General features: G+C 62.8%; 178 protein-coding genes, 1 pseudogene and 2 riboswitches. Of the genes and pseudogenes, 91 read left to right on the top strand and 88 right to left on the bottom strand.

The genetic code is table 11. The features are described from left to right. Window positions 1-530 precede the first annotated feature (530 nt). Window positions 531-752: a hypothetical protein gene (locus tag F3J17_RS21545; protein ID WP_240161105.1), complete on the bottom strand. Its 222-nt coding sequence runs from the start codon at window positions 750-752 to the stop codon at window positions 531-533. Window positions 753-910: 158 nt separating this feature from the next. Here F3J17_RS21545 and F3J17_RS21540 point away from each other — a divergent pair, with 158 nt between their 5' ends. After that, the gene (locus F3J17_RS21540) at window positions 911-1,339 is read left to right on the top strand and encodes a hypothetical protein (protein WP_167063359.1); all 429 of its coding nucleotides are present in this window, start codon (window positions 911-913) and stop codon (window positions 1,337-1,339) included. 33 nt (window positions 1,340-1,372) lie between these two features. On the opposite strand, the gene F3J17_RS21535 is transcribed toward F3J17_RS21540, so the two are convergent. From F3J17_RS21535 to F3J17_RS21515, 5 genes are all read right to left on the bottom strand, one after another. After that, complete coding sequence (locus tag F3J17_RS21535) at window positions 1,373-2,413, bottom strand: ABC transporter permease (protein WP_167063356.1); 1,041 nt, start codon at window positions 2,411-2,413, stop codon at window positions 1,373-1,375. A 4-nt stretch (window positions 2,414-2,417) separates the two neighbouring features. After that, window positions 2,418-3,410 (bottom strand): ABC transporter permease, encoded by a 993-nt coding sequence (locus tag F3J17_RS21530; protein WP_167063353.1) that lies wholly within the window; start codon window positions 3,408-3,410, stop codon window positions 2,418-2,420. Then, window positions 3,394-4,974: a sugar ABC transporter ATP-binding protein gene (locus tag F3J17_RS21525; RefSeq protein WP_167063350.1), complete on the bottom strand. Its 1,581-nt coding sequence runs from the start codon at window positions 4,972-4,974 to the stop codon at window positions 3,394-3,396. The genes F3J17_RS21530 and F3J17_RS21525 overlap by 17 nt, the downstream gene beginning before the upstream one ends. 28 nt (window positions 4,975-5,002) lie before the next feature. Then, a complete protein-coding gene (locus F3J17_RS21520; RefSeq protein WP_167063347.1) occupies window positions 5,003-6,043 on the bottom strand; it encodes an ABC transporter substrate-binding protein in 1,041 nt (346 codons plus the stop codon). A gap of 195 nt (window positions 6,044-6,238) precedes the next feature. Next, on the bottom strand, window positions 6,239-7,321 hold the full coding sequence (locus F3J17_RS21515; protein ID WP_167063344.1) for a LacI family DNA-binding transcriptional regulator: 1,083 nt from the start codon (window positions 7,319-7,321) through the stop codon (window positions 6,239-6,241). Between the two features lie 208 nt (window positions 7,322-7,529). Between F3J17_RS21515 and F3J17_RS21510 the strand changes: the two genes are divergently transcribed. Then, window positions 7,530-8,519, top strand: coding sequence for an aldose 1-epimerase (locus F3J17_RS21510; RefSeq protein ID WP_345891226.1), 990 nt, complete (start codon window positions 7,530-7,532; stop codon window positions 8,517-8,519). 31 nt (window positions 8,520-8,550) lie between these two features. On the opposite strand, the gene F3J17_RS21505 is transcribed toward F3J17_RS21510, so the two are convergent. Continuing rightward, entirely contained in the window at window positions 8,551-8,919 is a 369-nt protein-coding gene (locus tag F3J17_RS21505) for a hypothetical protein (RefSeq protein ID WP_240161095.1), read from the bottom strand. 190 nt (window positions 8,920-9,109) lie between these two features. Between F3J17_RS21505 and F3J17_RS21500 the strand changes: the two genes are divergently transcribed. Then, entirely contained in the window at window positions 9,110-10,468 is a 1,359-nt protein-coding gene (locus F3J17_RS21500; protein WP_167063341.1) for an MFS transporter, read from the top strand. Window positions 10,469-10,611: 143 nt separating this feature from the next. On the opposite strand, the gene F3J17_RS21495 is transcribed toward F3J17_RS21500, so the two are convergent. Next, window positions 10,612-11,541, bottom strand: coding sequence for a CAP domain-containing protein (locus F3J17_RS21495; RefSeq protein ID WP_167063338.1), 930 nt, complete (start codon window positions 11,539-11,541; stop codon window positions 10,612-10,614). Between F3J17_RS21495 and F3J17_RS21490 the strand changes: the two genes are divergently transcribed. After that, window positions 11,531-11,881, top strand: coding sequence for a hypothetical protein (locus tag F3J17_RS21490; protein WP_167063335.1), 351 nt, complete (start codon window positions 11,531-11,533; stop codon window positions 11,879-11,881). The genes F3J17_RS21495 and F3J17_RS21490 overlap by 11 nt on opposite strands. Window positions 11,882-12,116: 235 nt before the next feature. Here F3J17_RS21490 and F3J17_RS21485 read toward each other — a convergent pair whose 3' ends face one another. From F3J17_RS21485 to F3J17_RS21460, 6 genes are all read right to left on the bottom strand, one after another. Next, window positions 12,117-12,470, bottom strand: coding sequence for a DOPA 4,5-dioxygenase family protein (locus tag F3J17_RS21485; RefSeq protein WP_167063332.1), 354 nt, complete (start codon window positions 12,468-12,470; stop codon window positions 12,117-12,119). Between the two features lie 206 nt (window positions 12,471-12,676). Then, window positions 12,677-14,260, bottom strand: coding sequence for a threonine ammonia-lyase, biosynthetic (gene ilvA, locus F3J17_RS21480; protein ID WP_167063329.1), 1,584 nt, complete (start codon window positions 14,258-14,260; stop codon window positions 12,677-12,679). A gap of 527 nt (window positions 14,261-14,787) precedes the next feature. Beyond that, window positions 14,788-15,861 carry a ParB/RepB/Spo0J family partition protein gene (locus F3J17_RS21475; RefSeq protein ID WP_167063326.1) on the bottom strand — a complete coding sequence of 358 codons (1,074 nt, stop codon included), beginning with the start codon at window positions 15,859-15,861 and terminating at the stop codon, window positions 14,788-14,790. Next, window positions 15,851-16,537, bottom strand: coding sequence for a ParA family partition ATPase (gene parA / locus F3J17_RS21470; protein WP_167063323.1), 687 nt, complete (start codon window positions 16,535-16,537; stop codon window positions 15,851-15,853). The genes F3J17_RS21475 and parA overlap by 11 nt, the downstream gene beginning before the upstream one ends. A gap of 1,008 nt (window positions 16,538-17,545) precedes the next feature. Next, window positions 17,546-18,922 carry a replication initiation protein gene (locus tag F3J17_RS21465; RefSeq protein WP_167063320.1) on the bottom strand — a complete coding sequence of 459 codons (1,377 nt, stop codon included), beginning with the start codon at window positions 18,920-18,922 and terminating at the stop codon, window positions 17,546-17,548. 1,475 nt (window positions 18,923-20,397) lie between these two features. Continuing rightward, window positions 20,398-20,736, bottom strand: a complete 339-nt coding sequence (locus F3J17_RS21460) for a DUF4148 domain-containing protein (RefSeq protein ID WP_167063317.1) — start codon at window positions 20,734-20,736, stop codon at window positions 20,398-20,400. Between the two features lie 465 nt (window positions 20,737-21,201). Here F3J17_RS21460 and F3J17_RS21455 point away from each other — a divergent pair, with 465 nt between their 5' ends. From F3J17_RS21455 to F3J17_RS21435, 5 genes are all read left to right on the top strand, one after another. Then, the gene (locus F3J17_RS21455) at window positions 21,202-22,815 is read left to right on the top strand and encodes a HAMP domain-containing sensor histidine kinase (RefSeq protein WP_167063314.1); all 1,614 of its coding nucleotides are present in this window, start codon (window positions 21,202-21,204) and stop codon (window positions 22,813-22,815) included. Next, window positions 22,812-23,519 (top strand): response regulator transcription factor, encoded by a 708-nt coding sequence (locus F3J17_RS21450; protein WP_167063311.1) that lies wholly within the window; start codon window positions 22,812-22,814, stop codon window positions 23,517-23,519. Before F3J17_RS21455 ends, F3J17_RS21450 begins: the two co-directional genes overlap by 4 nt. 145 nt (window positions 23,520-23,664) lie before the next feature. Continuing rightward, window positions 23,665-24,339 carry a response regulator transcription factor gene (locus F3J17_RS21445; RefSeq protein ID WP_345891228.1) on the top strand — a complete coding sequence of 225 codons (675 nt, stop codon included), beginning with the start codon at window positions 23,665-23,667 and terminating at the stop codon, window positions 24,337-24,339. A 41-nt stretch (window positions 24,340-24,380) separates the two neighbouring features. After that, window positions 24,381-25,796, top strand: coding sequence for a HAMP domain-containing sensor histidine kinase (locus F3J17_RS21440; RefSeq protein ID WP_167063412.1), 1,416 nt, complete (start codon window positions 24,381-24,383; stop codon window positions 25,794-25,796). A gap of 21 nt (window positions 25,797-25,817) precedes the next feature. Continuing rightward, window positions 25,818-26,543, top strand: coding sequence for a response regulator transcription factor (locus tag F3J17_RS21435; protein ID WP_167063305.1), 726 nt, complete (start codon window positions 25,818-25,820; stop codon window positions 26,541-26,543). A 197-nt stretch (window positions 26,544-26,740) separates the two neighbouring features. Here the strand turns inward: F3J17_RS21435 and F3J17_RS21430 are convergent, their stop codons facing one another. Both F3J17_RS21430 and F3J17_RS21425 read right to left on the bottom strand, forming a co-directional pair. Continuing rightward, window positions 26,741-27,019, bottom strand: coding sequence for a DUF4148 domain-containing protein (locus F3J17_RS21430; protein WP_167063302.1), 279 nt, complete (start codon window positions 27,017-27,019; stop codon window positions 26,741-26,743). Window positions 27,020-27,270: 251 nt separating this feature from the next. Further along, window positions 27,271-27,561 carry a hypothetical protein gene (locus F3J17_RS21425; protein WP_167063298.1) on the bottom strand — a complete coding sequence of 97 codons (291 nt, stop codon included), beginning with the start codon at window positions 27,559-27,561 and terminating at the stop codon, window positions 27,271-27,273. 237 nt (window positions 27,562-27,798) lie between these two features. Between F3J17_RS21425 and F3J17_RS21420 the strand changes: the two genes are divergently transcribed. Then, window positions 27,799-28,758, top strand: a complete 960-nt coding sequence (locus tag F3J17_RS21420) for a sulfonate ABC transporter substrate-binding protein (RefSeq protein ID WP_167063295.1) — start codon at window positions 27,799-27,801, stop codon at window positions 28,756-28,758. 51 nt (window positions 28,759-28,809) lie between these two features. Here the strand turns inward: F3J17_RS21420 and F3J17_RS21415 are convergent, their stop codons facing one another. After that, on the bottom strand, window positions 28,810-30,522 hold the full coding sequence (locus F3J17_RS21415; RefSeq protein ID WP_167063292.1) for a metallophosphoesterase family protein: 1,713 nt from the start codon (window positions 30,520-30,522) through the stop codon (window positions 28,810-28,812). A gap of 438 nt (window positions 30,523-30,960) precedes the next feature. On the opposite strand from F3J17_RS21415, the gene F3J17_RS21410 reads away from it, so the two are divergent. From F3J17_RS21410 to hutC, 6 genes are all read left to right on the top strand, one after another. Continuing rightward, a complete protein-coding gene (locus F3J17_RS21410) occupies window positions 30,961-31,821 on the top strand; it encodes a transporter substrate-binding domain-containing protein (protein ID WP_167063289.1) in 861 nt (286 codons plus the stop codon). 79 nt (window positions 31,822-31,900) lie between these two features. Then, window positions 31,901-32,623 (top strand): ABC transporter permease subunit, encoded by a 723-nt coding sequence (locus F3J17_RS21405; RefSeq protein ID WP_167063286.1) that lies wholly within the window; start codon window positions 31,901-31,903, stop codon window positions 32,621-32,623. A gap of 19 nt (window positions 32,624-32,642) precedes the next feature. Continuing rightward, window positions 32,643-33,389, top strand: coding sequence for an ABC transporter permease subunit (locus F3J17_RS21400; protein WP_167063283.1), 747 nt, complete (start codon window positions 32,643-32,645; stop codon window positions 33,387-33,389). Between the two features lie 33 nt (window positions 33,390-33,422). Continuing rightward, complete coding sequence (locus F3J17_RS21395) at window positions 33,423-34,214, top strand: ATP-binding cassette domain-containing protein (RefSeq protein ID WP_167063280.1); 792 nt, start codon at window positions 33,423-33,425, stop codon at window positions 34,212-34,214. A gap of 44 nt (window positions 34,215-34,258) precedes the next feature. Next, window positions 34,259-35,878: a histidine ammonia-lyase gene (hutH, locus tag F3J17_RS21390; protein WP_167063277.1), complete on the top strand. Its 1,620-nt coding sequence runs from the start codon at window positions 34,259-34,261 to the stop codon at window positions 35,876-35,878. Window positions 35,879-35,905: 27 nt separating this feature from the next. Beyond that, window positions 35,906-36,655 carry a histidine utilization repressor gene (hutC, locus tag F3J17_RS21385; RefSeq protein ID WP_167063274.1) on the top strand — a complete coding sequence of 250 codons (750 nt, stop codon included), beginning with the start codon at window positions 35,906-35,908 and terminating at the stop codon, window positions 36,653-36,655. A gap of 52 nt (window positions 36,656-36,707) precedes the next feature. Here hutC and F3J17_RS21380 read toward each other — a convergent pair whose 3' ends face one another. The 4 genes from F3J17_RS21380 to F3J17_RS21365 all read right to left on the bottom strand — a co-directional run bounded on the left by F3J17_RS21380 (window position 36,708) and on the right by F3J17_RS21365 (window position 42,652). Continuing rightward, window positions 36,708-37,403: a hypothetical protein gene (locus F3J17_RS21380; protein WP_205194890.1), complete on the bottom strand. Its 696-nt coding sequence runs from the start codon at window positions 37,401-37,403 to the stop codon at window positions 36,708-36,710. Next, window positions 37,360-41,217, bottom strand: coding sequence for a type VI secretion system Vgr family protein (gene tssI / locus F3J17_RS21375; RefSeq protein ID WP_167063268.1), 3,858 nt, complete (start codon window positions 41,215-41,217; stop codon window positions 37,360-37,362). The genes F3J17_RS21380 and tssI (F3J17_RS21375) overlap by 44 nt, the downstream gene beginning before the upstream one ends. Next, window positions 41,214-41,474 (bottom strand): PAAR domain-containing protein, encoded by a 261-nt coding sequence (locus tag F3J17_RS21370; protein WP_167063265.1) that lies wholly within the window; start codon window positions 41,472-41,474, stop codon window positions 41,214-41,216. The genes tssI (F3J17_RS21375) and F3J17_RS21370 overlap by 4 nt, the downstream gene beginning before the upstream one ends. 257 nt (window positions 41,475-41,731) lie before the next feature. After that, the gene (locus F3J17_RS21365; protein WP_167063261.1) at window positions 41,732-42,652 is read right to left on the bottom strand and encodes a LysR family transcriptional regulator; all 921 of its coding nucleotides are present in this window, start codon (window positions 42,650-42,652) and stop codon (window positions 41,732-41,734) included. Between the two features lie 78 nt (window positions 42,653-42,730). Between F3J17_RS21365 and F3J17_RS21360 the strand changes: the two genes are divergently transcribed. Both F3J17_RS21360 and F3J17_RS21355 read left to right on the top strand, forming a co-directional pair. Beyond that, entirely contained in the window at window positions 42,731-43,741 is a 1,011-nt protein-coding gene (locus tag F3J17_RS21360) for a quinone oxidoreductase (protein ID WP_167063258.1), read from the top strand. Between the two features lie 479 nt (window positions 43,742-44,220). Continuing rightward, the gene (locus F3J17_RS21355; RefSeq protein ID WP_205194889.1) at window positions 44,221-46,884 is read left to right on the top strand and encodes a CHAT domain-containing protein; all 2,664 of its coding nucleotides are present in this window, start codon (window positions 44,221-44,223) and stop codon (window positions 46,882-46,884) included. An 88-nt stretch (window positions 46,885-46,972) separates the two neighbouring features. Here the strand turns inward: F3J17_RS21355 and F3J17_RS21350 are convergent, their stop codons facing one another. The 12 genes from F3J17_RS21350 to F3J17_RS21295 all read right to left on the bottom strand — a co-directional run bounded on the left by F3J17_RS21350 (window position 46,973) and on the right by F3J17_RS21295 (window position 63,464). Further along, on the bottom strand, window positions 46,973-47,494 hold the full coding sequence (locus F3J17_RS21350; RefSeq protein WP_167063251.1) for a hypothetical protein: 522 nt from the start codon (window positions 47,492-47,494) through the stop codon (window positions 46,973-46,975). 843 nt (window positions 47,495-48,337) lie between these two features. Beyond that, window positions 48,338-49,792 (bottom strand): efflux transporter outer membrane subunit, encoded by a 1,455-nt coding sequence (locus tag F3J17_RS21345; RefSeq protein ID WP_240161094.1) that lies wholly within the window; start codon window positions 49,790-49,792, stop codon window positions 48,338-48,340. A gap of 61 nt (window positions 49,793-49,853) precedes the next feature. Continuing rightward, on the bottom strand, window positions 49,854-51,059 hold the full coding sequence (locus tag F3J17_RS21340) for an efflux RND transporter periplasmic adaptor subunit (RefSeq protein ID WP_167063245.1): 1,206 nt from the start codon (window positions 51,057-51,059) through the stop codon (window positions 49,854-49,856). Beyond that, window positions 51,049-54,312, bottom strand: a complete 3,264-nt coding sequence (locus F3J17_RS21335) for an efflux RND transporter permease subunit (protein ID WP_167063242.1) — start codon at window positions 54,310-54,312, stop codon at window positions 51,049-51,051. Before F3J17_RS21335 ends, F3J17_RS21340 begins: the two co-directional genes overlap by 11 nt. Before the next feature lie 246 nt (window positions 54,313-54,558). Next, window positions 54,559-55,233 (bottom strand): response regulator transcription factor, encoded by a 675-nt coding sequence (locus tag F3J17_RS21330; protein WP_167063239.1) that lies wholly within the window; start codon window positions 55,231-55,233, stop codon window positions 54,559-54,561. Between the two features lie 17 nt (window positions 55,234-55,250). Then, window positions 55,251-56,216, bottom strand: coding sequence for a LysR family transcriptional regulator (locus F3J17_RS21325; protein ID WP_167063237.1), 966 nt, complete (start codon window positions 56,214-56,216; stop codon window positions 55,251-55,253). A gap of 212 nt (window positions 56,217-56,428) precedes the next feature. Further along, window positions 56,429-56,818, bottom strand: coding sequence for a hypothetical protein (locus tag F3J17_RS21320; protein ID WP_167063234.1), 390 nt, complete (start codon window positions 56,816-56,818; stop codon window positions 56,429-56,431). A gap of 261 nt (window positions 56,819-57,079) precedes the next feature. Further along, window positions 57,080-59,575, bottom strand: coding sequence for a TonB-dependent siderophore receptor (locus F3J17_RS21315; protein WP_240161093.1), 2,496 nt, complete (start codon window positions 59,573-59,575; stop codon window positions 57,080-57,082). Window positions 59,576-59,713: 138 nt separating this feature from the next. Continuing rightward, window positions 59,714-60,784, bottom strand: a complete 1,071-nt coding sequence (locus F3J17_RS21310) for a FecR domain-containing protein (RefSeq protein ID WP_167063231.1) — start codon at window positions 60,782-60,784, stop codon at window positions 59,714-59,716. After that, on the bottom strand, window positions 60,781-61,296 hold the full coding sequence (locus tag F3J17_RS21305; RefSeq protein WP_167063229.1) for a sigma-70 family RNA polymerase sigma factor: 516 nt from the start codon (window positions 61,294-61,296) through the stop codon (window positions 60,781-60,783). Before F3J17_RS21305 ends, F3J17_RS21310 begins: the two co-directional genes overlap by 4 nt. A 174-nt stretch (window positions 61,297-61,470) precedes the next feature. Continuing rightward, window positions 61,471-62,463, bottom strand: coding sequence for an alpha/beta hydrolase (locus tag F3J17_RS21300; protein WP_167063226.1), 993 nt, complete (start codon window positions 62,461-62,463; stop codon window positions 61,471-61,473). Window positions 62,464-62,534: 71 nt separating this feature from the next. After that, window positions 62,535-63,464, bottom strand: coding sequence for an alpha/beta fold hydrolase (locus F3J17_RS21295; RefSeq protein ID WP_167063224.1), 930 nt, complete (start codon window positions 63,462-63,464; stop codon window positions 62,535-62,537). A 94-nt stretch (window positions 63,465-63,558) separates the two neighbouring features. Here F3J17_RS21295 and F3J17_RS21290 point away from each other — a divergent pair, with 94 nt between their 5' ends. The 3 genes from F3J17_RS21290 to F3J17_RS21280 all read left to right on the top strand — a co-directional run bounded on the left by F3J17_RS21290 (window position 63,559) and on the right by F3J17_RS21280 (window position 66,768). Further along, a complete protein-coding gene (locus F3J17_RS21290) occupies window positions 63,559-64,464 on the top strand; it encodes a LysR substrate-binding domain-containing protein (protein WP_167063221.1) in 906 nt (301 codons plus the stop codon). Between the two features lie 115 nt (window positions 64,465-64,579). Next, window positions 64,580-65,809, top strand: a complete 1,230-nt coding sequence (locus F3J17_RS21285; protein ID WP_345891227.1) for an MFS transporter — start codon at window positions 64,580-64,582, stop codon at window positions 65,807-65,809. A 221-nt stretch (window positions 65,810-66,030) separates the two neighbouring features. Then, window positions 66,031-66,768, top strand: a complete 738-nt coding sequence (locus F3J17_RS21280; RefSeq protein ID WP_167063218.1) for a response regulator — start codon at window positions 66,031-66,033, stop codon at window positions 66,766-66,768. A 120-nt stretch (window positions 66,769-66,888) separates the two neighbouring features. Here F3J17_RS21280 and F3J17_RS21275 read toward each other — a convergent pair whose 3' ends face one another. The 5 genes from F3J17_RS21275 to F3J17_RS21255 form a co-directional block, all read right to left on the bottom strand. Further along, entirely contained in the window at window positions 66,889-67,503 is a 615-nt protein-coding gene (locus tag F3J17_RS21275) for a hypothetical protein (RefSeq protein ID WP_167063215.1), read from the bottom strand. 149 nt (window positions 67,504-67,652) lie between these two features. Then, the gene (locus F3J17_RS21270; RefSeq protein ID WP_167063212.1) at window positions 67,653-69,029 is read right to left on the bottom strand and encodes a sensor histidine kinase; all 1,377 of its coding nucleotides are present in this window, start codon (window positions 69,027-69,029) and stop codon (window positions 67,653-67,655) included. Between the two features lie 47 nt (window positions 69,030-69,076). Continuing rightward, complete coding sequence (locus F3J17_RS21265; protein WP_167063209.1) at window positions 69,077-69,754, bottom strand: response regulator transcription factor; 678 nt, start codon at window positions 69,752-69,754, stop codon at window positions 69,077-69,079. 26 nt (window positions 69,755-69,780) lie between these two features. Further along, a complete protein-coding gene (locus F3J17_RS21260; protein ID WP_167063206.1) occupies window positions 69,781-71,076 on the bottom strand; it encodes an MFS transporter in 1,296 nt (431 codons plus the stop codon). Window positions 71,077-71,205: 129 nt separating this feature from the next. Then, window positions 71,206-72,309: an ABC transporter substrate-binding protein gene (locus F3J17_RS21255; RefSeq protein ID WP_167063203.1), complete on the bottom strand. Its 1,104-nt coding sequence runs from the start codon at window positions 72,307-72,309 to the stop codon at window positions 71,206-71,208. A gap of 475 nt (window positions 72,310-72,784) precedes the next feature. Here F3J17_RS21255 and F3J17_RS21250 point away from each other — a divergent pair, with 475 nt between their 5' ends. Continuing rightward, the gene (locus F3J17_RS21250; RefSeq protein ID WP_345891225.1) at window positions 72,785-74,455 is read left to right on the top strand and encodes a tetratricopeptide repeat-containing glycosyltransferase family protein; all 1,671 of its coding nucleotides are present in this window, start codon (window positions 72,785-72,787) and stop codon (window positions 74,453-74,455) included. A 110-nt stretch (window positions 74,456-74,565) separates the two neighbouring features. Here the strand turns inward: F3J17_RS21250 and F3J17_RS36300 are convergent. Continuing rightward, window positions 74,566-74,721: pseudogene (locus F3J17_RS36300) on the bottom strand (LysR family transcriptional regulator); the annotation flags it as partial. A 67-nt stretch (window positions 74,722-74,788) separates the two neighbouring features. On the opposite strand from F3J17_RS36300, the gene F3J17_RS21245 reads away from it, so the two are divergent. The 4 genes from F3J17_RS21245 to F3J17_RS21230 all read left to right on the top strand — a co-directional run bounded on the left by F3J17_RS21245 (window position 74,789) and on the right by F3J17_RS21230 (window position 79,947). Then, window positions 74,789-75,568, top strand: a complete 780-nt coding sequence (locus F3J17_RS21245; protein ID WP_167063200.1) for a DeoR/GlpR family DNA-binding transcription regulator — start codon at window positions 74,789-74,791, stop codon at window positions 75,566-75,568. Window positions 75,569-75,928: 360 nt separating this feature from the next. Further along, a complete protein-coding gene (glpD, locus tag F3J17_RS21240) occupies window positions 75,929-77,476 on the top strand; it encodes a glycerol-3-phosphate dehydrogenase (protein WP_167063197.1) in 1,548 nt (515 codons plus the stop codon). 88 nt (window positions 77,477-77,564) lie between these two features. Further along, window positions 77,565-79,070 carry a glycerol kinase GlpK gene (gene glpK, locus F3J17_RS21235; protein ID WP_167063194.1) on the top strand — a complete coding sequence of 502 codons (1,506 nt, stop codon included), beginning with the start codon at window positions 77,565-77,567 and terminating at the stop codon, window positions 79,068-79,070. 160 nt (window positions 79,071-79,230) lie between these two features. Further along, the gene (locus tag F3J17_RS21230; protein ID WP_103704386.1) at window positions 79,231-79,947 is read left to right on the top strand and encodes an MIP/aquaporin family protein; all 717 of its coding nucleotides are present in this window, start codon (window positions 79,231-79,233) and stop codon (window positions 79,945-79,947) included. A gap of 48 nt (window positions 79,948-79,995) precedes the next feature. Here F3J17_RS21230 and F3J17_RS21225 read toward each other — a convergent pair whose 3' ends face one another. From F3J17_RS21225 to F3J17_RS21215, 3 genes are all read right to left on the bottom strand, one after another. Further along, window positions 79,996-80,397, bottom strand: a complete 402-nt coding sequence (locus tag F3J17_RS21225) for a RidA family protein (RefSeq protein WP_167063191.1) — start codon at window positions 80,395-80,397, stop codon at window positions 79,996-79,998. Next, on the bottom strand, window positions 80,394-81,611 hold the full coding sequence (locus F3J17_RS21220) for an MFS transporter (protein ID WP_167063188.1): 1,218 nt from the start codon (window positions 81,609-81,611) through the stop codon (window positions 80,394-80,396). Before F3J17_RS21220 ends, F3J17_RS21225 begins: the two co-directional genes overlap by 4 nt. Window positions 81,612-81,790: 179 nt before the next feature. Beyond that, a complete protein-coding gene (locus tag F3J17_RS21215; RefSeq protein ID WP_167063185.1) occupies window positions 81,791-82,366 on the bottom strand; it encodes a nuclear transport factor 2 family protein in 576 nt (191 codons plus the stop codon). Between the two features lie 120 nt (window positions 82,367-82,486). Here F3J17_RS21215 and F3J17_RS21210 point away from each other — a divergent pair, with 120 nt between their 5' ends. Beyond that, window positions 82,487-83,404: a LysR substrate-binding domain-containing protein gene (locus F3J17_RS21210; RefSeq protein ID WP_167063182.1), complete on the top strand. Its 918-nt coding sequence runs from the start codon at window positions 82,487-82,489 to the stop codon at window positions 83,402-83,404. Here F3J17_RS21210 and F3J17_RS21205 read toward each other — a convergent pair. The 5 genes from F3J17_RS21205 to F3J17_RS21185 all read right to left on the bottom strand — a co-directional run bounded on the left by F3J17_RS21205 (window position 83,382) and on the right by F3J17_RS21185 (window position 88,937). Continuing rightward, complete coding sequence (locus F3J17_RS21205) at window positions 83,382-84,362, bottom strand: ABC transporter substrate-binding protein (RefSeq protein WP_205194888.1); 981 nt, start codon at window positions 84,360-84,362, stop codon at window positions 83,382-83,384. The genes F3J17_RS21210 and F3J17_RS21205 overlap by 23 nt on opposite strands. After that, window positions 84,359-86,539, bottom strand: a complete 2,181-nt coding sequence (locus F3J17_RS21200; RefSeq protein ID WP_167063179.1) for a TonB-dependent siderophore receptor — start codon at window positions 86,537-86,539, stop codon at window positions 84,359-84,361. The genes F3J17_RS21205 and F3J17_RS21200 overlap by 4 nt, the downstream gene beginning before the upstream one ends. Then, on the bottom strand, window positions 86,536-87,357 hold the full coding sequence (locus F3J17_RS21195; protein ID WP_167063177.1) for an ABC transporter ATP-binding protein: 822 nt from the start codon (window positions 87,355-87,357) through the stop codon (window positions 86,536-86,538). The genes F3J17_RS21200 and F3J17_RS21195 overlap by 4 nt, the downstream gene beginning before the upstream one ends. A gap of 4 nt (window positions 87,358-87,361) precedes the next feature. Beyond that, window positions 87,362-88,372 (bottom strand): iron ABC transporter permease, encoded by a 1,011-nt coding sequence (locus tag F3J17_RS21190; protein WP_345891224.1) that lies wholly within the window; start codon window positions 88,370-88,372, stop codon window positions 87,362-87,364. Window positions 88,373-88,637: 265 nt separating this feature from the next. Next, entirely contained in the window at window positions 88,638-88,937 is a 300-nt protein-coding gene (locus tag F3J17_RS21185) for a hypothetical protein (protein ID WP_167063171.1), read from the bottom strand. Window positions 88,938-88,951: 14 nt separating this feature from the next. Between F3J17_RS21185 and F3J17_RS21180 the strand changes: the two genes are divergently transcribed. The 3 genes from F3J17_RS21180 to F3J17_RS21170 all read left to right on the top strand — a co-directional run bounded on the left by F3J17_RS21180 (window position 88,952) and on the right by F3J17_RS21170 (window position 92,267). Next, entirely contained in the window at window positions 88,952-89,119 is a 168-nt protein-coding gene (locus F3J17_RS21180; protein ID WP_167063169.1) for a hypothetical protein, read from the top strand. 72 nt (window positions 89,120-89,191) lie between these two features. Continuing rightward, window positions 89,192-90,586 carry a HAMP domain-containing sensor histidine kinase gene (locus tag F3J17_RS21175; RefSeq protein ID WP_167063167.1) on the top strand — a complete coding sequence of 465 codons (1,395 nt, stop codon included), beginning with the start codon at window positions 89,192-89,194 and terminating at the stop codon, window positions 90,584-90,586. Window positions 90,587-90,710: 124 nt separating this feature from the next. Beyond that, the gene (locus tag F3J17_RS21170; RefSeq protein WP_167063163.1) at window positions 90,711-92,267 is read left to right on the top strand and encodes a methyl-accepting chemotaxis protein; all 1,557 of its coding nucleotides are present in this window, start codon (window positions 90,711-90,713) and stop codon (window positions 92,265-92,267) included. Window positions 92,268-92,312: 45 nt separating this feature from the next. On the opposite strand, the gene F3J17_RS21165 is transcribed toward F3J17_RS21170, so the two are convergent. Together F3J17_RS21165 and F3J17_RS21160 are read right to left on the bottom strand one after the other, a co-directional pair. Then, window positions 92,313-93,323: a sodium:calcium antiporter gene (locus tag F3J17_RS21165; RefSeq protein WP_167063160.1), complete on the bottom strand. Its 1,011-nt coding sequence runs from the start codon at window positions 93,321-93,323 to the stop codon at window positions 92,313-92,315. A 58-nt stretch (window positions 93,324-93,381) separates the two neighbouring features. Further along, a riboswitch (yybP-ykoY riboswitch) is annotated at window positions 93,382-93,575 on the bottom strand. Between the two features lie 173 nt (window positions 93,576-93,748). Beyond that, a complete protein-coding gene (locus tag F3J17_RS21160; RefSeq protein ID WP_167063157.1) occupies window positions 93,749-94,924 on the bottom strand; it encodes a porin in 1,176 nt (391 codons plus the stop codon). Between the two features lie 521 nt (window positions 94,925-95,445). Between F3J17_RS21160 and F3J17_RS21155 the strand changes: the two genes are divergently transcribed. The 3 genes from F3J17_RS21155 (at window position 95,446) to F3J17_RS21145 (ending at window position 96,764) form a co-directional block, all read left to right on the top strand. Further along, entirely contained in the window at window positions 95,446-95,712 is a 267-nt protein-coding gene (locus F3J17_RS21155; protein ID WP_345891223.1) for a DUF4148 domain-containing protein, read from the top strand. 33 nt (window positions 95,713-95,745) lie between these two features. Beyond that, window positions 95,746-95,967 (top strand): hypothetical protein, encoded by a 222-nt coding sequence (locus F3J17_RS21150; RefSeq protein ID WP_205194899.1) that lies wholly within the window; start codon window positions 95,746-95,748, stop codon window positions 95,965-95,967. Between the two features lie 113 nt (window positions 95,968-96,080). After that, window positions 96,081-96,764 (top strand): methyltransferase domain-containing protein, encoded by a 684-nt coding sequence (locus F3J17_RS21145; RefSeq protein WP_205194887.1) that lies wholly within the window; start codon window positions 96,081-96,083, stop codon window positions 96,762-96,764. Here F3J17_RS21145 and F3J17_RS21140 read toward each other — a convergent pair. Both F3J17_RS21140 and F3J17_RS21135 read right to left on the bottom strand, forming a co-directional pair. Beyond that, window positions 96,758-98,833, bottom strand: a complete 2,076-nt coding sequence (locus tag F3J17_RS21140; RefSeq protein ID WP_167063153.1) for a secretin N-terminal domain-containing protein — start codon at window positions 98,831-98,833, stop codon at window positions 96,758-96,760. The genes F3J17_RS21145 and F3J17_RS21140 overlap by 7 nt on opposite strands. A 431-nt stretch (window positions 98,834-99,264) precedes the next feature. After that, window positions 99,265-99,519: a hypothetical protein gene (locus F3J17_RS21135; protein WP_167063150.1), complete on the bottom strand. Its 255-nt coding sequence runs from the start codon at window positions 99,517-99,519 to the stop codon at window positions 99,265-99,267. 301 nt (window positions 99,520-99,820) lie between these two features. On the opposite strand from F3J17_RS21135, the gene F3J17_RS21130 reads away from it, so the two are divergent. The 7 genes from F3J17_RS21130 (at window position 99,821) to ugpB (ending at window position 108,138) form a co-directional block, all read left to right on the top strand. Continuing rightward, a complete protein-coding gene (locus F3J17_RS21130; RefSeq protein WP_167063147.1) occupies window positions 99,821-101,548 on the top strand; it encodes an alkaline phosphatase family protein in 1,728 nt (575 codons plus the stop codon). Between the two features lie 245 nt (window positions 101,549-101,793). Next, window positions 101,794-103,116, top strand: coding sequence for a cytochrome c peroxidase (locus F3J17_RS21125; RefSeq protein ID WP_240161099.1), 1,323 nt, complete (start codon window positions 101,794-101,796; stop codon window positions 103,114-103,116). Continuing rightward, a complete protein-coding gene (gene gspI, locus F3J17_RS21120) occupies window positions 103,097-103,492 on the top strand; it encodes a type II secretion system minor pseudopilin GspI (RefSeq protein WP_167063141.1) in 396 nt (131 codons plus the stop codon). Before F3J17_RS21125 ends, gspI begins: the two co-directional genes overlap by 20 nt. Beyond that, on the top strand, window positions 103,470-104,156 hold the full coding sequence (locus F3J17_RS21115; RefSeq protein WP_167063138.1) for a prepilin-type N-terminal cleavage/methylation domain-containing protein: 687 nt from the start codon (window positions 103,470-103,472) through the stop codon (window positions 104,154-104,156). Before gspI ends, F3J17_RS21115 begins: the two co-directional genes overlap by 23 nt. 2 nt (window positions 104,157-104,158) lie before the next feature. After that, the gene (gene gspK, locus F3J17_RS21110) at window positions 104,159-105,235 is read left to right on the top strand and encodes a type II secretion system minor pseudopilin GspK (RefSeq protein WP_167063135.1); all 1,077 of its coding nucleotides are present in this window, start codon (window positions 104,159-104,161) and stop codon (window positions 105,233-105,235) included. A 31-nt stretch (window positions 105,236-105,266) separates the two neighbouring features. Then, window positions 105,267-105,339: riboswitch (Fluoride riboswitch) on the top strand. A 78-nt stretch (window positions 105,340-105,417) separates the two neighbouring features. Then, window positions 105,418-106,668, top strand: coding sequence for a voltage-gated chloride channel family protein (locus F3J17_RS21105; protein WP_167063132.1), 1,251 nt, complete (start codon window positions 105,418-105,420; stop codon window positions 106,666-106,668). Between the two features lie 174 nt (window positions 106,669-106,842). Next, on the top strand, window positions 106,843-108,138 hold the full coding sequence (gene ugpB, locus F3J17_RS21100; RefSeq protein WP_167063392.1) for a sn-glycerol-3-phosphate ABC transporter substrate-binding protein UgpB: 1,296 nt from the start codon (window positions 106,843-106,845) through the stop codon (window positions 108,136-108,138). An 88-nt stretch (window positions 108,139-108,226) separates the two neighbouring features. On the opposite strand, the gene F3J17_RS21095 is transcribed toward ugpB, so the two are convergent. Then, a complete protein-coding gene (locus F3J17_RS21095) occupies window positions 108,227-110,077 on the bottom strand; it encodes an acyl-CoA dehydrogenase (protein ID WP_167063129.1) in 1,851 nt (616 codons plus the stop codon). 190 nt (window positions 110,078-110,267) lie between these two features. Between F3J17_RS21095 and F3J17_RS21090 the strand changes: the two genes are divergently transcribed. Then, complete coding sequence (locus F3J17_RS21090) at window positions 110,268-110,789, top strand: cysteine hydrolase family protein (RefSeq protein ID WP_167063126.1); 522 nt, start codon at window positions 110,268-110,270, stop codon at window positions 110,787-110,789. 35 nt (window positions 110,790-110,824) lie between these two features. Here F3J17_RS21090 and F3J17_RS21085 read toward each other — a convergent pair whose 3' ends face one another. Then, window positions 110,825-112,018 carry an alpha/beta hydrolase gene (locus F3J17_RS21085; RefSeq protein WP_240161092.1) on the bottom strand — a complete coding sequence of 398 codons (1,194 nt, stop codon included), beginning with the start codon at window positions 112,016-112,018 and terminating at the stop codon, window positions 110,825-110,827. 409 nt (window positions 112,019-112,427) lie between these two features. Here F3J17_RS21085 and F3J17_RS21080 point away from each other — a divergent pair, with 409 nt between their 5' ends. Together F3J17_RS21080 and F3J17_RS21075 are read left to right on the top strand one after the other, a co-directional pair. Beyond that, complete coding sequence (locus F3J17_RS21080) at window positions 112,428-112,871, top strand: DUF3828 domain-containing protein (protein ID WP_167063121.1); 444 nt, start codon at window positions 112,428-112,430, stop codon at window positions 112,869-112,871. Window positions 112,872-113,302: 431 nt separating this feature from the next. After that, window positions 113,303-115,405, top strand: coding sequence for an EAL domain-containing protein (locus F3J17_RS21075; protein ID WP_205194894.1), 2,103 nt, complete (start codon window positions 113,303-113,305; stop codon window positions 115,403-115,405). A 103-nt stretch (window positions 115,406-115,508) separates the two neighbouring features. On the opposite strand, the gene F3J17_RS21070 is transcribed toward F3J17_RS21075, so the two are convergent. After that, window positions 115,509-116,387: a helix-turn-helix domain-containing protein gene (locus F3J17_RS21070; RefSeq protein WP_167063114.1), complete on the bottom strand. Its 879-nt coding sequence runs from the start codon at window positions 116,385-116,387 to the stop codon at window positions 115,509-115,511. Window positions 116,388-116,849: 462 nt separating this feature from the next. Between F3J17_RS21070 and F3J17_RS21065 the strand changes: the two genes are divergently transcribed. Together F3J17_RS21065 and F3J17_RS21060 are read left to right on the top strand one after the other, a co-directional pair. After that, the gene (locus F3J17_RS21065) at window positions 116,850-117,392 is read left to right on the top strand and encodes a cysteine hydrolase family protein (protein ID WP_167063110.1); all 543 of its coding nucleotides are present in this window, start codon (window positions 116,850-116,852) and stop codon (window positions 117,390-117,392) included. A 185-nt stretch (window positions 117,393-117,577) separates the two neighbouring features. Next, on the top strand, window positions 117,578-118,447 hold the full coding sequence (locus F3J17_RS21060) for a peptidylprolyl isomerase (RefSeq protein ID WP_167063107.1): 870 nt from the start codon (window positions 117,578-117,580) through the stop codon (window positions 118,445-118,447). Between the two features lie 125 nt (window positions 118,448-118,572). Here the strand turns inward: F3J17_RS21060 and F3J17_RS21055 are convergent, their stop codons facing one another. After that, a complete protein-coding gene (locus tag F3J17_RS21055) occupies window positions 118,573-119,580 on the bottom strand; it encodes an acyl-CoA dehydrogenase family protein (protein ID WP_167063104.1) in 1,008 nt (335 codons plus the stop codon). 713 nt (window positions 119,581-120,293) lie between these two features. Here F3J17_RS21055 and F3J17_RS21050 point away from each other — a divergent pair. Then, window positions 120,294-120,590, top strand: a complete 297-nt coding sequence (locus F3J17_RS21050) for a hypothetical protein (protein WP_167063101.1) — start codon at window positions 120,294-120,296, stop codon at window positions 120,588-120,590. Here F3J17_RS21050 and F3J17_RS21045 read toward each other — a convergent pair. Beyond that, window positions 120,545-122,071: a DKNYY domain-containing protein gene (locus tag F3J17_RS21045; RefSeq protein ID WP_167063098.1), complete on the bottom strand. Its 1,527-nt coding sequence runs from the start codon at window positions 122,069-122,071 to the stop codon at window positions 120,545-120,547. The genes F3J17_RS21050 and F3J17_RS21045 overlap by 46 nt on opposite strands. Before the next feature lie 312 nt (window positions 122,072-122,383). Between F3J17_RS21045 and F3J17_RS21040 the strand changes: the two genes are divergently transcribed. The 5 genes from F3J17_RS21040 to F3J17_RS21020 all read left to right on the top strand — a co-directional run bounded on the left by F3J17_RS21040 (window position 122,384) and on the right by F3J17_RS21020 (window position 127,396). After that, on the top strand, window positions 122,384-123,409 hold the full coding sequence (locus tag F3J17_RS21040) for a 2-keto-3-deoxygluconate permease (RefSeq protein WP_167063095.1): 1,026 nt from the start codon (window positions 122,384-122,386) through the stop codon (window positions 123,407-123,409). Beyond that, entirely contained in the window at window positions 123,406-124,713 is a 1,308-nt protein-coding gene (locus F3J17_RS21035) for a four-carbon acid sugar kinase family protein (protein ID WP_167063092.1), read from the top strand. Before F3J17_RS21040 ends, F3J17_RS21035 begins: the two co-directional genes overlap by 4 nt. Before the next feature lie 77 nt (window positions 124,714-124,790). Beyond that, window positions 124,791-125,789, top strand: coding sequence for a 4-hydroxythreonine-4-phosphate dehydrogenase PdxA (pdxA, locus tag F3J17_RS21030; RefSeq protein ID WP_167063089.1), 999 nt, complete (start codon window positions 124,791-124,793; stop codon window positions 125,787-125,789). Between the two features lie 82 nt (window positions 125,790-125,871). Beyond that, complete coding sequence (locus tag F3J17_RS21025; protein ID WP_167063086.1) at window positions 125,872-126,639, top strand: DeoR/GlpR family DNA-binding transcription regulator; 768 nt, start codon at window positions 125,872-125,874, stop codon at window positions 126,637-126,639. Between the two features lie 112 nt (window positions 126,640-126,751). Beyond that, on the top strand, window positions 126,752-127,396 hold the full coding sequence (locus tag F3J17_RS21020) for an FMN-binding negative transcriptional regulator (RefSeq protein ID WP_167063083.1): 645 nt from the start codon (window positions 126,752-126,754) through the stop codon (window positions 127,394-127,396). 16 nt (window positions 127,397-127,412) lie between these two features. On the opposite strand, the gene F3J17_RS21015 is transcribed toward F3J17_RS21020, so the two are convergent. The 3 genes from F3J17_RS21015 to F3J17_RS21005 all read right to left on the bottom strand — a co-directional run bounded on the left by F3J17_RS21015 (window position 127,413) and on the right by F3J17_RS21005 (window position 133,185). Next, window positions 127,413-130,901 (bottom strand): AAA family ATPase, encoded by a 3,489-nt coding sequence (locus tag F3J17_RS21015; RefSeq protein WP_167063080.1) that lies wholly within the window; start codon window positions 130,899-130,901, stop codon window positions 127,413-127,415. Next, the gene (gene sbcD / locus F3J17_RS21010; RefSeq protein WP_167063077.1) at window positions 130,898-132,130 is read right to left on the bottom strand and encodes an exonuclease subunit SbcD; all 1,233 of its coding nucleotides are present in this window, start codon (window positions 132,128-132,130) and stop codon (window positions 130,898-130,900) included. Before sbcD ends, F3J17_RS21015 begins: the two co-directional genes overlap by 4 nt. 71 nt (window positions 132,131-132,201) lie before the next feature. Continuing rightward, entirely contained in the window at window positions 132,202-133,185 is a 984-nt protein-coding gene (locus F3J17_RS21005; protein WP_167063074.1) for a GlxA family transcriptional regulator, read from the bottom strand. Between the two features lie 133 nt (window positions 133,186-133,318). On the opposite strand from F3J17_RS21005, the gene F3J17_RS21000 reads away from it, so the two are divergent. Beyond that, window positions 133,319-134,116, top strand: a complete 798-nt coding sequence (locus F3J17_RS21000) for an SDR family oxidoreductase (RefSeq protein ID WP_167063071.1) — start codon at window positions 133,319-133,321, stop codon at window positions 134,114-134,116. A 57-nt stretch (window positions 134,117-134,173) separates the two neighbouring features. Beyond that, window positions 134,174-134,944 carry an SDR family NAD(P)-dependent oxidoreductase gene (locus tag F3J17_RS20995; RefSeq protein ID WP_167063068.1) on the top strand — a complete coding sequence of 257 codons (771 nt, stop codon included), beginning with the start codon at window positions 134,174-134,176 and terminating at the stop codon, window positions 134,942-134,944. Window positions 134,945-134,977: 33 nt separating this feature from the next. On the opposite strand, the gene F3J17_RS20990 is transcribed toward F3J17_RS20995, so the two are convergent. Continuing rightward, entirely contained in the window at window positions 134,978-135,904 is a 927-nt protein-coding gene (locus tag F3J17_RS20990) for a LysR family transcriptional regulator (RefSeq protein ID WP_167063065.1), read from the bottom strand. 133 nt (window positions 135,905-136,037) lie between these two features. Between F3J17_RS20990 and F3J17_RS20985 the strand changes: the two genes are divergently transcribed. Next, window positions 136,038-137,186 carry an alpha/beta fold hydrolase gene (locus F3J17_RS20985; protein ID WP_167063061.1) on the top strand — a complete coding sequence of 383 codons (1,149 nt, stop codon included), beginning with the start codon at window positions 136,038-136,040 and terminating at the stop codon, window positions 137,184-137,186. Between the two features lie 90 nt (window positions 137,187-137,276). Beyond that, the gene (locus F3J17_RS20980; protein WP_167063058.1) at window positions 137,277-138,236 is read left to right on the top strand and encodes an IclR family transcriptional regulator; all 960 of its coding nucleotides are present in this window, start codon (window positions 137,277-137,279) and stop codon (window positions 138,234-138,236) included. A gap of 23 nt (window positions 138,237-138,259) precedes the next feature. Here the strand turns inward: F3J17_RS20980 and F3J17_RS20975 are convergent, their stop codons facing one another. Further along, on the bottom strand, window positions 138,260-139,333 hold the full coding sequence (locus F3J17_RS20975; protein WP_167063055.1) for a porin: 1,074 nt from the start codon (window positions 139,331-139,333) through the stop codon (window positions 138,260-138,262). A gap of 483 nt (window positions 139,334-139,816) precedes the next feature. Here F3J17_RS20975 and F3J17_RS20970 point away from each other — a divergent pair, with 483 nt between their 5' ends. The 14 genes from F3J17_RS20970 (at window position 139,817) to F3J17_RS20905 (ending at window position 153,385) form a co-directional block, all read left to right on the top strand. Then, the gene (locus F3J17_RS20970; RefSeq protein WP_103704358.1) at window positions 139,817-140,131 is read left to right on the top strand and encodes a non-heme iron oxygenase ferredoxin subunit; all 315 of its coding nucleotides are present in this window, start codon (window positions 139,817-139,819) and stop codon (window positions 140,129-140,131) included. A 1-nt stretch (window position 140,132) separates the two neighbouring features. Continuing rightward, entirely contained in the window at window positions 140,133-140,444 is a 312-nt protein-coding gene (locus F3J17_RS20965) for a recombinase-like helix-turn-helix domain-containing protein (protein WP_167063052.1), read from the top strand. Between the two features lie 36 nt (window positions 140,445-140,480). Next, window positions 140,481-141,581, top strand: a complete 1,101-nt coding sequence (locus tag F3J17_RS20960) for an aromatic ring-hydroxylating dioxygenase subunit alpha (protein ID WP_167063049.1) — start codon at window positions 140,481-140,483, stop codon at window positions 141,579-141,581. Next, the gene (locus F3J17_RS20955; RefSeq protein ID WP_167063046.1) at window positions 141,574-142,350 is read left to right on the top strand and encodes an SDR family oxidoreductase; all 777 of its coding nucleotides are present in this window, start codon (window positions 141,574-141,576) and stop codon (window positions 142,348-142,350) included. The genes F3J17_RS20960 and F3J17_RS20955 overlap by 8 nt, the downstream gene beginning before the upstream one ends. Before the next feature lie 42 nt (window positions 142,351-142,392). Next, the gene (locus F3J17_RS20950) at window positions 142,393-142,932 is read left to right on the top strand and encodes a cupin domain-containing protein (protein WP_167063043.1); all 540 of its coding nucleotides are present in this window, start codon (window positions 142,393-142,395) and stop codon (window positions 142,930-142,932) included. A 71-nt stretch (window positions 142,933-143,003) separates the two neighbouring features. Next, on the top strand, window positions 143,004-143,924 hold the full coding sequence (locus tag F3J17_RS20945; protein ID WP_167063040.1) for an alpha/beta hydrolase: 921 nt from the start codon (window positions 143,004-143,006) through the stop codon (window positions 143,922-143,924). Beyond that, entirely contained in the window at window positions 143,921-144,811 is an 891-nt protein-coding gene (locus F3J17_RS20940) for an IclR family transcriptional regulator (RefSeq protein WP_167063037.1), read from the top strand. The genes F3J17_RS20945 and F3J17_RS20940 overlap by 4 nt, the downstream gene beginning before the upstream one ends. Next, entirely contained in the window at window positions 144,808-145,626 is an 819-nt protein-coding gene (locus F3J17_RS20935) for an SDR family oxidoreductase (protein WP_167063034.1), read from the top strand. The genes F3J17_RS20940 and F3J17_RS20935 overlap by 4 nt, the downstream gene beginning before the upstream one ends. Next, complete coding sequence (locus tag F3J17_RS20930) at window positions 145,619-147,277, top strand: thiamine pyrophosphate-binding protein (RefSeq protein WP_167063031.1); 1,659 nt, start codon at window positions 145,619-145,621, stop codon at window positions 147,275-147,277. Before F3J17_RS20935 ends, F3J17_RS20930 begins: the two co-directional genes overlap by 8 nt. Continuing rightward, a complete protein-coding gene (locus F3J17_RS20925) occupies window positions 147,270-148,103 on the top strand; it encodes an aspartate dehydrogenase (protein ID WP_167063028.1) in 834 nt (277 codons plus the stop codon). The genes F3J17_RS20930 and F3J17_RS20925 overlap by 8 nt, the downstream gene beginning before the upstream one ends. Window positions 148,104-148,204: 101 nt before the next feature. Then, window positions 148,205-149,698 (top strand): aldehyde dehydrogenase, encoded by a 1,494-nt coding sequence (locus F3J17_RS20920; protein WP_167063024.1) that lies wholly within the window; start codon window positions 148,205-148,207, stop codon window positions 149,696-149,698. A 24-nt stretch (window positions 149,699-149,722) separates the two neighbouring features. After that, window positions 149,723-150,685, top strand: a complete 963-nt coding sequence (locus tag F3J17_RS20915) for a VOC family protein (RefSeq protein ID WP_167063021.1) — start codon at window positions 149,723-149,725, stop codon at window positions 150,683-150,685. After that, window positions 150,682-151,920, top strand: coding sequence for an FAD-dependent oxidoreductase (locus F3J17_RS20910; RefSeq protein WP_167063018.1), 1,239 nt, complete (start codon window positions 150,682-150,684; stop codon window positions 151,918-151,920). Before F3J17_RS20915 ends, F3J17_RS20910 begins: the two co-directional genes overlap by 4 nt. Window positions 151,921-151,963: 43 nt before the next feature. Then, a complete protein-coding gene (locus F3J17_RS20905) occupies window positions 151,964-153,385 on the top strand; it encodes an MFS transporter (protein ID WP_167063015.1) in 1,422 nt (473 codons plus the stop codon). 88 nt (window positions 153,386-153,473) lie between these two features. On the opposite strand, the gene F3J17_RS20900 is transcribed toward F3J17_RS20905, so the two are convergent. Further along, window positions 153,474-154,427, bottom strand: coding sequence for a hypothetical protein (locus F3J17_RS20900; RefSeq protein ID WP_240161091.1), 954 nt, complete (start codon window positions 154,425-154,427; stop codon window positions 153,474-153,476). A 426-nt stretch (window positions 154,428-154,853) separates the two neighbouring features. On the opposite strand from F3J17_RS20900, the gene F3J17_RS20895 reads away from it, so the two are divergent. The 3 genes from F3J17_RS20895 to F3J17_RS20885 all read left to right on the top strand — a co-directional run bounded on the left by F3J17_RS20895 (window position 154,854) and on the right by F3J17_RS20885 (window position 160,272). After that, window positions 154,854-156,764 carry a hypothetical protein gene (locus F3J17_RS20895; RefSeq protein ID WP_240161090.1) on the top strand — a complete coding sequence of 637 codons (1,911 nt, stop codon included), beginning with the start codon at window positions 154,854-154,856 and terminating at the stop codon, window positions 156,762-156,764. A 220-nt stretch (window positions 156,765-156,984) separates the two neighbouring features. Further along, the gene (locus F3J17_RS20890) at window positions 156,985-158,661 is read left to right on the top strand and encodes a thiamine pyrophosphate-binding protein (RefSeq protein WP_167063012.1); all 1,677 of its coding nucleotides are present in this window, start codon (window positions 156,985-156,987) and stop codon (window positions 158,659-158,661) included. A gap of 30 nt (window positions 158,662-158,691) precedes the next feature. Continuing rightward, entirely contained in the window at window positions 158,692-160,272 is a 1,581-nt protein-coding gene (locus tag F3J17_RS20885) for an aldehyde dehydrogenase (NADP(+)) (RefSeq protein WP_167063383.1), read from the top strand. 4 nt (window positions 160,273-160,276) lie between these two features. Here the strand turns inward: F3J17_RS20885 and F3J17_RS20880 are convergent, their stop codons facing one another. The 12 genes from F3J17_RS20880 to F3J17_RS20825 all read right to left on the bottom strand — a co-directional run bounded on the left by F3J17_RS20880 (window position 160,277) and on the right by F3J17_RS20825 (window position 173,548). Further along, on the bottom strand, window positions 160,277-161,215 hold the full coding sequence (locus F3J17_RS20880; RefSeq protein ID WP_167063009.1) for a LysR family transcriptional regulator: 939 nt from the start codon (window positions 161,213-161,215) through the stop codon (window positions 160,277-160,279). Window positions 161,216-161,275: 60 nt separating this feature from the next. Continuing rightward, a complete protein-coding gene (locus F3J17_RS20875; protein ID WP_167063006.1) occupies window positions 161,276-162,583 on the bottom strand; it encodes an MFS transporter in 1,308 nt (435 codons plus the stop codon). Window positions 162,584-162,597: 14 nt separating this feature from the next. After that, window positions 162,598-163,770: a lactonase family protein gene (locus tag F3J17_RS20870; protein WP_167063003.1), complete on the bottom strand. Its 1,173-nt coding sequence runs from the start codon at window positions 163,768-163,770 to the stop codon at window positions 162,598-162,600. Between the two features lie 175 nt (window positions 163,771-163,945). Then, window positions 163,946-164,866: a helix-turn-helix domain-containing protein gene (locus F3J17_RS20865; protein ID WP_240161089.1), complete on the bottom strand. Its 921-nt coding sequence runs from the start codon at window positions 164,864-164,866 to the stop codon at window positions 163,946-163,948. 236 nt (window positions 164,867-165,102) lie between these two features. Next, window positions 165,103-166,128, bottom strand: a complete 1,026-nt coding sequence (locus F3J17_RS20860) for a porin (protein ID WP_167062997.1) — start codon at window positions 166,126-166,128, stop codon at window positions 165,103-165,105. 143 nt (window positions 166,129-166,271) lie between these two features. Beyond that, window positions 166,272-167,165, bottom strand: coding sequence for a phosphate ABC transporter substrate-binding protein (locus F3J17_RS20855; protein ID WP_167062995.1), 894 nt, complete (start codon window positions 167,163-167,165; stop codon window positions 166,272-166,274). A gap of 58 nt (window positions 167,166-167,223) precedes the next feature. Further along, complete coding sequence (locus F3J17_RS20850; protein WP_167062992.1) at window positions 167,224-168,087, bottom strand: aldolase/citrate lyase family protein; 864 nt, start codon at window positions 168,085-168,087, stop codon at window positions 167,224-167,226. Between the two features lie 47 nt (window positions 168,088-168,134). Next, window positions 168,135-169,121: a protocatechuate 3,4-dioxygenase gene (locus tag F3J17_RS20845; RefSeq protein ID WP_167062989.1), complete on the bottom strand. Its 987-nt coding sequence runs from the start codon at window positions 169,119-169,121 to the stop codon at window positions 168,135-168,137. Between the two features lie 96 nt (window positions 169,122-169,217). Further along, a complete protein-coding gene (locus F3J17_RS20840) occupies window positions 169,218-170,507 on the bottom strand; it encodes an MFS transporter (protein ID WP_167062986.1) in 1,290 nt (429 codons plus the stop codon). A 115-nt stretch (window positions 170,508-170,622) separates the two neighbouring features. After that, complete coding sequence (locus tag F3J17_RS20835) at window positions 170,623-171,474, bottom strand: amidohydrolase family protein (RefSeq protein WP_167062983.1); 852 nt, start codon at window positions 171,472-171,474, stop codon at window positions 170,623-170,625. Between the two features lie 62 nt (window positions 171,475-171,536). Next, entirely contained in the window at window positions 171,537-172,562 is a 1,026-nt protein-coding gene (locus tag F3J17_RS20830; RefSeq protein ID WP_167062980.1) for an amidohydrolase family protein, read from the bottom strand. Next, window positions 172,559-173,548 carry a PhnD/SsuA/transferrin family substrate-binding protein gene (locus F3J17_RS20825; protein ID WP_167062977.1) on the bottom strand — a complete coding sequence of 330 codons (990 nt, stop codon included), beginning with the start codon at window positions 173,546-173,548 and terminating at the stop codon, window positions 172,559-172,561. The genes F3J17_RS20830 and F3J17_RS20825 overlap by 4 nt, the downstream gene beginning before the upstream one ends. A gap of 356 nt (window positions 173,549-173,904) precedes the next feature. Between F3J17_RS20825 and F3J17_RS20820 the strand changes: the two genes are divergently transcribed. Further along, complete coding sequence (locus tag F3J17_RS20820) at window positions 173,905-174,621, top strand: 2OG-Fe(II) oxygenase (protein ID WP_205194892.1); 717 nt, start codon at window positions 173,905-173,907, stop codon at window positions 174,619-174,621. Further along, window positions 174,618-175,301, top strand: coding sequence for a 2OG-Fe(II) oxygenase (locus F3J17_RS20815; protein WP_167062971.1), 684 nt, complete (start codon window positions 174,618-174,620; stop codon window positions 175,299-175,301). Before F3J17_RS20820 ends, F3J17_RS20815 begins: the two co-directional genes overlap by 4 nt. A gap of 199 nt (window positions 175,302-175,500) precedes the next feature. On the opposite strand, the gene F3J17_RS20810 is transcribed toward F3J17_RS20815, so the two are convergent. Beyond that, entirely contained in the window at window positions 175,501-175,956 is a 456-nt protein-coding gene (locus F3J17_RS20810; RefSeq protein ID WP_240161088.1) for a hypothetical protein, read from the bottom strand. A 317-nt stretch (window positions 175,957-176,273) separates the two neighbouring features. Between F3J17_RS20810 and F3J17_RS20805 the strand changes: the two genes are divergently transcribed. The 3 genes from F3J17_RS20805 to F3J17_RS20795 all read left to right on the top strand — a co-directional run bounded on the left by F3J17_RS20805 (window position 176,274) and on the right by F3J17_RS20795 (window position 180,818). Further along, complete coding sequence (locus F3J17_RS20805) at window positions 176,274-177,167, top strand: LysR family transcriptional regulator (protein ID WP_167062968.1); 894 nt, start codon at window positions 176,274-176,276, stop codon at window positions 177,165-177,167. 135 nt (window positions 177,168-177,302) lie between these two features. Then, window positions 177,303-179,267, top strand: a complete 1,965-nt coding sequence (locus F3J17_RS20800) for an aconitase family protein (protein WP_167062965.1) — start codon at window positions 177,303-177,305, stop codon at window positions 179,265-179,267. A gap of 120 nt (window positions 179,268-179,387) precedes the next feature. Further along, on the top strand, window positions 179,388-180,818 hold the full coding sequence (locus F3J17_RS20795; RefSeq protein WP_167062962.1) for an MFS transporter: 1,431 nt from the start codon (window positions 179,388-179,390) through the stop codon (window positions 180,816-180,818). A gap of 17 nt (window positions 180,819-180,835) precedes the next feature. Here F3J17_RS20795 and F3J17_RS20790 read toward each other — a convergent pair whose 3' ends face one another. The 6 genes from F3J17_RS20790 to F3J17_RS20765 all read right to left on the bottom strand — a co-directional run bounded on the left by F3J17_RS20790 (window position 180,836) and on the right by F3J17_RS20765 (window position 186,053). Beyond that, window positions 180,836-181,819, bottom strand: a complete 984-nt coding sequence (locus F3J17_RS20790; RefSeq protein WP_167063377.1) for an aldo/keto reductase — start codon at window positions 181,817-181,819, stop codon at window positions 180,836-180,838. Window positions 181,820-181,957: 138 nt separating this feature from the next. After that, the gene (locus F3J17_RS20785) at window positions 181,958-182,299 is read right to left on the bottom strand and encodes an H-NS family nucleoid-associated regulatory protein (protein ID WP_167062959.1); all 342 of its coding nucleotides are present in this window, start codon (window positions 182,297-182,299) and stop codon (window positions 181,958-181,960) included. 113 nt (window positions 182,300-182,412) lie between these two features. Then, entirely contained in the window at window positions 182,413-182,646 is a 234-nt protein-coding gene (locus tag F3J17_RS20780) for a hypothetical protein (protein WP_167062956.1), read from the bottom strand. A 101-nt stretch (window positions 182,647-182,747) separates the two neighbouring features. Beyond that, a complete protein-coding gene (locus F3J17_RS20775) occupies window positions 182,748-183,056 on the bottom strand; it encodes a hypothetical protein (RefSeq protein ID WP_167062953.1) in 309 nt (102 codons plus the stop codon). A 162-nt stretch (window positions 183,057-183,218) separates the two neighbouring features. After that, a complete protein-coding gene (locus tag F3J17_RS20770) occupies window positions 183,219-185,522 on the bottom strand; it encodes an LPS-assembly protein LptD (protein WP_240161098.1) in 2,304 nt (767 codons plus the stop codon). A gap of 138 nt (window positions 185,523-185,660) precedes the next feature. After that, a complete protein-coding gene (locus tag F3J17_RS20765) occupies window positions 185,661-186,053 on the bottom strand; it encodes a hypothetical protein (protein ID WP_167062950.1) in 393 nt (130 codons plus the stop codon). Window positions 186,054-186,446: 393 nt separating this feature from the next. On the opposite strand from F3J17_RS20765, the gene F3J17_RS20760 reads away from it, so the two are divergent. Both F3J17_RS20760 and F3J17_RS20755 read left to right on the top strand, forming a co-directional pair. After that, a complete protein-coding gene (locus F3J17_RS20760) occupies window positions 186,447-187,355 on the top strand; it encodes a glycosyltransferase family 9 protein (RefSeq protein ID WP_167062947.1) in 909 nt (302 codons plus the stop codon). After that, window positions 187,352-188,251: a glycosyltransferase family 9 protein gene (locus tag F3J17_RS20755; RefSeq protein ID WP_345891222.1), complete on the top strand. Its 900-nt coding sequence runs from the start codon at window positions 187,352-187,354 to the stop codon at window positions 188,249-188,251. The genes F3J17_RS20760 and F3J17_RS20755 overlap by 4 nt, the downstream gene beginning before the upstream one ends. A gap of 71 nt (window positions 188,252-188,322) precedes the next feature. Here F3J17_RS20755 and F3J17_RS20750 read toward each other — a convergent pair whose 3' ends face one another. Then, window positions 188,323-189,042, bottom strand: coding sequence for a response regulator (locus F3J17_RS20750; protein WP_167062944.1), 720 nt, complete (start codon window positions 189,040-189,042; stop codon window positions 188,323-188,325). Next, complete coding sequence (locus F3J17_RS36475; RefSeq protein ID WP_167062940.1) at window positions 189,039-190,661, bottom strand: ATP-binding protein; 1,623 nt, start codon at window positions 190,659-190,661, stop codon at window positions 189,039-189,041. Before F3J17_RS36475 ends, F3J17_RS20750 begins: the two co-directional genes overlap by 4 nt. A 226-nt stretch (window positions 190,662-190,887) precedes the next feature. On the opposite strand from F3J17_RS36475, the gene F3J17_RS20740 reads away from it, so the two are divergent. Together F3J17_RS20740 and F3J17_RS20735 are read left to right on the top strand one after the other, a co-directional pair. Then, complete coding sequence (locus F3J17_RS20740) at window positions 190,888-191,667, top strand: response regulator transcription factor (protein WP_167062936.1); 780 nt, start codon at window positions 190,888-190,890, stop codon at window positions 191,665-191,667. Between the two features lie 205 nt (window positions 191,668-191,872). Further along, window positions 191,873-192,076 carry a hypothetical protein gene (locus tag F3J17_RS20735; protein WP_167062933.1) on the top strand — a complete coding sequence of 68 codons (204 nt, stop codon included), beginning with the start codon at window positions 191,873-191,875 and terminating at the stop codon, window positions 192,074-192,076. Between the two features lie 78 nt (window positions 192,077-192,154). Here the strand turns inward: F3J17_RS20735 and F3J17_RS20730 are convergent, their stop codons facing one another. Beyond that, window positions 192,155-193,558, bottom strand: a complete 1,404-nt coding sequence (locus F3J17_RS20730; RefSeq protein WP_167062930.1) for a DHA2 family efflux MFS transporter permease subunit — start codon at window positions 193,556-193,558, stop codon at window positions 192,155-192,157. 167 nt (window positions 193,559-193,725) lie between these two features. Between F3J17_RS20730 and F3J17_RS20725 the strand changes: the two genes are divergently transcribed. From F3J17_RS20725 to F3J17_RS20685, 9 genes are all read left to right on the top strand, one after another. After that, the gene (locus F3J17_RS20725; RefSeq protein ID WP_167062927.1) at window positions 193,726-194,586 is read left to right on the top strand and encodes a LysR family transcriptional regulator; all 861 of its coding nucleotides are present in this window, start codon (window positions 193,726-193,728) and stop codon (window positions 194,584-194,586) included. Between the two features lie 168 nt (window positions 194,587-194,754). After that, window positions 194,755-198,624 (top strand): type VI secretion system Vgr family protein, encoded by a 3,870-nt coding sequence (gene tssI, locus F3J17_RS20720; protein WP_167062924.1) that lies wholly within the window; start codon window positions 194,755-194,757, stop codon window positions 198,622-198,624. Next, window positions 198,617-199,237, top strand: coding sequence for a hypothetical protein (locus F3J17_RS20715; protein ID WP_167062921.1), 621 nt, complete (start codon window positions 198,617-198,619; stop codon window positions 199,235-199,237). Before tssI (F3J17_RS20720) ends, F3J17_RS20715 begins: the two co-directional genes overlap by 8 nt. Window positions 199,238-199,463: 226 nt before the next feature. Further along, window positions 199,464-200,318 (top strand): ABC transporter ATP-binding protein, encoded by an 855-nt coding sequence (locus tag F3J17_RS20710; RefSeq protein WP_240161086.1) that lies wholly within the window; start codon window positions 199,464-199,466, stop codon window positions 200,316-200,318. After that, on the top strand, window positions 200,315-201,133 hold the full coding sequence (locus F3J17_RS20705) for an ABC transporter permease (RefSeq protein ID WP_167062918.1): 819 nt from the start codon (window positions 200,315-200,317) through the stop codon (window positions 201,131-201,133). The genes F3J17_RS20710 and F3J17_RS20705 overlap by 4 nt, the downstream gene beginning before the upstream one ends. Next, window positions 201,130-202,098, top strand: a complete 969-nt coding sequence (locus F3J17_RS20700; RefSeq protein WP_167062915.1) for an ABC transporter substrate-binding protein — start codon at window positions 201,130-201,132, stop codon at window positions 202,096-202,098. Before F3J17_RS20705 ends, F3J17_RS20700 begins: the two co-directional genes overlap by 4 nt. A 60-nt stretch (window positions 202,099-202,158) precedes the next feature. After that, the gene (locus F3J17_RS20695) at window positions 202,159-203,484 is read left to right on the top strand and encodes an amidase (protein ID WP_167062912.1); all 1,326 of its coding nucleotides are present in this window, start codon (window positions 202,159-202,161) and stop codon (window positions 203,482-203,484) included. 35 nt (window positions 203,485-203,519) lie between these two features. Next, window positions 203,520-204,185, top strand: a complete 666-nt coding sequence (locus F3J17_RS20690) for a GntR family transcriptional regulator (RefSeq protein ID WP_167062909.1) — start codon at window positions 203,520-203,522, stop codon at window positions 204,183-204,185. A 60-nt stretch (window positions 204,186-204,245) separates the two neighbouring features. Then, window positions 204,246-205,763 carry an amidase family protein gene (locus F3J17_RS20685; RefSeq protein WP_167062907.1) on the top strand — a complete coding sequence of 506 codons (1,518 nt, stop codon included), beginning with the start codon at window positions 204,246-204,248 and terminating at the stop codon, window positions 205,761-205,763. On the opposite strand, the gene F3J17_RS20680 is transcribed toward F3J17_RS20685, so the two are convergent. From F3J17_RS20680 to F3J17_RS20665, 4 genes are all read right to left on the bottom strand, one after another. Beyond that, entirely contained in the window at window positions 205,757-206,206 is a 450-nt protein-coding gene (locus tag F3J17_RS20680; RefSeq protein WP_240161085.1) for a copper chaperone PCu(A)C, read from the bottom strand. The genes F3J17_RS20685 and F3J17_RS20680 overlap by 7 nt on opposite strands. A 134-nt stretch (window positions 206,207-206,340) precedes the next feature. Continuing rightward, window positions 206,341-206,820, bottom strand: coding sequence for a DUF2946 domain-containing protein (locus F3J17_RS20675; RefSeq protein ID WP_240161084.1), 480 nt, complete (start codon window positions 206,818-206,820; stop codon window positions 206,341-206,343). 10 nt (window positions 206,821-206,830) lie between these two features. Next, complete coding sequence (locus F3J17_RS20670) at window positions 206,831-208,222, bottom strand: ATP-binding protein (protein ID WP_240161083.1); 1,392 nt, start codon at window positions 208,220-208,222, stop codon at window positions 206,831-206,833. Then, window positions 208,206-208,952 carry a response regulator transcription factor gene (locus F3J17_RS20665; RefSeq protein WP_167062901.1) on the bottom strand — a complete coding sequence of 249 codons (747 nt, stop codon included), beginning with the start codon at window positions 208,950-208,952 and terminating at the stop codon, window positions 208,206-208,208. Before F3J17_RS20665 ends, F3J17_RS20670 begins: the two co-directional genes overlap by 17 nt. A gap of 167 nt (window positions 208,953-209,119) precedes the next feature. On the opposite strand from F3J17_RS20665, the gene F3J17_RS20660 reads away from it, so the two are divergent. Next, a partial coding sequence (locus tag F3J17_RS20660) for a hypothetical protein (protein ID WP_167062898.1) occupies window positions 209,120-209,307 on the top strand: 188 nt, incomplete at its 3' end.

Genomic DNA, 209,307 nt, shown 5'->3' with positions numbered 1-209,307 from the left:
AACTCTTCAGTTCAAACCTGTTACTGTTTTCGGTTCTTTCGAACCGGTCGCTCACTCAAAGCTGACAGGTAGTTGAATTACTTCAAAAACCTGACTTACTTTTGTGTGAGACTCTTGATACTTTTGCCACTCCCGGTCAATTCCGAAGAACTCACCGGGCCGCATCACCATCAAGCGCCCACACTTATCGGCTGTAAATTTTTAAAGATCGATCCGCGAACTTCACACCAGCGATCCAGCTACCGGCGGGTTCTGCGTTGCTGCGTCTGCAGCAGAGAAACGAGATTATGCAGACTCTTTTCCGATCCGTCAACATCTTTTTTTAGGTCGCTGCTTAAAAGCAGGAAAAGATGTCGCCGGAGCGTCCCGCCGTTTCTCGCGGCAGGCTTCGCTGCCGATCAGGCTGAACAGTGAAGGGGGCGAATCTTAGCTTGCCTCGCATTCCACACGCAAGCACAAACTCGCAGCTGGCCAAAATAAAAAAGGCGCGACATCTGTCGCGCCTCAACCTCCACCGTCCTTCATCTCTATCAGCTTGCCCCGCCCTTCGGCGGTTTCTTGAACATCGCCTTGCACGGCGGCGATAGCTCGGCATAGTGCTGCTTCATACACGCCGTGATCTTTTCCTTGTTCGGAATCTCGCTCGCGCAGAAGTGAAAAGCATCGCCGCGACAGGCATGGTCCTCGTCGTCCTGCGAGGCGGCGTAGCCTGGTAACGCCACGGTCGCCAGCGTCAGCGTCGCCGCCAGCATTGCGCCCACGCGCATCGGGTATCGGAATTTTCTGGTCATGATGCGATCCTCGTGGTGATGGTTCCGGTCGAGCCACTGCAAGCGTCGTTCCCGGCACGACGTTTGCAGCAGTCGGACGTCACCCTACGAGGCGCTGCCAACCACGCAGCGAATCCAGCATGCCAGCTAAAGCCCTCATCGCCACCGCATTTCTGTTTCTTGCCACGCTCGCCGCTCATGCCGACGACAGTGCAAGCCCCTGCGCAGCACTCAAACGCATCGTCGCGGCCGCGCCTCAGCACTTCGCGTCACTGAGTCCCGAAGATGGCCGCGCCGTCGCCCAGCCCTATAGCGACGACGCCCAATGCGCCGCCGCCCACGGCACGTATCAATGCACATGGAGCACGCGCCACGCCGCTACTGGCTCGGGCACGGACGCGCTCGAAGGCGTCGGCGCCGATATCGCTTCTTGCCTGCCGAACGCCACGCACGACGGCAACGCTCCGGGGCGACAGCACTTCTATCTAGGCGAGCGCGGCAGCCGCACCGAGATCACCGCGCAAACCGACGGCGCGACACACGTCAAGCTGACCGTTTCCCATCCATAGCCGGAAAGCCAGGCACGAACCGAACGCAAAAGCTCAAGTCCGCGCCGCACCACGCGGCGCGCCGCTTTTGCGCCCGCCACCCGCCGCACGCGCAGCGCCGTGCCGACGTCCCGTCAGCACCGTCTGCACGATCACGGCAGCGAGCAAAAACGCCCCACTCGCAAGATTCTGATAGTAAGGACTGAGCGTCCCCACCTGATTGATGACGTTGTCGATCACACCCAGCAGCAGCACGCCCGCCAGCGGACCCGCCATCGTGCCAACGCCGCCCGTCAGCAACACACCGCCGATTACCGCCGCCGCAATCGACTGCAGCTCATAGCCTGTCCCCGCCGCCGCGAGCCCAGAATCCAGATGCGAAGCGAGCAACGCACCGGACAACCCGGCCAGCGCTCCCGACAACCCATACGCCAGCACCTTCACGCGCTCCACCTGCACGCCGAGCATGCGCGCCGCCTCTTCATTGCCGCCGATCGCGAAGATCGCCGCACCAAAGCGCGTGTGATTGAGCAGCAGCGCGCCAAGCGCATAGATCACCGCCAGCACCCAGATCAGATTGTTGACGCCCAACAGCGAACCATTAGCGATATGCGCAAAGAATCCAGGATTGGCGATCAGCAGATCCTGGCTCGCGAGCACGAGCGCGAAACCCTTGAGCCCGAGCAGCGCCGCCAGTGTCACGATGAACGGCGCCATGCGCGCCCGCGCGATCAACAAGCCGTTGACGATGCCGATAACGAAGCCCGCCACGACTGGTGCAAGCATCGCCGCGCCCCACCCATACGGCGCAGCGTAAGCCGATAGCACCGTGCCGAGTCCTACCATCGATCCAACCGACAGATCGAAGCCGCCCAGGATGATCACCAAGCTCTGCCCCACGGCGACCAGGCCCAGAAAGGCGCTGTTCGCGACGATATCGGCGAGATTGGCCGGACGCAGGAAGTCGGGGAACACGAAGCCCGCGATGAGCGCGACCACCACGAGCATGCCGATCGCACCGCGCGACTGGATGAGCGCGATGATCTGCGCGCGTCGGCTCACACGCGGCGCGGCGGAGGTTACGTCGTTCGCCATGTCCTCAGCCTCCCGAGCGTTGCAGATACAGCGCGACGACGATGAACACCGCCTTCAGGATCTGCGCATAAGTGAAGCTGATGTTGTTCATGATGAAGCTCGCGTCGAGCACCTGGAGCAGCAGCACACCAAACACCGCGCCGACGATCGAAATCCGTCCGCCCGAGAGCGGCGTGCCGCCAATCACGGAGGCCGCAATCGCATCGAGCTCGAAGTTCACGCCCACATAATTCGGATCGGCCGCGCCCAGCCGCGATGAGGCGAACAGCCCCGCCAGCCCGGCCAGCGTCCCGCTCACCGCATAGACGAGGAACAGCGTGCGACGCACGGGAATGCCCGCGAGAAAGGCGGCGCTGCGGCTCGCGCCGACAAGAATGGTGTAACGACCGAACGTCGTCCGGCGCACCACAAAGGCCACGACCACCGCGAGCGCCAGTGCGATCATCATCACAACGGGCACCGGCCCGAGCGCACCCGCGCCGAGCAGATCGAACGCCGGCGCTTCGGGCAGATTCACGCGCGAGCCACCGAGCAGCGCCTGCGCAAGACCGCGCGCGGCCACCAGCAACGCCAGTCCCGAAATCAGCGGATCGATGGCGAGGAGCGCAACCAGCGCGCCGTTGCACAAGCCGGCCACCGCGCCCACCGCGACGGCGCCCACCAGCGCCGTGCCCACGCCATAAGGCAGGAACACGGCAATCGACGCACTCGCCAGCGCCATCACCGATCCCACCGACAAATCGATACCGCGCGTCGCAATCGCCAGATTCTGGCCAAGCGCGATCAGCACAATCGGCGCGGCTTCGAACAAGAGGCTGCGCGCCGCGAACGGATTCGAGAAGCCCGGCGTGACCGCCAGATTGAACAGTACGAGCGCGGCCAGTGCGAAGTACACACTGTTTTCGCGCAACAGCGTGAGCCAGGCGGCGCGATTGCGCGGCGCGGGGAGATTCGAGGGGCTCAAGCGTTCCTCGTTGGATTCAAGATTGGTCGCCATCGCGCTCCGGTCCTTGCGTCGCCTGTCCCGCCAGCACGGCGAGCACGTCGTCGGGATGGGCGCCCGCCGTGGGCATGCCACCCTGCGTTGCGCCTTCGTTGAGCATCACGAGCCGGTCGGTCAGCGCGAGCAGCTCTTCCATTTCCGAAGACGTGACCACCACCGCCAGCCCTTCCTGTGCGAGCTGCTGCACCACGCGATGGACTTCCTCCTTCGCGCCGACATCGATGCCGCGCGTCGGATCGTCGAGCAGCAGGACGCCCGGCTCGGTGGACAGGCAACGCGCGATCAGCGCCTTCTGCTGATTGCCGCCCGAGAGCGTGGTGATCAGCGCATTGGGCCCAGCCGTCTTGATGCCAAGCCGCGCGATCGCCTCCTTCACCACCTGCGCTTCCTTCGCGCGCGAGATAAAGCCGAACCGCGAGATACGCGGCAACAGACTCGCGACGATGTTCTCGCGCACCGACAGCCGCGGGAAAATCCCCTCCGCGCGCCGGTCTTCGGAAAGGAAGGCGAGACCACGGCCAATCGAGCGCGCGGGCGTCGCGTGTGCAAGCGGCTGGCCGGCGAGCTTCACATCGCCCGCATCGGCCTTTTGCGCGCCAAAGATCGTCTTGAAGGTTTCGGTGCGGCCCGAGCCGAGCAAGCCGGCCAGACCCACGATCTCGCGGGGCGCCACGCGCAGCGACACGTCGCGCACACGGTTGCCCCATTGCAGACCGTCGACCTGCAGGGCGGGCGTCGTATCCGCGCTGGCATCGGCGCGGCCCGAGCGATCGGTCCACGCGTGCTCGCCCGCGCTCTCACGACCGAGCATCGCGGCAATCAGCGCGCCGCGCGGCAGTTCCTCCGGCGTGCCGGTTCGCACCACCGTGCCGTCGCGCATCACCGTAAAGCGGTCGCACAGCCGGTAGCACTCGGAGAGCCGATGGCTCACGAAAAGCAGCGCGATGCCTTCCGCGCGCAGCCGGTCCACGACCTCGAACAGCACGTCCACTTCCGCGCTGGTGAGCGCCGAAGTCGGTTCGTCGAGAATCAGTACGCGCGCGCCCAGCGACACCCCGCGCGCAATCGCCACCATCTGCTGCGCGCCGAGTCCCAGCGTGCCCAGCTTCGCCGCCGGATCGACATTGAGCCGATAGCGCTGCACGATTTCCGCAGCGCCATCGAGCATGCGCCTGCGATCCGTCAGGATGCCGAATCGTTTTGGCTCGTGACACAGAAAGATGTTGTCGGCGACGCTGCGCTCGGGAATCAGGTTGATCTCCTGATACACGGCGCACACACCCGCGCTTTGCGCGGCGCGCGGACTGTCGAACGACACCGGAGCGCCATCGAGCGTCAACGTGCCGACATCGGGCTGATGAAAACCCGTCAGCACCTTGATGAGCGTCGATTTGCCCGCGCCGTTCTCGCCGACGAGCCCATGCACTTCGCCCGCGCGCAAGGTCAGCGAGACGTCGCGCAGCGCGCGCACCACGCCGAAGGTTTTCGACACGCCGCGCGTCTCCAGCACGACGCGCGGTTCAGCGTTGGAAGGGGATGCGTCGCGCTGCGTGCTCATCGTGCTTGCCTCGCTTGTGGCCTGTCGATCAATAGACCTTGCCGGCCGCCAGCGACGACTTCGCGTTCGACTTGTCGAACAGCGCATCGTCCATGATCTGCTTTTGCGGCACCGGTTTGCCCGCGATCCAGTCTTCCAGCGACTTGAACGCCAGCGGCCCGAAGCGCGGATTCGTCTCGACGTCGGCGGACACGATGCCCTGATCGATATCGGTGACGATTTCCTTGGTGCCGTCGATCGACACGATCTTCACGCCCTTGAGCTTGCCCGCCTGCCGCAGCGCCGTGATCGCGCCAACCGTCATGGTGTCGGCGTGCGTGTAGACGGCGTTGACGTCCGGATGCGCGAGCAGGATCTGCTCCATCACCTTCTGCGCCTCGGTGGTGGACCAGTTGGCCGTCTGCGCGGCGGCGATCTTCATGTTCGGGTAGGCCTTGAGGCCAGCGGCGAAGCCATCGGTACGCTGGCTTTCGACCGTGTTGCCGTAACCGCCCTGGATTTCGGCGATGACAGCGTTGCCGCCGGTCGCATCAGCAAGCGCCTTGGCTGCGCGCTCGCCCTGCTTGTAAAAATCCGAGCCCAGGAAGGTGATGTAGTCCTGGCAGAAGGTGCCCGCCGTCAGACGATCGATCGTCACAACCGGAATACCCTTGGCGCGCGCCTGCGCGAAAGCGGGCTGCAGGCCGGTGGAATCGTTCGGCGCGATGATGAGCGCTTCGGCGCCCTGGTTGATCATGCTTTCGATATCGGCGACCTGCTTGGCCTGATTGGCGTTCGCATTCGTATACAGCAGGCGCTTGACGCCGGCCGCTTTGGCCGCCTCGCGCACCGACGCCGTTTCAGTCGCGCGGAACGGGTTCTGTTCGTTCTCCGACTGCGAGAAACCCACCACCATATCGCTCAGCTTTTTGCCGCCGGGTTTGGGATTGGTGCAGGTTTCGCTGGAATTCGACTGGACTTTCTGCGCGCCGGAATCGGATTGCGCATAAGCGCTGCCCGATACGGAGGCGGCAAGCGCCGCGCACAAACCGGCGGCAATGAGAGCGGACTGGATTCGTTGACGACGCATGGCTGTCTCCTGTCGGCCGTACTCGACGCCCAGGCGTTCGGCACGGCCCCATGCAAAGCGGTGAATGACGTTGGCGGTACGGGCTGTGCCCTTCCGCGGCTTTGTTGTCTTTCCTGTCTTGTCTTTCTTACCGGGTGGCCGATTGATCGACCACCTTATTACGAGTACTGCTCTAACTAATATTACCAGCCAGTTTTAAGAGATATTAATGAGGGTATTCACGGGGGCGGCGGGATTAGGTGCGCAGACCGAAGCGCGCTCGATCAGCGGTCCGTCGAGCTTCACGGTGCGATGCCGCACCGGCGCGCCGGCGCTGCGGTTCTGCTCCTCCTGCAACAGCGTATCGACGGCCCAGCGGCCCAGTTCATAGTTCGGCAGGACCACGGTGGAGAGCGGCGGATGCGTGTGGCGGGCAATTTCCTGATCGTCGTAGCCCATCACGGAGACGTCCTCCGGCACGCGCAGGCCAAGCTGCTTGAGCGCTTCGATCGCACCAATCGCCATCAGATCGTTGGCGCAGAAGATCGCCGTGGGCGGATTCGGTTCGCGCATCAGCGACAGCGTCAGCTCGAAACCCTTGTCCGGGCTCCAGTCGCCATCACGTACGAGGCGCGGATCGAACAGCAGATCGGAGGTGGCCAGCGCCTGCCGATAGCCCTTGAGGCGGTCCTTCGCCGCATCCTGCCAGGTCTCGCCATTGATGAAGCCGATGCGCCGGTGTCCCGCCTCGATCAGATATTCCGTCGCCGTATGGCCGCCCGCGACTTCGGCCGGCACGACCGACGACAGCGCGTGATCCGCGGCGTAGCAGTTGAGCAGGACCGCGGGCACCTTGAGCAAGGCGGGCGGCACGGTGACCTTGCGCGTATAGACCGTGGCGTAGATCACGCCGAGCACGTTGGGCATCGCGAGCGTCTGCAGCACGCGCTGCTCCATCTGCGCGTTGCCGTGGGTCGAGAACACCGCGAGCACGCAGCCTGCATTCCATGCGGCATCGCGCGCGCCGTCGATGCTCACGACCGGGTGCGGGCTGGTGGAGATCTCATCGGCGATATAGACGATCAGATTGCGATCGCCCGCCGGCGCAGGCGGCTGGGCCGCGCGCACGGGCAACTGGTAGCCGAGCGACTGCGCGACTTCGTGGACCTTGTCGCGCGTGGCCTCGGACAGCTTGGCGCCGACTGCACCGTTGAGGACGAGCGAGACCGTCGATTGCGACACGCCCGCGGCCTTGGCGATGTCGGTCATGGTCGGGCGGCGCTGGGTCGATTTTTTCATCGGATGGGTATGAGCTTGCGCGGCCCGGCGGCAGTGGAACGGCCAGATGCCGGAATTACCGGGCGGGCGCTGGTGGGCCGAAGCGTAGCACTAATATTTTTACCGAACAATTGGCGTAAATCGGCATTCGGCCGCAACGTCAACGGGCACTTTCCGGTCTATATTATCTTTTATTAGTAATATTCTTGAGCCACCGGAGATTGCGCCTTTGAACGCCGCCCCGACGCCCCGCTCCCTGTCCGCTCCGTCCTTCGATGCCGCCGCGCTCGACGATGGCCAACTTGTCTCGCTGGCGCACGGGCGCTCGCGCGCACTGATCGCGCCGCACGTGGGCGGCTCGATCGCCGCCTGGTACGACGAGGACGATCCCACCGGCAGCGCACAGCACTGGCTGCGCCCCGCAACGCGGGCCGCGCTCGACGCGCGCGACCCGCTCGGCATGGCGAGCTTTCCGCTGATGCCGTACTGCAACCGCATCCGCGACGGCCGCTTCCGCTTCGAAGGCGAGATGATCGATCTGCCGAGCGGCTCGGGTGCGCTGCGCCATGCGCTGCACGGCCACGCCTGGCGTCGGCCGTGGCGCGTCGAGTCGCAGGAAACCAATGCCGTGACGCTCCATTTCGTGCACGAGGCGCCGGCGCGCGGAAGCGAGGGCTGGCCATTCAGCTATGAAGCGCGCCAGCACATCACGCTCGACGAAACGGGGCTGTCCATACGGCTGTGGGCGCGAAACCTGGGTTCGCGCAGCATGCCGTTCGGCTTCGGCCATCATCCTTACTATCCGAAGCCGCCCGGCACGCGCCTGAGCGCCCGCGTGCGCGCGATGTGGGAGATCGACGCCGAGGTTTTGCCGGTCACGCTCAGCGCGCACCCCGCCGTCGACGCGCTCGAAAGCGGCCTGATCGTCGATGATTTCGATCTCGACAACAACTTCTCGGGCTGGCGCCGCGAGGCCTTGATCGAATGGCCGCACGAAGGCCGCCGGCTCACGCTGCGCGCAGGCACGCCGCTGGACTTTTTCGTGCTCTACAGTGCCCAGGGCCTGCCGTGGTTTTGCGCCGAGCCGGTCAGCAACACGACGGACTGGCTCAATCTGCAACTAGACGGACTGGCTGGCCGTCTCGATGTGGGCGGCACCGCGCTCGCCCCCGGCGAAAGCGTGGAAGCGCTGTTGAGCTGGACGCCCGGACGTATCTAGCCATCGCCCAAGGGCGCTTCACATCCCCGCTTCACATCCCTTGCGGCGGGTGAATGCCCGCCTGCGGCGCACCATAGCCGCCCGACTGCGAATTGTTCGGCAAGCCGTTGGCCAACTGGCCGCGCGGATCGGTGGGCCCGACCGGCAATTCGCCGGCCTGACGGTTGCCGTGCGTCGGATATTCACTGCCGAGCGGCGCGTTTGGCATCAGCGCGAGGCTATTCTGCGGCGAGCGCAGGTCGTCATTCTGCGAAAGCTGCGCCAACGCGCTCCGTGCGGGCAGCCCCGCCACCACCGCCACCGTCAAAGCCAGCGCGCCCGCGCGCGTCATTGAAAACCACGTCCGGTTCTTCACGTCGATCTCCTTCAGACCCGCATTCGGGCCAGTGAGGCCTGGCAACGTACAACTTCGACACGCCGCCACACGGCATGTTCTATCGAAGATACGCGCCTCGCACCGACGCGGATGCACTCAAGAATCTCCCCGATATCGCGCCCGCTTATAGACGGGTAGGATGGCATCCAGAGTTCGTATAGCGAATTTGTGTGCGCTATTTGCGAACCTGCATAAGACAATGGAGAGACCTTTCATGAGCCGCAGTGCCGTCAACGTCCAGACGTTCATCAACGAGCATCCGTTTTCGCCGTTCCAGTGGTTCATCTTTCTGATGTGCTTCGCCATCGTGCTGCTCGACGGGTTCGATACGGCGGCCATCGGTTTCATCGCGCCCTCGCTGCTCGGCGAGTGGGGACTTGCCAAGCCTGCGCTTGCGCCGGTGTTGAGCGCGGCCCTGTTCGGGCTCGCCTTTGGCGCGCTCGCTTCCGGCCCGCTCTCCGACCGGCTGGGCCGCCGCGCCATGCTGCTCGGTTCGGTGCTGGTGTTCGGCGTAGCCTGTTTCGCGTCGGCATTCGCGGACAGCATCGACCATCTGGTCTGGATGCGCTTCATCACGGGCGTGGGTCTGGGCGCGGCCATGCCGAACGCCGTCACGATGATGGGCGAGTACTGCCCCGACAATCGCCGCGCCACCATCATCAATCTGATGTTCTGCGGCTTTCCGCTGGGTGCGGCGTTCGGCGGCTTTCTCGCGGCGTGGATGATTCCCCACTTCGGCTGGCGCAGCGTGTTGCTGCTGGGCGGCGTCACGCCGCTCGTACTGGCGATTCCGCTCGCCCTGCGCATGCCGGAATCGGTGCGCTATATGGTCGCCAACGCCAAACCGGTGGAACGCATCCGCGCCGCGCTCGCGCGTATTTCCGCCGATGCCGCCGCAGCGCAGTCGTTCACCATGACCGAAACCGCGCCTCACGCCGACGGCAAGGGCATTGGCGTGGTGTTGTCGGGCCGCTACCTGGTCGGTTCGCTGATGCTGTGGATCGCGTATTTCATGGGCCTCGTGATCTTCTATGCGTCGATCAACTGGATGCCGTTGCTGCTCAAGGACGCGGGCCTCCCGCCCGCACGCGCGACGCTGATCGCGGCGCTGTTCCCGCTCGGCGGCATCGGCGCGGTGCTGTGCGGCGTGCTGATGGACCGCTTCAACGCCAACCGCATCATCGCCGCCTGTTATGCATTGACGGCGCTGTCCGTCTGGCTGATCGGCCAGGCCGTGGGCAATGTGGGCGCGCTGGTGCTGGTGGTGTTCGCTGCGGGCGTGCTGATGAACACGGCGCAATCGTCGATGCCCGCGCTCGCCGCGGCGTTTTATCCGACCTCGGGCCGCGGCACGGGCGTTGCCTGGATGTTGGGGATCGGGCGTTTTGGCGGGATTGCCGGCTCGTTTCTGGTCGCCGAACTGGCGCGTCGGCATTTTTCGTTCGCGGGCATCTTTGCGACGATCGCCGTGGCGGGTCTGGTCGCGTGCGCGGCGCTGCTCGTGAAACAGGCCGCTCGACCGCACGTCATGGAAGCGTCATCGGATGCGCCCAAGGAGTCGTTCGGACATTGATGATGATGGGCAATCGCGACGATTCGCCGCACTCTGAATAGCGTGCATGGCGCGCAAAGCCCGCACAAAATCCGCACAAAACAAAAGGGGCCGCAGTGTCGACTGCGGCCCCTTTGCATTTCAGCCAGCGATTTATTTGCCGATCAGAACTTCGGCAGCGGACGATTCGTCAGCCCTTGCGTCGAGTTGTGCGCCACGCCCGACGCAGCCGTCGTGAACGTCCAGCCCACATTGATTGCATGCGTCTGGCTCGACGCATCGGTCAGCGTGCCGGTCACGCGCACCGTGTAGGTGGTGCTGGCCGCAAGCGGCGAATACGGTGCGCACAGCGCGGCATTCGACAATTCGCTCGGCGTGGTCTGCGGCGTCTGCGCGAGACACGGAATGTTGGTGCCGTTGGTCGCCGTGATCGTGAAGCTCAAGTTGCTCAGCGTGGAGCCAAACGCGCTCTGGATCGTCACCGGATAACCGACCGTGGTCATCTCGTACTGCGTTGCGCTGGCGAACGGGTTCGGATCTTCATTGGCGAACCAGCTGGTCGGCACGCCCTGCTCGCCCGGATACGGGTAAGCGACGAGCGAGGTGGCCGCGAGCGTATCGGCGCTGGTCGAACCGAAGTCGATGTTGAACGCCTCCCAGTTCGAGTTGGCCATGTAGCCCACGCCCATCGACGTGAAATCGTCGAGCATGACGATGCGGTGGAAGGGCGCGTCGAACAGCGTTTCGACCGGCGACACGCTGTCGCTGAACGCCGCCGGCTGGCCGGCCACGACCACTTCGCCCATCATCGTGAAGCTGCCTTCAGCCTCAATACGCGTTTGCGGATCAGCGCCCGTGAAGCCGGTGTTGCCCGCCGTTTCGGTGTGACCGTAGGCCTGGTTGTCGACGAGATAGGTCGCGTGATCGCTGGAAGCGGTCACCAGTCCGGCATTGCTCGGCAGCGCCGAGAGGCCGACGTTCTTGCGCATCGCGTTGATGTAGGCCGTGCCGTCGGCGCTGGCGTTGCCGCTCGCGCTCGGCAACGCGGTGAGGTTCGAGGCCGGCGTGATCAGGATCGCGCTGTTGGCGGACACGTTGGACTGCGAAGTCGTCGTGGTGGTCGTGGCGGCCTGCGCCGTGTTGCTGCTGCCGTTCGACGAATTGCCGGTCGACGTGCTGCCCGAACTGCCGGACGAGCCGCCACCACCACCGCCGCAAGCTGCGAGCAAGGCGGTTGCGAGCACCGCAACCGCTTCGAATCTGAATTTGGAAAACCGCATATCGTGCCTTGTAAAGGTTCTACGTGAAGCAGCGCCGGCCAATATGCCGCCGCCAGATGCAGGCGCGCCCACCCTTGCTGCTTCGGGTCTTGTCGACCCCAAAATCCGCAAATCGCTTTCAATTCGTCTACAGAAAACGATTGCGCGAAATTGATTGCGCGTCCTGACTAACGGCAATACACAAACGAACTTGAGTTAAAACAGCTGAGGAAAAAACAGGCACGTTTTACCGGTAACACCGGCAAAACGCGCGATTATGCAGGAATGCAAAGGGGGCTGGAACGGATTTTTACACTTCGTTGCAGCGATAATCCGACTGAGGATTGAAGGTCGGATGCGAGGGCTTTCGTCTGACTTTTATTTTGATGTACTTGCTATTTTTTCTGCAATCAAGCGCCGAGTGCAGCGAGATTGAGCGCATACGAATGACCGATCCACACCGCGGCGTCGCGATGATCGCGCAATGCGTCGCCCGTGTTCGGATGCACGAAAACATCGAGCTTGCCGTGATTGACGACAAGCCATGCAAATACGGCGGCAAACCGTTCATTTGTCACAGCAAGCTGATAGGACCACATCGGATGCGGACCCACTGGACGTTCGTGAAAACGACCAATTTCCACGGCGTCGCCCAGCTCCGCCGAGATGGTTTCGCGCAACGCCCAGGCGGTATCACGCGTGTCTGCATCGAAATAAATGTGTGCATGCCAGCTGGCAATGTTGGCGGGATCGGCGAGATTCATGGTGAGTTGTCTTGAAGCGCAGAAAGTGATTTTGAACCGCTATTTTGCCGTGAAATTGAATTTTTCTCCTGGCATCCTGGCTCGATTCAATTGGCTATTTCTTGCCTCGATTGAATAGCATTCCTTTCTAATTTTTCTTTTTGATTTTTTGCTTGAGAGATGTCCCTATCGACGCTGGACATCTCTCATACATCACACGCTCCCGATCACTTCAGGAACAGTCGATACGCCGGATTCTGCGTCTCTTCCCAATGCGGATAACCGAGCGTCGCGAGGAAGCGGCGGAACTCGGCGTCTTCCGCTGCAGGCACCTGAATGCCTACGAGAATCGAGCTATAGTCCGCGCCCTGGTTGCGGTAGTGGAACAGGCTGATGTTCCAGTTCGGCGCCATCGACGAGAGGAAACGCATCAGCGCGCCCGGACGTTCCGGGAACTCGAAGCGGAACAGGCGCTCGTCATGCGCCAGCGGCGAGCGGCCGCCGACCATATAACGGATGTGCTGCTTCGAGAGTTCGTCGCCGGTCAGATCGACGCTCGGGAAGCCGTGCTCCACGAAAGTCGAGGCGATCTGCTGCGATTCGCCGCGGTTGCGGATCTGCACGCCCACAAAAATATGCGCGCGCTCGGCGTCGTCGATGCGGTAGTTGAATTCGGTGACGCTGCGCGTGCCGACCAGTTCGCAGAAGCGCTTGAAGCTGCCGCGCTCTTCGGGAATCGTCACCGCGAAGACCGCTTCACGCGCCTCACCCACTTCGGCGCGTTCGGCCACGAAGCGCATGCGGTCGAAGTTCATGTTCGCGCCCGAGGTGATCGCAATCAGCGTCTTGCCGTCGATGCCTTCGCGTTCGGCGTACTGCTTTGCGCCCGCCACGGCCAGTGCGCCTGCGGGTTCAAGCACGCTGCGCGTGTCCTGGAAGACGTCCTTGATCGCGGCGCAGAGCGCGTCGGTGTCCACCGTGAGTACGTCATCCAGATATTCCTGGCAGAGGCGGAAGGTTTCTTCGCCCACCAGTTTCACAGCCGTGCCGTCCGAGAACAGACCCACTTCGCTCAACTCCACACGCTTGCCCGCCTTGAGCGATTGCGCCATCGCGCACGAATCGTCGGTCTGCACGCCGATCACACGGATATCCGGACGCACTGCCTTGACGTAGGCGGCCACACCGGCAGCCAGACCGCCACCGCCGATCGGCACGAAGATCGCATGGATCGGCGACTGATGCTTGCTGAGGATTTCCATCGCAACCGTGCCCTGACCGGCGATCACGTACGGGTCGTCGAAGGGATGCACGAAGGTCAGGCCGCGTTCTTCCTGAAGGCGCACGGCGTGGGCGTAGGCATCGCTATAGGACTCGCCGGCCTGCACGACCTCGACCGTCGCGCCACCGTGAGCGCGCACAGCATCGACTTTCACTTGCGGCGTGGTCGTGGGCACGCAAATGACCGCCTTCACGCCCAGGCGCGCCGCCGAGAGCGCCACGCCCTGCGCATGATTGCCCGCCGAAGCGGTGATCACGCCACGCTGCAGTTGCTCAGCCGACAGATGCGCCATCTTGTTGTACGCGCCGCGCAGCTTGAACGAGAACACCGGCTGGTTATCTTCGCGCTTGAGGAGAACCGTATTGCGCAAACGCGCCGACAGATTCGGCGCGCGCTCGAGTTCGGTCTCGCGGGCGGCGTCGTAGACGCGGGCGGTGAGCGTCAAGCGGAGATAGTCGGTCTGCTGTGCGGCTTGCGTTTCTGCGCGAGTTTCGGTTTCGGCTGCGGTACGGCTTGATTGGACCTGCATGACGGCTCCTGTGCTGTCTCTTGTAGAGCCCAGGAAGCGGAAACAAAAAACCCGCCTCGTGGGGCGGGTTGTTGTCGCTTCTGCCAGACGTACGCTAACCCACCATTCGATGAATGGTGATAATAATCAGCGTAATCGGACGGAGGCGCGTGTTCATTCCTACAAGCATGGCGTAGCTGACGAGAATTGTCAATTCATACAACATTGCCGAAAATCGTTCTAATAACTACGAATTACATTTCAAATAGTACGATTTTGCAGGCTCTTCGCAAAGAGTTGCCTGATGCTCTCATATAGGGCACGGAAACCTCTACGGAAACGAATGAACCCGTGAAACATTCTAGCTTTCAGCACGGAAGTCATTGATTCAACGAGATTTTATCGTTCTCCCGTTCTCCGCGGCGATGTTTCACGGTTTCGACCCCAGCCCCTCCTCCGCTCGCCGCAGTGTCCCACGCGGGCGAAAAAGCAAGGGCAGGCGCCCGGACGAGCCCTGCCCTCTTCGCTGCGACTAGCGCTTCTGCGCACTAGTTTGCCGACGTTGTTTCCATCTCAGCAGCCCACTCGTCAATCACAGCTTTCATGCGCTCGGCCAGACGCTGCTGATCGGCTGCAGCAATACCCTTCAGATTCAATTCAGCGCGGCCGTCGCCGAAAAGTTTCAGTTCCCCGAGCGCAACGCCATCCGGACGATTGAATTGAACGCGCGACTGGTAATGCGTGCGACGCGGGCCGATGCGGCGAGCACCGGCTTCAGCCGACGCAGCGGCTTCGAGCTTACGCACGCTCGCCTTCCCTTCGATCACCTGTTCGAGCCAGTGTTCGGCGACGGTCGCGCCAGCGCGATCGAAAATCAACTTGATGTTGTAGGCGTGACCGAGGCCGACGTCCTTGCGGTTCTGCGCCATCCGTTGCAGAAGATACGGCGGCAGCGAAGTCAGCGAAATCACCTTGCTGATGTGCTTAGGATCTTCGCTCACGGCGACGCCCAGTTCGACCTGATCTACGTACACGCCATCGTCGAGGAGCTTTTTCCACGCAAGCGCGTCGTCGAACACCGTCTGCTCTTCGCGCTCCTTGTTCGCATGGTAAGCGCGCAGATAGAGGTTCTGATTATCGAGGCCGTCGCGGACATCGGCATCGATATGCTTATCGCCGCGCGAGCGCGCCGCTCGAATACGACGCTCGCCATCGACGATCACATACTTGCCGGGAAATTCCGCGAGCCGGGTCACGAGAATCGGCGTGATCTGGCCTTGCTTGTCGAAGCTGTCGGCGAGCTCGTCGATCGTTTCCGCGCTATAGAACGCACGCGGGTTATACGGATTCGAGACAACGTCTTCAACCGGAATACGCGCGACGGCGTGAGTCGTTGCGCTGGCCGGCGCAACAGACGCAACCGGTGCGATCGATGCAACAGGTGCAATGGGCGCTGATTCAACCGGCACGGCGGCAGGCGCAACTTCAGCCAGCGTGACCACGGCTGCATCTCGCTGCGCAATACCGACTACGTCGCCATCGGCGAGTCTCTCTTCCGCCGAGGCGCGCTCGACGGCCATGCCCGCGCGAACCTTGCTGGTGAAATTCAGCTTAGTTGCCATCGACGACCTCCTCCTCTTCCTGCACGAGCGCGATGATTTCGTTGTAGACCGCTGCGATTTCGTCCTTGGCCACCTTCACGCCACGCACGCCTTTAACGTCGAAGACGGTCCGACCGAGCGCTGCAGCCTGGCGATACAGCTCGCGTTGCTTCACCGTCGAAGCCAGCACGCGTACATTACTTTCCGCCAGGATCGCACTCATTTGCGTGTGCAGCAATGTCTTCGAATTAGACTTATTCAGCAAAATTGCGAATTTTCCAGCGGGATTTGCAACACGCGTGCGCTCGACCAGTTCCATCATTCCTTCGCTACTCCAGATATCGATTGGAGACGCGTCGGTTGGGATAACGGTGGCATCGGCGACGGCGAGAACACGCGCCGTTGTGAGGTCATTGATATTCGGCGGGCAATCGACAATCACGACATCGTAGTCGTTCGCCAAGGCAGCGATTTCCGGACCAATCATCTTTTCCAGCTTATTGATGCTGCCAACCCGGAACGGCAAGGGCGTTTCCGGTCCAGCGGCGGCGCACCAGCTCATGCACGATTGCTGACCGTCGGCATCGGCGACATAGACCTTATAGCCTTCGGACTGAAACGCACCGGCCAGATTCATGCTGGTGGTCGTCTTGCCTACCCCGCCCTTTTGGTTCGCTACAGCGATGACCAGTCCCATTCGGTTCTCCATGCAGTGTTCAACGGTGGAGAAATCTTCACGCGCACTCTCCACGTGGAGACCCTCCATTGAGTCAACTGGCAGTCTAGCGTCTAGTTAAAGTAAATTCTAGCTTTAGCGCTGAAATCGTTGCTGGTTGACCACCAAATAGCCATTTGGCTAGGGGAAACCGCGAACTTAATGAGGGTGCGGGAAGCCAAGGAGCGGTTTTCGCATCTATCTTTCCACGTCACTCTTCACGTGGAGAATCCATCTAGTCGCATTGGGATCTGCTACCCCTCCCCTCTTCGCTCTTTTTCTGGCAGATGAATAGCAGGTTTGACTGAAAGCGGAATAGTTGCGAGCGCGATGATACTTTTGGCTACAGCGATCTACCTATCGTCTCCACGTGGAGAGTTGCAAGATCGGCGAAATATTCATGGAACGGCAAAGGCAATCGTAGTGATTTATTCCTGGATCGAACGGCAGAGTGATCATTCAACGAGTCAGTTTAGGAGGCGGATTGAGTCAGACACTCTCCACGTGGAGAGTGTCTGTATCACGTCATCACTAAACCAGTGACGGTTGTTTTGGCTGAATTGTGAAGCGCTGTGCAGGGAATCTCCACGTGAAGACGTCGAGCAATCGATTCGTCTCCGCCTATCACCGCAGAATCGGACAGACGATCCCAGCTGCCAGCTGAATGCCGATTACTCAGGAAGCAAGCAGGAGTCGGAGTGAGTTCAGCACACCGCGCACACATCCAAATATCGATGCCCTCAGCGCGAAAAACCATCCGCGCGGAACAGGATCACGACAATCTCCACGTGGAGATCCCCATCAACCAACAGAACACGAAAGAAGGAACCGAACCGTAGCTCGCATTGAAGCGAGTCAGGGAAGAAGACATCGGGAGAGTGCCAAACTTCACAAACCTAGCACCATCCCGAAGAATGCAGAAAATAGATAAAGCGAAATTTACCTATGTTTTTATAATCGGCAAATTTCGCTAGAAGGGCGTTTCGCGCTTTATTCTTCGCGCGACTTGAACGCCAGTTCGACGTCCCCTACCGCTCCTTGCGCATCGCCTGCGGGCGCCTGCTGTCCACTCAGCAGAAACTCGAGCAGGTCGGCGGCCGTCGGTTGTCCCCAGGTGTCCAGCACGACCCAACGGAAGAAGTTCGTCGAGGCCATCTTGCTCGGCACCTTCGAAGTCGACACCTTGAGCTTGTCCATGCCGACCGTCTCGTTGTAGCGCTTGATGAGCGCCGTCTGGTCGTCGTATTCGAGTTCGTTGAAATACGAGCGCGCCTCGGCGATCTTCGCGGCGATGTAACGGTCCTGCACCTGATCCTGACTTTCGCGCGCCTTGCCCGCATCGGCATTCGCACTGGCCGCGGCAGTTGCGCCGGGCAGTTGATAGCCCTGCATAAGCGCCTTGCGGAAATACGCCGCGACATTCGCGAGCGGCGCGGCGTTCTTTTGCGCGACGCGCGCGGCCGTGTAGGCCACCGCGATACGGATCTTTTCGTCGCCATATTGCTTGAGCAGGCGCCGCGCTTCCGAGACCGGAATACTGAACTTCGCCATCTCGCCAATCAGCAAGGTGTCGTTGGCGCGCATTTCCTGCGACGGATCCGTTTCAGGCTTACGGGTAACGCGGAACTGCAAGGCCACCACCGACCGCCCGACCTTGTGCTCGATCAGCTCGAAGTTGTGATCCGAGATCTCGTTGACTTCCTTGATACAGGGCACCAGCACGCGGCTCTTGAACTGCTTGTACAACTTGTACGACTGCGCCGAGGTGTCCTGCCCGAGAATCAGGTCGCGCAGCGTCGCCAGCGGAAAGCGCGCCGTCACGCCAACCGCTTCATAGCGGACGACGTTTTCCCACAGCGCGAGCGAGTGCGCCTTTCTGAATTGACGCGTGATCCGCATGTCGATCATCGCGTAGATTTCAGGGTTCAGCAGTTCACCGCGAATCTGTTCGGAGAACGTGTATCGCAGCACCGATCGTTCGAGTTCGGCGCCCGCGAGCAGACCCGAAGCCTTCCAGATACTGCGCTTATCCTGCGTGAGGTAGTCCCAGTTAACGACCGTGCTGATGAGCGAGTTGATCGTTTCCTTGACGTACTCAGTGTTGTTGCTGTTCAGATCGACGTCCTGCGAGAGGGCGGAAATCGTGATCTCGAACGACGAGCGACCTTGCTCGAGCGAATCCTGGCGGATCGCGTTCTTGATCAGGGAGCTGAACATCTTGCGTTGCTGAAGGCTGATCGATCCGGATTTCGGCGCGATGTGAATCGCGGGAACCGCTTTGCGGAACAGATCGGGGGGCTGGCCTTGCTGGAATACGAGTGCGCCTTGCTTGTCGGCGTCGCCGGCGTCGGCCTTTTTTCTTGCCATATGACCCACGTAAAAGGAAACCTGGTCGGTTGGTAACTGTATACCAAGCGACCAGGTGACTCAAGCGTGCCGATATGTCAGTGCGCGGGCGCGACACCAACAGCCAGAAGATTGACAGGCGAAGCCGCCGTGGCTGGCTCGCACAGCGGGAGCAGGGCGCCCATCCACGACATGACGCTTGCCAAAGCAGCCCATAACGCGTGACCTTTAGCCCGCGCCGCCGCTAAAAATCACCCATAACTGGTCACCTTTAGCCACTTATGTGAGCACTCACTCACACTATAGTTACCCACAGGTACCCGCCTATGGGATTTATTGCCGATCTGGGCGCTTCACGCATCCCATCGCCTGAAGCCCCAAAATCCTCCCATGCGCGGTGACCTTGAGGTGATCCCATAAATGGAAACCTTTAATCGCCCGGTTTCAAGGGGGTTTCAGGAAGCATGTACCGATAGACCACCATAGCCAGTTACCTTTGAGGCTCCCCATAACTTGTTACCCAGCAAACTGCCGATGTCCGCGTATCAAGTCTTCGCGTGAAGTCGCCTCGACCGGGCTGGCCGGCTACCTCCGGCATGTGATGAGCAGAGCCACCATAAGACGTTACCTACGTTATTCCCCATAACGGGTTACCACTGAAGGCAAAAATCATCGCGGATCGACCTCAAACAGGCTTTCCAGAACCCATAATCCGCTACCTACAGGGCTTCCCATAACCGGGAACCTCAGGCCATTTCGGCAATTTTTCCCATACCGGGCGACCTTTTTCCCATATCCACAGCCCCAGGTCCCCATCTACGGGTACCGAAATCCCATATCCACAGCCTCGGGCTCCCATACCCGGTACCTGAAGCCCCATAAGACGTCACCAAATCGGCCGCAAACCCTTGTCCAGCAAGGCTTCCAGCCTCCTAAAGGTTTACTAAAGGTTCTAAAGCGTATTTGGTAAACACTCAAACTACGCGTCCGGCAAGAAAGAGGTCTCCCAAAACCGGGACCCTAATGGATGTAAGTGGTCACCAACATGCCGTATCCCATGAGTGGTGACCTAAAGGGTAATCCACGCGCATGTGGCTCCCACTACGAGCTACCTATAGCGAAATACCCAGGAAATCACATTGAGTTAACGCGCTAAGCTTCTGATTTTTATACATTGAGCGCTATATGGTCACAAAATATGGGAGAAACTAATGTGACATAGGTATCCGGCTATGGGACCGCCGATCGACCTGCAAAACAGGCGTGGCGCTTCAGACACCTGGCGTCAGGTAACCTCAAATCCGTCTGAACACCACTTCTGGACGCCGTGCAGAGGTTGAATTCAAGGGCTTGGGGTAAACCCAGGAAAGGTCACCGGTTCCCATATCGCGTTACCCACGAAAGGTCACCGGAAATGGGAAACCGGCAAATCATGCTCACGAAGGTGCACCGCAACACCTATCTGCGGTGACCTTGCGAAGCTAGCGAAGCGGGCATTAATGGATCTGATTTCCGGCCTGAACCGTGGCCTGCATACCAGGCGCCACGGTTGCCGCGGTCTGATGGGCGAGGCAATCATGCTGATAAAGCGTGCCCAGACGCTGCTGGGCGGCTTCCAGGTCGGACGGGTAATCGTTGTCCACCGCATGCTCGACGTAACCCACCTTGGACAGATCCTTGAGTTCCTGCATGAGTTCGCCATGCGTGACCTCGTGTGCGGGTTTCACGAAGGGATAACTGTGGCAGGCGTGCTGCGACAGATGCGGCCCGGCGAACGCGCTAGCGCTCGCAGCGCCGAAGAGTGGAATCCATACCAACCTGAGCCAACGCTTCATGGTGATCTCCGATTTATTCTGGACCCACAGCGGATCCATCGATGAATGAAGAGCCGGCGTAGCGACCGGCTCGCGGCGGGCGTGTCCTCAGTCATCACGAACGCAGGCACGCCATCGGAGATCGAGAATAAGCATGCTGTCGATGCGCGAAACGCTCACCAGCATGAAAGAACCTTCATAGAAACCGCGGATCGATGCCGCTGCATCCATCCAGGACGCCCGCCTCGCGTCATCCCGAATTGACAAACTGTCAGGTTCGCGTCAACCGACGGTAAGAACATGACCCGCTCTTCATCGCCGTGATGCCGTTTGGGCAGACGCCCACCCCTATCATGGCCGGGCACGCGCGCAATCATGGCGCTCATCCGTCCAACGAGGAAACGCATCGAGGAAGGTCATCGAGGAAACCATGTCAGTCAGCGAAACCGCCACGCAGTTGCGCGAGCACCCGGCTCGAGGCACGCCATGAATTTGCCCGGCTGGGTCGCCGGTCGCCTGGGGGCTTTCGTGCCGGACGCGGCGGAAGCCGCCGAGGCAAGCGAAGCGCATGCGTCGCGCGACGCCGGACTGGCTCGTATCCCGTCCGGCGGCCTTGGCCACGAGCGCTGGAAGACCACGACCTTCCGCTGGTTCGCCGCCTACGCCGCGGTGTTCTCGGTGTCCTTTATGGTGCTGCTCGGCTTCATCGAATATTCGGTGACCCACGCGATGCTGCGCGAGACCGATAGCGGCCTGCGCTGGCAACTGCGCTATTTCGATTCGCGTGACGATGCGACGCTCGGCGCCGCCATCAATGCCCGCCTGCACCGCGAAAACCGCCAGCAGAACTTCTACGGCCTATTTAGCGCCGACGGCCACTGGCTGGCCGGTGACATCCACACGCTGCCCCCAGGCCTCGCGCTCGACCCCTGGGGCCGCTCGCACGAGCGCGCAAGCGGCCAGACGCTGCTCATCGATACCGGCGTCACGCCCGCTTCCCGGACGGGACTGCGTGCGATGGGCGAAATCCGCGCCGATGGCTCGCGCCTCGTCGTGGCGCGCACGCTCTCGGACGTGCGCCACGTTCACGGCGAACTGCTCAAGGCGTTGTTCGGCGGCGGCCTGCTGTGCCTGTGCGGCAGTCTGTGCGCGGGACTGCTGCTGAGCATGCGGCAGATCCGCCGCGTCGCCCAGATCCGGCGTGCGACCGCACGCATTGCCGACGGCGAACTCGGCGAGCGTCTGCCCGTGGTCGGTCGCGACGAACTCGACATGCTGGCCGATCTGGTCAACCGCATGCTCGATGAAGTGGAACGCCTGATTGGCGAGGTCAAGAGCGCCTGCGACGGCATCGCCCACGACCTGCGCACGCCGCTTACGCGGCTGCGCCTGCGTCTCTCGCACGCCGCCGACACCCTGCAGCGGCGCGGCGAGCCCGCCGTGGCCGGCCTGATCGAGAGCGCGCGTGACGAGGCCGACACGGTCCTCGAACGCTTTTCCGCGCTGCTGCGCATCTCGGAGATCGGCGCGATCAAGCGGCGCAGCGCGTTCGCGCAGGTCGCGCTGCCCGATCTGGTGGCCGAACTGTGCGACCTCTACGCCCCGCTCGCGGAAGACCGGCAGATCGACCTGCGCATCGATCAAGGCTTCGACCCGAGCGGGCAGCCGCTCGAACCCGCCCCGATCCACGCCGACCGCGCGCTGCTGTTCGAAGCCTTCAGTAACCTGCTCGACAACGCCATCAAGTTCGCCCCGCAAGGCGGCCTGGTACGTGTTGCGCTCCACACGACGCCGCTGGGCGCGCAGTTCAGCGTCACGGACAACGGCCCAGGCATCGCGCCTGAGGAGCGCAGCGCGGTGCTGGGACGCTACTACCGCAGCGACGCGGCCCGCCATATACCCGGCACGGGGCTCGGGCTTGGCATCGTCGCGGCGGTGCTGCGGCTGCACGACTTCCGTCTTGCGATCAGCGACGCCAAAGCCAACGCCAAAGCCAACACCCAGGCCGACGTCGACAACCCCATAACAATCACCACGGGCACCACGGTCACCATCGACTGCTGGTCTTCACACGCCCGGACTACCACGCGCTATCAATGAGAGTTCTGCTGTGCTCCTCCTCCGACGCGGAGCGGAGCTATCTATACAAGGCGCTGAGCGAAAGCCTCAATAGCGTCGAGGTTGCCGACAACCTCTACTACGCCGTCTACCTCGCCTCGCACGAATCGTTCGACACCGTGATCCTGTGCGCGAGCGGCGCGCACGCGCACGACGGCCTGAGCGAGGCGCTTGCCTCCTTCACGCGCCTGCCCGAGGCGCCCGCCGTCGTGATCGCGCTCACGCGTGCGACGCCCGCCGACTGCGCGCGCCTCTTGCGCGCCGGCGCGGACGCCTGCTTCGTGCAGCCCTGGTCGGTGCTCGAAATCCAGGAACGCATGCTCGCCCTGCGCCGCACCGCGCTCGCCCAGGCCGGCCCTACCCTCGCGCGACTGGACCCGCTCACGCGCGACCTGGTCGAAGAAGACCGGCGTATCTCGCTCACCACGCGCGAGTACCTGCTGGTCGAATGCCTGCTGCGCCACGCCAACGCGCCCGTCGCGCGCGAGCAGTTGATCCGCTACGCGTGGCCCGAGAAAGGCGATGTCGAACCGTCCAGCGTGAACCTCGTGGTCTCGCGCCTGCGCCGCAAGTTCATCACCCACGGCGCGCGTACGCAGATCGAGACGATTAACCGCTATGGTTACCAGCTCGACCTGCGCGCGGAACCGTCAGGGCCGCCTGGAACGCCCGGAGCCCGACCGTAAGCCCTTTGCAAGTGTGTGAGGCATTTGCAAACCTAAAATTAATTTCATGAAAGCTGGCGCGGCACAGCGGCCTCACGACGGTAAACTTGCACTTCGAGAGAGGCCGGGCAGGTGACGCGCGGCGGAGTGCGAGGAAATGAGTCAGGTGCGCGTATTGACGGTGGAAGACGATGCCGTCACAGCCAATGAAATTGTCAATGAACTAACGCAGCGCGGTTTCGTGGTCGACTGGGTCGACAACGGCCGCGACGGCATGGCGCGCGCCATGAGCGACGAGTACGACGCCATTACGCTCGACCGGATGTTGCCGGGCGTCGACGGTCTGTCGATTCTCACTGCGATGCGTACCGTCGGCATCCAGACGCCGGTGCTGATGCTCAGTGCGCTGGGCGACGTCGACGAGCGCGTGCGCGGCCTGCGCGCAGGCGGCGACGACTACCTCACCAAACCCTTCGATCCCGAAGAGCTGACCGCGCGCCTCGAAGTGCTGCTGCGCCGCCGCCAGGCTGCGACGGTTGCGCGCGAAACGGCGCTGCACGTCGGTCCGCTCGAACTCGATCTCATCTCGCGCAAGGTGCGCCGCGACGGCGAAGAAGTCGCGCTCTTGCCCACCGAATACCGCGTGCTCGAATTCATGATGCGCCATGCGGGCAAGACCATTACGCGCACCATGCTGTTCGAAGCCGTCTGGGGCTACCATTTCGATCCGGGCACCAACCTGATCGACGTGCATATGGGCCGCCTGCGCAAGAAGATCGATCCGCCGGGTGTGCCGCCGCTGATCCAGACAGTGCGCGGCTCCGGCTACATTCTTGGATAAACCGCGTGTCGAGCCGTCCGTCTTCCTCCGCCGCGCCCAATGTGTTGAGCGCGCCCGCGCTGCCGCGCCGCCGCTGGCATACCACCACGTTTCGCTGGCTATGCGCCTACACAGCGCTGTTCGGCGTAGTCCTGACGCTGCTTGTGGGCTTTATCGCATGGAGCGCCAGCCGCTCGATCGAGCGCGATACCGATTCGATCATGAGCTGGCAGCTCATCTACTTCGATTCGATTCCCGACGCCCAACTGCCCGACGCGATCTATCAGCGCCTTGAGCATGAACGCATGCACGTGAACTACTACGGCGTGTTCACGGCGGATGGCAAATACGTGGCGGGCGATCTGCTCGAAGCGCCCTCCAGCATCACCTACGATCGCGTGGGCTGCACCTTGCGGCATACGCTCACGCTGCGCGACCGCGTGCAATCGCCGATCGTGCGCGCAATGGGCGAAGTGCGGCCCAACGGCATGCATCTCGTGGTCGCGCGCGACATGACCAATGTGCTGGAAATCCGCGAGTTCATGGTGCGCACGCTGGTGATCGGCGCGGTGCTCGCGCTGCTGGCGGCGGCCACGGGCGGCTTTGCGCTCGGCTTGCGGCAGATTCGCCGCGTGCGTGAATTCCGCCGTGTGACCCAATGCATCGCGCGCGGCGACCTGGACCAGCGCCTGCCGGTGGGCGGCGACGACGAACTCGACATGCTCGCGCATCTCGTGAACCACATGCTCGATGAAGTCGAGCGCTTGATGGGCGAAGTCAAGGGCGCATGCGATGGCATTGCGCACGACCTGCGCACGCCGCTCGTGCATCTGCACACACTGCTCGCGCGCATCGCCGAGCGCGAGAGCCTGCGCGCCGACGCCGAAGGCGCCGACATGATGGAGCGCGCGCGCACCGAAACCGGCCAGCTGCTCGAACGTTTTCGCGCGATGCTGCGCATCTCCGAGATCGGCACCTTGCATCGGCGTGGTGGTTTCGCGACCGTCGATCTGCGCGAGCTGGTCGATGAACTCGCCGAGCTTTACGAGCCGCTTGCGGAAAGCCGCGAGATCGACTGGCGCGTGCAGACTGAAGCCGTGAGCGAAATTCACGGCGACCGCGCGCTGCTGTTCGAAGCCTTCAGCAACCTTATCGACAATGCGATCAAGTTCGCGCCGCAAGGCGGCATCGTCAGCGTGACGCTGAGCGCGACGCCTCTCGGGCCTTTGCTCGCCGTTGCCGATAACGGCCTGGGCATCGCGCCCGCCGAGCGCGCCGCCGTGCTCCAGCGCTTTTATCGTGGCGACGCCGTGCGGCATATCGCAGGGTCCGGGCTGGGCCTGAGCGTGGTCGCGGCCGTGATGCGCGTGCACGACTTCACGCTGCAGATCGACGATGCGCCTGATATTGCCGCCGCCGGCAGCATCGGCCCCGGCGTACGCATGAGCGTGCAATGCTGGCCGCGCGCGCTCACCTGATGTAACACGTACACCTATCCCATGCGCATTCTCCTCATCTCGCCGTGCCATGCCGAAGGCGCCTGGCTGCAAAAGGCCCTGCAGGAAAGCGCTCATAGCCTGCAACGCGCGGAAGAACTACGCGACGGTCTCTATATCGCGGGCGAAGAATCGTTCGATGCGGTCATTGCCGTGGCGCTCGACGGCGCGATGCTGCCCGAGTTGCTCACGCTCCTCCCCCGCTTCGCCCAGGCGACCAACGGTGCGACCATCATCGCCGTGCTCGGCATCGAGGCGAGTGCCCAGGCGCGCTCGCAATTGCTGCGCGCAGGCGCTGACGCGTGCTTTCGCTACCCGTTCTCGTTCATCGAAATGCATGAGCGCATGCTCGCGCTGCTGCGCACGGGCGCTGCGCCGGTCACGCACACGACGCTGGGCGCGCTGGGTCCGCAGACGCTCGCCGATAGCGACGCCATTGCGCCGCTGCTCGACGCGAGCACGCGCGAGATCGTCGAAGGCGCGCGCCGCGCCGAACTCACGCGCCGCGAATATCTGCTGGTCGAATGCCTGCTGCGCCAGCCGAACATGCCCGTGCCGCGCGATCAGATGATCCGCTATGCGTGGCCCGAGAAAGACGATATCGATCCATCGACGGTGAACCTCGTGGTCTCGCGGCTGCGTCGCAAGCTCGAACGAGAGGCCATCGAAGTGCGCATCGAAACCATCAGCCGATACGGCTATCAACTCACGCTGCCTAAATCCGCGTGACAGCGTCGGATACCCTCAAACGCATCGCCTGAACCAAAGGTAACCGCCTATGGGATCTCAGGTCACATGCGACTCAGCACCCGTGTACCTGTCGCGCAAAAAGCAAAGCGGCACGCCTGAGCGTGCCGCTTTCGCATGGACCTGAATCGTGCAGCGTGCGTCGCGCGAGAAACGCAACAAGCCTGCAAAACAAGGGCTTAATGCGCGTAGAGCGTGGAATTCAGATATGCGAGCTGACCATCCTGCTCGGCTTGCACGAGTTCATGGTAGACCTCGGCGCGCGTCTTCTGATGCACCGGTTGACCATAAGGCGGTACCCAACCGCCGTTGTCGTTGTTGAATGCGGTGGCCGTGTTGTTCATTGCGACCTGGGTCGACGTGGCCGGCTGGCTGGTCTGCGACGGCGCGGTCTGGGCGAAAGCGGACGTGGTGACGATTGCGCCGGCGAATGCAGCGACGAGCATGAGCGACTTCATGGAACTATCCTCCAGAGAACGTATTCGTTGACCGGTTTGTGAATGCGGTAGATCGCATCCCGGTGACGAGAGAATAGTTAGGTCAGCCTATCGAACCCGATGCAGGATCATGAAGAAGTGTTTATCCAGACGCGAGGAATCGTTGAAAGAGTTGGCGCAATGGCCTTAAGGCGACGGTCGGGGCGGGCGCGCGATCGTCGCCCCGAGTCGTGGTGTGCGGTGTGAAACGTGAAGCGCGCGCTAAAGCGTTTTCAGGCGAACGCAACCTGTGCAAGAAACGTTGCGAAGTAGTCGTCATCCAGCCAACCGGAAACATGGCTGGAGGCTTCGATGCGGTTAATTTCGCTCTGACCCTTAACGGTCAGCGTGGCAATCTGCAAGGGGGGAAGGTAACGCGTGCTGGGAGGCGGTTTCTGATCCACGATCTGGATCAGACCTTGCGAGCGAAGCGCCGTAAAAATGGCCGGACGCTTGTGCCAGGGGATCTGTCGATGCAAGGCAAGTCGAAGAGCTTCGAGTACAGCGCCATTGTTGAATTCCATGAGCATCCTTCTGATGTTCGACCGAAACGTTCTGCTGGCTCTGAACACCCACGGTATCACATTGAACGGTCTGTTCGATGACAGGGAAACTAATGGACAGGAAAGGCCGCGGCGCGTACCCGCCAGGCGGGCACTTAGTCCTCACGCTGATTTCAATCGGAAAACTCCATCGTTAGGCTTTGGCGGCGCGCTTCGTAGAATCGGTTGAACCTGTCATAACGAGTCAGAACCGATCCCATGAGCACACGCCGCGACTTTCTCAAACTCTCGCTGGGCGCTGCCGCCGCAGCGCTCCCCGGCCTGCATGCGTCAGGCGCATTGGCGGCCCCCACGCCGCGCGTGCTGCGCATCGGTAACCAGAAGGGTGCGCTGAGCCTGCTCAAGGGCCGTGGATCGCTGGAAAAGCGTCTCGCGCCGCTGGGCGTCAACGTCACCTGGACCGAATTCAACGCAGGACCGGTGCAACTCGAAGCGCTCAATGTGGGCTCGATCGATTTCGGCGACGTGGGCGACGCACCGCCCATCTTCGCGCAGGCCGCCGGTGCGCCGCTCGCCTATGTGGCCGCGACGCTGCCGCGCCCGCGCTCGGAAGCCGTGATCGTGCCGGGCAACTCGCCCTTGCGCGAGGTGGCGGATCTCAATGGCAAACGCGTTGCGTTCAACCGCGCCAGCAATGTGCACTTTTTCCTCGTGCAACTGCTGCGCAAGCACGGCCTCGATTACGGCGACATCCGCCCCGTTTTCCTTTCCCCGCCCGACGCGCGTGCGGCCTTCGAGAATGGTTCGATCGACGCGTGGGTGATCTGGGATCCGTTTTATGCAGCCGCGCAGGCAACGCTGGGCGCGCGCCTGCTCGCCGACGCGACGTCGGTAGACGGCAATCGTGGCTTTTACTTTTCGTCGCAGAACTTCGCGCGCCAGAATCCGGACGTGATTCGCATCGTCGTCGACGAAATCTCGAAGACCGACGAATGGGGCAAGACCCATCGCACGGAGTATTCGGCGGAACTGGCGAAACTGTGGGGTTTGCCCGCGCCGATCGTGCAGCAGGCCATCGATCGCACCGAATTTGGCACGGTCACGATCACGAAGCCGATCCTCGGCGAACAGCAAGTCATTGCCGATACCTTCCACGAACTCGGGCTCGTGCCCAAACGCGTGGACGTGCTGCAGGCGGCGGCGCCCGGTCTCGTCTGAATGGTCTGAAACCGTGACCGGACGCCGCCGCGTTGCGCGAGATCGCGCGCCCTAGCCGCGCGACTTCGTCAACGTCACCGTCTCGAAGAGCTCGTAGTTCGGCGTGGGCGTCTGGTCGGCGCCCGGCGCGTGATAGTAGTTCATCGTGATGGTGGTCTTGCCGCCGTGCTCGCCCGGGTCCACGTCGAACACGGCAATCCCATAACCGGTACCCGTATCGCGCTGCGCGGACCAGATCGCGTCTTCCAGCGCATCGGCGCCGGGCCGCACATACGAACCCGGCGCGGCCGTCGCCGCCGTATTCGGAATCGGCCGGTTCGACTTCGTGAAGATCTGCGCCTGCGGATTGCCGTTGCCGATATCCACGCCATAGACGTCGAGCGGCGCGCTGGTGCCTCCGCCGCCGAGAATCAGGTGGATGGTGCCGTGGCTCGTGTCGAAGGTGTTGGCGCCCGCCTGCGTGAGTTGCGCGTGGGGCACGGGCTTCGGCTGCAGCGTATCGACCGGCTCGCCCGTTTTCGCGTCCACGCCCGCATGGTGATTGCAGCCGCGCACCGGATAGCTGCGCTCGTAATCGTGATCGTGGCCGCACACCACCAGATCCACGCCGTAGCGGTCGAACAGCGGCAGCCACGCCTCGCGGATACCCTTGTCCGAGCCATTGCCCGTCTTCGACGAACTGAGCGCGTCCTGATGCATCTGCACGACGATCCAGTCGATGTCGTCGTCCTTCGACGCATGATGCAGCGTCTTTTCCAGCCAGCGCGTCTGCTCGCCGTTGCTGTAGCCGCGCACGTAGAACGACGTGCCCGCGGCGATCGGCGCATTGCCCGTGCTGGCGGCCGGCACGAGCGGCGCGGGGCCGGCCACGAAGGCCGCCGCGTCCTGATAGACCACGTCGTCGGCATCGAGGGAAACGAACAGCACGTTGCTCACGCGGAAGCTGTACCAGCGGCCCGCGAAGCGCGTGCCGTTGTCAGGCAGCGTATAACGCGTGAGATACGAATCCAGCCCCTGCGGGCCGTTGTAGAACTCGATCTCGTGATTGCCGGGGCAAGGCATCCACGGACGATTCGATGCCGAAGTCTGGCTGTTGTTGCCGAAATCGCGCCACACCTCGGTCTGGTGCGTGGGATTCAGGTTCGCATAGCAGAGGTCGCCGTTGAGCAGGTGAAAGAGCGGCTGGAAGCGCTCGACGGCTTCCACGGCGAAGCGGCTTTGCGGCGATGAGAGCACCCAGCCCGTGTTCGGTGTGGCGAGGTCGCCGTAGCTCGTGAAGCGGAAGGCCTTGCGCCCGCGCGGCGCGGTCTTGAAGCTTGCGCTGAACGGGTTGCCGGCGTGGCTATCGTTATCGGCGGTGACTTCGTAGCGATAGGTCGTGTCCGCGTGCAGACCGCTCAGGCGCGCGTGGTAGGTGAACACGACCACGCCCGTTAGGCCGTCCGTGTAGGTACGCTGGATCGCATCGGCGTGTTCGCGGCGGCCGCGATCGGACGTATAGGTCACGCGCGGATGCGTGGCCGCCGCAAGCGACGCCCACGAGACCACGACTTCGCTCGTCGGGTCCGCGCCCCAGGTGAGGTGGATCTGCTCGGGCGTGCCGTCGGGCGTGGTCGTATCGGCTTTGGCGACGCCGCCAAGCGCCGCTGCCGCGCCTGCCGCACTCGCAAACCCGGAGGCGCCGGCGAGCTTCAGAAAGCCGCGGCGGGAAACGCCGCTGGCGGTGTCGGTGAACGGTGCCTCGGGAATATTCTTTTTCGTCATGTCGAATCGCCTCGTGACTGGACAGCGCGAGCACGCGTGCGCCTGCACGCCGCGCTGCAAGTTTTGCAGGGTGAGTGTCGGTGAGTGTCGGCGAAACGATGGCTTTCTTGCATGACCTCGCGATGACACCGCCCGGCGGCGGCAGCGCCCGCTGGGCATCGTACGCGTTAAGTCGTCTAGTTAACTCGAAGCGTTCTCGGATTGCTGATTCGTATTCGAAGGGCTTCAATTCACCGAAATGACACCCCATTGGTCGACGGAATGCGCCGTTCCGGTGCATTTACAGAGGATTGCCAGGGCATTCCCTGGATCGCCCCGTTTTTATTGAAAAGCGCTTGCGTCCTGCATTTTGTTGCCTCAATCTTGTCTAGACAACACGGACGGGCCACACGGTGCGCCCGCCTCATCACGGTTAGCTCGACTACAAGGAGTGGCGACATGCAGGTGAAGTGCACCAGACTGTTCAAGGCCCTGATCGGAGCCGCCTTCGGCGCGGCGCTGCTGGCAGGCGGCAACGCCAGCGCGAAGGAATGGAAGACGGTGACGATCGCTCTCGACGGCAGCTACGCGCCGTGGAACCTGACGCTGCCGGGCGGCAAGCTCGGCGGCTTCGAACCGGAACTCGTCGCCAATCTCTGCGCTCGTGCGCAACTGCAGTGCAATCTGGTTACGCAGGACTGGGACGGCATGATTCCGGGCCTCCAGGCCGGTAAGTTCGATGTCCTGATGGATGCGATTTCGATCACGCCCGACCGGGAAAAGATCCTCGCATTCTCGAAGCCCTATGCCGCCACCCCCGCCACCTTCGCCGTGTCCGACACCAAGATCCTGCCGAAGGCCGGCACGAACGCGAGCCAGGTGAAACTCGACAACGACGCGCGCAGCAATCTGCCCGCCATCGACGGCCTGCGCAAGGCGCTCAAGGGCAAAACCATCGGCCTGCAGTCGGGCACGATCTACACGCGCTTCGTGAACGACAACTTCAAGGACGTCGCCTCGATCCGCGTCTACAAGACCTCGCCCGAGCGCGATCTCGATCTGGCCAATGGCCGCATCGACGCCTCGTTCGACGACGTCACCTACTACGCGGCCACGGCAGGCAAGCCCGATTCCAGCAGCATCGTGATGGCTGGGCCGCAGATCGCCGGTCCGGTCTGGGGCCCGGGTGAAGGACTCGCCTTCCGCAAGCAGGACACCGACCTCAAGGCGAAGTTCGACACCGCCATCGCCGCGGCGCAGGCCGATGGCACGGTCAAGAAGCTCGCACTCAAGTGGTTCAAGACCGACGTCACGCCTTAATTCCACGGGCATTTTTCGGGAGGCCTGAAACGCGAGGCCTCCCGCGCCTGATCCCGCTTGTTCGTTCGAGGTAGTCATCATGTCAGTGATCGAAATGCTCGGCTTCGGCGCCGAGGGCTGGGGCGGCGTGCTGCTGCTCGGCGCACTCATGACGGTCGTGCTCACCATCGCGGCGCTCGCGCTGGGTGCGGTGTTCGGCGGCCTGATCGCGGCAGCCAAGCTCTCGCGCTTTCGCGTGCTGCGCATCATCGGCGATTGCTATACCACCGTGTTTCGCGGCGTGCCCGAGCTGCTCGTCATCTATCTGTTCTACTTCGGCGGATCGGCGCTCGTGACCAGCATCGGTCAACTGTTTGGCGCCGATGGCTTTGTCGGCGTGCCGCCGTTTGCGATTGGCGCGGTTGCCGTGGGCATGATTTCGGGCGCGTATCAGGCCGAGGTCTATCGCGCCGCGGTGCTGGCGGTGTCGCGCGGCGAACTCGAAGCCGCACGCGCGATCGGCATGCCGATGCTGACGATGGCGCGACGGATCCTGATTCCGCAGGTATTCCGCTTCGCATTGCCTGGCATCGGCAACGTGTGGCAATTGAGTCTCAAGGACTCCGCACTGATTTCCGTCACGGGTCTTGCTGAATTGCTGCGCGCAAGTCAGGTGGCCGCAGGTTCGACGCACCAATACTTCCTCTTCTTCGTTGCTGGCGGCGCGCTGTATCTGGCGATGACGGGCGTGTCGAACCGCATTTTCGGCCGCGCGGAAGCGTATGTGGCCCGCTCCTTCAAGCGCAATTTCGCGCGTAACTGAACCTGCCGCGGATTCCGACATGCATATCGACATCGACTTCCTGCTCGACACGCTGCGCCAGTTGATCGCAGCCGTGCCGACCACGCTCGAACTGTTCTTCGCCTCGCTCGTGCTGGGCGGTCTGCTCTCGCTCGTGATCGTGGCCATGCGCGTCTCGCCGCACTGGCTGCCCAACCGCTTCGCACGCGCGTATATCCTGGTGTTTCGCGGCTCGCCGCTGCTGATCCAGATGTTTCTCGTCTATTACGGCCTGGGCCAATTTGGCGTGATTCGCGAGAGCTTTCTGTGGCCGGTCTTGCGCGAACCTTATGTCTGCGCCGTGCTGTCGCTCGCGCTGTGCACGGCGGGCTACACGGCGGAAATCATTCGCGGCGGTCTGATGGCCGTGCCGGTTGGCCAGATCGAGGCGGGGTATTCGATCGGGCTCTCGGGCTTTTCACTGCTGCGCCGCGTGATCGGCCCAATCGCCTTGCGCCAGTGCCTGCCCGCCTACTCGACCGAAGCCGTGCTGCTGGTGAAGTCCACCGCGCTCGCGAGTCTCGTGACGGTCTGGGAAGTGACTGGCGTGGCGCAGCAGATCATTCAGCAAACCTATCGCACGACTGAGGTGTTCACCTGTGCGGCGCTGATCTATCTCGCGCTCAACTTCATCATCGTTCGACTGATCGGCCTGCTGGAAAAGCGACTGTCGCGCCATCTGCGCGCCGCGCCCAGCGCACCCGCGCGCAAGCTGACGTCGCTCGAAACCCCTCGCGCCGCCTCCTGAACGGCTGTCCTGATCGAATTTACGGAGTTATCCATGAACGCAGCCGCACCGGTCGCCCTGTCCGTCAGGAACATTCACAAGTCCTTTGGCGATCATCACGTCCTGAAGGGCATCTCGCTCGACGCGCACAAAGGCGACGTCATTTCGATTCTCGGCGCGAGCGGTTCGGGCAAGAGCACGTTCCTGCGCTGCCTGAACCTGCTGGAAATGCCCGACGACGGCACCGTCGCGCTCGAAGGCGAAGCGCTCAAGATGAAGCGTCGCCGCGATGGCAAGCTGCAGCCGGAAGATCGCCGTCAGGTGGACCGCGTGCGCTCGCAACTTGGCATGGTGTTCCAGAACTTCAATCTCTGGTCGCATATGACCGTGATGGAAAACCTCATCGAAGGGCCGATGCGCGTGCTCAAACGCAGCCGCGCCGAAGCGATCGAAGAAGGCGAAGCGTTGCTCGCCAAGGTGGGCCTGGCCGATAAACGCGGCCACTATCCTGCGCATCTTTCGGGTGGCCAGCAGCAGCGCGTGGCGATTGCCCGCGCGCTGGCGATGCATCCGAAGGTCATGCTGTTCGACGAACCGACCTCCGCGCTTGACCCCGAACTCGTGGGCGAAGTGCTGCGCGTGATGCGCGCGCTCGCGGAAGAAGGCCGCACGATGCTGGTTGTCACGCACGAGATGGGCTTCGCGAAGCATGTATCGAATCGCGTGATGTTCCTGCATCAGGGACTTGTTGATGCGGACGGCACGCCGCAGGAAGTGTTCGGCGAACTGAAGTCGGAGCGCTTCCGCCAGTTCGTATCGAGCCACCAGGATCGCAACGCACACTGAACACGCGTTACAACGAAATTCGCAAATAGCAAGGTATCCTGAACATGGCCGTCATCCGTTCCGAACGCCCGCTCGTGTGGCGCGATATCGCCGCCGTTGCTGCGGGCGCGCCGTTGCAACTCGCCGATGAGGCCCGCGCGCGCATTCGCGCGGCGCGCGAACTGGTTGAGCAGATCGTCGTGCGCGGCATTCGCGCCTATGGCGTGAATACGGGCGTGGGCGCGCTGTGCGACGTGGTGGTGTCGCCAGCTGAGCAACACGATCTCTCGCACAATATCCTGATGAGCCACGCGGTAGGCGTGGGCACGCCACTGGGCGCGCAGGAAACGCGCGCAATCATGGCGGCCGCAATCAATAACTTCGCTCACGGCCATTCGGGCGTGCGCGTGGAACTGGTCGCGCAACTGGAAGCGCTACTCGAAGCCGATTGCCTGCCCGAAGTGCCGGCGTTCGGCTCGGTGGGCTATCTGAGCCACATGGCGCATATTGCGCTCGTTTGCGTGGGCGCAGGCCATGTCCGTTGGCATGGCGAGCGATTGAGCGGCGCAGAAGCGCTCGAACGGCTCGGCCTGCAACCGCTCGCGCTGCAGGCGAAGGAAGGCTTGAGCCTCGTGAACGGCACGCCCTGCGTGACGGGCCTGGCCGCGCTGGCGCTGGAACGCGCGCAACGTCTGCTCGACTGGGCCGACGCCGTGGCGGCGATGAGCTTCGAAAATCTCGGCGGGCAGATGGCCGCGTTCGATGCGCAGTCGCTTGCTTATCGTGTCTCGCCGGGTCTCGCGCAGGTTGGCGAGCGCATGCGCGCGGCGCTCGCCGATAGCGGGCTGCTGGCCGCCGCGCTTGGCCGCCGCACGCAGGACCCGTTGAGCATGCGCACGATTCCGCACGTGCATGGCGCAGCGCGCGACGTGCTCGCGGCCACCGCCGAAGTGGTGAACCGCGAACTGGCGTCCGTCACCGACAACCCCATCGTCGACGGCACGCCGGACGCGCCGCAGGTGTTCTCGCAGGCGCACGCGGTGGGCGCGTCCATCGCGCTGGCGATGGATAGCCTCGCCGCCGCCGTCGCTCAGGTTGCGGCGATGGCCGAGCGCCGCCTTGACCGCCTCGTCAACCCACTCGTGAGCGGCCTGCCCGCGTTCCTCGCGCACGCGGGCGGCACGCGTTCGGGCTTTATGATCGCGCAGTACACGGCGGCCTCGCTGGTCGCGCAGAACCGTCGCGACGCCGCGCCTGCGAGCCTCGACGGCGGCGTGACCTCGGGCCTCCAGGAAGATCACCTGTGCCACGCCACGCCAGCCGCGCTCAAGGCGCTGGCCGTGATCGAGAACAGCAGCCGCATTCTCGGCATCGAATTGCTGGCCGCTGCGCAAGCGTACGACCTGCAACCCGTCGATGCCATTCGCGCGCCCTACACGGAGGCGCTCTATGGCCGCATTCGCACCGTGTTGCCGACTTATGGCGACGATCGCCCGCTGGCGGGCGATATGTCGGTGGCCTTCCGCATGATCGCCGATGGCGGGCCGCCGCCGCTGCCGGGACCGCTCGACGCGCATTTGCCGATCGAGCGCCCGGCGTGTGCGCCGCAGCCCGCGTTGCATGAAGTTGCGTCAGGCGCAGCGCCATCGGCTAATGACGCGCTGGCCGACGCGGTCGGACACTGACGCACCACGCACCGCGCCGCCACGACGATGAACTTCGACGCCACAACGCTCGCCGCCGCCGATACGCGCCGCACCGCCACGACCCGCCGCACGGCGCCGCCTTACGAGCAGATCAAACGATACGTGCTGGAGCGTGTCGAAAACGGCACCTGGAAGCCGGGCGATGCGATTCCGTCTGAAACGGTGCTGGTGAAAGAGTTTGGCGTCGCGCGCATGACCGTGTCGCGCGCGCTGCGCGAACTCACGAACGAAGGCGTGCTGACGCGCGTGCAGGGATCGGGCACCTTCGTCGCGCCGCGCGACTATGAATCGACGGTGCTTGAGATCCGCAATATCGCCGATGAAATTGCGGCGCGCGGGCATCGGCACACGGCGCGGGTGCTTGCGCTGCAAACTAGCGACGATGCGGCCGCGCTTGCTTCGCTGGGTGTGGCGCACGGGCCTGTGTTTCACTCGCGCATCGTGCATTTCGAGGAAGGCGAGGCGATTCAGTATGAAGACCGATTTGTGAATCCGACGCTGTTTCCTCTGTATTTACAGCACGATTTTACGAGCGAAACGCCGAATCATTACATGGTGCGTCTCGCGCCGATACAGCGCGCGGAGTTTCGCATCTATGCACGTAAGCCCGAGGCCTATGTGCGCCATCACCTGGATATCGAAATCGGCGAGCCGTGTTTGATGGTCGAGCGCCGTACGTGGGTGGGCGAAGTGGTGGCGACGTCAGTGCAGTTGTGGCACGCGGCGTCGCGGTTTCATCTGGCGGGGAAGGTTTGAGCAAAATTAGGAAATAAATCGGCAATGGTCGAATCGAAGTGAGCAAGCTTTCTCATTGGCTTGTACCCTTGCTTTGACCATATGCAGCCTGCCCGCGCGCTGTCGCTTCTTCGCGCTTTTGTTTGCGCATCTCTGGCGTGAGGTATGGGTAGTCGCGCGTCAGAGTGATGTTATTAAGCCAACGGACGCCATCAGAAGCGTCTGTCTTGTCTGGCGCGAGATAAGTAATAGAAGCGGTGACCTCGAATCGCATCTCTGAAGTCTGCTTTGCACTATATCGGTACGAAAAGACGGTCCCGCGAGGGGAGATTTGCAGGCCGCCCGGAGGATAAACATATTTATGTCCGCTTTCATCCGCCCAGAAGTCCTCAACGTTTAAAGCGTTTTTTATTTCGTCAATCGAGACTCCAGTAACAGGAGAAGCGAAGTGCGCTTCAAATTCCGATGGAATAATTGGAACGGCATTTCGATCATCTGTGTAGTCAAGCGGATCGTCTTGCGTAGTTACCAGAATCTCCGCTCTAGGAATATTATCATTTTTAAAAACTAAATCTTCGCGAGTTTGCGACCCATACCAGTTATTTCTCCGTATCTGCTTTCCGAATCTGGAGTTTTCTTCGAAGCTGCTCTTACCATCTCGAAGTACTCGCATAGCTACTTCAAGCACATCAAACAGTGTTGCTTTCTCTTGTCTTGTTAGTTGCCTATCCATTGCCGATGACCCCGATTTGTTTGAGTTGCTGCTCATATTGTTTTGTGCAAACCCCTGGGTTGAGAACGAAGGCGCCATTAGGAGTATTCCAATACTGATCAACAGCGTATTCAGTCGCAAATGCATCTTCCTCGTGGTAGTGGGTGTAATAACCAGTTTCGCGCTTCGCCATCTTTGCTGCTTGCTCCGGCGTCGCTCCCCGAAGCGTGCAAATGTCCTGCTGAATCCGATCGAAGTCGCCGGCCAGCGGTTCCCAACCGGCTGTGTCTTTCAACGAGGCTACGCGCCACCAGTAGTAGAAAATAAGCATACGATGTATGCCAACTTTTACACGTTCGTCACTGGGAAAGGGCGTCGTGGATGCGACTTTCAGTTGTTCAGGTTTTATGACCGCCTTGAACATAAATTCCATTCCGTGATACTGCGCATAGTCTTGTGGATAGCTGAAAAATAGCGAAGTAATCCAAAAAGTTTGCTGACAATGACGGGCTTCGTGAAAAATTGTTTTTGCTAGGCCGCTCGCAGCCCACGACAGAACGTCGCGTGAAGATCCGCCTTCGTTTGTTTTTTCTGCTTCAATTTTCTTTCTTGCTGCTTTTAGAACACTTTCAAGATACACTTGACCGATCATCATTGACCAACGATCTGCGCTGAATACCGCGAGCGTTTCGCGAGGGTGAAGGTTGAAATATTTGATATCCTCTGGCGTTGCGATTGATATCTTTGGTAAGACGTTGCTCGGAATTGAAAAGGGACCGTACTGGAGCGCAGTGGTAAGCGCGCCCGCCACAGCCTCCGCGATCATCGCGAATGCCTGATCAAGCTCAATTTCAATCATTCTTTCCCAATTTAACGACAGCAATGTACCTTTGATCTTGTCGGTATAGGATTTGGCAACTTGATATTCAATATCGTCGCGCTTGTAAATGCTTACAGGCTCCTCATGCCCGTTTGCGATAAAGCGATAGCTTCGTAATCCGAAATTATTTGGATCGCAACTCAAGTATTCGGAGGGGTGGTTCGCGGATGTGGTGCCAGTTTCTGGGGTTCTTACAGTCCGGCCACCGATTTGTGCCGTGCGCGCAGGCGGTTGCGTAGCAATAGGCGGAGGAAAATTTGCATCGTGGAATACCGTGATACCGGTCCTCCCAATCACACTATCGGGATCGCACTGTGCCCTTAGCTCGATCGTCCCGAAGGCAATCAAATTACTTGTAACGGGCTGTAGTTCACCTAGATGATTGGTTGCACCCGATATGACCTGTCCATCGTCTAGCGAAAGTCGATACGGTTGATCAGGAAGCGCGAAGCCAACACCATCCTCCACCAGCACATGATGCGCCGCGAGCTTGCCAGGCTTATCCGCCGTAACGGGATAATCGACGGGCTTCGGTTGCGGTTTGTCCGTAGCATGGCTAGCCGCGTGCACCAGGAAATTGCCGTCAGTGAAACCAGTAATGCCTTCAGGACGGATTCTCAACAACGTCCCACCGCAAGCAATATCGACGCCATTCCTCCCCGCAATCTGCACGATGCCGCGCGTGCTGGTTAAGGACAGATCGCCGAGCGACGAATGCGCCATCGAACTATTGATCGATTCGATGCGAACCGGCCCAGGCGTAACCAGCGTCACGGCCTTTTGCGCATAGAACGCAATCTTTTCCCGCACAGACGCGAACAACGATTTGCCGGCGGCAATCGAAAAATGGCCACCAGCGGTGAAGGCCGTATGTCCTTCGCTCGCTACATTCACGCAGTCTTTCGCGGCAACATGCACATTCGCTGCGCTCGACAGTGCAATGTCAGGCGCTTCAAATTCCGGGAAGGCCGCAGCGCCATTCCCCGACGCTCCCCTCAACCGTGCATTCGCCTCCTTCATCGCGCGCGTTACCTCGGACTGATCGCCGTGCTTCTCCTGCGCCCCGTGGCGTTGCGCCTCTTGCGCCGCGCCGTCGTGAACGTCGCGCGCGGCGGTCAACTGGCCGATGGTCTCACCCAGTTCCTTGACCTTGCCCGCGCCGCCGCGACGACCCCACGACGTCACCAGCATCCCCAGCGCCGCTCGAATCGCACCATGCCCGTCTGTACGCAGTTCGAAGCCTTCGCCGCGCGCGTCCTGCCGACCTTCATTGGCTTTGATCCGCGTGATATACCCGAGGCTGAGCCCGCTACTGCCGTGGTCGCTCGCTAGCTGCGCCTGCATGCGGCCATGTGTGTCGTCTAGCGCCAGATGGTTAGTCTGCGCGCCATAGCCCAGACTCTTGCTCACCATGCCCGTTAGCGCTTGATTCGCAGGCATTTTCCAAGGCGGGCGATTGTTTTCGTCGACGACAAAGGACATCGCGACCGGCCTGTCCGGATCGCCGTGCATGTACCCAATCAGCACTTGTTGACCGCATCGCGCGTGCGTCACGGTGCCCATTCCGTTGCCTTGCCACGACGTCGCAAGCCGTACCCAGATGCACGATTTGCCGTTGTATTTTCCATCACGATCCCAATCGAACTGCACCAGCACGCGATTGAATTCGTCCAGAAATAGCTCAGCATTCTCCGGGCCAACAATCACCGCGTATTCCTCCCCGAGTACCGGGCGCGGCGTGGTTTGCGGCATGCGATAAGGCACGCGCACGGGCTGCATGATGAATGACGCCTTGATTTCATACTCGGGCGTCGTGCTGGACAGCGTGCTTGTTGCGCGTATATCCAGATCACTGCCGATCACCAGATATTCGCCGTTGCCCGCCTCATACGGATAGTGCGAAACCGACAGTGTTCTTCCCGCCTCGACGCCGCGCAGAGCACCGCGAGCCTCCGCGCGAAGGCCTTCGCCCTGTAATGCCTCCAGTTTCACGCGCGCAAGATGACGCGCTTCGTCGCGCCATTGGCTCTCATCGTAGGGCGCGTCGCGGCGCGTGCCGGGTTGCGCGAAGTCCGCGCGCGCGTAGATTTCCTGGTCAGCGTTCTGGGTGTTGCGCGGCTGGTCGTACGTTTCCCGCAGCGCAGTCGCGTAAGGGCTTAAGCGCGGCGTCCTGTAGCTATGATCGTGAACGGTCACTTTGCCGACCGTGACCGTACTGCTGAGAATCAGGGTTTCGATGTACTCCTGATCGATGTGTCCGCGGCCGGTGTGATAGCGAAGCGTTTCATAGGCGCGTTCATGCTTGCGATACGCACTTGCGTTATCGGCAATCACCAGCTTATGTGTCTGTTCGTCATGCTCGAACCAGACGACGAAGCCCCATTCCTCGCATAGGCGCATGAAGAATTGCCAGTCGGTTTCCCATGCCTGGCGCACGTAATCGCGCTGGGGCGCGGGTAGTGTCTGGATGCGCCAATCGAGCTGGCCGTAGGGGCTCATCACATCGTGAAGTATGTCGATGATCAGGCCGCTAAATGCGCGCGAATTTGTTGTCTGCGTGGCGAGCCAGAACGACGGCCGCACGACGAATTCATAGACGACTTCATCGCCGACGGCGCCCAGCGAGCGCGCGCCGGCAATAATCCCGTTGATATGGCGCGTGCCGGCGCCGCTGCTTTCTGCGTTGAGCCTTCCGCTGCCAGATCTTGCGTCGACGCGTTCGAGATCGATCGTCAAGGCGATTTCAGTGCCGATGATGGCGTCGAGATCGATACGACTCTGCGCGTCGATGTCGAAGAGCGTCGGAGCGATGACCGCACGCATGCTTGCCTCGACGCGGTATTCAAACAACGCGCCAATCGCCTCGCCGCCCACGATGCGGCGGGGCACCAGCAGGCTTCCGGCGCGATGTTGTCCGCCCGGCCCGATGGTTGGATGCGCGGGGAGGGCGGGGCCGCGCATGCCCAGCATCTGCCACTGACCGTGCATCATGGCGCGGCGGTGATCAAGGTTGCACCGCAGCCCGTCTTGTCGCCCAGGAACGCGACTAGCACGCCGTTATGCGTACGCGGTCCGCTGGCCTTGACCTCGAAATCGCCACCGCACTGCGGGCATCGCACGCGATGCCCGTCGAGCACCACAGGCTGGCCGTTGTGCGTGAGGTTCGGCGCGGCTTGAAGAATCCGGCCGCCGTGGTCGGTGGTATCGCATAGGCGCGCTACATCGCGCCCGGTCTTGCTGTCTCGCATCGCGCACTCCAGAGAGTCGGGGCGATGAGGTGTTCGCCCAGATTCGCTAAAATGAGCTTGAATGAGCGATTATCAAATCCGAAAATTCTTAAATTGCTGTGCGCGGGGGACGGTCATTCGTCGAAACGCGAGTTTGATCGGCGATTGATTGAGGCGGGACAAATTCGACTCAATGAAAAAGATTCTTCGCTGATTTCCGTGGCGTGTGAGATATGCCGGCTGGAGTTGGCCGGAAAGATGCCTTGCCGCTCAAGCGTTCACGCGTGTTTGCCGTTTAGCGATAATCGCGGCGTTGTGCTGACCAGATTGACAAGCAAATCGGCAATCAACCGAACACGGGGCGAGCGTTTGACGTCCGGATGCATCACTAGCCACAATTGCCGAACAGTCGGGCAAGTGTGATCTGGTAGCAAGCTAAGTGTTGGGTCATCCGCGGCAAGAAAACAGGGAAGCGCAGCAATGCCTAACCCTGCGCGGGCGGCATTGAGTAAAGCGGCCAGATTATTACTCCGGAAGGCAAAACGTCGGCTTCCAGCGATCTGATTGAGCCAACGCTGCTGAGGCACCTGACTGAGGTCCTCGTCATAGCCCAGAAATTCCCATTCCGGCTGCGGTCGATCCGTATACCCATTGGCAGCGTAAAGGCCATAGCCCATCTCGCCGATGCATCGCGCAACCAGGCCTGCAGCAGTTGGCCTCAACATGCGAATTGCCAGATCTGCCTCGCCGCGAGCCAGGTTTGCTTCACGCGACTCGCCTATCACTTCCAGATCGATATTGATCCACTGGGAACGTATTGCGGCCAGGCGTGGCACCAGAAGATGGCTCGCCAATACGGGCGGAGCGGAGATACGAACAGTACCTCTTAGCGAAGATACGCCCACGGCCGCCCGGGAAAAGGCCTGAGCTTCGTCATCGAGGCGCGTCGCCTGTCTCGCCAATGCTTCGCCCTCTGGTGTGAGCGACCAGCCCTTCGGCAAGCGATCAAACAGCCTCACCTCCAGAGACTGCTCCAGCGCCTCGACCCTCCGGGCGACCGTCGAATGTTCGACCGACAGCTTACGTGCTGCCCCCGAGAGACTTCCGACCCGCGCCAATTCAAAGAAATACCTGATGTCGTCCCATTGCAGACGCGGGATTTCCAACGGCGACCTGGCTGTGTTTTTTTGCACACTCATTGACGATTTTTCTGGAATTGTTCGTGAAATTTTCCCAGTGCAACATGAGCTTGCCAGATCAATCACCAGGAGAAAAGCATGCTTTCCAGAGCCGCGTCCAATACGCCTTCGCTTCATGCGGTCCAGGCCGCGATCGAGCAATACGGAGACACTTCGAAACTGAGACTGCGCGGGACCATGCTCCCCGCGCCTGCAACTGGGGAGGTTCGAATTCGCCACGCGGCTATCGGCGTCAATTTCGTCGACATTTATCACCGCACCGGCCTCTACCGCCTGCCTGAGCTACCCGCAGTCCTGGGTATCGAGGCCGCTGGTGTCATCGACGCGATTGGTCCCGGCGTCGAATCGCTGCACCCCGGCCAGCGGGTCGCCTACTGCGGCCCACCTGCCGGTAGCTACGCCAGCGCCCGGAACATGTCCGCCGACCGCGTTCTCCCGCTGCCCGATGACATCGGCGACGAAACAGCGGCCAGTCTGCTGCTGCGCGGCATCACCGCTCACATGCTGTGTTCCTGTGTCTACCCCGTCAAAGCCGGAGACACCGTGCTGGTCCATGCTGCTGCCGGCGGCCTCGGTCTCGTCCTGGTGCAATGGGCGAAAGCGCTAGGCGCCCGTGTTATCGGCACGGTTGGTTCGGTCGCGAAGGCGGAACTGGCGAAAGCGCATGGTCTGGACGAAGCGATTCTCTATCGCGAACAGGACCTCGTCGGCGAGATCCAGGCACTCACAAGCGGTCTTGGCGTCGATTTCGCAATTGACGGCATAGGCGGCAAGACGCTCATTGAGACGCTCGGTACTGTGCGCCCGTTCGGAACGGTTGCCAGCATTGGTCAGGTGAGCGGCGATCCCGGGCCGATCGATCTCTCTCTACTTGGCCCCGCCCGCTCGATTGCCCTTTCACGCCCCAGCGTATTTCGCTTCATAGCCGATCCTGCACGTTACCGGGAAGGCGCATTGGCCACGTTCCAGCAATTGCGGAGCGGACTGAAGGCAAAAATTGGCGCTGCGCTTCCGCTTGCGCAGGTAGCTGAAGCGCAGCGTCGACTAGAAGCCGGTGAAACAAGCGGCTCAATCATTTTGCGCCCCTGAACAGGTCGTATGCCGAAAGGGTGCGACACGTCAACCTGGGCCAGCATGAAGGTTTTTACGTGAATGGCTGTTTTCGTAGAAGTCGAAGGACCGCTTAGGCTCGACAGCGGCCGATGGGAAAACATCGAGTGATAGCAAATGTTGTGATGCTTTTCTCTCAGAAACGCGCTACTCAACACGCAGCACCGCGTTCAATACGCATACGGGCCGTGCACTGAACCTTGAACTCCGGCTTCGCCCCTGCTTCAATAACTGGGATATCAGAAAAAATCGCGTAGATCTTCTATTTTCATTAAAGCTGCAGGAATGCTCGGAACTGCATCATGCAGATGCCCGTTCGAAGTTCACTTTCTCTGGCTATGCTGATTCTATTGGCACTGTCCACCATGTCATGTGGAACAGCACCGATGTCCCGATCCGTCGAGTCGCCCACGTCAACCACACTCGCCAGATCGTCAGCACCCGAGCGCGAGCAGGCAATGCGTCGCCAACTGAATCAAACTTTGGATGGCGAAGCACGCTTCGCTTTGCTGGATTCGCTTGCATCCGACTATTTCAAGGCGGGGATGGTTAGCGATTCGATGCGCGTTCGCGAAGAAATCGTCAATGATTCACGCATCGCCGCTGGCAGGCGCTCACTCCAGGCCGCTTCGCTCGCAAGCTCGTATGCGAACGATAACTACAACCGAAGTCGGCACCTGCTTGAGCGCGCCCAGACGCTCGCTCATGAGACAACGCCGGCCGAACTTGAAACGTTGTCATACGTGCCTTCTTACGCGTATTTTTCAGCCGAAGCGGCGCTCGCAGGTAGCTATGAGCTCGCGCTACTGAAGCGCCGCGAACAGGCGGACCTCGCGTGGCACGACCTCGGCGACCCAGCGCTCAGCGAGCCGCGCCGACGCGCAGCAGCCAACGTACTACTTCAGGAGTCACCCTGGCTGATTTCGTTGATGATGCAAACTAATCATCGCACCGAGGCGCTGAGCTATGCCAACGAGATGCGCTGGGATGCTGACAATCGACCAGACCTGAAGCCAAGCCTCATGCAAAATGCGGAGATTGAAATGGGGCTGGCGCTCGCACTCGCATCGAACGATGACTACGACAGCGCGCTAACCGCGATCGATATTGCCATTGACGACTTCCAGAAAGCGAAGATCGAGCCGTATTCCACGACGTATGTATGGGCGCTGCGGTATCGCCTGACGATCGCGCTGGCGCTTGGCCGCATTGGTGACTATCAGGCCGACGCAGCAGCGCTTGAATCCGCAGCTAACATCAACCCGTTCGTCGCACGCGCCACCCCGGCAGACGAACGCGAGTCACTGATCCTCGCTGCTCGCGGGCAATGGCGCGATGCCGAAAGACGCATCGCGGCGTCCATGGGGCTCGGACCGCTTCCACCGCATCCAGGGGCCTATCTCTGGCCGTATCAATTGAGTTTTTCGCATCCGCCACAAGACGTGACAAAACCGGCCTACAAGTACCGGGCCGCGTTGCAGATGCTTTACCTTCTGCAAGATCCGGTTGGGCAGGTCGGTTACGCGGAGATCGCCAACTACGTCGCACCACTCATTGGTACGCAGGACCAATGGAGCGACGCCAGCACGTACAGTGCGTATGACGAAGGTGGCGCACTCGAATTGTCGATGAGCCGCGCGATGAGCGAAGGGGATCAAGGTCAAGCGCTGGCGTTTCAGATCGCCGAGCTTTTCCACATGAACGCCACGCAGGGCGCAATGGCGGACGGCGCCGCGCGTCTCGCAGCTGCCACCCCAGAATTGCGGGCACTTGTCGCGCAGGAGCAGGCCCTGCGATACGAGCGCGACACGTTGCACTCCCAGCCTTGGACAAATTCGCTGGACCACAAACTGGCCAGTCTGCGCAAGCAGATTGCTGCGGAATTTCCCCTGTACCGGCAACTTGTGTCTCCGGATGTGCCAACGTTCATGTCCGTGGGCAAGGTGCTCCGCGAAGGCGAAGTGTATCTGGACTTCTACGCAGGACGTGATGGGAGCTACGTGTTCGTAGTGCGTCCGGGAGGCGCGTTTAGCGCAGTGCGTCTGGCGACGACGCGTGCCTTGATCGCAAAGGAGGTGGTTGCCTTGCGCGCTAGCCTTGACGCGGGAGTGCCGCCACGCCTTCCCGGCGATCTCGCAGGCTTCGATCTGGCGGCAGCCGCAGGCCTTTATCAGGCCTTGATCGCCCCTGTACAGGATGAAATCAAGGGGGCAAAGACGGTGTACGTCGGCACAAGCGGCATCCTCGCAAGCCTTCCTTTCAATGTGCTGCTGGTTCGTCCGGCGTCCAGTCTTGCCGATGCGGACTGGTGGATCAACACAGCAACCCCGGTGCGAGTACCGAGTGCGTCTGCCCTTATACTCGCCCGCAGTCATCCCGCAACGCACGCCGACGAACCTCTCGTCGCATTTGCTGATCCGAGCTTCGATGGTCGCGAACCGGCCACCGCTACCGACGCGACTGGCAATATGCCTCCGGCGCGAGCTTTTCCGGTCGACAGTCGGGCTGCTTCATTCGACTACCATCGTGTTGTGCCGCTACCAGAAACACTGGATGAAGCAAACTCGATTGCAAAGACACTCAATGCGCCACGACAAAGTGTGGTGTGGGGAACAAATGCCTCGCGCAGTGAGGTGATGAAAAGAAACCTCTCGAACGACCGCGTGGTCCTGTTCGCTACACATGGCATCGTGGCAGGTGAAGTACCGGGCTGGCGCAAGGCAGGACTCGCGTTGGCTTACGAGGGCAACGGACTGCCAGATTCGATTCTCACCGCGGACGACATCGTTACCTTGCGGTTGAATGCCGATTGGGTGGTGCTGTCTGCCTGTAATACGGGCCTTGTCAGCGGAAATGCGGGAGATGCGATTTCGGAATTGTCGCGCGCATTTTTCGCGGCGGGCGCGCGTTCGATACTTGTTACCCAGTGGGCTGTCGAATCGCAGTCGGCGACCGAGATCACCACCGGCGTGTTTCGTGGCTATGCCGACGACGCTTCGCTATCGAAATCCGATGCCCTCGCGCGTACCGAGCGTGATATGGCCAGTGGCAAGGACGGGGAACTCTATCGTCACCCCTATTTTTGGGGAGCATACGTTCTCACTGGCGATGCCGCACGTTGATTGCTTACATCGAATCTGAAGATTCGACACGAGCAATCTTGACGAGCTTGACGAACCTCTGCGGGTCGCAAATCGCGTCCCGACTGCGCTATGTTTCCGGAACAAAAAATGCACTAGCCGGCATTTCTGACATCACCGCAGCAGTGCACGTTTTCAGGAGTCGGGAATTGGCAATCTTGTCTGGGCTGGAGATAGCGATGTGCCGCTGTCGTTCAAGAGCACGCAAAAGATCGGCCTTCGACTCATCATCGTAGATTCCCCGCTGTTCGATTTTGCGACGTATCGTTTCGAGGTCGTACTCAAGGGCCTGATAGGCAGCGATTGTTGTTTCGTATGCTTTCAACGTTCGCCTGAACTGGATCGCCGGCCGGATGGCCGCGACGAATGCGGAGAACGTGCCGAGACCTTGCCAGACGTGCTTGCCCATGTCCGTTTTGAAGAACCACAGGCCCGCCACCGCTGAGGTGGGTGCCGCAATGACGAGCGCCAGGTCCATCGCCATATCCAGATGTTCAAGACGACGCAGTCGTTGACTGTAATATCGGACATTGAGCCGAGCGGTGCGAAGCATGTCATATACGGCCCAGACAGGATGCTTTTCGCGTTCCATGGTTCCCTCGTACACGCGCGGAGCAAAATAATGATAGCCAGGAAACACAGCGCAAGCGTTCTCATATTGCTGCCGGTACTGTTGTGCTGGACAGCTCTCGCAGAGGCAGAGACGGCCGATGCGAGCACATCTGCGTCAGTAAGCGGAATTCCTCAGAAAAAGGCGAGTGCGACAATGCCGCCGCAGGATGCAAATGCGCAGTCGGCAGACGGAGCGAGCGACGCCATTTTGCGTCCCGACGCGGGAAATGCTGCGTCCCACACGCGAAGTCTGATTCCAGGTAGCCCCCTTCCCGGTGTCGATCCCACGCAACCCTGGCCACGACGCGGGACCGTCGAGGAGTCGAAATAGCGCCGTGTCAGTGACCTGAAGCGAAACAACAAGGCGAGTGTCATTGATGCCGAGCCAACTTAACGAAGCGGCCCGTCGAATAGCGATGACGAGTAGATTCTTGTCTGCTACGTTCGTCGTCGTGTCACTCCACGTGTCCGCGCAATCGTTATATGGGCACTGGCTTTATCCGGGTTATCAGAGTGTTGTTACCGCCTCTGGATTTTGGTCATATCACCCGACACTCATGCCGATTCTGCGCTGGGGTGCACGACCAGACGAACCGTGTGTAAGCAAGCAACTCTATCCGTTACGCAGTTTGTCCTTTGAGGTCACGTGCGGGCATTGGGACGAATTAAACAATCAGCGGTGGGGACTGGGTCGAATCGAAGATATCAGTCGCACAGTTTTTAAGGACGCGTTTCATTCACCTTGATTGCTGACATCCGAAGATCGAAAAAGACCCGGCCGCGCAAGCGACCGGGTCCTCGGATCCTGCACAAACATCACGAATCAGGACGCCGTTTTCGTGTCCGTTTTCACGTCGGGTTTTACGTCAGCTTTCGCGTTCGCATCCCCATCGAGCTGCTTCGTACTCCAGCCGCCGCCGATCGCCTGAATCAACCCCACAGTCGCGTCCAGACGCCGCGTATCCAGTTCGAGCGAGCTGATCTGCGTGGACAGTTCCGTCGTCTGCGCCGTCACCACATCCAGATAGCTCACCACGCCGTCCCGATAGCGCGACATCGAGAGCGTCAGCGTGCGTTGAGCCGCCGTAAGCGCCTCGTCTTCACGCTGCGCCTCGTCGCCCAGATGGTGCAGCAGCGCGAGATTGTCTTCGACCTGCTGGAACGCGTTGAGCACGACCGCCTTGTAATCGGCGCCATTCTCGGCGAGCTTGGCGCGCGCCTCGCGCACCTTCGCCTTGCGCAGCCCGCCGTCGAAGATCGTCTGCACGAGCGTCGGGCCGATCGACCACATCTCGTTGGGCGCGACCAGCCACGGGCTGAACGTGTCGCTCTGGAAGCCGCCATCGAGACCCAGCGACAGATCCGGGAAGAACGCGGCCTTCGCCACGCCGATTTCCGCGTTGGCCGACGCCACGCGGCGCTCGGCGGCGGCGATGTCGGGACGCCGCTGCAGCAGCGCCGAAGGCAGCCCGGCGGGCAGATTCGGCAGGTGCGGGCGCATCGTATCGGACGCGACGTTGAAGTCGGACGCCGGCACGCCGATCAGCGTGGCGATGGCGTGCTCGTACAGCGCACGGCGTGCGCTCACGTCGTCGGCGGAAGCCTGGGCGGCGGCAAGCTGGTTCTGCGCGCGCGATACGTCCAGATCCGACGCGATCCCGCCGCGATGGCGGCTCTCGGTCAGTTCCAGCGCATGGCGATAGGCCGCGATCGTGTCGTCGAGCAGTTTGGACTGCTGATCCAGGCCGAGCAGGTTGAACCAGGTCGTCGCGAGCTTTGCCTGCAGGCTCAGCTGCAGTGAGGCGAGATCGGCTTCGCTCGCCTGGCTCGTCGCCTGACCGGCCTTCACCTCGTTGCGCACCTTGCCCCAGAGATCGAGGTCGTAACCGATGCCTACGTCGAGCGTATTCGAGTTATAGACGTTCGGTTGCCCCGAGCCGCGCAACGGACGCAATGCCGATTGCCGGTCGCGCTGGACCTGCGCGCCGAGCCCGATGGTCGGCAGCAGCGCCGATTTTGCCTGCGAGGTGAGGGCGTCGGCTTCGTCGTGACGCGCAAGCGCGGCGGCGATGTTGGGGTTGGCCTGCTGCACTTTGGGCTCGAGCTGGTCGAGCATCGGATCGTTGAAGACCTTCCACCAGCCGTCGCGCGGCAACTGATCGGCGGGCTGCGCGAGTTGCCAGCCGCCGGTTTCCTTGAAGTGCGTCGGCATGGCCGTGGCCGGCGCGTGATAAACCGGCGCGAATGAGCACGCGCCAAGTAGCGCAGTCGTTGCCATGGTGGTTGCCAGCGCAACGAGCTTCAGCCTTCCGCGCACCAGAGAGGGCAGGGGAAACCGCTTAACCATGCGCGCGCTCCGCATCGTGCGACGGATTCGCAACGCTGGTGGCCTCGGTGGCGGCAAGCCGCACCACGTCGCCGTTCGTCAGCGAATCGGGCGGATTGTCGATCACACGCTCGCCAGCCTTCAGGCCTTCGGTGATCTCCACGCGCGTGCCCAGATCCGTGCCAATCGTCACATCGCGCAACTGCACCTTGTGATCCGCGCCGGCCACGGCAACCTGCATGCCGTGCGCGCGGAAGATCAGCGCGCTGGCGGGCACGAACAGCGCGTTCGCGTCACCGGGCATCGCCAGATGGACTTCGGTGTATTCGCCGGGGAACAGCATGCCCTGCTTGTTGTCGACGGCCAGCTGCACCAGCATCGTGCCCGAGGCGGGCGAAATCGATTGATCCGTATCGACCAGCTTCGCGTCGAACGTCATGCCGGGGCGCTCCGGCACCGTGAGCGTCGCGTGCATGCCGGGTTTGATCGATGCCGCGTCGCTTTGCGGCACGCTCACGTAGACGCGCAACTGGCTCGCGTCCGACACCGTGAAGAGTTCCGGACCGCTGCCGCTGCCCGCGTTGATGAGCGCGCCTACGTCGGTCTTGCGCGCCGTCACCACGCCGTCGAACGGCGCGGTCAGACGCTTGAACGATTCGAGCGCTTCCAGGCGGCGCACATTGGCCTGGTTCGCTTCCACGGTGGCCTGTTTGGCGATCAGGTCCGAGGTCTTTTCATCGGCTTCCTGTTGCGAGACCGAATCCTGCTTGAGCATTTCGGTCCAGCGCTTCGCCGTGGTGGCGGCGAGCTTTTCGTTGGCGATCGAGTTCTGCAGATCGGCGTTGGCCTGTTGAAGCTGCTGATCGAGATCGGGTGTATCGATCAGGCCTAGCAGTTGTCCCGCCTTCACATGCGTGCCGATATCGGCGTACCACGCGTGCAGATAGCCGGAGACGCGGGCATAGATCGGCGCGTTGATATACGCGGCCAGGTGGCCCGGCAGCACCAGCGCCTGCGAGGCGGGGCTCGGTTCGGGCAGCACGGTGGCGACCGTGGGCACGGCCTGGGCGTCGGTCCAGGACGTGAGTTCCTGATGCGCGTGCACGCGGCTGAACAGACCGCCGGAGACGATCCCGGCGGCGACCATCAACGCCACGGCGGCGACGGACTTCAGGTGGCGCAGCGATTGCGGCGGGGCGATGTCGACTTCAGTGGACATGGGATTCTCCCTCGAGGGCGGGTTGTTCCAGAGTGGGGATGTCGGCGGCGGTGTCGTCGCCGTCATCGCCACGGTCATTGCGGTGTACGAGGCTGAACACCACGGGCACGAACAGCAGGGTCGCGAGCGTTGCGCAGAGCAGGCCGCCGATCACGGCGCGGCCGAGCGGGGCGTTCTGCTCGCCGCCGTCGCCCATGCCGAGCGCCATCGGCGCCATGCCGATGATCATCGCAAGCGCGGTCATCAGCACCGGGCGGAAGCGCGTGAAGCCCGCTTCCATCGCGGCGCGCAGCGCGTCGCCGGTAACCGCCAGACGTTCGCGGGCGAACGACACCACCAGAATCGCGTTGGCGGTCGCCACGCCCATACAGAGAATCGCGCCGGTGAGCGCCGGTACGGACAGCGGCGTATGCGTGGTGAACAGCATCCAGACGATGCCCGCAAGCGCGGCGGGCAGCGCGCAGACGATCACGAACGCATCGGCCCACGAATGGAAGTTCACGACGATCAGCAGATAGATCAGCAGCACCGCGCCCGCGAGACCAAGCAGCAGGCCCGTGAACGCACTGTTCATGGTCTGCACCTGGCCGCGCATCGTCACGGTCGAGCCCTTCGGCACGTCCTTGGCGGTGGCGTGGATTGCCGCCTGGATCTGCGAGGCCACTGCGCCCAGATCGGCGCCCTGCGTGGTCGCGTAGATGTCGAACAGCGGCATGATGTTGTAGTGCGAGACCACCGCATCGGCGGTGCCGCGCGTGATCGTGGCAATGCCGCCGAGAATCTGCGAGCCGCCGCTCTTGCTCGTGACCGGCAGGTTCTGCAGATCGGAGAGCGTGGTCATGCGGTACTGCGGCGTTTGCGCGACGATCGGATACGACACGCCGTTCTTCGGATTGAGCCAGTAAGTGGGCGACACCTGGCTCGTGCCCGAAAGGCTCGCCACCACGGAGTTCGTCACGTCCTGCTCGGTGATGCCGAGTTCATCCGCACGCGAACGGTCCACCGCCACGGTCAGTTGCGGATAGGTCGAGGCCTGCTGGATGCGCGGATCGGCCACGCCCGGCACCTTGGCGACCAGACGCAGCAGTTCGTTGGCGTACTTCTTGTTCGCTTCCATGTTCGGGCCGCTCACCTGGACGTCTATAGGCGCGGGCGCACCGAAGTTCAGGATCTGGCTCACGATATCCGCCGGCAGGAACGAGAACGTCGTACCGGGGAACAGACGCGGTAGTTGCGTGCGCAACGCTTTCACATACTGCGCGGTAGGCGCATGATTTTCGCCGAGCGAAATCATGATGTCGCCGTCCTGCGGCCCGATGGTGCCGCTATTGTTGTACGTGAGATTGATACCGCTGTTCGGCAGGCCGATATTGTCGATGATGCTGGTGAGCTGATCGGCGGGAATCGCATGACGCACGGTGTCTTCGATATGGTCGAAGAGGTCGGCGGTTTCTTCCACACGCGTGCCAATGGGCGCGCGCACGTGAATTTCGATTTCACCCGAATCGATATTCGGGAAGAAGTTGCGGCCGAGGAACGGCACCAGCGCGAACGACAGCATCACAATCGCAAGAAAGCCGATAACGAAGCCTTTGCGATGCGTGAGCGCGAGGCCCAGCACGCCGCGATAGCCCGCGCGAACGCGCTCGAAGCGACGCTCGAAACCGCGCTGGAAACGCACCAGCGGATTGCGCGACGGTTTGACGTGATCATGCGCACCGTGCGGGGCCATGACCGCGGCGAGTTCGCCTGATGCGTGACCTTGCGAAGCGTGCGGCTTGAGCAGATAGCGCGCCATCATCGGCACGAAAGTACGCGAGAGGATGAATGAGGCGATCATCGCGAAGATCACCGACTCGGCCATCGGCACGAACAGGTAACGCGCGATACCGTCGAGCAGCAGCATCGGCACGAACACGATACAGATACACAGCAGCGAAACCAGCGCGGGCATGACGATCTGCGCCGCGCCGTCGAGAATCGCCGTGCGCACGTCCTTGCCTTGTTCGAGGTGCCAGTTGATGTTCTCGATCGTCACGGTGGCATCGTCGACGAGAATACCCACCGCTAGCGCGAGTCCCCCTAAGGTCATCACGTTCAGCGTTTCGCCGCAGGCCGCAAGACCCGCGATGGCCGCGAGCACGGCGAGCGGAATTGACGCCGCAATGATGAGCGTCGAGCGCCAGCTGCCCAGGAACAGCAGGATCATGGCCGAAGTCAGCGCGGCCGCGATGATGCCTTCGCGCGCCACGCCGCTCACGGCGCCCTTCACGAACACCGATTGATCGCCCAGCGGCACGAGCTTGAGGCTAGGCGGCAGCGACTGTTCGATCAGCGGCAGTTTCGATTTCACGCCCGCGATGATGTCGAGCGTCGAAGCCGAACCGTTCTTGAGGATCGACATCAGCACCGCGCGGTGGCCGTCCACGCGCACGATATTGCCCTGCGGCGGATAGCCGTCGCGCACGTGCGCCACGTCGCGCATATAGATCACCGCGCCATCCACCGTCTTGATCGGCAGATTGTTGAGCGCATTGATCGTGAGCGGACTGTTGTTCAGGCGCACGTTGTATTCGAACTGGCCGATCTTCTGCGTACCCGCCGGAATGATCTGGTTCTGTTGCGCGAGTGCATTCGCCACGTCCTGGGCGGAGAGCTTGCGCGCCTGCAACGCCTGCGGGTCCAGGTCGATCTGCACTTCGCGCGTCTTGCCGCCGTAAGGCGTCGGAATGGCGACGCCCGGCACCGACAGCAATTGCGGCCGGATAAAGTTGGTTGCGTAGTCACCGAGTTGCTGCTCGTTGAGCTTGTCGCTCGTGAGCGCAAGCTGCAGCACCGGCACCGTGGACGCGTTGTAGTTAAGAATCTGCGGCGGTGTGGTGCCTGGCGGCATTTGCTTGAGCACGGTCTGCGAAACCGAGGTCACCTGCGCCGTGGCCGTGCGAATGTCCACGGTCGGCTGGAAGAAGATCTTCACGATGCCATAGCCGCGGAACGACTGCGATTCGATGTGCGCGACATCGTTGACGGTCGTACCGAGCGTGCGCTCGTAATAGGTGACGATACGGCCCGACATGTCGTCGGGTTGCAGACCGGCGTAATTCCACACCACGCTGATCACGGGAATGCGGATATCCGGAAAGATATCGGTTGGCGTGCGTAACGCAGCGAGCGGGCCAGCGATCAGGATCAAGAGGGCCAGCACGATGAACGTGTACGGACGGTTCAAGGCCAGCCGGACGATTTTCAGCATCAGAAGGGGCTCCGTTCAGAACATCGGCGCCGGTTCCGCTCGCGTACCGGTGCGCCAAAGTGGCGCAAAAAAGCGTGGAAAGTACGGGAAACTACTGTGGAACCGACGCCGGTATTGTGGCGGGCGGGGTGTAACGTCCAGCAACCAGACAGATGAAAGAAGTTTTATTTAATGGCCGGTTTTTTTAACAAAAAGGACTACGAAACGCTAAATTGAAACGTTTATCTGTTATTGCATTAAAGGCATTCAACCGAGCAGATAACCCGAGCCGCGAATCGTGCGTATCAACGAAGGCTCTCCCGGCGTATCCACGCGGTTGCGCAGGCGTCCAACATGCACGTCCACCAGATTGGTGCCGGGATCGAAACGGCCGCCCCAGACGCCTTCGAAGATCATCGTGCGCGTGAGCACCTGGCCTGCGTGCCGCATCATGAATTCGAGCACGCGCAATTCAGTGGGGCGCAGGCGCAGGAGCTTGTCGCGACAGGTGAGCTTGCGCTTGACCAGATCGAGTTCAATGGGTCCCACACGAAGCACGGTTTCCGCGGCAACGGGTCGCGTGCGGCGGCGCACGAGCGCTTCCACGCGCGCGGACATTTCATCGATCGAAAATGGCCGTGTGAGGTAGTCGTCGCAACCGGCGCGCAGGCCCTGAATGCGCTCTTCCACGCCGGTAGTGGAACTCATGACGATCACGGGCGTTTCGATGCCCACGCCGCGCATGGTGGTGACGATGGTGAGGCCGTCGAGATCGGGCAGGCGGCGCTCAAGTGCGACCACGTCGTAGTCGCCGGCCATCACCATGGCGATGCCTTCCCGGCCGGAACGCGCGACATCGACGGTGAAGCCCGTCTGCGCGAGCGTGGGGACGACGCTTTGTTCCGTGACGGCGTCGTCTTCGATGGTCAATATTCTGGGCATGGCTTTCCAGGTGTCGATCAGGCGGCAAACTGCGCGACGGCGCGCAGCGCGTGCGGCATGGCATGAGGAGCAGGGATGTGGTGCGTCTGCGAAGGTTGCGAGCGGAACTGCTCCACCGCGAAGTCGATAAAGCTGCGCACTTTCATCGTGAGGTAATTGCGGCCTGAATACACGATCGAAACGTGCTGCATGCCGCCGTTCACGTCATACGCGTTGAGCACGGGCAGCAGCACGCCGCGCGCGATATCGTCGGTCACGAGCGGCAGCGGCAGCAGTGCCACGCCCATATCGGCGAGCGCAGCCGCGCGCACCGTCGCATAGCCGCTTGCTGTAAGCGGGCCATTCACGTTCACGCGCTGCACGCCTTCGGCGTTGGCGAATTCCCAGCTGCGCGGCGCATCCGAAACTGCAAGCAGGTCGTGCTGCGCGAGATCGGCGGGCGCGCGCGGCATGCCTTTGCGCGAAAGGTAGGCGGGCGTGGCCACCACCAGTTCCTTCACCGACGTGAGCTTGCGGCTGACCAGCGAGGCATTGACCTGCTGGCGGTCGGTGGCGAAGCACACGTCGTAGCCGCCTTCGATCATGTCGATATGGCTGTCGTAGGCCGTCACGTCGAAATCCACGCGTGGATTCACGCCGCGATACGCGCCCAACAACGCGCTGAGCGCGCCGCTTGCGAACACCGAAGGCGCGGCAATGCGCAGCACGCCGCTCGGGTCGCGCGTGGCGCGCACCAGTTCGGACTCCACTTCATCGAGTTTGTCGATCACGGCGCGGCAGCCGTCCAGATAGAGGCGGCCCGCTTCGGTGAGTGACAGGCTGCGCGTGGAGCGATTCAACAGACGCATATTCAGATGCGCTTCGAGCATGCCGACGCTGCGCGTAACGGCTGCGGCGGACATGCCGAGTTGCTTGCCCGCAAGGCTGAAGCTGCTCAGATCGACAACGCGCGTAAAAACGCGCATGGCTTGTAGCTGGTTCATGTGGCGAGTCCGTGCCGGTGAGGGCGAGAAGGCTCAGGGCGGCGCGCAGCATTGCCCTGAATGAAAGGGACGATAAAAAAAGACGAGCGGGCGCCACGCACGCGTGAGCGATCACACATGACGGCGCTTGCCCGCTCGCGCTGCGCGCGGGTCTGAATTCTTGAGTTGAACGGTTGGCGCGGTGGTTTATTCCGCTGCGCCGCGCGCGATGCCTAATTGGGCAACGCGTGCATGGGAATGCGCGCCTCGCGCTGTGCGGCTGCTTCGTGCGCGCTCAAGGCATCTTTCAGGCGTTGCATGCTTTCGGTGGGAATGGCAAAGCCGGCCCAGCCCAGGCCCGTATGGCGCAGAAACACAACTGCGCCGTCGAACAGCGGATTGCGCTCGGTGTACCAGCACGGATCGATTTCGAGCACGTACTGATGCGAGCGCAAAGGCTGCTCGGGCACGGCTGGGCGCATCTGCGCGCGCAGTTTGCTCAGCTCTTCGATGAGGCCGTCCACATCGGCCGTATCGAGCAGCGCGGCATGGCCGTCGATTTTTACGCTGACCGCGTGCTCGCCATATTCATTGATGAGTTCGACCGACATCGGCTTTTGCATGGTGCATTCCTCGCAGTCCAGAAACTGGAAGGAATTATCGGTTCCGGCCCGGCATCGGTGTTTTAAGTTGCCGCTCACTCAACATGAAAACTAATTTAGAAAACGGCGAGAGGTGGGGAGATTTACGGCTGTGCAGAAGGTGGGAAGGCGCAGGCTGGACGCACGATACACCATGAAAATCGCACGCTAGATGACAGCCGTGTCATATAGCGCGCGAACATGAAAATAATCCGCAATGGACTATTGCAGTTACCGGCGTAATTACCAGTGGTATTTCAGCCCTGCAAATACCTGACGGCCATAACCATACGCACAATAGGTGCCGATGAAGCACGACGCCACATACGTCTTGTTCAACAGATTCTGCGCGTTGATATAAACCTCCGAGCCTTTCAGGCGCGGAATGGCGTAACCCAGGTCGTAGCGCAGCGCTGCGTCCAGCAGGAAGTAGCTGCGCACTTCGAAGGTGTTGTCGTTGCTATAGGTTGCGCCGGTATAGCGTCCGCCGCCGCCAAATGACAAACCTGCCAGCGGGCCGCCATGAATCGTGTAATACGCCCACAGCGAAGCCTGATTCGATGGAATCGCGGCCAGACGTTTGCCTTGCAGGCCGCTGTTGTCCTTCGTGTATACCGTGTTCAGATAGGTATAGCTGGCGGAAACATCGAGCGAACGCGTGAGGCTCACCTTCGCTTCCAGTTCCAGACCGCGCGAACGCGCTTCGCCTGCCTGCGTCTGATAGTTCGGATTGTTCAGGTCGGTGGTCAGCAGGTTCTTGCGCGTCAGATCGAAGATGGCCGCTGTGAACAGCGCGTTGTACTGCTTCGGCTGATACTTGACGCCCAGTTCGTACTGACGGCCGCGTTCGGGATCAAAGGCCTTGCCGTTGATGTCCGTGCCCGACTGCGGTGCGAAGGACTCCGAATAGCTGAAGTACGGCACGATGCCGTTATCGAACAGATAGCTGATGCCACCGCGCCACGTGAGCGCGTGATCGTTCTGCCATTGACGCGTGTTGTCGGTGAGATCGCTGGTGACCGTATTGGCCCAGTCCTGACGCACGCCCACGGTGGCCAGCACGTTCTTGTAGCGCAGCTGATCCTGCGCATAGACGCCATACTGATTCGAACTCGCGCGGGTTTTCGTCAGCGCCGGATAGTCGATTGCCGCGCCGTACACGGGATCGAACACGTCGATCGAGGGCGCGCTGCCGAAGCCGGTCGCGTAGTTGGTGCCCATGTGCTGGTAGTCGAAACCGGCCAGCACCGTGTGATCGACCGGGCCGGTGGAGAAGTTGCCTTCCGCCTGATTGTCGATAGCGAACGAATTCACCTGCTCGTACGACACGGCCGTTGCGCGGTCGAGCGTGCGGTAATCGTCTTCCAGCGTCGTGCCGTAGACGCTCTGGTAGTCCTGGGCGATGTGATAGTAGCGCGCGTTCGAACGCACCTTCCACGTGTCGTTCACGGCGTGCTCGAACTGATAACCCACGGCTTCCTGGGTGCGGCTGAAGCGCTCGAAGCTGGCTTCGCCGTCATAGAAGCTGCGCCCGATCGTGCCGAGCGGATCATAGAGCACCGTGCCGGTTGCGGGCACGCTGCCATAGGAGGTGCTGGCCGGATCGCGCTGATAGAGCGCGTAGACCGTGAGCGAGGTCTTGTCGTCGGGGCGCCAGGTGAAGGAGGGCGCTACGGCCACGCGCTCGTTGCGCGTGCTGTTGACCTGACCGTCTTCCTGGCGTCCGATCGCGGTGAAGCGATACAGATAGTGCTGGTCGCCGGCGATGGGGCCGGAGAAGTCCATCGTCGCCTGTTGATGGCGATCGTTGCCGAACTCCACGCCGACCTCGTGATACGGCTGCACGGTCGGCAGCTTGCTTTCCTGATTGATCAGGCCGCCCGCGTTCGCCTGACCGTAGAGCACGGACACCGGTCCGCGCAGCACTTCGATGCGGTCCATCAGATACGGATCGACCTGCGGCGTCGCATACTCGCCGCTGCCGATCTGCTTGAGGCCGTTCCAGTAAGTGTCGGCGCTGAAGCCGCGAATGTTCAGCATGTCGTAGCGCGTGGCGATGCCGCCGCGCGTTTCGGTCTGCACACCCGCTTCGTAGCGCACGGCGGCGTTGAGCGTCTGCGCGTTCTGCTGGTCCATCTGGTCGCGCGTGACCACCGAGATCGACTGCTGCGCTTCGACGATGGGCGTGCCGGTCTTGGTCGCCGTCGACGACCATTTGGCGACCACGCCTTCGGTCGGGCCATAGGGGCTGTCGTTCTGCGCAGCGACCTTCACGGCGGGCAGCGTGGTGTCGGCGGCGGCGGGCGTATCGGCTGAAGCCGCGCGCGCACGGACGAGCCACACGCCGGTGCTGCTCTGCGCGATTTCCAGCTTCGTGCCCGCAAGCAGCTTGCCGAAACCATCGGCGATCGAATAGCTGCCGTGCAGGCCGGGGCTCGACAGTCCGTCGACGAGACGCGCATCGAGTTGCACGGTCACGCCGGCTTGCATCGCGAAGTCGGAGAGCGCGGTGCCCAGCGGTCCGGCGGCCACCTCATAGGTCTTGCTGGCGGCGGCGCTGGCCGCCTGCGCGGCGAACGCTGCCGGAGCCGCGCAGAGGCCGCCTAGCGCGAGGCTGGCCGGAATGGCGCGCAGCGCCAGCGCGAAGGCCGCGTTTCGGGTTGCGAACAGAGGAAAGCGCGGGCGGGCGGCGGAGCGCGCAACGGGCGAAATGGCGCGGCGGGGCCGGCGTGCGGACATGGAAACTCCTGATCAGGCAGTGTGTGTTGAATCGGTTGACGCGTACAAATACGTGCAGATACGTGCTTGACACGCGAAATCAGGAAAGGGGACACGGGCGCGCAGATTTTTTTTAATCGCGCCGGGAGCAGGAAAAAGTCAGGCCGCGCTGCCCGTTTGCCCGGGCTGCGGACCCGCCACGACCGTCACCCAGTAGCGCGTGCGCCAGATCACCTGGACGGGCAGCGTCTCGGGCAGGGCGGCGAGGATGTTGTCGGTATCGGCGAGCTGGAAGGCGCCGGAAATAGGCAGGTCCGCGACCGCGGGATCGCAGCGCACGAGCCCCGGACGATAGCGGCTCAATTCGGCGAGGAAATCGGCCAGACGCACGCGCTGCGCGAACAGCACGCCGCGCGTCCAGTCCGAGCCGTGCGGATCGGTACTCGTGATCGGGTCGATGCTGTCGGCGGTGAAGCGCGTTTCCTGCCCTGCGGCGACGATGCGCGCGAGATGCGGCGCGTCGGCGGGCGTCACTTCCACCGCGCCATGGAAAACGGCCACCTGCGTGCCGCCGTTGCCGCGCAGGTCATGCGCGTCGCGCACCACGAAGCGGGTGCCGAGCGCGCGGATGCGGCCGTCGTCGGTCTGCACGATGAAGGGCCGCGCGGGCGCTTGCGGATCGGGCGCGGTATCGACGAGGATTTCGCCCTGGTCCAGCCGCACGCGGCGTTCGCGCGCGTCGAAGGCCACGTCGAGCGCGGTGGCCGTGTTCAGTTCCACACGCGTGCCGTCGGCGAGCACCAGCGTGCGGCGCTCGCCTGTGCCGGTGCGCGCGTCGGCGCACCAGACAAGCCACGGCGTCGTGCGCCACGCGAGCCAGCCGGTCGGCCCCGCGACCAGCAGCAGGCTCAGGGTCTTGAGCGCAGCGCGGCGACGTGCGTGATCGATGCCAGCGCGCGGTTTGCCGCGCTCGGCTCGCGCCAGCGCCGACATGCCGACCTTCGCGGGCAGCACGTCGAACTTCGCGTTCAGGCGTTCGGCGCGCCGCCATGCACGCGCATGCTCCGGGTTCGCCGCGCGCCAGCGCGTGCAGGCGTCGATTTCCTCGGGCGTGGGGTTATCGGCGAGACGCACGAGCCACTCGGCCGCCGCGCGCGCGACGGCCCGTTCGAGCGGACGATGATCGTCGTCGGCGGCATGGCTCGTGCCGTTTTCGAGGCGTGCGTTCACAGCGCCATCATCAGACAGGCTTCGAACGCATCCGCCATATAACGCTTGATGGTGCGAACGCTCACTTGCAGGCGTTCGGCGATCTCGGCGTACGTCAGCCCTTCGAGCTGCGCGAGCAGGAAGGCCATGCGCGCCTTGGGCGCGAGGCTGTCGAGCATCGCATCGACTTCATGGAGCGTTTCGAGGATCACGAGGCGCTCTTCCGTGGACGGCGCCTGCGGTTCCGGCAACTGCGCGAGCGCGGCGAGAAAGGCCTGTTCGAGCGACAGCCGCCGGTAGTGATTGAGCAGCACGCGGCGCGCAACGGTGGTGAGGTAGGCGCGCGGCTCGATCAGGTCGGGCGCCCCGAGGCGCTCGTGGGCGCTCAGGATGCGCAGAAAGGTATCGTGCGCGAGGTCGGCGGCCTCGAAGGCGTCGCCGAGCTTGCGGCGCAGCCAGCCATGCAGCCAGCCGTGATGGTCGCGATAGAGCGCGTGCACCTGCTGTTGCGCGTCGATCAGGACGGCGGACATCGAGCAAACCCCTTTTTTCCCGCGCCGCTGACCGGTGCAGTCGGCCTTTTTATGCTGCCGGAATACGAATGATTTGCATTTATATCCTGATGTTACGGTTTGCGCAACAATTTCGGAAATGTAAAAAGGGGGACTGGGCGTCCCCCTTTCCCCCTCCTTGTGCCACCACTGGATCTAGCGCGGGTTCTGCACCGCCGCGTCGCGCAGAAACTCCAGCAGCAGCGCGTTCACTTCCTCGGGACGCTCCTGCTGGATCCAGTGTCCGGCTTCGGGCAGCAGCACCTTCTTCGTCAGTCGCGGCACGTGGTCCTGCAACTGCTCGTAGGCCTTCGCCATCATGTGGATCACGCCGTCCTGCTCGCCCGCGACGAACAGCGTTGGCTGCTGGATGCGCGCGCCGTCGAGGAAAGGCGTGAGCGCCCAGTTGCGATCGAGATTGCGATACCAGTCGATCGAACCGCGAAAGCCGCTGGTCGCGAACTGCGCGGCGAAGGTGTCGAGATCGGCGGCGGACAGCCAGCCCGGCAGCGTGTCCGGATACGCAAGGCTATCGACGAAACGCATGTTCTTTTCGAAGCCGATAAAACCCTTGCGCCGATGTTCCGGATGACGCCGGCTCTCGCCACCCGCCGTGTAGTAGATGCCCAGCAGCGAGTGGCGGATATCCGCTTCGAGTTCGCGTTCGACGCGCCCAGGTTGCTGGAAATACTCCTGATAGAAGTGCTTTTCCAGCGTGTGGGTCTGGAAATACGCGGCCGGACGCACGCGCGAGCGCGGCAGATACGGCACGCTCAGCAACGCAAGCGCGCGGAACATATCGGGGCGCAGCAGCGCGGCGGTGGCCGTCACAATCGAGCCCCAGTCGTGCCCGGCCAGGATCGCGTGCGTTTCGCCGAGCGCATGCACAAGGCCGACCAGATCGCCGCTGAGATTGAGGATGTCGTACGAGGCGGTATCGAGCGGCGCTTCCGTGTCGCCGTAACCGCGCTGGTCGGGCGCGACCACGCGAAAGCCAGCGGCGGCGATCGCCTCGATCTGATGCCGCCACGAGTACCAGGATTCGGGCCAGCCATGGCAAAGCAGCACGAGCGGTCCTTCGCCGTGCTCGACGTAGTGCATGCGGATACCGTTGGTGTAGGCGTAACGGTGGGCGAATGATGCGCTCATGAAGGCTCCTCGGTGGGTCGCTGCCCACGCACGATAGCAGAATTTGTCTTAAAAAGAACGGTCGATCTATTTCATGCTGCGACGTATTTGGGCGAGGGCGCGCCCGTGCGCAGCCAGTGCAGCGCGAGCGGCCAGAGCTGGGTTTCGAAACGGCTATGGAAGAACGCGAAATGTCCGATTGCTTCTACGCCGATCTGAGCGGGCGCGACGCGCAGATGCACGTGCGGCGCGCGCGTGAAATAGCGCAAAAGCCGCTCGATGGCGGCAATAGTGCCGAAGGGATCGTCGGTGATGCTCACGGCGAGGATTGGCGCGGTGAAGGCCGCCAGGCGACGCACCAGCGCCGCGCGTGCCTCGGGCGAACGGGCGATGGGCGCGCGCGCATACGTGTCCTCGAAGCGCGCCCGGCTACGGCTCCATGAAAGCGCGACACCGCGCGGCGTATCTTCCATCCAGCCGAGACGCGCCGCCGGAAAGTAACCGCACACATACGCCAGCAAGGGCATCGCAACATGCCACTTGAGCAGCATCGGCAGGCGGCTGCGCGGCGCGTAGTCTCGCCAGTGCGCGTATTGCGCGCCGACCGTGAACACCCGACGGATCATCGCGGCTGACGGCGCAAGCCCGGTCACGAAGCCGCCGATGCTATGCGCGACCACATCGACTGGTTGACCGGGAAACGCCAGGTGCGCGTAGCGCAGCGCGGCTTCGAAATCGCGCTCGCCCCAGTCGAGCCAGTTGGCGTCGAGATCGGCAAGCCGCGCGGGCCGCGATTCGCCGATTCCGCGATAGTCGTAGACCAGCACATCCCAGCCGTGCCGATGCAGCCACGCCGCAAAGCGGAAGTAATAGCGACAGCGCACCGAAGTCGCGGCATTGATGATGGCGAGCGCGCGGGGTTCGCCATTCAGGTCGCTTTGGGGATGCCGCCAGACGTAGCCGCCCAGTCTGAAGCCGTCGGCGGCGTGCAAGGTGAGCGGCGCGGGTTGGCAATCGTTCATCAGGACGCAGGAAGTGGGAAGTCATCCGTCATTGGACTTGACCCGCGCGCCGCGCTCAATCAATCTTCGTGCATCGTTCGCATGAGGTGCGCGCATGTCAATTCCGCTCGTCAAACTGCCGTCGCTCGACTTCATCCGCGGCTTCGTGGCCGTGGGGCGGCGCATGAGCATCACGCTCGCCGCCGAGGATCTGTGCCTCACGCAGTCCGCCGTGAGCCGCCAGGTCAACGCGCTCGAAACGCAACTGGGCGTGCGCCTGCTCAATCGCGGCTACCGCTCGATCACGTTCACGCCCGAAGGCGAGCGCCTGTTTCGCGCCGCCGAGGGCGCGGTCGCGCAACTACAGGACGTCGTCGATGCGTTGATGCAGCCGCGCGTGCGCCAGCCCGTGACGATTACCGCGAGCCTGGGCGTGGCGGGGCTCTGGCTGTTGCCGCGTCTGGGCGCGCTACAGGATCGCCATCCCGGGATCGATCTGCGCGTCGCCGCCACCGACAAGGTGCTCGACCTGCGCGCCGGCGGCATCGACCTCGCCCTGCGCTATGCGCCCGCAAACGCCTCGCCCGGCGCGTTCGCCACGGCGCACCGGCTCTACGAGGAATACGTGATGCCGGTGGCGCATCCGTCGCTGGGCGTCGCAACGCTCGACGCCGCCACGCTCGCGCGTCACGTGCTGCTCGAATTCGACGGCCCGCGCCGTCCGATGCTGCGCTGGCCCGACCACCTTGGCGCGCTCGGCCTCGAAGGGCAGCCCGCGCGCGGCGTGCTGCGCTTTAATCGCTACGATCAGGTGATCCAGGCCGCGCTCGCGGGACGCGGCATCGCGCTCGGCCGCCTGGCGCTGGTCGGGCCGATGCTGGCGGACGGGCGGCTCGTGGCGATTGGCGCGCCGGGCGAACCGACCGGTTACGCGTACTGGCTCCATCAATCGGATGCTTCGGCACGCGCCGACGTAAGCGCTGTCGTCGACTGGATCATGGACGAGGCCCGCACGGGCTGAGGCACGTCCTCCTTCGCATGCACGGCACGCATGCGAAGGCCGCCGAAAACTCACTTGAGCGATTCCCTTGCTCGCGCTCTACTGCCTGCAAGGCGAGGGCATCGAGGAGACCGTGGTGAGGGGACCGGAAGACGTATGGCGGCAGCGCTGGCCGCTGGTGGTGGCGGGCGGTGTCGTGATGGGCGCGGCGCTGGGCGTGCGTAACGTGCAGGGGCTATTTCTGCTGCCGGTGACGCTCGACCGGGGCTGGACGCGCGAGACCTTTGGCTTTGCGCTCGCCTTGCAGAACCTGTTGTGGGGCTTCGCCCAGCCGCTTACCGGCATGATCGCCGACCGGTTTGGGTCGGCGCGCGTGATCTTCACGGGCGCGCTGCTCTATGCGCTCGGCCTGGTGGTGATGGCGCACGCGGCATCGGTGGGCGTGTACACCTTCGGCGTGGGCGTGATGATCGGCATTGCGCTCTCGGGCACCGCATTTGGCGCGATCTATGGCGCGCTCTCGCGTCTCTTTCCCGCCGACAAACGCGGCTGGGCGCTGGGCGTGGCGGGCACCATCGGCGGGCTGGGCCAGTTCTGGATGGTGCCGGCGGCGCAAGGGATGATTGGCGCGATGGGATGGGCTTCGGCCATCGGCGTACTGGCGGTGGTGATGCTGGTGAGCGCACCGCTCGCGTTCTGTCTGCGCGACCGGCCTGAGGACCACGCGGCCCAGCTTCATGCGGGCGACACGATCCGCGCTGCCGTCAAGGAAGCGCTCGCGCATCGCGGCTTCTGGCTGCTCAACCTGGGCTTTTTCGCGTGCGGTTTCCAGTTGGCGTTCATCGGCGCGCATCTGCCCGCGTATCTGCTCGATCGCGGCATGAGCGCGCGCGAAGCGAGCCTGGCGCTGGCGATCATCGCGCTGGCCAATACGGCGGGCACGTTTCTGTGCGGCTACGCTGGCGGTTTCCTGCGCCGTAAATATCTGCTTTCGGGCATCTATTTCGTGCGCGCCGCCGCAATGGCGCTGTTCATTGCCTTGCCGCTCTCGCCCACGAGTCTCTATACGTTTTCGGTGGTGATGGGGCTGACGTGGCTGGGCACCGTGCCGCTCACCAACGGCATCGTCGCGCAGGTGTTTGGCGTGCGGTATATCGCCACGCTGTTTGGCTTCGTATTCTTCGGGCATCAGCTTGGCAGCTTCTTTGGCGTGTGGCTCGGCAGTGTGGTGTTCGATGCTACGCATTCCTATGCATGGCTGTGGTACGGATCGATCTGGCTGGGCGTTCTGTCCGGGCTGCTGCATCTGCCGATAGACGACCGGCGCGTCGTGCGCGTCCATCGTGGCGTGGCACAGCCTGCATGAAACCCGCGTGGATCGCAGCGACGCTAGCCGTATTACTGATCGTGTCGAGCGCCGTGGCATTGGCGGGCTGGCTCGCCCCGTCCGTCCTGCTCGCATTGTTGTCAGGCCTGACGTTTTGCGGCTGAACATTGCAGCTTTTGGAACAACGTTGCGCGCGCAGGGAAAGGAAGGGTAAGGGAACAGGCCTCTTGCGGGCACGGACGCTGCTATAGAATTCGCGCATGAAGCCCTGTGTCCTTATCGTCGACGACGATCCCGTCGTGCGCGATCTGCTGAGCCGTTTCCTGCGCTCGCATCAATTCGATACGGCGGTCCTGCACGATGGCAAGCATCTGTTGCGCCGCCTCGAACGCGAACGTCCCTCGATCGTCGTGCTGGACATCATGATGCCGCTGACCGACGGTCTCGAAGCCATTGCCGCCTTGCGCGCGGCCGGCGACGATATTCCCGTGATTTTCGTGAGTGCGCGCGGCAGCGTGACCGACCGCATTCGCGGCCTCACGCTGGGCGCGGACGACTATCTGCCCAAGCCCTTCGATCCGCAGGAATTGCTGGTGCGCATCCAGAACATCCTGCGGCGTCGCGGACCGTCCACGGCGAGCGCGCCCGAAGTGCGTACGCGCTATCAGTTCGGCCCGTTCGAACTCGACTTCACGATGCGTACGCTGTCGCGCGAGCAGAGCCTGATACCGCTGCGCGAAAGCGAATTCGCCCTGCTCAAGATTTTCGCCACGCATCCCTACAAGGTGCTCACGCGCACGCTGATTCACGACATCGTGCATCGCGACGCGCGTGAATTCCGCGAACGCAGTCTCGATGTGCCGATCTGGCGGCTGCGTCGCGTGATCGAAGAGGATCCGACTGCGCCGCGCTACATCCATACCGTGCGCGGTAAAGGCTATGTGTTCGTGCCCGATCCGGCGCAGGTGCCGGAGGCGCTGGCGGATATATCCGCCTAGACCGACGCCGCAAGTGTGGGGCCAAAAAAAGCGCGCCGGCGAGACCGCCCGGCGCGACAGGTACCACCGAGACATCGTGAGGCCGCTGCGTTGAGCGCAGCGGCCCGAATCAGGCCCGAATCAGGCGGAAACGTCGATAAAGAGCCCGCTCACCGACGAGGCGCCTTGCGCCTGCAGATTGCTCGCGAGCGTCGAAAGAAACTGCTGAAGGTCCATCGCGGGATCCTCGAGCGGGTCGTCCGAATTTACGCCCAGCGTATCGAGCAGATTGTCGTAGCTGGCGGCGAGATCGCTGTTCGCGCCGTTCGCGCTGTCCGAGGACGACGCCGCTTGCGCCAGCCCCGACACGGCCGAAGCCAGATCGCCGCTATACGTGACGTCGCTGCCGCTCACCGTGCCGCTTTGCTGCGCGGCCGCCTGAAACAATGAGCCGAGAAACTGCTGGAGCGCGGCGAGTTTGTCGGCGGCCGTGGCGTTGTTGTCCGTGAGGTCGCCGAAATCGTCGTACGAACCGTCATCGCTGTCGCTATCGGTGCCGAGCGAATTGAGCGCGTCGGCGACGGCCTGGGCGAGCGGATCGGCGCTGGAATTGCTTTCGAGACCCGACGAGCCGTCACCGGACGCCGTCAGCGTGTCGCCTGACGACGCCGAATCGTCGGGATTCTGCTTCGACGTCCAGAGCGCGTAGAACGAAGTGGAGTCGCCGTTCGAACCGGCGGCCACGCTGATAGTCATGAGATGCCCCTGGCAATGATGGGAACGCGAATAATTTGGCGCCATCGTATGCCGTTCGCCCGCGTCCAGGGGGCGTTGGTAAGCGGCGGAAAGGCAGAGGCAACGAGCGGGTGAGGCAAGGGTAAAGCGAGGGCCGGAAGCCGCAGCCCTTATCGCGCTGCGAACTCCACCACGGCCACCGTACCGCGATCCTGCGGCCCATGTTCGAGCCTGACTTCCGCCCCATGCGCGCGGGCGATTTCCCGCACGATCGCGAGACCCAGGCCGCTGCCTGGCAAGGTCGAGGCGCGGAAGAACGGCTCGAACACCTTGTCGCGCAAGGCATCGGCGATACCCGCGCCTTCATCGGTCACGCTGAGCACCGGCGGCTGCTCGCCCGCCGTGAGCGTCACGGCCACCGTGCCGCCTTCGGGCGAATAGCGGATCGCGTTATCGACCAGATTGAACACCAGCACGGAAAGCAGTTGTTCGTTGCCGACCACTTCGGCGTGCGGCGCGAGCGTGGCGACCAGTTCAACGCGGCGACGTTGCGCGAGCAGTGCGAGCTGTTCGATCACGCCGGTCGCAACGGCGCGCATATCGACGCTCACGCCTTCAAATTGCGTGTAATCCGCCGATTCGGCCTGCGCGAGCGTGAGCAGCTGATTGGTGAGCCCTACCAGCGAGCGGTTGCTTTGATGCATCGCCGTGAGCGTTTCGTGCAGGCGTTCGGGGTCCTGCTGGCGGCGCGCGTACTGCAACTGCGTGCCGAGCAGCGTGAGCGGCGTGCGCAGTTGATGTGCGGCATCGGCGATAAAGCGGCGCTGCATGGCGGTCTGGCGCTCGATCAGATCGAGGCAGGCGTTGAAGGCGCTGACGATGGGCCGCAGCTCGGTGCGCAGCGGTTCGACGTCGATACGCACCGACGCCATGCTGGGAGAATTGCGCACGCGCTGCGGCAGCCCGCGCGCAAGGCGTGTAATCGGGCGCAATTCGAGCGTCAGCCCGACGCATACGAGGATTACCGCCGCCGTGACGATGCCCGCGAAATAGAACATCTGCGGCCGCCAGAGCGCGCCCGCCATGGCGTCGCGCTCATCCAGCGTGCGCCCGACCGACACGATCACGCGGCGCGTTGCGCCCGCGTCGTACATCGGACGGATCAGCGAGACCGCGCGGATCGGCGTGCCGTTGACTTCGGCGTCGTACCACTGCGGCGAAGTCGCCGGCACATGCTGCGGAAAATCCGAGGTGCCCGCGATGATCGGCCCGCCGATTTCCTGCACGCGGAAGAACACCTGATCGCGATGCGGCGTGCGCAGGATTTCGATGGCGCTTGGCGAGATCGAGGCGCTCAGCGCATTGCCTTCCCAGCCGATGTCGCCCGCCATCACGCGCGCCGCCGACAGCAGCGCGTCGTCCTGCAGCAGATTGGCGGTGCGCCAGGCGTTGCCGCGCGTAATCAGCCCAGCTGCCGCGATGAAGAGCGTCATCGGCAGCACGAGCCAGAGCAGCAGACGCACGCGCAGGCTATTGGTGGGCCTCATGCGGTTGGCCTCATGCGCGGGCCTCGTCGGCGAAGGAAAGGGGAGGGTTATTCGTCCGCTTCGGCATCTTCGAGCAGATAGCCGAGGCCGCGCAGCGTGATGATGGTCGCCGTGCTCTTTTCGAGCTTCTTGCGCAGACGCGAAACATAGATTTCGATGGCGTCTTCGCTGGTGGGCGCGTCGGCGTCGGAGACGGATTCGGCCAGCGTGGCCTTCGAGACGGTCTTTTTCGCGCGCAGGATCAGCGTTTCCAGCACGGCATGTTCGCGCGGCGTGAGCGTGAGCGCGTCTTCTTCGACATAAAAGCGGCGGCTGTCCATGTCGTAGAGCAGGTTGCCGCAGCGGATGCGGTTGGAGCGCGAGGGCGCCTGGCGGCGCGCCAGCACCTTGACGCGCGCCACCAGCTCACGCGCATCGAAGGGCTTGACGATGTAGTCGTCCGCGCCTGCGCCCAGACACACCACTTTTTCGTCGATGGCGCCCGTGGCGGTGAGGATCAGCACGGGCGTGGCGTCGCCGCGGCCACGCATGCGGCGCAGCAGCGCCTTGCCGGACATGCGCGGCAGGTTCAGATCGAGCAGCACCACATCGTAGGTCGAGGCGCGCAGCGCATCTTCCGCGGCCTCGCCATCGCCGACGTGGTCCAGCATGAAACCGTCGTCGCTAAGCGTGCGCACCAGCCAGTGCGCGAGTTGTTCGTTGTCTTCGACGAGCAGCAGTCTCATGCGTATTTACTGATTTGCGTAACGGATCAGGCCGTCTTGTACTGTTCGCGGGCCACTTTCGAGCGGTAGAGGAACAGGGTCGCCACCATGCCGCACACGGCGGCGACGCTCATCCAGGCGCCGGGCGCGGCCTTGTCGCCGGTCGTGTGGATGAGCCACGTCGAAATGGCCGGCGTGAAACCGCCCACCAGCGTCGCAAGGCTGTACGCCATGGAGAAGCCCGTGGTGCGCACGTGGACCGGCATCAGCTCGGTCAGCGCGACGACCATCGCACCGTTGTACCACGCATAGAGCGTCGAAAGCCACAGCTCGACCACCAGCAGCGTGGCGAACGACGGCGCGCCCACCAGCCACTGCATCGCCGGATAAGCCGTGAACACGGTCAGCGCGGTGCAGGCGATCAGTACCGGCGCACGGCCGACGCGATCCGACACGGCGCCCGCGATCGGCAGCCAGATGAAGTTCGACACGCCCACGCACACCGTCACCAGCAGCGCGTCGAGCGAGGACAGCTTCAGTTCGACCTTGCCGAAGGTGGGCGTGTAGGCCGTGATCAGGTAGAACGAGGTCGTCGTCATGATGACGAGGCCCATGCCCGCGAGCACGATGCCGTAGTTCGCGACGATCGCGCGGGTGATTTCGCGCAGGCTCGGATGATGGCGGCGCGCTTCGAATTCATCGGTTTCGCGCAGCGTGCGGCGGATATAGACGAGGAAGGGCACGATCATGCAGCCGATCACGAACGGCACGCGCCAGCCCCAGCTGTTCATCTGATGGACGGGCACGACGCTGTTGAGCAGCACGCCCAGCGCGGCGGCGAACACAACCGCCACCTGCTGGCTGGCCGACTGCCACGCGCAGAAGAAGCCGCGGTTGCCCTTGGTGGCGATTTCGGCGAGATAGACCGACACGCCGCCCAGTTCAGCGCCTGCCGAGAAACCCTGCAGCAGACGGCCGACCAGCACCAGCGCCGGAGCGAGCAGCCCGATGGTGGCGTAGCCAGGCACGAAGGCCACGCACATCGTGCCGATCGCCATCAGCGTGAGCGACATGATGAGGCCCTTGCGGCGGCCGTGACGGTCCATGTACGCGCCCAGCACGATTGCGCCGAGCGGGCGCATCAGGAAGCCTGCGCCGAACACGGAGAACGCCAGCATCAGCGAAACGAACTCGTTGCCGGCCGGGAAATACGCCGCGCCGATGGCGGCGGCGTAATAGCCGTACACCATGAAGTCGTACATTTCGAGGAAATTGCCGCTGACCGCGCGGAACACGGTGCGGCCTTTCGATTCGCCCGGTACGGCGTTGGTGGCAGTAGACATGATGGACATCCTTTGATGAGAGACGAGCGGGGCCGCAGCGGGTCGCCGTGAGTCGGCAGACCGCCGGGTTGCTCGCCTTGTGGCTGCATTCGGTGCTAAAGGGTTTTCGCTGGAATCGGCGGGCGAGCGCTACGGCGCGCCCTTGAGCGCATCGGACTGCGCGCCCGCGACGAAGTTGTTGGTGTAGGTCTTCGCGAGATCGACGTGTCGCGCGCTCACCCCGGAACCGGATCCGATCAGCACGCGCAGCACGCTTTGCGGCGCGCCTCCGGGCATCTGGCCGTCGCGCGAGAACGCCGGTTGCGCGGCGGCGAGCGCCTGCACGTAGCCGGCGCGGTCGCTGCCGGTCAGCTCGGACGGGAGTGAGTCGGCGATCTGCTGTGCGTTGTGCGTATCGAGATAACGCAGCGCACGCACCAGCGCATGCGCGAGTTGCGCGGTTTCATGCGGATGGGCGTCCACCCAGCTGCGGCGCATGTACAGGCAGGCGCCCGCGTACGGGCCGCCCAGCCAGCGCTGCGAACCTTCCACGCTGCGCATGTCGGCGACCATTTTGGCCGCGCCGCTCGACAGCAGGCGCGTGGCCGTGGGTTCCTCGACCATGCCCGCGTCGATGCTGCCTTGCTGGAGGGCTTCGATAAAGCGCGTGTCGGAGGCGAGCGGCACGATCGTGTAGTCGCCCGGCGCGACGCCCGCGCCCGCCGCCAGATAGCGCGTGACCACCCAGGTCGAGGAGCCAAAGCCCGTCACGCCCAGACGCTGCCCTTTGGCGTCGCGCATCGAGCCCGAGCGCGCCATGGCGCGGCCGCCTTCGGAGCGCGTGGAGGCCAGCTCGGCGAGGCCGAGGGCGCGCTGGAACACCACCACCGACAGCACGTCCTGGCCGCGGCTTTGCAGATCGAGCGTGTGATCGTAGAAGCCGACAGCGCCTTCGATGGCGCCAGCGATCAGTTCCGTGGAGGTGTCGATGCCCGCGGGGCCGCCCACGACCTGGACATCGAGACCTTCGTCGCGGAAATAGCCCAGGCGCGCGGCCAGCACGGCCGGCAGATAGACGATCTTGGCCATGCCGCCCATCATCAACCGGATGGGTGCGGTGGGCTCAGGTGCGGCCGGCTGAGGCGCGTCCGTCCCCGTTTCGGCCCACGCCGGCGCGCTGGTGCCCGCCGCCGCCGCGAGAACCGCGAGGCAGAGCAGCAGGGCGCGACCGGGATGCTGGGCGCGAAAAGGCATGGGAACGTGTCTCCTCGTGATGGACGGCGCTCCGGCGGCGCCGTGGCAGGCCGCCGGTAGTCTGGGATTGGTCGCCAGTATAAGAAAGGCTGCCCTTCTGGTTGCTTTCTGCCGCGAAGGGATTTTGTCGGTATTTACCCTTCTGGCGGGAAGGGCGAGGAGGGTATCGGGGAGGCGACGGCAGGGGGCTGTCGAGAAAATACCTTTCACATTGCTTTCTAATTGTCTTTAGTTCAATTCATTGCGAGATTGAAGCATTGACAGCGGCTAACAATCATTCCGTGCATTTTCAATGTTGCGGATTGGTCAGGTTTAGCCCGCTCGTATCGCGGCCACCGGATCGTGACAATCCATCGACTTGATAGGATGACTGATGAGTTGTGTGCTGAACATCCAGAACATGCTGACTACGGGCTGCTATCTCGGTTCTCGGTTGCTTGCAACGCGCGCCTCTTGCCCGCGTGATGTTATACACGTGAACCTGACTGACATCAGGTTTCAGAGCAGTCGGTTCGCGAGTGAAGTCCCCACGCTCACTTACCATTGTTGGCACGCAGAAGGTGTTCCATGCCGCTCGACGTTTTTTACGTCCCGGGAGCAGGCGAATTTCCAGCTTTTTCCCACGATGATGTCATCTGACCACATCCAGCTTTCCTTCGAAAAGGCATTCCGCGCCTATACAACGGGTGAATTCGCAGCTGCTCTCCATCATCTCGAAAACGTTCTGCCACACGATCCGCAGCACTACGACGCAATGCATTTGCGCGGCCAGATCGCGCTCAAGCAGAATGACCTCGAACAGGCTGAAATCTGGCTGACACAGGTTATCCGCTTGAAGCCGCATCCGCTTTTCTATAACAGCCTGTGCGTGATTCAAACGAGGAAGGGCGCTTTTGCGTCTGCCGCCGAAAGCGCCCGCGCGGGACTGTCGATGCACGATCAGTGTCGACAGGATCTCATCGTGATGCTGCTCTATAACCTCGGTGTTGCGCTGCAATCCTGCGATCTGTTGCAGCAAGCTGTGAATGCCTATCGCCTGGCTGCTGCACTCGATCCGCTTCATTCTGAATGCCGGAACAACTTGAGTACGTGTCTGAATGCACTTGGCGATTTGAACGGTGCGATTGAGGTGTTGCGTGAATCGGTCGTCCTGAATCCGGATAACCACGCGGCGCGCAGCAATTTAGGGCACTCCCTGCTTGCGGCCGGGCAATTCAGCGAGGGATGGCGATATTGCGAGGACCGCTGGGCGGCCTATCAGGTGGCAGACGGTCCCTTCGCATTCAGGCCTGCCGATTTGCCCATTCCGCGCTGGCTCGGTCAAACGGTGGCGAATAACGCACGCCTGCTCGTGCTCAGCGAGCAGGGACTGGGCGACATGCTGCAATTCTGTCGCTACCTGCCGATGGCGCTTACGCACTTCAGAGCGGTGGCTTTCGTATGCCCCAAGCCACTGCGCCGTCTCTTGAACGATTCACTTTGCGCTTCAAATCCTGGCCTCACATTGCTCAATGCAATGCCAGCCGATTTGCAGCAATGGGATTGGTATTGCCCGATGTTGTCGCTGCCGCTGGCATTCGATACCCGATTGGACACGATTCCCGCTGACCTGCCGTATCTACGTTCGAATCCCCTGGTAGCGCTCGAATGGGCGACGCGAATAAACGCGCAGCATGCGGATAGGCGGCCTCGTATCGGGCTGGTCTGGGCCGGTGGTCATTCAGGTACGGTGCTTGATCGACGGCGCAGTGTTGCCGTCGATGAGATGGCTCGCCTGTTGGCCTGGCCGCACGCGCAATGGATTAGTCTCCAGAAAGCCGAAACTGCCGAAAAGCAGCTATCACGTGAACACCATCCCAACGTCATCGACTGGATGGACGACGTCGAGGATTTCGCCGATACCGCTGCGCTCATCGAGTCGTTAGACCTTGTCATTTCCGTCGATACGTCCGTGGCCCATCTCGCTGCGGCCATGGGCAAGCGCGTCTGGCTGCTCAATCGATACGCGGGTTGCTGGCGTTGGCTGCGAAATCGCGATGACAGTCCGTGGTATCCGGGCTTGCGAATCTTCACGCAGCGCACGCGCGGCGAGTGGACTGCGGTGCTGGATCACGTCCTGCTCGCGCTGGAACGCGAATACCGCTAGTCACTTGACGTCTGGCAAGACGCTTCGTCCACCATGCCGGCTTTCCGCTCCACGCCCAGACCGCATGGCGCGAGAACCCAGTGACCGGAAAGCGCGCGCACCTTTTACACCTACAACCCGGCGGCAGTGCTGCATGCGTTGAACAGCCTGCGCCGGAGAATCGGCACCGCGGGCGTTTCGGAGCGAGTCGGTGGACGCACCAGAAAATAGCCGCGCGCGGTCAGCATCGATTTGTCGACGAGACGCACCAACTGACCTTCTGCTATAGCGCGCAACGGCTTGCGCGACTGCCTTTACAATAGTCGGCGACCTCCACAAGCCATCAACGAGACAATGACCCGAGACCCCCGCCTCACCCTCAACGCGCGTCAGCAGGAACTGCTCGAATGGGTGCAGCGTGACGGCTTCGTGACCGTCGACGATCTTGCCGCGCACTTCAACGTGACGCCGCAGACCATTCGCCGCGACGTCAACTGGCTCGCCGACATGAACCTCCTGCGCCGCTATCACGGTGGCGCGAGCCTGCCCACCAGCGCCGAAAACGTCTCGTATAGTGCGCGCCAGCAGATGTTCCATGACGAAAAGCGCCGTATCGGCGCACTCGCGGCTTCGCATATTCCCGATCAGGCATCGCTGTTCATCAACCTCGGCACGACGACCGAGGAGGTCGCGCGCGCGCTCAACCGTCATCGCGGCCTGCGCGTCATCACGAACAACCTGAACGTCGCGAGCATGATGAGCGGCTATCCCGAGTGCGAAGTGCTCATCACGGGCGGCATCGTGCGTCCTTGGGACAAGGGCATCGTGGGCGAGCTGACGATCGATTTCATCCGCCAGTTCAAGGTCGATTACGCGATCATCGGCACCTCGGCGATCGAAACCGACGGTACGCTGCGCGACTTCGACACGCGCGAAGTGCGTGTGGCCGAAGCCATCATCCAGCACGCGCGCACCGTCTATCTGGTCACCGATCATTCGAAATTCGGCCGTCCCGCGCTGGTACGTCAGGGTCATCTGAGCCAGATTCATGCGCTCTTCACCGATAAACCCCTGCCCGCCGATATGGACGAGACCATCGCGCAGGCCGGGACGGCGGTGTACGTCGCAGAGTAAATCCTGCCGTTGCATCCCGTCTGACATAAAAACGAACATCGAACGAAAGCAATTCGAACATTTCTGTGTTCGTTCTGCTTTCTGACAGGCGCCTGTCAGTCCACCATTCTTCCTTCCGCCTCCCACCCGTTCAACACAATCCCTCGGGAAAACCCCAGTTTTCCGACCCTTTTCGCTCGAAAACGGCCGTATTGCCCCACTTCCTCCCAGTTTCGTCCGATCGAACTTTACTTTTTCGATTTTGTTCGTTAGATTTCGCATTCGAACATTTCTGGTTCGTATCTGGACGCGCATGGGGCCCGATCAAGGGCGTCGAGCGATGCCAGACGAAGCCACTCAAGGCACAAACAGGAAACGCAGGTGACTCAAGAGAATCGGTACGATCTGCTCGTCGTGGGCGGCGGGATCAACGGCGCGGGCATCGCACGCGACGCAGCCGGGCGCGGGCTGTCCGTGCTCCTTTGCGAACAGGACGATCTGGCTTCGCATACCTCGTCGGCCAGCACCAAGCTGATTCACGGCGGGTTGCGCTATCTCGAGTACAAGGAATTCGGCCTCGTGCGCAAGGCGCTGCAGGAGCGCGAAACGCTGTTGCGCGCGGCTCCGCACATCATGTGGCCGCTGCGCTTCGTGATGCCGCACATGCCGAATCTGCGCCCGGCCTGGCTGATCCGCATTGGCCTGTTTCTCTACGATCACCTCGCGAAGCGCGAACTTCTGCCGGGCTCGCGCGGCATCGATATGCGCCGCCACGCAGCGGGTGCGCCGCTGATCGATTCGATCCGTCGCGGCTTCGTGTATTCGGACGGCTGGGTGGACGATGCGCGTCTGGTCGTGCTCAATGCGCTCGATGCGCAGGAGCGCGGCGCGCGCATTCTCACGCGCACTAAACTCGTGGCCGCGCAGCGCGTGAAGAACGCAAGCGGCGAAGGCGAATGGCAAGCCACGCTGCGCCGCGCCGACGGCAGCACGTTCGACGTGCGCGCGCGTGCTGTTGCGAACGCGGCGGGTCCGTGGGTCGGCGACGTGCTGCATGGCGCACTTGGACGCGGCGCGCAGCACAGCGTGCGACTGGTGAAGGGCAGCCATATCGTGACGAAGCGCCTGTTCGAGCACGACCATGCCTACATCTTCCAGAATCCCGACAAGCGCATCATTTTCGCGATTCCTTACGAGCACGATTTCACGCTGATCGGCACGACCGATGTGGAATATCGCAACGATCCCGCCAAGGTCGCGATCGACGGCGACGAAACGCGTTACCTGTGCGAGTCGATCAATCGCTATTTCAAGCGTAAGATCTCGCCCTCCGATGTGCACTGGACCTATTCGGGCGTGCGTCCGCTGCTTGAGGAAGAGGGCGCGAAGAACGCATCGGCGGTGACGCGCGACTATCGCCTCGAAATGGACGACACGAATGGCGCGCCGCTGCTCTCCGTGTTCGGCGGCAAGATCACCACCTTCCGCAAGCTCGCGGAAGAAGCCGGCGACATGCTGGCTCGCGCACTGGGCAGCAACGCCGGTGCGTGGACGGCCGGCAAGCCCTTGCCCGGCGGCGATATCGCCAACGCACGCTTCGCGCCATTCGCGGAAGGCCTTGCGAAGCGCTTTGCCTGGCTGCCTGCACCGCTCGCGCTGCGCTATGCGCGCGCTTACGGTACACGCGCCGAACGTCTGATCGGCGCGGCGAAGTCGCTCGACGATCTGGGCCCGCAGATCGCCCCCGGCATCTATGAAGCCGAACTGCGTTATCTGCGCGATATCGAATGGGCAACCTGCGCTCAGGATGTGCTGTGGCGCCGCTCGAAGCTCGGTCTGCATGTGACGCCGGGCACGCTGGAAGCCGTGACGGCTGCGCTCGAATCGTGGTTCGCCACGAGCCAGGCGCGGACGGCCGTGCCGCATTAAAGCAATGCCGTAAGCAACATCGCGCGCCGCCCGTCAGCAGTACAGGCGCGTCGCGAATCACAACTACGTACGGAAGGAGATGAGAGACATGCAGGATCAACAATACATTCTCGCGCTCGACCAGGGCACCACCAGTTCGCGCGCGATGCTGTTCGACCGCCAGGGCCGCATCGTTTCGACGGCACAGAAAGAGTTCGAGCAGATTTATCCGCGTCCGGGCTGGGTCGAGCATGACCCGCAGGAAATCTGGTCGACGCAGGCTGGCGTCGCCGCCGAAGCCGTCACGCGCGCGGGCATGAACGGCACCAACATCGCTGCCATCGGCATCACGAACCAGCGCGAAACCACCATCGTGTGGGACCGCGAAACGGGTCATCCGATCTATAACGCCATCGTCTGGCAAGACCGCCGCACGGCCGACTTCTGCGATCAGCTCAAGGCGCAAGGCCTGGAAGAGAAAGTGCGCGCGAAGACCGGTCTGCCGATCGATTCGTATTTCTCGGGCACCAAGATCCGCTGGATTCTCGATAACGTCGAAGGCGCGCGCGAAAAGGCCCGTCAAGGCAAGCTCGCATTTGGCACGGTCGATAGCTGGCTGGTGTGGAACTTCACCAAGCACGAACTGCATGTGACGGACGTGACCAACGCGTCGCGCACGATGCTGTTCAACATCCACACGCGCCAGTGGGACAACGAACTCCTCGAAGCGCTCGATATTCCGCGCAGCATGCTGCCGGAAGTTCGTTCGTCATCCGAAATTTATGGTCCGACCAAGACCACGGTGTTTGCCTCGAAGATTCCGCTCGCGGGTATCGCAGGTGACCAGCAGGCGGCGCTGTTCGGTCAGATGTGCACGCACACCGGCATGGTGAAGAACACCTACGGGACGGGCTGCTTCCTGATGATGAACACGGGTGAAAAGCCCATCGAGTCGAAGAACAACCTCGTTACCACCATTGCCTGGCAGATCGGCGATCAGGTCAATTACGCGCTGGAAGGCAGCATCTTTATCGCAGGCGCGGTGGTGCAGTGGCTGCGTGACGGCATGGGCATCATCAAGAGCGCGTCGGAAATCGAAGCGCTCGCTGCCAGCGTGCCGCACACGGACGGCGTCTATCTGGTGCCGGCATTCGCGGGCCTGGGCGCGCCGCACTGGAATGCACGTGCGCGCGGTTCGCTGTTTGGTGTGACGCGCGGCACGACGTCGGCGCACGTGGCGCGCGCGGCGCTCGATTCGATCGCGTATCAGTCGCTCGACGTGCTCGCAGCGATGGAAGCGGATTCGGGCATCAGCGTGGGCGAATTGCGCGTGGACGGCGGCGCAAGTGCCAACAACCTGCTGATGCAGTTCCAGGCGGACCTGCTGGGCGTGGATGCCGTGCGCCCGCAGATCACCGAAACGACTGCGCTGGGCGCCGCGTATCTCGCGGGTCTCGCGGTTGGCTACTGGAAGAACGTGGACGAGCTGCAAGGCCAGTGGCACGTGGACAAGCGTTTCGCGCCGAACATGGCGGCTTCGCAGGTCGATGCATGCCGCTCGGGCTGGCAGCGCGCGGTGCGCGCCGCCAAGGCGTGGGCCGACGATTCGCAGTAACACCGCGCAGTAACCCCGCGCATTAACAACGCGCAGTAGTGGCAGTCAAGCTGTAGAAACAGGGCATCCCAAGTGATCCAATCACACAACAATACCCAGCAGGCAGCGGGCCGAAGCATCGGCCCTGCATGCCCGCTGAACAATAAGTGAGACAACCATCATGTCACCCTATATTGCGGAATTCATCGGCACAGCGATTCTCGTGCTGCTAGGCAACGGCGCGGTCGCCAACGTGCTGCTCGCCAAAACCAAGGGCCGCGGCGCGGACCTGATCGTCATCGTCATGGGCTGGGCGATGGCCGTGTTCGTGGCCGTCTACGTGACGGCGGCGTACAGCGGCGCGCATTTGAACCCGATCGTCACGATCAGCCTGGCGCTGGCGGGCAAGTTTGCGTGGTCGAAAGTGGGCGGTTATATTGCCGCGCAGATGCTCGGCGGCATGGCCGGCGCGTTCCTCGTGTGGCTCGCCTATCGTCAGCACTTTGCGAATGAAGAGGACGCGGATCTCAAGCTCGCCGTGTTCTGCACGGGCCCCGCGATTCGTTGCGTGCGCCACAATGTCATCACCGAAGCAATCTGTACTTTTGTGCTGATTCTGGGCGTGCTGTACCTGGCTGCGCCGCAAGTGGGGCTGGGCGCGCTCGACGCGCTGCCGGTCGGCCTGCTGGTGCTCGGCATCGGCATTTCGCTGGGCGGCCCCACGGGCTACGCGATGAGCCCGGCGCGCGATCTTTCGCCGCGCATCATGCACGCGCTGCTGCCGATTCCGGGCAAGCGTGACAGCGACTGGCGCTATGCATGGATTCCGGTCGTCGGCCCGCTGCTGGGCGGCGTGGCGGCATCGACGCTGTATCTGTATCTGCACGCTTCGCATTGAAGCGTGAGCGGCGGCGTCGGGATGTGCTTCGCCCGACGCCTCCGCTGTTCAACGCTCTTCCCGCTGCACTGCCACGCATTTGATCTCCACCAGCAGGCCGGAACGCGCGAGTTCGGTTACGCCGATCGCCGTCCATGCGCAGGTGCCGCGCGGAAACACACGGTCTTTCACTTCCCGAAAGACCGCCATGTGCTCACTCATCTGCACGTGATACGTCGTCATATCGACGACGTCATCGAAGCTGCAACCCGCCTCTTCCAGCACGATACGAAGGTTCTCCCAGCAGGCGACGAACTGCGCTTCGGGATCGGCGATCACTTCCAGCTCGGGCGTGCGCCCGACCTGTCCCGCGCAATAGACCGTCGCGCCCACTTTCACGGCCGGCACGTAGCCGGCGCGTTCGACAATGGCTTGCATCTGCGGCGGCACGATCAATTCGCGTTGGGTCATGCGGGGTCCTTTTCGACGTGAGTTTTGCGTGAGCGCGCGCGCCATACCAGCGCGGCGGCGCCAAAGCCCAGCAGCGCGCAGTAGCGATAATCGGCGCCCACGTTCTGATGATCGACGACCACGCCGCCCACCACCGAACCCAGCGCAATCGCCACCTGCGTCGCCAGTGTGAAGAGCGCGGCGGCGGCTTCGCTCTCGCCGCCCTGTACACGCCGGTGCCAGACGTTCAGGCAGAGCGGCAGCGCGCCCCACGCGATGCCCCAGATCATCACGCCCGCGAGCACGGTAAAGCGCGCGTGATCCAGCGAGGGCAGAACGGCCAGCGTCGCGGCCAGCAGCAGGATATTGCCGAGCATCGCCGCGCCGAGCTTGCGGCCCACGTAACGCCCGGCGGCGAAATTCGCGACCAGCGCGCAGAAACCATAGGCGAGCAGCACCCATGTGCCAGTATCGCCGGATACGCCTGCCTGGATCAGCAGCGGCATCAGATACGTGTAAGCGCCGAAGTGCGTGATAAACACCAGCAGCGTAAGCGCCAGACTCAGTTGCGCTTCACGCTGCCGCGCGAATGCGGCGAAGCCTGCGAGGCGTAATTTCGATTGCGCGGGCATCGGCGGCAACACGACGATCTGGGCGATCAACGCCACGGTCGCCAGCACGCCCGCACCGATAAACGCGCCGCGCCAGCTAAAGAAGCCCGCGAGCAAGGTGCCGAAGGGCAGACCCACGATCATCGCGAGCGCTGCGCCGCCGAAGATGGTCCCCGCTGCGCGATGCACATGTTCCGGTGCGACCAACCGTCCCGCGACGGCCAGGCCCAGCGACCAGAACGCACCCAGACTCGCGCCCACCATCGCGCGGCTCACCAGCAACAGCGCGAAGCTGTTCGCAAAGGCCGCGAGCAGACATGCCGCAAGCAAAATCACGGAGAGGCCGATCAACACGCGCCGCCGGTCGATGCGTCCCGCGGCCATCATCACGCCGGGCGCGGCGACGGCGGCGAAGAGCGCGGGCGAGGTCATCATCAGCCCGGCCTGGCCGTCCGAAATGTTGAAGGTGCGGGCCACCTCGGGCAGCACGCCCACGGGCAAAAATTCGGTGGTGACGCTGGCGAACGAGCCCAGCGCGAGCGACCAGACGGCCGCCCAATGTTCATTATTGCGAGTTTTCGATTGCTTCGCGCGCGACGTCTGCGCGCATTCGATATCCGACATCGGGAATGATCAGCTAAAGGCTGCGGCCGGCATGCAGATGCAAAGCGCCGCGAGGGCGCGCCCACTGAGGAAACGGGACAAGCTGCATGCGTGCCGCGAGGGACAGATTGAAAAAACCTCAAGCCTCGATTGTACAGGTCCCTTTCATTCGGGTTTCGATGTCGGGCAGGCCCGCGCGCTCAAGCGGCGAGCCAGGCTTCGCCTTGCTGCTTCATCTGTGCTTCAAGTTCGCTGCCCTTGGTCGCGAACACGCGCCGCACCGGAAAGCCGCTTTGCGCCAGCAGATACGCGAGCGCCGCGTATCCACGCGGCAACTGGCGCGCGGCTTCGCGATCGATCTCGACGATGCCGCAAGGAAACGTGAAATACGCGTTGTCGTAGATGCATTGACGCCGAACGATCTTCCATTCGCCATTGCGCTTTTCGACCTGATCGTAGAAGCGGCTATGCGCCACGCAGCCCAGTTCGAGCGCGATGTTTTCGCCGATGATCATGGCATTGGTTTCCACGATCGCCTTCGCGCCGTTGAAATGCACGACCGGCTGGCCGACGAAATGTTTGGTGCGCAGATCGGACTTGCCCATGCGTTGCGACCCCGCGATGAAGTCGGCGGCGGGTCCTTCGAACCAGGTGACCTCGATCGTGCCGTCGGGGTGGAACAGGCCGGCAAGCTGCTCCCATTGCGCGAGATCGCGGTGCATCCAGCCCGTCATCAGATCCGAAATTGCCTGGCGGTCTTCGAGTGTCGTTTGCATGAAAGTGCCTTGAAAGTGGGGAGGAACTGAATTGCTCCAAAGGCAGTATGGGCGACGGAATTCGATCATCCAAATATATTGTTATGATCGTTCGATCAGTTTGAGTGATGGATCATCGTCATGGAATTGCGCCATTTACGCTATTTCGTCGCATTGGCCGAGACCGGCCATTTCGGCCACGCCGCGCAGCGGCTGAATATCGTGCAGCCTGCACTGAGCATGCAGATTCGCGATCTGGAAGAGGAGGTGGGCGGTCCGCTGTTCACGCGCACGCGTCAGGGCGTGTTGCTGACTGCGGCGGGAGAAATTCTGCTGACTGAAGCGCGCCGCACACTTGCCCAGGCGGAGCACGCTCGCGACGCGACGCGTCGTTCGTTGCGCGGCGAAATTGGCCGCGTGCGCGTGGGATTCGCGGGCAATGCGGTGCTGTCCGGCATGCTCACGGGGGCGCTCAGGCAGTTTCGTGCGCGCTTTCCGCGCGCGGAGATTTCGGTGCAGGAAATGGCGCCGAATCTGCACGAAGATGCGCTGGTGAAAGGCGATATCGATATTGCTTACGGCACGGTGCAACCGCTCGCGGAGCATCGCACACTGCGCTGTGAACGGATCGGCAACTGGCCGATGGTCGTGGCGATGGCGCAGGACCATCGTTTGGCGAAACGCGCACGCGTGCCGCTCAAGGTGCTGGCCAACGAGCAGATCATCGCGTTCTCGTCCGACGATGGCGATGCGGGCCTGGTTCATCTGCGCGCGCATCTGGGTATCGTGGTGGAACCGGCGTTTCGCGTGTCGAGCACGCTTAGCGTGCTGGCGCTCGCGGCGGCCGGATTGGGCGTGGCGCTGGTGCCGCGTTCGGTCGAAGAGGTCGTGTTACCGGGCCTGACCTATCGGCCCGTTTCGGAGGTAGGGTCGGCGGGCTTGCTGCTGCTCAGCCGCGCCGACGAATCGTCAGGCGCGGTCATGGCGTTTCATGCGCTGGCGCTGGAAGTGGCCCGCACTGCCAATGCGGCAGCGCTCAAGTCCCGCCGCTCAACATAAGCTTCGCTTGCGCATCGGTGAGCGTGTAGCCGTAAAAGCGCTGGTAGAACTGCTGCGTTTGCACTTGCATCGATACATCGGCTGAGTTCTTGAACGCTTCGGGATGCAGTGTCCGCGCGGCCCAGCGCACTTCGAGCGCTGCTTCGGGACCGTAGCGGTCCCAAGGGAACACGCCCGTAGGATTGCGATAGACGCGCCCTTCGCGCACGGCGTCGAGCGTTTGCCAGAGCGCTCGCTGCGGCGAGGCGTTGATCGAACCCGCATTGGCCGCGAGTATCACGACATCGGGATGCCACGCCAGCACCTGCTCGATCGACACCGGCTTCAGATTGCCCGTCAAGCCATCAGCGGCATTGCGCGCGCCGGCCGCGCTTATCCATTGATCGACGATCGTATCGGCGCCGTCCACTTTTAGCGGCGCGAGCGAAGCCACATGCAGCACGCGCGGCGTGGTGTGCGATCCGTGTGCGGAAAGCGCCTGCAACATGTCGCGCAACGTGGCTTGCAAATAGGCGCGATAGTCGGTTGCGCGCTGGCGGGCGAGCGGTGTGTCGAGCGTCTGGGCCGTGAGGTCGATGCAGCGAAGCATCGAGTCGTAATCGTCGAAGCCCACTGGCACGACGTCGAGACCGAGCCGTCGCATTGCGCCGATGGTGGGATCGCCCTTGCTGGCGAACACGACATCGGCGTTCAGACGCAGCAGGTCTTCCGCATTGACGGTTGCGCCCGCAACGGGTTGCGCATTGGCGAGCGCGGGAGCAACGCGAAACATCCACGGCAAGGCCTGCGGACGCGCGACTGTCGCCACGACACTGCTGGCGGAACCGAGCATCGTCACCACGGCGTTATGCGCGTACCAGAGATCGGCGATACGGGTTTTGGGCTGCGCTTGCGCGGCGAGCGCGCATGAACTCAACACCAGTGCCGCGGCAACGCGCGCCATTCGTATGAACCTCATAGATCGAACTCCACCGAAGCGGTGATCGTACGCGGCGCGCCAAGTTGTGCGGTGGCATTGCCCGATCCCGTATAGCCGTTCAGACCGCCGGGCACGATATTGGTCCAGTAATGGCGATTCGTGACGTTATCGACGGACAGGCGGAACGTGACCGCGCGATCCATGATATCGGCGAGATAACCCACGCCTAGATCGAGCGTGGTGTACGAACCCACCGACCAGTTATTGGCGTTGTCGGTGGGACGCGCACCCACGTAATGCACGTTGAGATTGGTGAAGAGACCCGGCACCTGCTGGATCTTGTATTGCATCAGCACATTGAGCGCGAACTCCGGCAGGCCCACGATGCGCTTGCCTTCGGTGCTCGCGTTGCCCGTATCGAACAGACGCGGGTCGAGCCACGTAAAGCCGCCGAACACCGAGAGATTGCGCGTGGCGTTGCCGTCCAGCATCACCTCGATGCCGCGATTGACCTGATTGCCGGCGGTGCCATAGGTGCCGTCCGCGAGTGTATAAGCGTAAGGCCGCGTGATGCGGAACGCCGCGACGGAGGCGTTCATACGCGCAAGCGCGAGCTTGTAGCCCACTTCCCACTGCTTGCTGCGATACGGATCGAGAATATTGCCGGCGTTGGTCGAGCCGGCGGGCGCGGTGTCGCCTTGCTGGAGGCTGTCCGCGTAGGTTACGTAAAGGCTCTGGTTTTCTCGCGGCTTGAAAATCAGGCTAGCCGCGCCCGACAGACCCTGATTGGCCGATTCGCTTGTCTGCACGCCTTTCACGTTGTAGTTGTGCGTGGACAGCCAGCTCTGGCTGCCCGCGAGCAGCACCGACCAATACGGCGAGAAGCGGATATTGTCGCTCGCCGTTAAGGACTGCTGGGTACTTTGCGCCGATTGATAACGATGCTCGAAATCGGGCGCGCCGGTCACTGCGAACGACTGCGGGTTTGCCAGGCTCGCGGTGCCGAGCGTGGTCGTGCCGCCCGCAACCGGATTGAAGTTGTCCCAGGTGAAGCCGCTCGTGCCCACGCTGATGTCGTGCTGCACGCTGCCCGTTTCCACATGGCCGCGCAGATAGAGCAGATTGCTCGTGATCGTGAAGCGGCTGGCGGTGGCGGTCGAAATCGTCGTGGTGTAGTTGCCCGTGGTGGAAATCGTGTTGGTGGGCGTGGTCGATTCGCGGTCGGCGATCTGGCGCAGCACCGCCGCTTCCAGATGCCAGTTCGGCGAGAAGTCGTGTTTCAGACGCAGACTTCCGGTGTCGGTGGTGTCGTCGTTGCCGCCGTTGGACGAGCCCCAGACGGCGTTGGTGGGATCCAGCGCCGCCGGAAAATGCGCGCCGCTCGCCAGCGCGAAGGTCGCGGGAAAGCCTTTGGTCACGTAGTGATAGTGGCTGTAGTTCGCCTCCAGCACCGTATCGCGCGAAAGGTGGAAGTCGAACGCGACGCTCGCCAGCTGGCGTCGCAACGAGCTATGGTCCGTGTAGCCGGTGCCGGTTTCGTCGAGCAGCGTGAGGCGATAGCCAATGGCCTTTGAAGGACCCACGCGATCCGATACATCGAGGCCGCGCGTAAAGCGCGTCTGTGAACCGTAACCTAGCGTGAAGTGAAGCTCGCGGTCATCGGTGGGGCGCTTCTGGATGTAGTTGAAGGTGCCGGCCGGATTGGCCGGACCGTACAGCGCGCCCGCCAAACCATTCAGGACTTCGATGCGATCAAACTGTTCGAGCGGGTAGTCGGTGGTCGACACCACGTTGAGACCGTCGATGCGGCTGTTCTGCACCACGCTGCCCTGTATGCCGCGGCTTTGCGGTCGCGCGCCATCGCCCTGCACGGAAGGCAGCAGGCGCAACGCGTCCGGAATGCTCTTGAGCTGCTGATCGGCGATCACTTCCTGCGTCACTACGTTGACCGTGTAAGGCGTGTCCACGCGTTTGAGCGTGCCCAGCGGGCCGAGCGAGGCCTTGTCGCTGCGCGGAGAATTGGCACCGTCCGGCGTGGCGCTGGCGCTGACGGCGACAGGGGGAAGCGTGGTCGACTTTTCGGCTTTTTTGCTGATGTTTGTCGTATCGGCGGAAGCGGGCTGTGCGCTTTGCGCACGGGCATTATTCGCTGCGGCGAAAGCGCATGCGGCTGCGAACGCAAAAGCGGCGCAGCGCGACGGATGTCGATGGTTCATCGGTGGCTCGGGGGGACGCGCGAAGGCGGGAGTGGGGAAGCGGGTGCGGCGGCGCGAAAGAAGCGCTGGCCGTCGATGTCGAGCTGTTCGACCGGTGCGCGGTAGAGCGCGCTCACGGTTGGTGCATCGAGGACGTCGCGCGGCGGCCCGTCGGCGACGATGCGCCCGCTGTCGAGCAGCGCGACGCGCGTGGAGAGATTGCAGGCGTCGTCGGGGCGATGATTGGTGTTGACGATTGCATAGCCGCTGGCTGCAAGCGCCGCAAGGCGCTCAAGCAGCCGCAGATGCTGGCCATAGTCGAGGCCCGCGAACGGCTCGTCCAGCAGGAGGATGCGCGCGCCCTGGGCGAGCGCGCGTGCGAGCATCACGCGCTGGCGCTCGCCGCCCGAAAGCGCGCCATAGTCGCGTTGTGCGAGGTGCGCGACCTGCATGTCGTCGAGCGCGGCGGCGATGGCTTCGCGGTCCTGAGCGCGCGGCGCGCGCATGAGACCGCGATGCGGCAGCCGCCCGAGCGCGACGATCTGCTCGACGGTATAGGGAAACTGCGGCGTATGATGTTGCGGGACCCACGCCACCTGCTGCGCAATGGCGCGGCGCGCGTGACGGTGCAGCGGTTGCCCGTGCAGATGCACTTCGCCAGCGTCAGGCGTAATCAGGCCGAGCAACACGCGCAGCAACGTGCTTTTACCCGCGCCATTCACGCCGAGCAGCGATACCAGTTCGCCAGCACGCACGCCGAAGCTCACGCCATCGAGCACACAGGCGTGCGCACGCCTGACAACGATATCGCGACAGGCGAGCGAAAGCGGTTTGCTCATAGGCTTACCGTCCATCGCGGCGCAGCGTGCGCAGGACCGCCACAAAGGCGACCGCGCCGCCCAGTTCGGTGACCACGCCAAGCGGAATCTCCGCGCTTGCGACGCTTCGTGCGCAGGTATCGGCGAGCATCAGCGCCATTGCACCCACGAGCGCACTCATTGGTAGTACGAAGCGATTGGATGCGCCCACCAGCGGGCGTACGAGGTTCGGCACCAGCAAGCCGATCCAGCCGATCATGCCCGCAAGCGCCACAGTGAGCGCGCTGATCAGTGTCGCCAGCGCCATCACGCCAAGGCGGATGACATTGACGGGCACGCCGAGACTGCGCGCTTCGTCGTCGCTGAGCGTGAGACCGTCGATGAGCGGAGCGGCGACGCATAGCAGCAGCGTGCCCAACGCAAGGGGCACAGCCGCCCACGCCAGTTCGTGCCAGCCCGTCTGCGCGAGCGAACCGAGCAGCCAGTACACGATCGCAGGCAACTGGTTGAGCGGGTCTGCCACGTATTTGAGCAGCGAAACGAGCGCGGAAAACAGCGCATTGCTCACAAGGCCGCCGAGCAGCAGCGTGAGCACGCCGCCACGCTCGCCGCGTGCATCCGCCAGGCCGCCGATCAGCGCCGCGGCGCCCACGCCCACCGCCATCGCAAGAATGCCGCCGACGAACGCGCTGGCTTCGATCCACATGGCGTGCGCGCTGCCGCTGCCCGCTACTATGGCCAGCGCCGCGCCGAATGCCGCGCCGCCAAGCACGCCCAACAGTCCCGGTGAAACCAGCGGATTGCGAAACACGGCCTGATACGTCGCGCCCGATGTGCAGAGCGCCGCGCCGATCAACGCCGCCGCGACCAGACGCGGCAGACGCGCCTCCATCACGACGGCATGCAGCAGCGCACCGTGCGCGCTACCCGCCAGCGGTGCGTGCAGATGCAGCGCCGCGAGCAAGGTCAACGCGACCTGATCGGGCGCAAGTGGCAGACGCCCCACGCACAGCCCGAGCCACGCGACCAGCGGCACACCCGCGAACGCAGCGCAAAAAGCGAGGGTGCGTTTGCCGATCGGCTTTAAAGCGAATTGAAAGGAATTTGAGGACTTCGATATCGGCATTGCGATGAGAGAGGCGACGCGTTGTGCGCCGCGCTTCTCATTGAATTCGGCCAGGAGCCGGGAGATAAACGGCTGATGCCGCCTGCGAATTCGAAATATCTTACCGGATATAGCGATTTTGAAACGACAGGATGCGACTGCGACAAATCAGCGCGCCGATTATCGAATGGACGTGTTATTGCGTGCAGACGGAGCGCGTGATGGCCGGAAATTCCGATGCGCCGGGATGTCCGAGCACATAACCGCAACGCGACGCGGATACTGAGGCGCGATCGGAAGGCGCGAACGGATACGAGTTCTTTTCATCGGCAGCGGTGGTGTCGGTCAGCCATGCGCGGTATAGCTGGGCCTTGACCTGAATGGGCGCTACGCCGTGACGTCCGGCTATTTCGGCTGCGGCATGCGCCGGAATGGACGACAAGGCCGACATCGCGGCGGCGAGTGAAACGATGCAAAGCGCGAGTGAGCGTTTCATGGTGTATTTCCTCTATGACGGGTAACAAAGGCGAATCGAGCATTATTTTTGCGGCGAACATCGGGAAAATCAGACTGTTCGCACTGCCTATTTTGATCACTCGCCACGACAGCGTCATTGCCGGCGAATTAAACTTTATTTATCGGCATGGGATTGATGTGCGTTTCATTTCACAAGATTAAATAAATTTTCATGTTTGAGTATGGGCGGTTTGCGATACTGGACGCGAAGGCGGGGAAATGCGGGGAAATACGATGAAAATGAGTCTCTGGCGCAGCACGACATTCCGGCTGCTGATGATCTATGCGCTGGTGTTCTCGGCTTCGATGTCCGCGCTCGTCTATCTGAACTATTGGCAGTCGGCGTCCTATACCGCGCGCGAGGCCGACTACAACATCAACTGGCAATTCGCGTACTTCTCTGCGCTTGCGCCTTCGCAGGTGCCGGCCGCGCTCGACGCGCATATCCGCAGCCAGATTCAGCGCCCCGTGAACTTCTATGGGCTGTTTTCGCCCGACAAGCGCTGGCTTGCGGGCGATATCGCGCGCATGCCGCATCACCTCGCCGAAAACGGCGTCGGGGTGTGGGACCGGCCGTTTCTGATCGGCCCTGCGACGGTGCATCCGCAATATTTGCGCACGCGCGTCACGCGTCTGCCCGATGGCGATCTGCTGGTGGTGTCGCGCGACGTCGGCGAAATGGCGCGTTTGCGCGAGACCATGCTTGGCGGCCTGGCCGGCAGCGCGGCGCTGGTGATGCTGGGCGGATTGGGTGTGGGCGTGCTGGTCTCCACTTCACAACTGCGCCGCGTCAAGGCGGTGCGCCGCGTGGCGCAGCAGATCGCAGCGGGCGATCTGGATGCGCGCTTGCCCGACGGCGGACGCGATGAAATCAGCTGGCTTTCGCAGATCGTCAATCACATGCTCGACGAAGTCTCGCGGCTCATGCACGAGGTCAAGGGCGCGTGTGACGGCATTGCGCACGATCTGCGTACGCCGCTCGTGCGGGTGCGCGCGCATCTCGCGCGCGTGCCGCTGGAGCGTCTGGAAGGCGAGCACGCCAATCTCGTCGATCAGGCCACGCGCGGCGTCAACGATGTGTTGCGTCGTTTCTCCGCCATGCTGCGTATTTCGGAGATCGAAGCAATGCGGCGGCGCGCGGGCTTTGGCGATGTCGCGCTCGACAAGTTGTGCGCGGAAGTCGCCGATCTTTATCAACCGCTGGCCGCCGAAAAGCGTATCGATCTCGCGCTGCAACTGGAGCGCGTGGCGCTGGTGCGCGCCGATTACGCCTTGCTGTTCGAGGCGCTGGCGAACCTGCTGGATAACGCGATCAAGTTCACGCCTGCGGGCGGCCGTGTCGGGCTGCATGTCTCGATGGGATTGCAAGGGCCGAGTGTGCAGGTCAGCGACAACGGTCCCGGCATTCCCGAAGCGGAACGCATGGCGGTATTCCAGCGCTTTTATCGCAGTGAGCGCACGCGAGAAGCGCCGGGTTCCGGTCTGGGACTATCGCTGGTGCAGGCGGTGATGCGCATGCACGGTTTCGGACTGGCGCTTGCGCACGAGCGGCCGGGTTTGCGGGTGACGCTCGATTGCTGGGCCTACGCGAGCGCGCGGGTGCGAGAGCAGGACATCAGAGGGGCGTAGTAAGCGAGCTGAAAGCCCGTCGGCGGGACTTTCCGCGAATGCATATGACCCTAAAGCGAACGGAGATTATTGCCGTTATCGAAAGCATCGCAACGACTATCCGGCGTTCGCCGGCACCCGCAGCATGCGCAATTTAACGGTTCGGGCCAGCCTGCTGGCGGTCCTCGTGGTTTTCTCGACGATGATTTTGCTGGGCGGCCTCGTCGGTATCGTTGCGCTTCATAGCGCCAATAGCAACACCCAGGGGCTGCGCGAAATGGCGCGCCAGACCATCCTGGTCAACGACGCCTACAAGGACACCGCGCGCACGCGTTCGGCGCTGATGCGCGCCTACACGGCGCTCAAGGAACGCAACGACACGGCCGGGCGCGATTCCGCGCTCAAGAGCGCGCAGCGTACGCTCGATCTTTCCGCGAGCGAAACGCAGTCATTCGAGAAAGCTGCGCCGTTCGACGGAATGGATACGGCGCTCAAGGCGCAACTCGTCGATTCCTCGGGGCAACTGGCGGCGAACCTCGCGCGGGCGCGCGACGCGCTCGCAAACGGCGATACCTCGGCCTACGCGACGCTCAACGATAGCGCGATCACCACTTCGGGTCAGGTCTATTCGGCGAACGTCGAAAAATTCCAGCAGCTCGCCAACCAGCTTTCCGAAGCAGCGCTGGCCAGCAGCAATACGCAATATGAATGGATCGTCGGCATGGTGGTGCTGGGCGTGAGCCTCGCGCTCGCGCTGATCGTGGCGACCCATTTCGCGCTGCGCCGTGTGGTGTCCGCGCCGCTCGCACAGGCCGCCGACGTGCTCGACCGCATCGCCTCCAACGATCTGACCGTGCGCGTGCCGCCGGCGAGCGGCAACGAAATCGGCCTGCTGTTCGCGGCGATGCACCGCATGCAGTCGGGCCTCACACAGACGGTCTCGGGCGTGCGCGATAGCTGCGAGGCGATTCACACGGCTGCGCGCGAAATTGCCGCGGGCAATCTCGATCTGTCGAGCCGCACCGAGGAACAGTCGGCATCGCTCGAAGAGACCGCGGCGAGCATGGAGCAACTCACGTCGACGGTGCGCCAGAACGCCGAACATGCGCGCGAGGCCAGCACACTGGCAGGCGGCGCGGCCGATCTCGCGCAGCAGGGCGGCGATGTTGTGAGCCGCGCGGTGCGGACGATGGCCGACATCAGCGCCAGCTCGAAGAAGATCGCCGAAATCACCGGCATGATCGACAGCATCGCGTTCCAGACCAATATTCTCGCGCTCAACGCGGCGGTGGAATCGGCGCGCGCAGGCGAACAGGGCCGCGGTTTCGCCGTGGTGGCGGGCGAAGTGCGTACGCTGGCTCAGCGTAGCGCGGGCGCGGCGCGCGAGATCAAGGATCTGATTGGCCAGTCGATCGAACACGTGGCCAGCGGCAACGCGCTCGTCACGCAGGCGGGTAACACGATGGGCGAGATCGTCGGTGCGGTGCGCAACGTCGCCACGCTGATGGGCGAAATCACCACGGCCACGGCCGAGCAAAGCGATGGCATCGAGCAGGTCGGCCACGCGGTGAGTCAGATGGATCAGGTCACGCAGCAGAACGCGGCGCTGGTCGAAGAGGCTGCGGCCGCTGCGAGCGCGCTGGAGGCGCAGTCGCAGCGTATGCGCGAGGCGGTGTCGGTGTTCCGTCTCGCGCATGCATAAGCGCGTTTAAAGTGACTTTAAAGCGCCTTTAAATCGCATTCAGCCTTACTGCGGAATCACGAAGAGCATCGCCGCGAATACGGCATAGAGCCAGCCCACATGCGTGAGCTGGCGGCTCTTGACCTGCGGGGCGCGGAACGACCATTGCAGGAACAGGATCGCGATCATCGTCATCACGGCGGCGAGGATCGAAGGCGACGCCAGATGCCACGGTGTGAAAAACAGGCCGAAGGCGGTGGGAATGGTCGCCTGAATCATCATCGCGCCGCTGATATTCGCTAGCGCCAGGCGTTCCTTGCCCTGACGCACCCAGATGATCGCGTTCATGATTTCGGGCAGTTCGGTGGCGATGGGGCTGAAGAGCAGCGCGCTCAACTGCGCGCTCAGGCCAAGCCACGGCCCCACGGCGCTGATCTGCTGCACGAACAGGTGCGAAGCGAAAAAGATCACCACTAGCGCGCCGAGCGTCTGCGCAAGAATCCACACCATCGCCGGATTCGCATCGCGCGGGCGCAGCTTGAGCGGTTCCAGGTCCTCGCTTTCCACGGCTTCGCCGCCGCCGTCGTCGCTCAATTCCTTCCAGCAATAGAACGCGTAGGCCGCGAGAAACGCGATGCCGAGCAGCGGCTTGAAGTGGAACACCACCAGACCCAGACCGATCTTCGCGACGAAGATCGCGAGGAACCACAACTGGTCGCGGCGCAGGCGGCGCGTATCGGCGTCCACGGTGTCGGCGCGTGCGCGGCCCGCGCGGGCCGCGGTCGCGAGCAGGGCGACGCCCACCACCGCATAGGCGACAGTGCTCAGTGCAAGCGGGCCGCCAATGGCCGCGCCAATGCCGATTTCCTTGTGCGCCGCGTCGCCGCCAAATGCGACGGCCACCAGCGTGACCACGCTTTCAGGCAAGGCTGTGCCGAACGCGGCGAGAATCGTGCCGGTGGCGGTCTGCGTGATATTGAGCTTCTGCCCGAGCCATTCGACGCCATTGACGAAGGTCTCGCAGGACAGATAGATGATGCCGGCAGCGGCAATGAGCAGGGCGAACGTCCAGATCATGACGCACGCTCCACTGAGTGGAAGCGGGAATTGAGGGACATTATTGTAGTGATATTCCACGGGCCGGACGGATGGACCAATGACGCAATCCCCCCGCCCAGCCCGGGTGTAAGGGACGACGTCATAGGTCTCGTCAGGCCGAAGAACGGCTGCCGGCGCCATGGCAAAGCTGCCAATTATGTTGACGACGGCGCCTCGCACGTTGCGCGCAAGGCAGACTACTCCCCTAAGACCCGCGCATTATAGCGTAGGAATACGGCGATGCCGAATTCTCCCGACGCATCGCTTCTGCATAGCGCGCGCGGCCAACGAAAAACGCGCATGCGCCCATGGGGCGGCATGCGCGTCGAACACGGCGCGCCGTTTTGCGCGCGCCGCGTCGTGCTTCAGTTTCAGCTTTGAAGCGTGATTTTTCTTCTGATCAATCAGAAGTGGTGGCGAACGCCAATCATCGCCATCGCCTGCTTGTTCGTGGTGGCGTCGTTGCCGAAGTCGCCGAACGAAGCCGTGGCGTTCACGAGCGCGCCCGTATCGGCGTCGATCGTGCGGCCCGATGCCTTCTGGTAGCCCGCGAGCACGTAGATGTCGGTGCGCTTCGAGAGGAAGTAGTCGCCGCCCAGTGTGAACTGGTTGTAGCTGGCGGTCACGCCATTGCCGCTACCCTTGGTGTAGTTGTAGCCGAAGCCCAGCAGCGCCATCGGCGTGACCTGGTAGTTCAGGAAGAACTGTCCCGTGTTGAACTTGGTGTCGCTGTTCGAGCCGTATGCGCTGGTGTAGTTCGCGTATTCGACGTTGCTGTAGCTCAGGCCCATCTGGAACGGACCGTAGTTGTAGTTGCCCACTGCGCGGATGATCTGCAGCGAGTTGGCCGACACGAAGCCGCCGGAGATGGCCGACGAATCGACGTTGACGCTGGTGTTCGGGTTCAGGCCGTCGAACGAGGCGTTCGTGCCGCTGTTGCTGTTGGCCTTGAAGTAGCCCGCGCCGAAGCCGAACGGACCGTGGTTATACGCCGCCGCGACGGCCCACGTCTGGCCCGCGCCCATGCTGCCCGCTTCGCCGCCGAACGCGTACATCGCGCTCACTTGCAGACCGGCCCAGTTCGGGCTCGTGTACTTGACCGAATTGTTGGTGCGGTAGCTGTTGTCGTAGTTGTCGATGTCGCCCGGCGTCGCGAAAGCGGAGCCGAAGTTGACGTCGTCCGTCATCGGCTGGAGCAGGTCGATCAGCGGATCGTACTGACGGCCCAGCGTCACCGTGCCGCCCGTCGTCGAGTTCAGGCCCACCATTGCGGTACGGCCGAACATGCGGCTGCCCTGGCCTTGCTTGCCGTTATCGATATTGAAACCGCTTTCGAGCTTGAAGATCGCCGACAGGCCGCTGCCGAGATCTTCCGTGCCCTTCAAGCCCCACAGGTTGGGCGAGACATTGCCCGACATCATCTGGAACGTGTTGCCCGAACCGTTCTTGCCAGCCTGATTGCCGAAGAAAGCAACCGAGGTGTCCAGCGCGCCATAGAGCGTGACGCTGCTTTGTGCATAAGCGCCGACGGATGCGAGCGAAGCCAGTGTGGCTGCGAGAGCGAGAGCGGTTTTTTTCATTGATGGATATTCATTAAAAAGTTGCGTGAGAGAGCATTCGCTTCATGAAATCGAATCGCGGCGGCGGAGGCACGCCAGCCGGGTTCAGGGGGCGATTATGCGTAACGCTCCTGGTGGACGAATTCGAAAACCTGAAAGACTGAGTTTCAAAAAACGCAGTGCGGTGTATCTCCCGTCTAGACAGCGCTGCAAGCGCCTGGCCCGCGAAGGTGTTGTTTTTTTGCGGCTATTCGGGGCGCGACGGGGCGGCCGGGGATTGAGGTCCAGCCTGAGAAAAAGCGCTTAAAAGCGAATCGAAAGGCCTGCGGATCGCTTGCAACACCGCATGAGCGTTGCGAAGACGATCAGGACACTTGAGTGTATTGGCATGTATCGGGCGTTTATCGAAGCGGACGCCGCGCATGAGCACGCGTTTAAACATTTCTTCATTTTCCTGCGGATATTCGCGTAGGTTCGCGCCTCTATCCTTGCCGCATGAATTGATTTACGGCACCGGCCACGCGGCTGGAAAGGAGTTTGAAGTGAAGAAGAGTTGGAGCGGCGCGCTGGTCGTCCTGATGCTGTCCATGTCGACGCTGGCGCATGCGCGCGGTATGCCGGGCGATCCGCATGCCGAAGAAGCACCGGCGTCGGCGGCGGTTACCGCGCCCGCATCCGCACCTGCACCGGCCTGGAATAACGATGGCAACGCGCACATCACGCGTGCTCAGGTTTATCACGAACTGGTGCAGGCGCAGAACGACGGCGAACTCAAAACGCTTAATAGCACGCTCTACGCGCATCACTGACGCATCGCCGATGCGTCATCGAACGCAACCGTCATGCCGGCATGGCCGCGCGACGTGACGGGCATTCGCATCGCGGCCAATCATCCGAGTTTCGATCCCATGAAATCACGCATTGTCACTTACATCGTGCGCGCGGCGCTATGCGCCGTGGCGACGGCGGCCATGTCGGGCTGCGCCAACCTGCATCCGCAACCGAACGGTCCTGGCGACTGCGTCGGACCGCCGGATTACTGCGTGCCGTTCTTCGGTTCGTAATGGAGGGCGCGTGGCGTGCCGGGGCCTCCCGCGCCGCGCGCATAATACGCATCGACTGGCGCGCGAGATAAACGACGCCAATTGAAGCAATCGCAACCGATGCGAGGAGGCCCATGATCGACCCGGTACAGAACGACCGCGAAATTCTCGCGGCGTGGCATCGCAATGCTGCGCCGTGGATCGACGCGGTGCGCAATGGCAGCATCGCCAGCCGCAAGCTGGCAACCGACGCCGCCGTACTCGATGCGGTGCTCGCGTGCCAACCTCGCTCGGTCATCGATCTCGGTTGTGGCGAAGGCTGGCTCGGCTGCGAACTCATGCGGCGCGGTATCGACGTAACGGGCGTGGACGCCGTGCCCGCCTTGATCGAAGCCGCCCGCGCAGCGGGGCTTACGCAAACCCGCCTGCTCTCCTATGAAGACATCGCGCAAGGCAAGCTTGCCTTGCGTGCCGATGTCGTCGTCTGCAATTTCTCGCTGCTAGGCGCCGAATGTGTGGACGATCTTCTGCGCACGGTGCCTTCGCTACTCGAAGCGCAGGGCACGTTTATCGTGCAAACGCTGCATCCCTTGATGGCTTGCGGCGATCAAGCTTATGCCGATGGCTGGCGTGCGGGAACGTGGGCCGGTATTGACGGCGCGTTTCACGACGCGCCGCCGTGGTACTTTCGCACGCTCGAAAGCTGGATCGCCTTAATTCAGGCGAGTGGCATGACGTTGCGTGCGTTGCGCGAGCCGGTCGATCCGCGTAGCGCGAAACCGGCTTCCTTATTGCTGGTCGCGCGGGCCGCTCACTGAGCAGCGGGCGGTGAAGCCTGCTCGATCGCTTCCTGCTTTGCGGCTTGCCGCACGTGCGTCAAATCGACGATCTCGCCGGATTTGCCGTCGGTGGAGGGCAATGCAGGCACCGTATCGTCCTTCATCAGCCAGTTGTCCGACTTGTACGACTTCGAGCGCGCCTGCATATAGCCGTAGCGATCGGCGGCAATCGCCTGCAACATCGCGCCGTCCTTCACGATAACCGGCCGCAGGAAAATAAGCAGATCTTTTTTCTCGCGGCTCTTGGTTTCGTGCCTGAACAAGGCGCCAATCACCGGAATCTTCGAAATCCAGGGCGTGCGCGTATTGCCGTTCGTATAGCTGTCGCTGATCAGGCCGCCTAGCGCGATGATCTGTCCGTCGTCCGCGAGAATGGTGGTCTGCAATGAGCGCTTATCGATGGTGAAGCCGCCGGACTGGGTCGAGGTGTCGCTCTCGACGCTCGAATCTTCCGAATAGACCTGCATCGTGATCGTGCCGCCCTCGTTGATCTGCGGCTTTACGTTCAGGATCACGCCTACGTCCGTGCGACTATAAGTATTGAAGGCGTTCGCAGCGGTGGAACTCGACGAACTGGTGGAATACGAGCCCGACTCGATCGGCACGTTGCTGCCCACAAGAATGCGCGCTTCGTGATTGTCGAGCGTGACGAGGCTGGGTGTGGAGAGCACGTTCACATCGGAATTCGTCTGCAGCGCCCGGAACAGTCCCTTGGTGCCGAGAATATTCCCGAATCCGGCGACCACGCCAACGTCCGTGGTGGTTTCCGCAAGCGATTCGAGACCCGATGTCGTCATCCATTCGATGCCGAATTCGCCGTCCTTTTCGGAGTTGACCTCCATGATCAGCGATTCGATATACACCTGCACCTTGCGCTGATCGAGTCGCGCAATCACGGTGCTGAGATTGCGGAATACCGGTTCCGGTGCGGTGATGATCAGTGAATTCGTCGAGGTGTCGGCGACGATCTCACCCGATCCCTTGTCGTCCTGATCGCCGCCGCCCTGCGCCTGTCCCGAACCGCTGCTGGTAGAAGCACTGGAGCCGGACGATGTAGTGCTCTTGGTCGACGAACTATCCGAACCGCTCGGCAAGGGTGGCAGCGAACCATTGCTGTTGGGCAACCCGGACGAGCTTTGCGAACTGGCGCCCAGAACGGCGCTCGCGAGTGAATCGTTGTTGCCGCTCGATTGCCCCAGAATCCCGCGCAATGTTTTGGCGAGTTCGGTGGCGTCCGCATTGCGCAAGGTGACGATATGGATATTGCCCGGCGCGCGAGTGGGCGTATCGAGCTTGATGATGAGCGATTGCGCTTCGTCCAGTCGCGCTGCGCTACTCGAACGCAGAATGATGGCGTTGCTGCGCGTGTCCGCAGTGGCGACCACTTTCTGCGTCGGGTCGCTGTTGCCGATGCTGTTCAGATCCAGCACTTTCGCGGCCTGCTGGGCGACGTCGGTTGCATCCGCGAAATTGAGCTGCACCACTGCGATATGCGGCGCGGAGGCGGCTTCCATCCCGGCGATAACCGCTGCGATTCTCTGTACGTTATCGGCGTAGTCGGTCACCACCAGCGTGTTATTGCTGGCGTTTGCCGTCACCGTGTTATTGGGCGAAATAAGCTGGCGCAAGACCGGTTGAAGGGCGGCGGCCGATTCGCGGTGAAGCTGAAACACCTGCGTGATGATCTGATCGCCCTTTGCGACGGGTTGATTGCCCACGTAGGTGGGCACACCCTGATTCTTCGCATCCACTTCCGGCACCACCTTGAGAATGCCGTGATCCTGAAGCAGCGAAAACCCGCGCATGCGCAAGGCCGATTGCAAGGTCTTGAGCGCTTCATCTTCGGGCACAGGCTCGGCGGAAACCAGATCGATCTGGCCTTTCACACGTGGGTCCACGATGATGGTTTTGCCCGTTGCTTCGCCGATCGCATGGGCCACGGCGCTGATGTCCGCGTGCGCGAAGTTCATGACCACGGAAGCCGCGGCGATGTGTGCATAGGAGGCAAGCAGCGCGCCAACCAGCAGAAATGCGCTCTTTCTGGTCAAGCGCGGGAGCGGAACCGGAACCGACGTTCCACGTTGAGATTGATTCATTGTTGCGTTGACTGTGCGGGACGACATATCTCGCCGATAGGCGATGGAGGCGCTCGGGCGTCGCTGCCAGGAAGATCGGCAGTGGGAGAAATCGCTATGCTTGAGCGTTAGAGGGACATGCCGGATCGATCGACTGAATGCGCTGATTTCGCTAAAGCGTCGCAGTCTATTTTTTCAACAAGACGTAAAAGTGACGATCACAAAGCCTTTGATTAACAATTCTTGCAAAGCTGGATTGGCTTTTCTTTATCAATCATCGCGATAGCGGATCAAGCGTGATAGGAATGGTAATGAAATGTGCGCGGGTAAAAGTCGCATTGCGCACGGTCGGCATCATGCGCTCGCCGACCGTAGCGCTTGAGGTCATGGCTTGAGGCTGTTTATCAATGACAATCCGGCGGCGGACCATCGGGCGGCGGGCCGTCCGGATGTTGCGGCGGCGCCGACCCATTCATGGGCGGCGGCGCATGATCTCCAGATTGCGAATGAGAAGGCGGCGGCCCCGGCGGCGGACCGCCGCAAGGCGGGCGCGGCGGCTTGCCCGAGGCGGTATCGGGACCGCCGTCGTACTGCTGTGCGAGCGCGCCCGCTGAGGCGCATCCCAGCAGAACGAGCGCGATAAAAGCCCTGAATTTCACGTTTCTCTCCATCGGCTTCCGGCCGGTTCGGTCGTTGCGTCATCGGTGCAATGGTGGTGCTGACGCTTGATATAAGTGGTCCGGGAAGTATTGCGCAAATAGATGGATTTGTGAGTTTCCAATTATTGTTTCGTTATGCGAATAATAAAATCCAGTGTTGCAAGATTTGGAAATAAAGGAGGAAAGGTGCTGAAATGCGTCCAACGTTACGACGTCACATTGCAATTGCATGATTCCGTCGCCGGAGAAAAGCAAAGCAATGGCAACACAAAAACATCTACGTCAAAAGAAGGGGATTGTGATGCGTCGTACCGTCTGGACAGCCATAGCACTGGCTGCCACTGCAAACTGGCTAGCCGCATGCGGCAGCAACACGACTAGCACGGTCAGCGCGCAGGATGCGCTCACCACTGCCACGCCGATCAAACACCTTGTGGTGATTTACGGCGAAAACGAGTCGTTCGATCATTACTTCGGGACCTATCCGAATGCGGACAATCCGTCCGGCGAGCCCGCATTCACGGCAGCTTCGGACACGCCGACCGTCAACGGCTTGACGACCGCGCTGCTCACCGCCAACCCGAATTCCACCAACGCCACCAACCTGTCGATTTCGGGTATCACGGCCGCTTATCTCGAACCGTTCCGGATCGACCGCGCGCAGGCCAATACGGCTTCGCAGAACCATAACTACAGCCCGGAGCAAGAGGCTGAAGACAATGGCGCGATGGACGAATTCGCCTATTACACGGGCAAGGCCACCACTACCGGTTCCGGCGTGTTCGACACGAAGGGCATGGTGATGGGCTATTTCGACGGCAATACCGTCACGGCGATGTGGAATTACGCGCAGCACTTCGCCATGAACGACAACGCCTACACGGGCACGTTCGGCCCGTCCACGCCGGGCGCGCTCGAAGTGATCTCCGGCCAGACCAACGGCGTGACGCTCACGACCGGCACCAGCACCAATAGCACCACGATTTCCTCGGGCACTTCGCTGAGCACCCAGGCGATTGCGGACGGTGCGGACGGCTTCTCGCTGATCGGCGACCTGGATCCCACCAACGACGCGTGCACGATCTCGAACGACAGCACCAGCACCGTCACGGCAGCCATGAGCTCGTCGAACAAGAATATCGGTGATCTGCTGAATTCGGCGGGCATCACGTGGGGCGGCTTCATGGGCGGCTTCAACCTGTCGACGACCAACGCCAACGGCACGACGGGCTGCACCCGCAGCACGTATTCGTCGGTGCTGAATTCGAGCGTGGTTGACTACGTGCCGCACCATGCGTGGTTTCAGTACTACACGACGACGTCGAACCCGGCGCATACGCGCCCGACCTCGACGGCTTACATCGGCTATACGGAGCCGAAGGACAGCACGTCGACGCCGGTCCATCACCAGTACGACGTCAACGACTTCTATACGGCGGTGAAGGCGGGCAATTTCCCGTCCGTGAGCTTCCTGAAGGCGCCTGCGGTACAGGATGCTCACCCGGGCAATTCGGACCCGCTCGACGAGCAGTCGTTCGTCACCAACGTGGTGAACTTCCTGGAAGAACAGCCTGACTGGAAGAACACGGCGGTCATCATTGCCTATGACGATTCGGACGGCTGGTACGACCACCAGTACATCACGCCGACGAGCGCGTCGTACTCGACCAACGATTACCTCAATGGCACGAGCACCTGCGGCACGGGCACGGCGCCGGTCGGCGTGACGGGTTCGCCTGTCAACGGTCGTTGCGGCCCGGGTACGCGCACGCCGTTCATCGTGATTTCGCCGTGGGCGAAGAGCAATTACGTGGACAGCACCGCCATTACGCAAGCCTCGATCACGCGCTTTATCGAGGACAACTGGCTGGGCGGCACGCGTATCGGCAGTGGTTCGTTCGATGCGTCGGCGGGCAGCATCCTGAACATGTTCAATTTCAGCGGCAGCGGCAATAACTCCGTGCTGTACCTGGATTCGAGCCTTGGGACCAAGCTGTCATCGGCGCCCAGCATATCGGTCACCAACTAGCGACATAGCGACTCTCGCCTGCGCAATGCGCGCGGGCGAGGACTGATCCGATCCGTAGTCTTGCCGACGAGCCAGCGTTACGCGCTGGCTCGATTTGTCGTTGGGTTCCGCATTAATTTCTTGCTGTCGTCACCATGAACTCTCGTTTGAATGCTGTTGCGTCGTCCACGAACACGGACGGCATGCCTTCCACCGGGCGGGCGCGGTATCGCTTCGCGCTCTGGGGTGCGCTTGCCGGTCTGCTGATGCTCGCCGCCTGCGGCGCCTATGCCTTTACCCATCCGGAGCGGATGCCGCAAGCCATCGGCGAGATGCTCGAAGATCAGTTCGGCGTCAACCCGCATCCGGTTCATTTGATGAAGCCGCAGAATGCGCAGCTCAGTTTGCTGGCGCAGATCGGCAAGCAGATTTTCTACGATCAATCGCTGTCCGCTTCGGGCACGCAGTCGTGCGCGTCGTGCCATAGCCCGCAGCATTCGTATGGCCCGCCGAACGCCCTGTCGGTGCAGTTGGGCGGCGTGCACATGACGCAGCAGGGCTACCGTCCTCCGCCCTCGCTCGCCTATCTGTATCGTCAGGCCAATTTCAGCATCGGCCCCGACGCGCCCGATATGGACGTCGCGCCGCCGAGCCTTACCGATACCGCACAACAGGCGCAAGGCGTGACGCGCGCGCAGAAGAATGCGGGCGTGGCGCCCGCAGCGCCCGCGATGGTGCCGCAAGGCGGCCTGTTCTGGGATGGCCGTGCTGATACCTTGCAGGCGCAAGCGATGGGGCCGCTATTCAATCCGGTGGAAATGGCCAACACGAGCGAAGCCGAAGTCGCGCAAAAGCTAGAGCGTGGCGGCTATCTGGACAAGCTGCGCAAACTGTTCGGGCCAGCCGTGAAGTCGGGGTCGGCGATGCTGGTGGACGAGGCGATGTCCGCAGTCAGCCGTTATCAGATCGAAGACGCGTCGTTTCATGCGTTCAACAGCAAGTACGATGACTGGCTTGAAGGCAAGGCGCGTCTGAGTCAGGCGGAATTGCGCGGCCTGCGTCTTTTCAACAACCAGGACAAGGCGAACTGCGCGGGCTGCCACTTGAGCCAGCCGGGCCGCGACGGCTTGCCGCCGCTCTTTACCGATACGCAGTACGAAGCGTTGGGTGTGCCGCGCAATACGGAACTGGTGCAGAACAAAGACCCGAAATTCTTCGATATGGGTCTTTGCGGTCCGTACCGCCAGGATCTGGCGAGTCAGACGCAATATTGCGGCATGTTCCTCACGCCGACGCTGCGCAACGTCGCGAACCGCCAGGTGTTTTTCCACAACGGCGTCTATCACGACCTCAAGCATGTGATGGACTTCTACAACCTGCGCGATATCGCACCGGACAGGATCTATCCGCACGATGCCTCTGGCAAGCCGCAAAAGTACAACGATCTGCCCGCAAAATACGCGGCCAATATCGATGTGGCGGATGCGCCGTTCGACCGCAAGTTCGGCGATAAGCCTTCGATGTCGGAGCAGGATATCGACGACATCATCGCGTTCCTGAAGACCCTGAATGACGGCTACCAGCAGTAAGGCCAGCGCGCGGGGCTTCACCATGATCGAGGTGCTGGTTGCGCTGGCGATCATTGCGGTCGCGCTGGCGGCGTCGATGCGGGCGGTGGGCAATCTCGCGACGAGCGAAGCCGATTTGCACCAGCGCCTGCTGGCGGGCTGGAGCGCGGACAACGTGCTGGCGCAACTGCGTCTGACTCACGCGTGGCCCGCGCTCGGCGTGACACAGTTCGATTGTTCCGAAGGCAATCTCGCTTTGGTATGCACAGAAAGCGTGAGTTCGACGCCCAATCCCTTGTTCAGGCGCGTGGAGATTTCGGTCACGGCGCCTGGGCGCAAGGGCAATCTGGCGCAACTCATGACGATGTTCGACGATGAAATCAACCGTTCGTTATAGACGCCTGAGTCGTGCATATGCACGTTCGAGCGGGTTCACGTTGCTGGAACTGCTGGTGGCGGTGGCGATCCTCGCAGTGGTGGCCGTGCTGTCGTGGCGCGGTCTCGACGCCATCGCGCGCGGTCGTGATTCGATCTCGCGTTCGATGGCCGATGAGCGCGTGTTCGCAGAACTGTTCGACCAGATGCGTATCGATTCGCGGCTCGCTGTGTCCGATGACGAAACCGGCGGCAGCGCAATTTCCGCCGATTCTTCCGGACTGCAGATCGTACGCACCTGGCCGGTCGTAACAGGGCAGGCACCGCGTCTCGAAGTCGTGCGCTATCACGTGGCCGATGGCCGCGTGATCCGCTACGCTTCGCCGCCGATCGGCAATTTCAGCCAGCTTCGCCGCATCCTGCGCCGAGGCGAAGACGCGTCATGGAGCGCGGTGCCGCTGATGAACGGCGTGGGGGCGATCCAGGTGCGCATGTATGTGCCGCAGACCGGCTGGACGACGCAGATGGGCGACGTGCGCAGCGCCATTTCCACCAACGACAACAACCTGACGATCCCGCAACTCGCCGCCATGCCGCTGCCGCGCGCGGTGACGGGATTGCAGGTGAGCATCAGCGCGCCAACGCTCAAACGGCCCATTTATCGCGCGTTTCTGGTGGGGGAGTGACGATGCATGCACCCATCAAGGCACGCGCCACGCGACGCGAAGAAGGCGCGGCGATCATCACCGCGCTGCTGGTGATGGCGCTGTCGGCCATTCTGGTGTCGGGCATCCTCTGGCGCGAACAGGTGCAGGTGCGGCGCATCGAGAACCAGCGCCTGCTCGGCCAGGCGCAATGGGTTGCGCGCGGCGCGCTCGACTGGACGCGGCTCGTCCTGCACTCGGAAGCCGATACGCTGCCTTCGGTCACGTATCTGGGCGGTCTGTGGAGCACGCCGGTCGCGCGCACGCGGCTGAGCCATTTTATTGGCGCGATGAGCGATGACAGCACGCAGGTCGGCTCGACGTGGCTGACTGGCACAGTCGAAGACGCCCAGTCGCGCTTCAATTTGCGCAGTCTCGTGTCGAATCCCTCGCCTGGCGTGCTGGAAGTGAACGTCACGCAATTGCAGGCGTTTCAGCGTTTGCTGCAACTCGTTGGCGTTGACGGCCAACTGGCGAGCAAGACGGCGCTTTATGTGCGCGCGGGATTGTCGCATTCGGCTACGCGCTTCGAAAACGCCGGTACGTCGAATACATCGACGCAAACGCAGGAGGACGGTTCGAGCTTCACGGATAACCCCGGCCTCGAAGCGAGCGACGACGACACCAGCAAGGTCGCCTCGCTGCTGATGACCGATACCGACGCGCTGCTCGACATCCCCGGCTATACACCCGCAGCGGTTGCGCGATTACGCCCGTTCATTACGGTGTTACCGAACGCGACGCCAGTCAACATGAATACCGCAAGCGCCGAGGTGCTGACCGCCATCATTCCGGAGATGACGCTGGCCAAGGCGCAGGCGTTTGTGGCGCGTCGGCAGACGGTTTTCTTCCGCAACATGAGCGATGTCTCGCTGGCGCTTCAGGCTGCAGACGTAGATGGCGTGACGCTGGATTCGTCGCTATACGACGTCAACACCAGCTATTTCCTGATTCATGGTGGCGTGCAGCACGACCGCGCCGAAGTGGATCGCACCACGCTGGTATGGCGCGACCCACTCACTCACGCCACGCGCGTGGTGCGTGTGCAGGATCAGCTATAGACGCCGACAGATCGCGCAGTTGGTGTATGATCACGGCCTCGGAGATGGCGTTCCTCCTTTAACCACCGCGCGTTCGTTTCGCGGTTAATGACGCCTACAGTTACTGACCATCGTCGGAGCTGTGGGCGCTCGTCTCGACATTCCGCACCTTGGTCAGCCCGTATTTTTCAGGCACAAGACCAATGGACACCTTCCGCCGTTTTGAACAACTCGAACTGCTGCCATATTTCGGCAAGTGGCTGCTGATTGCCAGTTTCGTCGCTGCGCTTGCGGGCAGTGCGTCGGCCTTCTTTCTATTTGCACTCGACGACGCGACCGCGTGGCGCGAGGCGCATCGCTGGGTGATCTGGCTGCTTCCGCTGGCCGGCTTCGCTGTCGGCTGGATTTATAACCGGCTCGGCAAGCCCGTGGATGCGGGCAACAATCTGCTCATCGACGAAATTCACGACCCGAAGAAAGTCGTGCCGCTGCGCATGGTGCCGCTGGTGCTGGGCGGCACGATCGTGTCCCATCTGTTCGGTGCGTCGGTGGGGCGCGAAGGCACAGCCGTGCAGATGGGCGGCGCGCTCGCCGATCAACTCACGCATGTTTTTCGCCTGAAACACGATGACCGGCGTGTGCTGCTGATGGCGGGGATGAGTGCGGGTTTTGCTTCGGTGTTCGGCACGCCGCTGGCGGGCGCGGTGTTCGGGCTGGAAGTGCTGGCAATCGGGCGCATGCGTTATGACGCAATCTTTCCGTGCGTGGTCGCGGGTATCGTCGCCGACCAGGTGTGCCTCGCGTGGGGCGTCCATCACGTGCACTACACGATCGGGCAGATCGTGCCGGTAGGTTTTGGCAGTGTGATAGCGGTGGCGCTGGCGGGCATCGTGTTCGGGCTCGTCGGCATGGCGTTCGCGACCTGCGCGCATCGCCTGGGCGCGCTTGTGAAGCGCTATATCGCTTATGCGCCGCTGCGTCCGCTGTGTGGCGGTATCGTCATTGCAACGGCGGTGTGGGCGCTCGACGCTTATCACTACATTGGCCTGGGCATTCCCGATATCGTGCGCGCTTTCCAGATGCCGATGCAGCCTTGGGACAGCCTTGGCAAATTCGTCTTTACGATCGCTTCGCTGGGCACCGGTTTCAAGGGCGGCGAAGTCACGCCGCTCTTTTATATCGGCGCGACGCTCGGCAACGTGCTGGCTCCGCTCCTGCATATGCCGTTTGCGCTCATGGCGGGCATTGGCTTTGTCGCTGTGTTTTCAGGCGCGGCGAATACGCCGATTGCCACCACGCTCATGGCCGTCGAGCTGTTCGGCGCGGATATTGGGCCGTTGGCCGCAATCGGCTGCGTGACCGCTTATCTGTTTTCCGGGCACACGGGTATCTATCGCGCACAACGCATCGGACACGGCAAGCCTCGCAGGCAGGAAGGCACGGCGGGGCAATGACCGGCAATCAGCGCATGAGTGCCATGTCGCTATGCTAACCTTGCGCAGCTTTGTGTTTCGCCATCCCGTATCGATATCCACGACCAGGAAAAGAGCCCGATGAGAAAGCACGAGAAGTTGCGCACGAAACCACGTCATACGCTGCGGGGCGCGCTGCGCGTCCTGAGCGCCACGATGCTGTTCGCATCCGGCATGCAGGCGGCACAGGTGGCGCAGGCAGCGCCCACCGAAATCCAGTTCTGGCACGCGATGGAATCGGAACTGGGCGAGCGCGTGAACGAAATCGCCCAGCAGTTCAACGCCTCGCAAAGCGAATACAAGATCGTGCCGGTTTTCAAGGGCACCTATGATCAAACGCTCGCAGCCGGTATCGCCGCTTATCGCAGCGGCGACGCGCCCGCCATCCTTCAGGTCTACGAAGTAGGCACGGCAACCATGATGCAGGCGAAAAAAGCCGTCGTTCCCGTCTATGACGTGATGAAGAACGCGGGCGTGCCGTTCGACGAAAAAGCCTTCGTGCCGACCATTGCGAGCTATTACGGCGATGCGAAAACAGGTCATCTCGTCTCGATGCCATTCAATAGCTCCACGCCGCTGCTTTACTACAATCGCGACGCGTTCAAAAAGGCCGGCCTGAATCCCGACGCACCGCCGAAAACCTGGCCCGAAGTCGCCGCCGATGCCGCGAAACTCAAGGCCGCGGGCCTGAATTGCGGCTTTACGACCGGCTGGCAAGGCTGGATCCAGATCGAGAACTACAGTGCCTGGCAAGCCGCGCCGATCGCGACGCGCAATAATGGTTTCGATGGCGCGGACGCGGAACTGGAAATCAACAAGCCCTTGCAGGTCGCGCATATCGCCTTTCTGCAGAAGATGGCGAAGGACGGCACGTTCACGTATGTGGGACGCAAGGATGAGGCCACGGCCAAGTTCTATAGCGGCGATTGCGGCATCATGATGGGCTCGTCGGGCGCGTTTGCGAATGTGCAGAAGTACGCGAAATTCCAGTTCGGCACCGGCATGATGCCGTACGACCCGAGCGTGAAAGGCGCGCCGCAGAATGCCATCATCGGCGGGGCGAGCCTGTGGGTGCTGGCGGGCAAGAACCCTGAGGTCTATAAGGGCGTCGCGAAGTTTCTGGCGTATCTGACTTCGCCCGCTGTCGCTGCGAAATGGCACGAGGATACGGGTTATCTGCCCGTGACGACCGCCGCCTACGATCTCGCGCGCAAGCAGGGCTTTTATGCTGCACATCCGGGCGCCGATACCGCCACGAAGCAGATGCTCAACAAGCCGCCGCTGCCTTACACCAAGGGCCTGCGTCTGGGCAACATGCCGCAGATCCGCACGGTGGTGGATGAGGAACTGGAGCAGGTGTGGACGGGCAGCAAGACGCCGCAGCAGGCGCTCGATTCGGCCAACTCGCGCGGCAATGAATTGCTGAGGCGCTTCGAGAAGCAAGGTGGCTAACCACCGCTAAGACACAGCGCAAAATCGATAACGGCGCGATGTCCTTGAATGGACATCGCGCCGTTTTTCTATCGGCGAAAAAGCGCGTTCAGAACCACGCGTCCTGCATGTCGAGTGTGGTGCGATCGAGCGAGGTCAGCAGATCGAATTGCGCGGACGTCTTCGGCAATTCCCACGCAAAGAAGTAAGTCGCCGCTGCCAGCTTGCCGCGATAGAAGTCGGCGTCGTCGCCTTGCACGTGCTTGAGCGCCGCGCGTGCGGCCAGCGCCTGCTCAAGCCAGATCCACGCGACGACAACGTGACCGAACGCTTCCAGGTACACCGAAGCATTCGCGAGCGTCACATTCGGATCGCCCGCCGCCCACAGCGCGCGCGTGACTTCCACCAGCCGTCCAAGCGCCGCTTCCAGCGCGCGCGCATGCGCTGCGTCCTGCGCATCGCCATTCGAACGGGCGCGGTCGAGCGTGGCCTGTACGCGCTGCGCGAACAGTTTGAGCGCCGCGCCGTCCTTGATCGTCACCTTGCGGCCGAGCAGATCGAGGCCCTGAATGCCGTGCGTGCCTTCGTGAATCGGATTAAGGCGGTTGTCGCGATAGAACTGCTCGACGTTGTATTCGCGCGTGTAACCGTAGCCGCCATGCACCTGAATCGCGAGGTCGTTAGCGGCGAGGCACCATTGCGACGGCCAGCTTTTGGCAATCGGCGTGAGCAAATCGAGCAACAGCGTAAGCGGTTCGCGCGCGGCATCGTCGTCAATGGCGCGGGCTTCGTCCACGAGCTTCGCGCACCACAGCGTGAGCGCAAGCGCGCCTTCCACATAGCTCTTTTGCGCGAGCAGCATGCGGCGCACGTCCGCGTGCTCGACCAGCTTGATTTGCGGCGATGCCGGATCCTTGCCCGCCGCGCCCATGCCGCGCCCCTGCGGACGATTGCGCGCATAGTCGAGCGCGTGCAGATAGCCGGTGTAGCCGAGCATCGTCGCGCCCAGACCTACGCCAATGCGCGCCTCGTTCATCATATGGAACATATAGGCGAGGCCCTTGTGCGGCTCGCCCACCAGATAGCCGATGGCGCCCGCGCGGCCGCCCGGCGTGTACTTCGTGCCTTCGCCGAAATTGAGCAGACAGTTGGTGGTGCCGCGATACCCCATCTTGTGATTGAGGCCCGCGAGCACCACGTCATTGTGCTCGCCGCGCGTGCCGTCCTCGTTGACGAGGTATTTCGGCACCACGAAGAGCGAGATGCCCTTCACGCCGGGAATCAATTTGCCATCCGGGCCCGGAATCTTCGCGAGCACCAGATGCACGATGTTTTCCGACAGCTCGTGCTCACCGCCCGAAATCCACATTTTGTTGCCGCGCAGACGATACTGCGCGCCCAGTGGCGATTCGCCCTGGTAGTCGGCGCGCGTCGCCACATCGGATAGCGAAGAACCCGCCTGCGGTTCCGAGAGACACATCGTGCCGAAGTAGCGCCCTTCCAGTTCGGGCTTCACGAAGGTCTCGATCTGCTTTTCGCTGCCGTGCGCGAGCAGCAGGTTCGCATTGCCGATGGTCAGAAACGGGTAGGCGCTCGATCCCACGTTGGCGGCCTTGAACCAGGCAAAGCCGGCTTTCTCGACCACCAGCGGCAACTGCATGCCGCCGTATTCGTAGTCCTGGCCTGCCGCCATCAGCCCGGCTTCGCAGAAGGCCTTCAGCGCGGTCTTGACTTCGGGAATGATGGTGACGGTCTCGCCATCGAAATGCGGCTCGTGCTGATCGTTCTTCTTGTTGTGCGGCGCGAACAGGTCGGTGGCGATCTTCTCGCAGGTGTCCAGCGCGGCGTCGAAGGTCTCGCGCGAATGGTCGGCGTAGCGCGCGATACGCGTGAGACGCTCGACGTCGAGCCATTCGTAGAGCAGGAAATTCAGGTCACGGCGGGAGAAGATCAGCGACATGGCAGGCGGTCTCGCGAAGAAGGTGACGAGTGAGAGCGCCAGCCTACACTAAAATAGTACGGTCGTACTATTGGGTTTTTACTGAGCCAGCCGATACGATCGCACCCTGAAACCATCACGCGCGTCAGGCTCGCGTAGACTGATCGGCGCGTACATTCCGCACGCCTACTTAAAGACCAGGAGCATTTGCATGAGCCAACCCGCGCTGATCGTCATCGACCTCCAGAACGACTATTTCCCCGGCGGCGCGTTCGAACTCTGGAACGCCGACGCCACGCTCGCCGTGGTCGAGCGCGCCATCGGCCGTGCGCAGGTGAAGGGTATCCCGGTGATCCACGTCCAGCACGTCGCCGACGCCGCCAAAGGCAATGCGCCGTTCTTCAACGCGGGCACCGTGGGCGTCGAAACGCATGCGCGCATCCAGGCGGCCGCGCCCGATGCGCCCGTGGTCGTCAAGCAGTTCGCGGATGCCTTCGAGCGCACCACGTTGCACGACACCTTGCAGCGTCTGGGCGTCGACGAGCTGATCCTGTGCGGGATGATGACGCAGAACTGCGTGACGCATACGGCGCTGTCCCGCCGCGCCGACGACTACAAGAAAGTCACCGTGCTCAGCGACGCCTGCACCACGGTCAGCCAGATGATCCACGCGATTGCGCTCAGCGCGCTGGCCACGCGCGTGACGCTCGCGCCGTCTGACTCGGTGATCTGAGCGGTGATCTGAGTCCGCTTTGATCCCTTAGCCGCTCACGGCTTCGCCAGGTGACGGTTGAAGAACGCCAGCGCTTCACTCGCCGCGAGCGCATGCACGGCGTCCCGGTCCACGCCCGGACCATCCTTGCAGATGCGCGCCAGGCGCTCGGCGGCAACAGGCAGGCAGGTGTCGAGGAAGGTGTAGTGCGAAGCGCCCGGCACCATCGTGAGGCTCGCCTGGGGCAAAAAGCCCGCGATGCGGCGCACGTTGGTGTCGGGCGGCACAGTGATATCGGCGGTGCCCGCGAGCAGGGCGACAGGAATCGACACGGACTTGAAGGCATCGGCGTCGAAGGCTTCGCCCAGCGCGGGCGCAATTGCGAACACGGCCCGCACGCGGGCGTCGCGGTACGAATCGCCCGAGCGGGCGAACGAGGCGCGCATTTCGGGCGTGGGCGGTGGGTGCGGGGCGCTTGCGCCGCTCGCGTCGCTTGACGCGCCGGCCAGGCGCTTCGCTTCAGGCGGATGGCAGATCGCATCGGCCTGCGGCGAACGGCAGAACGCCTCCAGGGCATTGACGTCCGTGCGCGCGCCCGCGAGTGCCAGCACGGTGTAGCCGCCCAGCGAAAACCCGGCCGCGCCAATACGCGTGGCGTCGATATGCGGCCCGAGCTGCGGATCGGCCAATAAAGCGTCGAGCACGTTGCTCAGATCGGTCGCGCGTTCCCACCAGAGCAGGAAGCCTTCACGCGTGAGCGGTTCGAGTTCGTTATTGCCCGGATGATTGACGGCCGCGACGATATAGCCGTGCGCAGCAAGCGCGCTGGCTAGCCAGTCCTGATCGTTGGCGCTGCCGCCCGTGCCGTGCGATAGCAGCACGAGTGGAAAGCGCGTGCCTGCATCGCCGGCCAGCGAGGCGTCGCTGGCGACGGGCTGGCCGCGGAATATCGGGTCGCCGGGTCGGCCAATTTCGCGCGGCGTTTCCGGTGTGCCGGGCGCGACGGGATACCAGACCTGGGTGAGCAGTTGCCGCGTCGTTGCGCCGCGCCAGTTGCGCTCGACGGCGGGATGAACGACGCGCGAACCCAGGCCGACGTGCCAGGGCGCGGGGCGGGTGACCACTGCGGCGGATTCATCGGCGTGGGCGCAAAGCAGGGGAGCGGCGAGCAGGACGGCGAGGCACAGCGCGCGCCGCATAAAGCGGGCAAGAAGGAAACTCGATCCAGACATAGCAAGAACACGCGGCATGCTCGCACTCCCGGCATCGGATTGATACGGAGCCCGATTTTAATGAAGAAGTGCAATTCGAGCGGGATAGCCGCGCGGCCAGGCCGAAACATGCCATGAAGGGCGTGAAACCTCTGAGCACCGACAGCACATTTTTTCTTTAAATCTGATAAACAGACCGGCTTTCGGATTGATTTAAAAGGATTGATTCAAATGGCATACGCTGGCGCCAGCGCGGCAACCTATGCGTTTAATCACGCTCAGGCTGGTAGCACGGGACATTGTGCAAAATACGTCCGGCGCGCGATTCAATGGGACCATCTGGATATCCGATTTTAAGCAACAGCCCGGCGCTGAAGGCTTTTATCCGGGTCCGGCATATCGCACAGCGCATCCGCCGTACAAAATCTATCGCCACAATTGATCTTCCATGAAGCGTCTTCTCTCAATACTCGCCCTTTTCGCGTTTGCGTTCAGCTCCAATGTTTTCGCATCCGGCGCAGCCGATTCGCCCGAAGCCAGGGTGAGCCAGTTTTATACGTGGTACATCAAAACGGGATCGGACCTGACCTTTCCGTTGCTAAAGGAAGGTATCTTCGAGTATGTCGCAAAGGATACGGTCAACAAATTGCGAAGCGACTATCGGCATAATCGCTTGCCGGAAGATGTGGATTACTTCACCAAGACTCAGGATGAGGACGATCAGGACTGGTTGAGCCACATCGCGCCGCGGCAGGTTGCCATGCTGGGCGACGTGGCGGTCGTCCCGGTCATGTTCGGTTCGAAGAGCCAAACCGGCGTCGTGGTCTTCATGCGCAAGATCGCAGGCGTCTGGAAAATCACGAAGGTCGATAGCACGCTGGACTATCGCTAGACCCTCTCAGCCACGAAGATGGAAAGCCGTGCGAAGCCGCGCGGCTTTTTTCCGCCGACGACGCGCACGCAGTGCCAACCCTTGACGTTTTCTGCCGCAAATTCCCAAAAATCCGCGCAATTTGCCGAAATATTTCGGTGAAACGTTTGCAAATACTCGAATAAAAAAGGGCTTTATAAAGTTATGCGACATAGGTGCCGTAGACTGGCGTACGGGCCTCGTGCGCGTCGCGCGAGACCTGTCCGTCCCGATCTTCCCGTTTCGACATTGGCTGGCGCTTCGGTTCGATAGCGCGGCGCGGCGGCGCTGCGCCGTGATATCGTCGCGCCCCTGCGCGCGAACCGGGCGAGCCGCCCGCGAAGCTGGCTGAAAAAATTACCGTAGCAAAAGAAGTCGCTCATGAATCCAGGCTTTAAGGAGGCCTTCCCGTGATGAACGTGCTGGGCTGCATCGTCAACAAGCACAATCCGTGGCTCGTCATCGTGGCCGTGCTGATCTGCGGCGCGGGTTCGTGGGTGACGGCGCGCCTCGTGCGGCGCGCGTTCGCCACGCTCGGCATGCAGCGCGCGGGCTGGCAGTTCCTCGCGGCTACCACGGCGGCGGTCGCGATCTGGTGCACGCACTTCGTGGCGATGCTCGGCTATGAACCGGGCGTGCCCGTGACCTTCGATCCGGTGCTGACCATCGTGTCGCTGCTCATCGCGCTGGTGGGCAGCTTCCTTGGCATCTTCGTGGCGTGCAGTGGCTGGACGCGCGCCGCGCCCGCGATCGGCGGCGCGCTGGTCGGGCTGGCGATCTCGCTGATGCACTACACCGGCATGACGGCCTATCGCGTCGAAGGCATCGTCATGTGGAGCCGGCCATATCTGGTGGTGTCGATCGTGTTCTCGGTCGTGTTCGGCGCGCTCGCCTTCGATCAGGCTTCGCGCAAGCCGGGCGCGGCGAACATCGGCGGCAGCGTGATGGGCACGCGCGCGCAGGTGGCCACGGTGGCGGGGCTGCTGGCCACCGCCATCGCTACGCTTCACTTCATCGGCATGTGCGCGTTCGAGATTGAACCGCTCGCGATCGACCCGCATGTCGCCAACCCAGCCGCGCTCCAGGCGCTGGCACTGGCAGTGGCGGGCATGGCCTTCATCATTGCGGGTGCGGGCCTCGTGAGCTACCTGCTGGACGATAGCGTGCGCGCCGAATCGGTCGAGCATCTGCGCACGATGGCGCTCTCCGACATGCTCACCGGTCTGCCTAACCGGGCGGGCTTCAACGATCGCCTCGACACCGAAGTGGCCCGCACCGCGGCGCACGGCGGCAAGCTGGCGCTGGTGGGCATCGACCTGAACCGCTTCAAGGACATCAACGACCTGCGCGGCCACCACGCGGGCGACGAAGTGCTGCGTATTCTGGCGCTGCGTTTCAAGAGCCTCGTGCGCGAGGATGAATTCGTCGCGCGCGTGGGCGGCGACGAATTCGTGGCGCTGCGTCGCTTTTCGCAACGCGAAGCGCTCGACGACTTCCTGAACCGGCTGGAGACGGCGCTGTTCCGCCCGATCCGCTATGACGACTGGGAAGTGAATTCGGGCGCCAGCATGGGCGTCGCGATCTATCCAGACGACGCCACCAGCAAGACCGTACTCATCAATAACGCCGATCTCGCGATGTATCGCGCGAAGGCGGATCCCACGCGCTCGGTGTGCTTCTACGAGCCGAAGATGGACGAGACGGCGCGCGCGCGCCGCTCGCTGGCGGCCGATCTGCGCGATGCGCTGTCGCGCGGACAGTTGAGCGTGCACTACCAGGTGCAGACCTCGATCGCAAGCGGTGAAATCTGCGGCTATGAGGCGCTGCTGCGCTGGGAGCATCCGCGCCAGGGCTTTATCTCGCCGGGCGTGTTCATTCCGTTGGCCGAAGAAAACGGGCTGATCCTCGCGATCGGCGCCTGGGTGTTGCGCGAGGCCTGCTCGCGTGCCGTCACATGGCAGCCGCCGTGCAAGGTGGCCGTGAATCTTTCGGCGGTGCAGTTTGCACACGCGGATCTGCCCTCGCTGGTCGCCGAAGTGCTGGAGCAAACCGGCCTGCCGTCTTCGCGCCTCGAACTCGAACTGACCGAATCGACCATCTTCGCCGACCGCGAGCGCTCGCTCGAAACGCTCCAGCGCATCAAGGCGCTGGGCGTGAGCCTGGCGCTCGACGATTTCGGCACGGGGTATTCGTCGCTGGATACGCTGCGCTCGTTCCCGTTCGACAAGATCAAGCTCGATCAGTCGTTCGTCAGCGAAGCCGAATCGAGCCGCCAGGCGACGGCGATCATCCGCGCGGTGCTGGCGCTGGGCAAGAGTCTGGGGATTCCCGTGCTGGCGGAAGGCATCGAGACGCAGGATCAGCTCGACCTGCTGGCAGGCGAAGGCTGCGATGAGGTGCAGGGCTTCCTGCTGGGCCGTCCCGTGCCGCTCGCGCAGCTGGTGGCCAGCGGCAAGCTGAGGCTGTCGGGTTCGCCGGTGTCGGCGGCGGCTGCTGCTGCGGTCGCAGCGGGCTAACCGGGATATCCGGGCTAACCGGGTTGCCGGGTCTAGCGGACGAAGCGCGGCCGCGCTGCTTGCGACGGCCGGGCTTGATTTGCTCAGTCAGAGTCAGGCGGGCTCAGGCCGTTGCCAGCGCCCACGGGCGCGTTTCCGCGTAGTGCGCGGCGCCGCTCATGCTGCCCAGCGATGTCTCCACACGGCGCACGAGCGACATCAGACGCGGGGCGATATCGTCGATCAACTGGTTGCCGTTGAGATTGAACACGGCAATCGAACAGCTGAACACCCAGTACTCGTCGTCAATGGGCGAGGCCAGCGGAATCGCCACCGAGTGAATCTCGCGCTGCATATCGCCGTATGACACCGTGCAGCCGATCTCGCGTAGCTGCTGCTGCGCCTGCGTGATGCGTTGCGCGAGCAACTCGCCCTTGGCGCGATCGAGCGCGAGCGTGTCCTGCAGATATTGCTCGCGCGATGCGGGCGGCACGGCCCACAGATACGCGCGGCCCGCAGCCGTGCGCGACAGCGAGACCCGCGTGCCAATCTCCGCGCGATACACCGAACTGCCCGCCCCCTGGATCACTTCCGAGTAAGCCAGATTCATGCGATGACCCACCGCGAGCTTGACCTGGCCCTGACAGTAATCGGCCAGTTCCTGCATCATCGGGCGCGCGATCTGGCGCACCGTCATGCGACCGAGCGCGGGCGCGGCGAGGCTCAGCATCTCCGTGCCCAGCACGTACTTCGAAATGCGCTCCGAATGGCGCAGCAGACCGAATTCGCACAGCGTGTTGATGAGCCGCAGGGCGGTGGGCTTGGGCAAGCCGGTGCGCTCCACCAGCTCGCGCGCTGAAAGCTCCGACGCCCCCATCGAAAAGCACTGCAGAATCCGGATACCCCGTGCAAGCGCGCTGACGAGCGTATTTTCGGTGGATGAATCGGCCGCCTCGTCGGCGCGGGCAGCGCTCTCGCGGTCGCGGGCGAGTGGGTCTTTCATGTCGGATTCCTTCTTCGGGATGAGGGCGGTACTACGGGTTAACACGGTGTACCGCGCGGCAAAGCCGGCATTCTAGCCTCGACCTTTGCGCTAGAACAATTTTTTTAAGACGACAGGCTCATTTTTTGGAAAGCGCGACGCTTTGCCGCTATCCGAACGGTATGCGTTGTGAGTTATTTCAGCGAAATCCGGACTTTGGGGATCGAACGACGGCCTGATGGGTTGACGCAAATCGCCCGAGTCCTGCATCATCGTCGGCATGAACCTGCACCGCATCGCATGCACGACTACGACCACCACGACCGCTTCTGGCGGGTCGTGAGGTCGATACGCGAGTACGGTTCAGTCGGTTCATTCGTATCTGCCACAAGGCCCCGCCGGTAACGGACGGGGCCTTGTCGTTTCTCCAGTCCGCACCGGCGCCAATCGGGCATCACCGTCGTCATGACAAGGAGAAACGCCATGCAAGCCCGTGCTTCGAGCCGACGCGCGCTGTTGATCGTCGATATGCAGGTTGGACTGTTCAACGGCAATCCGCCGCCTTATCAAGGCGCGCGTGTTCTCGCCAATATCAATGCACTGATTGCCCGCGCACGCGAAGCCGGTGCGCCGGTCTATGCCGCGCGCCACACCGGGCCGGCCGGTTCGCCCCTTGCGCCCGATAGCGAACTCACGAAGCTGGTGAGCGGGCTCGATGTGGATGCCGCGCGCGATACCGTCTTCGTGAAAACGCGGCCCAACTGTTTTATCGGCACGGAACTCAGACAATGGCTTGCCGATGCCGGCGTGAACGAACTGGCGATCGCGGGTATGAAAACGGAATATTGCGTCGATACGACCTGCCGCGCGGCGCTCGACCTGGGGTTGCGCGCGGTGCTGATCGAAGATGCGCACACCACCGTCGATACGCCTGAAATGGATGCGCGCGCCATGATTGCGCACCACAACCGCACGTTGAATGGGCCGTTTGTGAGCTTGGCGCGGGCTGAAGCGTTCGCGTTCTGACGCGGAGAAGGCGGCTCACGGCCACGCCCTCCACGCGGCGCCCGAATCGCAAAGCAGTGATATCGGCTTTCGATCCGGAGCGCCGCAGACAACTTTGTCGACCTGCATCAAGAGGCCCGCGTGCAACGCTTGCCCTCGGCACGGTTAACTGGAATTTTTAGCGGTTTTCCCATAAAGGTGTACCCATGTTCCGATTCAACACCGCGATCCGCGCGTTCTGCCTGACGGCTTTTGCTTCTGTGGCGCTGGCGTCGTCCGCGCAGGCTGCCGATGCGGCCGCATCAACGCTCCCGGCAGGCGCGATCGCCGTCGTCAACGGCGTGGCGGTGCCGCAGAGTCAACTCGATGCCGCGGTGCGTGAGGTATCGGCGAAAACCGGCCAGCCCGATTCGCTGCAGATGCGTCAGGCGCTCAAGGAAGAGTTGATCGCGCGCGAGGTGTTCCGTCAGGCGGCGGTAAAGGCCCACTACGACACGAAGCCGCAAGTGCAGCAGGCAACAACGGCCGATGCCAGGGTGGCCACGGAAATCCAGTTGTATCTGAAGGACAACGTCCATGCCGATCAGGTCACTGACGATCAGGTGAAGGCGCGTTACGACGCGCTTGCCGCATCGCTCGGCAAGAACGAATTCCAGCCGCGCGTCATCGCGGTAACGGACGAAACGACGGCGAAGCAGGTGCTTGCCAAAGCGAAGTCGGGTCAGGCGTTCGACGCGTTGGCCAAACAATACAGCGTCGCGCCGACGAAGGCCGACGGCGGGCTGATGCCGTGGGTGAGCTATCCGGTGCCGGTGACCGAAGGCAAGACGCAAGGGGTGCCGTTGCCGCTCGCGCAGGCCATCGCGCAGTTGCCGGTTGGCGGCATCTCGCCGCAACCGGTTCATCTTGGCAACGTCTGGGTGATCCTCAAGCTCGATGCGAAGCGCCCGACGCAGATCCCGCCTTACGAGCAGGCCAGGGAGACGGTGAAGCAGCAGTTGCAGGCAATGGCCCTGCAGAAGGCGGCGGCTCAGTTCACCGCGGAGCAGATGAAGAACGCGACGATCCAGCAGTAATACGCGTGCCGGGCCGCACGTTGCGAGCGGCATCCTAAGCCTCAAGCAGGACGTGCAAGAAACGACAAAGCCCAAGGCAAGACCTTGGGCTTTGTCGTTTGGCGAAGCCTCAATGGCTCAATACCTCAGTGCCCCAGCGTTGCCACCTCGTCGAGCGCATCGAAAATCCCCACCACGTCGTTATCGACCACGCAGCGCTGATCGCGCGCATGCGTACCGACCACAACCTCATCCCAGAAGGACTCCGATCCATACTGAAGACGTTGCGCGTGCAACCGTCGCGTGAAGAGCTGAAGATCAACCTTCTCGGCGTTGCACATCTTGCTCATCAGCCCATGCGCGCCATTGGCCACCAGCGGAGCCGCCCGGCTTGCGCGTGCTTTGGCGATGGCGCTGGCAATCCGTTGCTCGCCGCTGCGATGCGCGGCGCAGCCTTGCTCGGCGGCCACGCGCGTTGCGGCGACGTGCCCCGCCATCACGCTCAACTGGCGCTCCAGCGCGAGAAAGGTGCTGCACGTACGGCTGGCGGGCGCGTGTCCGTTCACATAGGCCGTGCTGATGTCGAGCACGCGCTGCATCGCGCCCGCCATGGTGGCGGCAGTCACGATGGCGCCGAGTTCGGCGATACCGCGCGCGGGCAGCGGCTGCGCCGTGCGCGTGTCGAAGCGCACCGTGGCGTCGAGGCCGTCGCCGTGCTTTTCCACGCACGCCGATTTGAGCGGCACGAGCCAGGTGCCGGTGGACGTTTCCACCACCACGGCGTCGGCGACCTGACCGTAGGGCACGAAAGCCGCGCGCTGGGTCGCATCGGCGATCGCCAGGGCGATGGGGCCGCGCGGCGCGGGCACGTGGGCAGCCGCAAGCAGATGGCGCGCGATCATGGTGTGCGCGGCGGGCAGCGGCAGCGCGTGCTGGCCGAACGCGAACAGCACGCCCGCCGCCTGCGCGAGCGGCAGATCCGCGCCGCCCTGGTTTTGCGGCACGAGCGCGTCGAGCAGGCCGAGCGCTTCGAGTTGTCGCCAGAGTTCGCGTCCGGCGCGCCGGTCCTGGGTCAGTTCCACCCCGCGCACGAATTGCGGCGTGCAAATATCGGCGAGTACGGTTTGCGCCGATGTCGTCAGCATGTCGTCCATGTTGGTATGTCTCTCCCTCGGTGGCGTCATGCGAGCGCTCGATAGTGCGCGTGTTGCGCGGTCGTCATGAATCGTCCCTCCTGATGCTTTCCTGAGTCTCTTTATATGGGCGCCTGGTTGCGCGCGGGGCGCGGCGCTGTTTTTAGATCGTTCTGATTCTAGAAGCGCGCACCAGGTGAGGCAACCCGAAAAAAACCCGACAAAAACCCCTTAATTCGATTTTCAAGGCATGCGACACGTTGATTCAAAAAGGGAAAACGCGCGCAACGCCTGTGTTTTCGGGGTATACGCGAAGGCCAGGCGAATTCGCCCGGACTTTGTTCCGCCTGACGAATGAATCCATTGCGGAATAGGAAACAGCGGGATTTCGACACGGTACGCAGGCCCAAATCCATTCGGGTCGTTGCGTGCGCAAACAGTTTACTCAACCAGGCGTTCGGGCTGGCCGAACAACTTCAAGTCGACGATAGATCCCCGAATATTTTCCGGTTTGCAAACTGAGACGCATGGTCAAGGAGCCCATGCGAACGCGGCTATTGTCATAGGAAGACAGGGATCGACTATCGGCGCTAAAAACATTGCAAGGCGTGCCGATCAAACATCGCGCTGCGGGACGGGTCCGGGGGAGTGTCGGCCCACGCATGCGCTTTTATCCGCACGATCCGCCGGGCAATCCGGACAGACACGCTGCGGCAATAAAAAGCGAGCAAACAATGAGTGCCATACCCAAACCCGATGTCCCACGAACCGGCAATCTGTTGCCGGCCATCCTGGCGGACGCCGAGCTCGACCACGTCGAGCGCATGGTGCAGTACATGAGCCGCGCGCAGTCTGCGCGCACGCCGCGCGGCATCGACGCCGAATACTGGAAGAAGCGTCTGCGCGCGCTGGAGGCGACTTACGATCTCGTCGCCACACAGCGCCGGCGCGTCGCGCGGTTGTTCGAACTGCTGGAGGGCGCGGATCAGGTGTCTGGATCGACCGCGCCGCGCAGCGCGTTCGTGTCGTAACGTCGATTCGCGTCGCAGGCCTCGCCCGGCCCGATGACGCGGAACGTGGCCGCATCGGCGCCCACAATCTCGATCAGCCTCGGGAAGTAGATCAAGTAGACCTTGCGCTCGTCGCGCGCGTAGTCGTCGCCCATGAATTCGAGCGACGGCAGATGCACGCGCCGCGCCGAAATCGGACGACGCCCGGCGAACAGCTTGTCGCCCGCGCGCAGGAATCCCGCGTGAGGCACCACCAGTTGCTCGTGCGGCACGTCGACGACGAGCGGCGTGCCGTGATAGAACACCCTCGCTCCATCCCACGCATAGCTGCCGTCGATGTGCAGTTGCGCCGCATTCACCCCTTTCTTCTCCACGCCCAGGTAAAAAGCGCGGCTGCCGTCGCCGGCCCAACCCGCGTCGAGCACGCGAAACGTGTCGGGCGACACGCGGCGCAGCGGCGTCGGCGTCTGATAGTGATTGGGCGAATAGAACACCACCGCGCCATCGGTGAAATAGTGCGTGCCCAGTTCGCGTAGCGCGGTGACCGGCTGACCGGAAATGCGTTCGAGGCGGGCGTTGTGTTCGCTGTAGCGGTGCAGCCAGTGGATGCCGAAGGCGTCGCCGCACGCCGTGCCGCGCGCCTCCCAGCCGGGGCCGTAGCGGAACGTGTGGGTGGCGAAGCTTGCCGGATCGAGGCCCGCGAGGCGCAGGCCGTCGTAGATCACCGCCGGAGCGTCCGTGCGTCTGCGCAGGCGATGCCACCAGTAGTCCTGAAGATCCGGACGTGTCATGAAAAACGCATTCCACTCCTCGATCTGGCGATGTTCGAGCGCGGTCATGCGTTTGCCGTGGTTGATCGGCCCGATCCGGTCCGTGAAGCGCAGCCTGCCATCGAGCGGACCGCTCACGAAGCTCTCCCGGTCGATGTCGGTGGGCTTGCCGTAGTAATAGACGCGCTGCGCATCGACGGCATAGCCGCCTTCGAAACCGGCCGCGCTCGCGCCATCGGAACCGGCGATGCGCCGGCCATTCATATAGATCGATTCCTGATCGACGGCGTAATACTCGTGCGGGCGCAACTGCGTGAAGAGCGTGCCGTCGTCGCGTTCGTACCAGCGCTCGAAGTCGAGCGGGCGAAACGCATGCGGGCTGCGCGTGCGGATCGTGCGATTGGTGATGAAGTACGCCTGGTGCGCGTCGCGCGCGTAACGCTCGTTGAGCACCGCGAACGTGGCGATATCGGCGTCCTCGATGCGGTAGTAATACTCGCGCGCAATGGCCGAGCCCTGCTGGGCCTGCACGATCACATGCACGCCGTCGGTGAACCAGCGACCGCGGATGCAGCGAAAATCCTGCGGACGCTCAATGGGCAGCGGCGCTTCCTCTTTGGTCCAGAGCGGCAGATTGCGCCACAGACGCACCACGGCGTTGTCGCGGATCACATACTCGGGATGGTTGGTGGGTCGTGGCGTGTGGTCTCGTTCGTTATGGGCGGCGTTCATCGTGACCTGCGGGATGGGTTCGGGCAGCGCCGGGAGATGCAGCGCCGCGAGCCTGATTTCGTCTGACTAATGATATCGACTTCGACGGATCGAGCGCGCAGCCGTGCGCCGTGCCGCCCGCGCACGGCTGCCAATCGTCCCCATTTTGATCGTTTCAATCAAATTGATGATCGAATTGCGCATTCCGCTGCGCGCGTTTACACTCCGTCATGATCGTTTCAATCAAAACAGTGAGCAAACCGATCAAAATCCCCAGAGCGATCACGCCGGTCCAAGGCGTGCGCCGGTCGGATCATCATTGAGGAGACTCCCATGGCTCAGATTCCCATCAAGCGCGCGATCGAGCGCGTTCCCGGCGGCATGATGATCGTGCCGCTGCTGGCCGGTTCGCTGATTGCGACCTTCCTGCCCGGCCTGCCGAAATTCTTCGGCTCGTTCACGAACGCACTTTTCACCGGCGCGCTGCCGATCCTCGCGGTGTTCTACGTCTGCATGGGCGCGAGCATCGACGTGAAAGCCACGCCGTATCTGCTCAAGAAGGGCGGCGCGCTGTTCGCGACCAAGGTGGGCGCGGCCATCGTGGTGGGGATCCTGATGGGCCATCTGATCGGCGAGCAGCCAATCGCTTCTGGCTTGTTCGCGGGTCTTTCCACGCTGGCCGTGGTCGCCGCCATGAACGACACCAACGGCGGCCTCTATATGGCGCTGATGGGCCAATACGGTCGCTCGGAGGATGTGGGCGCGTACACCATCATGTCGCTGGAGTCGGGCCCGTTCCTCACCATGGTGACGATGGGCGTGGCGGGACTGTCGGCGTTTCCGTGGCAGACGCTGGTGGGCAGCATCCTGCCGCTGTGCGCGGGCATGCTGCTGGGCAATCTGGACCGCGAGATGCGCGCCTTTCTCGCGCGCGCCGTGCCGGTGATGATTCCGTTCTTCGCGCTCGCGCTGGGCGCGGGCCTCGATCTGCATAAGGTCTGGCAGGCGGGTTTGCTCGGTATCGGTCTGGGTATCGGCGTGGTGATCGTCACGGGTATTCCGCTTTATTTCGCCGATCGCGTGACGGGTGGCACGGGCGTGGCTGGTGTGGCGGCTGCCAATACGGCGGGTAACGCGGCGGCGGTGCCGGCGCTGGTCGCAGCGGCCAATCCAGTCTACGAACACGCCGCGCAGAGCGCGACGCTGCTGGTAGCGGCCTGCGTGGTGGTGACGGCGATCGCGTCGCCGGTGCTCACGGCGTGGGTCGCGAAGCGGGCGCAGGCGCGCGAAGCAAAACGCGATGCACACCGCACGCAGAACTCCGCGCAATCCTGCGAAGGCAAGAGGGTCGCCCCATGAAGTTGCTGATCATCGCCGACGATCTTTCGGGCGCCGCCGATTGCGCGATCGGCTTTGCGAACGCGGGCCATCGCACGGTGGTGACGCTCGACGCGTCGGGGGCGCAGATGGAGTCGGCGCCGCACGATGCCGACGTGATCGCCGCCGACACCGACACGCGCCGCCTCACGCCCGCCGACGCCGCTGAGCGCACCGCGCAGGCGTTCGTCGCGCTCGGTCACGGCCGCCGTCTCTACAAGAAGATCGATTCGACGTTGCGCGGCAACTGGGCCGCCGAGGTGGCGGGCTTGCAGGCGCGCGCCGGACTGGCGATCGTCGCGCCCGCGTTTCCGGCCACCGGCCGCACGGTGCGCGGCGGCGCGCTGCTCGTGCACGGCGTACCGCTTGAGCAGACGGACACCTGGCAGCTCGAACATGCGGGCCGCCACGCCGATATGGCCGCCATGCTCGCGAGCGCCGGTCTCAAGAGCGAGCGCTTCGACGCGGCGCTGCTGCACAACGAGCCGCGCGCGCTCGCGCGCCGCGCCGCGCTGATTGCGGCGGAAGGGCCGGAAGGCGCGCAGGCACTGATCGTCGATGCCCAGAGCGCCGCCGATCTGCAAGCGCTGGCGCGCGCGACGCTCGAACTCCAGAGCGCGTTTTTCTGGGTCGGCTCAGGCGGACTCGCACGCGAACTGGCGACGCTCGATGCGCCGCGTGCCAACGCAGCCGAAGCCGACGACGCGGGCGCAAGCGCGCCTGGCCCGATTCTCGTGCTGGTCGGCAGCCTGTCCGCCGTGGGCGAGCGGCAATGCGCCGTGCTGCGCGAGCGCGTGGCGCTGGCCGAACTCATCGTGCCGCCCGAAGTGCTGCGTGCCGGTCACGCGCACGCGCAGTGGACGCGATGGGGCGAAGAGATCGGCGCGATCCTGGGCACCCGGCAGCACGCCGATCTGCTGCTGCGCATCGGTCGCGATGACGCGTTCGATCCCGCCGAAGGCGCACAACTTTCGGCGATGCTGGCCGCGCTGGTCGCGCCGCATTTCGCGCGGCTCGGCGGCCTGATCGCGACGGGCGGCGAAACCGCGCGCGCGATGCTCGATGCGGCGGGCATCGGCAGCCTGCGCCTGATCACGGAGATCGAGGCGGGCGTAGCCGTGGCGCGCCCGCATACGCAATCGCATGACACCGCGCATCGCCCGGCCGTCGTCACCAAGGCGGGCGCGTTCGGCACCGACGAAGCGTTGTATGCCGCATGGCGGCACCTGCGCAATATCGACGACATTCGCGGCACGGATCGCCGCACGGAACACAACCCGACATAAGCGCGTCCGGCGCGCGCGGCCTTGCCGTTCGACATCAAGGCGCGCGCCGACGCCAGTTCAGCACCTTTGAGGAATTTATGAGCACCTATATCCCCGTCATCGGCATCACGATGGGCGACGCCGCCGGCGTCGGCCCCGAGGTGGTCGCGAAAAGTCTCACGCACGCGAATGTCTACGCGCAGTGCCGCCCCGTCGTGATCGGCGACGCGCGCCGGCTCGAACAGGCCATCGCCATCTGCGGGCTGACGCTCGCGGTGCGCCGCGTGAACGATCCGTCCGAAGCGCGCTACGAGCAGGGCACCATCGACGTGATCGACCTGAACCTGATTCCCGACGATCTGCCCTTCGGCGAATTGTCGGCGCTTGCGGGCGATGCGGCGTATCAGTACATCGCGCGGGCGGTCGAACTCGCGCAGAGCAAGCAGATCGACGCCATCTGCACGGCGCCGCTCAACAAGGAAGCGCTGCACGCTGGCGGCCACAAGTATCCGGGCCACACGGAAATGCTCGCGCATCTCACGGGCGTCGACGAAGTGTCGATGATGCTGGTCGCGCCGCAACTGCGCGTGATTCACGTGACGACGCACATCGGCATCATCGACGCGATCCGCAAGATCGAGCCGGGCCTCGTGCAGCGCACGATCGAGCGCGGCAACGCCACGCTGGTGAAGGCGGGCATTGCGAAGCCGCGCATCGGCGTGTGCGGCATCAATCCGCATGCGGGTGAAAACGGCCTGTTCGGCTACGGCGAAGAGGAAGAGAAGATCATTCCGGCGGTCAAGTTGCTGCAGGAGCGCGGCCTCGACGTGACCGGCCCGCTGCCCGCCGACACGCTGTTCTTCCGCGCGGGACGCGGCGACTTCGACCTCGTGGTGGCGATGTATCACGATCAGGGCCACGGTCCGGTCAAGGTGCTGGGCCTCGAAGCGGGCGTGAACGTGACCGTGGGTCTCGAAGTGATCCGCACGTCGGTCGATCACGGCACGGCGTTCGATATCGCGGGCAAGGGCGTGGTGGACGAAGGCAGCATGCTCGAAGCACTGCGCCAGGGCGCGGAACTGGCCACGCGCCGTTGATCGGTGAAGGGGCAGGACCGGGGGCGTCATCGTGTAAGATCGCCGGGTCCGTTTAGCCCTATTTTCTGCTCGACCTAAAGTAATGAAAGCGTCCGACCGTCACCGCGCCATCCTCGAACTCGTGCAAACGCGCGAGGCCAACGTCGAACAGTTGACGGAGGCGCTAGGCGTGTCGGAGGCCACCATCCGCCGCGATCTGGCCGTGCTGCACAAGCAGCGCCGCCTCGTGCGCACCTATGGCGGCGCGACCGCGCTGGTCGGCGTGCACGAGCCGGAGGCCTCGCTCGAAGAGCGCAAGGCGGCGCAGCGCGAGCAGAAAGAACGGATCGCGCTGGCGGCGGCCGCGCACGTGCGTGACGGCGACACCGTCATGCTCGATGGCGGCACCACCTGCGCGGCGCTCGCGCGCCATCTGCTCACGCGCAGCGATCTTCACGTCATCACCAACAACTTGCTGGCCGTGACCACGCTCGCCAACGCACCGGGCATCGAAGTCACGCTGCTGGGCGGCGATCTGCGTAGCTCCAGCATGAGCACGCTCGGGCCGCTTGCTGAACTGCTGCTCTCGCGCGTGAGCGTGGACACGGCATTTCTGGGCGCGGACGGCGTGGTGGCGGAATTCGGCCTGTGCGAAGCGAGCGCGCAGCAGGCATCGCTTAAGGACTGCATGATCCGGCGCGCGGCGCAGGTGATCGTGCTGGCGGATTCGGACAAACTCGGACGCGCGCGTCAGCAGCACTGGACGCCGCTGGAGCGCGACTGGCGGCTGATTACCTCGGCGAGCGCGAGCGAGGAGGCGCTGGAGCCGTTCCGGGCGTTGCAGCGCGTCGAGGTCGAGCTGGCGGGCTAGGGCGGCACCTGTTCTGGTTCCCCATTCGCGTACGGCGCTGGCTCTACAACCAGATGCGCTTTAGCGCGACAATCATGGCTTCCTCACCCGCGCACCGCATCGTGGAGCCGCCATGTACGTCCCCGCCCATTTCGACGAATCCCGCCCCGAAGTCCTGCATGCGCTGATTGCGCAGCATCCGTTCGGCACGCTGGTCACGCAGGGCGCGAGCGGTCTGGACGCCAATCACATTCCCTTCGAACTCCTTGCGAATGAGGGCAGGTTTGGCACGCTGCACGCGCATGTCGCGCGCGCGAATCCGCTCTGGCAGGACGTCAAGGACGGCGACGAAGTGCTCGCCATTTTTCGCGCAGGCGACGCCTACATTTCGCCGACGTGGTATCCCAGCAAACACGAAACGCATCGCCAGGTGCCCACCTGGAACTACGTGGTCGTGCACGCGCATGGCCGCATCCGCATTCGGGACGACGAGAAGTTCGTGCGCGGCGTGGTCGCGCGTCTCACACGCACGCACGAAGCGGACGAGCCGAAGCCGTGGAAGATGGGCGACGCGCCCACTGACTACCTCGACACCATGCTCAAAGCCATCGTCGGGCTGGAGATCGAGATCACGCGTCTCGTGGGCAAGCGCAAGCTGGGACAGAACAAGGAAGCGCGCGACATTCGCGGTGCGGGCGAAGCGCTGGTTTCGCGCGGCGAGAATACGATTGGCCGCGAGATGCTAGATCACCTCGCGGGCCTCGAAAACAAGCCCTGAAACGCGTGTGCGGTGCTTAAAGCACCAGCCGCGAATGGCCGATACCGCCGCCCTTTTCCACGCGGATCTGCGTAGCGATACGCTCCTTCAGCCCCTCGACGTGACTGATCACGCCGATCATCTTGCCGCTTGCGTTGAGCGTATCGAGCGCGTCCAGCGCGATTTCGAGCGTATCGCCATCCAGCGTGCCAAAGCCTTCGTCGAGGAACAGCGAATCGATCGAGGTCTTGTGGCTCACGAGATCCGATAGCGCGAGCGCCAGCGCAAGGCTCACCAGGAAGCTCTCGCCGCCCGAGAGCGTGCGCGTGTCGCGCGTGGCGTCCGCCTGCCAGCCATCGACGATTTCCAGCTCCAGTTCGCCCGTTGATTTGCGGCGCAACAGATAGCGCGCATGCAGGCGATCCAGATGCCGGTTGGCAAGCGCGAGCAGATGGTCGAGCGTCAGGCCTTGCGCGAAGCGGCGGAATTTGTCGCCCTTGGCGGAGCCGATCAGCGAATCGAGCCGTTGCCACAGATCGGCGTCCTGCGATTGCGCTTCGATCTGCTCGAACAGCGCCCGCTGGCTTCCGCGCTGCTGCGCGTCGCGCGAGAGCAATCCGCGCTGATGGCCCAGACGTTCGTTGAGTGCCGCATTCTCTCTTTCGAGCGCATCGAGTTGCGCCTCCAGCGCTTCGAGTGTCGCGTCGGTCTGCACAGGCGGCTCCACCGCTTGTAGACCGGCAAGTTTGTTGCGCGCGCTCTGCAGCAAGGCGGCGGCGGTCTGCTTCTCCTGTTCGCGTTGCTGCTTGAGAGCTTGCAGGTGCTTGCGTTCTTCGGCTGGCAGCAAGGCTTCGAGGAAGTGGGCCTGATCGGCGAACGGGCTTTGTTCGAGGGCCGCTTGCCAGGCCTTCGCGGCCTCGTCGAGTGTCGTGCGCTGCTGCGCAAGCGTGCGTTCGAGATGCGTCAACTGACCATCGAGCGCGGCCAGTTCGCGTGTCGAGGTCTCCGCACGCGTGGCGCTGGCATCGAAGCCTTCTGGCGAGGCGTCGCCTTCCTCTTCGTCGTCGTCAAATAAGGACGCTGTCGGATTGTCATGCGCGCGTGCGGCCACCGCCGTTTCCACGCCGATGCTGGCGCATCGTTCTCGCCACGTTTGCCACTGCGTCCGCGCGCTTTCGCACAGGCCGCGCTGGCGCACCGAATCTTGTCCGAGCACCTGCAAACGATGCTGCGTCTGCTGCCATTGACGCCATTCGGCGCTGCGCGCGGCAAGCCATTCGGCGGAGTCGTCGGGAAGGGTGTCGAGCGCGTAGCCGCCAGAACGCAGCGCGTCGAGCAGACTGGCAGATTCGTCGTCGTGTGCGGCTTGCAGGGTCGTGCGCTCGCGGGCGATATCTTCGCTGCGCTCTTGCAGGCTCTTGATCGAGTGATCGAGCAGTTCGGCGCGGGCGCGTGCCGCGTGGAGCGCATCGGCGCAACGCATGTTGGCCTCGCGTGCGCGGTTGAGTGCGGCTTCGGCTTCTTCGACTGCGTCGAGTCGCTGCCTCAACTGTTGCGCTTTCAGATTGGCGGATTCGCGTGCCGCCGCGAGCGCATCGGCGTGTTGCCATGCGTGCGCGTCGAGCGATTGTGCCGCAAGCGCCGTCACCAGCGCCTCCCACTCTTCGCGATTCTGCGTGACGCGCGCGGCCAGCTTTTCGTGTTGCGAGCGCTGTTGTGCAAGCGTTGCGCGCAGCGCAGACAAAGCCTGCTCCGCTGCACTCAAGTGCTGTGCGCAAGCCTGCAATTCCGCGCGCGCTGCCTGCAAGGCGGTTTGCGTAGCGGATTCATCGAGCGCGCGATAGGCGTCGATCGCCGGATGTTCGTGCGAGCCGCACAAGGGACACGCTTCGCCGGGCTGCAACTGCTCGCGATGCTGCGCGAGGCTACGAATCATCTGCTCCTGTTCGAGCAACTTCTGCTTGTCTTCGACGCGCCCGAGGCATTGTGCGTGCGCTTGTTGAAGCGTCTGCGATTCTGCCGCCTTGATATCGATATCGCTTTGCGAGCGCGTCAACATACCCGCGAGCGTTTGCTCTTCATCGGCGAGCGCGCGCCTGCGTTCGGCCACCGTTTCCAGTTGTTGCCAGCGCGCGAGTGTCACCTGATCCGCGTGCCACGCCTCACGCAATTGCGCGAGCGTTTGCCCAGCGAGACGCGCTTCTTGCGCCTGCAGAAGTGCCTGCAGGCCCGTATCCGATTCGATCTTCGCGCGCTCGGCGGCAACCAGCGCCGCCGCGTGCTGCTCGCGCTGCGCACGCTGCTCGTTCTGCTGCCGCTCCACATCGCCTAGCTGCTTGATGCGCGCGGCGATATCCGCGGCCATACGCTTTCGCTGCTCGAAGTGCTGACGCCATGCGCCAACGCGCTCGCCAAGCAGCGCCAGATGGCCGTTCGACCGGCAATAGGTTTCGACGCTGCGCTGCTCCGCTTCGAGTTTCGCGAGCTGCGCATCGCCGTCACGCACGATGCGCGCGGCGAGCGAGGCCGTCGCGGCATATTGCTCGCGTTGCGACGCCACGCGTTCGCTGCGTGCACGACGCAACGTCGTGAGTTCGGCATCCGATTGACGGCAGGCCGCATCGGCCTGCTGCACGGCGAGATGGGCGGGGCGCAGCGCTTCGGCGGGCTCGCTCGCGGCCAGTCGCGCCAGATCCGGCGCGGCCGCTTCGAGCGCAGCGTTGGCCGCGGCTTCGCGCGCCAGGGCGGTTTGCGTATCGGCTTGTGCCTGCGCGAGATCGCGCCGCCATTGCCGTTGCGCATGCAACGTTTTGGTCTGCGCGTTGCCCGCACTCAACTGGCCCGTCAGCGCTACGATATCCTGGTCGATGGCCGCGCGTTGCCCGGCATCGAGCAGTTCCATCCCTTCGGCTTTTGCGCGCAATTGCTTGAGCGCATCGCGCGCCTCGCCGGCGCGCTCGAACACACGTCGCGAGATTTCGCCGTATATTTCCGTGCCGGTCAGCTCTTCTAGCAGCTCCGCGCGGTCATTCGCCGTGGCGTTGAGGAAGGCCGCAAAGCCACCTTGCGCGAGCAACATCGAGCGTGTGAAGCGCGGAAAATCAAGGCGCGTAATCTCCGTGACGCGGCGCAATTTCTCGCTGATATGCGTGGTGATGATCGTGCCATCGCCGCTCGCGAGTTCGACCTTGGGCTGCTGTAACGCGCCATCGACCTTGTCGCGTGCGCGGCGCTGGCTCCAGAATGCGCGAAACACTTCGCCCTTTACTTCGAACACGACCTCGGCGAGACAGTCTGCGGTGTGGCGCGTCATGATGTCGTTCGCCGACGCAGAGAGCGTCTTCAGTCGCGGCGTCTCGTGATAGAGCGCGAGACAGATCGCGTCGAGCAGCGTCGATTTGCCCGCTCCGGTCGGGCCGGTGATGGCAAACAGACCGTTGTCGGAAAACGGCGGCTTCGTAAAGTCGATATGCCACTCGCCCTTGAGCGAGTTGAGATTCTTCAGGCGCAGGCTGCGGATCTTCATGCCTCGCCCTCCACGGTCGACGCGACGATGGACTTATAGCGCACAGTGAGCGCTTCGCGTACTTCGTCGTCGAGTGTTTCGTGAGCGAGACGGCGCGCGAACACATCGAGCGGATCGAGTTCATCGAGCGTGACGCCCGCATCGGCGGACAGCTGCGCCACGTTATTGCCGCGTTCGCGGCGAATGCGCAACACTTCCACGGGCAGGCCTTCGGTAAGCGTCTGGATGCGTGCGGGCAGATCGGCCAGATAGTCGTCTTCGGCCACGGTGACTTCGATCCACACGGGACGCTCGGCGCTGGCATCCTTCGCGGCTTTCGCAAACGCATCGGGCAGCGTCTTGAGATTGCCCTTGAGCGCGACGAGCGGTTGGAACACGGGGACCGGCAGCGGCGTGACGGATTCGAGGCCCGCTTCGCCCAGTTCGACCACGAGCATTTCCTTCTGCTGCGTGGCTTCATCGAAACTCAGCGCAATTGGCGAACCGCTATAGCGGATATGCGCGAGGCCCCCCACCTTTTGCGGTCGATGAATATGACCGAGCGCGATGTAATCGACCGGCGGAAACGCGCTGGTGGGGAACGCTTCGAGCGCGCCCACATAAATCTCGCGTACGGATTCGCTCGCGCTTGCGCCCACCGTCGTGAGATGGCCGGTGGCGATCAGCGGCACGGCATGGCCCAGCTCGGCTTCGAGCGCCTTGCGCTGCGCGTCGGCGGCGGCAAAAACCGCTTGATAATAGGCCTGAATCGCAAGCTGCAGGGTTTGCTGCTTCTGCTCCGCGCTCTGACCGTACTCGCTTTGCATCACATCGCGCGCGCGAATGAAGGGCACGGCGCAGACCACGCAACCGGGCCCGGCCTGCGCGCGCAACGGCAGCACGCGCACCTGCGCTTCGGGCGCGTCGGCATGGGGCACGACGCGCGCTGACAGCCGCTCCAGCAAGGCGCTGCTTTCGCGCAGCGTCGCCACAGAATCGTGATTGCCGCCGAGCAACAGCAAGGCCACGCCGGCCGCATGCAGGCGCACCACGAGATCGCTATACAGTTCGCGCGCGTAGCTGGGCGGTGTGCCGGTATCGAAGATATCGCCGGCGATCAGCACGGCATCGACGGCATGCTCGTCGACCTGAACCACGAGCCAGTCGATCAGTTGCCGATGCTCGGCCTGACGGCTTTTGCCCATGAAGTTTTGGCCCAGGTGCCAGTCCGAGGTGTGGAGAATACGCATGAGGGGTGAGGCGGGGTTCGTTTGAGTGACATGCGCGCTGCGCGCGAGTGCTGCGATTGTAGTGCAGCGCGTCAGGCTGGATGCGGTTCGTCGTTGCGCACGTTCTCGCGCATCTCGCTCCGCGCCTCCCTGCGCACCGCCTGAGGCGGAATACCGAAGCCGCGCACGAACGCCTCGCGCAGATGGCGGCGGTCGCGAAAGCCGGTTTCCGTGGCGATCACGTCGAGCGGATGGCGGCTTTGCTCGATCATCAACCGCGCCGCTTCCAGCCGCAGCCCTTCGATGGCCTTGGCGGGCGATTGTCCGGTTTCCAGCGTGAAAATGCGGCTGAACTGGCGCGGACTCAGATGCACGCGCCCGGCCAGTTCCTCGACGGTCAGCGTGCTATGCAGGTTCTGGCGCGCGTAATTGAGCGCGTTCTGGATGCGGTCCGACTTCGGCGCGAGATCGAGCATTTCCGAGTGCTGCGATTGGCCGCCCGCGCGCCGCTGATGCATCACCAGTTTGTGCGCCACGGAGCGTGCGATTTCCGCGCCCAGATCCTTTTCCACCATCGCGAGCGCCAGATCGAGGCCGGCCGTCATGCCCGCCGAAGTCCAGATCGGCCCATCGACGATATAGATGCGGTCCTCTTCCACGCGAATGTGCGGATAGCGCCTCTGCATCTCACGCCCATAGAACCAGTGCGTGGTGGCGCGACGCTGCTCCAGCAGCCCCGCCGCGGCCAGCACGAAGCCGCCCGTGCAGATGCCGGCGATCCGCCGCGCGCGTGGCGCGGTCTTGCGCAGGAAGGCGAGGATTTTCGGCGGCGGCGGTTCGATGAGCGGGTCGTTCACGCCCGCGACGATCCAGGTGTCGATCTCGATGCGCCCACGCAGTGCCCGCGAGCCAACGGGGATATTGAGCGAAGAACGCACTTCGCCGCCTTCCGGCGAGAAGTTCTCCAACCGGTAGAACGTTTCGCCAGCGGTCAGGTTCGCGTGCTCGAACACCGACTGCGGGGCGAGCGTCATGATCTGGAAGCCTTCGCTCAGCAAGAAGCCGATCCGGTGCATGTCCGTTCTCCGGTCATTTGATGTCCGGAATCATACCCAAATACGTCATTTCCGTCGCGCGCCGTAATCGCCAGAATGCACTCACGGCACCACACTTTTTCTCTACGGATTACCCCGAAAACGGAGTCACATCATGGCACAGGCATATGCAGGTACGGCCCTCATTACCGGCGCATCATCGGGCATCGGTGCGGTTTATGCGGAGCGTCTGGCCCAGCGCGGCTATGACCTCATTCTGGTCGCCCGCAATCGCGAGCGGCTGATCGCGCTGGCCGATCGCATTACCAATGAAACGCATCAAAGCGTCGAGATCATCGACGCCGATCTGAACGACCGCGCGGGTCTCGCCAGCGTGGAAGCGAAGCTCAAAGAAGACGCAAGCATCACGCTGCTGGTCAACAACGCGGGCGTGGGCACGCACACGCCGCTGCTGGAAAGCGATGTGGATGCGATGTCGCGCCTGATCGACCTGAATGTGGGCGCGCTCACGCGTCTGACCTACGCAGCGGTGCCGGGTTTCGTGGCGCGCGGCAAGGGCGCGCTCATCAATATCTCGTCGATCGTGGCGATTTCGCCGGAAACGCTCAACGGCGTGTATGGCGGCAGCAAGGCGTTCGTGCTGGCCTTCAGCCAGTCGCTGCATCACGAACTGGCGGGCAAGGGCGTGCAGGTGCAGGCCGTACTGCCCGGCGCCACGGCCACCGACTTCTGGCAGACGGGCGGTTTGCCGGTCGAGCATTTGCCGCAGGAAATCGTCATGTCGGCGCATGCGATGGTGGACGCCGCGCTCAAGGGCTTTGAGCGCGGCGAACTCGTGACGATTCCGTCGTTGCATGCGGGTGAGGAGTGGGACGCCTACGAGCGTGCCCGTCGCACGATGGCGCCGCATCTATCGAGCAACACGCCCGCTAGCCGCTATACGGCAGCTTGAACAGTACACACTGGATTTCGTCGCTGTATGTCATTCATTTGATCAGGATATCGAATCATGAAACTCACTGGAAACACGGTATTCATCACGGGCGGGACGTCGGGAATCGGCCGGGCACTGGCTGAAGCGCTGAGCGTCCGCGGCAACAAGGTGATCGTCGCGGGACGGCGCAAGTCGCTGCTGGACGAGATCGCCAGGCAGAATCCGGAGATCGACACGGTCGAACTCGACATCGGCAACGCAGAGCAGATTCGCGCCGTCGCGCAGCAACTGATCGCGCGTTATCCGTCGCTGAACGTGGTGATCAATAACGCCGGCATCATGCCTTTCGACGACGTGGGCACGGCGATGGACGCAAAGGCCGATGCCGCCGCAGTGCATCTCGTCGAAACCAATCTGCTCGGTCCGGTGCGTGTTAGCGCGGCTTTTGTCGAGCATCTGAAGCAGCAGTCCGAGTCGTGGATCATCAATAACAGTTCCGTGCTCGCCTATGTGCCGCTCGCGCCTACGGCGCTCTATTCGGCGACCAAGGCTGCGATCCATTCGTACACGCTGTCGCAGCGTTTCGTGCTGCGTAACACCAGCGTGCGCGTGCTCGAAATCGCGCCGCCGTGGGTCGATACCGATCTGGTCCACAAGAGCGGCGATCCGCGCGCCATGCCGCTCGACGCGTTTATTGCCGAAACGCTGCAGCGCCTGGAAACGGCTACGCACGAAGTGATCGTCGAAGCCGCGAAGCCGATGCGCGACAACGCCGGACCGAACGAACATGCGTTCGTGGAGCAATTCAATCAGTTCGTCGTCGACAACCCGATTCCGGTCGAGTAAAGATCGCGCTCGCTACAACAGGCAATCAAGGCGTCAGCGTTTCGAACGCGGCGGCGCGCTGTCCCAGGGCGGCGCGTCGCCGAATGCGCTGGCGAGATGATCGATAAACGCGCGCAACTTGAGCGGCACGTGGCGCGCGCTGGGATAGACGGCCTGAATCGTCAACTCCGGTGTGCGGTACGCAGGCAGCAGCGCGAGCAGTTCGCCGCGCGCCAGCGCTTCGCCGAACACGAAGGTCGGTCCGTAAGCGATGCCCGCGCCCGCGCGTGCGGCGGCCAGTAGCATCTGCATATTGTTGGCGCGCAGGCGGCACGGGCCGTCGATCACATGCGCGCGCTCCTGCGCGTCGATCACCGTCCAGTCGCCCGCCGACACCGCTTCGCCGAAAGCCAGGCGCGCAGCGTCGCGCAGGTCGTCGGGCGTGCGCGGCGTGCCGTTCTGCTTGAGCCACGCCGGCGCGGCGCACAGCACCATGCGGCACGGCGCGATGCGTCGCGCGACCAGCCCGGAATCGGGCAGACGGCCGATGCGGATTGCCACATCGGCCTGCAGTTCGAGCAGGTCGGCGTAACGGTCGCTCAGCACGGTCTCCACGTTGACGTGCGGATGCGCCGCCATATAACTGGCAATGGCGTCGCCCAGGTGCAGCGCACCGAAGGTGACGGGCGCGGCGACGCGCAGCAGGCCGCGCGCGATGCTTTGCGACGCGCCGGCTTCGCGATTGGCTTCGTCGAAGGCTTCCAGAATGCGCTTGCAGCGCTCGTGGTAGGCGTGCCCGGCATCGGTCAGGCTCAGGCGGCGCGTGGTGCGCTGGAGCAGGCGCACGTTGAGATCGGCTTCCAACGCGCTGACGTACTTGCCCGCCATCGCAGGCGAAAGCCCGAAGCGCCGCGCCGCAGCGGCGAAACTGCCTTCCTCGACGGCGGCAACGAAGACGCCGATGCAGGTGAAGCGGTCCATAAGCAGGTTTCCTGTTGCGCAATTCGATCATTTTATTATCGACTGGCGCTCACGGATCGCCAATTATCAAGCAGGATGCACGGATCTACGATGTGTTCACGGTTTCAACAACCCAACGCAAAGGAGCGTGACCATGAACATCGAAACGAACGGCATCCGCATTCATGCGGTGGAGGCGGGGCAGGGCGAGCAGACGCTGGTGTTTCTGCACTACTGGGGCGGGTCGTCGCGCACCTGGCGCCTGGTCACCGACGCGCTGGCGAGCACGTATCGCACTATCGCCACCGACCATCGCGGCTGGGGTGATTCGGACGCGCCGCCCCACGGCTACTCAATTGCCGATCTCGCCAACGACGCGCAGGGCGCAATCGAAGCGCTGGGTCTCGAACGTTACGTGCTGATCGGGCATTCGATGGGCGGGAAGGTCGCGCAATTGCTGGCGTCGCGCCGCCCGCGCGGGCTGGAAGGGCTGGTGCTGGTGGCGCCTTCGCCGCCCACACCGATGGCCTTGCCCGATGAGGCGCGAGCGGCCATGCTGCACGCCTACGATACGCGCGAGTCGGTCGGCGCGGTGCTCGATCAGGTGTTGAGCGGCAGCCCGCTTGCGCCGGAGCAGCGCGAACAGGTGATCGAAGACAGCCTGCGCGGCGCGCCGCAAGCAAAGGCCGCGTGGCCGAACGTGGCGATGCGCGAAGACATCAGCGTTCAGGTGGCTGCCATCGCCGTTCCCGTGCTGGTGATTGTGGGCGAGCGGGATCAGGTGGATCGCGTCGAAACGCTCAAGGCGGAATTGATGCCGCGAATCGCCGGCGCGCAACTCGAAGTGTTGCCGGGCGTGGGCCATCTGTCGCCGCTGGAAGCGCCAGGCGCACTGGCAGCCTTGATTCGTCGCTTTGTCGGCACGCTTACGGCGCTCACGCCCGACGCTGTGCCCGTGGCGTTCGACGCCGCATTCAACGCAGGCGACGCTGACGCGTTGCTCGCGCTTTTCACCGACAACGCCACGATGCGCATGACCAACGGTGAAATCGTCGAAAGCGACTGCGCGACGCTGCATCATCAGTTATCCAAATTGCTGAAGATGGGCGCGAAGATCAAAAATACGGTGCGCCGAACGCTCGTCAGCGAGGAAATCGCGCTTGTGCTGATGGACTGGACACTGACCATCCCAGATGCCGAAAGCGGCACTCACACCGAATCAGGTACCGCCACCCAGGTGCTGTCGCGCGGCGCGGACGGTCTCTGGCGGCTGCGCATTTCGAACCCGGCCGGTCTGGCCTGAATTCTGTTCCATAGGTGGTGGGTGCGCTTCGCGTTATCATTGCCCCCATCACCGATTGGTCCAACAGATTCAAGCAGGTTCCAGCCGCCCATGGCCACCAAAAATACGACTGGCGCGCGCCGTAGCGCGGCGCCTGGCAAGCGCGAAGCGCTGCCTGCCGAGGAGACGCAAACCGCCCAGGCGGAAATCGATACCGACGACGAGAGCGGCGGTGCTTCCACCTATCTCGTGCCGGGGCTCGAACGCGGCTTGCGCATTCTTGCCGAGTTCTCGGCGCGCGAGCCGGTGCTGGGCGCGCCCGAACTGTCGCGGCGCATCGGCATCCCGCGCACCACGACGTTTCGTCTGCTGCAAACGCTCGAAGCGCTCGGCTTCATCGAGCGCGCTAACGGCGACCGCCAGTACCGGCTGAGCGTGGCGGTGCTGCGTCTGGGCTTCGAATACCTGAGTTCGCTGGAACTGACCGACTTCGGCACGCCGGTGCTGGAGCGCCTGCGCGACGCCACTGGCCTGAGCACGCATCTGCTGATTCGCGACCAGCGCGACGTGGTGTTCGTCGCCAAGGCGCAGACGCGCGAGCCGATGTTCAGCTCCGTGAAGGTGCATGTGGGGACGCGCCTGCCCGCGCACGCGACCGTGCACGGCCAGGTGCTGATGGGCGATCTCTCGCTCATGGAACTGCGTGCGCTCTATCCCGAGAAGCAACTGGAACGTTACACGGAGCGCACGCCCGCCACGGTCGCCGATCTTTACACGCGCGTGCGCGAGTTCGCGGAGCAGGGCTACGCGCTGAGCGAGGCGTCGTTCGAGACCGGCATTTCGGTGGTGAGCGCGCCGGTGCGCGACCAGTCGGGGCGCATCGTCGCCGCGTTGACCGCGACGGTGCCGCGTTCGGATATCGGCGATGTCGAACGCGGGCCGCTGGTGTCCGCCGTCTGTGCCGCGGCGATGGATCTCTCGGCGTGCCTGAACTACCGGCCGCTGCCCGGCGACCCGACCGCGGCCCAGGCCGTGCACGCCATGCAACGACGCAGCCTGCACGGCGCCTGACGTCGGGCGTCAGGCATCGGTCATCAGAACGAGTGATGGATGCCGGTGAGCACGATGGTCTGATTGCGCCCGCTCGACACGCCTGCCGTGAAGAACGCCGCCTGCGCGTTCGAATTGGCGTGCTCGTACAGTGCGTTCACGTAGACCTGCGTGCTTTTCGAAAGCGCATACACATCGCCGATCATCACCTGGCTCCAGCGGCGGCCCGATAGCGTCGTGGTGGCCGCACCACCGACGATGCTGTTGGCGGTCGTCACCTGGTAGTTCGCGCCTGTGTCGTAGCTCTGGAAGGTGTCCGAATAGCCGTTCGACTCCAGCTTGGTGCGCGTATACAAGCCGTGCACCATCACCTTGCCGAACGTATACGACGCGCCGATCCCCATGTTTTCCACCTTGCTCGCCACGTAGCTGGCGGCGGCCTGGCCCTGGAAGGTCGTGAGGCCCGTGGTCGACATCGACACGCTGCGGTCATGTTCGTTCGACCACGTCGCGCCCGCCTTGAACGGACCATTCGCATAACTAAGCGAAAATGCCATTGTGCGGCCGGTCGAGAAGTTCGACGTATTGCCAAGACCCAGCATCGCGCCGGCGGTGAAGCCGTAAAACTCAGGAGAGCGATACTTCACCGAGTTGTCGTAGGGCACCACGCCGGTATCCGCGAGTTCATCGATATTGCCTGGGTGGAATGCGTACCAGCTTGCCGCCAGATAGGCGGTGCTGAACGGATCGAGCACGTCGAACGAGAACGGCGTCTGATGGCCGAGCGTGAGCGTGCCGAACTGGTCTGAGCTCAAGCCCACGTACGCCTGACGATTGAACAGGGTATTGGCCTTCGCCATCGCGCCCGTGTTCGTATAGAAGCCGTTTTCCAGCTGGAAGATTGCCTTCAGGCCACCGCCCAGATCCTCACGGCCGCGCAGGCCCCAGCGGTCGGGCTGCATATTGCCCTGTTCTTCCATCCACTTCGAATGGCCGCCTACGTTGCTGACGTAGGCCACGCCTGCATCCAGGCTGCCGTATAGCGTGACGCTGCTTTGCGCCCATGCAGACGAGACGGCGCAGATACCCGTCAACCCCGCGGCAATGAAGTGCTTCAACTTTGGACTCCTGATCGTATGACGAAAGGCCGGACGTGAAATCCGGCTCAGCTAACCCCTCACCTTCGACACTACCCACGGTCCGGCGCGCTTCTGATGCGCTGCTAATGAATCCCGGCGCGCTTCGTGACCCGTGTTGCTACCCACACCGCATCTATTTGTTCCATATATGGATAGATGTGCTGCCTATGGAAAGTATAGTGATTCCTGTGGGACGCCAAAATACTTTTCTGGGACGGTAGTTGCCCCAGGTGCGGGATTGCGCGTTCGCTGCGATTACGCGCGTAACGTCTTGCCCCACAAGCGTTTCGGCAACCTCACGAATACGCGCAGCGACTGCATTCAAGCCCTTTTCTGGATTCGCTCGGTGTTTTCCCCAGGACTATCGGATTTTTATTTTGTCCATGCGAAACGACTTCTATAATGACCATACATAAACTAATGTTCCGTATGTGGAACACGGTTGATCGGGAAAGGTGAGAAATGGCTGAAGAATGGCGCTGCGCCGGGCATGCCGGCGATCTGTCCGATGACGCACCGATCGAGTTCAAGCTCGATGGCACGGAGATCGGCATCTACAAGGTGGGCGATGAGGTTTACGCGCTCGAAAACGTGTGCCCGCATGCGTATGCGCTGCTGACGCAAGGTTTCGTCGACGAAGGCACGGTCGAATGTCCGCTGCACGAAGCGGTGTTCGATATCAAGACCGGCCAGTGCATCAAGGGTCCCGGTGGCCGTGCGCTCAAGCAATACGCCGTGCGCCTCGCCGGCGAAGAAATCCAGATCAAGGTGGAATGACATGCGAGAAATCCCCGTGAATTTCAATCCGATGCTCAAGCCGTGGCTCGCGCCGCAGCCGAACAACGTCGCCGGCAAGGGCGTGATCGAGCAGCCGGGCCAGCAGGAAAACATGGTCTGGCAGAACCGCAAGGCCGAGCCGACGCAATACGAAAACGACCTTGGCGATGCACTGGAACAAGTGTTCGAAGCGGGCGCTGTCGAACTGGAGGACGTGGTGGCGGGCCTGAACCGCATCGGCTTCCGCACGCCGGAAGGCACACCCTGGAACGCCGAGCGCCTCGCCGCCGAATTCCGTCTGCTCGCTGACTAAGCAGCGCACGGACACCCCGAACACGGAGCCCCCCACATGACCTCCCCCACATCAGAAGCCGCAGCAGTCGGCAATAACGTCGGCACGAATGATCCGATCCGCGCCTATCTCGACCGCGGCATCAAGAACTACTGGTATCCCGTTGCACCGAGCTGGCAGGTGGGCGACGCGCCCATCGGCATCACGCGTCTGGGCGAACAGATCGTGCTGTGGCGCGACAAGGAAGGCCTCGTCCACGCGCTCGAAGACCGCTGCCCGCACCGCGGCGCGCGTCTGTCGCTGGGCTGGAACCTCGGCAAGAGCGTGGCGTGCTGGTATCACGGCATCGAAATCGACGGCAGCGGCACTGTGCAAAGCGTGCCGGCCGTTTCGTCGTGCCCGCTCGAAGGCCAGAAGTGCGTGAAGTCGTATCCGGCGCAGGAACATGCGGGCGCGATCTTCCTGTGGTTCGGCGACGATGCGCACAAGGAACCCGCGCCGCTGCAACTGCCGGAAGAACTGGTGGGCGAGGAATACGCCAGCTTCCTGTGCATGTCGAACTGGAAGTGCAATTACCAGTACGCAATCGACAACGTCATGGACCCGATGCACGGCGCGTATCTGCACGCGACTTCGCACTCGATGGCCGAAGGCGACAAGCAGGCCGACATGCGCGTGCGTAAAACTGACACTGGCCTCATGTTCGAGAAGATCGGTCAGCGCGACGTGAACTTCGACTGGGTGGAACTGGGTGAAACGGGTTGCCTGTGGATGCGTCTGGCGATTCCGTACAAGAAGAAGTTCGGCCCTGGCGGCAACTTCGGCATCATCGGCTTCGCAGTTCCCGTCGACGAAGACAACTGCCAGGTCTACTTCTGGCGTACCCGCAAGGTGCAGGGCTGGCAGCGCGACGCATGGCGCTTCATGTACCGCAACCGCCTGGAAGGTCTGCATTGGGCCGTGCTCGAACAGGATCGCTACGTTCTCGAAAGCATGGCGCCGAACGCGCGCGATCAGGAATTCCTCTATCAGCACGACGTGGGCATGACGCGGGTTCGCCGTCTGTTCCGCCAACGCGCGCAGCAACACATGACGGAACTCGAAGCGTTCCGTGCGCAGCAACCCGCAGCCACGCAAGCCGAGCACAGCCATGCATGACGTGAATACGTCCACGCAAGGCGCGCTCGCAGGCCGGCGCGTGATCGTCACGGGCGGCGCGCGCGGTCTGGGCGCGGCGTTCGTGAACACGCTCGCGAAGAGCGGCGCGCGCGTCGTGTTCGGCGACGTGCTGCACGATGCGGGCGAGGCGCTGGCGCGCTCGCTGGTCGCGGAAGGTCATGACGTGGCGTTCCTCGCGCTCGATCTGGCGCAGCCCGACAGCATCAGCGCCTTCGTGGCAGCTGCTGCGCAACGCATGGGCGGCGTGGATGCGCTCATCAACAACGCGGCCATCACCAACTCGGGTGGCAAGTTCGCCAGCGAGATCGCCGTCTCCACGTGGGACGCGGTGATGGACGTGAATGTGCGCGGCACGTGGCTGATGTGTACGGCAGCGCAGCCGTGGCTGCGCGAGTCCGGTCGCGGCGCCATTGTGAATATCGCTTCGGACACCGCACTATGGGGCGCGCCAAAGTTGCTCGCCTATGTGGCCAGCAAGGGCGCCGTGGTTGCGATGACGCATTCGCTCGCGCGTGAATTCGGCGGCGACAACATCACTGTCAACGCCATCGCGCCGGGGCTGACCGAAGTGGAAGCCACCGCCTACGTGCCCGCCGAGCGTCATGCGTACTACCTCGAAGGCCGCGCGTTGCAGCGCGCCCAGGTGCCCGAAGACGTGACGGGCCCCGTGCTGTTCCTGTTGACCGACGCCGCGCGTTTCGTGACCGGGCAGTTGTTGCCGGTGAACGGCGGCTTTGTGATGAATTGACTCGTTCGAATCGAACGTTCGAAAGCTGGAAAGGAGAAAGCAATGGCCGATGCCGATATCGATCGCAAGTCGTGGGACCGTCCCGCCGATGCGAGCTTTGATGACTGGATGAACAGCCGCGTGGCGCGCTATGAAACCCGCCGCTACGACTGGGACGCCCTGAAGTTCCAGGCCGACTACGACCCGAAGTATCGCCGCGCGCAAATGCGCTACGTGGGTACGGGCGGCACGGGTGTGGCGAAGGATAGCAACACGGTGCCTTCGGGCGGCTTCACGTTCTCGACCATGGTGATTCCGGCCGGCAACATCGGCCCGAGCCATATCCATATCGACGTGGAAGAAATCTTCTTCGTGCTGCGCGGCAAGATGAAGGTGATCTGCGAGAAGGACGGCGAAACGTGGGAAGCCATCCTGGGCGAACGCGATCTGATCTCGGTGCCGCCGGGCGTCTATCGCACGGAAATCAACATTGGCGAAGAAGACGCGCTGATGTGCGTGATGCTGGGTTCGTCCAAGCCCATCACGCCGACGTATCCGCCGGATTCGCCGCTTGCGAAGATCAAGCGCGATATGCAGAAGTAAATCTGCAGAAATAAGCATCACTAAGTAGAAGTAAGTAGAACACCCGACGAAGCCAGCCTGAAACTCAAGCCATGAACGAAGCGATCGACATTCACGCCTCATCAGCCGCCACGCTCGACACGCGGCTCGCGCGCTTTACGCTGCGCGACGTGCGAGCGGGCGAGGCGTGCGTGAGCTATCGCGAGGCAGCAGCGGATCAAGCGAACGGCAATGAGGCGCTGCCGCTCGTGCTGCTGCATGGCATCGGTTCAGGCGCGGCTTCGTGGGTGCAGCAATTCGAAGTGCTGGGCGGCGCGCGTCGCGTGCTGGCCTGGGATGCGCCGGGTTATGGCGCGTCCACGCCGGTTTCGAGCGCGTCGCCTGGCGCCGCCGATTATGCACGCGTGCTGCGCGACTGGCTCGACGTAGCCGGTATCGCGCGCTGCGTGCTGGTGGGGCATTCGCTTGGCGCAATTGTCGCGGGTGCTTTCGCCGCCGCGCATCCACAACGCGTGAGCGGCCTGCTGCTGATTTCGCCTGCGGGCGGATACGGCGCAGCGGACCCGCAAGTGCGCGCCGACAAGCGCGATGCGCGTCTGGCCATGCTCGCTGAACTCGGCCCGCAAGGTCTCGCAGACAAGCGCAGCGCCAATATGTTGTCGCCGCATGCGAGCGACGAGGCACGCGCCTGGGTGCGCTGGAACATGGCGCGCGTGATCCCGCATGGTTACGCGCAGGCCACGCACCTGCTCGCCAATGCCGACCTCGCCGCCGATCTCGCGCAATGCGCAGGCCGCGTGCCGATGGCAGTGGCCGTGGGCGCGGAAGACACCATCACGCCGCCCGCCGCCTGCGAGCGTCTCGCGCACATCGCCCAGGCGCCTTTCGACACGATCGCGCGCGCGGGACACGCGGGGTACATCGAGCAACCCGACGCCTATAACGCGCTGATCGACACGTTCTGCCAAAAACATCCGCTCATTCAGCCATCTCAGGAAACCATCCAGCAATGACAGCCGACCTCGCCAGCGCGTCCCCCGACGCCGACGAAGACCGCAGCGATACGAACTATCGCGTGCCCGGTCTGGAACGGGGCCTGCGCATCCTGACCGAATTCTCGCCGCGCGAGCCCGTGCTCGACGCGCCGGAACTGTCGCGCCGCCTGGGCATTCCGCGCACGACGGTTTTCCGTCTGCTGCAAACGCTCGAATCGCTGGGCTTTCTCGAGCGCGCCGACCGCGACCGTAATTACCGACTGGGCGTGGCCGTGCTGCGCCTTGGCTTCGAATATCTCAGCTCGCTGGAACTAACCGATCTGGGCCTGCCGCTGATCGAGTCGCTGCGCGACGCCACGGGCCTGACCTCGCATATCGTGATTCGCGATGGCCGCGACATCGTCTTTGTCGCCAAGGCGCAAAGCCATGCGCCGATCTTCAGCTCCGTGAAGGTGAACGTGGGCACGCGCCTGCCCGCGCACGCCACCACGCACGGCCAGGTGCTGATGGGCGATCTCACGCTCGACGATCTGCGCGCGCTGTATCCGGAACCGCATCTGGAGCGCTTCACGCCGTCCACGCCGGATACGGTCGAAGAGCTCTATATGCGCATTCGCGAAGACGCGGATCGCGGCTACGCCGTGAGCGAATCGTCGTTCGAGCGCGGCATTTCGGTGGTGTCCGCGCCGGTGCGCAACGACACGGGCCGCATCGCAGCCGTTGTGACCACAACGATTCCGCGTCCGGGCATCGAGTCGTCGCTGCTCGACAGTGGCCTGATCGACAAGGTCCGTCATGCCGCCGACGAACTCTCGAAGCGCCTGAATTATCGGCCTGGCATGCATGCTGCAAACCACGCTGTTGGCAAGAAAACGTCGTACATGAAGGCATTGGGGATCAAATGATTCAAATCGATTTGACCGGCCAGGTGGCGGTGGTGACGGGCGGTTCGTCCGGCATCGGCCTCGCGACCGCCGAACTCTTTCTGCAGGCGGGCGCATCCGTTGCGATCTGCGGCCGCGACAGCGACCGCCTCGCACGCGCCGAGCGCGAACTGCGCGAACGTCATCCGCAGGCACAACTGCTGGCCGCGCGCTGCGATGTGCTGGACGCGAACGACGTCGCCGCATTCGCGAACGCCGTCGAACAACGCTTCGGCCGCGCCGACATGCTGGTGAACAACGCAGGCCAGGGCCGCGTGTCCACCTTCGCCGACACCACCGACGAAGCCTGGCGCGAAGAACTCGATCTCAAGTACTTCAGCATCATCCGTCCGACGCGCGCCTTTTTGCCGATGCTGCGTAGCACTGCAAAACAAGGGCAGAACGCCTCGATCGTTTGCGTGAATTCGCTGCTCGCCTTGCAGCCCGAACCGCATATGGTCGCGACTTCGTCGGCGCGCGCGGGCGTGCTCAGCCTCATCAAATCGCTTGCGGTGGAACTCGCGCCCGAGCAGATCCGCGTGAACTCGATCCTGATCGGCATCGTGGAGTCGGGCCAATGGCGTCGCCGCTACGAGAACGACGCCGCCGCCCAGGCCGCCGGCCAAACCTGGCAGCAATGGACCGGCGATCTCGCACGCAAGAAGCACATTCCGCTGGGCCGCTTCGGTCTTCCCGAAGAAGCGGCGCAGGCGCTGTTTTATCTGGCCACGTCCCTGTCGTCCTACACGACGGGCAGTCATATCGATGTATCTGGAGGCGTTGCACGTCATGTCTAAGCAAACCACCGTCGGCGAACTGATCGCCGCCTTCCTCGAACAATGTGGAGTCCAAACCGCCTTCGGCGTGATTTCGATCCACAACATGCCGATCCTCGACGCCATCGGCGTGCGCGGCAAGATCCGCTATGTGGGCGCACGCGGCGAAGCCGGCGCGCTCAACATGGCCGACGGCCTCGCGCGTGTTTCGGGCGGCCTCGGCGTGGCGTTCACGAGCACGGGCACGGCGGCGGGCAACGCTGCGGGCGCAATGGTCGAAGCTCTCACGGCGGGCACGGCCCTGCTGCACATCACCGGCCAGATCGAAACCGAATACCTCGATCAGGACCTCGCCTATATTCACGAGGCGCCCGATCAATTGTCGATGCTCTCGTCGATTTCGAAGGCCGCGTTCCGCGTGCGTTCGGTCGAAACCGCACTGCCGACCATCCGCGAAGCCGTGCGCGTGGCGCAGACCGCGCCGAGCGGCCCCGTTAGCGTCGAAATCCCCATCGACATCCAGGCTGCGCTGACCGACTGGCCCGCCGATCTGGCCGCGCCGCACCTCACGACGCTCACGCACGATGAAGCGCGCGTCGAACAACTCGCGAACGAACTCGCGAAGGCGAAGCGCCCGCTGCTGTGGCTGGGCGGCGGCACGCGTCACGCACGCGCTGCGGTCGAGCGTCTGGTGGCGCTGGGCTTTGGCGTGGTGACGAGCGTGCAGGGCCGTGGCGTGCTGCCGGAAGATCATCCGGCGACGCTGGGCGCATTCAACGTGAGCCCGTCGGTCGAGCGCTTCTACAAGACGTGTGACGCGATGCTGGTGGTGGGCTCGCGCCTGCGCGGCAACGAAACGCTCAAATACAAGCTCGGTCTGCCGCAACCGCTCTATCGCGTGGACGCCGATGCACTGGCCGATAACCGTGGCTATCGCAACGCGCTGTTCGTGCATGGCGACGCTGAGCGCGTGCTCAACGCACTCGCCACTCGCCTCGAAAATCGCATCAAGGTCGATCCGGAATTCGCCGCCGATCTGGCCGCCGCACGCGATATCGCGGTCGAAGACACGGCCAAGGGTCTGGGCCCGTATCGTCGCCTGGTCGAAGCGCTGCAGCGCGCCGTGGGCCGCGACTACAACTGGGTGCGCGACGTCACGATCTCGAACAGCACGTGGGGCAACCGCCTGCTGAAGATCTTCACGCCGCGTGCGGGCGTGCACGCGCTCGGTGGCGGTATCGGCCAGGGCATGCAGATGGGCATCGGCGCGGCGCTGGCGAATTCCGCGGCCAAGACCGTGTGTCTGGTCGGCGACGGCGGCCTGATGGTCAACGTGGGCGAACTGGCCACGGCCGTGCAGGAAAAGGCCAACGTCATGATCGTGCTGATGAACGACCAGTGCTACGGCGTGATCCGCAACATTCAGGACGCACAGTATGGCGGCCGCCGCATGTTCGTCGATCTGCACCAGCCGGAGTTCTCGCAGTTCTGCGCGAGCCTGGGCCTGAAGCACTTCCGTCTCTCGTCGCTCGACAACGCCGATGCGGTGATCAGCGAAGGTATGGCGTTCGACGGCCCGGTGCTGCTCGAAGTCGACATGAAAGCCGTGGGCAGCTTCGAAGCCGTATTTGCAGGCCCGCCGGTGCGCAAAGAGGAGCCGGAACATGCATAACGGTCACGCCGCGCACGCAGCCAACGCCCCCATCGATATCGCGATGATCGGCTTCGGCGCGATCGGCCAGACGGTGTATCGCGCGGTGGCAGCCGACCCGCTCGTGCACGTCTCGCATGTGATCGTGCCCGAACACCACGCCGACGAGGTGCGCAAGCAGGTCGACGGTTCGGTGGAAGTGGTGTCGTCGGTGAGCCTGCTGTCGTCGAAGCCGCAATTCGCGCTGGAATGCGCGGGACACGCGGCGCTCGTCGATCACGTCGTGCCGCTGCTGCAAAGCGGCACCGATTGCGCGGTGGCATCGATTGGCGCGCTGTCCGACCTCGATCTGCTCGAACGCCTGTCGCTCGCGGCAGACGAGGGCGACGCCACGCTCACGCTGCTTTCCGGTGCGATCGGCGGTATCGATGCGCTGTCCGCAGCGAAGCTCGGCGGTCTGGACGAGGTGCTGTACACGGGCCGCAAGCCGCCGCTGGGTTGGCTCGATACGCCCGCGGAAAAGGTCTGCGATCTGCGCACGCTCGCTAAAGAGCAGGTGATTTTCGAAGGCAGCGCGCGTGAAGCGGCGCGTCTGTTTCCGAAGAACGCCAACGTGGCGGCGACGATTGCGCTCGCGGGCCTCGGCCTCGATCACACCACGGTGCGCCTGATTGCCGATCCGGCCGTCGAGCGCAACGTGCATCGCATCGTGGCGCGCGGCGCGTTTGGCGAGATGTCGCTGGAAATGTGCGGCAAACCGCTGCCGGATAACCCGAAGACTTCGGCGCTCACTGCGTACAGCGCGATTCGCGCACTACGCAATCGCGCGGCGCGCTGCGTGATTTGATTCGGTAAAACAAGCGTTTTTTGTCGTGATGGAATGCGATGCGTGTGCGCGATCAATATCGTGAACCGCATCGCAGCACTAGAAACAGAGAGACCTCTGATATGACTCCCTTCGATACGAGCCTCGTCCCGAACGGCGATATTTTGATCGGCGGCGAATGGCGCCAGGGCCGCGCCGCGCCTTTCGCGAGCCTTTATCCGGCTGACCAGTCGCTGAACATGGAGGTCTCGACGGCGAGCGCTGAAGACGCCGCCGAAGCGGTCGAAAAGGCGCACGCCGCCTGGAAGCATGGCGAATGGGCCACCATGAAGCCGCATCTGCGCGCGCTGGTGCTCTATCGCATCGCCGACCTGATCATGCAGCGCCACGAAGCACTCGCGAACCTGCAGCGTCGCGACAACGGCAAACCCATCAAGGAAACGCGCGTGCTGGTGGCAAGTGCCGCCAACACCTTCCGCTATTTCGCGGCCTGCCTCGAAACCATGGACGAAGAAGTCACGCCTTCGCGCGGCGACTATCTGACCATGAGCGTGTACGAGCCGATTGGCGTGATCGCGGCGATTACGCCGTGGAATTCGCCGATCGCTTCGGATGCACAAAAGCTTGCGCCCGCACTCGCAGGCGGTAACGCCGTGGTGCTGAAGCCCGCCGAAGTCACGCCGCTGATTTCGCTGGCGCTCGCACGCATCTGCGAAGAAGCGGGCGTGCCGAAAGGCATCGTGAGCGTGCTGCCCGGCAAGGGCTCGGTGATCGGCGACGTGCTGGTGCGCCATCCGCTCGTGAAAAAGGTCTCCTTTACCGGCGGCACGGAAGTGGGCCGCGGCATCGCGCGCATCGCCGCAGACAAGCTCATGCCGGTCTCGCTCGAACTGGGTGGCAAGTCGCCGACCATGGTGTTCGAAGACGCGGATATCGATCACGCGGTCAATGGCGTGCTGTACGGCATTTTCAGCTCGTCGGGCGAAGCATGCATCGCGGGTTCGCGCCTCTTTGTGCAGCGCTCGATTTACGACACGTTCATGAAGCGTCTCGTCGAAGGCGCGCGCAAGCTGCGCGTGGGCGATCCGTCCAGCGAAAACACGCAGATGGGGCCGCTCATCACCGCGAAGCACCGCGAATCGGTCGAGCGTTATGTGGCCATCGGCCTTGAAGAAGGTGGCCGTCTGCTGTGCGGCGGCGAGCGCCCGGTAGGCGACAAGCGCGAAGACGGCTTCTTCTATCAGCCTACGATTCTCGAAGGTCTGAAGAATAGCGCGCGCATCTGCCAGGAAGAAATCTTCGGGCCGGTGCTGGTGGCGATGCCCTTCGACGACGAAGCCGCCCTGCTCGAAGAAGCCAATGACAGCGTCTTCGGTCTGGCCGCCGGCATCTGGACGCGCGACTACAAGCGCGCGTGGCGCGTGGCGCGCAAGCTCGAAGCGGGCACGGTCTGGATCAATACGTACAAGCTGTTCTCGATTTCCACGCCGTTCTCGGGCTGGAAGGAAAGCGGCATGGGCCGCGAGAAGGGCCGGCTTGGCATTCGCGAATATATGCAGCAAAAGAGCCTCTACTGGGGCTTGAACGACGCGCCGCTGCCCTGGGCTAACGCCTGAACGCACGCGCACGGAGCAAGAAACATGACGATTCTCGGCATCGAACAGATTACCTACGGCGTGACGGACCTCGACACCTGCCGTCGCTTTTTCGCGGACTGGGGCATGAAGGAGACCGCGCACGACGAAACGCGTGCGCGCTTCGAAACGCTCAACGGTTGCACCGTGCTGGTGGCGGATGCGAACGACGCATCGCTGCCGGCCGCTTTCGAGGAAGGCCCGACGTTGCGCGAAGTGGTGTGGGGCGTCGCCACGCGCGAAGAACTGGACGCGCTGCGTGAGCGCCTGAAAGGCCAGCCCGGCTATTACGTCGATGAAACTGGCGTGGGTTGTTTCGACCCTGCTGGCATGGCGATTCGCGTGGAAGTCACGCGCAAGCGCGAGATCGACGTGCAGGGTTCGCCGTCGAATGTGTGGGGCCAGACGCTGCGCGTCGATACGCCTTCGCCCATCTACGAACGTGCGGAACCGGTTGAAGTGGGCCACGTGGTGTTCTTCACGAATTGCCTCGCGGAGCAGGAAAAGTTCTATCACGAGGTGCTGGGCTTCGAAACGTCGGATCGCTATCCGAATCGTGGCGCCTTCATGCGTTGCGCGCCGCACGGCGGCCACCACGACCTGTTCCTGCTCGCACTGCCCGACGGCAAGAAGGGCCTGAATCACGTGGCCTTCACGGTGCGCGACATTCATGAAGTGTTTGGCGGCGGCCTGCATATCAGCCGTTGCGGCTGGACTACGCAGCTTGGCCCCGGTCGCCATCCGGTGTCGTCGGCTTATTTCTGGTACTTCAAGAATCCGGCGGGCGGTCTGATCGAGTATTACGCCGATGAAGACCAGCTCACGCCCGAATGGGAGCCGCGCGAATTCGAACCGGGTCCGACCGTGTTTGCGGAATGGGCCATCGACGGCGGTCTGGACGGCAATACGCGTCGCCAGAAAAACGCCGAAGCGCCGAAGGGCAAGTTCATGACGGAGCGTAAATCATGAGCGATTCGATTCAAACCGGCGCCGTAGACGCGCCGCAAACCGTCGTCGTGATCGGCGGCGGTCAGGCCGCGGGCTGGGTCGTCAAGACGCTGCGCCAGGAAGGCTACACGGGCCGCCTCGTGATGATCGCCGACGAAACGCATCTGCCCTACGAGCGTCCGCCGCTCTCGAAGGCGGTGCTCGCCGGTGAAGCCGATATCGAAACGGTGCGCATCGCCAAGCCGGACGAATTCGCGGCGCTGGATATCGAGGCATGGCAGCCGGATTGCGCCACCGCCATCGACCGCGCCAACCGCACGGTGACGACGCGCTCGGGCCGCGAAGTGAAGTACGACCGACTCGTGATCGCCACGGGCGGCGCGGCGCGCAAGTTGCCGGACAGCATCGCGAAGAGCGCGCACGTGACTTATCTGCGCACGCTCGACGAAGCGATCACGCTGGGCGAGCGCCTGCGCCGCAGCCAGCGCGTGCTGGTGGTGGGCGGCGGCTGGATCGGCCTGGAAGTGGCGGCGACGGCGCGCAAGCTGGGCGTTGAAGCCACGGTGATCGAAGGCGCGCCGCGTCTGTGTGCGCGTTCGCTGCCGAACGAGGTTTCGCAATTCCTGCTTGATCTGCATCGCGGCAATGGCGTGGATATCCGCCTGAACGCGCAGCTCGTTTCGCTCGACGATCACGGCGATGGCGTGCGCGCGACCTTCGCGGACGGCAGTACGCTCGACGCGGATTTCGCGGTAGCCGGTATCGGCCTCGCGCCGCACACGGCGATTGCCGAGGCAGCAGGCATCGAAGTGCAGGACGGTATCGTCGTCGATGAATTTGGCCAGACTTCGGACTCCGATGTTTTTGCCTGCGGCGACGTGGCGAATCATCCGAACGCATGGCTCAAGCGCCGCGTGCGGCTGGAATCGTGGGCCAATGCACAGAACCAGGCGATCGCGGCAGCGAAGGCCGTGCTGGGCGTGAAGACGCCGTATGCAGAAATTCCGTGGTTCTGGTCCGATCAGTACGACGTGAATCTGCAGATTCTCGGCGAGATTCCGGCGGGTGCAACGCCGGTGCTGCGCGGCAACCTTGAAGAAAAGCGCGCGACGCTGTTCTTCGTGGAAGACGGACATCTGCGCGGCGTCATCGCCATCAATTCGGCACGCGATCTGAAGCTTGCGCGCAAGTGGATGAACCAGGGCCGCGCGGTGGATATCGCGGCGCTCGTCGATACCAGCAAGGCGCTCGCGTAGCGTCACCATAAGTGATACCGACATACGGGACGGGACCACAGGCATGAGAACCCTCGATACACCCTTCGGCCATAGCGGCGCTGCCGCTGCGCTCGACGAGACGCCCGTGCGCGAACCGCTTACGCGCGGCTCGATCATCGCACGCCTCGAACGGCTGCCGACCAACGCCATGCAGGTGCGCGCGCGTATCCTGATCGGCCTTGCCACGTTCTTCGACGGCTTCGACGTGATCGCCATTGCGGCGACCCTGCCGATCCTGATCCAGAAGTGGCAACTCACGCCGTGGGAGATCGGTTTTCTGATCGCCTCCGGTTCGGTGGGCCAGTTGTTCGGCGCCTTCCTGTTTCCGTGGCTCGCGGAACGTCATGGCCGCGTGCGCGCAATTGCCTGGAGCTCGGGCATCATCGGCGTGACCAGCATTGCCTGCGGTTTCGCGCCCAGCTTCGCGGTGTTTGCGGCGCTGCGCGTGATCCAGGGCTTTGGTTTGGGCGGCGAATTGCCGGTTGCCGCAACGTATATCAACGAGGTCAGCCGCGCGCATGGTCGTGGACGTTTCGTTCTCCTCTACGAGATCGTGTTTCCGATTGGCCTGCTCGCGTCGAATGCGCTAGGCGCATGGATCGTGCCGCGCTTTGGCTGGCAGGCGATGTACTTTATCGGCGGCATGCCGCTGGTGCTGTTCTTCGTACTGCGCAAGCTGGTGCCGGAGTCGCCGCGCTGGCTGGCCGAACGCGAACGCCTGGTAGATGCTGAAGCCGCCGTACACGCTTTCGAGCGCACAGCTAAAGGACCGCTGCCGCCTGTCACGAACGCTGCTGAGTTCGACGCAATGGCGAAGCGCCACCCGAAGCGCAGCATGAAGGATCTGTTTGGTCCCGCGTATCTGAAGCGCACGATGGCAGTGGCAATGCTGTGGATGACCTGCGGCTTCATTCAGTACGGTCTCTCGACGTGGCTGCCGACGATTTATCGCACCCTCTATCACGCGCCGCTTCAACTGGCGTTGAATCTGGCCGTGGCAGCTTCCGTGCTGGGCGTGGTGGGCTCGCTCACCTGCGCGCTGCTGGTGGACAAGGTGGGCCGCAAGCCGATCATCAACGTGTCGTTCCTGTTGTGCGCGGTGTCGCTGGCGCTGGCAGGCGTGTGTCATTCGATGTCGGTCTATGTGGTGGCGTCGTTCTGCGCGCTGGCGCTGGGTCTGCTGGCTAGCGGCTTTATTACCGCCTACGTTTATACGCCGGAGTTGTATCCCACGAGTATCCGCGCCATGGGTTGCGGCATGGGCGGAGCATGGCTGAAGGTGGCGGCGATTTTCGCGCCGACCATCGTGTCGAAGACGATGATTGGCGGCCACCTGGATGTGGCGTTCTACATCCTCGCAGCCGTGCCGTTCCTCGCGGCAATTGCGGTGCATTTCCTTGGCATCGAAACCAAGGGCAAGGTGCTGGAGCAATTGGAAGCGTAATCTCGCATCCTCTGTGAAACGCCAAAAAGCGGCGGCCGGGAAACCGGTCGCCGCTTTTCGTTTACAGGTTTAGAGGCTCGAATAGCGATCAGAAGTGCAGTTCGGCCATCACCATCGGCGCGGAGGTCTTTGTGCTGACGGTCTCGCTCGACGGCGTGCCGTACATGTTGTGCCAGTACTCATATCCCACGCCCACATACGCCGTGCGCGGATGCCCGACGAACGAGCCGACATCGGCGAGCAGAGAAATACGTGTGAGAATTTCCGTGGTGGTTTCGGTGTTGAAGCCGTCCTTGCCCTTCGGCCCCGTCATGCTCGCGAAACCGCGAAACTCGAACGGCACCTTTGCCACACGGAACGGCACGAGCCATGAGCTTTCAATGTGCCAGGCCGTGTGGAAGGTGATATCCACGCCGGCAATGCCGTTGTGATTGCTTTCCGTGCGTCCGCCCACTGTCAGGTTCCAGAAGCCGTGCGGAATGGCGAATTCAACCGTCGGGCCGAACACGAACATACGCGCGCGCTGCGCATAGGCATCGTTCTTCACGCCAAATTCATAACCCACGGTTGCGCCCAGATCGCGCACGAAACCATAGCCCACCGATCGGCCCAGAATCTTGCCCGCGCTCAACTCGACGCGGCCCACGCTATAGACTTCCTGCGCGCCGCCCGACGACGGGCCACCGGCTTCCGGATTGGCCGAATTCGACACCAGATAATCGACGTTGAATGCGTAGCTACCGTAGCGGAAGCCGCCAATCGTGGTGAGGTAGCCGATGTTCTGCGCGACCTTGTCGGGCACGCCAGGATAGTGGAAATCGCGGCCATAGCGGTATCCCACATAGGTGTCGTTCCAGACCAGCGGCGGTGCGCCGTCGTCGGCCTGAATCTGTTTGGCAGTCGGTGCGGCGCCGTTGGGTTGGGTCTCCTCGGTTTGCGGTGGCGCGGATCCGTTCGGCGCGGTGTACACCTCCGCGTGAGCGAATTCGGCAAAACAACAAAACATCGCAATGCCAATCAATGACTTGCGAATCGATGGCATGCATGAGGCGCTTCGTGTCGTCTTCATTGTCTCCGGCCTTATACGTATTCTATTGACCACGTTATTGATCCATCGAGCGATGGAAAGCCGATGTGTCCGGCTGCCGGAGATGGTAGGTCAAGGCCTTTCGCGTGCCCTTATACAAAAGACCGATTCGCTGGCACTTTTCTACATAAATTGAAAGTGAGCGAGGGTACGCCCCAGGCCTGGCGCGGCTCGCGTGCGTGAGGGGCGTCGAAAAGTCCCAGTGAAAGTGTGTTTTGTTCAGGGACGGCCGGGGCGGAAGTCGCTAACCTTACTATCGAAGCCGCGCCCTCTAACCGGTGTAAGGGCAGTCAGATCAAATCAATGCGGATTGCCCGATTGAGGCAATACCGTGACACCACCAAGGCAAGCGGCCGCCGATAAAACCAGGAGGCATTTGCAGTGCAATTCAAGCTTAAATTCAGGCATATCGCCGCTTGCGCGGCGCTCGCGGGGAATGGCGTGCTGCTCTCGACGCCAGCGCTTTCAGCCACCGAAGGCACCTTGCTGCTCAACCGGCTCGGCCCTGTCACATCGGATCTGTACATCGCCAACGCCGATGGCTCGGACGAACACAAGCTGCTGGCAACCCAGGGTTTCGACTATCACGCATCGTTCTCCAGGGACGGTCAGTGGATCGTATTCACGTCGGAGCGCGCAGGGCTGGGGGAATCGGACCTTTATCGCGTGAAAGTCGACGGTTCGCAACTGCAAAAGCTGACCGACCATATCGCCGTTGACGACGCGGCTGTGTTCTCGCCCGTCGATCCCAACGTTATTGCGTTTGTTTCGTCGCGGCGCGGCGCGCACGATTTCGGCACGACCAACATCTGGACGCTGAATATCGCCACGGGCGCGCTGAAGAACGTGACGGCCAGGATCAAGTTTGATCCGTCGAAGCCGCATAGTTTCTTCCGTCCTTCGTGGTCGCCGGATGGCAAATGGATTGCGCTGTCGTCGGATATTGGCAGCGACTGGCGCGGCCACAATCTGCCGGTGGGCTGGGAGCGCACGCAGGAAAGCAGCATCTACATGATTCGCCCGGACGGCTCGGGCTGGCGTCAGGTTGCCACGCGCGCCGGTTTTGATGAAGGCTCGCCTACGTGGTCGCCCGATGGCAAGCGCGTGGCCTTCTATGAAACGCCGGTTGAATCGACGTGGGGCGCGCATCGTCCCGAAGGCATCAATAACGTCAGCTCGCAGATCGTCGCCGTGGATCTGGCCACGCACGCACGCAGCGAACTCACGTCGACGCCCGGTTTCAAGGTGTTTCCGCAATATCTGAACGACACGACGCTCGCGTACCACGTCAAGGGCGGCGATACGGAAGGGCTCTACACCACCGCAGGCGAAGTGCGCGCCACGCGCGATACGGGCATCCGCTCGCCGCATTATTCGTACGACGGCAAGAAGATCGTCTATGAAAAGGTCTCGTTCCGTCCCGCGCATCCGAATGGTACGCCGCTCTTTAGTTTCGATCCGCGCTGGAAATACACCTATATCGACGTGTTCCCGCAACTCTCCGCCGACCGCAAGCAACTGGTCTACACGGAGAAGGCGATCAATTCGTCGATCGCCATCGTGAATGCGGATCTCTCTGGCTACAAGCGCATTTACGATGCGTCGCAAAGCGGCCTCAATCCTGATCTGGTCAAGAAGGGGCTCGCGGGCGCGTTCCAGCCGACCTGGTCGCCGGATCGCCAGTGGGTGGCGTTTGGCGTGGGTAGCTGGTTCTTCACGCGTGCGGGCGGCCCTGGCAAGATCGTGCGCATCAAGACGGACGGCAGCATGGATAGCCACGCCGAAGCGCTCACGGACGGCTCGGAAAACGCGGGCTTCCCCAGCTATTCGCCGGACGGCAAACAGATCGTCTATCGCGTATGGAGCGAGAAGGACAAGGGGCTGCGTATTCTCGATCTGGAAACGCGCAAGACCACGGATCTTACGACCGGCGAGGACAATCTGCCGGGTTGGTCGCCGGATGGTACGAAGATCGTGTTCACGCGCAAGCAGGTAAATCCGACTGATCCGAACAAGTTCAACTACGACGTGTTCACCATCAAGCCGGACGGCAGCGACCTGCGCCGCCTGACGACGGACGGTTCGAACCAGGGCCATGCCGTGTGGACCTACGATGGCCGTATCGCGTATAGCTCGGGTACGTATGGCTTCCGTGACGAACTCGCACTCTACGACAACAGCTTCCAGCCCGACGGTCAGAACTGGGTGATGAACGCAGACGGTAGCGATCAGCATCCGATCACCGACACGCTCTGGGAAGAAGCAATGCCGATGTACGTGCCGAATCCGTAAAAGACGCCGTCACTACGCGTGTAATTGAATGCAGGTTCGATTTGAACGCCGTGCTTAACCGCACGGCGTTTTTTTATTCCCGTGCGCGTTTGCTTTTTACGCATACCGTGCATAGCTGCTATGCGCCGCGCGCACGGCCACGCATGCTCGCGTGACCCATAATTTCAGCATCCCGCAGCGCTAGAGAAAGCTGCCGCGATCCCTCATCAGGAGTTACTTCATGTCTGAATCCGCAACTTCTAATTCGCGCAACGGCGGGCGCATTCTTGTCGATGCGCTCGTGGGCAATGGCGTCGATACCGTCTATTGCGTGCCCGGCGAGAGCTATCTGCCGGTGCTGGACGCCTTGCACGATACGCAAAGCGTGCGCACCATCACCACGCGCCATGAGGGCGCGGCTTCGAATATGGCCGATGCCTACGGCAAGCTCACGGGCCGCCCCGGCATCTGCTTCGTGACGCGCGGACCGGGCGCTACGCACGCGAGCAACGGCGTGCACACCGCAAACGAAGACGCCACGCCGATGATTCTCTTCATCGGTCAGGTCGAGCAGGATTTTCTGGGGCGCGGCGCGTTCCAGGAAGTCGATTACAAGCAGATGTTTGGCGGCATCGCCAAATGGGTCACGCAGATCGAGAGCGTGGAGCGCATTCCGGAAGTCATCGCGCGCGCCTTTAGCGTGGCGCTTTCGGGGCGTCCCGGACCGGTGGTGATCGCGTTGCCGGAGGATGTGCTGTTCGGAGCCGCGCAAGTGGCAGACGCGCCCGCGGTGCGCGTTGCGCAGGCTGCGCCGGAACCGCTGGCGCTCGATGCATTGCGTTCGCTGCTGGATGGCGCTGAGCGTCCGCTCGTGATCGTTGGGGGCACCGGCTGGGACGAGGCGGGCTGCGCGGCGCTCAAGCGCTTCGTGCAGGCCAACGATCTGCCCGTGGCGGCATCGTTTCGCCGCCAGGATCTGTTCGACAATCGCGACGCGCATTACGTCGGCCAGCTCGGTCTGGGCGTTTCTCCGAAGCTCGCGCAACGCGCGCGCGACGCTGACCTGTTGATCGTGATTGGCTCGCGTCTGACGGAAACGACGTCGTCGGGTTATACGCTGTTCGAAATCCCCACGCCGCAGCAAACCATGGTTCATGTACATCCGGACGCTGAAGAACTCGGCCGCGTTTATCAGGCGCATTTGCCGATCAACGCATCGCTCGCGGCATTCGCGCGCGCGCTGGATGGCATAGCGCCCGTTGCCGAGCAGACGAAAGCGCGCTGGCACGCCTGGACGCAATCGGCGCGTGCCGATTATGTGGCGCATTCCACGCCGCCCGCACCGACGCCCGAGATTCGCGGCGTCGATCTCGCCCAGGTCGTCGCTCATCTGAGCGAAGTGCTGCCCGAAGACGCGGTGATTACGAACGGTGCGGGCAATTACACCGTCTGGGTCCATCGCTTTTATCGCTATCGTCAGATGGCGACGGAGCTTGCGCCGACCAATGGTGCAATGGGCTACGGCTTCCCGGCGGCAATTGCGGCAAAACTCAGGAATCCAGAGCAATCGGTCGTGTGCTTCGCGGGCGACGGCTGCTTCATGATGTATCCGCAGGAACTGGCCACGGCGGTTCAATTCGGCGCACCGCTGATTGTGATTCTGGTGAACAACAACATGCTCGGCACCATCCGTATGCACCAGGAGCGCGAGTATCCGGGCCGCGTGAGCGCGACGCAATTCGTCAATCCCGACTTCGTGGCGATGGCGCGCGCATTCGGCGCGCACGCGGAACGCGTCGAGCGCACCGAAGATTTCGCGGCGGCATTCGAGCGCGCCCAACGTGCCGGCGTGGCGGCGCTGATCGAGCTGCGCACCGATCCGCTGCAGATCACCCCGGCCAATCGCCTCGCCAATTAAGGACACATGCTCATGCAAACTCAAGTCTCATTGGAGCCGCAAGGCGACATGATCATCGGCGGCGAGGCCGTCAGGGGCGCGGGCGGCACACTGCACGCTCTTGCAGCCGCCACCGGCGAAGCACTGGAACCGGCCTTCGGTTGCGCGACGCCCGCGCTGGTCGAGCGTGCGTGCGAACTCGCCGGCGCGGCGTTCGACGCCTATCGACAATTGCCGGATGCGCGCCGCGCGGCTTTTCTGGAAGCCATCGCGCAAGCCATTCTCGATCTGGGACCGGTATTGATCGAGCGCGCGCACCTTGAAACGGCGCTGCCGATCGCGCGCCTCGAAGGCGAGCGCATGCGCACTGTCAACCAGCTCAAGCTGTTTGCGAGCGTGGTGCGTGACGGACGATGGCACGGCGCGGTCGTTGAAACCGCACAGCCGCAACGCGCGCCGCTTCCGCGCCCCGATCTGCGTATGCGGCGCATCGGTCTCGGCCCGGTGGCCGTGTTCGGTGCGAGCAACTTCCCGCTGGCGTTTTCGGTGGCGGGCGGCGATACGGCTTCGGCGCTGGCGGCCGGTTGCCCCGTGGTGGTCAAGGCGCATCCCGCGCATCTGGGTACCTCCGAACTGGTTGCGCGCGCAATCGCTCGCGCGGCCCATGACACGCAGATGCCCGCTGGCGTGTTTTCGCTGGTGATCGGCGATGGTACGTGGATCGGTGAAACGCTGGTCGCGCATCCCGAGATCCAGGCGGTGGGCTTCACGGGATCGCGTCAAGGTGGCATCGCGTTGCAGCGCATCGCCCAGGCACGTCCAGAGCCGATTCCTGTGTATGCGGAGATGAGCAGCATCAATCCCGTTGTGCTGTTGCCGCATGCCCTGGCCGCGCGCGGCGAGCAGATTGCGCGCGATTATGCCGATTCCGTGGTGATGGGCGTGGGGCAGTTCTGCACGAATCCGGGCATCGTGCTCGCGCTCGCGGGTGAAGCGCTCGACGCGTTTTGCGCGACGGCGGCGCAGGCTATCTCGACGAAGGCCGCGGCCACCATGCTCACGCCGAACATTCACGCTGCGTATTGCCGGGGCATCGCGCATCTTTCGGAGCTGAACGGCGTCACGACGCTCGCACGCGGCGCGGATGCGCGCGGACCGCACGACGCCGTGCCGGTGCTGTTGCGCACGCCGGCCAACGCGTTCCTCGCCGATGCGGCCATGCACGAAGAAGTGTTCGGGCCGTGCTCGCTGATCGTGTCCTGCCGCGATATCGACGAACTGCAGGCCGTCTTGCGCCGCATGAGCGGGCAATTGACCGCAACGGTGCAACTCGACGAAAGCGACTACGAACAGGCGCAAAAGCTGTTGCCGATTCTTGAGCGCAAGGCGGGCCGCGTGCTATTCAACGGCTTCCCTACAGGCGTGGAAGTCAGTCACGCGATGGTGCATGGCGGACCGTTCCCGGCGACCTCCGACACGCGCACGACTTCGGTGGGGACGGCGGCGATCGATCGCTTCCTGCGACCCGTGTGCTATCAGGCGGTGCCCGATGCGCTGCTGCCCGATCCGCTCAAGCACGACAATCCGATGGCGATCTGGCGTCTCAACGATGGCGGGCTGAGCCGCGATTGAGCGATCAATCCTGCGAAGCGGGCAGCGTGGCACCCGGCCATTCGCCTGCTTCGACGAGATCGGCGGCGAGTTCGCGAATCATCTGTGCAACTCGCCACACGCCCTCGGGCATGACGCGATTGAGCGGCCATGCAATCGCCACGTCACGCACCACGGCTGCGTTCGCAAGTGGCATGCAACGCAGCCTGCCCGACGCTACCTCCTCGATCACCGACGCCGCCGGCAGCAAGGTGCAGCCGCATTGCGCCATCACCAGACGCTTGGTCAGCGAAATCGATCCATCGCATTCAAGCGCGATTTGCAGCGTAAAACCGTGTCGCGCCGCGAGCGATTCGGCCAGCACGCGCAGCCCGTGATGAGTGCTCGGCAGGATAAGCGGCAATTCGCCGAGCGTTCTTACTTCCACCGGGCCATCGGGCATGGCGAAATCCGCTGGCGTCACAAGACAAAGGTCTTCCGCGAGGAGCGGATCGAATTGCGTCGCGCCGCGATGTTCGGGCACGTACATGATGGCGAGATCGATCTCGCCGTCATTCAGGCGGCCTAGAATCTGGCTCGCCAGACCTTCCACAAATCGCACGCGCGTGTTCGGATAACGCGCCCTCAGGCGTTGCCCAAGTTCGCCGAACATGATGCGCGCGATAGTCGGTTGCGCGGCAATGGCGAGCTGCGCCGGGCCGCTTTCCGCGCCGTTGCGCATCGCACCGCGTGCTTCTTCAAGGGTCCGTTCGAGTGTCTGTGCGTAGCCCAGCAACTGCTCGCCGCGCTCCGTGAGACCTACGCCGCGACCACTGCGGCGAAACAGGCGCACGCCCAGTTCCGCTTCGAGTACGGCAATGCGGCGGCTGACGGTGGACTGGTTCGCGCCCAGTTCCATGGCGGTGCGCGAGATGCTGCCGGTCTTCGCGACGTGTGCGAAAACGGCGAGGTCGTCTGAATTCATCGAGGGAGCGCTTAAAACCGGGTTGCGTTCGAGCTTGTTCTGATAGCTTATAGCACGCACTCAACCGCAATCGACACAACCGGGCTTAGGCAGCGCGTCGCAATGGTCCGCGTGCGCGTTGACACGCGGCGCCCATTTGCGCCGCATCAGCGTGAGCGTGCTTGCCGCGCCAATCAGCAGGAACACGAAAATCGCCGTCATCGGCAGCGAATAGCTGCCGCCCACATGCAGCAACCAGCCCGAAAGACTTGCCGATACACCGCCCGCGAGGCTCGTCGCCACCTGTTGAAGCCCGGTGTTCAGACCGACCGCGGGTTTAGGAATCAAGGTGAGTTTGCACAGCGCGAGGTTATTCGCAGTGACGAGTCCCAGCAACGAAAGCGACACGACATTCCAGAACAACGCCATATCCGACGAATGCGCGTTCGCGCCGAGCAACACGGTGGTGCCGCCAAGAAAGCCCGCCACGATAAAGGCCTTGCGCACGGCGACGGCGTCGTTGCCGCGCGCGATGATGCGATCGGCGGCCCAGCCCGCGAGCGCTGCAACAATCGCGATGCCCGCGAAGCTGAAGAACGTATATAGCCCCGACGATTGCAGCGACAGCCCGCGCTGTTCGACGAGATACGCTGGCATCCACGTCATGCAGTAAAACGCGAAATAGCTATAGCAGAAGTTATTGATAAGGCCGCCCCACACAACGGGACTCGCCAGCAGATTGCCGAGCGGCACCGTTGCGGCGCGCTCCTTCGCTGCGGCCAGTTGAGCGCGCGAGGGATAGTCGTTTTCAACCATCGTCAGCCAGGGCAGCAGCCAGATCAGCCCGACCAGGCCGGTGGCGATAAACATCGCCTTCCATGAGGCCGTCACGATCATCCATGCGGCGATGGGCGCGCCCAGGGCCGGCCCCATTTTGCCGCCGATCGAAAAGATCCCTAGCGCCGTGCCTTTTTGCGTTTCCTCGAAATGATTCGCGAGGTAACGATACGTTGCGGGCACAACGATGGCTTCGGCGGCCCCGATCAACAGGCGCATGACGATCAGCGCGGAAAGCGTCGTGACCAGGCCGGTTGCCGCCGCCGCGAGACACCAGAGCAGAAAGCAGATGGCATAGGGGCGCTTTACGCCGTAGCGGTCGACGAGCCAGCCCATCGGCATCTGCAGCAGGCCGTAGGACCAGAAGACGGCGGAATTGAGCCAGCCGCGCTCGATGCTCGTCAGTCCGAAATGATGAATAAAGCTTTTATCGGCGAGGGCCGAAGACAGGCTCGTGCGATCTACAAAGGAAATCAGCAGACCAAGCGATAGCAGCACGAGGACGCGCCACGGATGGGGCACGCGCGTGCGGGGTGAGGAGAGCGGTTTCATCGAATTGCCCAGCCTTACTGCACGAAGGCGATGCTCGTCGGGTCCTGCACGGCGATGGATTGGCCCGTATCGGCAAGGGTGCCCGTGGCCGTGTCGATGTGGAACAGGTGCACGTCGCCACTATGTTGATTGGCGACCAGCATCCATTGCCCGGATGCGTCGATGCCAAACCCCCACGGCTTTTCTCCGCCCGACGAGGTGCGCTGCACCAGCGCAACCTGGCCCGTTGCGGCGTCGACGCGGTAAACCATCAAGGCGTTCTCAGCACGATTCTCCACGTAGAGGAAACGCCGGTCGCGGCCAAACGCCATTTCCGCGCCGCTTTTCACGCCGCTGAACGTGGTGCTGGTGATGGGCGTCGTTTGCAGGGGCGTGAGTGCGCCTTTCGCCGCGTCCCACCGCAGTGCGATCAACTCCGCGCTCATTTCCGTGAGCACGTAGGCATATTCACCATTCGCGCTAAACAGGATACGGCGCGGGCCGCTGCCCGGCGGCGCGTCGAAGGCGGGTTGCGCGTCGCCCGTGCGGGGCGTGAGCACATGCGTGTCGCGATCGAAACGGTAGATAAAGATGCGGTCCGCGCCCAGGTCCGGCACGAGCGCATAGCGGCCCGACGGGTCGATCGTCACGCCATGCGCATGGGCGCTTTTCTGGCGCGGGCTCGGTCCCGAACCTTTTTCCGCAATGATGGATTCGAGTTTGCCCACGCTGCCGTCGCCGCTCACCGCAACGCTGGAAACCGAGCCGCTGTTGTAATTCGCGCCGAGCAAGGTGGAGGAGGGGGCGTCGAATTGCAGGAAGGTTGTGCCCATTCCGCCCGTGAGCACGTTGTTGATGCGTTCGAGCTTGCCGGTGCTGCGATTCACGGCGTAAGCGGTGATGCTGCCTTCCTTGTCGCGTTCGTCGTCGACAGCGTAGAGAACGGGCAAAGCGGGATGCGAGGCGACCCATGTTGCATTCGGCCCTTGCGCAGCGGTGCCGAGCGCGACGAGCTTGCCGGTAGCCGTATCCAGGCGCAGCGCGCTGATCTGCTTCTGCTGGGTGCCGACGTAGGCGAATTCCGTGGTCGCATTCGATGACGATGCGGGAATTGCCGTGGTGCAGGCCACGCCGTATATCGATGCGCACGCAACGAGTGCGGCGTTGATTGCGAGGCGTGATGCGTGCTGCTTTAACGAATGCGCCATATTCGATTCACGTGAATAAACTGAGGTCAAGCATAGGCGGCGCACTATCCACGGTCCCTGTACAAAACCCGGTTTCGCTGGGATTTTTCGTGCAGACCAGGGAATGTACGGGGCTGCGCCATGTCACGTGAAAGTCACGGCGCGGCCGCAGCGCTCAAGCGCTGCGACGTTGTGTTTATCGCCGCGCCTCGATACGGAACTGACTGGGCGCCTGGCCCACTTCGCGGCGGAAAAAGCGCGTGAAATACGCGGCATCGGCAAAACCGAGCCAGAACGCAACCTGTTCCACCGACATATCGCCGAAAATGAGTTCGCGCTTTGCTTCGGTGATAATGCGCGCGTGAATCATCTTGGTGGGGCTCATATCCGCCGCTGAGGCGCACGCCGCGCGCAATTGCACCGGCGATACCGCGAGAATCGATGCATATTCCTGCAAGGGCAGATTGTTGCGGTAATGCTCTTCAATCAGCTTGCGAAAGCGCTCGACAAGGCGCACGTCATGACGCGGCGTGCCATCGTTGGCGGCCTGATCCAGATGGGCTTCGCGCACCAGTGTGAGCAGCAGCATCGTAAGCAGTGCTTCTGCGCCGGGAACATGCCCCACCGCGCTCGATTCCACTTCCTGTTTCAGGTGCTGGATCAGCGTATAAAGATCGTGTCCCGCTTCGGTCGCCTGCGCGAGCGGTATCATCCGCGGCGCAGACCATAGCACGATGAATTCGTGCAACTTGGCGTTGACCTGGGTGAGATAGGAAACGTCGACCGTCACCACCCAGCGATCGACATCGAGTTCGTAATCGAGTCCGTGTATGCACTCGGTGGGCAGAAGCAGGGCGCAGGGGCCTTCGAAGGGCACGCTGCTGCCTTCGAGATTCATGACGCCGCGCCCGCTGCGCACGAAAATCACCTGACCATAAGTGGGATGCGCGTGGGGCGCGGTGCGCCAACGGCCGCGTTCGGTCACATGACCGACATGAACGAACCAGTTTTCCTCCTCTGGTCGTTCGACGTACAGACGCACTTTTGGCACGGCAGTGAGCCGGACGTCGCCGGTCGTTCTGCGCACGGGTTTGCTGCTCATCGCACTCTGGGCCATGAAGTCTCCTCGGCGTCCGGTCATGCGCCGGCCGCCTTTGCGATTGAAGTTTCGCCGGAGCACTGCACCTGCTGGCCGGGCCCACGTGCGAGATGCTCCGGTTGCTCCCTTTTTAAACGGAAGCGTAAAACGCCTTGTATTCTTTCATATCGATACCTGTGCTGCGACCTGCTGCTTACCCCAACGCCGCCGCGTTATTGTTTACGCACTATTACCGCAGCGGCGCGAAAGAAACATCAGAACGTATGCACCATGCCGAGAATCACACCGCGCGTGTTCGATCCCGGCGCAACGGTCACGCCAGCATAGGAAGTGCCGTTCAGCGTGAAAGCAGCTTGATTGCGGTTCTGGATAAAACCGGCAGATGCATAAAGCGTGGTGCGTTTGGAAAGATAGTGCTCGTAGGTCATGCCGATCTGCTGTGCATTGTTGCCCTGGCCGGTGCGATCGTGCTCATAGCCGTACATCAGAACCAGTTGATCGGCGGGAGACCAGAGATACGAACCGGAGGCTTCGTAGACGTCACGCTTGACGCTGTCATCGGTCTGGCGTTCGGTGTGATAGGCCAGATAGAAGCGCGCGTCGCCCACGCCCACTGAAGCGCCCGCATTGAAGACTCTGAGCGCGGAAGTGCCGGTGGCGTTGTCCGCTTGCTCATATCCGGCTGCCACGCGGAACGGGCCGTTTTCGTAGCGCACCGCCGCGTTATAGAACTGCAGGCCATTGCTGGGCTTGGTGGTGGAATCGCGCATTGCCACCATGAATTGCGCGGTCAATCCGTAGACGGTTGGTGTGAAATACGAAATCGCGTTATTCACGCGTATCGTCAGTGAATTGAAATTCAGCATGGGCGAGCCCATGCTCATTACGGCCACCGGGTCTAGTTCACGGTTCAGGAAGATGTATTGCGGGGTATTTTGCAAACCGAAGCGGACTTCACCGAAGTTGCCGGACACACCCACCCACGCCTGGCGATTGAAGGCTTCCGCCGAATTCGCGGCCGCACCTGTTTGCGCCGAAAAACCCTGTTCGAGCTGGAAATTGACGTGAATGCCGCCGCCGATGTCCTCGGTGCCCTTGAAGCCGTAGCGGCTCGCGAAGAGGCCGCCCGAGGTGGCGCGCACGACCTTGCCGTCGCCGCCGTTCTGGAATTCCACGCCGTTGTCGATCACGCCATACAGCGTCACGGACGACTGCGCGTGCGCCGCGCTGAACATGCAAGCCGAAGTGACGCCGCATGCCAATACGAGCAATCTTTTCATTCTGTCTCCATGCTAATTCTAATAGTCGCGGCCTATATTTTCTGGCGCGTTTTGAATCGTTTTATTGCTTCGTCGTTCTCCGGCTGGAATGTGAAAAGGTGCGCAGCGAATCGAGCCGCCGCGCACCGAAAGAGAAAACGTGATTAACCGAGGGCGGCGGTCACATCGTCGAAGCACTCATCGACGGACAGGCGACGCGGAATGATCTTCTGGTCGAGCGCCCAGTCGATAGCGAGCTGGATGCCCTTGCGGTTTGCTTCCAGACCGATCGGCGGGAAAACGGCGGGGACGCCCTCGGCCTGTGCGCGGCTTTCCACCACCATGCGATACAGCTCGCGCACGATGTCCGGGCGTTGCTTCGAAAGATCGCTGTGCACCACGAACATGTGATTGATGGGCACCACGCCTTCGCGCGCGAACCAGTCTTTCGCGGCGTCCTGTGCGTCGGGCACCAGCGTGCGAACGCGCGGGTCCTTCGGCATGTCTTCGCCGAGCAGGGCAGCAGCCAGTTCGCCGTCCAGCATCATCTGCGGAATCGACGAGCCCTTGGGCAGGCGCACGCAATTGGCGGGATCGCTGTATTCCGCGAGGTGGCCGTCACCGAGCGTCATCCACGTGACCTTGTCCAGATTCACGCCATATTCGTGGCGCAAAATGCCGCGAATCCACAGCGCCGTGGTCTGCGTGTAAGTGCGCACGCCGACTTTCTTGCCTTCGATATCGCGCGGCGCGAGTTCGCCGAAGTCGATGTTGTAGCCGGCGCAATGGTGCTGGAAGCGGCCCGAGATCGGCGCGGGCAGCAGCACATAGGGCTTGCCGTAGGCCTTCGCCTGCAGGAAGGTGACGATGGCCAGTTCGCCCGCATCGAAGGCGTTCTCGCGCACCATCGCCTTGAAGCCGTTATGCGCGGGCGTCGGGCCGCAGTAATCGAGATTGACGATGTCCGAGCTGACACGCCCGTCCTTCATCGCCTTGGTGACGGCGTAATCGGCGAGGTTCACGCGCAGCGTGGGCGCTTCGGTTTGTGTGGTCGTCATGATAAGGAATCCTTATTCGTGAATAGGTGAATCGCGCAATGCGGCTGTCGATAGCGGCTTAGTAGCCTGCCATTTCGCGCGCCATACCCACGACGCCGTAGCTGCGCGTCGGCGCCGACATCAGGAAGCGGTAGCCTTCCTCGATCAGACGGCGGTGATTCTTCGCGGTCACGTGCGGATTGCCCACCACGACGTTGTGCTTGTGGCAGATGGAAACGATGCGGCGCATCGCGTCCAGCACTTCCGGGTGTTCATACTGGCGCGCAAAGCCCAATTCCTGGCTCAGATCGCCTTCGCCAATCAGGATGAAGCCGATACCCGGCACATTCGAGAGAATGTCGTCGAGGTTTTCAATCGCCTGGGTGCTTTCGCACATGAGGCCCACGAGAATTTCGCCTTCGGGCACGAGCGGCCACACGTCGGCCTTCTTGTAGTAGTCGGCCATGCTCAAGCCCCAGTAGCGCGCCGCCGTGGCAGGGCCGTCGCCGCGCACGCCCTTCGGCTCATAGAGCGGCGCATTCTTCGGACGTGCATAGCGGCACGAAGCGACCGCGTTATAGGCTTGTTCGACGGTCGCCACGTGCGGCCACACCACGCCGTACGCGCCGCGGTCGAGCACCTGCTTGGCGAAGGCCTGATTCATTTCCACGCCGTTGGCGGGAATGCGGGCGATGGGCGTGACGCGCGGCGAAACGGAACCCGATTCGGCGATTTCCTTGCGGCTCAACATGTACTGCATTGCGTCGCCGAGCGCGGCCACGTCGTACGGGTTGTGCTCCATTTCGAACACGATGCCGTCATAGGGCGCATCGCTCATTTCGATGGCGTTCTGTTTGTCGAGCTTCGAAAAAGCGGTGAAAGCCGGCTTGCCCGATTCGAGGGCGCGGATGATGCTGTTCAGTCGAGTGTTGTTCGTGCTCATTTAATCTGTCTCTCTTCGATGAATAGGGGAGGGGCTTGGGAAAAGCGTTATTCAGCCGCTTTCCAGTACATGAAGCCCATGCCTTCGCCGGTGCCGGCGGGCGTGCGCCAGCAGGGCACATAATCGACCAGCGTCATTTGCGCGCCGGTTTCCTGAACCGCTTTCATCACGCTCACATAGAGCTTGATTTCCGATGTACCCGATTGATACGAGCGATCGTCCACGGCGGCGAGTCCGTCGTAGTCGTAGTTCGCCAGCATGTTCATGATGCGGTGATCGAACTCTTCGTCATTGACGAAGTGCGAGAGACCGCCCGAAGCGAAAATGCCCACACGCACGTCTTCGGGCCAGGCCGTAATCGCATCGCGCAACACACGGCCGAATTCGATGCAGCGCGACATCGAAGGCTGCGTCGGCGGGTAGAAGCAGTTCATGATGATCGGCACGTGCGGCGGCGGATTGTCGTCCATGATCTGGTGATAGACGAAGCTATACGCGTGCGGCACGACGGGGTATTCGGGGCGCGGCGACATCCAGACGTTTTCGGGCCACTTGAACAGATCGGTAAGATCGAAGCTTTCCTTCTGGAAGTGTTCGATCAGATACGTCGCCAGTTGCGGGTGGCACTCGTGCGTAACGTGGTGATCGGGCGCATAGACGGCGCGTTGGGGCGGGCCGTTGTGCACGTCCTTGCCGCTATAGATGGCGATGGACGGTGAGAAGTCCGTGAAGATTTCCTTCTGGTCCTTGCCCAGAATGATCGCCACGTCGACCTTGGCCGCGCGGTAGGCGGCTGCCATTTCGTCGAGCGCGGCGCGGCAGCGTGCGGCGCGCGCAGTGCGTTCTTCCAGCGTGAGGAAGGGCGCGAAGGCGGCTTCGCGGTGCGCTTCCAGTTCCGGGTAAGTCCACGTGCGGTTGCGGAACCACAGTTCCGGATTGTTACGGTCACGCTCGCCGTTCTTCAGCCAGTCCTCAGGCGCCTGGCCCAGCATGCCGCTGTGCGGCACTGCCATCCCGAATACGATCTTCGCCATTTACGTTGTTTCCAGTTTTTTGATCAGAGGCCGGGGAGAATGCCGCCGGCAATATGTTTTGGATTCCGATTCAATCAATCGGTGGAGTCGATGGTGTCAATGGGATCGGGCTTCGCGCAATTCCCCTTGTGGCTCGCTGACTTTGGGCGCCCATTCGCTGCGGTACATGATCGCGGTTGCCGCCGCGCCAACCAGCAGGAACACGAGGATCACCAGCATCGGCAGGTCGTAGCTATGGCTGATATGCAGCAGCCAGCCGGAGAGACTGGCCGCCACGCCGCCTGCGAGACTCGTCGCCACCTGCTGCACGCCGGTCACCAGGCCGATAGTTTGTTTCGGAATCAACGTGAGGCGCGAGAGCACGAGGTTGTTCGCCGTAGTCATGCCCAGCAGCGAGAGTGACAGCACATTCCAGAACAGTGCGGTGTTGAGCGATTGCGCGTAGGCGCCCAGCAGCACGGTACAGCCGCCCACGAAGCCCGCGATGATGAAGCCCTTGCGGACCAGCACCGGGTCATGACCGCGCGCGATGATGCGGTCGGCGGCCCAGCCTGCGATGGCGGCAACAATGGCGATGCCCGCGAAGCTGAAGAAGGTGAAGATGCCGGATTCGCCGATCGACAGGCCGCGCTGTTCGACCAGATACGCGGGCATCCACGTCATGCAGTAGAACGTGAAATAGCCGTAACAGAAGTTGGTGACCATGCCGCCCCACACGACCGGGCTCGCGAGAATGCTGCCGAAGCTCACACTGCGTGCATGACGGTCGGCGCTGGCGAGTTGTGCGCGCGAGGGCAGGTCGTTGCGCACCAGCAGCAGCCAGGGCACCAGCCACAGCAAGCCAACCAGACCCGTCGCGACGAACATCAGCTTCCACGAATAGTTGACGATGAACCACGCGCCGACCGGAGCGCCCAGTGCGGGGCCGAACTTGTTGCCCATCGCGAGGATGCCGACAGCAAGGCCATTCTGGCTTTCGTCGAAATTGTTGCGGATCCAGCGATAGCTCGCGGGGATCACGATTGCCTCGGCGATGCCGATCAGGAGGCGCATCACCACCAGACCGGCGAGCGTCGTCACAGCGCCCATCAATGCAGTGGCCAGGCACCAGAGCGCGAAGCACACGGCGTAAGGCCATTTCACGCCGTAGCGGTCTGCCACCCAGCCCATCGGCACCTGAAACAGGCCATAGGACCAGAAGAACGCGGAATTGATCCAGCCGCGATCGACGTTGGTCAGCGCGAAGTGGCGAATGAAGGTACTGTCGGCCAGCACGCTGGAAATGCTGGTGCGATCGATAAAGGACGTCAGCACGCCGACCGCGAGCAGGGCAAGAATGCCCCATCGGTTCACGCCGCCCGGCCGTTGGGTTTTGCTCGTCTCCATCTGCTTTTTTCTGACCTCAATCGGTTTGTTACAGGTCAGCCTGTGCTTGCATGCTTCGTAGTGCAAATCACAGGATGACCGCCGTACTACAACTGCTCGTGCTGCGAATGCTCCGTTACGCCAGCGCCGGATAAAGCTTCTGCGCCGTCTTGCCGAAGATCCACGCGCGGTCCGCAGCGTTCAGGCAGGCGAGGCCCGCTTGCGCCGTGGCGAGAATCTCTTCGAGCGTGCCCGGCGAGGTCGGGAAGTTCGAACCCCAGGCCATGCGATCCGCGCCGAATGCTTCCACCACGCGCGGGAAAAACGTCTGCGCGCTGGCCTTTTCCTTTTTCACATCGGCGAAAATGCGCGGCGTGAGCTTGAGGAAAATGTTTTCGTACTGCGCGAGTTCGAAGAGACTTTGCGCCGCTGCGTACGGTGCGCCGTCCGCCACTTCGGGGCGGCCCAGGTGGTCGAGCACGATCGGCACCGTGGGAAAGCGCTTTGCCAGCGCGGTCACCTGCGGCAGACCGATCGGGCCGGTCTGGATGCACATCGGCAGGCCCAGTTCGGCGCACAGTTCCCACGCAGGGAACGAGCGCGGATCGTCAAGCTCGCTCGGATCGAACTCTTTCGTGCTGCCGCCCGTGAACAGGCGCAGGCCGGCGAGGCCGCGTTCCGTCCACTCACGGATGTGTTGCGGTGCATCTTCCTGCAGCACGTCGACCGAGCCGACCGCGACGAGGCGGTCCGCATACTTCGCGCAGCCGTCGACCACATAGCTGTTGTCGAAGCCGTAAGTCGTCGACGAATGCACGACTGCGGCCTTGCCCACGCCCGCCGCATCCATCGCGGCGATCAGCGTTTCGACCGTGGTGGGGCGTTCCTTCGACCACTCCGAACGCTTGCCGAACAGCGGTGCCGGCGGATAAAGCGCTTCGTTGTCGGAGATGATGTGCGGATGAATATCAACAATGGATGAAGCCATGTCTCTCTCTGTCCTTGTCTCGTGTTCAGTCGGGCTCGATGGATTGAACGCCCGACCGAAGATCATTTGCCTTGTGCCTTCAAACGTGCATCCAGACGCGGATAGACGCGGCGCGCATTGCCTTCGAAGATCTTGTGGCGGTCTTCGTCGGAAAGGGCGGGGCAGGCGTCGATATAGCGCTTGGTATCGTCGAAATACTGACCCGTTGCCGGGTCCTTGCCGCGCACCGCGCCGATCATTTCCGAGCCGAACAGCACGTTGTCGGCCGGAATCACCTTGGTGAGCAGTTCGACGCCAGGCTGGTGATACACGCACGAATCGAAGAAGATATTGTTCAGCAGTCCTTCGAGCGGGCGCTCGCGCATTTCCAGCGACATGCCGCGATAACGGCCCCAGTGATAAGGCACCGCGCCGCCGCCGTGCGGAATCACCAGACGCAGCGTCGGGAAGTCCTTGAACAGGTCCGATTGCAGGATCTGCATGAACACCGAGGTATCCGCATTCAGGTAGTGCGCACCGGTACCGTGGAAGCACGGGTTGCACGAAGCGGCCACGTGAATCATCGCGGGCACGTCGAGTTCGACGAGCGCTTCGTACAGCGGATACCACTCGCGGTCGGTCACTGGCGTGCCGGTCCAGTAGCCGCCGCTCGGATCGGGATTCAGATTACAGCCGACAAAACCCATCTGCTCCACGCAGCGGCGCAGTTCCGCAACGCTATTGGCAGGCGCGACGCCCGGCGATTGCGGCAACTGGCAAACCGGTGCGAAGTTGTCCGGGTACAGCTCGGTCACGCGATAGACAAGATCGTTGGACACTTCGGCCCATTCGAGGCTCGTGCGCTCGTTGCCGAGGTGGTGGCTCATCAGGCCCGCGATGGGCGAGAACAGCGTGAGATCGCTGCCGCGCTCGCGTTGCAGCTTGAGCTGGCCGTTGCCGATGGCTTCGCGGATCTGGTCGTCGCTCACGAACGCGCCGTCGCGCGAAGGCGCATTGGCGATATCGTTGGCGAATTCAACCTGCTTCGCGCGCCAGTTACGGAACGAAGCTGGAACGGTCGTAAAGTGGCCGTGGCAATCGATAATCATGCTTTCACCTCTTGCGCGAGCGGGTCGACGAACAGTTCTTCAATCGCCATGCGGCGCGGCGTGAGGCCTTGCTTGAACGCGGTGGCTTCGAGCGCTTCGATGGTCTTGAGGTTTTCCGCGAGACCGTAGGGCAGCGGGTCGTGGCCGACAATCTTTCGCAGCGCCAGGTATTTCTTGTCGCTTGCGGCGGTGGCTTCACCCGCGTCGAGACGCGCAAGCCATTCTTTCTTGGCCTGATCGAAGGCGTTGTAGATCGAACGCGCGACCCACGGATGCTCCGCGAGCACCGAATCCTTGACGACGATGGTGCCGTGCATCGGATAGATGCCGGTGCGCGCGTAGTATTCGGTTTCGAGTTCTTCGGCGTTGGGCAGCAGATCGGGATAATCGGCTTCCACTTCCTTCCAGCCGCCCGTGGGCGCGCCGGTGCGGCCAATGCCTGCCGCTGCTGCGAAGCCGCCAACGAGTTCGCCGCTGGCCATCATGTCGGCGAGCGAGGTGCCTTCGGGCGCGTGAATCACGTTGCCCGGCAGTTTGAGTTGTGTGACGTGCTCTTCGTCATCGACGACCCACGTGACCTTCGACGAATCCAGGCCGAATTCGTCGATCAGCACCTGGCGCGTCCACACGCCCGTGGTGACCGAGTAGGCGCGCACGCCCACTTTCTTGCCTTCGAGGTCCTTCGGTGTGTTGATGCCGGCGTCCGGGCGCACCAGCAGGCCGCCGTGGTGGAAGCGACGCACCACGAAGACCGGCAGCGCGACAAAGGGCGCGCCATAGGCGCGGGCGATGATATAGGTGGTCGGGGCCAGTTCGCAGACGTCGAATTCGACGTCGCGCACCATACGGCGGAAGGCGCCGATCTGCGGTTGAACCGTGACGAATTCCGCGTCCACGCCCTCGATGGGAATGGAGCCGTTGCGGATCGCCGACGTATGCGGATGCTCGGCGATGGCAATTTTGAGCCGCACTTTCTGAGTCAACATCCTCTCCTTGCTTGAATGAGCCGTCGCGGGGGGGCGGGCCGGATGGCCTCGCCCGGACTGGCGATGCGGTTGTGTTGCGGTGTGTTGCGATGGGGAGAGAATAGAAGAGGGGCGCGCGGGCGTCCCTACACAAAAGAGAGATTCAATGGCACTTTTTGCAGTGCGCCGCGCGCCGCGGCCGCGGGTTTACGTGGGTGAGCGCGGCGGCGCTTGTATTTTTTGCAGTTTATGAAGGGAATCGGAGCGCAAGGCGCGGAGTGTCGGGCGTGCGTGCTTGCGTCAGACTGGCGGTGAGGTGCGAAAACCGACGAACAGGATGAAACCCGGCAATGACAGAATCCACTGAAACGACTGAAATGGACGCCACCGCGCGCTGGGACGCGATCTGGGCCGACTCGGCGGCGTCGCTCGACCGCGACGGCAATGCGGTGCTGCCCGCGCTGCTGACGCCCGATCAGTGCACTAAACTCGCTGCGCTGTATCCGCAGGACGCGCGCTTTCGTTCGCGCGTCGTGATGGCGCGGCATAACTTCGGGCGCGGTGAATATAAGTATTTTGCCTACCCGCTGCCGTCTTTTCTCAACCGGCTGCGCCACGCGCTATATCGCCGGCTCGCGCCAATTGCCAATCGATGGAACCGGCAACTAGGCGTAGAGATGCAATACCCTGCCGATCTGGAAGCGTTTCTGGCGCACTGCCATGCCGCCGGTCAGACGCGGCCCACGCCGCTCATGCTGCGCTATGGTCCCGGCGACTATAACTGCCTGCATCAGGACCTTTACGGCGAACATGTGTTCCCGCTTCAGGTGGCGATCCTGCTTTCCGCGCCCGACGTGGATTTCACGGGCGGCGAATTCGTCATGACCGGGACGCGCAGCAGCGGCCAGTACGCCGACGTCGTGCCTTTAACGCAAGGCGATGCGGTCGTGTTCGCCGTCAACGAGCGGCCGGAAGTGGCGGGGCGCACGCGCAAGGTCGCGATGCGTCATGGTGTAAGCGTCCTGCACAGCGGCACGCGGTACACGCTCGGCATGATTTTTCACGACGCACGCGAGCCGTCCGCATCGATATGAAGAACGACGACATGCTTGAACGTTTCGATGTGCAGAGCATTTCTGCGCAGCTCGATGCCGAAGCCTTTGCTGTTCTGCCAGGATTTTTCGACGCTGATGAAGCCCGCGCGATGGCAACTCTGCTCGATGCGGGGCGCGTAACGCTCGGCCCGGATGGCGGAGAATTTACTTATTTCGATAACGCGATGCCCCCGCAAATCATGGCTCGGCGTGATGCGTTATATCGATGGCTCGCGCCACTGGCAAACCGATGGAACCTGCTTTCAGGAATCGATCGCGTGTTTCCAGCGGAACTCGACGCGTTTCTTGAAACGAATCGCAGCGCCGGTCAGCATCGGCAGCAGTCGCATCTTTGCCGTCTGCGCGAAGGCGACCGGCTAGGGTTGCATCGTCATGATGAAGGCGAATGGATATTCCCGTTTCAGGTGGTCGGGTTGCTGAGCGATCCAAAGCGCGATTTCACGGGCGGCGAGTTCGTCATGACCGAGCAGCGCCCGCGCATGCAGTCGCGGCCGATGGTCGTGCCGCTGCAATGTGGCGATATGGCGATCATCGCCAGCGCGCAGCGGCCCATTCAGGGCGCGCACGGTTACTATCGTGGCCAGATCAAACACGCGATCAGCCGCGTGCGCAGCGGCGAACGCGTTGGCCTGGAATGGATCTTTCACCTGACGCCGTGAACAGACACACAGGCGCGGCTTCATTTTGCTTCGGCGTATAGTCTAACTGGCGCAACTTCAGGGGCATGGATATGGGACCGGCGACCCGTGCGATGGTTGTGATGGCAGTGGTCTTTTTCGTCGCGTGTATGGCCTGGGGCGTGCGCGAGTTCTATTGGCAAGGCGTCAATTACGATAACGCGCCAAAGGCACCGGTCATCTAGACTGCCATCACCCGCTGGGGCAGCGGCGACTCGTTCGAACTCCGTAGAAACCGGTCCAGCCGCTTATAGGCTTCGATCAGCGCGAGTCTCGGTGCAAGGAACAATTGGGTGTCCGCCTGAAGCAGAATCGGCTCGACCAGCTCGCATTCACCTGGCGCAATCCGGCAAACTTCGTCCTCGCCCGCCCGCAGGATGCACTTCTCAAGCGCGGCTTCGGCATCGGCGAAACGCGCGATATCGGTATCGCCGTAGCCGGCGCATTGCACATAGAACGTCAGATACACCATGCGGACGAGTTCGCTGACCAGACGTGTCGTGCCAGCCCAGCCTTTGCAGGCGGCAAACGTGAGGTGATGGGCGAGCGCCATTTCGGTGGCGGTTTTCTCATCCAGCGGGCGCTGCAGGAAAATGGAAGAAGGCGGAACGGAATGAGCTTTTTTGCGGCGTGACATTGATACAGAAGAGGTGCAACGAAGGATGGGTGCGCTCCCGGTGATAAACGGAGCACGAAACAAGCGATAAAACTGACAGCGGAGCGATTATCCGCGAAACGGCGCGAACGTGACGGCGAGTGCGCAAATCGGCAATTCAGCAAATCAACGAGTCAACGCTTGCCACGTAGACCGAAGTTCGCGTAAAAGCATAATCGACCACGCCTGACATTTCGATGTTGATAGGCTGACAATTTTGTTATCCGCGCTGTTATCTGCGTTGTTACCTGCGCTGTTATCTGCCGATACCCCAAAGCGCGCCCGAGGACCCCAGCAGCATGCGTATCGATCCCTACAGCCTCGAACTTTTTATCTCCGTAGTCGAAGAAGGCTCGATTGCCCGCGCCGCGCAGCGCCATCACATTGCGGCCTCGGCGCTCAGCCGCCGCATGGCCGATCTGGAAGCGGCTGTGGGCATGCCGTTGCTGATCCGCTCGCACGGCGGCGTGGCCGTGACGGAAGCGGGCCGGGAGGCACTGGCGCGCGCCCAGTCGTTGCATGCGCAACTACAGACTTTTGCGCGCGAAGTGCAATCGCTGGGCGATCAGGTTGCGGGCGTGGTGCGTCTCTATGCGAATGCATCGGCCATCGTGGGCTTTCTGCCTGAGCGGCTCAAGGCGTTTCAGGCTGCGTATCCGCTCGTACAGATCGAATTGACCGAAGCTGTGAGCGAAGAAGTCGTGCGCGCCTGTGTGGAAGATCGCGCGGACGTCGGCGTATCGGCGAGTTCTGCCACGCCCGCCGCGCTCGAATCGTGGCACTTCGCAGATGATCCGCTGATGGTGGTGCTGCCGCCCGATCACGAACTCGTGGCGATGCAGACGCTTGATTTCGCCGATGTCCTGCGCTTTCCGCTCGTTGCGTTGCAGGCCGGGGGTTCGCTCGATCGTCTGATTCACGAGCGCGCCGCCGCGCAGCGCGCGTCGCTCAAGGTGGCGGTGACCGTCAACAGTTTCGACGCCCAGTGCCGCATGGTGGAAGCCGGGCTGGGCATCGGCGTCGTGCCGATCAGCGCGGCGTCTGCGTTCGCGGGGTCGCGCGGCTTCGTGCGTCGTCCGCTGGGCGATGCGTGGGCCGTCGAGCGTTCGCTACAGGTCCACGCGCTGCGCAAATCGTCGCGACTGCGCGCGGTGCAGGCCTTGATCGACCTGCTGACCGCCAAGGCCAAATGAGAACGAATGAGAACGAATGAGAACGAAAATTAAGGGTTTGTACGGACATCGCCATCCGCGATGACCCTCGTGCCGATCCAGCACTTCGCGGTGAGCCAGCGGACCGTCTAGATTGCTGCCAGAAGGAGAAATTGGATGGCAACCCTGGATTTGAGCGGCCGGATTTTGTTCCTCACCACGGATCCGGCGCAAATCGAGCAGCAACTCGCAGGCGTCGATCTGCACGATGTCTCGCCCGGCACGCTGCGCGACGACGTTTCCACAGACGAAATCACGCCGATGAGCGTGCTCACGCGCTTCGACGAACGCCTCGGTCGCGTGCCCTACGTGGGCCTGCGCGTGGGCGAGCGCAATCCCATCGGCATGGATGGCGTGCGCAACGGTGGCTTTTGCGTGACAGTGGCGGGCCAGCGTTACGGCAAGGGATCGTCGCGCGAACATAGCCCGCTCGCCGAATATCGCGCGGGTATCCGGCTCGTGATTGCGCAAAGTTTCGAGCGCATCTATCGGCAGAACGCCGACAATCTGGGGCTGTTCACGTCCACCGATTTCGGGCTGATCGAGCGCATCCAGCGCGGCGAAGCGATAGAGATCGACGAACTCGTGGCCAATCGCGACGCGCTTGCCGCCGCGATCCTGCGTAGCGGCGGTCTGCTGCGTTACGGCGCGTCGCATATGCGCGATATCCGCCCGGCGCAGTTCGTCCCGACCCAGGCGCCGCGCACGCTGGTGCAAAAGATTCTTGAGCGCCACGCGCTGCGTACCGAAGGCACGAGCGAGGCGTTCACGCCCGGTGCAGGCGTATTCGTGCGTGCAGATTGGCGCTTTATCCACGAGTACTACACGGGGATGGCGACGCACATGCTGCACGCCACTTTCGGCCGTCCGCTCGCGCTGCACGCGCCGCAGTCGATTCTCGCGTTCGAGGATCACCTGTCCTATGCACACAAGAGTGCGCTGCATGTGCGCAACGGCCTGCTGCCGGACGTGCGCGAACTGTCTGCGGCGCATCGGCAATTCGCTAGCGAGTACGGCATTCGCGATCACGGTTATCTCGACGCGCCGGACGGCGCATCGGCAGAAGGCTCCGAGGGTATCTCGCACGCGATGATGGCCGAGCGCTACGCGTTGCCGGGGCAGGTGGTGGTCGGCACGGATTCGCATACGCCGCACAGCGGTGCGCTGGGCTGCGTGGCGTTTGGCGTGGGCACGACCGATATGGCCAACGCCTTCGTCACCGGCGCGGTGCGTATGACGGTGCCGCAGTCGCTATTGATCCGTTTCGACGGCGAGATCGCACCGGGCGTCACCGCCAAGGACCTCGTGCTGCATCTGCTTGCCGATCCGCGCATTCGCGCGGGTCTGGGCGTCGGCAAGGTGTTCGAGTTCGCGGGGACCGCCATCGCGCGATTGTCGATCGACGAGCGCGCCACGCTCACCAATATGACTGCCGAACTGGGCGGCTTCACCGGCATCGTCGCGCCCGATGAGACGACCGTACGCTTTATCAAGGAGCGACGCGGCGTCGATTTCGTCATCGAACCGTGGATGCGCAGCGACGAGGGCGCGGCCTACGCGGAAATCATCGCCATCGACTGCGCCAGCATCACGCCGATGCTCGCCGCGCCTGGCGACCCCGGCAACGGCGTCGCGCTGAGCGATCTGGCGCAGCGCCCACGCGTGGATATCGCTTACGGCGGCTCCTGCACGGCGGGCAAGCGCGAGGACTTCGATCACTATCATGCGGTGCTCGCCTGGGCCGCCGCGCGCGGTCTGCGCGTGCCGGAGCATGTGCGGCTCTATCTGCAGTTCGGCACGTCGGATGTGCGCGACTACTGCGAGCAACGCGGATATCTGGCGGCCTTCGAGCAGGTGGGCGCGATCCTGTTGCAGCCTTCGTGCGGCGCATGCGCGAATTGTGGGCCCGGCGCCTCGACCCACGCCGACGAAGTCACGATCAGCGCGATCAACCGCAATTTCCCGGGTCGCTCGGGACCCGGACAGGTCTGGCTCGCCAGTCCGCCGACGGTGGTGGCAAGCGCGCTGGCGGGGCGTATCGCCTCGTTCGCGGAACTGCGCGAACAGTACGAACAACACTAACAAGCTTCATCGGGATCGTAACGCGCCTGCCTGGCAAGGCAGACGGCTCGCAATTCCAGCGCGCCCGGATACAATCGGCGATCCGCCCGATTCATTCCAACTACGATTCAGGAGACAGGCATGGCCTCTCTGGAGAGCGCTTCCTCCCCGCGCGCCGCCGACCGTGCATCAACCCAGGCCATCGACAAAGGCGCGATTTCCGCACGCCTCGACCGCCTGCCCGCCACGGGCGCGATCTGGAAGCTCGTCCTGCTCCTGAGCCTGGGCTTCTTCTTCGAACTCTACGATCTGCTTTATACGGGTTATGTTGCGCCGGGCCTCGTCAAGAGCGGCATCCTTACGCCTACGACACCGGGCCTGTTCGGCACCTCGGGGATCGCGGGATTCATCGCCGCGCTCTTTAGCGGCCTGTTCGTCGGCACGATTGCCTGCGGGTTTCTCGCCGACCGCTTTGGCCGTCGCGCAATCTTTACGTGGTCGATGCTCTGGTACGTGGTCGCCAATACCGTGATGGCGTTTCAGGACAGCGCTGCGGGGCTGAACTTCTGGCGTTTCGTGTCGGGCATGGGCATCGGCGTGGAACTGGTGACGATCGGCACTTACCTGTCCGAAATCGCGCCCAAGCATCTGCGTGGCCGCGCTTTCGCCGTGTGCCAGACGGTCGGCTTCACCGCCGTGCCGGTGGCCGCGTATCTCTCTTATCTGCTGGTGCCGCATGCGCCCTATGGGCTGGATGGCTGGCGCTGGGTCGTGCTACTGGGTGGTGTGAGCGCGCTGTTCGTGTGGTATTTCCGGCGCAATCTCCCGGAAAGCCCGCGCTGGCTCGCCGGGCAGGGGCGGCTCGACGAAGCGCACGCGGTGCTCAGCCGTCTCGAAGCCACGGTCGAGCGTCAATATGGCCGCGCGCTGCCCGCGCCGGGCGCGGCGGATCCCGTGATGCCGAAGTCCGGTTTCGCCGATATGTGGAAGCCGCCGTACCGCAAGCGCACGATCATGCTGGTGCTGTTCCACATCTTCCAGACGATCGGTTTTTTTGGCTTCGCCAACTGGGTGCCGACGCTGCTCGTCAAACAGGGCGTGACCGTTACGTCGAGCCTGCTCTATACGACCGTGATCGGGCTGGCCGCGCCGCTCGGGCCGTTGCTCGGCTATGCCATTGCGGACCGTTTCGAGCGCAAGCATGTGATCGTCTGCATGGCGGCGCTCAATATCGTCGCCGGGCTGTTGTTCAGCCAGGTGAGATCGGCGGGCGCAATCGTCACGCTTGGCGTGCTGCTGACGCTGGCGGGCAACATCATCTCGTTCAGCTACCACACCTATCAGCAGGAGCTTTACCCGACCGCGATCCGTGCGCGCGCCGTGGGCTTCGTCTATTCGTGGAGCCGGCTCTCGGCGGTGTTCAGTTCGTTCGTGATTGCGTTCACGCTGCGCGAATTCGGCGTGACCGGTGTGTTCGTGTTTATCGCGGGCGCGATGTCGCTGGTGATCGTCGCCATCGGCCTGATGGGGCCGCGCACGCTGGGCAAGTCGCTTGAGAGCATTTCGCACTAGCGCGCGCGGCGGGCGCGTCAGTTATCGACGCGCTGCTGGAGTTGCGCCGGATAGCGATCGCCCACTACCTTGATGGCCGCGAGCGCCGCTTCGATTGACGCGAGTTCCGCCGGGCTCAGCGAAACCGCTTCGGCGCCGACGTTTTCTTCGAGCCGCGCAAGCTTCGTCGTACCAGGAATCGGCACGATCCACGGCTTTTGCGCGAGCAGCCAGGCAATGGCGATCTGCGCGCGCGTCGTGCCTTTCTCGTTTGCAATTGCGCCAAGCACCTCGACGAGTTGCGCATTGGCCTTGCGGTTTTCCTCCGAAAAACGCGGCACCACATTGCGGAAATCGCTGGAATCGAAAGTCGTGTTCGCGTCGATGGCGCCGGTCAGGAAGCCTTTGCCAAGCGGGCTGAACGGCACGAAGCCAATGCCCAGCTCTTCGAGTGTCGGGAACACCTTCTGCTCCGGTTCACGCCACCAGAGCGAATACTCGCTTTGCAGCGCCGCGACTGGCTGGACCGCATGGGCGCGGCGGATCGTCTGTGCGCCCGCTTCGGAGAGGCCGAAATGCTTGACCTTGCCTTCGGCGATCAGATCCTTGACCGTGCCCGCGACGTCCTCGATCGGCACATTCGGATCGACGCGATGCTGGTAAAACAGGTCGATGCGGTCCGTTTTCAGGCGCTTGAGTGAGGCGTCGGCCACCGCGCGAATGCGCTCGGGACGGCTATCGACGCCGGCTTTCGGATCGCCGTCCTTAAAGCCGAACTTGGTTGCGATGACAACCTGATCGCGCAAGGGCGCGAGCGCTTCGCCGAGCAGTTCTTCATTGGTGAACGGGCCGTAGGCCTCCGCGCTATCGAAGAACGTGACGCCCAGTTCAAAGGCTTTGCGAATGAGTGCGATGCCCGCGGACGTTTCCGTCGCCGGTCCGTAGCCGAAGCTCAGACCCATGCAGCCTAGACCGATTGCGGATACTTCGAGTCCACTGTTGCCGAGTTGACGTGTCTTCATGCGCAGTTTCATGCGTTGCTCCTGTCAGTTTCTCAGGAGATGAAGTGTATTTTCTGCCGATGGTGTCAACAATGGGGCTAAATCGGCATGAGCTATTGAGCAAGATTCATCAATGCGCTAGCCGGCAATGCAGAGCGTTCAACTGGCCTGAAGCTGTTCGGTCTTCACCGTGGCGAGCCGTGTGCCCGCAAACGGGTCGTCGCGCCAATCGACACCGGCGTGCTTGTCGGCCTGGGGCGCTTCGGCCCGGTGCACGGAAAAGTGATCGAGAGATTGCCCGGCGCTGGTCGCCTGCACAACCCATTGCGGTGCGTCGCCTTCGCCGTCCCAGCTATTGCCAAAGGCGTCGCGGTACTTGACCGCCTGCAGGCGGCGTTGGTCTTCGGCGAGGGAGGCGGCAATGGCTTCGGGCGTGATTCCGAATTCGGCCATTCTGCGTTGCAGGTAGGCCACGATGCTGTCTCGCTTTCTTTCATCCATCCTGGTTGTCTCCACTCGGCAAGGTGTGATTGATCGAGCCGGTGCAAATCGTGTGCCACCAGGATAGCACAGCGGACAGGGATGTCCGCTCTATTGTGCGCATTGGCAGGGTCTTAGCCGGGAAGTTGATGGGCCCGGTCTGCATCGTGTTGCGCGGCGCGTTCTTCGGCCTGCTTCTTCGCCATGTGATGGCCGACGATGCAACCGCCGACCGCGCCCACGACGGCATGGTGGCCGGCGTAGTGGCCAGCCACGCCGCCCACGACCGCGCCCTTCATGCAGCCCGCGGCGTTAGCGCTGCCGGCTGCCGCCAGGCCGAGAGCAGCGGCAGCAACGAAAAGACTCATTCGGTGATTCAGTTTCATAGTGATAGCCTGCTAAAAAATTCAATAAATGCGGTGTTGATTCACTGCAAACACGATATTGATTCATTCAACCGTGGTTCGGTTCAATAACCCCAGCCGCGGTCGTGCCATTCGTGCTCGCGCCATTCATGTTCGTGGCGCTCGTGTTCGCGCCATTCATGTTCCCGCCACTGACGCGCGCGCCAGTCGTCGTCGCCGCGCCAGGCCATCTCGACGGGCGGCGGCGGGGGAGCATAGGCTACCGGCGGCGGAGCAATATATTCCGGCGGGGGCGGCGCGTAGGCCACGCCCGGCACCTCCACCCCCAAAGCGACATCCACATGCGCGCTGGCCGCCGTTGAAGCCACCAGTGCTGCCGCGCCCAGTACCACGCCAAACAGGGTCTTTTTCATTTCGCTGCTCCTCCGCATATTCCATGCGTTGTGTTATGCACGGATCGGAGTGTAGGCGGGGCATGACGACACAGGTGCAACCGGGCTGCTAGATTGGTAACAGCGATTTAACAGCAGCTTAAGCCGAGCTTAAAGTCGATTCAAAAGCGTATTCCTGTCCGCTTACTGATAATCAGTGAACTTCGACACGGGCGTGCTGCTGTCCGGCAGCGGCGAGTAGCCCGGCACGTTGTCCTTGAACTGGTCCAGCAGGCCGTTATCGACCTTCGACAGCCCCTTGAGCTGCAACTGCATCAGCACGCGGCTGCCGGTGCTGGGCGTCGTCGTACTGGTTTCGTTGGTGTATTTCTCGAAGGCGATGCCCAGCGACCAGCAATCGGCGTCGTACTGGAAGCCCAGCAAGCCAGCGATCAGGCGGTGCAGATGCATGTCGTAGTTCACGCGCGCGACGCTGGAAAGACGGCGGCTCAGCGGCCATTGCCCGGAGACGATGAACTGGCTGACCGGTTCGGTATCGTCGGTCGAGTCGGTTGCATCGCGGCGCGTGTAGCGATAGGCCACGTTCACGACTTCGCCGGTGGCGGGCGCCCACGAAAAACCCGTGCTCGTGTGCGACAGATAGGAATTCGACTCGTTGTATTCGAAGGCCTGTTCGGCCTTGAAATTATTACCGATATTGAGCGAGCCGCCCGCAATCACGCCGGTGCGCGTGAGGTCCGTCGCGCTGCCGTCCGCGAGCAGAGTGACGCGCGGCGTGGTGAAATTGTATTGCTGCGCGAGCACGAAGCGCGCGGCTTCGGAACCTGTTGCGGCGTCGATGAAGCGGGTGGTGATGGCCGCCGTTACGCGATTGGCGTCGGCGATACGGTCGTTGCCGACGAAACTATTGGTGCTGAAAATCTCCGCGAGACCAAAATCGCTCTGCGCGGTATCGAACAGCGGCGCGAAATTCTGGTTGCGGTACGGCGTATAGACGTAGAAGAGGCGCGGTTCGAGCGTCTGGATATACGAGTGGCCAAACAGCGTGACGTTGCGCTCGAACGTCATGCCGGAGTCCAGACTCACCGTCGGCACATTGACCGAGAAATTGCGCGGCTGGCCCGCGATCGGATCGCTGCCAAGCGTGGACAGATCGTAGGCCGCGAAATGCCACTGCACCTTGGGCGTGATGTACCAGGACGGCCGCACGATCGGCATTGATACGTACGGGTTGAAAACGAAGCGGTTGCCCTGCGCGACCGTGCTGTCCGACATGGTGAAGCGCGAGGCGTCGGCTTCCGCGCCAAAGTCCAGTCCGCCTACGTTGTAACGCGCGTAATTGACGTTGATCTGCGGTTCGCGGTTATAGACCGAATCGCCTGAATACGATTGCCAGTGCTGCTCGCGCAGCAGCACTGACCACGGGCCGTTCGCGTAACGCAAGCCGGCTTCCTGATCGTAAAGCGTGGTCGAGCCCAGCAGCGTTTGACCCGCGGAAATCAGATCCGTGTTGACGTTGCCGTCCGAAACACGGTTGTAATTCACGTACGCCGAGAATCCGGAACCAATCTGCCAGTCCTGCTTGATCGAAAGCGAATAGCGCTGGGTTTGCGTGAGCGCATCGTGCGGCAGGATCAGCCCGGAAATTTCACCGCTGTAGTTGCTGCCCAGATAGCGATAGTCGGCGCTCAAAAGCTCGCCGCGACGGCTGATGATGCGTGGCGTCAGCGTGAGATCGTAATTGGGCGCGAGGTTGATATAGAACGGCGTCGCCAGATCGAAGCCGCCCGTGGAACTGAACGAGAACGTTGGCGGCAGCAGACCGCTACGGCGATCGCTCGACAACGGGAACGACAGCCACGGGCTTGCGAATAGCGGAAAGCCCTGGAAAAACAGCACCGCATTGTGCGCGACGCCGGTGTCGGTGCCGCTGTCCATGTCGAAGCGCGAGGCGCGCATATACCACGCCGGTTCTCCGCTGCACTGGCAGGTGGAGTAAGTGCCGTCGTGGATCACGGTACGCTCATTGTCGAGCATGTCCGCGCGCGCCGCCGACCCCCATCCGCCATTGGTCACGAAATGATATTTCGGTGTGCTGATGTAGCCTTGCGACGCCTCCACGCGCATATGCGCGTAGGGGCCGAAGAACGTCGCGCCGTTGTCGGTCAGGCTTACGTGGCCGTAGGCGTCGGCGGTATCGCTGCCCTCGAAATAATGCAGGTGGTCGCCCTTGATGACCGAGTCGTAACGACGCAATTCGGCCTTGCCGTGCAGCGCGAAGTCGGTATCGGCAGTGCCGGTCATGGATTCGGCCAGCGCGGCGGTCGCGCTTTTCTGGCCGGATTGTAGCGGATGCTCCTGCAATTGCGGATCGACGCGCAAGGCCCAGGCGTCGCTGGCCGAGTCGGGCAACGAGGTGGGTTGCGCGGCTGCGCCCGCCAGTTGTGCGAGCGCCATCGGCGGCGCAAATCCGGGCACGACGAGCAACAGGGAAATCAGCGGTTTCAGACGAAAGCCGCGCACTACGTCACGCAGGATCAAGATGGGCGATGTCAGCAGGGGATTGCGGAAGAACCGGGGAGTGCGTGGCTACGGCCAGGCGCGCGTGCGCGCCGTTGCGCCATGTCATTGCAGCCACGTGGCGCGCGCGGCAAGCGCGCTCTCGTGATCGGCGGCGGATTCGAGCGCTTCGACAATGCCGGGAATCTGCTCGCACGGCACCGTAAACGAGAGGCTGGCGGTGCGCGAGAGCCGGAAGCGGATCACCAGCTGGCGGGTGCCGTCGAGTCTGCCGATCTCGCAGCCACGCGCCTGCATGAGCGTAAACGACGGCGTGGGACTGTTGTCGATGCGCTGGATTTTCTCCATCGCATTGGGCAACGCCACCAGCAGATCGTTGAACACCGAGCGGTGCAACGCCGCCGTGGCATCGCCGTCGTGAATCAGCAGGAATTCGCCGTCCGCGCTCAGATCGGCCGAGCTGATCTGGCGCACGATGGCCGTCACGCCCTCAGCCATGCGCGGGCGCTCCTGCGTGCGTGGCGTGTGCGATGCGCTCGCAAATAAAGAAACGGTGCGTGAGCATGACAGGCCTCGGGCGGATTGCGATGGCGTCACCATAGACGAAACGCGCCTTTCATTGGGTTACTGCACTTGCGGTTCTTATTAACGGATCTTTCAGGCGCGTTCCGCCGCCAGTCCGTTTCCCCGTCTTTTGCCGATGCACGCGCGAATGTTGCCGGTTCGCGGCCTGTTTGCAGCGTTATTCGCTGTAACTTAAGGGTAACCGCCTGAAATTTTCCGCGCGCTAAGCTGCCGCCGATCTTGTTTAACTGGCTTGTTTAACTGAGCGGACGTCACACGGTGGTTGAATGCCAACTGTCGCAGAAGGTCGCTCCGTCTGGAATCACCATGCGACCTTTGCAGCCGGCCTCCCGCGTGGCCGTGGTTTTGTCTCCCGCGCTGGGCGACTCCCTTTTGATGATGATCGTCGTGCGCAATCTGCGCGCGAGCGGCGTCGCCGTGACCGCGTTTGGCAGAAATGCCATCACTCTGGCGGCCTGGTTTCCGGATCTCGATCTCCAGCCCGAACTCACGCGCGACACGGCCCAAGCCATCCTGCCGCGCTACGAGCGCGTGATCGCGATGCGCCGCGACGGCCCGATTGCCGATCCCGCCTTGCAGTTGCCCGAAGTCGTGCTCCTCGAACCGGCCTGCCGCGCCCGCTCGTCTAAATCGATGGCCGAGCGTCTCATGCAGTTCTGCCACGACGAACTTGGGCTGACGCAAGCCGGCAAGAGCAATGGCATGACCGCTCCCGGCGCGCTCCAGCATCGCCGCCATCTGAACCGCATCGCCATTCACCCGACCGCAAGTACGCGCGACAAATGCTGGCTGCCGTCGCGTTTTGTGCGCCTTGCGCTCAGGCTGCGCAAACTCGGCTTCGATCCGCAATTCGTGGTCGCGCCGCAGGAACGCGACGCCTGGACGTTCGTGCAGGCACATGGGATCGGGCTGCCGGAACTGGGGTCGCTGGAGAACGTCGCGGCCTGGCTGTATGAATCGGGCTGGTTTATCGGCAACGATTCTGGCATTGGCCATCTCGCCTCCTGCCTTGAAGTCCCGACGCTTTCGCTCTTCATGCGGCGCGGTCTCGCGCGCACGTGGCAACCGGGCTGGGGCGCGGGGCGCGTGGTAATTGGCGGCTATCTGCCGACTGCGCGTTTGCGCGAGCGTTACTGGAAATACACGCTTTCGGTGGCGCGCGTGGCGCGCGCGTTCGACCGGCTCAGGAACCAGATGCAGGAGGCGCTCGCGTGACGCAGTCGTTCGCCAACCGGCCCCGACGTGTGGCCGTCATCACGTCGAACGCGCTGGGCGACACGCTGCTGTTGATGGTGATCGTGCGCAATCTGCTGGACCATGAACTGGATGTCGTCGTTTTTGGCCGCGCGGCCTGGGCGCTGCGCGGCTGGTTTCCGGATGTCGATATCCGCGAGATTCCCGCTGAGGCGCGACTGTGCGCCGATCTCGCGCCATTCGACATCGTCTTGCAGATGCACGACCATCAACCGGTGCGCAATCTGCCGCAATTCCATCCGAACGTGCGCATTCTGGACCCGCTGACGACCGATATCTGGAATCGCCCGATGGTGACGCGCTTCACGGACTTCTGCCGTGCGGAATTCGCCGTGGACGAAGTGGGCACCCACAACGGCCTGGTGCCGCGCGTGGGTTTGCAGCACCGCAAATTCACGCGGCGCGTGGTGATCCATCCTGAAGCGAGTACGTCGGACAAGCGCTGGCTGCCGCACCGCTTTCTGCGCCTCGCGCGCCATCTTGAGCGCTGGGGCTATGAAGTGGCCTTCGTGATGGCGCCGGGCGAGCTTGCGCGCTGGGACACGCTGTTGCTCAGCCGATTCGCAGTCCATACGTTTTCGAACCTGGACGGGCTAGCGACATGGCTATACGAATCGGGCTGGTTTATCGGCAACGATTCCGGCGTGGGGCATCTGGCCGCGAATCTGGGCATTCCCACGCTGAGCCTGTTCCGGCGTCGTGCTGTGGCGCAGCGTTGGCGTCCGGCGTGGGGCAATGCGCAAGTGGTGTTGCCGTGGCAGTGGTTGCCGGGCGCGTCGCTGAAGGAACGTTTCTGGCGCGAGACGCTGACCTGCTCGCGCGTGTTGTCCGCTTTTGCCCGGATGACCGAGGCATAGGGTCGCGCTGCTTTCCCGCAGCGCGCCGGCATTCGACATGCCGGCGCGCGACATGCTCGTTCAAGGCCTCTTCAGTCCCCGATCGGCTCCATCTCCAGCCGATAACCCACCCCATAGATCGAGCGGATCATGTCCTGATCCGGGCGCACCGCCTGGATCTTGCGACGCAGATTCTTGACGTGCGAATCAATCGTGCGATCGGCCACCACGCGATGATCCTCGTAGAGCGCGCGTAGCAGATAATCTCGCGCGTAAATGCGGCCCGCGCCTGCGTGCAGCAGCGCGAGCAGGCGGAATTCGATCGGCGTGAGATGCAGATCCTTGCCGTCCAGGCGCGCGGCGTGATGCGGCACGTCGATCGAGAACGGCGTGGGCACGGTGCCTTCGGCTTCCTGATGCGCGCGCGCAAGCAGCTCGGCGCGGCGCAGGATCGCCTTTACGCGCGCCACCACTTCGCGCGGGCTGAACGGCTTGCAGACGTAGTCGTCCGCGCCGAGTTCGAGCCCGAGCAGGCGGTCGATCTCGTCCACGCGCGCGGTGATGATCATCACCGGCACGGCCGAAAACGAGCGCAATTCACGGCATATTTCGAGCCCGCTGCGTCCCGGCAGCATCAGGTCGAGCAGCACCATCGACGGCGCATGTTCGCGCACATAGGGCACGACTTCCCGTCCGTCCGCGAGGATCGTGGTGGTGAAATCTTCCTTGGCCAGATAGTCGGCAAGCAGCGCAGCGAGCTTGGGCTCGTCTTCGACGATCAGGATGGAAGGCCGTGTGGTCGGATCAATCATTGTTGGTGTAGTCGTGGAAGTTGGACGAGGACGCGCAAGCCTCCGAGCGGCGAGCGCGATGCCTCGATGGTGCCGCCGTGCGTCTCCACGATGCGCTTGCACAACGCGAGACCCAGGCCCGCGCCGCCGCTTTGGCGGCTGCGGGAAGGGTCGACGCGGAAGAAGCGGTCGAACAGATGCGGAAGCAGCGGGGCGGGCACGGGCGGAAAGGAATCCTGAACATCTACATAAAGGGCGTCGTCGTCTTCCGAGATGCTGACGTGCACCTGCCCGCCGGCATTGGTGTAACGCAGCGCGTTTTCAAGCAGGTTTTTCCAGAGTTGCGTGAGCCGGTACGGATCGCCCGAGAGCGTGGCATGGCCAACGCCAGATTCGAATTCAAGCGCAATCTGCTTGGCGGCCAGGCGCTCGCGGAACGCATCGCACGATGCCTCCACAATCGGCGTGAGATCGAGCGGCACTTTCTCGAACGAGAGTTGCCCGATATCGGCGAGCGAGAGTTCGTACAGATCGTCGATCAACTGGCTGAGCATGGCGACTTCGGCTTGCAGCGAAGCGATGGTCGCCGCGTCGGGACGACGTACACCGTCCTCGATGGCTTCCAGCTCGCCGCGCAGCACCGAAAGCGGCGTGCGCAATTCATGCGAGACGTCGGCGATAAAGTCGCGCCGGTCGCCTTCGGCTTTTTCCAGCGACGCGGCGAGACGGTTGAAGTCGCTCGCTAGCATCTGCAGTTCGTCGCTGCCTTTGGCGGGTATGCGGGTCGCGTAGTCGCCGCCCGCGAGACGGTGCGTGGCCGTGACGATGCGCTTGATCGGCGTGAGCAGCGTGCGTGCGAGGACGATTGCCATGGCGGCCGAGAGCAGCGCGGTGAAGCCCACGATGATCCACGTTGCCTGCATCTGGCGGTCCTTGAAACGGATCTCGGCCTGATTGATGAGCGCTGCGGGGCCGGCCACCGCGATGTAGCCCACGATCTGCCCTTTCACCTTGAGCGGATGGCGCTCGGCGTCGGGCGGTGGGGGCGGTCCCGCCTTCGTGACGAGATTCATGTGCGCGTCGTAGAGCGAGAAAGGCGGGCGAGGCGGGTGTGCGCGACCGGAACTATCGGGCCCGAAGAAAGCGGCCTTGCCGTTATTGCCTTGCAGGCCGGTGGGGTTGTTCGGTCCGTTAGACCCGTTGGGGCCGTTAGGCCCAACAGGTCCGATCGGCCCATTCGCCCCGCCCAGACCAAACGGGCCACCAGGTCCATTCGGCCCCGGCCCGTTCTGATCGCCCGGCCCCGGACCGTTGGGGCCAGGGCCGTTGAAGCCAAATCCGCCGGGCATGCCAGGCGGGTTCGCGTTATCGGGGCCGGGCGGCATGCCGGGTGGCGCAGCGCCGTCGAAGGGCTGCGGCCCTTGCATCTGGTTGCGCATGAAATCCCAGTTGCCATGCTGGGCGTAAGCAGTCTCCAGCTCGTGCTCGAGCGCGGTGACCTCGGATGCGGCCTGCTCCTGCATGAAATCCACGAAGCCGAATTCGAAACTCGCCCGGATCGCCGCGCCCATGGCGACGGCCGCGATGACACACGCGGAGAGGATCGCGAGGAAAAGTTTGAACGTAATGCTGGCTTTCATGAAGCGTTCAGCCGGATGCCAATGATGTGATGAAATTAAGCGTTATTTTCACCCGAAGCGGCCCGTAAGGGTCGCATGCACTGTACGAATTCACATTTTCTCCAGTTTTCACGTCCTTTTCCTGCACGGTTGTTCCGTATGATCCGTCGCACATCGAATCGTCCTCACTACGTCTTGTGTGCAGGGACGACCGATGGCCTGCAATCACCTGGTGAGGGACAGATCGATGGATATTCACGTGCTTGTTGTCGAGCCTGATCAGGTATCTCGGGACAACCTGCGCAGCTACCTGCAGCGCCAGCAGATCGCGATGTCGGTGCTGTATGGCGTGCAAGGGCTGGAACAGCGCCTCTCGCGCGAGATGCCGTCGCTGATCATTCTTCGCCATGAAGCCTGCGAGATCGACGGTATCGGCGCGTTGCGCAATCTGCGCGAAGCGGGCTATGCGGTGCCTGTGATCATCGTGAGCCGCTCCAACGATGTGGCCGACAAGGTGCTGGCCTTCGAACTCGGGGCCAACGACTTTCTGGTCGATCCGTACGATCCGCGCGAATTGCTCGCACGCATGCGGCACGCGCTGCGTTGCAAGATCGATTTGCCGAATTCGCCGGGAAAGGAAGCGCGCTATGCGTTCGACGGTTTCGAAATCGACGCGGTTGGCAATCAGCTATTCAAGAATGGCGCGCGCATTTCGGCCCCGCCGCTGGCGCTGGCCGTGCTGACCGTGTTTGCCGCGAACCGCATGCGCCCGCTCTCGCGCGAGCGCATTCTGAGCCTGCTCGACCGCAATTCGAAACTGCACGCGCGCAGCCTGGACGTGGTGGTATTCCGCCTGCGCAAGCTGCTGGGCCTCTCCCCCTGCGGGCGTCAGTACATCCAGACGCGCTACCGCGATGGTTATGTCTTTTGTCCGGACGATGCATTTATGAATTTGTCCGGCGCCGCTTCCGAAAACGATCAGGTAATGGATTGTGAGCTGGAAAGCTCTGCATTACTAAGCGCTTGATGCCGGGAAAGCCGTAAGTACCGTTCGAAACGACGATATTCAAGGAGAAAAACGGCAAGGCGAGGAAAGGCGGTGTAACGCTGCGTAAACATGGGCCGTCGCTATTCTGGAAGCATACGAGCCACTACGCAGCGCGCCGCTGGTGCGAGGTTGACCTGCTGAGCCGCGTTCGCGCGAAATACACTCTTTGACGATGAGTCTGAATATGAAGAAATTGATCGCCCTCGCGGGTGTGCTTGCGCTGGCGACAGCGCTGGGTGGCTGCTGCCTGATGCCGTTTTGCGGTCCTGGCTGGGGTCCCGGTGGCGGTGGCCACGGCGGTGGTCCTGGCGGCGGTGGCGGCCCTGGCGGTGGCCCCGGCGGCCCGCAGGGCGCAGTGATTGTTCCGCACGCGTCGTCGCTGGCCTGATCCTTCTTACGCGCTGCGGCCGGCTTCGGTCGCAGCGTGGGCAGTACATGTACCAGGCGTCGCTACGCGGATCCGCGTCTAGCGACGCGCCGTCCCCGCCGGCACGGCAGCCGCCGAAGCCGGTACGGAGGCGGGCGCATCGATGCGCCGGAAAATCAGCGCCGATACCAGCGTAATCACCCCCACCACCGCGAAACTCACGCGAAAGCCCAGCGCCACCGTGCCGCCATGGGTTTCAACCAGACTCACGAGCGCACCGCCGATCGTCACGCCCAGTCCCATTGCCAGCATCTGCACCATCGAAAACAGGCTATTCCCGCTGCCTGCATCCTCGTGCGAAAGGCCCTTGAGCGTGACGCTATTCATCGCCGCGAACTGCATCGAATTGGCCGCGCCGAAGATCGCCAGTACGATGATCTCGACGGCAACAGGCGTGCCGCGCGAAATGAGTGCGAACGCAACGATCGACGCACCCACGATCGACGTGTTGACGAGCAGGAACGTGTCATAACCGTAGCGACGGATCAACGGCGCGATCCAGCGCTTGGCCACCGTGCCCGCGAGCGCGGCAGGCAGCATCATGAGACCGGAGCGCAGCGGCGAATAACCGAGTTCGAGCTGCATGAGCAGCGGCACGAGAAAAGGCACCGCGCTCGACCCGACCCGGCACACCAGATTGCCGATCAAACCGACGCTGAAATTGGGCTCGCCGAACAACTTGAGTTTGAAGAGCGGATCGCTGCGACGGCGCGCGTAGGGCACATAGACGAGCGCCGCAGCCAGACCCAGCACAAAGAGTCCTGCCGACCACGCCGCGCGATGCGTCTGCACAGGCGCATCGAACGCGAGCGAAAACGCAATCATGCACAGCGAAACCAGTGCACAGCCCACCACGTCGAAAGGCGGCGCGGCGCTGGCGGTCGCGCGCGGCAGATAGCGGTGGACGGCGACCATCCCGGCAAGACCGATCGGCACGTTGATGAGAAAGATCCAGTGCCATGTGATCGCCTGCACGAACCAGCCGCCGAGCGTCGGCCCGACGATCGGGCCCACCTGACCCGCAACTGAAATCAGCGCCAACGCGGACACGTATTGCTCTCCGCTCACGGCGCGTAACACAGCGAGACGACCGATCGGCATCAGCATCGACCCGCCGATGCCTTGCAACACGCGCGCGATCACGAGCTGGCCCAGCGTATGAGCGCTGGCGCAGCACAGCGAGCCGAGCACGAAAATGAGGATGGCGGTGAAGTAGACGCGGCGTGTGCCGAAACGGTCGGCGAGCCAGCCCGAAGCGGGCGTGAGCATCGCCATCGTGAGCGTGTAGGCGACGATCACCGGCTGCATGGCGAGCGCCTTGACGCCCAGGCTCTGCGCCATCGTGGGCAGCGCGGTGTTGACGATCGTGGTGTCGAGCGCCTGCATGAAAAAGCCTGCGGCGACGATCCACAGCAGGGCCGTCTGGCTTGAATCCTGGTTCATTCGGGGACTTCTTGGGCGCGCGCGGGAAGATAAAAGCGCTGTAAAGCGCGGGCCCGCGGCGCAATGATCTGCAATGCCGTCATGATATTGTCATCGCCCGCAATCGGGAACCCCACTGAGGACGCTGACTGTTATCGGCATCGGCGATAACAGTGTCACAATGAAGCATGCTCAATCCCATCTGGCTCAAATCGTTCGCGACCGTCGCCGCCTGCCATAGCTTCACCGAGGCCGCGCGCCAGCTCGACCTGACGCAGTCGAGCGTCAGCGAACATGTCCGCCGCCTCGAAGAGGAAATCGGCCGGCGTCTGTTCGTGCGCGATACGCATTCGCTGGCGATCACGCCCGACGGCGAAGCGATGCTGGCGCACGCAGGCGCGATCCTGCAGGCGATCAATCGCGCCGAATCTCAATTCCGCGCGCCGCGCCTGCGGGGTCGCGTACGCTTGGGCTGCTCCGACGACATCGCGCTCGGCCCGCTGCCCGCGGTGCTCACGGCTTTTCGCAACGCGCATCCCGACGTGGAGCTGGAGATCACCATCGGCATGACCGGGCAACTCTACGAGTTGCTGGACGAAGGGGCGATCGAACTGATGGTGGGCAAGCGACGCCTGGGCGACAGGCGCGGCACTGCGCTATTCACGGGGCGGCTCGAATGGCTCGTGCGAGCCGGCACGGCGGTGGATCTCGCACAGCCGCTGCCGCTGATTCTCGTGGCCGAGCCGAGCGTGACGCGGGCCGTGGTGCTCGACGCACTCGCGCAGACCGATTTCCGCTGGCAGGTGGTGTGCACGAGCAGCAGTCATTCAGGCTGTGTGGCGGCGGCGCGCGGCGGCCTGGGCATCACGGTGCGTCCGCAATATCTGGCGGCACGCGGGCTGGCGCCACCCGTCAATGTGGCGAGCCTGCCCGTCTTGCCCGACGTGGAATTCATCGCCCTCGCCGCGAAGCGCTTGAGCCGCCCGGCGCAAACGCTGCTGCAACTCCTGCACGAAAGCGACCTGCGCGGCTCGTGGATTGGCGAATGATGAGCGTGCGGCGGCACCTGCCGATTTAAGAGTTTTCGGATACAAATTTATCCTGTGCAAGATCATTCTAGCGAGTATGGGCGGCGACCTCAGCAGCCTGTGAGACCTGGAGTGGACGATGCGAGACGCAGGATTGGCGTGTGACGGGGTCCGGATCAGGGCCGCGTCATGACGGGCGGGCAATGGCAGATGCTCGATATGCGCGGCCCGGCGCTGCCCGAACGGAAAACGCTAGCCTCGTATGGACGCGAATGTGGCGAGGCCGTCTTGGCGCCGCGCCGTATCGTCGGGCGTGAAGGCATCGGGCAACTCTTCGAATACCGCGTGGAAGCCATTGCGCGTGCGAGCATTGCGTCGGGCTTCTTTGACGAAGACGAGCGCACGAAGATCGATCTCGACCGTATCGCGGGCTCGCCCGTCTGGCTGACCATCGATCTGGAGCGCCAGGACAGCCTGCGCGTTTCGCGTGACCGCAGAAGCATCACCACAACCAGTACGGGCGCGGGCACGCGGCATATCAACGGGATCGTCGCGTCGGCGCGCGTGCTGAGTAACGACGGGTTCGAGATCGTCTACGAATTCGTTGTGCGTCCATCGTTCTCGCTTGCGGCTTTAAAGCAGGATTCGCGCTTTTTTAGCGGCTCGATCGTCCAGATACTGGAAGACGTCATTAGCCGCTATGGTCAGATTGAATGGCGCATCGGTTCTTCGCGCTATCCGCAGCGCGACTATATCCGGCAGGCTTGGGAAACAGACTGGCAATTCTTTTTGCGTCTGTGCGAGGAATGGGGCTTCATCGTCTGGTTCGAGCATCATGGGCGCGAACACACCCTCGTCATTGCCGACACGGCGAACGCCTGTCGCAAGCATGAGCGCGCCTATGAAACGCTGCGCTATCACTCTGGCGAAGGGCATATCGACGAAGAGCACATCAGCGAATTGACGCTTACCAGCACGGTCACACCGGGCGTCGTCACCGTGCAGGATCATAGTTACATCCAGCCGCATTTGAACCGTTATTCGGTTCCGTTTCGCGCGGAATATCGCGATCCGCGAAATACAGCGAACGCAGATCAGGAAATCTTCACGCGTGCCGATTTCGCGTTGCCGAAAACGCGCCGCGACGCACCCTATGACGAAAGCAACTGGCGCGAGACCGCCCGCGAATTCGCACGTATCAAGCTGGAGGCGATACGCGCGGAAGGACTTCGCGCGCAGGCCAAGGGTGCGCTTCGGGGAATCGAATCCGGCAAAACGCTCACGGTGACGCACCATCCGCATCAAGCGGCGAATGGCGAATACTTGGTGATTGGCTGCAAGGTGGACATTTGCGCGACCGGCACGACATCGAGTTCGACGCGCGAATATGCTGTCACGGCTTCTTTCGAAATGCGACCGCTGGGCGAACCGTATCGTATGCCGCACATTACGCCGCGACCGATTATCGGCGGCTTTGAATATGCGGTGATCGTCGGTCCTGAGAACGCGGAGATGTTTGTCGATGAATATAACCGCGCGCTGGTGCAATTCGATTGGGATCGCACGGGCCAATATGACGGCAAATCGGCCATCTGGGTTCGGCTGGCGACCCAGTGGCAGGGCAACGGCATGGGCACGGTCACGCATGCGCGATGTGGCCAGCAGGTGCTGGTGGGTTATATGCACGGCGATCCGGACAGACCGGTTATCGTCGGCTTTGTTGTGGACGAGAATAACCGGCCGCCGTGGAAAATGCCTGCCAATCAGGCGCTCAGCGGCATGGTGAGCAAGAGCCTGGGGCTCGGCACGCAAACCAATCATCTGGCGCTGGACGACACGCAGGGGCAGATGCAGGCACAACTCGCAAGCGATCACGGCAAGTCGAGTTTGAGCATCGGCTATATCACGCGGATCGATGGCAATACAGGGCGACAGGACTCGCGTGGCGAAGGGTTCGAGTTGCGCACTGACCAGCACGGTGGAATTCGTGCGGCGCTGGGTTTGTTGTTGACGACGTGGGGACGCAAGTTAGCGGCGGGGAAAGTCAAGGAGATGGGGGAGACCATCGGGCAATTGACCGCTGCGCGCGATCTGCATGAAAGTTGCGTGGCGCAGGCGCAGCGTCATGACGCAATAGACGCGCATGCTGACCAGTCTGACGTGCTTAGTGCAATTAAGGATGCCAATGCCAGATTAAAGGGTGGATTGGCTAATGGTCAAAACAGCTTTCCTGAATTTGAGCAGCCCGATATCGCGCTATCGAGCGCGGCTAATTTGCATACGGCGTCGGCGGGCAACACGCATATCGTGAGCGAACGCCATTCGGCATTGACTGCGGGCGGTCACCTTTCTATCGCAAGCGGAAAATCGTTCTTTGTGTCGGTACGCGAAAGACTTGCGTTCTATGCGCAAAAGGCGGTGACGATCATCACGCCGGGGCCGGTGCATTTCCAGTCGCGCAATAGTTCATTGATGCAATCGGCGCAGGACGATCTGTCCATCACCAGTACGAACGGCATAGTGCGCATAGCAGGGAAAAATGGCGTCGATATTCTGTGCGGCGGCACGTTGCTGCGGCTTCGGCCAGAGGGATTGACGGGTTACACCGGCGGCGATTTTCTGGTGCATGCGGCGAATCATGGAACGAACGATCCGCAGCCGATGCCGGTGGACTTTCCGGTGTCGCCTGATAAGCCCGGTAGGTTTGCGGCACATCATGTGCTGGTGGAGGATGGGGGTGGGTTTGCGGTGCCCAATCAGCCTTATCGGCTCACGTTGGATGATGGGCAGATGATCTCCGGCGTCACCAATGAGTTGGGCGAACTGCATCTTGTCACAAGTAACGCGGTGGTGTTCGGTGCGATTGAGCTGATGTCTCAAAGCGAGCCAGACAACGTCATTTCCGTAACTCATTTAACAATATCGCAAGATGCGGCGCTGCCGCCACCCGCGAAGACTGAGATACCGGCTCGCGAACTGAAAGTTAGCGGGCAGACGATCAAAACGCCTACAACCGGCGCTACATCAAAAGGCAAAGCGCCCGATTACCTTAGCTGTGATGCCGACAATTTCGGCTTGCGGAGCTATCGATATCTGAACAACTCAAAAGAGGAACCGGCGAGTATTCATACTAGAAATGACGTCGAGTATTTTATTGCCAAGCCTTATACGGCGGCCGTCAAGGAAAAGTTAACGTCGATTGACTGGCACGCATTGACCGACTTGCCGTTTGCGCGAGCGTTGCCGGTGATTGCATCCGCCGTGTCGGGTGCGTTGGAAATTGCGCTTGGGGCCGGCCCGTTCGGACTTCCCGGCTCGGCGATGCCTAATATTATTAGCGCAAGTGCGGAGAAGCTGGAGAAATTTAATTTACATCCGCAAACTACGCTTGCCGTGTTCAGCGCAGATCTATGGGCGATGTTGATCGGTCAGCCTTACCTTGAACGAATTCTACTAACAGCAAAAAAGAAGTTAGAGGCTGACAACGAAAACAAGACCGAGTTTCCCGTCAATGCCCTACAGAATACGTTGTGCGACCTCGCCAGGACTGTGTATCACGAAGCTCGCCATTGTCAGCAAACTTTCTGGATCGCTTCGCTTTATAAAAGCTACCCAGGTGACTATGCGCAGTATGGCGGAATGGAGAGGATGTTTGAGTTGGTCTTCAAACGGGAACAATGGAATACCGCTAGTCACACTCCGTTTCCTGATGATCTAAGGGTCAAGATTGGGATGCATCGGATGCTTGTCTTTTACTACTGGTGGCGCGTCGTGTATCAAAAGGACGTACCCGGGTGGGAGCTTATTGGGGCTGACTTCGAACGCATTCAACAGGCCGTATGCGAGATGCGTGGAGTGACCGCGGAACAGGCGGCGCTGATGGCAACGCATGAGACGGGCTACTACACGCACTACCACGAAGAGGATGCCTATGCGACCGAGAATGCGGTGGATCAATATTGGCATAGGCCTGACGGTGCTTTTGTCCTCAATCCAGGTGTCTGCACAAGCAGTTACGAACAAAACATCAGAAACATCGGAGTCAGTGGCAATGGTTAGAAATCTCACTCAATCTGAGAAAACACTGCTGCTTGGCATGCTGGCCGAGGCGATGAAAACACTTCGGGAAGATCCGGGTGAATTTAAAGGTGATCGGGTATTTGGGGATTTAATTTACAGGAGGAATCGATGTCAGCACGAAATATGTGAAATTTTCACGTTCGAAAATCAGTCGATTCCCGAATCTAATATCTGGATGGAGACGAGAGACGATCCACTCGATCTATCGGAAGACAGACTTAAGGTTGCCGCCGTTCCTTACGAGTTTGTTGCGCGTTTCGTATCGCCAGTTACCGGCGTTTCAATCGATGAAATCAAGCAGACGCTTCAGGTAGAGGACTACTGGATTGGTGGAGGCGGCGAGAAGAACGTATTTCCCAAGAATGGAATTCAGCTTTCTCCCACCGGCACCGTCATTTCGTTCAGATATCGAGCAAAGGAAACCTCTCGTAGCCGCTTTCCGGTTGACGTCGTTGTAACTTATCTCGGGCCATCTAGAGACGAGTCGCCCGGTACCGAACCATGGATCGATAGCATCTATCTGACACGCGCCTATCCCTACCTCACTCCCGAGATGCGCAAAAAGAAGCGCGAAGAAGCCCAGCACAAATAGCCAGCTAGCCCCATCCAAAACCTGACCAAAGCGCTCCGCACCAAAACTCATCCCTACCCCCCTCTCTGGTGCGCCCCGCACCCTGCCTTAACCTCTCCGCACCATCATCGAGCGTGTAATTCCCAATTGCGCGGGAATTATTTTTTCGCTTGCGTCGCGTTTTTTTGACTGTGCATTATGTGTTGTGCACAGCGCAAATGTACGCCACGTACCGATGAGGATGCCCATGAGTGTCTCTGCCATTGCATCCCCGCTCGCGGGGGAAATCGCATCGACGCATGCGTCGGGAACGGACCGCCTGAAGGTCTATCAACTCAGTCATGCATTTCGGACTGCAGATGGAGTCGACGTACCGATCTTCGATCGGCTCGACTTCAGCGTGCGTAGCGGCGAGATCGTGTCGATCGTCGGCCGCAGCGGCGCGGGAAAGAGCACCTTGTTCAATCTCGTGTCGGGTCTGATCAAGCCGCAGTCCGGTCACATCAGCGCAGGCGCGCGCGCCGACGGCAGCGCCGGCCGCATCGCCTACATGCTGCAAAAGGATCTGCTGATGCCGTGGCGCACGGTGTTGCAGAACGCCGTGCTTGGCATCGAACTGTATCGCAAGGTCAAACCTGCCGATTACGAGCGCGCCCGCCAGATGCTCGCGCGCTATGGTCTGGCCGCTGTTGCCGATGCTTATCCGCATTCGCTTTCCGGCGGCATGCGCCAGCGTGTGGCGCTAACCCGCACGCTGCTCGTCGATCCCACGCTGGTGCTGCTGGACGAGCCATTTTCCGCGCTCGACTACGAAACACGCCTGGCGCTGGAAGACGATGTCATGGCGCTGCGAGAGCAGAGCGGCACGAGCGTCGTGCTCGTCACGCACGATATCGAAGAAGCGATTGCCATGAGCGACCGCGTGATCCTGCTAGGCGGCCGCCCAGCGCGCATCGAGGACGATATCGACGTGCGTCTCACTACGCACGGTCCACGTACGGCGGTCTCCGCGCGCGAAGCGCCCGAGTTTCGCACTTTCCATTCGCGCGTCTGGAACGGACTGCGCAGCCACACCATCCAGCACGCGGGAGCCCCAGCATGAGCGACGTCGCGATCTCCTCTCCAGCGCCGCAGCGCCGGCGCGCAAAGCCGCGCCGCGCGGGTAGTTTCGGCACCACGGGCGCGGTTGCGCTGATTGTCATCGCATTGATCGCGCTCTGGCAAATGGCGGTGTCGGCGGGCTGGATCAACGGCAAACTCCTCGGCTCTCCAGCTGGTATCTGGCTGGCCGCGCAGCAAGGGCTAAACGGCGGCACGCTGGTGCCCGATACGCTGGTGACGCTGTATGAAACCGTCGTCGGTCTGGTGGTGGGCAGCGGGCTTGGGATCGGTCTGGGGCTGTTGCTCTGGTTCGTGCCGCGAGTCTCCGGTGTGGCGGAAGGGTTGTCAGTGATCCTGAATAGTATTCCGAAGATCGCACTCGGCCCGCTTATCGTCATCTGGTTCGGCTCGGATATGACCTCCAAGGTCTGGCTGGCAGGCATTTCCACTTTTGCGGTGGCGATGATTTCTTCGTGCGCCGCCGCGCGCGAAGTCGACAAGGATCTGCTCAATCTGTTTCGCTCGTTTAACGCGAAGCCGTCGATGATCTTTACGAAGCTCATCGTGCCGGGCGCGCTGCCGTGGGTGTTCTCGACGCTGCGCGTGAATATCGGCTTCGCGCTGATCGGTGCGGTGGTGGGCGAATATATCGCGTCGCAGGCTGGGCTGGGTCACGAGGTGTTTGTAGCGGGGTCGCTGTTCGATCTGAATACGGTGTGGCTCGGCATTATCGTTCTCACGCTCATGGCGACGCTGCTGGGCTGGATCGTTCAATTCACGGAAGCAAAGGTCATTTCATGGAAGGCAACACGATGAAACGAGTAAGCGCAATGGCGTTGGCGGCTGCGGTGACGGGGTTGAGCGTTCAGGCGTCCGCGCAGGCGGCGGAGCCGGTGACGGTTTATCAGGCGTTCCAGTCGATCCAGTATTTGCCGCTCTATGTGGCGATCGACAAGGGCATCTTCGCGAAGAACGGTCTGGACGTTAAAAAGGTGACGGCAGGTAGCGGCGCGGCGGGCGTGGCGGCGGTGATTGGCGGCCATGCAGACTTTTCGCTGCAGGATCCGATGACGGCCGTGCTCGCGAATCTCAAGGGTGCAAGCGTGATGGCGGTGGCGAACGTGGTTGCCGGTGTGCCGGTGTGGGTGATCGCGCCGCCCGACGCCGGCGTGCATCAGCCCGGCGATATGTCGAGCAAGAGCGTGGCCACGGCATTGCCGCCTTCGACCAGCACGTATCTGCTGCAACGCCTTATCAAGGATCAGAAGATCGAGAAGGTGTCGCTCAATACGGTGCAGCTTGGCACCGAGCTTGCCCCGGTGAGTGCGGGCCGCAGCCAGGCGGCGGCGGTCTACGAGCCGCAGGCGGATACCGGCATTGCGCAGGGTTACAAGGTTGTGTATGGCTTTCCGAAAGCCTATCCGGGCGGATACGCGTTCTCGACCATCGATACGCTTGCTGCGACCATCAAGGATAAGCCGAAGATGGTGGCTGCCTTCGTGAAGTCGATCGGTGAAGCCGAGGCGCTTATTCACCAGTCGCCGGATACGGCCAAAGCGGTTGCCAGGTCGGAGTTTCCCTCGCTCGATGCGAAGATCGTCGACGCTGCGGTGGGGCGCCTGATCGATCAAAACATTTATGCGCCGACACCCGTAATTTCAGAGCAGGCATTCCGTAACGCGCTGGATTTGCAGGAGTCGATTGGCAATATCAAGCCGGGCAGCGTGACATATGCAAGTGCCGTCGATAATTCATTTGCTGCGTCAGCCGCCGGGAAGTAAGTACAACGTATCAATGTTCGCGTCCGCGTTTTGCGCGGACACCTTGAATGGAAGGACAGGATGAACGAAGCCAGACCGTCGTTCGTGACGACGCTGATCGCGCAGCGCGGCAATGTGGCCGCTACCCGCGCGCGCATCGACGCCGCCGTCACGCGTGCCGAGGCGCTCGAACCGTCGTTGCGCGCCTTTACTTTCCGTCCCGATTCGTATGTCGAGCCGGATGCCTGCACGCCGCTCGCAGGCCTGCCCGTGGGCGTGAAGGATCTGATCGACACGGACGACATGCCGACGTCATACGGCTCGCCGATCTGGCGCGGCCATCGTCCGCAGGCCGACGCGCCGGTCGTCGCGCAGTTGCGTGAGCTTGGCGCGCTGCTGTTCGGCAAGACCGTGACGACCGAATTCGCCTGGCGTCAGCCAGGGCCGACGGTCAATCCGTGGCGGGCGGGGCATACGCCGGGCGGCTCGTCCAGCGGCTCGGCGGCGTCCGTGGGGGCGGGCATCGTGCCGCTTGCGCTCGGTACGCAGACGGTGGGCTCGGTAATTCGTCCCGCTGCCTATTGCGGCGCGGTGGGCTATAAGCCGAGCTACGGCACGATCTCGCGCGAAGGCGTGCATGCGCTTGCGGCCTCGCTCGATCACATTGGTTTTTTCGCGCGTGATGTGGAAGTCGCGGCGCTTGCGCACGCGCTGCTGGTGGCGAAGCGCACCGACGCCATCGACAGCGCCGAAGCCTGGCGTACGTGGTTCGCGCCGCTTGCCGCGCCGCCGCGTCTGGGCGTCGTGCGTACGCCGTTCGACGACCGTTTGCAGGACGCGCAGAAGGCGAATTTCGAGGCGTCGCTTGCGTGTTTGCGCGCGGCGGGCGCAGTGGTGACCGAGATCGCTTTCGATGCGGATATCGCGCGAATCGTCGATGCCCTGCAGGTGATTCTGCGGGTCGAGGCGTGGCGCGCGGTCGCTCCTGAAGCGCGCGATCATCGCGATCAACTGAGTGCGCCTATGCGCTCATTGATCGATGAAGGCGCGGCGATGCCGCAAGCGCGCTACGAGGCGGCGCTCGCGCTTCAGGCGCAAGTGCGGCAAAGATCGGCGCAATTGCTGGCGGGCTGCGATGCGCTGGTGAGCGTGCCTGCCACGGGCGCTGCGCCCGAGGGGCTGGACGATACGGGCGATCCCACGTTCTGTGCGCCGTGGAGCCTGATGGGCGTGCCTGCCGTAACGGTGCCGTCGGGCTGGACCGAAACCGGATTGCCGCTGGGCTTCCAGATAATCGGCGCATTTGGCGAGGACCTGGCGACGTTGCGTGTGGCCGCATGGGTCGAGCAGGTGATTGGCGCGCGGCGCGAGCTTGCGCTTGCCACCTCGGCGGAAGCCGCTGCCTGACGCAGAACAGCAAGGCAATCAAAACGGGAGACATCATGGCCAGGCCGTATCGCACGATTCAGGAGTACGTTCTCGGCACGCTGCGCGCGGAGATTCTGCAAGGCGTGTACGCGGCGGGCATGCGTTTGCGGCAGGAGGAGGTCGCCAAACGGCTCGGCGTGAGTACGACGCCGGTGCGCGAGGCGTTTCGCGATCTGCGCGCGGAAGGGCTGGTTGCAATCGATCCGAACAAGGGCGTCGAAGTGCGCGGGCTGACGGCGGGCGACGTCAGCGAGATCTACGAATTGCGCATGATGCTGGAGCCGATGCTCGCGGCGCGCGCCTGTCTGCGTGCGAGCGCCGCGCAGATCGACGCGGCGCAGGCGAGCCACGAGGCCATGAGCGACGTCACGCCAGGTTCCGGGCAATGGGCCTTGCTCAACGAGGATTTTCACCAGTATCTGATGCAGTGCGAGGCCGATACACGTCTGTTCGAAGTGGTGCGGGGGCTGTCGCTGCTGGCGCGTCCGTATGTGTCGCTGTCACTGTATGTGCAGCCCGATATCATGGCGAGCAACAACGACGAGCACGCACAACTCCTCACCGCCTGGCGCGCGCGCGACAGCGCCGCCGTCCACGAGCAGACACGTGTGCATCTGCTCAACACGCGCGATGCGATCGTGGCTTGCGTCGATCAATCGGGGCGCGCGCTGGCGGCCTGAGGGTGGCCTGATGGCAGCTCTCAATGGGAAACGTGAATCGCGCTGTCTGGAAGGGTTCGAATGTCCGCTGCACTGTGTGAGTTATCCGCCGTCGAGGCGCGCCGTCTGATCGGCAAGGGCGAGCTGTCGCCGCTCGAATTGCTGGACGCTTGCCTCGCGCGCATCGAAGCGATCGAGCCGTCGGTCAATGCGCTGGCGGCCACGGCGTTCGAGCGCGCACGCGACGAAGCGCGCCGCGCCGAACAAGCCATCGCGCGTGGCGATGCAAATGGTCTGCTGCACGGTTTGCCGATCGGCGTGAAAGATCTGGAAGAGACCGCCGGGCTGCTGACGACGTACGGCTCGCCGCTCTACCGTGACTACGTGCCCGCTGCGGACAATCTCTTCGTCGCGCGTCTGCGTGCTGCCGGAGCCATCGTGACGGCCAAGACCAACGTGCCGGAAATGGGCGCGGGCGCGAATACGCGCAATGTCGTGTGGGGCGCGACCGGCAATCCGTTCGATCCGCGCCTGAACGCGGGCGGTTCCTCGGGCGGATCGGCGGTTGCGCTGGCAACCGGCATGCTGCCGCTTGCGACGGGTTCGGATCTTGGCGGGTCTTTGCGCATCCCGGCCGCGCTATGTGGCGTAGTGGGTTTTCGGGCGTCGCCGGGTCTGGTGCCGTCCGAACGGCGCGTGCTGGGCTGGGCGCCGAATTGGGTCAGCGGGCCGATGGGGCGCAGTGTCGCCGACGTACGTCTGCAACTCGCCGCGCTCGCCGGTCATGACGCTGCCGATCCGCTCGGCTATCCCGCGCACATCGACGCGTTGGCTTCAGCGCCGCGAATCGATCCGGCCACGCTGCGCGTGGGCTATACGGAGGACTTTGGCGCTTGCGCCGTCGACCCGTCGATTCGCGCGGCGTTCAGGGAGAAGATCGCGCGCCTGTCGCGTCTCGTGGGACATTGCGAAGCGGTCTCTCTCGATCTGCGCGAGGCGCACCGCGTCTTCGATGTGGTGCGTGCGCAGGAGTTCGTTGCGAGTCTGCGTGAGACGTATGAGCGCGATCCTGCTGCGCTGGGTGCGAATACGCGCGCGAACTACGAAATGGGCAGCGCCTTGACGCTCGCCGATGTCGCGCGTGCCGACACGCAGCGCACGGCGCTCTATCGGCAATTTCAGATGCATTTCCAGCGTTATGACGTGATTGTTTCGCCGGTATCGCCCGTGACGCCATTTGCATGGACGACGTCCCACTGCGAAGCGATCGACGGCACGCGGCTCGAAAACTACTATCGCTGGGTCGCGCTCACATACATCGTCACTGTGCTGACGAATCCGTCCTTATCGCTGCCGTGCGGTGTCGATCACGCGGGCATGCCCTTCGGTCTGCAGATGATTGGTCCGATGCGCGGCGACACGCGCCTGCTCGATATCGCGCAGATGCTAGAAACAGCGTTTGCGCGCGATCCGGCGCTGGCGCGTCCCAAGCCGGACTTGCAGCGCCTACGCGAGAATGCGCGCAATGGGCGCGAAGCGTTGCGGTCGATCGTGACGGACCCGCCCGCTTCGCGCACCCGCGTGCAGGGCGCTTACTGACCTGCTGCGTTCTTCACGGCGCATTGCGCCACGATCTTTTCACCGTCACTGAAATCGAAGGTCACGGGAATCGTCGATCCAACGGTCAACGGCTTCTTTGCTTCCTCGAACATCACGTGATAGCCGCCCGGTGCGAAGGCGAGCGTGCCGTTGGCGGGCACGGTCGCCTTGTCGACCATGACCATTTTCGACGCGCTGCCGCTGCTCATCGACTGATGCAGCATGGCCATGCCGAAGGCGTCGGTGCTGACTTCCGTGAGGTCGACCGGCTTGGCGCTAGTATTCGCGAGCTTGAAATAGCCGCCCGAAGGTACGCTGCCCGGCATCGAGCGAACCCAGCAGTCGGACACTTTGATCGCACTGGGCGGTGCCGCGAGTGCGGGAAGCGCCGCGATAGCGAGCGGCATGGCAAGGGCGAAATGGTGGAAGCAGCGACGCATCATCGTTCTCCTGAACAAAATTGAAGGCGTGTGTGATGTAGACAGGAATAGGCAGGGCCGACACGGCGAATCGCGCCATGCGCAGGCACGCGCGCGCGAAAACAGCGCAGCGCGGCATCGCGACGAATCGCGCTATGTCAGGCGTAGAAAGCGGAGGTAGCAGGCGGGGCGCGTGGCCGGCCCGAAGGGAAGGCGGCAGCGGGAACATGCTGCGCAGTGGGCAGCGCGCTGGCAACGGTCACCGAGATGGCGACGAGCGCGAGCGCGGCGGAGGGCGGGGCCGGCATCGCGGGCTGGTGGGCAAGCAGGGAGCAGTACCCACAGGCGGCGAGGCGATCGGTGTGAAGATGAGACGAGGAAGCCGGTTCTTGCGCCGCCGTCGCCGAGCACAGAATGCTGGCGGTATCGGGCGTTGCCGCGTGGGCGGCGCTCATCAACTGGCTGGCGACCGGCACGACCACGACGAGCCACATGGCGAGCAGGGCAAGCCATACAGAAAGACGTCGACGGGCGGTGGCGGAAAAAGACATCCGCGCATCGTAACGCATGAGCGGCAAATCGTCAGGCAAAGACGGCAGCGAAAATCGCGCGCTGGCGAGACGTTTCGCCGCAGCCATACACAGCGGCTTAGTGCTGCGGTGCTTCGTCTTGCACCACCGCGTTGCGCGTGGACTGTTGCAGCACGATGCGGGCCGTCAGGCCGGTGGGACGGCGGTTAATCAGCGTCAGTTCACCGCCGTGCGCGCGCACGATATCGCGCACGATCGCGAGTCCCAGGCCGACGCTGCCGGGCTGGCCGCCGCGCGAAGGATCGAGGCGCACGAACGGTTCGAGCACGTCGCGCAGCCGCGTTTCGGGGATACCGGGGCCATCGTCGCTCACGTCGATCAGGATCGTTTCCGCGCGCACCGACGCCACCACCACCACGGTTTCGCCAAAGCGCAGCGCATTGTCGATCAGATTCGCCAGCACGCGCTGCATGCCATCGGGACGGCAGAAGCAGCGAATCTGGCGCGGTCCTTCGTAGCGGATCACCGCGCCCGCTTCCTCGTACTCGTCGCAGATCGTCGCGATCAGGGCGCTCAGATCGAGCCACTCCTTGTTTTCGTCGCCGCTGCCCGAACTCAAAAACGCCAGCGCCGACGACACCATGGTCTGCATCAGATCAATGTCCTTGCGCAGCTTGTCGCGCACGGTGTCGCTTTCGTTGGTGTCGAGTTGCAGGCGCATGCGCGTGAGCGGCGTGCGCAGGTCGTGGCTCACCGCCGCGAGCATGCGCGTGCGGTTGTGCAGCGAATGCGTGATGCGCTCCTGCATCAGGTTGAACGCGTGCGCGGCGCGGCGGATTTCCAGCGGGCCTTCTTCCTCGATAGGTGCAAGCGCGATCTCGCGGCCAAAGGCCTCGGCCTTGTCGGCCAGCCGCCGCAGCGGACGGATCACGCGCGACACCGCCCACGCAGACATGGCTGCCACGCCCACGCACAGGAAGATCAACGCGCCGACGAAGGGGAAGGTGAGGCGTGGAGGCTCGGGGCCAATGCGCTGAGTGCGTGCTTCGAGCACCGTCGTATCGGTGTCGTGCAGGCGCACCAGCACCTGGATCGTGGCGTTCGGGTCGCGCGCATCGCAGGAGTGCACGCTGACCGTTGCGCCGATATCGCGCAATTCGTCGCGCAGCGAGCGCTGCAGTTCGCCGTTGTCGAGCGTGTAGACCGTGCAGCGCGCGGGCTGGGCGGTCATGTTCAGCGTGACGCTGGGCGATTGCAGGGCCAGCGCTGTTTTTGCGCGCGCGTCGGCGGGTGTTTGTGCGAGCAGGCGCGCGATATTGGCGATGCGGTACGTGGGCGGCCACGGCCACGGCGGCGTCGGCGGTCCGCCCGGATAGAACAGCAGCACGATAAACAAGCCGAACGTGAAGACCGACGAGCACGCGATGATGGCGAGAATCTGCCCGAGCGTGGTGGAGAAGAAGTCGGAGAAAAAGCGGCGCATCAGGCGTGCATCACTCGAAGACGACATCGGGCTGGAAGGCGTAGCCGTCCGCGCGCACCGTGCGGATGGTCTCTTCCAGCGGATCGTCGCCGCTCAGCTTGCGTCGCAGGCGGCTCACGAGCAGGTCGATCGAGCGCGTGGCGATGGGGAAATTCTTGCCACGCGTGAGTGCGATCAGTTCTTCGCGTGACAGCACCTGGCGGGCCTGGCGGCAGAACACCAGCAGCAGATCGGTTTCCGCGCCCGTGAGCGGGATGCGCAGGCCCGCGGGCGAGCGCACGAAGCGGCGGTACGGATAGAACGTATGGCCCGAAAACGCGATCACGAGTTCGGCGCCAGGGTCGCGCGCCGCGTCGGCGCTTGTTGCGGCTGCGGTAGCGGGCGCGCCGCTGGGCGGACGCCGTAACGCGGAACGGATGCGCGCGAGCAGTTCGCGCAGATCGAAGGGCTTGGAGACGTAGTCGTCCGCGCCCAGTTCTAGGCCGATCACTTTATCCGTCGTTTCGACCAGTGCGGTCAGCATGATGATGCGCGGGCCGCCAGAGGCCCGCAGGCGTCGGCACAATTCCAGGCCGTCCATGCCCGGCAGCATCACGTCGAGCAGCACGAGTTCCACGCTCTCCTGCGCGAGCAGCGCGAGCGCCTGTTCGGCGCTGCCGGCCACGCGCGTGCGATAGCCCTTGCCGCCCAGAAACTGGGCGAGCGGCGCGCTGATGTCCGGATCGTCTTCGACGATGAGAATGGGAGCGTTGTTCAAGGCTGGCGGTTGACGAAAAGGCAGCTTTCATTGTCCGACAATTCCTTAACAGCCGGGCTGCATATCGTGTGTCAATCTGGATATATTGTGTTGATTCCATTAAGAATCAACAAGATAAACGCGTCATACCGTATCGTTCGCGGCTTCATTCACGTATCGCGAACGGCATGGACAAGCGCGTAGAGCCTCCCAAAACTCCTGATGAAACCCCTGTGCGCGAGCCGCACGCGCCCGACGAAAAAGGCCGCGTGCGGCCTCGTCGCGTCCTGCCGTGGGTGCTGCTGGCCGTGGCGGTGGGCGCGATTGCGCTGTTCGCGCTGCGTCCGCACGGCGCGCCTGCTGGCGGCCCGGCGGG

This window comes from Burkholderia sp. Ax-1719, assembly GCF_011753055.1.
Taxonomy (GTDB): domain Bacteria; phylum Pseudomonadota; class Gammaproteobacteria; order Burkholderiales; family Burkholderiaceae; genus Paraburkholderia.
The sequence above is the reverse complement of the archived record's forward strand: the minus strand, read 5'-3'. Positions and strand labels throughout refer to the sequence as shown.

Bases quoted from the DNA above. Each gene is read 5' to 3' on its own strand.
- F3J17_RS20985 (WP_167063061.1), top strand. From the start codon at position 136,038: ATGAACATCGAAACGAACGGCATCCGCATTCATGCGGTGGAGGCGGGG.
- F3J17_RS21170 (WP_167063163.1), top strand. From the start codon at position 90,711: ATGCGCAATTTAACGGTTCGGGCCAGCCTGCTGGCGGTCCTCGTGGTT.
- F3J17_RS20710 (WP_240161086.1), top strand. From the start codon at position 199,464: ATGAGTGTCTCTGCCATTGCATCCCCGCTCGCGGGGGAAATCGCATCG.
- F3J17_RS20945 (WP_167063040.1), top strand. From the start codon at position 143,004: ATGAACGAAGCGATCGACATTCACGCCTCATCAGCCGCCACGCTCGAC.
- F3J17_RS21460 (WP_167063317.1), bottom strand. From the start codon at position 20,736: ATGAAGCGTTGGCTCAGGTTGGTATGGATTCCACTCTTCGGCGCTGCG.
- F3J17_RS20950 (WP_167063043.1), top strand. From the start codon at position 142,393: ATGGCCGATGCCGATATCGATCGCAAGTCGTGGGACCGTCCCGCCGAT.
- F3J17_RS20855 (WP_167062995.1), bottom strand. From the start codon at position 167,165: ATGACGACCACACAAACCGAAGCGCCCACGCTGCGCGTGAACCTCGCC.
- gspK (WP_167063135.1), top strand. From the start codon at position 104,159: ATGCATGCACCCATCAAGGCACGCGCCACGCGACGCGAAGAAGGCGCG.
- F3J17_RS20780 (WP_167062956.1), bottom strand. From the start codon at position 182,646: ATGAGTCTTTTCGTTGCTGCCGCTGCTCTCGGCCTGGCGGCAGCCGGC.
- F3J17_RS21295 (WP_167063224.1), bottom strand. From the start codon at position 63,464: ATGAACGATTGCCAACCCGCGCCGCTCACCTTGCACGCCGCCGACGGC.
- F3J17_RS21530 (WP_167063353.1), bottom strand. From the start codon at position 3,410: ATGGCGACCAATCTTGAATCCAACGAGGAACGCTTGAGCCCCTCGAAT.
- F3J17_RS20670 (WP_240161083.1), bottom strand. From the start codon at position 208,222: ATGTCGTCTTCGAGTGATGCACGCCTGATGCGCCGCTTTTTCTCCGAC.
- F3J17_RS20900 (WP_240161091.1), bottom strand. From the start codon at position 154,427: ATGCCATCGATTCGCAAGTCATTGATTGGCATTGCGATGTTTTGTTGT.
- F3J17_RS21545 (WP_240161105.1), bottom strand. From the start codon at position 752: ATGCTGGCGGCGACGCTGACGCTGGCGACCGTGGCGTTACCAGGCTAC.
- F3J17_RS21455 (WP_167063314.1), top strand. From the start codon at position 21,202: ATGAATTTGCCCGGCTGGGTCGCCGGTCGCCTGGGGGCTTTCGTGCCG.
- F3J17_RS20725 (WP_167062927.1), top strand. From the start codon at position 193,726: ATGCTCAATCCCATCTGGCTCAAATCGTTCGCGACCGTCGCCGCCTGC.
- F3J17_RS21230 (WP_103704386.1), top strand. From the start codon at position 79,231: ATGTCACCCTATATTGCGGAATTCATCGGCACAGCGATTCTCGTGCTG.
- F3J17_RS21365 (WP_167063261.1), bottom strand. From the start codon at position 42,652: ATGAGTGTGCAAAAAAACACAGCCAGGTCGCCGTTGGAAATCCCGCGT.
- F3J17_RS20995 (WP_167063068.1), top strand. From the start codon at position 134,174: ATGAAACTCACTGGAAACACGGTATTCATCACGGGCGGGACGTCGGGA.
- F3J17_RS21405 (WP_167063286.1), top strand. From the start codon at position 31,901: ATGTCAGTGATCGAAATGCTCGGCTTCGGCGCCGAGGGCTGGGGCGGC.
- F3J17_RS20915 (WP_167063021.1), top strand. From the start codon at position 149,723: ATGACGATTCTCGGCATCGAACAGATTACCTACGGCGTGACGGACCTC.
- F3J17_RS20700 (WP_167062915.1), top strand. From the start codon at position 201,130: ATGAAACGAGTAAGCGCAATGGCGTTGGCGGCTGCGGTGACGGGGTTG.
- glpK (WP_167063194.1), top strand. From the start codon at position 77,565: ATGCAGGATCAACAATACATTCTCGCGCTCGACCAGGGCACCACCAGT.
- F3J17_RS21050 (WP_167063101.1), top strand. From the start codon at position 120,294: ATGAGTGCCATACCCAAACCCGATGTCCCACGAACCGGCAATCTGTTG.
- F3J17_RS20705 (WP_167062918.1), top strand. From the start codon at position 200,315: ATGAGCGACGTCGCGATCTCCTCTCCAGCGCCGCAGCGCCGGCGCGCA.
- F3J17_RS21415 (WP_167063292.1), bottom strand. From the start codon at position 30,522: ATGACGAAAAAGAATATTCCCGAGGCACCGTTCACCGACACCGCCAGC.
- F3J17_RS20680 (WP_240161085.1), bottom strand. From the start codon at position 206,206: ATGATGCGTCGCTGCTTCCACCATTTCGCCCTTGCCATGCCGCTCGCT.
- F3J17_RS20865 (WP_240161089.1), bottom strand. From the start codon at position 164,866: ATGGCCCAGAGTGCGATGAGCAGCAAACCCGTGCGCAGAACGACCGGC.
- F3J17_RS21420 (WP_167063295.1), top strand. From the start codon at position 27,799: ATGAGCACACGCCGCGACTTTCTCAAACTCTCGCTGGGCGCTGCCGCC.
- F3J17_RS21315 (WP_240161093.1), bottom strand. From the start codon at position 59,575: ATGTCCGCACGCCGGCCCCGCCGCGCCATTTCGCCCGTTGCGCGCTCC.
- F3J17_RS21450 (WP_167063311.1), top strand. From the start codon at position 22,812: ATGAGAGTTCTGCTGTGCTCCTCCTCCGACGCGGAGCGGAGCTATCTA.
- F3J17_RS21125 (WP_240161099.1), top strand. From the start codon at position 101,794: ATGCTCGCCGCCTGCGGCGCCTATGCCTTTACCCATCCGGAGCGGATG.
- F3J17_RS21210 (WP_167063182.1), top strand. From the start codon at position 82,487: ATGGAATTGCGCCATTTACGCTATTTCGTCGCATTGGCCGAGACCGGC.
- F3J17_RS21175 (WP_167063167.1), top strand. From the start codon at position 89,192: ATGAAAATGAGTCTCTGGCGCAGCACGACATTCCGGCTGCTGATGATC.
- F3J17_RS21260 (WP_167063206.1), bottom strand. From the start codon at position 71,076: ATGTCTACTGCCACCAACGCCGTACCGGGCGAATCGAAAGGCCGCACC.
- F3J17_RS21070 (WP_167063114.1), bottom strand. From the start codon at position 116,387: ATGAAAGACCCACTCGCCCGCGACCGCGAGAGCGCTGCCCGCGCCGAC.
- F3J17_RS21080 (WP_167063121.1), top strand. From the start codon at position 112,428: ATGAAGCGTCTTCTCTCAATACTCGCCCTTTTCGCGTTTGCGTTCAGC.
- parA (WP_167063323.1), bottom strand. From the start codon at position 16,537: ATGGGACTGGTCATCGCTGTAGCGAACCAAAAGGGCGGGGTAGGCAAG.
- F3J17_RS20830 (WP_167062980.1), bottom strand. From the start codon at position 172,562: ATGATTATCGATTGCCACGGCCACTTTACGACCGTTCCAGCTTCGTTC.
- F3J17_RS36475 (WP_167062940.1), bottom strand. From the start codon at position 190,661: ATGAAAGCCAGCATTACGTTCAAACTTTTCCTCGCGATCCTCTCCGCG.
- F3J17_RS20940 (WP_167063037.1), top strand. From the start codon at position 143,921: ATGACAGCCGACCTCGCCAGCGCGTCCCCCGACGCCGACGAAGACCGC.
- F3J17_RS20735 (WP_167062933.1), top strand. From the start codon at position 191,873: ATGAAGAAATTGATCGCCCTCGCGGGTGTGCTTGCGCTGGCGACAGCG.
- F3J17_RS21465 (WP_167063320.1), bottom strand. From the start codon at position 18,922: ATGGCAAGAAAAAAGGCCGACGCCGGCGACGCCGACAAGCAAGGCGCA.
- sbcD (WP_167063077.1), bottom strand. From the start codon at position 132,130: ATGCGTATTCTCCACACCTCGGACTGGCACCTGGGCCAAAACTTCATG.
- F3J17_RS21425 (WP_167063298.1), bottom strand. From the start codon at position 27,561: ATGGAATTCAACAATGGCGCTGTACTCGAAGCTCTTCGACTTGCCTTG.
- F3J17_RS21060 (WP_167063107.1), top strand. From the start codon at position 117,578: ATGTTCCGATTCAACACCGCGATCCGCGCGTTCTGCCTGACGGCTTTT.
- F3J17_RS20930 (WP_167063031.1), top strand. From the start codon at position 145,619: ATGTCTAAGCAAACCACCGTCGGCGAACTGATCGCCGCCTTCCTCGAA.
- hutH (WP_167063277.1), top strand. From the start codon at position 34,259: ATGGCCGTCATCCGTTCCGAACGCCCGCTCGTGTGGCGCGATATCGCC.
- F3J17_RS20815 (WP_167062971.1), top strand. From the start codon at position 174,618: ATGAAGAACGACGACATGCTTGAACGTTTCGATGTGCAGAGCATTTCT.
- F3J17_RS21300 (WP_167063226.1), bottom strand. From the start codon at position 62,463: ATGAGCGCATCATTCGCCCACCGTTACGCCTACACCAACGGTATCCGC.
- F3J17_RS21215 (WP_167063185.1), bottom strand. From the start codon at position 82,366: ATGCAAACGACACTCGAAGACCGCCAGGCAATTTCGGATCTGATGACG.
- F3J17_RS21180 (WP_167063169.1), top strand. From the start codon at position 88,952: ATGACGGGTAACAAAGGCGAATCGAGCATTATTTTTGCGGCGAACATC.
- F3J17_RS21275 (WP_167063215.1), bottom strand. From the start codon at position 67,503: ATGACTATCAGCGTGGCCGCCGGTTCGAACGGCGACTCCACTTCGTTC.
- F3J17_RS20935 (WP_167063034.1), top strand. From the start codon at position 144,808: ATGATTCAAATCGATTTGACCGGCCAGGTGGCGGTGGTGACGGGCGGT.
- F3J17_RS21255 (WP_167063203.1), bottom strand. From the start codon at position 72,309: ATGCCTTTTCGCGCCCAGCATCCCGGTCGCGCCCTGCTGCTCTGCCTC.
- F3J17_RS20760 (WP_167062947.1), top strand. From the start codon at position 186,447: ATGCGACCTTTGCAGCCGGCCTCCCGCGTGGCCGTGGTTTTGTCTCCC.
- F3J17_RS20810 (WP_240161088.1), bottom strand. From the start codon at position 175,956: ATGTCACGCCGCAAAAAAGCTCATTCCGTTCCGCCTTCTTCCATTTTC.
- F3J17_RS21330 (WP_167063239.1), bottom strand. From the start codon at position 55,233: ATGCCCAGAATATTGACCATCGAAGACGACGCCGTCACGGAACAAAGC.
- F3J17_RS21430 (WP_167063302.1), bottom strand. From the start codon at position 27,019: ATGAAGTCGCTCATGCTCGTCGCTGCATTCGCCGGCGCAATCGTCACC.
- F3J17_RS20860 (WP_167062997.1), bottom strand. From the start codon at position 166,128: ATGAAAAGATTGCTCGTATTGGCATGCGGCGTCACTTCGGCTTGCATG.
- F3J17_RS21355 (WP_205194889.1), top strand. From the start codon at position 44,221: ATGCGTCGCCAACTGAATCAAACTTTGGATGGCGAAGCACGCTTCGCT.
- F3J17_RS20685 (WP_167062907.1), top strand. From the start codon at position 204,246: ATGTCCGCTGCACTGTGTGAGTTATCCGCCGTCGAGGCGCGCCGTCTG.
- F3J17_RS21540 (WP_167063359.1), top strand. From the start codon at position 911: ATGCCAGCTAAAGCCCTCATCGCCACCGCATTTCTGTTTCTTGCCACG.
- F3J17_RS20805 (WP_167062968.1), top strand. From the start codon at position 176,274: ATGCGTATCGATCCCTACAGCCTCGAACTTTTTATCTCCGTAGTCGAA.
- F3J17_RS20715 (WP_167062921.1), top strand. From the start codon at position 198,617: ATGGTTAGAAATCTCACTCAATCTGAGAAAACACTGCTGCTTGGCATG.
- F3J17_RS21380 (WP_205194890.1), bottom strand. From the start codon at position 37,403: ATGAGCAGCAACTCAAACAAATCGGGGTCATCGGCAATGGATAGGCAA.
- F3J17_RS21045 (WP_167063098.1), bottom strand. From the start codon at position 122,071: ATGAACGCCGCCCATAACGAACGAGACCACACGCCACGACCCACCAAC.
- gspI (WP_167063141.1), top strand. From the start codon at position 103,097: ATGACGGCTACCAGCAGTAAGGCCAGCGCGCGGGGCTTCACCATGATC.
- F3J17_RS21165 (WP_167063160.1), bottom strand. From the start codon at position 93,323: ATGATCTGGACGTTCGCCCTGCTCATTGCCGCTGCCGGCATCATCTAT.
- F3J17_RS21000 (WP_167063071.1), top strand. From the start codon at position 133,319: ATGGCACAGGCATATGCAGGTACGGCCCTCATTACCGGCGCATCATCG.
- F3J17_RS21025 (WP_167063086.1), top strand. From the start codon at position 125,872: ATGAAAGCGTCCGACCGTCACCGCGCCATCCTCGAACTCGTGCAAACG.
- F3J17_RS20880 (WP_167063009.1), bottom strand. From the start codon at position 161,215: ATGAATTCAGACGACCTCGCCGTTTTCGCACACGTCGCGAAGACCGGC.
- F3J17_RS20695 (WP_167062912.1), top strand. From the start codon at position 202,159: ATGAACGAAGCCAGACCGTCGTTCGTGACGACGCTGATCGCGCAGCGC.
- F3J17_RS21020 (WP_167063083.1), top strand. From the start codon at position 126,752: ATGTACGTCCCCGCCCATTTCGACGAATCCCGCCCCGAAGTCCTGCAT.
- F3J17_RS20835 (WP_167062983.1), bottom strand. From the start codon at position 171,474: ATGGCTTCATCCATTGTTGATATTCATCCGCACATCATCTCCGACAAC.
- F3J17_RS21015 (WP_167063080.1), bottom strand. From the start codon at position 130,901: ATGAAGATCCGCAGCCTGCGCCTGAAGAATCTCAACTCGCTCAAGGGC.
- tssI (WP_167063268.1), bottom strand. From the start codon at position 41,217: ATGATGCACGGTCAGTGGCAGATGCTGGGCATGCGCGGCCCCGCCCTC.
- F3J17_RS21130 (WP_167063147.1), top strand. From the start codon at position 99,821: ATGCGTCGTACCGTCTGGACAGCCATAGCACTGGCTGCCACTGCAAAC.
- F3J17_RS20905 (WP_167063015.1), top strand. From the start codon at position 151,964: ATGAGAACCCTCGATACACCCTTCGGCCATAGCGGCGCTGCCGCTGCG.
- F3J17_RS21325 (WP_167063237.1), bottom strand. From the start codon at position 56,216: ATGAACCAGCTACAAGCCATGCGCGTTTTTACGCGCGTTGTCGATCTG.
- F3J17_RS21515 (WP_167063344.1), bottom strand. From the start codon at position 7,321: ATGAAAAAATCGACCCAGCGCCGCCCGACCATGACCGACATCGCCAAG.
- F3J17_RS21035 (WP_167063092.1), top strand. From the start codon at position 123,406: ATGAAGTTGCTGATCATCGCCGACGATCTTTCGGGCGCCGCCGATTGC.
- F3J17_RS20990 (WP_167063065.1), bottom strand. From the start codon at position 135,904: ATGGACCGCTTCACCTGCATCGGCGTCTTCGTTGCCGCCGTCGAGGAA.
- F3J17_RS21265 (WP_167063209.1), bottom strand. From the start codon at position 69,754: ATGAGACTGCTGCTCGTCGAAGACAACGAACAACTCGCGCACTGGCTG.
- F3J17_RS21055 (WP_167063104.1), bottom strand. From the start codon at position 119,580: ATGGACGACATGCTGACGACATCGGCGCAAACCGTACTCGCCGATATT.
- F3J17_RS21270 (WP_167063212.1), bottom strand. From the start codon at position 69,029: ATGAGGCCCACCAATAGCCTGCGCGTGCGTCTGCTGCTCTGGCTCGTG.
- F3J17_RS20690 (WP_167062909.1), top strand. From the start codon at position 203,520: ATGGCCAGGCCGTATCGCACGATTCAGGAGTACGTTCTCGGCACGCTG.
- F3J17_RS21345 (WP_240161094.1), bottom strand. From the start codon at position 49,792: ATGGCAACGACTGCGCTACTTGGCGCGTGCTCATTCGCGCCGGTTTAT.
- F3J17_RS21290 (WP_167063221.1), top strand. From the start codon at position 63,559: ATGTCAATTCCGCTCGTCAAACTGCCGTCGCTCGACTTCATCCGCGGC.
- F3J17_RS20785 (WP_167062959.1), bottom strand. From the start codon at position 182,299: ATGGATGAAAGAAAGCGAGACAGCATCGTGGCCTACCTGCAACGCAGA.
- F3J17_RS21005 (WP_167063074.1), bottom strand. From the start codon at position 133,185: ATGCACCGGATCGGCTTCTTGCTGAGCGAAGGCTTCCAGATCATGACG.
- F3J17_RS21340 (WP_167063245.1), bottom strand. From the start codon at position 51,059: ATGTCCACTGAAGTCGACATCGCCCCGCCGCAATCGCTGCGCCACCTG.
- F3J17_RS20980 (WP_167063058.1), top strand. From the start codon at position 137,277: ATGGCCACCAAAAATACGACTGGCGCGCGCCGTAGCGCGGCGCCTGGC.
- F3J17_RS21475 (WP_167063326.1), bottom strand. From the start codon at position 15,861: ATGGCAACTAAGCTGAATTTCACCAGCAAGGTTCGCGCGGGCATGGCC.
- F3J17_RS21335 (WP_167063242.1), bottom strand. From the start codon at position 54,312: ATGCTGAAAATCGTCCGGCTGGCCTTGAACCGTCCGTACACGTTCATC.
- F3J17_RS21205 (WP_205194888.1), bottom strand. From the start codon at position 84,362: ATGAGGTTCATACGAATGGCGCGCGTTGCCGCGGCACTGGTGTTGAGT.
- hutC (WP_167063274.1), top strand. From the start codon at position 35,906: ATGAACTTCGACGCCACAACGCTCGCCGCCGCCGATACGCGCCGCACC.
- F3J17_RS21105 (WP_167063132.1), top strand. From the start codon at position 105,418: ATGGACACCTTCCGCCGTTTTGAACAACTCGAACTGCTGCCATATTTC.
- F3J17_RS21435 (WP_167063305.1), top strand. From the start codon at position 25,818: ATGCGCATTCTCCTCATCTCGCCGTGCCATGCCGAAGGCGCCTGGCTG.
- F3J17_RS20875 (WP_167063006.1), bottom strand. From the start codon at position 162,583: ATGAAACCGCTCTCCTCACCCCGCACGCGCGTGCCCCATCCGTGGCGC.
- F3J17_RS21200 (WP_167063179.1), bottom strand. From the start codon at position 86,539: ATGAACCATCGACATCCGTCGCGCTGCGCCGCTTTTGCGTTCGCAGCC.
- F3J17_RS21410 (WP_167063289.1), top strand. From the start codon at position 30,961: ATGCAGGTGAAGTGCACCAGACTGTTCAAGGCCCTGATCGGAGCCGCC.
- F3J17_RS21195 (WP_167063177.1), bottom strand. From the start codon at position 87,357: ATGAGCAAACCGCTTTCGCTCGCCTGTCGCGATATCGTTGTCAGGCGT.
- F3J17_RS21085 (WP_240161092.1), bottom strand. From the start codon at position 112,018: ATGCCGCGTGTTCTTGCTATGTCTGGATCGAGTTTCCTTCTTGCCCGC.
- F3J17_RS21075 (WP_205194894.1), top strand. From the start codon at position 113,303: ATGAACGTGCTGGGCTGCATCGTCAACAAGCACAATCCGTGGCTCGTC.
- F3J17_RS20775 (WP_167062953.1), bottom strand. From the start codon at position 183,056: ATGAAAAAGACCCTGTTTGGCGTGGTACTGGGCGCGGCAGCACTGGTG.
- F3J17_RS20970 (WP_103704358.1), top strand. From the start codon at position 139,817: ATGGCTGAAGAATGGCGCTGCGCCGGGCATGCCGGCGATCTGTCCGAT.
- ilvA (WP_167063329.1), bottom strand. From the start codon at position 14,260: ATGCAGGTCCAATCAAGCCGTACCGCAGCCGAAACCGAAACTCGCGCA.
- F3J17_RS20955 (WP_167063046.1), top strand. From the start codon at position 141,574: ATGCATGACGTGAATACGTCCACGCAAGGCGCGCTCGCAGGCCGGCGC.
- F3J17_RS21370 (WP_167063265.1), bottom strand. From the start codon at position 41,474: ATGCGAGACAGCAAGACCGGGCGCGATGTAGCGCGCCTATGCGATACC.
- F3J17_RS21220 (WP_167063188.1), bottom strand. From the start codon at position 81,611: ATGTCGGATATCGAATGCGCGCAGACGTCGCGCGCGAAGCAATCGAAA.
- F3J17_RS20730 (WP_167062930.1), bottom strand. From the start codon at position 193,558: ATGAACCAGGATTCAAGCCAGACGGCCCTGCTGTGGATCGTCGCCGCA.
- F3J17_RS21090 (WP_167063126.1), top strand. From the start codon at position 110,268: ATGAGCCAACCCGCGCTGATCGTCATCGACCTCCAGAACGACTATTTC.
- tssI (WP_167062924.1), top strand. From the start codon at position 194,755: ATGACGGGCGGGCAATGGCAGATGCTCGATATGCGCGGCCCGGCGCTG.
- F3J17_RS20790 (WP_167063377.1), bottom strand. From the start codon at position 181,819: ATGAAGACACGTCAACTCGGCAACAGTGGACTCGAAGTATCCGCAATC.
- F3J17_RS21525 (WP_167063350.1), bottom strand. From the start codon at position 4,974: ATGAGCACGCAGCGCGACGCATCCCCTTCCAACGCTGAACCGCGCGTC.
- F3J17_RS21500 (WP_167063341.1), top strand. From the start codon at position 9,110: ATGAGCCGCAGTGCCGTCAACGTCCAGACGTTCATCAACGAGCATCCG.
- F3J17_RS21360 (WP_167063258.1), top strand. From the start codon at position 42,731: ATGCTTTCCAGAGCCGCGTCCAATACGCCTTCGCTTCATGCGGTCCAG.
- F3J17_RS20965 (WP_167063052.1), top strand. From the start codon at position 140,133: ATGCGAGAAATCCCCGTGAATTTCAATCCGATGCTCAAGCCGTGGCTC.
- F3J17_RS21040 (WP_167063095.1), top strand. From the start codon at position 122,384: ATGGCTCAGATTCCCATCAAGCGCGCGATCGAGCGCGTTCCCGGCGGC.
- F3J17_RS21225 (WP_167063191.1), bottom strand. From the start codon at position 80,397: ATGACCCAACGCGAATTGATCGTGCCGCCGCAGATGCAAGCCATTGTC.
- F3J17_RS20845 (WP_167062989.1), bottom strand. From the start codon at position 169,121: ATGGCGAAGATCGTATTCGGGATGGCAGTGCCGCACAGCGGCATGCTG.
- F3J17_RS20765 (WP_167062950.1), bottom strand. From the start codon at position 186,053: ATGGCTGAGGGCGTGACGGCCATCGTGCGCCAGATCAGCTCGGCCGAT.
- F3J17_RS20750 (WP_167062944.1), bottom strand. From the start codon at position 189,042: ATGATTGATCCGACCACACGGCCTTCCATCCTGATCGTCGAAGACGAG.
- F3J17_RS20920 (WP_167063024.1), top strand. From the start codon at position 148,205: ATGACTCCCTTCGATACGAGCCTCGTCCCGAACGGCGATATTTTGATC.
- F3J17_RS21485 (WP_167063332.1), bottom strand. From the start codon at position 12,470: ATGAATCTCGCCGATCCCGCCAACATTGCCAGCTGGCATGCACACATT.
- F3J17_RS20820 (WP_205194892.1), top strand. From the start codon at position 173,905: ATGGACGCCACCGCGCGCTGGGACGCGATCTGGGCCGACTCGGCGGCG.
- F3J17_RS21065 (WP_167063110.1), top strand. From the start codon at position 116,850: ATGCAAGCCCGTGCTTCGAGCCGACGCGCGCTGTTGATCGTCGATATG.
- F3J17_RS20850 (WP_167062992.1), bottom strand. From the start codon at position 168,087: ATGAGCACGAACAACACTCGACTGAACAGCATCATCCGCGCCCTCGAA.
- F3J17_RS20925 (WP_167063028.1), top strand. From the start codon at position 147,270: ATGCATAACGGTCACGCCGCGCACGCAGCCAACGCCCCCATCGATATC.
- F3J17_RS21150 (WP_205194899.1), top strand. From the start codon at position 95,746: ATGCCGGCATGGCCGCGCGACGTGACGGGCATTCGCATCGCGGCCAAT.
- F3J17_RS20795 (WP_167062962.1), top strand. From the start codon at position 179,388: ATGGCCTCTCTGGAGAGCGCTTCCTCCCCGCGCGCCGCCGACCGTGCA.
- F3J17_RS21400 (WP_167063283.1), top strand. From the start codon at position 32,643: ATGCATATCGACATCGACTTCCTGCTCGACACGCTGCGCCAGTTGATC.
- F3J17_RS21320 (WP_167063234.1), bottom strand. From the start codon at position 56,818: ATGCAAAAGCCGATGTCGGTCGAACTCATCAATGAATATGGCGAGCAC.
- F3J17_RS20740 (WP_167062936.1), top strand. From the start codon at position 190,888: ATGGATATTCACGTGCTTGTTGTCGAGCCTGATCAGGTATCTCGGGAC.
- pdxA (WP_167063089.1), top strand. From the start codon at position 124,791: ATGAGCACCTATATCCCCGTCATCGGCATCACGATGGGCGACGCCGCC.
- F3J17_RS20870 (WP_167063003.1), bottom strand. From the start codon at position 163,770: ATGGCGCATTCGTTAAAGCAGCACGCATCACGCCTCGCAATCAACGCC.
- F3J17_RS21305 (WP_167063229.1), bottom strand. From the start codon at position 61,296: ATGTCCGCCGTCCTGATCGACGCGCAACAGCAGGTGCACGCGCTCTAT.
- F3J17_RS20800 (WP_167062965.1), top strand. From the start codon at position 177,303: ATGGCAACCCTGGATTTGAGCGGCCGGATTTTGTTCCTCACCACGGAT.
- F3J17_RS21245 (WP_167063200.1), top strand. From the start codon at position 74,789: ATGACCCGAGACCCCCGCCTCACCCTCAACGCGCGTCAGCAGGAACTG.
- F3J17_RS21145 (WP_205194887.1), top strand. From the start codon at position 96,081: ATGATCGACCCGGTACAGAACGACCGCGAAATTCTCGCGGCGTGGCAT.
- F3J17_RS21535 (WP_167063356.1), bottom strand. From the start codon at position 2,413: ATGGCGAACGACGTAACCTCCGCCGCGCCGCGTGTGAGCCGACGCGCG.
- F3J17_RS20960 (WP_167063049.1), top strand. From the start codon at position 140,481: ATGACCTCCCCCACATCAGAAGCCGCAGCAGTCGGCAATAACGTCGGC.
- F3J17_RS21095 (WP_167063129.1), bottom strand. From the start codon at position 110,077: ATGTCGCTGATCTTCTCCCGCCGTGACCTGAATTTCCTGCTCTACGAA.
- F3J17_RS21350 (WP_167063251.1), bottom strand. From the start codon at position 47,494: ATGGAACGCGAAAAGCATCCTGTCTGGGCCGTATATGACATGCTTCGC.
- F3J17_RS20825 (WP_167062977.1), bottom strand. From the start codon at position 173,548: ATGTTGACTCAGAAAGTGCGGCTCAAAATTGCCATCGCCGAGCATCCG.
- F3J17_RS21280 (WP_167063218.1), top strand. From the start codon at position 66,031: ATGAAGCCCTGTGTCCTTATCGTCGACGACGATCCCGTCGTGCGCGAT.
- F3J17_RS21160 (WP_167063157.1), bottom strand. From the start codon at position 94,924: ATGAAAAAAACCGCTCTCGCTCTCGCAGCCACACTGGCTTCGCTCGCA.
- F3J17_RS21185 (WP_167063171.1), bottom strand. From the start codon at position 88,937: ATGAAACGCTCACTCGCGCTTTGCATCGTTTCACTCGCCGCCGCGATG.
- F3J17_RS20910 (WP_167063018.1), top strand. From the start codon at position 150,682: ATGAGCGATTCGATTCAAACCGGCGCCGTAGACGCGCCGCAAACCGTC.
- F3J17_RS20890 (WP_167063012.1), top strand. From the start codon at position 156,985: ATGTCTGAATCCGCAACTTCTAATTCGCGCAACGGCGGGCGCATTCTT.
- F3J17_RS21395 (WP_167063280.1), top strand. From the start codon at position 33,423: ATGAACGCAGCCGCACCGGTCGCCCTGTCCGTCAGGAACATTCACAAG.
- F3J17_RS21115 (WP_167063138.1), top strand. From the start codon at position 103,470: ATGAAATCAACCGTTCGTTATAGACGCCTGAGTCGTGCATATGCACGT.
- ugpB (WP_167063392.1), top strand. From the start codon at position 106,843: ATGCTGTTCGCATCCGGCATGCAGGCGGCACAGGTGGCGCAGGCAGCG.
- F3J17_RS21520 (WP_167063347.1), bottom strand. From the start codon at position 6,043: ATGCGTCGTCAACGAATCCAGTCCGCTCTCATTGCCGCCGGTTTGTGC.
- F3J17_RS20675 (WP_240161084.1), bottom strand. From the start codon at position 206,820: ATGGCTGCGGCGAAACGTCTCGCCAGCGCGCGATTTTCGCTGCCGTCT.
- F3J17_RS20840 (WP_167062986.1), bottom strand. From the start codon at position 170,507: ATGGAGACGAGCAAAACCCAACGGCCGGGCGGCGTGAACCGATGGGGC.